The organism is Dyadobacter subterraneus, assembly GCF_015221875.1.
Taxonomy (GTDB): Bacteria; Bacteroidota; Bacteroidia; order Cytophagales; family Spirosomataceae; genus Dyadobacter; species Dyadobacter subterraneus.
The window spans coordinates 5,754,426-5,985,111 of sequence record NZ_JACYGY010000001.1 but is presented as its reverse complement, the minus strand read 5'-3'; the positions used below and the strand labels follow the sequence as shown (position 1 = coordinate 5,985,111).

At 38.7% G+C, this 230,686-nt stretch carries 167 protein-coding genes, 3 tRNA genes, 1 pseudogene and 1 riboswitch (1 of these 172 running past the window's edge); of the genes and pseudogenes, 74 read left to right on the top strand and 97 right to left on the bottom strand.

The features are described 5' to 3' along the window. Positions 1-35 precede the first annotated feature (35 nt). From IEE83_RS24885 to IEE83_RS24870, 4 genes are all read right to left on the bottom strand, one after another. Positions 36-1,052 carry a porin family protein gene (locus tag IEE83_RS24885; RefSeq protein WP_194123174.1) on the bottom strand — a complete coding sequence of 339 codons (1,017 nt, stop codon included), beginning with the start codon at positions 1,050-1,052 and terminating at the stop codon, positions 36-38. Between the two features lie 135 nt (positions 1,053-1,187). Then, positions 1,188-1,895: a peptidylprolyl isomerase gene (locus tag IEE83_RS24880; protein ID WP_194123548.1), complete on the bottom strand. Its 708-nt coding sequence runs from the start codon at positions 1,893-1,895 to the stop codon at positions 1,188-1,190. A gap of 6 nt (positions 1,896-1,901) precedes the next feature. Then, positions 1,902-2,495, bottom strand: a complete 594-nt coding sequence (locus tag IEE83_RS24875) for a hypothetical protein (protein WP_194123173.1) — start codon at positions 2,493-2,495, stop codon at positions 1,902-1,904. Positions 2,496-2,681: 186 nt separating this feature from the next. Next, complete coding sequence (locus IEE83_RS24870) at positions 2,682-4,106, bottom strand: POTRA domain-containing protein (protein WP_194123172.1); 1,425 nt, start codon at positions 4,104-4,106, stop codon at positions 2,682-2,684. 243 nt (positions 4,107-4,349) lie between these two features. Between IEE83_RS24870 and IEE83_RS24865 the strand changes: the two genes are divergently transcribed. From IEE83_RS24865 to IEE83_RS24825, 9 genes are all read left to right on the top strand, one after another. Beyond that, a complete protein-coding gene (locus IEE83_RS24865) occupies positions 4,350-4,556 on the top strand; it encodes a hypothetical protein (RefSeq protein ID WP_194123171.1) in 207 nt (68 codons plus the stop codon). A gap of 97 nt (positions 4,557-4,653) precedes the next feature. Next, positions 4,654-8,031 carry a SusC/RagA family TonB-linked outer membrane protein gene (locus IEE83_RS24860; RefSeq protein ID WP_194123170.1) on the top strand — a complete coding sequence of 1,126 codons (3,378 nt, stop codon included), beginning with the start codon at positions 4,654-4,656 and terminating at the stop codon, positions 8,029-8,031. Between the two features lie 24 nt (positions 8,032-8,055). Next, the gene (locus IEE83_RS24855; protein ID WP_194123169.1) at positions 8,056-9,714 is read left to right on the top strand and encodes a SusD/RagB family nutrient-binding outer membrane lipoprotein; all 1,659 of its coding nucleotides are present in this window, start codon (positions 8,056-8,058) and stop codon (positions 9,712-9,714) included. A 631-nt stretch (positions 9,715-10,345) separates the two neighbouring features. Further along, positions 10,346-13,720 carry a SusC/RagA family TonB-linked outer membrane protein gene (locus IEE83_RS24850; RefSeq protein WP_194123547.1) on the top strand — a complete coding sequence of 1,125 codons (3,375 nt, stop codon included), beginning with the start codon at positions 10,346-10,348 and terminating at the stop codon, positions 13,718-13,720. Positions 13,721-13,742: 22 nt separating this feature from the next. Further along, complete coding sequence (locus IEE83_RS24845; RefSeq protein WP_194123546.1) at positions 13,743-15,383, top strand: SusD/RagB family nutrient-binding outer membrane lipoprotein; 1,641 nt, start codon at positions 13,743-13,745, stop codon at positions 15,381-15,383. 107 nt (positions 15,384-15,490) lie between these two features. Beyond that, a complete protein-coding gene (locus IEE83_RS24840) occupies positions 15,491-16,795 on the top strand; it encodes a hypothetical protein (protein WP_194123545.1) in 1,305 nt (434 codons plus the stop codon). Positions 16,796-16,828: 33 nt separating this feature from the next. Next, the gene (locus IEE83_RS24835) at positions 16,829-18,190 is read left to right on the top strand and encodes a PhoPQ-activated pathogenicity-related family protein (RefSeq protein ID WP_194123168.1); all 1,362 of its coding nucleotides are present in this window, start codon (positions 16,829-16,831) and stop codon (positions 18,188-18,190) included. Positions 18,191-18,276: 86 nt separating this feature from the next. Continuing rightward, positions 18,277-20,064, top strand: a complete 1,788-nt coding sequence (locus tag IEE83_RS24830) for a purple acid phosphatase family protein (protein WP_194123167.1) — start codon at positions 18,277-18,279, stop codon at positions 20,062-20,064. Positions 20,065-20,124: 60 nt separating this feature from the next. Continuing rightward, positions 20,125-20,973: a glycerophosphodiester phosphodiesterase family protein gene (locus IEE83_RS24825; protein ID WP_194123166.1), complete on the top strand. Its 849-nt coding sequence runs from the start codon at positions 20,125-20,127 to the stop codon at positions 20,971-20,973. 376 nt (positions 20,974-21,349) lie between these two features. Here the strand turns inward: IEE83_RS24825 and IEE83_RS24820 are convergent, their stop codons facing one another. From IEE83_RS24820 to IEE83_RS24775, 10 genes are all read right to left on the bottom strand, one after another. Beyond that, positions 21,350-21,682, bottom strand: coding sequence for an SRPBCC family protein (locus tag IEE83_RS24820; protein ID WP_228101962.1), 333 nt, complete (start codon positions 21,680-21,682; stop codon positions 21,350-21,352). A gap of 156 nt (positions 21,683-21,838) precedes the next feature. After that, a complete protein-coding gene (locus IEE83_RS24815) occupies positions 21,839-22,399 on the bottom strand; it encodes a methyltransferase family protein (RefSeq protein WP_194123165.1) in 561 nt (186 codons plus the stop codon). A 112-nt stretch (positions 22,400-22,511) separates the two neighbouring features. Continuing rightward, positions 22,512-22,847 carry a HepT-like ribonuclease domain-containing protein gene (locus IEE83_RS24810; protein ID WP_194123164.1) on the bottom strand — a complete coding sequence of 112 codons (336 nt, stop codon included), beginning with the start codon at positions 22,845-22,847 and terminating at the stop codon, positions 22,512-22,514. Beyond that, positions 22,840-23,130, bottom strand: coding sequence for a nucleotidyltransferase family protein (locus IEE83_RS24805; RefSeq protein WP_194123163.1), 291 nt, complete (start codon positions 23,128-23,130; stop codon positions 22,840-22,842). Before IEE83_RS24805 ends, IEE83_RS24810 begins: the two co-directional genes overlap by 8 nt. A 50-nt stretch (positions 23,131-23,180) precedes the next feature. Then, positions 23,181-23,834, bottom strand: coding sequence for a hypothetical protein (locus IEE83_RS24800; protein ID WP_194123162.1), 654 nt, complete (start codon positions 23,832-23,834; stop codon positions 23,181-23,183). A gap of 10 nt (positions 23,835-23,844) precedes the next feature. Continuing rightward, the gene (locus IEE83_RS24795; protein WP_194123161.1) at positions 23,845-24,591 is read right to left on the bottom strand and encodes a hypothetical protein; all 747 of its coding nucleotides are present in this window, start codon (positions 24,589-24,591) and stop codon (positions 23,845-23,847) included. A 58-nt stretch (positions 24,592-24,649) separates the two neighbouring features. Next, positions 24,650-25,090, bottom strand: a complete 441-nt coding sequence (locus IEE83_RS24790; RefSeq protein ID WP_194123160.1) for a GNAT family N-acetyltransferase — start codon at positions 25,088-25,090, stop codon at positions 24,650-24,652. Positions 25,091-25,166: 76 nt separating this feature from the next. Continuing rightward, on the bottom strand, positions 25,167-25,613 hold the full coding sequence (locus tag IEE83_RS24785; protein ID WP_194123159.1) for a hypothetical protein: 447 nt from the start codon (positions 25,611-25,613) through the stop codon (positions 25,167-25,169). An 84-nt stretch (positions 25,614-25,697) separates the two neighbouring features. After that, the gene (locus IEE83_RS24780) at positions 25,698-26,228 is read right to left on the bottom strand and encodes a GNAT family N-acetyltransferase (protein ID WP_228101961.1); all 531 of its coding nucleotides are present in this window, start codon (positions 26,226-26,228) and stop codon (positions 25,698-25,700) included. Positions 26,229-26,314: 86 nt separating this feature from the next. After that, complete coding sequence (locus IEE83_RS24775) at positions 26,315-27,601, bottom strand: hypothetical protein (protein ID WP_194123158.1); 1,287 nt, start codon at positions 27,599-27,601, stop codon at positions 26,315-26,317. A 158-nt stretch (positions 27,602-27,759) separates the two neighbouring features. On the opposite strand from IEE83_RS24775, the gene IEE83_RS24770 reads away from it, so the two are divergent. After that, positions 27,760-28,977: a DegT/DnrJ/EryC1/StrS family aminotransferase gene (locus tag IEE83_RS24770; protein WP_194123157.1), complete on the top strand. Its 1,218-nt coding sequence runs from the start codon at positions 27,760-27,762 to the stop codon at positions 28,975-28,977. 2 nt (positions 28,978-28,979) lie between these two features. On the opposite strand, the gene IEE83_RS24765 is transcribed toward IEE83_RS24770, so the two are convergent. From IEE83_RS24765 to IEE83_RS24755, 3 genes are read right to left on the bottom strand one after another with little or no spacing between them, the layout of a single operon-like run. Beyond that, the gene (locus tag IEE83_RS24765) at positions 28,980-29,462 is read right to left on the bottom strand and encodes a PIN domain-containing protein (protein WP_228101960.1); all 483 of its coding nucleotides are present in this window, start codon (positions 29,460-29,462) and stop codon (positions 28,980-28,982) included. Next, positions 29,452-30,249, bottom strand: a complete 798-nt coding sequence (locus tag IEE83_RS24760; protein ID WP_228101959.1) for a hypothetical protein — start codon at positions 30,247-30,249, stop codon at positions 29,452-29,454. Before IEE83_RS24760 ends, IEE83_RS24765 begins: the two co-directional genes overlap by 11 nt. Positions 30,250-30,289: 40 nt before the next feature. Beyond that, on the bottom strand, positions 30,290-36,331 hold the full coding sequence (locus IEE83_RS24755; RefSeq protein WP_194123156.1) for an alpha-2-macroglobulin family protein: 6,042 nt from the start codon (positions 36,329-36,331) through the stop codon (positions 30,290-30,292). Between the two features lie 273 nt (positions 36,332-36,604). Between IEE83_RS24755 and IEE83_RS24750 the strand changes: the two genes are divergently transcribed. The 4 genes from IEE83_RS24750 to IEE83_RS24735 all read left to right on the top strand — a co-directional run bounded on the left by IEE83_RS24750 (position 36,605) and on the right by IEE83_RS24735 (position 41,573). After that, a complete protein-coding gene (locus tag IEE83_RS24750; RefSeq protein ID WP_194123155.1) occupies positions 36,605-37,675 on the top strand; it encodes an efflux RND transporter periplasmic adaptor subunit in 1,071 nt (356 codons plus the stop codon). A 55-nt stretch (positions 37,676-37,730) separates the two neighbouring features. Beyond that, complete coding sequence (locus IEE83_RS24745; protein WP_194123154.1) at positions 37,731-40,844, top strand: efflux RND transporter permease subunit; 3,114 nt, start codon at positions 37,731-37,733, stop codon at positions 40,842-40,844. A gap of 88 nt (positions 40,845-40,932) precedes the next feature. Then, positions 40,933-41,148 carry a DUF8507 family protein gene (locus IEE83_RS24740; RefSeq protein WP_194123153.1) on the top strand — a complete coding sequence of 72 codons (216 nt, stop codon included), beginning with the start codon at positions 40,933-40,935 and terminating at the stop codon, positions 41,146-41,148. A gap of 68 nt (positions 41,149-41,216) precedes the next feature. Continuing rightward, entirely contained in the window at positions 41,217-41,573 is a 357-nt protein-coding gene (locus IEE83_RS24735; protein WP_228101958.1) for a PIN domain-containing protein, read from the top strand. On the opposite strand, the gene IEE83_RS24730 is transcribed toward IEE83_RS24735, so the two are convergent. From IEE83_RS24730 to IEE83_RS24715, 4 genes are all read right to left on the bottom strand, one after another. Further along, on the bottom strand, positions 41,574-42,677 hold the full coding sequence (locus IEE83_RS24730; protein ID WP_194123152.1) for a fatty acid desaturase family protein: 1,104 nt from the start codon (positions 42,675-42,677) through the stop codon (positions 41,574-41,576). A 226-nt stretch (positions 42,678-42,903) separates the two neighbouring features. Continuing rightward, positions 42,904-44,184, bottom strand: coding sequence for a methionine adenosyltransferase (gene metK / locus IEE83_RS24725; RefSeq protein WP_194123151.1), 1,281 nt, complete (start codon positions 44,182-44,184; stop codon positions 42,904-42,906). Between the two features lie 235 nt (positions 44,185-44,419). After that, the gene (gene lipA, locus IEE83_RS24720; protein WP_194123150.1) at positions 44,420-45,298 is read right to left on the bottom strand and encodes a lipoyl synthase; all 879 of its coding nucleotides are present in this window, start codon (positions 45,296-45,298) and stop codon (positions 44,420-44,422) included. Between the two features lie 72 nt (positions 45,299-45,370). Beyond that, positions 45,371-46,135: a hypothetical protein gene (locus tag IEE83_RS24715; protein ID WP_194123149.1), complete on the bottom strand. Its 765-nt coding sequence runs from the start codon at positions 46,133-46,135 to the stop codon at positions 45,371-45,373. Positions 46,136-46,446: 311 nt separating this feature from the next. Between IEE83_RS24715 and IEE83_RS24710 the strand changes: the two genes are divergently transcribed. Then, positions 46,447-47,706, top strand: coding sequence for a 3-deoxy-D-manno-octulosonic acid transferase (locus IEE83_RS24710; protein WP_194123148.1), 1,260 nt, complete (start codon positions 46,447-46,449; stop codon positions 47,704-47,706). A 42-nt stretch (positions 47,707-47,748) separates the two neighbouring features. Here IEE83_RS24710 and IEE83_RS24705 read toward each other — a convergent pair whose 3' ends face one another. Beyond that, positions 47,749-48,972, bottom strand: coding sequence for an ROK family transcriptional regulator (locus IEE83_RS24705; RefSeq protein WP_194123147.1), 1,224 nt, complete (start codon positions 48,970-48,972; stop codon positions 47,749-47,751). Positions 48,973-49,262: 290 nt separating this feature from the next. Here IEE83_RS24705 and rsgA point away from each other — a divergent pair, with 290 nt between their 5' ends. Together rsgA and mce are read left to right on the top strand one after the other, a co-directional pair. Continuing rightward, positions 49,263-50,198: a ribosome small subunit-dependent GTPase A gene (gene rsgA, locus IEE83_RS24700; protein ID WP_194123146.1), complete on the top strand. Its 936-nt coding sequence runs from the start codon at positions 49,263-49,265 to the stop codon at positions 50,196-50,198. 21 nt (positions 50,199-50,219) lie between these two features. Next, a complete protein-coding gene (mce, locus tag IEE83_RS24695; RefSeq protein ID WP_194123145.1) occupies positions 50,220-50,633 on the top strand; it encodes a methylmalonyl-CoA epimerase in 414 nt (137 codons plus the stop codon). A gap of 39 nt (positions 50,634-50,672) precedes the next feature. On the opposite strand, the gene tamL is transcribed toward mce, so the two are convergent. The 4 genes from tamL to IEE83_RS24675 form a co-directional block, all read right to left on the bottom strand. After that, positions 50,673-53,120, bottom strand: a complete 2,448-nt coding sequence (tamL, locus tag IEE83_RS24690) for a translocation and assembly module lipoprotein TamL (RefSeq protein ID WP_194123144.1) — start codon at positions 53,118-53,120, stop codon at positions 50,673-50,675. Beyond that, positions 53,110-58,041, bottom strand: a complete 4,932-nt coding sequence (locus tag IEE83_RS24685) for a translocation/assembly module TamB domain-containing protein (RefSeq protein ID WP_194123143.1) — start codon at positions 58,039-58,041, stop codon at positions 53,110-53,112. Before IEE83_RS24685 ends, tamL begins: the two co-directional genes overlap by 11 nt. A 134-nt stretch (positions 58,042-58,175) precedes the next feature. Then, positions 58,176-58,892, bottom strand: a complete 717-nt coding sequence (locus tag IEE83_RS24680; protein WP_194123142.1) for a hypothetical protein — start codon at positions 58,890-58,892, stop codon at positions 58,176-58,178. A gap of 335 nt (positions 58,893-59,227) precedes the next feature. Beyond that, positions 59,228-61,657 carry a TonB-dependent receptor gene (locus tag IEE83_RS24675; RefSeq protein WP_194123141.1) on the bottom strand — a complete coding sequence of 810 codons (2,430 nt, stop codon included), beginning with the start codon at positions 61,655-61,657 and terminating at the stop codon, positions 59,228-59,230. A gap of 240 nt (positions 61,658-61,897) precedes the next feature. Here IEE83_RS24675 and IEE83_RS24670 point away from each other — a divergent pair, with 240 nt between their 5' ends. From IEE83_RS24670 to IEE83_RS24625, 10 genes are all read left to right on the top strand, one after another. After that, entirely contained in the window at positions 61,898-63,526 is a 1,629-nt protein-coding gene (locus tag IEE83_RS24670) for a beta-N-acetylhexosaminidase (RefSeq protein WP_194123140.1), read from the top strand. Between the two features lie 87 nt (positions 63,527-63,613). Continuing rightward, a complete protein-coding gene (locus IEE83_RS24665) occupies positions 63,614-63,817 on the top strand; it encodes a hypothetical protein (protein ID WP_194123139.1) in 204 nt (67 codons plus the stop codon). Next, entirely contained in the window at positions 63,808-64,275 is a 468-nt protein-coding gene (locus tag IEE83_RS24660; RefSeq protein WP_194123138.1) for a hypothetical protein, read from the top strand. Before IEE83_RS24665 ends, IEE83_RS24660 begins: the two co-directional genes overlap by 10 nt. 85 nt (positions 64,276-64,360) lie before the next feature. Continuing rightward, on the top strand, positions 64,361-65,392 hold the full coding sequence (locus IEE83_RS24655) for a quinone-dependent dihydroorotate dehydrogenase (RefSeq protein WP_194123137.1): 1,032 nt from the start codon (positions 64,361-64,363) through the stop codon (positions 65,390-65,392). Between the two features lie 65 nt (positions 65,393-65,457). After that, a complete protein-coding gene (locus tag IEE83_RS24650) occupies positions 65,458-68,028 on the top strand; it encodes an FtsK/SpoIIIE family DNA translocase (protein WP_194123136.1) in 2,571 nt (856 codons plus the stop codon). Positions 68,029-68,208: 180 nt separating this feature from the next. Beyond that, positions 68,209-69,453, top strand: coding sequence for a glucuronyl esterase domain-containing protein (locus IEE83_RS24645; protein ID WP_194123135.1), 1,245 nt, complete (start codon positions 68,209-68,211; stop codon positions 69,451-69,453). A gap of 36 nt (positions 69,454-69,489) precedes the next feature. Then, the gene (gene fucP, locus IEE83_RS24640; RefSeq protein WP_194123134.1) at positions 69,490-70,740 is read left to right on the top strand and encodes an L-fucose:H+ symporter permease; all 1,251 of its coding nucleotides are present in this window, start codon (positions 69,490-69,492) and stop codon (positions 70,738-70,740) included. A 6-nt stretch (positions 70,741-70,746) separates the two neighbouring features. Further along, positions 70,747-71,646, top strand: a complete 900-nt coding sequence (locus IEE83_RS24635) for an ROK family protein (RefSeq protein ID WP_194123133.1) — start codon at positions 70,747-70,749, stop codon at positions 71,644-71,646. A 177-nt stretch (positions 71,647-71,823) separates the two neighbouring features. After that, positions 71,824-72,474 carry an outer membrane lipoprotein periplasmic chaperone LolA1 gene (gene lolA1, locus IEE83_RS24630; protein ID WP_194123132.1) on the top strand — a complete coding sequence of 217 codons (651 nt, stop codon included), beginning with the start codon at positions 71,824-71,826 and terminating at the stop codon, positions 72,472-72,474. A gap of 211 nt (positions 72,475-72,685) precedes the next feature. Then, positions 72,686-73,546 carry a mechanosensitive ion channel family protein gene (locus IEE83_RS24625; protein ID WP_194123131.1) on the top strand — a complete coding sequence of 287 codons (861 nt, stop codon included), beginning with the start codon at positions 72,686-72,688 and terminating at the stop codon, positions 73,544-73,546. A 303-nt stretch (positions 73,547-73,849) separates the two neighbouring features. On the opposite strand, the gene ahcY is transcribed toward IEE83_RS24625, so the two are convergent. From ahcY to IEE83_RS24590, 6 genes and pseudogenes are all read right to left on the bottom strand, one after another. After that, positions 73,850-75,166, bottom strand: a complete 1,317-nt coding sequence (gene ahcY, locus IEE83_RS24620; RefSeq protein ID WP_194123130.1) for an adenosylhomocysteinase — start codon at positions 75,164-75,166, stop codon at positions 73,850-73,852. 372 nt (positions 75,167-75,538) lie between these two features. Next, entirely contained in the window at positions 75,539-76,129 is a 591-nt protein-coding gene (locus IEE83_RS24615; protein ID WP_137339133.1) for a carboxymuconolactone decarboxylase family protein, read from the bottom strand. Positions 76,130-76,249: 120 nt separating this feature from the next. Continuing rightward, the gene (locus IEE83_RS24610; protein WP_194123129.1) at positions 76,250-76,801 is read right to left on the bottom strand and encodes a peroxiredoxin; all 552 of its coding nucleotides are present in this window, start codon (positions 76,799-76,801) and stop codon (positions 76,250-76,252) included. Positions 76,802-77,065: 264 nt separating this feature from the next. Next, a pseudogene (locus IEE83_RS33670) lies at positions 77,066-77,478 on the bottom strand (PIN domain-containing protein). Then, on the bottom strand, positions 77,475-77,678 hold the full coding sequence (locus IEE83_RS24595; RefSeq protein WP_194123127.1) for a hypothetical protein: 204 nt from the start codon (positions 77,676-77,678) through the stop codon (positions 77,475-77,477). Before IEE83_RS24595 ends, IEE83_RS33670 begins: the two are co-directional and overlap by 4 nt. 76 nt (positions 77,679-77,754) lie before the next feature. Then, complete coding sequence (locus IEE83_RS24590; RefSeq protein ID WP_194123126.1) at positions 77,755-79,062, bottom strand: UDP-N-acetylmuramoyl-tripeptide--D-alanyl-D-alanine ligase; 1,308 nt, start codon at positions 79,060-79,062, stop codon at positions 77,755-77,757. A gap of 136 nt (positions 79,063-79,198) precedes the next feature. Between IEE83_RS24590 and IEE83_RS24585 the strand changes: the two genes are divergently transcribed. The 11 genes from IEE83_RS24585 (at position 79,199) to IEE83_RS24530 (ending at position 93,340) form a co-directional block, all read left to right on the top strand. Beyond that, positions 79,199-81,424, top strand: a complete 2,226-nt coding sequence (locus IEE83_RS24585) for a T9SS type A sorting domain-containing protein (protein ID WP_194123125.1) — start codon at positions 79,199-79,201, stop codon at positions 81,422-81,424. Between the two features lie 272 nt (positions 81,425-81,696). Then, positions 81,697-82,779 (top strand): L-rhamnose/proton symporter RhaT, encoded by a 1,083-nt coding sequence (gene rhaT, locus IEE83_RS24580; protein ID WP_194123124.1) that lies wholly within the window; start codon positions 81,697-81,699, stop codon positions 82,777-82,779. Between the two features lie 20 nt (positions 82,780-82,799). Further along, entirely contained in the window at positions 82,800-84,047 is a 1,248-nt protein-coding gene (locus IEE83_RS24575) for a DUF6786 family protein (RefSeq protein WP_194123123.1), read from the top strand. Between the two features lie 45 nt (positions 84,048-84,092). Then, positions 84,093-85,262 (top strand): FG-GAP repeat domain-containing protein, encoded by a 1,170-nt coding sequence (locus IEE83_RS24570; RefSeq protein ID WP_194123122.1) that lies wholly within the window; start codon positions 84,093-84,095, stop codon positions 85,260-85,262. Between the two features lie 40 nt (positions 85,263-85,302). Beyond that, entirely contained in the window at positions 85,303-86,148 is an 846-nt protein-coding gene (locus tag IEE83_RS24565) for a sugar phosphate isomerase/epimerase family protein (RefSeq protein ID WP_194123121.1), read from the top strand. Between the two features lie 90 nt (positions 86,149-86,238). Beyond that, positions 86,239-86,331: riboswitch (SAM riboswitch) on the top strand. 156 nt (positions 86,332-86,487) lie between these two features. Beyond that, on the top strand, positions 86,488-87,732 hold the full coding sequence (locus tag IEE83_RS24560) for a peroxiredoxin family protein (RefSeq protein WP_194123120.1): 1,245 nt from the start codon (positions 86,488-86,490) through the stop codon (positions 87,730-87,732). A 44-nt stretch (positions 87,733-87,776) separates the two neighbouring features. Beyond that, entirely contained in the window at positions 87,777-88,970 is a 1,194-nt protein-coding gene (locus IEE83_RS24555; RefSeq protein WP_194123119.1) for a cysteine desulfurase family protein, read from the top strand. Between the two features lie 203 nt (positions 88,971-89,173). Further along, positions 89,174-89,452 carry a hypothetical protein gene (locus tag IEE83_RS24550; RefSeq protein ID WP_194123118.1) on the top strand — a complete coding sequence of 93 codons (279 nt, stop codon included), beginning with the start codon at positions 89,174-89,176 and terminating at the stop codon, positions 89,450-89,452. Positions 89,453-89,620: 168 nt separating this feature from the next. Beyond that, positions 89,621-90,121 (top strand): GNAT family N-acetyltransferase, encoded by a 501-nt coding sequence (locus tag IEE83_RS24545; protein WP_194123117.1) that lies wholly within the window; start codon positions 89,621-89,623, stop codon positions 90,119-90,121. After that, positions 90,118-91,038 (top strand): GNAT family N-acetyltransferase, encoded by a 921-nt coding sequence (locus IEE83_RS33475; RefSeq protein WP_310588566.1) that lies wholly within the window; start codon positions 90,118-90,120, stop codon positions 91,036-91,038. Before IEE83_RS24545 ends, IEE83_RS33475 begins: the two co-directional genes overlap by 4 nt. A gap of 172 nt (positions 91,039-91,210) precedes the next feature. Beyond that, positions 91,211-93,340 carry an ATP-binding protein gene (locus IEE83_RS24530; RefSeq protein WP_194123116.1) on the top strand — a complete coding sequence of 710 codons (2,130 nt, stop codon included), beginning with the start codon at positions 91,211-91,213 and terminating at the stop codon, positions 93,338-93,340. 75 nt (positions 93,341-93,415) lie between these two features. On the opposite strand, the gene IEE83_RS24525 is transcribed toward IEE83_RS24530, so the two are convergent. The 4 genes from IEE83_RS24525 to IEE83_RS24515 form a co-directional block, all read right to left on the bottom strand. Then, positions 93,416-94,945 (bottom strand): malate:quinone oxidoreductase, encoded by a 1,530-nt coding sequence (locus IEE83_RS24525; RefSeq protein WP_194123115.1) that lies wholly within the window; start codon positions 94,943-94,945, stop codon positions 93,416-93,418. 303 nt (positions 94,946-95,248) lie between these two features. Then, entirely contained in the window at positions 95,249-97,747 is a 2,499-nt protein-coding gene (locus IEE83_RS24520) for a T9SS type A sorting domain-containing protein (protein WP_194123114.1), read from the bottom strand. Between the two features lie 162 nt (positions 97,748-97,909). Then, positions 97,910-98,068 carry a hypothetical protein gene (locus IEE83_RS33055; protein WP_228101957.1) on the bottom strand — a complete coding sequence of 53 codons (159 nt, stop codon included), beginning with the start codon at positions 98,066-98,068 and terminating at the stop codon, positions 97,910-97,912. Further along, positions 98,065-98,724 carry a hypothetical protein gene (locus IEE83_RS24515; protein ID WP_194123113.1) on the bottom strand — a complete coding sequence of 220 codons (660 nt, stop codon included), beginning with the start codon at positions 98,722-98,724 and terminating at the stop codon, positions 98,065-98,067. The genes IEE83_RS33055 and IEE83_RS24515 overlap by 4 nt, the downstream gene beginning before the upstream one ends. A gap of 692 nt (positions 98,725-99,416) precedes the next feature. Here IEE83_RS24515 and IEE83_RS24510 point away from each other — a divergent pair. Both IEE83_RS24510 and IEE83_RS24505 read left to right on the top strand, forming a co-directional pair. Beyond that, on the top strand, positions 99,417-100,649 hold the full coding sequence (locus tag IEE83_RS24510; RefSeq protein WP_194123112.1) for a sensor histidine kinase: 1,233 nt from the start codon (positions 99,417-99,419) through the stop codon (positions 100,647-100,649). A 17-nt stretch (positions 100,650-100,666) separates the two neighbouring features. Then, a complete protein-coding gene (locus tag IEE83_RS24505; RefSeq protein ID WP_194123111.1) occupies positions 100,667-101,302 on the top strand; it encodes a response regulator transcription factor in 636 nt (211 codons plus the stop codon). 53 nt (positions 101,303-101,355) lie between these two features. On the opposite strand, the gene acpP is transcribed toward IEE83_RS24505, so the two are convergent. Then, on the bottom strand, positions 101,356-101,589 hold the full coding sequence (gene acpP, locus IEE83_RS24500; protein ID WP_194123110.1) for an acyl carrier protein: 234 nt from the start codon (positions 101,587-101,589) through the stop codon (positions 101,356-101,358). A 551-nt stretch (positions 101,590-102,140) separates the two neighbouring features. Here acpP and porU2 (IEE83_RS24495) point away from each other — a divergent pair. The 3 genes from porU2 (IEE83_RS24495) to IEE83_RS24485 all read left to right on the top strand — a co-directional run bounded on the left by porU2 (IEE83_RS24495) (position 102,141) and on the right by IEE83_RS24485 (position 109,192). After that, positions 102,141-105,080, top strand: coding sequence for a putative type IX secretion system sortase PorU2 (gene porU2, locus IEE83_RS24495; protein WP_194123109.1), 2,940 nt, complete (start codon positions 102,141-102,143; stop codon positions 105,078-105,080). An 85-nt stretch (positions 105,081-105,165) separates the two neighbouring features. Beyond that, positions 105,166-108,552: a putative type IX secretion system sortase PorU2 gene (gene porU2 / locus IEE83_RS24490; protein ID WP_194123108.1), complete on the top strand. Its 3,387-nt coding sequence runs from the start codon at positions 105,166-105,168 to the stop codon at positions 108,550-108,552. A gap of 40 nt (positions 108,553-108,592) precedes the next feature. After that, a complete protein-coding gene (locus IEE83_RS24485) occupies positions 108,593-109,192 on the top strand; it encodes a 2OG-Fe(II) oxygenase (protein ID WP_194123107.1) in 600 nt (199 codons plus the stop codon). 35 nt (positions 109,193-109,227) lie between these two features. Here the strand turns inward: IEE83_RS24485 and IEE83_RS24480 are convergent, their stop codons facing one another. The 8 genes from IEE83_RS24480 to gcvT all read right to left on the bottom strand — a co-directional run bounded on the left by IEE83_RS24480 (position 109,228) and on the right by gcvT (position 118,639). Continuing rightward, the gene (locus tag IEE83_RS24480; protein WP_194123106.1) at positions 109,228-111,120 is read right to left on the bottom strand and encodes an asparagine synthase-related protein; all 1,893 of its coding nucleotides are present in this window, start codon (positions 111,118-111,120) and stop codon (positions 109,228-109,230) included. 17 nt (positions 111,121-111,137) lie between these two features. Then, complete coding sequence (locus IEE83_RS24475) at positions 111,138-111,272, bottom strand: lasso RiPP family leader peptide-containing protein (RefSeq protein ID WP_194123105.1); 135 nt, start codon at positions 111,270-111,272, stop codon at positions 111,138-111,140. Positions 111,273-111,406: 134 nt separating this feature from the next. Next, the gene (locus IEE83_RS24470) at positions 111,407-112,141 is read right to left on the bottom strand and encodes a hypothetical protein (protein ID WP_194123104.1); all 735 of its coding nucleotides are present in this window, start codon (positions 112,139-112,141) and stop codon (positions 111,407-111,409) included. 146 nt (positions 112,142-112,287) lie between these two features. Continuing rightward, positions 112,288-112,926 carry a uridine kinase family protein gene (locus IEE83_RS24465; RefSeq protein ID WP_194123103.1) on the bottom strand — a complete coding sequence of 213 codons (639 nt, stop codon included), beginning with the start codon at positions 112,924-112,926 and terminating at the stop codon, positions 112,288-112,290. A 75-nt stretch (positions 112,927-113,001) separates the two neighbouring features. Beyond that, positions 113,002-114,810, bottom strand: a complete 1,809-nt coding sequence (locus IEE83_RS24460; RefSeq protein ID WP_194123102.1) for a PorZ beta-propeller-like domain-containing protein — start codon at positions 114,808-114,810, stop codon at positions 113,002-113,004. A 27-nt stretch (positions 114,811-114,837) separates the two neighbouring features. Beyond that, positions 114,838-116,715 carry a hypothetical protein gene (locus tag IEE83_RS24455; RefSeq protein WP_194123101.1) on the bottom strand — a complete coding sequence of 626 codons (1,878 nt, stop codon included), beginning with the start codon at positions 116,713-116,715 and terminating at the stop codon, positions 114,838-114,840. A 42-nt stretch (positions 116,716-116,757) separates the two neighbouring features. Next, complete coding sequence (locus tag IEE83_RS24450; protein WP_194123100.1) at positions 116,758-117,468, bottom strand: 2-phosphosulfolactate phosphatase; 711 nt, start codon at positions 117,466-117,468, stop codon at positions 116,758-116,760. A gap of 88 nt (positions 117,469-117,556) precedes the next feature. Beyond that, positions 117,557-118,639 (bottom strand): glycine cleavage system aminomethyltransferase GcvT, encoded by a 1,083-nt coding sequence (gene gcvT / locus IEE83_RS24445; RefSeq protein ID WP_194123099.1) that lies wholly within the window; start codon positions 118,637-118,639, stop codon positions 117,557-117,559. A 162-nt stretch (positions 118,640-118,801) separates the two neighbouring features. Here gcvT and IEE83_RS24440 point away from each other — a divergent pair, with 162 nt between their 5' ends. Continuing rightward, a complete protein-coding gene (locus tag IEE83_RS24440) occupies positions 118,802-119,971 on the top strand; it encodes an FG-GAP repeat domain-containing protein (protein WP_194123098.1) in 1,170 nt (389 codons plus the stop codon). A gap of 20 nt (positions 119,972-119,991) precedes the next feature. Here IEE83_RS24440 and IEE83_RS24435 read toward each other — a convergent pair whose 3' ends face one another. The 5 genes from IEE83_RS24435 to panD all read right to left on the bottom strand — a co-directional run bounded on the left by IEE83_RS24435 (position 119,992) and on the right by panD (position 123,244). Then, complete coding sequence (locus tag IEE83_RS24435) at positions 119,992-120,378, bottom strand: DUF5618 family protein (protein ID WP_194123097.1); 387 nt, start codon at positions 120,376-120,378, stop codon at positions 119,992-119,994. A gap of 135 nt (positions 120,379-120,513) precedes the next feature. Next, entirely contained in the window at positions 120,514-121,194 is a 681-nt protein-coding gene (locus tag IEE83_RS24430) for a zinc metallopeptidase (protein ID WP_194123096.1), read from the bottom strand. Positions 121,195-121,289: 95 nt separating this feature from the next. Next, entirely contained in the window at positions 121,290-121,775 is a 486-nt protein-coding gene (gene rfaE2, locus IEE83_RS24425; RefSeq protein ID WP_194123095.1) for a D-glycero-beta-D-manno-heptose 1-phosphate adenylyltransferase, read from the bottom strand. A gap of 35 nt (positions 121,776-121,810) precedes the next feature. Next, positions 121,811-122,845: a lysylphosphatidylglycerol synthase transmembrane domain-containing protein gene (locus tag IEE83_RS24420; RefSeq protein WP_194123094.1), complete on the bottom strand. Its 1,035-nt coding sequence runs from the start codon at positions 122,843-122,845 to the stop codon at positions 121,811-121,813. A 48-nt stretch (positions 122,846-122,893) separates the two neighbouring features. Next, positions 122,894-123,244 carry an aspartate 1-decarboxylase gene (panD, locus tag IEE83_RS24415; protein ID WP_194123093.1) on the bottom strand — a complete coding sequence of 117 codons (351 nt, stop codon included), beginning with the start codon at positions 123,242-123,244 and terminating at the stop codon, positions 122,894-122,896. Between the two features lie 328 nt (positions 123,245-123,572). On the opposite strand from panD, the gene IEE83_RS24410 reads away from it, so the two are divergent. After that, positions 123,573-125,045: a Gfo/Idh/MocA family protein gene (locus IEE83_RS24410; RefSeq protein WP_194123092.1), complete on the top strand. Its 1,473-nt coding sequence runs from the start codon at positions 123,573-123,575 to the stop codon at positions 125,043-125,045. Positions 125,046-125,112: 67 nt separating this feature from the next. Here IEE83_RS24410 and panC read toward each other — a convergent pair whose 3' ends face one another. After that, entirely contained in the window at positions 125,113-125,955 is an 843-nt protein-coding gene (gene panC / locus IEE83_RS24405; protein WP_194123091.1) for a pantoate--beta-alanine ligase, read from the bottom strand. 228 nt (positions 125,956-126,183) lie between these two features. Here panC and IEE83_RS24400 point away from each other — a divergent pair, with 228 nt between their 5' ends. The 4 genes from IEE83_RS24400 (at position 126,184) to IEE83_RS24385 (ending at position 130,688) form a co-directional block, all read left to right on the top strand. After that, on the top strand, positions 126,184-126,990 hold the full coding sequence (locus tag IEE83_RS24400) for a glycogen/starch synthase (protein WP_194123090.1): 807 nt from the start codon (positions 126,184-126,186) through the stop codon (positions 126,988-126,990). A gap of 305 nt (positions 126,991-127,295) precedes the next feature. Continuing rightward, entirely contained in the window at positions 127,296-129,134 is a 1,839-nt protein-coding gene (gene glmS / locus IEE83_RS24395; protein ID WP_194123089.1) for a glutamine--fructose-6-phosphate transaminase (isomerizing), read from the top strand. 170 nt (positions 129,135-129,304) lie between these two features. Continuing rightward, the gene (gene gldD / locus IEE83_RS24390) at positions 129,305-129,898 is read left to right on the top strand and encodes a gliding motility lipoprotein GldD (RefSeq protein WP_194123088.1); all 594 of its coding nucleotides are present in this window, start codon (positions 129,305-129,307) and stop codon (positions 129,896-129,898) included. A 73-nt stretch (positions 129,899-129,971) separates the two neighbouring features. Next, a complete protein-coding gene (locus tag IEE83_RS24385; RefSeq protein WP_194123087.1) occupies positions 129,972-130,688 on the top strand; it encodes a hypothetical protein in 717 nt (238 codons plus the stop codon). A 6-nt stretch (positions 130,689-130,694) separates the two neighbouring features. Here the strand turns inward: IEE83_RS24385 and IEE83_RS24380 are convergent, their stop codons facing one another. The 3 genes from IEE83_RS24380 to IEE83_RS24370 all read right to left on the bottom strand — a co-directional run bounded on the left by IEE83_RS24380 (position 130,695) and on the right by IEE83_RS24370 (position 134,361). Continuing rightward, positions 130,695-131,483, bottom strand: coding sequence for an SDR family NAD(P)-dependent oxidoreductase (locus IEE83_RS24380; RefSeq protein ID WP_194123086.1), 789 nt, complete (start codon positions 131,481-131,483; stop codon positions 130,695-130,697). 352 nt (positions 131,484-131,835) lie between these two features. Next, entirely contained in the window at positions 131,836-132,402 is a 567-nt protein-coding gene (locus IEE83_RS24375) for a transposase (RefSeq protein WP_194123085.1), read from the bottom strand. A 240-nt stretch (positions 132,403-132,642) separates the two neighbouring features. Continuing rightward, positions 132,643-134,361 carry an IlvD/Edd family dehydratase gene (locus IEE83_RS24370; protein WP_194123084.1) on the bottom strand — a complete coding sequence of 573 codons (1,719 nt, stop codon included), beginning with the start codon at positions 134,359-134,361 and terminating at the stop codon, positions 132,643-132,645. Between the two features lie 180 nt (positions 134,362-134,541). Between IEE83_RS24370 and IEE83_RS24365 the strand changes: the two genes are divergently transcribed. Next, the gene (locus IEE83_RS24365) at positions 134,542-135,744 is read left to right on the top strand and encodes a serine hydrolase (RefSeq protein WP_228101956.1); all 1,203 of its coding nucleotides are present in this window, start codon (positions 134,542-134,544) and stop codon (positions 135,742-135,744) included. A gap of 2 nt (positions 135,745-135,746) precedes the next feature. On the opposite strand, the gene IEE83_RS24360 is transcribed toward IEE83_RS24365, so the two are convergent. Continuing rightward, a complete protein-coding gene (locus IEE83_RS24360; protein WP_194123082.1) occupies positions 135,747-136,136 on the bottom strand; it encodes a MerC domain-containing protein in 390 nt (129 codons plus the stop codon). Between the two features lie 204 nt (positions 136,137-136,340). On the opposite strand from IEE83_RS24360, the gene IEE83_RS24355 reads away from it, so the two are divergent. Continuing rightward, positions 136,341-136,757, top strand: coding sequence for a Fur family transcriptional regulator (locus IEE83_RS24355; protein WP_194123081.1), 417 nt, complete (start codon positions 136,341-136,343; stop codon positions 136,755-136,757). Between the two features lie 53 nt (positions 136,758-136,810). Here the strand turns inward: IEE83_RS24355 and IEE83_RS24350 are convergent, their stop codons facing one another. Continuing rightward, positions 136,811-137,359 (bottom strand): hypothetical protein, encoded by a 549-nt coding sequence (locus tag IEE83_RS24350; RefSeq protein WP_310588564.1) that lies wholly within the window; start codon positions 137,357-137,359, stop codon positions 136,811-136,813. A gap of 42 nt (positions 137,360-137,401) precedes the next feature. Next, positions 137,402-139,723, bottom strand: coding sequence for a TonB-dependent receptor (locus tag IEE83_RS24345; RefSeq protein WP_194123079.1), 2,322 nt, complete (start codon positions 139,721-139,723; stop codon positions 137,402-137,404). A 273-nt stretch (positions 139,724-139,996) separates the two neighbouring features. Here IEE83_RS24345 and IEE83_RS24340 point away from each other — a divergent pair, with 273 nt between their 5' ends. Then, positions 139,997-140,764: a hypothetical protein gene (locus IEE83_RS24340; RefSeq protein WP_310588563.1), complete on the top strand. Its 768-nt coding sequence runs from the start codon at positions 139,997-139,999 to the stop codon at positions 140,762-140,764. Between the two features lie 7 nt (positions 140,765-140,771). Here the strand turns inward: IEE83_RS24340 and IEE83_RS24335 are convergent, their stop codons facing one another. The 5 genes from IEE83_RS24335 to IEE83_RS24315 form a co-directional block, all read right to left on the bottom strand. Further along, positions 140,772-141,833: a 6-bladed beta-propeller gene (locus tag IEE83_RS24335; RefSeq protein WP_194123078.1), complete on the bottom strand. Its 1,062-nt coding sequence runs from the start codon at positions 141,831-141,833 to the stop codon at positions 140,772-140,774. A gap of 233 nt (positions 141,834-142,066) precedes the next feature. Next, the gene (locus tag IEE83_RS24330) at positions 142,067-143,029 is read right to left on the bottom strand and encodes a 1-phosphofructokinase family hexose kinase (protein ID WP_194123077.1); all 963 of its coding nucleotides are present in this window, start codon (positions 143,027-143,029) and stop codon (positions 142,067-142,069) included. A 145-nt stretch (positions 143,030-143,174) separates the two neighbouring features. Then, the gene (locus IEE83_RS24325) at positions 143,175-143,945 is read right to left on the bottom strand and encodes an SDR family NAD(P)-dependent oxidoreductase (protein WP_379992744.1); all 771 of its coding nucleotides are present in this window, start codon (positions 143,943-143,945) and stop codon (positions 143,175-143,177) included. Between the two features lie 117 nt (positions 143,946-144,062). After that, positions 144,063-145,307 carry an ATP-dependent Clp protease ATP-binding subunit ClpX gene (gene clpX / locus IEE83_RS24320; protein ID WP_194123075.1) on the bottom strand — a complete coding sequence of 415 codons (1,245 nt, stop codon included), beginning with the start codon at positions 145,305-145,307 and terminating at the stop codon, positions 144,063-144,065. A 362-nt stretch (positions 145,308-145,669) separates the two neighbouring features. Beyond that, the gene (locus tag IEE83_RS24315; protein WP_194123074.1) at positions 145,670-146,344 is read right to left on the bottom strand and encodes a ClpP family protease; all 675 of its coding nucleotides are present in this window, start codon (positions 146,342-146,344) and stop codon (positions 145,670-145,672) included. Between the two features lie 297 nt (positions 146,345-146,641). On the opposite strand from IEE83_RS24315, the gene IEE83_RS24310 reads away from it, so the two are divergent. After that, positions 146,642-147,019, top strand: coding sequence for a helix-turn-helix domain-containing protein (locus IEE83_RS24310; RefSeq protein ID WP_194123073.1), 378 nt, complete (start codon positions 146,642-146,644; stop codon positions 147,017-147,019). 957 nt (positions 147,020-147,976) lie between these two features. Here IEE83_RS24310 and tig read toward each other — a convergent pair. Continuing rightward, complete coding sequence (tig, locus tag IEE83_RS24305; protein ID WP_194123072.1) at positions 147,977-149,320, bottom strand: trigger factor; 1,344 nt, start codon at positions 149,318-149,320, stop codon at positions 147,977-147,979. A 156-nt stretch (positions 149,321-149,476) separates the two neighbouring features. Beyond that, positions 149,477-149,558: transfer RNA gene (locus IEE83_RS24300), tRNA-Leu, on the bottom strand. 173 nt (positions 149,559-149,731) lie between these two features. On the opposite strand from IEE83_RS24300, the gene IEE83_RS24295 reads away from it, so the two are divergent. The 3 genes from IEE83_RS24295 to IEE83_RS24285 all read left to right on the top strand — a co-directional run bounded on the left by IEE83_RS24295 (position 149,732) and on the right by IEE83_RS24285 (position 154,066). After that, positions 149,732-152,017: a RelA/SpoT family protein gene (locus tag IEE83_RS24295; protein WP_194123071.1), complete on the top strand. Its 2,286-nt coding sequence runs from the start codon at positions 149,732-149,734 to the stop codon at positions 152,015-152,017. A gap of 162 nt (positions 152,018-152,179) precedes the next feature. Continuing rightward, positions 152,180-152,686 (top strand): Fur family transcriptional regulator, encoded by a 507-nt coding sequence (locus tag IEE83_RS24290; protein WP_194123070.1) that lies wholly within the window; start codon positions 152,180-152,182, stop codon positions 152,684-152,686. Positions 152,687-152,770: 84 nt separating this feature from the next. After that, a complete protein-coding gene (locus tag IEE83_RS24285; RefSeq protein ID WP_194123069.1) occupies positions 152,771-154,066 on the top strand; it encodes an adenylosuccinate synthase in 1,296 nt (431 codons plus the stop codon). Between the two features lie 88 nt (positions 154,067-154,154). On the opposite strand, the gene IEE83_RS24280 is transcribed toward IEE83_RS24285, so the two are convergent. The 3 genes from IEE83_RS24280 to IEE83_RS24270 all read right to left on the bottom strand — a co-directional run bounded on the left by IEE83_RS24280 (position 154,155) and on the right by IEE83_RS24270 (position 159,767). After that, positions 154,155-157,106, bottom strand: coding sequence for a DEAD/DEAH box helicase (locus IEE83_RS24280; RefSeq protein WP_194123068.1), 2,952 nt, complete (start codon positions 157,104-157,106; stop codon positions 154,155-154,157). Between the two features lie 784 nt (positions 157,107-157,890). Next, positions 157,891-158,982 (bottom strand): hypothetical protein, encoded by a 1,092-nt coding sequence (locus IEE83_RS24275; RefSeq protein WP_194123067.1) that lies wholly within the window; start codon positions 158,980-158,982, stop codon positions 157,891-157,893. Positions 158,983-159,002: 20 nt separating this feature from the next. After that, entirely contained in the window at positions 159,003-159,767 is a 765-nt protein-coding gene (locus IEE83_RS24270; protein WP_228102067.1) for a sigma factor-like helix-turn-helix DNA-binding protein, read from the bottom strand. A gap of 222 nt (positions 159,768-159,989) precedes the next feature. On the opposite strand from IEE83_RS24270, the gene IEE83_RS24265 reads away from it, so the two are divergent. After that, a complete protein-coding gene (locus IEE83_RS24265) occupies positions 159,990-160,217 on the top strand; it encodes a helix-turn-helix domain-containing protein (RefSeq protein WP_194123065.1) in 228 nt (75 codons plus the stop codon). A gap of 97 nt (positions 160,218-160,314) precedes the next feature. Here IEE83_RS24265 and IEE83_RS33665 read toward each other — a convergent pair whose 3' ends face one another. From IEE83_RS33665 to IEE83_RS24250, 5 genes are all read right to left on the bottom strand, one after another. Further along, positions 160,315-160,623 carry a transposase gene (locus tag IEE83_RS33665; RefSeq protein ID WP_369009357.1) on the bottom strand — a complete coding sequence of 103 codons (309 nt, stop codon included), beginning with the start codon at positions 160,621-160,623 and terminating at the stop codon, positions 160,315-160,317. Between the two features lie 100 nt (positions 160,624-160,723). Then, positions 160,724-161,035: a transposase gene (locus IEE83_RS33660; RefSeq protein WP_369009351.1), complete on the bottom strand. Its 312-nt coding sequence runs from the start codon at positions 161,033-161,035 to the stop codon at positions 160,724-160,726. 252 nt (positions 161,036-161,287) lie between these two features. Beyond that, a complete protein-coding gene (locus IEE83_RS33760; protein ID WP_438821030.1) occupies positions 161,288-161,560 on the bottom strand; it encodes an ISAon1 family transposase N-terminal region protein in 273 nt (90 codons plus the stop codon). 218 nt (positions 161,561-161,778) lie between these two features. Further along, positions 161,779-161,864: transfer RNA gene (locus IEE83_RS24255), tRNA-Leu, on the bottom strand. 72 nt (positions 161,865-161,936) lie between these two features. Then, positions 161,937-162,009 (bottom strand) — tRNA-Gly (locus IEE83_RS24250). 443 nt (positions 162,010-162,452) lie between these two features. On the opposite strand from IEE83_RS24250, the gene IEE83_RS24245 reads away from it, so the two are divergent. Together IEE83_RS24245 and IEE83_RS24240 are read left to right on the top strand one after the other, a co-directional pair. Further along, complete coding sequence (locus IEE83_RS24245; protein WP_194123064.1) at positions 162,453-163,523, top strand: TerC/Alx family metal homeostasis membrane protein; 1,071 nt, start codon at positions 162,453-162,455, stop codon at positions 163,521-163,523. A gap of 23 nt (positions 163,524-163,546) precedes the next feature. Next, positions 163,547-167,539: an AAA domain-containing protein gene (locus IEE83_RS24240; RefSeq protein ID WP_194123063.1), complete on the top strand. Its 3,993-nt coding sequence runs from the start codon at positions 163,547-163,549 to the stop codon at positions 167,537-167,539. Here the strand turns inward: IEE83_RS24240 and IEE83_RS24235 are convergent. Beyond that, positions 167,536-168,243: a 3-keto-disaccharide hydrolase gene (locus IEE83_RS24235; RefSeq protein WP_194123062.1), complete on the bottom strand. Its 708-nt coding sequence runs from the start codon at positions 168,241-168,243 to the stop codon at positions 167,536-167,538. The genes IEE83_RS24240 and IEE83_RS24235 overlap by 4 nt on opposite strands. 128 nt (positions 168,244-168,371) lie before the next feature. On the opposite strand from IEE83_RS24235, the gene IEE83_RS24230 reads away from it, so the two are divergent. Beyond that, positions 168,372-168,761 (top strand): HIT family protein, encoded by a 390-nt coding sequence (locus IEE83_RS24230; RefSeq protein ID WP_194123061.1) that lies wholly within the window; start codon positions 168,372-168,374, stop codon positions 168,759-168,761. 59 nt (positions 168,762-168,820) lie between these two features. Here the strand turns inward: IEE83_RS24230 and IEE83_RS24225 are convergent, their stop codons facing one another. The 15 genes from IEE83_RS24225 to aspS all read right to left on the bottom strand — a co-directional run bounded on the left by IEE83_RS24225 (position 168,821) and on the right by aspS (position 189,744). Then, complete coding sequence (locus IEE83_RS24225; RefSeq protein WP_194123060.1) at positions 168,821-170,308, bottom strand: capsule assembly Wzi family protein; 1,488 nt, start codon at positions 170,306-170,308, stop codon at positions 168,821-168,823. A 101-nt stretch (positions 170,309-170,409) separates the two neighbouring features. After that, a complete protein-coding gene (locus tag IEE83_RS24220; RefSeq protein ID WP_194123059.1) occupies positions 170,410-171,849 on the bottom strand; it encodes a capsule assembly Wzi family protein in 1,440 nt (479 codons plus the stop codon). A 67-nt stretch (positions 171,850-171,916) separates the two neighbouring features. Beyond that, entirely contained in the window at positions 171,917-173,344 is a 1,428-nt protein-coding gene (locus IEE83_RS24215; protein WP_194123058.1) for a capsule assembly Wzi family protein, read from the bottom strand. 46 nt (positions 173,345-173,390) lie between these two features. Further along, entirely contained in the window at positions 173,391-174,392 is a 1,002-nt protein-coding gene (locus tag IEE83_RS24210) for a sugar transferase (protein WP_194123056.1), read from the bottom strand. A 487-nt stretch (positions 174,393-174,879) separates the two neighbouring features. Beyond that, a complete protein-coding gene (locus IEE83_RS24205; protein ID WP_194123055.1) occupies positions 174,880-176,352 on the bottom strand; it encodes a right-handed parallel beta-helix repeat-containing protein in 1,473 nt (490 codons plus the stop codon). Between the two features lie 230 nt (positions 176,353-176,582). Beyond that, entirely contained in the window at positions 176,583-177,281 is a 699-nt protein-coding gene (locus tag IEE83_RS24200) for a class I SAM-dependent methyltransferase (protein ID WP_194123053.1), read from the bottom strand. Positions 177,282-177,381: 100 nt separating this feature from the next. Further along, positions 177,382-178,455 carry a glycosyltransferase gene (locus IEE83_RS24195; protein ID WP_194123051.1) on the bottom strand — a complete coding sequence of 358 codons (1,074 nt, stop codon included), beginning with the start codon at positions 178,453-178,455 and terminating at the stop codon, positions 177,382-177,384. Beyond that, entirely contained in the window at positions 178,433-179,038 is a 606-nt protein-coding gene (locus IEE83_RS24190) for a hypothetical protein (protein WP_194123050.1), read from the bottom strand. Before IEE83_RS24190 ends, IEE83_RS24195 begins: the two co-directional genes overlap by 23 nt. Positions 179,039-179,735: 697 nt before the next feature. Beyond that, the gene (locus tag IEE83_RS24185; RefSeq protein WP_194123048.1) at positions 179,736-180,899 is read right to left on the bottom strand and encodes a glycosyltransferase; all 1,164 of its coding nucleotides are present in this window, start codon (positions 180,897-180,899) and stop codon (positions 179,736-179,738) included. Positions 180,900-180,992: 93 nt separating this feature from the next. Then, positions 180,993-181,649, bottom strand: coding sequence for a methyltransferase domain-containing protein (locus IEE83_RS24180; RefSeq protein WP_194123046.1), 657 nt, complete (start codon positions 181,647-181,649; stop codon positions 180,993-180,995). Positions 181,650-181,670: 21 nt separating this feature from the next. Next, positions 181,671-182,789 (bottom strand): glycosyltransferase, encoded by a 1,119-nt coding sequence (locus IEE83_RS24175; RefSeq protein ID WP_194123045.1) that lies wholly within the window; start codon positions 182,787-182,789, stop codon positions 181,671-181,673. Then, positions 182,786-184,279, bottom strand: a complete 1,494-nt coding sequence (locus tag IEE83_RS24170) for an oligosaccharide flippase family protein (protein WP_194123043.1) — start codon at positions 184,277-184,279, stop codon at positions 182,786-182,788. The genes IEE83_RS24175 and IEE83_RS24170 overlap by 4 nt, the downstream gene beginning before the upstream one ends. A gap of 158 nt (positions 184,280-184,437) precedes the next feature. Further along, on the bottom strand, positions 184,438-185,478 hold the full coding sequence (locus IEE83_RS24165; protein ID WP_194123042.1) for a GNVR domain-containing protein: 1,041 nt from the start codon (positions 185,476-185,478) through the stop codon (positions 184,438-184,440). A 14-nt stretch (positions 185,479-185,492) separates the two neighbouring features. Then, on the bottom strand, positions 185,493-187,835 hold the full coding sequence (locus tag IEE83_RS24160; RefSeq protein ID WP_194123040.1) for an SLBB domain-containing protein: 2,343 nt from the start codon (positions 187,833-187,835) through the stop codon (positions 185,493-185,495). Positions 187,836-187,977: 142 nt separating this feature from the next. Continuing rightward, the gene (gene aspS, locus IEE83_RS24155) at positions 187,978-189,744 is read right to left on the bottom strand and encodes an aspartate--tRNA ligase (RefSeq protein WP_194123039.1); all 1,767 of its coding nucleotides are present in this window, start codon (positions 189,742-189,744) and stop codon (positions 187,978-187,980) included. Between the two features lie 92 nt (positions 189,745-189,836). Here aspS and IEE83_RS24150 point away from each other — a divergent pair, with 92 nt between their 5' ends. Both IEE83_RS24150 and IEE83_RS24145 read left to right on the top strand, forming a co-directional pair. Then, positions 189,837-190,757, top strand: a complete 921-nt coding sequence (locus IEE83_RS24150) for a PE-PGRS family protein (RefSeq protein WP_194123037.1) — start codon at positions 189,837-189,839, stop codon at positions 190,755-190,757. Positions 190,758-190,770: 13 nt separating this feature from the next. After that, positions 190,771-192,660 carry a CocE/NonD family hydrolase gene (locus IEE83_RS24145; protein ID WP_194123035.1) on the top strand — a complete coding sequence of 630 codons (1,890 nt, stop codon included), beginning with the start codon at positions 190,771-190,773 and terminating at the stop codon, positions 192,658-192,660. A 4-nt stretch (positions 192,661-192,664) separates the two neighbouring features. Here the strand turns inward: IEE83_RS24145 and IEE83_RS24140 are convergent, their stop codons facing one another. Next, entirely contained in the window at positions 192,665-195,076 is a 2,412-nt protein-coding gene (locus tag IEE83_RS24140; protein ID WP_194123034.1) for a response regulator, read from the bottom strand. A gap of 238 nt (positions 195,077-195,314) precedes the next feature. On the opposite strand from IEE83_RS24140, the gene IEE83_RS24135 reads away from it, so the two are divergent. The 3 genes from IEE83_RS24135 (at position 195,315) to IEE83_RS24125 (ending at position 201,259) form a co-directional block, all read left to right on the top strand. After that, positions 195,315-197,426 carry a prolyl oligopeptidase family serine peptidase gene (locus IEE83_RS24135; RefSeq protein ID WP_228101955.1) on the top strand — a complete coding sequence of 704 codons (2,112 nt, stop codon included), beginning with the start codon at positions 195,315-195,317 and terminating at the stop codon, positions 197,424-197,426. 299 nt (positions 197,427-197,725) lie between these two features. Beyond that, positions 197,726-199,849 carry a bifunctional aldolase/short-chain dehydrogenase gene (locus IEE83_RS24130; RefSeq protein ID WP_194123032.1) on the top strand — a complete coding sequence of 708 codons (2,124 nt, stop codon included), beginning with the start codon at positions 197,726-197,728 and terminating at the stop codon, positions 199,847-199,849. A 126-nt stretch (positions 199,850-199,975) separates the two neighbouring features. Then, positions 199,976-201,259: a sugar isomerase gene (locus IEE83_RS24125; RefSeq protein ID WP_194123030.1), complete on the top strand. Its 1,284-nt coding sequence runs from the start codon at positions 199,976-199,978 to the stop codon at positions 201,257-201,259. A 58-nt stretch (positions 201,260-201,317) separates the two neighbouring features. Here the strand turns inward: IEE83_RS24125 and IEE83_RS24120 are convergent, their stop codons facing one another. Further along, positions 201,318-202,337, bottom strand: coding sequence for a GntR family transcriptional regulator (locus IEE83_RS24120; protein ID WP_194123028.1), 1,020 nt, complete (start codon positions 202,335-202,337; stop codon positions 201,318-201,320). 172 nt (positions 202,338-202,509) lie between these two features. After that, positions 202,510-203,832 carry a DUF6600 domain-containing protein gene (locus IEE83_RS24115; RefSeq protein WP_194123027.1) on the bottom strand — a complete coding sequence of 441 codons (1,323 nt, stop codon included), beginning with the start codon at positions 203,830-203,832 and terminating at the stop codon, positions 202,510-202,512. Positions 203,833-204,136: 304 nt separating this feature from the next. Between IEE83_RS24115 and arfB the strand changes: the two genes are divergently transcribed. Continuing rightward, positions 204,137-204,544: an alternative ribosome rescue aminoacyl-tRNA hydrolase ArfB gene (arfB, locus tag IEE83_RS24110; RefSeq protein ID WP_194123537.1), complete on the top strand. Its 408-nt coding sequence runs from the start codon at positions 204,137-204,139 to the stop codon at positions 204,542-204,544. Positions 204,545-204,607: 63 nt separating this feature from the next. Continuing rightward, complete coding sequence (locus IEE83_RS24105; protein WP_194123026.1) at positions 204,608-205,852, top strand: MFS transporter; 1,245 nt, start codon at positions 204,608-204,610, stop codon at positions 205,850-205,852. Positions 205,853-205,856: 4 nt separating this feature from the next. On the opposite strand, the gene IEE83_RS24100 is transcribed toward IEE83_RS24105, so the two are convergent. Together IEE83_RS24100 and IEE83_RS24095 are read right to left on the bottom strand one after the other, a co-directional pair. Beyond that, entirely contained in the window at positions 205,857-206,465 is a 609-nt protein-coding gene (locus IEE83_RS24100; protein ID WP_194123025.1) for a Uma2 family endonuclease, read from the bottom strand. Positions 206,466-206,559: 94 nt separating this feature from the next. Beyond that, complete coding sequence (locus IEE83_RS24095) at positions 206,560-209,544, bottom strand: FAD-binding and (Fe-S)-binding domain-containing protein (protein ID WP_194123024.1); 2,985 nt, start codon at positions 209,542-209,544, stop codon at positions 206,560-206,562. A gap of 509 nt (positions 209,545-210,053) precedes the next feature. On the opposite strand from IEE83_RS24095, the gene IEE83_RS24090 reads away from it, so the two are divergent. The 5 genes from IEE83_RS24090 (at position 210,054) to IEE83_RS24070 (ending at position 221,987) form a co-directional block, all read left to right on the top strand. Beyond that, positions 210,054-213,122 (top strand): SusC/RagA family TonB-linked outer membrane protein, encoded by a 3,069-nt coding sequence (locus IEE83_RS24090; RefSeq protein WP_228101954.1) that lies wholly within the window; start codon positions 210,054-210,056, stop codon positions 213,120-213,122. Between the two features lie 16 nt (positions 213,123-213,138). Further along, entirely contained in the window at positions 213,139-214,629 is a 1,491-nt protein-coding gene (locus IEE83_RS24085; protein ID WP_194123023.1) for a RagB/SusD family nutrient uptake outer membrane protein, read from the top strand. Between the two features lie 73 nt (positions 214,630-214,702). Continuing rightward, positions 214,703-215,287 carry a hypothetical protein gene (locus IEE83_RS24080; protein ID WP_194123022.1) on the top strand — a complete coding sequence of 195 codons (585 nt, stop codon included), beginning with the start codon at positions 214,703-214,705 and terminating at the stop codon, positions 215,285-215,287. After that, complete coding sequence (locus IEE83_RS24075) at positions 215,284-218,622, top strand: VCBS repeat-containing protein (RefSeq protein WP_194123021.1); 3,339 nt, start codon at positions 215,284-215,286, stop codon at positions 218,620-218,622. Before IEE83_RS24080 ends, IEE83_RS24075 begins: the two co-directional genes overlap by 4 nt. A gap of 11 nt (positions 218,623-218,633) precedes the next feature. Beyond that, positions 218,634-221,987, top strand: coding sequence for a VCBS repeat-containing protein (locus tag IEE83_RS24070; protein ID WP_194123020.1), 3,354 nt, complete (start codon positions 218,634-218,636; stop codon positions 221,985-221,987). Here IEE83_RS24070 and IEE83_RS24065 read toward each other — a convergent pair. The 3 genes from IEE83_RS24065 to IEE83_RS24055 are packed head-to-tail and all read right to left on the bottom strand — an operon-like array spanning position 221,969 to position 228,338. Further along, complete coding sequence (locus tag IEE83_RS24065; protein ID WP_194123019.1) at positions 221,969-224,359, bottom strand: TonB-dependent receptor; 2,391 nt, start codon at positions 224,357-224,359, stop codon at positions 221,969-221,971. The two genes, IEE83_RS24070 and IEE83_RS24065, sit on opposite strands and share 19 nt — an antisense overlap. 16 nt (positions 224,360-224,375) lie before the next feature. Continuing rightward, positions 224,376-225,587, bottom strand: coding sequence for a DUF4249 domain-containing protein (locus tag IEE83_RS24060; protein ID WP_194123018.1), 1,212 nt, complete (start codon positions 225,585-225,587; stop codon positions 224,376-224,378). A gap of 9 nt (positions 225,588-225,596) precedes the next feature. Then, complete coding sequence (locus IEE83_RS24055; protein WP_194123017.1) at positions 225,597-228,338, bottom strand: TIM-barrel domain-containing protein; 2,742 nt, start codon at positions 228,336-228,338, stop codon at positions 225,597-225,599. A gap of 267 nt (positions 228,339-228,605) precedes the next feature. Here IEE83_RS24055 and IEE83_RS24050 point away from each other — a divergent pair, with 267 nt between their 5' ends. Continuing rightward, complete coding sequence (locus tag IEE83_RS24050) at positions 228,606-229,070, top strand: hypothetical protein (RefSeq protein ID WP_194123016.1); 465 nt, start codon at positions 228,606-228,608, stop codon at positions 229,068-229,070. A gap of 58 nt (positions 229,071-229,128) precedes the next feature. Here the strand turns inward: IEE83_RS24050 and IEE83_RS24045 are convergent, their stop codons facing one another. After that, complete coding sequence (locus tag IEE83_RS24045; RefSeq protein WP_194123015.1) at positions 229,129-229,917, bottom strand: SDR family oxidoreductase; 789 nt, start codon at positions 229,915-229,917, stop codon at positions 229,129-229,131. Between the two features lie 224 nt (positions 229,918-230,141). Here IEE83_RS24045 and purH point away from each other — a divergent pair, with 224 nt between their 5' ends. After that, positions 230,142-230,686 carry the 5' end (the start) of a bifunctional phosphoribosylaminoimidazolecarboxamide formyltransferase/IMP cyclohydrolase gene (gene purH / locus IEE83_RS24040; protein ID WP_194123014.1) on the top strand. 991 nt of this gene lie beyond the right edge of the window, so the window shows 545 of its 1,536 coding nt (coding positions 1-545); its start codon is at positions 230,142-230,144; its stop codon lies off the right edge, out of view.

Sequence of the window (230,686 nt, the reverse complement as noted above, 5' to 3'; positions counted from 1 at the left end):
TGGCGAGCAGCTTTATTCCTAAAAATTGTTGAACCTTAAATTTTAATCCCCAGCGTAACCCGCAGGATGTTGTTTTTAACATTGCTGTCCTTGAAGTATTTAGTAATTCCTCCTTCATATGTTACATCCAGAGTGATCAGTCCAAATTCCATTCCGATTCCTCCATTCAAACCATACGCGTATTCATGAAGATTGTCTTTTGTGAATTTGGCTTGATTATTTTTATCCACTGCAAGAATATAATTTCCAACAGCTCCTGCTTTCACATTTAGCTTAAAAAAGCCGCTGTTTGCCTTGGTCAAATAAATGCCGATCATAACGGGTAATTTCAAAGAATGAATTCTTGGACCGGAGAAAAACTTCGTGTCGGTTAAACTGTCTTTTTTAGTAACCGCCATGGATGAATTCAAGTAATGAAGTCCTGGCTGCACAAAAAATCTTTTTGCTCTTAATCTCATATCTATACCCGCGTTCCAGCCTGTGCGGCCAGAGGTGTTATCCTTTTTTACGTCAGAATCGAAAGCAGAAGCATGTACGCCAACCACGGGAATCACCCATGCTCCGGAATTTCTCACCGGACGCTCAGCAAATCGTTGCTGAAAAGTTATGTTCTTCTTTTCTGATTTCGAATTTGTCAGATCTGAAACGTGGCTTGTTGTATTATCATCTGCAACAGGCGTTTCCTGTCTCGCTCTTTTTTCGCGGAGCCAGGTCTGATATTCCTCATTTTCTTTTGATTCCGAAAATGATGAAGAAGTTTTTTCATTAGGTGCCGGAATCTGCTGTTGTTTGTAATCTGGCGGGACGATGATATTATTGATTATAATAGTTGGCTGTCCTGCCTGCTGCGGATAATTTCTAAATGTTGATTCCACAACTTTTTCAGCAATATCCCTGACCGTTTGCTGGTTTTTGACAGAATCATTTGTGACTGTATTCTGCATCACTTTTGTTGAATTTGTCTTTTGCAGGGAATCTTTTTTTACCTGGGCTGATACGCCGTTTGCCATGAGTCCTGATAAGATTATGGCCAAAATAAGTCTGTTTTTCATGATGAAGTGATATTTGATGATACCAGCTTTGGACGCAGAAGCGAAGATTTGTCACAAAAAAAGTCGCCGAAGATCTTTGCAGAACTTCGGCGACTATATGATTTATATTTAATGATAAGTTTTCAAATCAGCATTTCAGCTTTCAAAAACATATCCATATTTTCTTGTGATCTTTTTCTTCTTCATTTTCTTAACAGAAACCTTCATTTTGATGTCCTTATCAGGTCGGTCACGCTCATCTTTTGGTTGAACGCTGATTTTATCAACGATATCAATACCATCAATTACTTGTCCAAAAACAGTATAAGCACCGTCAAGATGCGGCGTTCCGCCTTCTGTTTCGTAAACTTTTCTTTGTGAATCCGTCAATTTTCTTGCTGCACGTGCGGCTTGTTTGTCAAGATCCGATTTGCTCCATTTTTTACCTTCAACGATGTAAAACTGACATCCGCTTGATTCCTTTTTTGGATTATTATCTCTTGCAGCGGCCAGCGCGCCTTTGCGGTGAAAAAGCTTAGGACTTATTTCTGCCGGGATTTTGTATCCGTTATCACCTTTTCCCAAAACTTCATCCGGTTTCGCATTACGTGAATTCGGATCTCCGCCCTGAATCATGAAATCCTTAATAATGCGGTGAAACAGCAAATCGTTATAAAATTTGTCTTTCGAAAGTTTGATAAAATTTTCCTTGTGTTTCGGTGTTTCATCAAACAGAATAAGGCGCATTTTACCGAAATCAGTCGTAATGGTTACGAGGTAATCCTTTTTTGATTTTTTTTGAGCAAACGAATTTAATGCCAGCAGACAAAAAGCTGTCAGCAAAATCAGGCGGTTAATTTTCATCATAAATTATTTAGCAGCAAGTACATTTTTATCCGGCGTAAACTGGAATTTCAGTCCGTAATCTTTTCCTTCTGATACATCTTCCATACTTACATGAATGGAATTTTTGTTCCAGGTTACTGTTTTACCGTTTTCTTTCGGAGTCTGATAAGTTTCTGTGAAATAGTTTTTACCTGCATTCCACAATTGTTTCGTAGCATCCGGACTGTTCAAATAAACATCAACGGTAATTTTGTTAACCTTTTTGTCAGCAGTCAAAAAATACTGAACATCGATTGTTTCAAGTTTTTCCGTTTCAAAAGTATAACCGACATGATCGGCTACGTCTTCAAACATTTCAAAATTTTCAGTCGCTTTTACTTTTGATAAAGGATCTCCAAAAACAATGCCACGGAAGGTTCCGGCGGGAGAATCTCCAATCACTTTTTCCAGCAAGGCGGATTGGTCACTGTTCAGTTCTTCATGCGCAGGAGGAGCAACTGCGGATGAATCCGTTACCTCGGCATCTTTTTCCTGACTGGTTTTTGTTTTGCAATTTTGTAATGTAAGTGCAAGAAGCACAACTGCCAAAAGGGTTCTAAGTAGTGTAAAGTGTTTCATTTTTTGCTTAAAGAAATATATACCGCAAATCTAACTATTATCAGTTTCTTTTTTTTAACGTCATTTTAATTATCCGCTAAATATATTTCGGTAATATCTAAAAAAAACGGGATTCTTAATCGGAGAAGTAAAAAAGTATGCCCTTATTCAGAATTTCGGGAGTGGGGAATATTTTCCGGTTCTGTACTAAAATTCCCGGCCGATGCTGAAAAAGAAACGGCGGTCTCCTTTTGCATTAAAGGTTTGGTTGAAGCGCGCAACGATATTGTAAAAAGTAACCACATCCAGCCCAATGCCGCCTCCATAAATACCTTTATTTCCCAGCGATGTGTTGCTGAATTGCGGATAATAATTTTTGACATAACCCGCGTCTGCAAAAGAATTGATATAAACGGCCAGCGGAAGCGTATTAAACTGGCGGATCGGAACCCAGGAGAAATGTTTCTGAACCGAAAATAATTTATATTTCAACTCATTTTTTATCAGGGCATAATCCTGTCCGTCTACTACGTATAATTCATAACCTCTTACCAGATCATTTCGGTAACCCATTCCAACAGTTTGCAGATAAGGTTGTTTTTTAGGAATAGAAAAGCGTCCGCGCACTCCGGAATTTGCAAACCACCTACCACCCAAAGCAAAGTATTGTTTGAAGGAACCATAAACGTAAGCCTGGTTAATTTCATCAGATGGCAAAAGTCCGATTTTGGAAAACTGGATTCCTCCAACTCTTCCCCGCAAAGCATATTGGTAATTATCGCGCTTATCGTAACTGTACGAATAGGTTACCTGGAAATAAGTTTGCCGGGTTCTTCCTTTCAGAAAATAATTGGGATTAAGTGCCGCAATAGTATCTGTGATCGATGTGCCGCTCCAACGCAGATCCAGCGAGTGATAGGTGTAATATTTATTTCTGCGCGTAAGTGTTACGAAAGTATAAAACCGTTTTTTGTTAATGTCTTCACTGTTGAAATAATCCAATTTATCTCTCCAAGTACGAAAAGCCATTGTTTTATTAATTGAATAAGATGCTCCAACCGTGATTCCCGTTTTTTGGGCTTTATCCAGATAGGGTAGCGAATAGGAAACTTCAAATTTTGGAATAAAACCAAATTCTGCAACCAGCCGAAGTTTGTCAGCGCGACCTGTCACATTTCCGTAACTCATATAAATACCATAAATGGTCCTGCTGAAATCACGGTTACGGTCATACCACCATTCATTGAAATTCCGGTCGGCGAGTTGGAAAACAGGGGTTGCTATGAAGTACCAGCGTTCTTTTACCACAATCCGGATATCAGTCCGGACAGAATCTTCATTTGGTTTGAGCAGTAATTCTACTATTACAAAAAGATTGGTATTAATTACTTTTCGCCGGTCAATTTCCAGCGTTTCAGCAAGTTTATCCTGAGGAATTGTATCACCGGACTGAATCGCCATTTCCCTGAGAATAATGCGGTCCATGGTTCGGTGATTTCCTTCAACCGTGATATTTCCAATGATTACAGCCGGCGTTTGGCCTGCCGAAGGGATCTGGGCATAGACCGGTCCGGTGAGAAGAAGGATTAAAAATAAAAAGTAAAAATTTTGATAACGTACTGTTTCCTTCATTCTTCTCTGCCCGTGTTTCAGTTTGAAACGATATTTTGATTGTAACCGTATTGTTTGCTTTCTCAAAATTACGCTTAAATCGGTTGGGATGATGCTGTCCGGGTAAATAAACTGAATTGTAAAGAGAAAATATGAACTGTTTCCACTATTAACTAAAAGTTATCTTTCAAAAAAAACAGGATATAATAATAGTCTCTTCTTTCGGGCTTAGAGTATCATACAACAACTAACCAGCTAATAAAAATGACACATTCCCGGGCTGAAAATTTGATCAACAAACTGATCGCTAACAAGATTTCAGGGGAAGAACTGGGTGAACTGCTGGAAGGTGTGAAAAATGAAGACGAACAGCAAAAGTATTCCGATGCTCTTGAAATTTATTTCGACCGGCTCCTGAAAGAAAATGCAGGAAACCATGAAATCAAAGATCAGGAGAAAACTAACCCGTGAAAGTTGTAATGAAAAAACCTGTTTAAAAACGATGCTTATTAAAAAACTCTATTAACCCTTTTACGCTTGTCTTTGTCCAATTATTATTCTAAAAGTTATGAATTCAAACTCTATTGCTCAGCGTGTGCTCAGACGATTATTTCTCCTGGTCCTTGTGGCCGGAGTTGGTATTTCGGTGGCCAGCGCACAAAATGTAGTTACAGGTAAAGTGACATCCAAAGATGATGGCGCTGTAATGCCTGGTGTTAACATTATCCTGAAAGGCACACAGATAGGAACGACAACCAATGCAAACGGAACTTATTCGATTGAGGTAACTGGTACCAACCCGGTCCTTGTCTTTTCTTTTGTTGGATACAATCAGGAGGATGTCCCTGTGAACGGTCGCAGTATATTGGATTTTGTGATCACACCCAGTGCTGAAAACTTAAAGGAAGTGGTTGTAACTGCCCTTGGAATCAGCCGTGAGAAAAAATCCCTTGCTTATTCTGTCGCAGAGGTTAAAAGCGAAGATCTTGTGAAAGCGTCAAACCCAAGTTTAATGAAGTCGCTGGATGGTAAAGTAAGCGGTGTGAATTTTACCAATTTGAGTAGCGATCCTACTTCGTCGGTACTTGTCAATATTCGTGGAACAAGTACAATGCCTACAACAAGTCCTGGCGGAACAAATGTTTCCCTGAATTCACAGCCGTTATATGTAATTGATGGTATCCAGGTAGGTGCCCAATCAACTACCAATAAGGATGGTGTCGATTTTGGTAATATTCTTTCCCAGTTAAACCCGAATGACATCGCCTCTGTGACCATCCTGAAAGGAGGCAGCGCGGGTGCATTATATGGAGCTGAGGGTGGAAATGGTGTTGTAATGATCACTACAAAATCAGGTAGAGGCGGAAGAAGAGGGCTTGGAGTTTCTTACTCAACTTCTTTCTCACAGGAAAAAGCCTACCAGTTTATTCAGGAACAAACTGAGTTTGGCCAGGGTGAAAGAGCCAATGAATGGCAGTATGACAATACAGATACCTGGGGCCCGAAACTTGATGGATCGTTTTCATCGGATTACTGGGATGTGAAAAACAAAAAATGGGCCAATGGGCCAATGACTTCCTCAAAAGAGAACAGAGTTAAGGCTTATCTTCAAACCGGACACACCTGGAACAATAGCGTAGCCATTACTGGCAATTCTGACAGAGGTGCCTTCCGTTTGGGTATTTCAAATATGACCAACGTTGGTGTTATGCCAAATACAAAAACGGAGCAGAAATCTTTCACGCTGAATACTGACTATAACCTGACTAAAAAGATAAATGTATCGGTTAGTTCAAGTTACATCCATACCTATTCTCCGAACAAACAAAATACAACGGGTTCTAATAGTGTATTGAATAATTTGCTTTTCAACTTACCCACAAATTTACAGCCGCTATCCGATATGAAAGATTATTGGCTGACAGGTTTTGAAGGTGTGAAGCAAAACGGATCGATCATGAAAGACAATGGTGTAGATGTTGCCAACGATAACCCTTGGTTTACTACCTATGAAAAACTGCACCGATTTACCCGTGACAATTTCTTCGGAAAAATCCAGTTAAACTGGCAACTTTCGGACAATTTCTCTCTTTTGGCAAGAACAGGGATGGAAAATGTGAAAGAACTTTATGAAATGAGACAATCGTGGGGCGCCAAAGGGGATGCTTTTGGAGGTTATGTTACAGGAGATAACAGCAGTATTGAAGCTAACTCTGATGTGATTCTTTCTTATAACAAAAATTTTGGAAGACTTTCTGTGAGTGCATCTGCCGGTGGTAACTATCGTTTCAATAATACAACGAGTTCTGAAATTACCGGTGGTGACCTGAACTCTCCTGGATTATTCGCCGTATCGAATATAAAAGCCGGAACATTAACTACGGTTGCAGCCAACAACTGGCCTTTTAGAACGACAAAGTCTCAAAGCGTATATGCTTATGCAACGGTTGGTTGGGATGAGAAATTATTCCTGGATGTGACAGGGCGTAACGACTGGAAAGGAATTTTGCCGGAAGAAAAAATCCATTATTTCTATCCATCGGCATCTTTGAGCTGGGTAGCTTCTGAATCAATCCATTTCCCGGAAGTATTTACCTTGGTAAAGCCTCGTATTAACATTGCTGACGTGGGTAACGGTTTGGTAAAACAAAGATCAGTTGATACCTATACATATGACGCAAGCCCTTGGGGAGCGGCCAATACGGTAAGTCTTACGAGTTCGCTGGTTGACCCTAATATCAAAGCGCAGCATTCGATCACGAAAGAAGCAGGGCTTGATTTGTGGTTGTTTAAAGGTCGTGTTAAGTTTGACGGAACGTATTTCATCAAAACACAAAAAGATCAGATTGGCAGTATTTCACTGGTGCCTGGAACGGGTTATACAGGTTTGCTGACCAATATTGGTGATGTTACCAACAAAGGATTTGAATTCGGACTGAACCTGACTCCTATCAAAACAAAGGATTTCTCCTGGGACATTTCCACAAGTTTTACACATTACAAAGCGAAGATTACAAGGTTGTCTGATCAGTTTGCTCCAAACGGATATGTGTTTACTTCCTATGATGGAAAAACGATGGTGAAAATTGCAAAGGGAGAGGAAATCGGTAGTATTTACGAACAAAATCCGATTTTACGTGTAAAAGAAGGTCAGTATAAAGGTATGATGCTCCTTGACTCTGACCAGGGAAAGGTTCAGTTGTCATCTGATGAAAGAGATCGTGGAAGACTTGGTAATTTCAATCCTGATTTTATTCTTGGTATCAATACAACCTTGAAATACAAACAATTCAGTCTGGGTATCGTAGGAAGTTTGAGAAAAGGCGGAAAATATGTTTCTGTGAACCAGCAGTATCTTGAATCGAACGGAAGAGCGGAAAGTACTTTGAGCTCAGGTCCTAACAATCCTTACTGGATGGGTGGCCGTGATGCCGCACATGGAGGTCTTCCATGGCCTGCGGTTGGATCAAGTACTTACGCAGCGATTAACAGCAACAACGATTCGAAGCGTTCGACTGCTGTACAAGATGCTGTTTACGTAAAAGGTGTATTTGTAAACCCTAACCATACGGGAGCAGATGCAGTAACAGATGCTGATTATATCGTGAACGGTGCAGACAAAAACAATACTTTTTATGACTTCCCTTACAACGGTTACGGAGATATTATCTGGGATTTTGCATCAACAAGAACTTACAGCGCTACCAACTTCAAATTGAGAGAATTATCATTTGCATACACAGTACCTGGTACCGTGACCAAAAAATATTTCCTTAACAATCTGATGTTGTCAGTTTACGGAAGAAACCTTTTCCAGTGGAATAAGTCAGGTCGTCACGAAGATCCTGAATCTGCATTCTCAGGAGTTGGTACAAGTCAGGGGATTTTAAGAGCAACTTTGCCAAGTATCCGCTCATACGGATTCAAGGTTTCTGTTGATTTTTAATTAATAACGTTCATTCAGAGAATTATGAAATCTATATTTAAAGTATTTTTAGTTGCTACACTGGTAGGATTTTCTTCCTGCAGTGAAGACGAGTTACGAACAGCGGATACATTACAGCAAAAAGATGCCATCGAGTCGGTAAATGATCCATATCTGCTAGCTTCTGTTATCAAAAGAACATCGCTTTTTTATCAAAAGATGAGTTTTGATAACAGAAAACTTCCTGCTGCTGTTCAGCATATGGAAAGTAATTACCAGAGTGGTGATAACTTCTATGATGGTTTCAGATTGGCTACCACGGATATGTATGATGCCATGGATATTCTTAAACTCATTGATGGTTCTATCAATCTTGCACAAACCCGCGGTTCAAAAACACATCAAGGGATTTTCAAGGTTTTCCGGGTGATGCTTTTTTCTTTCATGACCGATTTTTATGGTGATGTGTATTATTCGGAGGCTTTGAAAGCGAGAGAAGGTATTTTGTATCCAAAATATGACAAAGAACAGGATATCTATAACGGATTACTTACTGAACTTGACGAAGCGTCCACATTAATTTCTGGTGGAACCGAAGAAATATCAACCTCGTATGATCTGATGTTTGCAGGTGACAAAGTTAAATGGCAAAAATTCGCCAACTCGGTAAAACTAAGATTATTAATGCGTGCATCAGGCAAAATCACTGATGTGGGAGCAAAAATTGCGGCTATTTCCGGAAATGTTTTATCCGAACCTACTGAAAATGCTTCGATTTCTTATATTGGAACGACAGGTGATAATGGAAGCATTCTGGGAAATTCCTGGACGGGTGGTACTGTTAACTGGGGTTCTGTTGATGAATTCAATAAAAGGAGACCATGTAAGACATTAGTTGACAAATTGGCGGATTTGAGCGATCCGCGCGCAGCAATCTGGTTTGCTCCTGTTGAAAGACCGTGGACAAGCGACAAAAGTCTTGACGGTGTTACTTTTGCAACCACAGATCCAAATGGTTATACTTATTCTTCAACCTGGGAATATATCGACAGGTCAAAACCTGAAATTGCTGAATACGCGACAAAAGATATATTGATTGATTCCAATAAAGTTTATGTTGGTTTCATTGCTGGTATGCAGGCTGACTGGAAAAATGGAAACGGGCATTATAATACAGCCGCCGGTGGTGTTGTAGGTAACTTTAAAGTTTCCAAATTCTCTACATTGTTCAGACAAAACACGCATCCGCTGCTTAAAGCGCAGATTATGAACAGTGATGAAGTTCAGTTTTTGTTGGCAGAAGCTGCTGCAAAAGGATTAATCACCGGAAGCGCTGATACTTATTACCGCAAAGGAATTACAAATTCACTGCTTCGCTGGGGAGTACCTCAGGCAACAGTTACAAAATATCTGGCTCAGTCAAATATTGCTTTACCAACAGATAAGGCAGGCCAACTTGCGAAAATCGCAGACCAAAAGTGGATCAGTTTGTTCCTGGTTTCTGCGGAAGCTTATCTTGACCTGCGTCGTACTAAATTACCAAATATATTCAACAATGGCAGATTAGGTACTTATACATTCCCGCTTCGCTACCGCTACCCGGGTAATGAACTTGGGCAAAACAGAGATGCTTATGATCTTGGTGTATCGTCTTTGTCGCCAGCAGTAGACGATCAATTCTCTAAAATCTGGTTGCTGCAATAAGTGGTTGGATTTGCCGGACAATTGTTGTCAGAATTTGTCAGGAAGTGGTCATTTGATTGTCAGGAATTGTTTGGCAAGGTGCTGATTATGAAAGTTTTGAAATAATAAAATAAGAGTCTAGTCCGGAAATGTGCTGAATTTTTTCAACCATTTCCGGATTTTTTTGTGCCCTTTTCAACCGTTTACTCAATTCATTATTTTTTAATTTCTGATAATAGTCTATTACCAACGTTTTAAAGTAATACAAATGTTTATGTACTGCTAATTTCTGACGGGCTGACAATTCGTAATCGGATAGGTATTTCCTTTAAATTAGTATGCATACATAACAAATTCTTAACATATAAAAATTGGATAATCCGGATAGCTCATTCCGGCAGTTTCAAAAATGCGCCGGCAGGTTTCGCTTCTATTGATCAGAATACAATTAGTTACCTAAACATTAGTCTATGGAGAAAGCCCTCTTACATTTTTATGAATTAACCCTATCAGGAATTTACAATCATTTACCCTTACGTCATGCTGTTCAAATAAATCATCGAAAATTATGAGATCAAATTTTATCAATTTTTATCTGCGGGTTTTCAAACGTCTGCTGATACTTGTAGCGCTGAGTCTCCCGTTTAGCCAAATGGCAAAAGCAGGAGTTTTTGCCGGGAATAAAAACGGAAAAGCAGAGAAAAAGGCTGACAGAACGATCACGGGAAAAGTTTCTGGTCAGGACGGCGCAAGTATGCCAGGTGTCAACGTCGTATTGAAAGGTACACAAAGAGGAACCAGTACAAACGCGGCCGGGGAATACTCAATCGAAATAACAGGAGATAGCCCTGTTCTGGTATTTTCTTTTGTAGGATATCTTTTACAAGAAGTTCCGGTAAATAATCGCAGCGTTGTTGATGTTTCGTTAGTAGCTAATACAGAGAATCTTAATGAAGTAACCGTGACTGCCCTGGGTATCAAACGTGAAGATAAATCGCTTGGATATTCAGTAGGAAAAGTGGACGGCAAGGAATTTAACCGTGTTTCGCAGGAAAACGTGTTGAACGCCATGGCCGGAAAAGTGGCGGGTGTTGCCATCAGTTCAACTGGTGCTACGGGTTCTTCTGTAAGCATGGTGATCCGTGGAGCAAAATCTTTAAGTAATGATAATCAGCCCTTATTTGTGGTAGATGGTGTACCAATTGCCAATACTTTAAATAATGTCACCGAAATAGGAACGGACAACAAAGTGGATTATGGTAATGCACTTTCCAGCCTTAACCCGGATGATATTGAAAACGTTTCCATCCTGAAAGGTCCAAGTGCAGCGGCACTTTACGGTTCAAGAGCAGGAAATGGTGTTGTTCTAATCACAACAAAAAGTGGTTCAAAAGTGAAGAAAATGACGGTTACCGTTTCTTCAAATACTGTTTTTGATAAGCCATATAAATATTTGAAATGGCAGACAGAATTTGGTTCAGGCCAGTATTCAGCTATTCCAACTTCTATCACGAACAATCCGTATAGTAATCCTTTCAAAAAGTTGGTAGATGAAAGTATCACTGCCACTTATGGTGCAGCATTAGATAAAGGTTATGAAGAGGTGCAATGGAACAGCCCGATTGGGGCAGATGGCAAACCGATTGCCATGCCCTTGGTTTCACACAAAAATAATGTCAGGAATTTTGTACAGACCGGTATTACAACAACTAATGGTGTGTCTATTTCCAATAGCACGGAAATGGTAACCTATCGCTTGTCTTATGCCAATATGACAAACCGAGGCATCGTTCCAAATTCAGATTTATTCAGAAATAGTTTAAACCTTAACACATCAGTTAAAGTTAGCCAGAAGGTAAGAGTAAGCAGCAATCTGGATTTTAGTCGTAACAATTCAAATAATCGTCCGGCTGGAAACCGGGGTACAAATCCCCTTCAATGGGCTTACGGAGTTTCACCGCATACGGATATCCGCGATTTGAAAGATTACTGGCTGCCGGGACAGGAAGGTTTGCAGCAGCGCTCTCAATATAAAGGCGTTTTCAACAATCCTTATTTCCTGGCAAACGAGGTAAATAATAGTTTTGTCAGAGACCGCGTTTTTGGAAACGTAAAAGCAGAATGGCAGATTACGCCGGAACTAAGCATTTTTGGACGTTACTCTCTTGATACCTATCAGGAAAAAAGACAAACTAAAATTGCCAACAGTTATACCGCTGAGCCGAATGGTGCATATGGTTTAACTAATATAGCAACTTTTGAAAGCAACACGGATTTTCTTGCCACTTACCATAAAACACTAAAAAGTTTCGCATTCTCAATATCTGCTGGTGCCAATGACAGAAATCAGAATGGTTCTACTGTTGCCAATTCTTCTACAAATGGTACAGGTTTGATCGTCCCGGGTGTTTTTACCATTCAGAATATTTTACCGGCAAACCTTACCTACAACAGCAGTTCCTACAAAAGATCGGTTTACAGTGCCTACGCGCTGGCGAATTTGAGCTTCAAGGAAATGATATATCTTGATGTTACAGCCAGAAACGACTGGACAAGTACATTACCAGCCGCAAACCGATCTTATTTTTACCCTTCGGCATCTTTGAGTCTGTTGATCAATGAAATGATTCCGATGACTGACAAGATCAATATGTTGAAAGTCAGAGGTGGTGTCGCACAGGTTGGTAATGATGCAAATCCTTATTCTTTATTAAGCACGTTGGGCAATGCCGGAACCTGGAATGGTGTTCCAAGACTTACGGTTTCGAATAATCTTTTCAACCTGAATCTGAAACCGGAAATTTCTACATCTTATGAAGTGGGAGCTGATTTGAATATGTTCCAAAACCGTTTACGTTTCGGTGCGACTTATTATATGGCGGAAAATAAAAACCAGATTTTGAGTACAAAACTGCCTCCATCGTCAGGTTACACAACCAAAAGTATTAATGCCGGCCTTTTGGAAAGTAAAGGTATTGAATTGACATTGGGCGGAACGCCACTTAATAAAAACGGATGGCGACTGGATGTCAACGCAAACCTTAGCAGAAACCGTACAACGATTAAAAGATTGTCTGATGACCTGCCATACTTTACACTTTGGACAGATGCAAAAGGTGGTGCCTGGACTTATGTAGGAGAACAGGTTGGCGATATTTATGATGCACAGGTTGTAACGGTAACAGACAAAGCTTCTCCGTATTATGGTTATCCGATTCTGGATAAAACCGGTAAATGGCAGTCGGTGGATGCAATTAACACAAAAAATAAAATTGGTAATTTCAATCCTAAATTTACGCTTGGCGGCCAGGTTTCACTTGCGTATAAGGGATTCAGTTTAAACATGACATTTGACTGGCGCAACGGAGGAAGTTTTGTTTCACAAACCTATCGTTATGGTGAAGAAGACGGTCATTCTCAACTTTTTTATGACAAACTGATCAATCCGAACGGACTTACGGGTGATGCTTTGAGAGATCATTTGGTAGCAAATCAGGAAAAACAGATCAAAATCAATGGAAATGTATTTCCTCTTGTAGGTGGTCCAACTCCTGATTATGGAAGTTTCCCGGTTAATTACAGCGGAATTCCTCTTCCTCACGGCGGCGTTTTCGTTCCGGGTGTAATTGCAACGGGTTATGATGCGGCTGGAAATCCAACAGGTTATACGGAAAACCTCGGCGGAACAGGAACACAATATTTGCCATTAGCAGGAGCTACAACCTGGTCATTCACTCGTCCTTTTACGTATGATGCGTCTTTTGTTAAGCTGAGAGAAATATCTTTCGGATATGACCTGCCCGTGAATTTTGCAAAAAAGATTGGTATGCAAAGTGCTAATTTCTCGGTTTATAGCAGAAATATTATTCTTTGGACAAAAGCCAAAATTAACATCGATCCTGAAACAGCTTTTCAGGTTGAATCTGGTACACAAGGCTCAGGAAGCCAGTTTAAACAGGGAATTGAAAGATACAACGTTACGCCCTGGGTTATTCCTGTTGGATTTAAGCTTGGTTTAACTTTTTAAAAACGGTTCAAATTGATTCATGATGAAGACTAAATATATAAAATCGCTTATACTGATGATGTCAGTATTTCTTGCCTCTTCCTGCAAAGATCTGACGGAAGTGAACAAGAACCCAAACGGCGTGGATCCGACAACAGCGAATCCGAATCTTGTACTTTCTACGGTACTTACTGAAACAGGAAAACAGTTTGTCAGTTTAAATTATGACCAGATTATTGGCGGTGTCATGCAGCATACGCAAAAAGACGGATGGAGTGGAGAACACAATGATTACGACTGGGGACAAACCAATTCATGGAGCGGCTGGTATGCAATTCTTACCAATAATCAGTATGTATATGACCGTTCGGTTGAACTGAATTACCCATTGCAGCAAGGTGTTGCGTTGGTCATGAAGTCAATGATTTTTGGTTTGATCACGGATCTTTGGGGAAATGCACCTTATTCTGCCGCCTTGAAAGCATCGGAAGGCGGTTCAGCGAATACATTCCCGGCGTTTGATAATCAGGAAGATATTTATACAGGAATATTGGCAGATCTTGACAAGGCGAATACTCTATTATCAAAAAACAAAGCGGAGTATAACAGCACGATCGTCATTCCTGATGTGTATTATGCGGGTGATCCGGCCAAATGGAGAAAACTGGCGAATTCTCTGGCATTGAGATATTACATGCGTATTTCTGATAAAAAACCAGATGTTGCCAAAGCCGGAATTGAGAAAATTGTAGGTAATGCAACACAATATCCAATCATGAACGTTGCAGCAGACGACGCGACGATGGGTTTTGCCGGAAATAGCAGTGCCGATTCATGGCCGGCTAACACAAGAGATGATGCAAGTGAAAGTAATTACAGAAGAATAAAAATGTGTAATACTTTGGTAAAAGCCATGCTTGCCGTTAACGATCCACGTCTGGGTGTCTGGGCAAATAAAGTGCAGATTCCTTTGGTAATTGATCCAACTCTTCCGGCAAAATCGGACGTGATTAAAAACGGGAAACGTTATTTATCACCTGATAAAGTTGCGGGAATTCCGATTGATACGAATCAGAATTATGTTGGTTTGCCGGTTTCGCTATTATCAGGCGCAAGTTATAATATGAGCCCGACGGCTGCACAAGGTGCCGACAATCCGCACGTTTCCTGGCTTAACACCATGTACAAAGCGCCAAAAGGTGATTTGTTGAAAGCAAGATTGATGTCAGCTGCGGAAGTTCATTTTATTTTGGCGGAGGCTGCACAAAAAGGTTGGGCGGCAGGAGATGCGGAAACGCATTACAAAGCTGCAATTCAGGCTTCTTTCACAGCCTGGGGACTGGCAAGTTCTTATGCCGCTTATGTGGCTCAGCCAAGTGTTGCTTATAACAAAACACAAAAACAGATCATCGAGCAAAAATGGATTGCAAGCTGGACAGCCGCAAGTGAAGCCTGGTTTGATTATAAAAGAACAGGTTATCCGGTACTTCAAACCGGTCCTCAGGGAAAAAGAACTGTTCTTCCGGTTAGATTTTATTATATGCTCGATGAAAGAAATCTTAACAAAGCAAACGCTGACGATGCAATCAATAAACTGGAATCAACCACTTATTCGGCCGCTGATGGCAAAAACAGTGCATGGTCTAAGCCGTGGATAATCCAGGGTGCAGGCAAACCTTGGTAGAAATAATAATAGAGGATAGTACGATAAGGTTTTAATCTAAGTATATCCTTTGGTGAATATCAATAGAGGGCAGTGCTGAACTGCCCTCATTATTATTAAAGTTGATGATGAGAAAAGCATTTTTGATTTATCTGAGCTTTGTCTTTCTAACAATTTCGAGCTGTTTTGCCCAAAGTTTTAAGGCGGCAGGTGCGGTCAGGATCATTACGCCAAATCCACTTTTACCGGTTTCTGGAGGTATTGGGACACCCAAAAAATCAACGGAAAAAAATGGAGATCTGTTTGCCAGGGTTTTGGTTTTGGAAAAAGGGAATACGAGGGTTGCCATAGTAAACGTTGATAATCTTGGCTGGCCGGCAGCTTTGGGAAACAAATCCAGAGCGTTGATTAAAGGCATAAATCCTGAAAATATTTTGATCGGTGCAACGCATACACACAGCGGGCCTGACGCGTATGCTTTTCCAAATGAAAAAGGTGAAACTTTTGCAGACCTGAATTATCTGGATTGGTGTACAAAACAGATTGCGGATGCTGTTAACGAAGCCGTGAAAAATCTTGAACCTGCTTCTTTAAAAATTGCCATGGGCGAAGCAAAAGGAAAAATTGCTTACAACTATTATGCTGATCGGCTTTATGATCCTCGTTGCGGTGTCATTCAGGCGATTTCAAATTCGGGAAAAAGTAAGGGAAACGTAATTGCGACTTTGGTCAATTATGCAATTCATCCTGAAATCATTGGGTCGGGAAGAGGTATTTTAAGCCCGGATCTTTGCGGACCGCTTTATGAAAAAATAGAATCCCAAACCGGTGGTATTGCTCTTTTCATGAACGGTGCCCAAGGTGGAATGGTCACAGCGGATAACCGGACGGAAGATAAAAAGGAAGCAAACGACTGGCAGGAATGCAAACGTATCGGGGAATTGCTGGCTGATGAAGCATTACGGATTGTCAATAAAGCAGAAATTCAGCAGAATCCCGCGCTTTATTGTACTTCAAGAAAAATCGAATTTCCGGTGGATTCGGAAATTATGCGATACATTCTCAAAAATTCTCCTATTAAAAATGAAATGTCCGGCCCGAATAAAGTTTCGACACAACTGAATCTTTTAAACATCGGAACCGCGCAGATTTTAACAATCCCCGGCGAAGCACTTCCCAATATTGGCTATTATATCAAACGGAAAATGAATACCAAATCTCCGTTTCTGTTCGGGCTGACAAACGATGCTTTTGGCTATATGCTGACCAAAGTTGATTTCAACAGTTTCAAACGTTACGATTATGTAAGCAGAACAAGTCTGGGAGAAATGACAGGCGAAATTTATATTGACCAGGCACTGAAACTGATTTCAGAAAGTCCCAGGCCGGATGGGTTTGAGATGAATATGGTACAAAGCAATACGAATAAATAATCCTTAAAATCGATAAACAAAACCTTCTGCACAATGAAAAAAAATAGATTTGAATTGGCCTTGAAAATACTTTTTATCCAATTAATTTTTACGATTACTGTACTGGCACAAAAGCCGATTACACCAGAAACGGCACTTCAAAGTTATCTTGACAATGGTGACAAATCTTTGAAATGGGAGTTGAAAGATTCCTATACACAAAGTGATGTTACGTTCTATAATCTTCTTGTAACTTCACAAAAGTGGCGTGAATTTACCTGGACGCATCAAATGACGATTATGGTGCCGAAGGATAATAAATTTGACGGAGCACTTTTATTCATAACCGGCGGATCCAATAAAGACGGACTTCCGAATTGGAGTAATAAAAAAGAGGATGATTTATTGGTGACATTGGGCGGTGTTGCAAAGGCGAATAAGGCAATTGTAACTTTATTAAAACAAACGCCAAATCAACCGTTTTTTGGAGATCTCACGGAAGATGCGTTGATTTCTTACACACTGCATAATTTCAAAAAAGATAAAGATTACAGCTGGCCTTTACTTTTCCCTATGGTGAAAAGTGCAGTGCGTGCGATGGATGTTGTCCAGGAATTTTCAAAACAAAAACTGAATCACCAGGTAAACCGGTTTGTAGTTTCCGGCGCATCAAAACGTGGCTGGACTACCTGGCTTACAGGCGCTAATGACAAACGCGTTGTAGCTATTGCACCGATGGTAATAGATATTTTGAATATGCCGGTGAGCCTTGAATATCAGATAAAATCCTGGGGTGATTACAGTATCCAGATCGAGGATTATGTGAAACTTGGTATTCCGCAAAATAGCAAAACACCGGATGGGGCGGCCATCACAACCATGATCGATCCGTATTCTTACCGTTCAAAACTGACGATGCCGAAATTGATCATCATGGGTACAAACGATGAATATTGGGTTGTTGATAATATCAAAAATTACCTGAAAGATATTCCTGGTAATAACATGCTGCACTACGTTCCAAACGCCGGCCATAACCTCGGCGGAGGAAAACAGGCCATGGAAGCTTTAAGTGCGTTTTTTGGAAATACAATAACAAAAAGCCCATATCCGGTTTGTGAATGGAAAGAAACTGCGGACAAAAAAGGTGTCAATATTGCTGTAAAAGCTTCGGCTGATCCGTTGGTGGATGTAATTCTTTGGTCGGCGGATTCGAAAGATCAGGATATCAGAGATGATAAATGGACAAGTAAAAGTCTGGGTATCAAAAATAAAGCAAAAATTAATGTGAATCAGTCATTCCCGGCAAGCGGCTTCCGTGCCTTTTATGTTGATCTGAAATACAAGGATGCAAATGGTGGTACCTACACGGAAAGTACCCGGGTTTTTCTTACGAATGATAAAGCAGTATTGTAATTTTTGTGAGTGATAATGAAGTAACAGCATCGTCGAAAACCGTTGCTGTTACTTTTTTGATTATTAAACTAAACTTAGCCTTCGTTATGAAATTTACTCCTATTCTTAAAAATCTATTGTTTTGCCTTTTTCTTTCTTTCATTTTTTGGTCATGTAAAAATGAAAAGGCAAACGAATCCGGTACTGTAAAAACGGTTATGGATGAGGCCGTTACCAGACTTTACAAAAATCTGAAACCTGAACAGCTGGATACGATTTCAGAAAAATACATCCTGACTTTTTTGACAAAAGATGAACTGCATACGCTGGCTACAAAATTCTGGACTTTTGAGGTAAATGTCCCGGTGACCGTTTCATTAATGAGAGATTCGGCACAAAAAGTAGTTCCGTTCTGGATTGAAGAAAGCGGATTTAAGAAAACCGGAATGTTCGTTAAAAATGAAGAATATACTTACGAAGTCTGGCAGAAAGATTTTGACGCCGGGAAAATCGAATTAGGTATCAATGGTTTTGATAAAAACCGGCCTGTCTATTTTATAAGTGTAGGTCCGCAGAAAAAGGGTGATGATTTAAAAATTACGAATGTGGAACCGTCTCAGTATCCGTTGATGACCATGAAAAAAGGTGCGTTTACTTACCATGATTGGGATGGATTAATTTTGACAGAAGTACCGGAATCTCTCGTTGGACAACAACTTTTTACAACCGTTCGGGGAAGAGCTCGGGAAGCGCATCTTGTAGGAGCGTTCAGGAAAACGCTGTTTCCGTCTTCCCGAAATCCCGACCAGATTATGCTGACGTGGAGTGGTGATCCTAAGACTTCGGTGAATGTTCAATGGAGAACGAATATGGAAGTGAAAGAGGGAATAGTAAAATATTGGCAGGACAAATCTGCTGACACGTTGGTTTCAAAAGCTTCCGTATATAAAATGGAGGACAGATTGCTCCAAAATGACCGCTATGTTAACCGCTTTACAGCGAAAATTGCGGGTTTGAAACCAGGAACGGAATATCAATATATCGTCGGTTCAAAATCCGGGAAATGGTCAACTCCGGTAAATTTCAAAACGGAATCTGCCACAAATGATGGTTTTTCATTTATCTGGTTTGGCGATACACACAAGTCGCCGATTTGGGGTGATATGGCACAGAAAGCGTTAAAAAGACATCCGGAAATTTCCTTTTTCGATATCGCAGGAGACCTAGTCAGCACAGGTTTGCATCGTAATGAATGGGATGAATTGTGGCAGTATTCAGGTGGTGTATTTCGTAGTAAACCACTGATGCCAGTTCCGGGGAATCACGACAGCCAGGATGGATTAGGAGCGGGCATGTATCAGGAAATGTTCAGTTTGCCCGAAAATGGTCCCAAAGGTCTGCCAAAAGAAATGACTTATGCTTTCAATTATCAGGACGCATTGTTTTTAATGATTGATGCGACACTTTCCGTACCTGCTCAAAGCGCCTGGATTGAAGAAAAACTTAAAACTTCAAAAGCTAAATGGAAGTTTGTTTTCTTCCATTTCCCGCCTTACAATTTTGTTGAGCCCTATGACGAAATCCGCAAAGAATGGGGAACGTTGTTCGACAAATATCATGTGGATATGGTCATGAACGGGCATATGCATTATTATTTGAGAACAAAACCGATGAACAACGGAAAGGAAATGAAAACGCCGGCAGAAGGGACAATTTATACGATGTCAATCAGTATTCCGGGTAAACAGGAGGAATGGCTTCAGGAAGAATATGCAGTTGTAAGATATAAGGACGGACCGCTTTACCAGCATATTTCAATGAAAGGAAATACGCTCCTGTATAAATGTTTTGATCCGGAAGGAAATGTAAAGGATGAGTTTAAAATTGTTAAATAGACTGGTTGTCTGTTTAATAATAATGTTTTTTATGGATTTAATAACCAATTTTTATTTGTAATGTCAAGATTATCAATCATTTCTGTTTTGTTTTTTATTGCTACTTGCACAACTTTTGCTCAAAAACAGGCTGCGGAAATTAGAAAGGAATTTTTAAATACAGCTTCAAAAAATATATTGGTAGCCTCTCACAGAGCAGTTCATCATGAACTTCCTGAAAATTCTATTCCTGCTATCAAAGAAGGAATTCGTTTAGGAATTGATCTTATAGAAACGGATGTGAAAGTAAGCAAAGACGGAATTCCGATGCTGATGCATGATGGGAAAGTTGACCGGACAACAAACGGAAAAGGAAACCTGGAAGACCAGACTTATGAAGAATTGCGGAAATTAAGACTTGTTGTAAAAGGAAAAATTACAGACGAAAAAATTCCTACACTGGAAGAAGCATTGACAGTTGCAAAAGGTAAAATCCTGGTTGATCTGGATTTGAAAACCAGTAATATCCAGCCTGTAATTGAAGTGATCAAAAAGACAGGAACAAAAGATATGGTTTTCTTTTTTGACAGTGATTACGAAATTTTGGCCAAAGTTGACGCCGCCGATAAACAATATATGCTGATGCCGCGCGCTTATTCTTACGCGATGGCAGATTCTGCACTCAAACTATTTCAGCCGGAAGTGGTTCATATTGATTCAAAATTTTACACTTCGGAAGTTACCAGTTTGATTAAGAACAAACATGCCAGAGTATGGATTAATGCTTTGGGAGAACCTGATGAGGAGATCCGGAAAGGAAATGCAAAAAATGCGATTTCAGAACTAATTAAAAATGGCGCAGATGTAATTCAAACAGATGAGCCGGAGAAAATGATAATGGTCTTGAAAGAGATGGGGAGGCATAAATAGTGTATAGATAATTAAGCCTTTCCGATGAACCTAGTTTGCAAGTAAATTTCGGAAAGTATTAATCCTATAAAAAACAAAAAAATCCAAAAGCTTCTTGTTAACCATTTTGTAGCCGAGTGAAGTAAAAAAGTCACCTGAAATAAAACAAGTAAAATTGCCGACAAAGCTATGAATGTTTCATATGCTGCAAATTGGAATTGAGTTAAATTATAATAAAGATATAAATCTCCATACAAACCGCTTCTAGTTGTTAAGGTTGCGAATGAGATCCAGCCATAGATTACACATATGAGTAGGCAAATTGAAATTGTTATTAAGGTGAATATTTTATGATGTAATTTTAAAAGGGTTTGTTTGAGTTTAAGCATTTCATTTTCTAATTTTTCAAAACCGATTTCCACTTATCCGTTTCGGCAAAATCCTTTATCATATTATTTCTTAAAATCAGGAATTTGGTTAGATAATTTGTAAGGATAATCTGATCAACCAATTTTCCGATCAATCCGAATGGAGATTGAAACTCAAAAATATCCTCCATGATCACTATGTCATTTTTTTGTTCAAAATAGTGGTCATGAATAAAATACTTGAAAGCACCCTTCATTTGCTCGTCTCTGAAATGAAATGGACGGTTAAATGCTGTGATTTTTGAAGTTAACCGTTGTCTGACAGCAAAATGAATAGCTTCCCAGGTTACTGATTCTCCCATATTTATCAGTCCGCTTGTTACGCCATCAATTGCTTTTTCGCTCGTTTGTGCAGTGGATAGTTTATGTAAGTCAATACTTCGGGATAGTCGAAGCAGGTATTTAGATCAGATTTTATCTTAGTCTCCAATTTAATAATAGCCATCAGAATCTACCTTTTAATAAACAAATGGAATAATTCCCTTTGTACTTTTCTTGTATTCCAGATATTCGGCACCAAACTGGCCGATTAAAATTTTCTCTTCAATTTTGATACGAAAAATAAATACCATCATGACTGCAACCACGATTAAAACCAATCCTGGCCAGCTGTTGATTGAAATCCCAAATCCTATAAAAGTTATCAACGAGGCGAAGTAGGAGGGATGACGCAAATATTTATACAATCCGTCCTTTTTAAGTTTATGATCTTCACGTATTGTGACATCGACAGTAAAAAATTTACCTAGTTGTAACACCGCAGCAATTCTCAAAACAATACCAAGTAAGATAATTCCTAACCCCACATATCGAATAATATTATCCGGATAAATGGGGAAATAGTATTTAACGGAAATGTAAACGGCTAAAATGATGGCAGCAACCACAGTCACCCAAATTATCAATAAGGAGTTTTTATCCGCATTTTGCTTGTCCGTACTTTTAGAACGTAGTAACCGGTTCAACAAGGTTTCGGACAAAAACCATATCAGGTAAATAATAGTAAAAATGAGGTTCATAGAAATCGGTCAACCTTGTAACTTTCTTTTGATTCCTAATTTATGGGAAAGAATTGATTAATTTGTTAGTAGGAAAGATTATGGAGAGATTTTTGCGAAAATTTCACAATTTTTAGATCGCTATTTGTTGTAACTGAAATATTAGATTCGGGAGAAAAAAACTCTTTACTTCCCAAACTATGGAGTAGTCAATTCCAAAGTAGTCATGTACAATTCTATTTCTAAAACCTCGTATTCTGTGCCAATCAATGGAGGCATGCTGATCTTTAAAATCTTCGGGTAACCTGTTCGCGGCTTCTCCTATTATTTCAAAATTTCTTATTACTGCATCAACAGTCTTACTATCATTGACAAAGTCTTCAAAGGATAATTCTTTTGTGTAATCAAGAATCTTGTTTCCACTTTCAATAATATCTTCAATGAGAAGAGCTGGCTGTCTTTTAGACATATATGATCTCAGATTCTATGGCATTGAAATATTTTGGCTTGATTCCCTTTTTGGAAACTAAATCAACTGGTTTGTTAAGTTCTTTTTCAATAAAATCAGCGAGATCGACGAATTCAATGCCAATTGGTTCACTAAAATCAACGATAATGTCAATGTCACTTGAAGAATTAAAATCATTTCTGACAATGGATCCAAAAAGGCCAATTGAACTTACATGAAATTTTCCAGCTAACTCAGGTTTGAGTTTGCTGAGGATTTGTTTTATGTGTGTAAGTTCCTTCATATTACAAATATAGCGATTCCAAAAGACTGATTACCTCATTGATATGAAATTCAATTCCCAATTCCCCGCCTCCCAAGTTCCATCTTAATAAACCGGGCTTTTTTCTTATTTTTTGATCCAAAAATAAGTAACGGAATTCCCATTGCAGCTACTAAGTTTCCAGCACCTATTAAGGCCCCGGCAGCATTTGAATTTTCGAAAATTTTCGCTATTCCGGCCACGCAAATAATAGGGCCACCAATAACACTCATAAAACCAAGTGTGAAATTTAAAGCTGTTTTATCACTCAAATGCCTTTGTTCAATAATCAACTTTTCCGTTGGCCATTGCGCAATGGATCTCTGAAAAGGAGTGGGTAAAACCATGTTATAATATTTGGAATCAACTCCCTGTATTACCGGAGAACCTTTGCCAAGCGTTATGCTGAACATCTCAATTTCTCCGTTTCCATAAATAATTTTGGAAATATCAAATTTTGACACAGCATAAATTCTATCAACCTCTCGGGTCTTTTGATACATTACAGAATCAATTCTTACTTCAATAATCTTTACAATCAAAGTGTCTTTTTTTACCGTGAAAATAGAATCTGCGTTTCTTTCCTGAGCAACAGATTTATGGTTGAAAAAACAAAACAAGAGCAAAAAGCTCGAAAAATATAGACTATAAGAAATAGAAAAACTTCGATTTAAATAAATCAGCATACCGGTATTATTAAAATTTCAGAATAAGAGACAGAGAACCGCTTTTGGTCAGTGGATTGAGGGTAGGACGTATTCCAAAACTGGTTAGAGACTCATTACGTTTTTTGAGTTCTTCTCCAACCAGAATTGCATTGCTATGATCTTTTTTAGATTTAATTCCGCCAATGAGACCTCCAAGAAGCCCGGTACTTAACCCGGCGACTATTAAAACGGTTGGTCCATCATCGGTTGAGCTATAATATCCGTATGGGTCATGTTTGTTTCTGTTAGTAGCCCAAATGATTCCTGCAATGGCAGCGGCACCACCAGCAGAACCCAATATGATGGCTGCTATTTTCCCGGTCTTTGATCTGTCATTATAATATTTGTAAGCATTTCTGAGATCCGTTGTCCGCCATATGCTGAGGTCGTTTATAAATTCTTTTTGCACCCAGGGACGTACTGGATAAAGAATTACCGAACCTTGCTTATTTGCTGATGGACTGTTGATTTGGTTGGAAAATGTTAGAATCTCTCCATTCCCAAAAATGATTTTTGCAATATCCGATTTAAGCAAATGAAATACCGGCCCATCCGGATCGCTCACTTTTTTGTATTGAATGATCTGGTCTTCTACAATCAGAATTTTGCTTTCAATCCGGGAGCTGTCTTTTTTGATGATTTGATCATTTTTTCTTGTCTGGCCAAAAACGGATTGGATGGCCGTTATAAAGAATAGCATGGACCATGCGCAGGTTTTTACAAATTGAGATTTCATTATCTGAGAGGTGAGCGGTAAAATTTATTATGAGTTTAAAACAGAAACGGTTTACTCATCACCGGGAATCTGACCATTTTTCAAAAGTCATTTCAAACCTGATCTGGCTTGTTCCATAGTTGCCAGTTTCTGTCCAGCCGCATCTTCTATAAAATTGATCAGCCTTGGTTCCGGGAGTAGTACTGAGCCAAACGGTTTCGGTTTTTTTCGAAAAATACCAGTTTAGCATCTGGTCATGAAGCTGTCTTCCGATTCCTCGTTTTTCAAATTCGGGTTTCAAAAAAAGGGCCCAGATGTTATTGTCTTTCAAATCAGCGATGGAAAATCCAATGATTTGATTGTCAATTTCACAAACCCATCCTTTCCCTCTTACCGTTAAATATTCTATGCAATCCTGGTCCGTGACAAGACTCGGATCGGACAAAATATTTTCTTTCACAGCATGTCTGACGACCTGGATTTGCGGAATGTCATCTATTCTGGCTTCTCTGAAAATCATGTTTTCTGGTCAATTTTAAATACAGCATTTGAAAACATAGAGGCATATATAGAGAACCGATCTCTCCATCATTCATCTATAAAAAATTGACCGACTTGCAGATACGCAGGACCTCATCTTCATTTTTGCTTACGCCGTATAAATTAAACCTATCCTCTCCTTCAAGTTTAATGTAAATTCCTATGAGTCCCTGGCCAGGTTGAATTGGTTTGACAATCAGTGCTTCTTTACCGTTTACTTTAACCTTAGTTTTTGTATATAAAGATGGTTGAAGATCGGAGAAATCGTAGGAGTACCAGCCAAAATCAAAATACAATGTGTCAACCGCATTCGTAACGCCTCCCACCTGTGAGTCGATTCCCTGGAGTTTGAATCCGTACCAATTTGAAGGTGCTTTTAAGGTGAAGCCGTTGAAACTAATCGTTTTGCCGTCAGTTTCAGTTTCGTCGGGCAGGTCTGTAATTGCTTCGTGCGTACAGCCTGATAGTAAAGCAAATAGAATAAAAAAGGATAAATTTTTCATAACGTTGGAGGATAATATTAGATAACATTGAGTAGACATTAAAATTATATAAATCGTTGGATTAGAAATATAATTTCAGTCAAATTATTTATTGAGAGGCAGTTTCATCATGACATCCGTTTGAATGTCGGTGCCGAGTACAAAGCTGTGTTTGTCAAATGGAATAAAACCGTTCTTTTCATAAAATTTTATAGCCTTCTCATTTTTCTCCCAAACGCCAAGCCATATGTATTTAAGATGGTGTTCATGGGCAATTTTCAATGCTTCGCTGAAAAGAAATTGTCCGGCTTTTTGACCATGAAATTCCTGTAAAACGTAAATTCTTTCTATTTCCATTGCATCGCTGTCCTGCAATTCGGTTTGTGCATTTCCGAAATTTAGTTTGAGATAACCGATTGATTTATCGTTCAGTTTGGCGAAGTAAAAATGCGAACCGGGATTTGTAATTTCTTTAAGAAGTTTCTCATCCGTGAAACCGGTTTGGAGATAATCCTGAATATTTTCTTCTGTGTTGACCGGTGCAAAAGTTTCAAGAAAAGTTTGTTTACCCAGTTTTTGTAATTCTTCAAGATCAGAAGAAGTGATCTTGACCAAAGTAATTTTTGTAATGTCCATTTTTGATCTGATATCTCATTATGCTTTCAGGAATATACATAATCAAAATATCAGATCAAATAACGAAATGTCTGGTTTGCAATCTTTCATTCAAACCGGTTATGGGCGCCGTTCAATTCTCCGTGAGAACTGATGGCAACGACTACAATCAACGCAATAAAAGCTAATGCAAAAATCAAATTAATGGCCCAGCGACTAAAATTCAACCCTCTGTTGGTGAAATCAGGCTGGAATTTTCCAATGAATAAACCGATAATCAGCACGTTGACGATGTAGAGATATTGCTCAATCCTGTACAGACTCATGAATGCACCGGTGATTAAAATGCTGTAAATGGTATACAATCCGAGATGTGCAAGAAAAAAGCGGTTGGCGTCGTGGTAGTTAATAGTAATTGTTTCTTCTTTGTTTTTGAAGTAAAAAATGTAAAACCAGTAGCCAGAAGTTAGCAATATCAAAAGCAAAGCTACCCATTGAACGGATTTAGTAATTCCAGCGGCATCTGCCAGAGGTTTAAAACTTTGAATGGTTTCAACAAGCCGTTTGGTTTCAAAAGATTGATCCCAAACGAAGAATGGAATTATTAATGTTAAAATGAGAAGCGGAGCTATAAGTTTATTCCGGTTGGTTTTGAATGCGGTAACGGGCCATTCTGACGTAAAAGTGCCATATGCTATACCTAAGCCACCGAAAAATCCGATTGAATATTCCATCACATTCCAAAAGTTGAATTTAATCTCTGAAACGTGACCCATAATTTGTAAAAAATTGCCAAAAGCAAAGCCAAAACCGCCTCCAAATCCTGCAAAAATCGCTACCCGAGTGGCGGCATATTGTTTTTGACGGATCATATACCAAAACATGGCTATCGTCATCCCCAGGCATGTTGCCCAGTATTCGCCGCGTGGAGGAGTCATAAGCCACTCAAATTCTTCTATCAGGAGATAGTAAAAAATGATTCCGCCAATAGTCATTTCAACGATCAGATTGTACCATTTTACAGGTTTTTCGTTACTGTCTCCAAGCGCGATTCCAAAGAGCCCGCCTCCCAGTAAACCAAATAATCCGCCGATAATAAAAAGCATAAGCAGACCGTAATAGGCATTGCCAAATTCTGTACTTCGCCCATAACCAACAACCAGCCCGTAGCTTGCTATTCCGGCAACGCCCCAGCCAGCGGCGGATGCGAGTGCCAGCTGGAATATTTTGGCATACCAATCTTGTCTTTTGGCCAGTAAAACGATGCTTATGGCGCCAAAACTTCCTGCCCATGCCGCTCCCTGCTCATGTCCAAACTGGCCACGTATGGCCCAGGCGGTGGCTAATGACATGGCAGCATTGAGGATAGCAGGGAAGAGCTTTTGATTTTTCATGGATGAAATGACAGGTTTAGGGTTATAGAAATATTACTGTATAATATCAAAAACAGGCTATATTTCTTTCATTGCGATTTTGGATTTAATAGTCTTAATTACATTTTCACAAGTATGTGATGGAGACATGATATTTTAGACATTATAACAAATCGGGAATGAGCCAATTATTAGCAATTGATGGGGGAGAGAAATCTGTAAAACGTAACTTTCCGTGGCCAATTTTTGATGAAAAAGAAGTACAGGCCGTATCAGAAGTTATAGCCAGCGGAAAGTGGGGAAATCCGGATTGTGGTGATGAAGTTGAAAAGTTTGAAAAAGAATTTGCGGCTTTCTGCGGAAGTAAATATGCGGTGAGTTGTGTGAATGGTTCTGTTTCGCTTCGGTTGGCTTTGATTGCCTGCGGTGTAAAACCGGGAGATGAAGTGATCGTATCACCCTATACGTTTATTGCCACCGCATCTACGGTTATTGAATGTAATTGTGTTCCGGTTTTTGTTGATATCCATCCTGACACTTACAATCTTGATCACACTAAAATTGAAGCTGCCATTACTGCACGTACCAAAGCAATAATTCCTGTTCATTTTGGTGGACTTTCCTGCGATATGGACGCTATTCTGGATATTGCTAAGCGACATAATTTACGAGTGATCGAAGACGCAGCCCATGGCCATGGTGCAGAATATAAAGGGAAAAAATTAGGTTCGATAGGTGATGTTGGCAGTTTCAGTTTTCAATCATCCAAAAATCTCACGGCCGGCGAAGGAGGAATTGTAGTTACTAATGATGATGAATTGTACGCGATGATGAATTCTCTGCGAAATGTCGGGCGTACTGAAGGCGGGCAATGGTATGATCATTATAATCCTGGCTGCAATTACCGGATTACCCAAATGCAGGCCGTTTTGCTTTCCCAGCAATTAAAAAGACTACAAAGCCAGACAGAAAAAAGGAATCAGAACGGGCTTTATCTTACTGAACTTTTTGAAAACATTGAGGGGATATTGCCCTTGGTGAGAAGTGAAGAAATCACGATGCATTGTTATCATATTTATATTTTCAAATATGATGCGTCTAAATTTGGCAACATACCGAAAGATAAATTTGTAGAAATACTGGCGGCGGAAGGCGTTCCGTGTTTCAAAGGATATCCACATCCGCTATACAAACAGCCGCTTTTTCAAAACAAAAATTTCATGTGTTATGCCATTCCTGGGACAGTGGATTACAGCAAGGTAATTTGTCCGGTTGCTGAGGCGGCCTGCAATACGGACGCTGTGTGGATTTTACAAAACGGAATGTTAGGTGAGCGAAAAGATATGGATAGGTTTGTGGATGCGGTTTTGAAGATTCAGAAGGCCTTCTCTATATGATTTTATAGATCAAGTATACCAAATTGTTGATGATAAGGCGTATTTAAATTAATGAATTCGAATTTGGGATCTGATTCTTTTCTAAGAAGATTATAGATTTTGGAGCTTTCGGTATCCGATGAAAGATAATGGAGTACACTTTTTTCTGTATCGGCTTGTGCGAAAAGCTTTGTATCATTTGGAATGATTTTCCGTTGTTTTAAATCCAGAGCACTTTTATTTTCGAAAATTACTCGTGCAAATTCACTTGTTCTTAGTGCGTGATCCAGATTGAAGGGTAAAATTTGCAAGTTTCTTAGCGGAAGATCAGTAATTTTTCCACGGACACAGTACTCAGCAATTGCAATTGTACTTATCATCAGCGGATATCCGTTTTCTGTGAAATACCTGAAGTAACCCCTGGCATTCGCATGCAACGGATCTGTTTTATCCAAAAGACGAATAAAAAAACTGGTATCACAAAATACGCTTTCTTTAATCTTCATAGCTACCTCTGATTTCTTTTAGCCAAGATTCCTTGTCTGAGATTTCTGACCAATTACCTGACGCTTTATCAATCAGGTTATTTAAATATTGCTCATCGTATTTTGGATGATAATCTACCATTTCAACAAATTTAAGACTGGATGTATCGATTTCTCCCGTTTCTGAATGCTGTTTTCCCGTTGCTCTTACGCCAAAACTTTTATAAAGCAGGTTGTCGTCATAATTCTCCAAAAAACTTATCGGAGTTTGTATTCTAATGACTCCCAGATCCTCTGTTGAAACATGGATATTTGCTTTCTCCTTTCCTCCCGCGTTAGTCACTTTTCCATAAAAGTAAAATTCCGCATCCGCCCAAACTGCCTCAGTTCTATAATATTTAGTAGTTCGGTCGATTTTAACAGAATTAGATTTATCGACAGATGTTTTTATTGTGAAAGAATAATCTCGTTTGGCAGCAATATTCTGTATGTTTTCAAAAGCCGTTGCAGTTGAAAGATCGAGAAAATCAATATTTTGAATTTGATTGATCTGACCTACAACAGCATTAAAACCAATAATATATTGGATAGATGTTTTGAAAATATGTCTTACGGAACCTTCTTCAATCCTATAACTGATTGTGGGTCTGTCCTTTTTTTCTCCGGGATATAACAAACTTTCGACATTTTCGAGGATTGAGATGATCTCCCGAATGTCGTAATTGTCAGGGGAAAGGTCAAGATTTCCCTTTGATCCTGTAATTCTTATTTCTATATATCCGATTTTGTCCACAAGTAAAGATAACAATTTGGTATCATGTTTTAACTATGGATTGATGCATTGCAAATTACCGTCCTACCTCAACCCTCACTCCATCACTATGCCCTGAAAATTCCGGTGCATACATACATTCAATATTCGTAATACCATTGGCAAAATTTCCGTCATGTGTCACAAATAATGGGTATTCAAAAACATAAGTGCCTTGTCTTAAATGGTCAAAAAAGAAATCTGTACTGGCGTCCCGTGTACTTTCATAATAGCCCAATCCTCCTTTCCACTTATAACCGCTCAGCACATTTACAGGTTCAAAAGCAGCAGCGCGGAGATCTTTCATATGCACATATTCCATGTCACGGTCGGCGCGAAGCTCAATGCGGACATTTATTTTATCGCCGACATGAAGTTTGTCACCTTCTTTAACAAGAGACAGCACCGGACCTTTATCGGAGTTTCTTTCTATGAAAAGCTGTTTAGCTAATTTCAGTGAAGTTTCTGCGGAAGTTACTTTATCTGCATTTTCAAAATACTGCCAGTAAACAGCGCCCCAGGCAGGGAGATTGGATGATGAATTTGTGTTCACCTCAATTTTCACATTTCCCATTTCAGGCTTGATTTTCGTCCCGTCAACAATTGTTTTGAAATATCCTGTTCCCGCTTCCTGTTTCTGATCGGTCGATTTTAAACTCAATTCTCCCAGGTTTAAAGTAATCACAGACTCCTGATTCAAAATATCAGTTCCCTGTAAAAGCAGGGCGTAGCAGGCTTCTGCGGTAGCTTTTGTACTTTCCCAGTTATTGGTTTGCTTGTTTTTTAGCAGCCAGGTTTTCAAATCATTTACCGTTTTTGAATCCTGATTTATTTCCTGAAATGCTTCAATCAATAACGCTTGTCTTTCAACGGGCGCTTCGTACCACCACCAGCCTTGCTGATTACTTTTCCAGTACATTCCCATTTCTTCATTAGTAATCGCCGTCTCTTTCAACGATTTTAAAATGGCTTTTGCAATTTCTTTTTCACCGGTTTTGAAAAGAGCCAGGGCTGTAAGTCCTTGTAAATATTTGGATTGTGAAAGCCAGTTGAGTTTTGCCCGGTCATGAAAATAATTCCAGGCTTTTTGGGATGTTTTTGGTATTTCAATTTCAGGGAAAAAGCTACGCATATACAAATATTGAATAGCATTTGGACCAGCCGAAAGTTTGTTTAAATCAGTTTTCTCTTTTACCAGAAAATCATAATCTTCTTTGATCTTTTGATCCAGAAACTGAATTCCTTTACGCATAAGCGTTTCCATTTTTACATCCATACTTTTGCCTTTCCCGCTTATTTTTCTCAAATGGCCTATTCCCGACAAAATATATTGTGTCATATAACGGTCATCCGGTCCGCCTTTGAACCAGCTAAAAGCACCGTTCGGATTTTGCATTTGTTCGAGCTTTGCAAAATTGGATTGTAAATCATTACTGATCTTGTTCAGATCGAATAACAAAGCAATATTTTTCTTTTGCTGATTTTCTGTTTTCGCAGCTAATACCCACGGCGTTTCTTCTAAAAATATGGATTTCAATTCCTGATTTTTTTGCAGATTGCCATGCAGCGCAGTTGTATCCAGAGTTCGCCAGGTCTCGAAAATTTTCGATATTCGTGGGGACATTTGGACAATATTTGCAGCCAAGGCATTGGCATAATATCTGTTCCAAATTTGCTCGGCACAATCAAAACGACTTTTTGCCAGATACGGTAAAGCCTGCACTGCGTACCAGGCCGGATTTGTTGTAAACTCAGCCGAAAGTGACAGGTTGGATAACGTTTTGGAATTTCCTGAGTTTATCAGTTTTTCAAATTTAAAATTCTTACTGCCATTTCCTTTGGTTGACAACGGAAGCGTTTCTGTTACCAGAATTCTGTTGCTAAGAACCGGCAAAAAGTTTTCTTCGCCATCTGAATAAGAACCGGATTTAGCGATGATCCGCCAGGTCAATGTTTTGGAGAAATTTTCAGGTACTTCAATCGGGAATTGTATTGTTTTACTTTCTTTACCTTTTAAAATAAATGACTGTGAAAATGAAGTATTCTTGAAAATTTCATCCACTGATTGATTCGTTTCCGTATCAAACAATTGAAAGGTAACCGTTCCGCTCAGTTCCTTATCAGCAAGATTTACAACTTTTGAACTGAACGAGATTTTATCACCTTCCCGCAAAAATCTTGGTGCATTTGGTTGAACCATCAGATCTTTCTGAGTAATAATTTCCTTCGAACTATATCCCAAAGCCAATTCTTTTGTATGCGCCAGCGCCTGAAATTTCCAGCGTGTTAACGCTTCCGGCATGGTAAATGAAAATTCAATTTCTCCCTTTTCATTTGTTAATAAATCCGGGAAGAAAAAAGCGGTTTCGCTGAAGTTTTTACGGATGTTATTAGTAATCTCTTTTTTAATAGCAGGTTTGTCTGGAATGACGGGACTTTCCATTTTAGCATGTTGTTCATCAGCTAATTGTACAACTGCTAAACTCGATTCCAGGTTTACACCAGGTACTTTTTCTGCCAGTGTATTTCGATTTATAGTCTTTCCTTTGTTTCCCTTAAAAACTATCCGCCCAAAGTTTTGCCAGAAAAACTCATCATATATTTTGTTCAAAGACATGCTTGGAATCAAATAATCGGATAAATTGGTAATTGCTGCTCCATCCGAAAAATTATCAAAAGAATTCCACGCGTCATTATCTAATATTTCCCGCCACAAGTCGGGTTTGATCCACTGATTTGGATGAAATTGATCCAATGAAGTGTCGTACATAGATGCGAGCATTTCTGCCGCTACTTTCTCTTTTTTATAACCAGTGATTTTTATCTTCCATTTCTCCTTACTTCCTGGTAGTGTTTTATCTCGAAATGTGAGATATTCAATTTGGAGATCTTTATTGAGCCAGGGAACCTTCACAACTTCGTCATGTGCGTAAATCCTGTTATGTTTGACAAATAAATAATCAACTGAATAACTTCTGCGATCAGCTTCTGTCACTGAAAATTCAAATATTCTTTTTTCATTATTTATTGAAAAAAATGAATATGGGTATGAGCCTTTTTCTTTCCAGGAGGAGCTCTTAATTACAAAAACCTGATTTGCTGAAGATCCGATTTCAAAGGTTGTTTTTTCACCAGGTTGGATAGGATTGCTCTCTTTGATAGTCAAGTATTCAGGTCGGTTCGTTTTACCACTTTTCGGATCAATAATTTCAACGAACTTTATGTCTTTAATTTCTTCCCCCAAATGAATTGCAGTAATTTCTAATTTGTAAAAACCAGCATCAAATTTTGTTTCGGAAACATTAAATCCTTTATCCGGGCTTAATCTTTTTGTTTTCTCAAAAACAACTTGCTGTTCGGGCCAATTTTCAAAATCTGATTCATTATCATATTCGTCATTAGGGAAAAGTGAAATGAATTCTGCTTTGGACATCACAAAAAGATCTGGTCTTTTCCATAACCGCTCTCTGATAAGTCTGTTTTCAGGCATAAGACGAATCATTTTTATTTTTACGTCAGACTCTGTAAATACACCATTCATATTTTCAGTCCGTATAGCGAAATTTTTAAGAGTGTCTGTCTGGATTTTATCGGAAATGTCAGTTTTTAGAATAATGGATTTGTAACCTACTGACACAGTAATTTCTTCACTTCTGGTTTCGCCATTACTATCGGTAACGTTCGCATGAATGGTAAAATGAAAAATGGGTTCAATATTTTTACTGATTTTCAAATCCGGAGTAGCCTGAAAGGCAATTGAGAATTTTCCTGATTGTGCTGTTGTGATCTCTCCATGTGTAATGTCAACAGGAAAACTTGGTAGAGTCATATGTTTATCATATGAATTATAAAGATGACTTGTATTCCTGACGACACGGTAAGAAACTTTTGCCGCATCAATAGTATTTCCGGCATAGGCAATTGCTGCTCCGTTAATCCTGATAGAATCGTTAAGTTTGTATGTAGTTTTTAGTGAATCGAAGGCTATTGCAAATTTGGGCCTTTTATAATCTTCCACGTAAATAGTAACACTGCTATTTTCGTCAACATAAAGACTGAATGCACCGTTCAGAGTATTTGTTGGTAACTGGAATTTGCCTGAAAAACCTCCAAAGTCATTGACACGAACAATGGTTTTTTCAACTTCCTCCCAATTGGTATTTTTCAATATAACCGGAATGTCAGTATCAATATCCGGTTGGGAAGTAGAAGCATTGCTATTGGTGACGATTCCCTTGTAATAAACCATCTGTCCGGGGCGGTAAATACTCCGGTCGGTGAAAAGATATGTTTTTCTTGTCATCGGAGTTTCCTCTTCTGAATACCTGTAGTAGGTATGCGCCTCCTTTTGCATGAAAAGTTTATCGTTTTCATGTGTAATCTCCAACAGCTCCGTAATGGGATTTTGAGTGTCGTTAAGCTTCTTTCTTTTTAAATATCCGTTGTAATCTGCTACAAATAAATCGCTTTTCAATTTCAGATAACCTAAACCATTGCGGTCGTTTCGCGTTTGCCAGATTCTGACCTTTGCCTGTGAAAGTGGTTGACCGGTATCCCGATTTAAAAGGAAAAGGTCGTCCCCGTTTTGAGCATAAGTAATGTTAGATATATATAGTTGGCGCAGCCCTATCAACGTTTTAGGGTTTTGGAATATGGGATTATCAGCTACGAGGATAAAATATTCTCCAACAGGCAGTGCATCTACTTTGATTTCAAGACTATGTTCCTGATAATCTTTCGTATCAGGAAGGTTTTGCTCCCAGCTACGGATGGAGGTAGCGGTTGTAAACAGATGAAGATTTTCCGGGCTAAGTCCAAAACTTATTTTAATCTTCATTTCCTCGGTAGATCTGATAATACGAAGATAAAGTCTGTTAATGTTTTGGTATTCAACTAGCATTCGGAAAGGTTTCTCTGGAATATTTACGTTTTCCGTGGTGTATTGAAGACTTTTACGCTGAATGGTTTGCATTAAATTAAGTGCATTAACGCCACCTTCTGTTTTTGAATTTTGTTTAATAATCTTATTACAAATTTCTATTGCTTTTACTTTCTCAAGACGATTGGTTGTATCCTGATTTGCTTGGTATCCAACTCCATTTTCATAGTGCCACAAAGCAGTCAAATACCAGGCCTGTGCAGCGGCAGGCGTATTTTGATATTGATCCGCCAAATGACGAACTGACATGAAATACAATTCATCACTATCCGGATGTACGGATTTTTGCTTCACATATTGCAAACGCTGCAAATCTATATCAATTAAAGCATCAGCAGTTTTATCATTAATATGGAAAGCAATTAATTTTTGATACAATTTTAGTGTGTAAAATTCCAGTGAGGTGGTATCCTTGGTTTCGAATTTCCGGTGAATAAAATCAGCTGCTGGATCATATGCCGAAGCGCTGTTTATCTCGAAGGAATAAGTGGGCTTTTTAATATTTCTTTCATCGGTTGAAAAATACGCCAGAGCCTCCTGCGCTAATAAATCATATAAAGTCGGGCGTAATTTACGTACGTTTCCTTTTGTGATAATGGCATTGTACCCTTCAAGCGCAGTTTGTTTTAATAATTTCTCCTGACTGATCGAACGCAGATATAACGATGAGATTTTTTGGTGAAAATCCTCGGTTGTCCAGGTAGCAATATCTTCTTTTTTGAATTCCTGTGTAGCCGTTCGGTTGTAAAGCTGCCAGCGGATTTGCTGATAGTATTGATAATATTTTTTTGCCAGTAAACTCGTTAGTATTGATTTTGCCGGTTCCTTATTTGAATTGATTTCTTTTTCAAGCTCCTGAATTGAAATAATCTCCGCATTCTCCCTGTTTTCACTTTGCAGATCAATCATGTAAACGACAGCCTTTATAATCTGTGCTTCCTGATTTTCCTTTTTAGCAAGTTGATATATCTTTTTCACTTCTGCCAAAGCAGATTGAGACAAACCTTTATCAGTGTAATTAGCCACATTTTTCCACTGAACTTCGTACGTTTTAACCAGATTTTGACTTCTGATAGTTTTGCTGAAAAAACATAAAATAACGATAAAACTGAATAGGACAGGAGAGGTTGATAATTTCATAATTTGTGTGATGAATTTGATAATTTCTTTTTCTACGATTTCCTTACAATTCGGGACACGCTATGAAATGTAAGGAAAACTAAAATCAGTTTGAACAGTATTTATTTAAACGAAATCATTTTTAATAAATGTCGGTCACATAAAATGACTGGGTCAAAAAGTAAAAAAGTAAGCCATTGTCCCTTTGTACAATATGAAGTATCTTTAAATGGCTATTTTATAGAAATATAATTTATATATATTCAAATTGCACAGAATTTAGTTTTATCCTCTATGCGTACAGTAATTTTAATTGGTGCTATTATTATCGTCCTTATTCTTGGGAAAATTTATGTTTTTCCAAAGTCCGAAAGTGAGAAATCCGGTGGTTCGGGTAGCGGAGGAAAAGGAGAGGGGAAATCAGCAGGAGCAGCGGCGATTCCAGTGAATGTCTACGTGGTAGGTATGGAAACAATTGACAATCAAATTTTCGCATCAGGAACTGTATTGCCCAATGAAGAAGTAAATCTGATGGCAGAAATTTCAGGCCGGCTTGTCAAGCTCAATATCAAAGAAGGTTCTTATGTTACAAAAGGGCAATTGATCGCTAAAATAAATGACCGCGAGCTTAAAGCGCAATTACAGAAAGTTGAGTTCAATCAGGATCTTGCCCGTAAAATAGAACTTCGCCAGCAAAAGCTCTTGAAAGTTGAAGCCATCAATCTTGAAGAATACGACGTTACTTCCAATAACATCAGAGTATTGGATGCCGATAAGGAAGTCATTGAATCACAGCTCGAAAAAACAGAAATCCGTGCGCCTTTCAATGGTAGAATTGGATTGAAAAACATTAGTGAAGGAGCATATATGGCTCCGGGTACGTCCATCGTTACCATTATACAAAGCAATCCGATCAAGATTGATTTTACGGTGCCTGAAAAATATACCTCCAATATTCACGTCGGCAGCGCAATTACTTTTAATCTGGATGGTGATGTTTTCAATTATTCAGCAAAAGTTGTTGCCCTGGAACCGAAAGTGGACGAAAGCCTTAGAACACTTCGTATCCGCGCAATTGCTGATAATCCGTCCGGGAAATTCGTGCCGGGTATGTTTGTAAAAGTAAAGGCAGCGCTGGCGGCTAATCATAAGGCGGTGATGATTCCTACGGAAGCGATTGTGCCGGTTTTGAAAGGGAAAAAGGTTTTTATCGTAAAAAACGGAAAGGCTACGGAAGCGATGGTAACGACGGGATTGCGTACGGAAAAGAAAATCCAGGTACTGGATGGATTGCAGCAGGGAGATTCTCTGATTACTTCGGGGATTATGGCTATCAAGCCAAATTCTGCTGTTAGGGTAAATTGATTTCAGCATTTGAAGACTTACTGCGGTGTAAGCTGCTCCTAATATTTTATTTTCTATGAGTATTTCAACGCTCTCCATCAAGCGGCCGGTTTTAGCCATTGTGATGAACCTTCTCATCATTTTATTCGGTTTTCTTGGGTATAAATTTCTGGGAATGAGGGAATTCCCTTCTATTGATCCACCGGTGGTTTCGATCCGGACAAGTTATACCGGGGCTAATGCGGATATCATAGAGTCCCAGATTACCGAACCGCTGGAAAAACAGCTGAACAGTATTGAAGGAATAAAGTCAATTAATTCAACAAGCAGCCAGGGAACAAGCCAGATCACCGTCGAGTTTGACATTGGTGTGGATATGGAACGTGCCGCGAATGACGTTCGGGATAAAGTAGGATCCGCATCAAGAACTTTGCCTCTGGATATTGATGGTCCGCCGGTTGTTGCCAAAGCAGATGCAAACTCTGAACCGATTATCGTACTAACTTTCAAAAGCAATACCCGCTCGCATCTGGAAGTAAGTGATTATGCTGAAAACGTAATTGCCCAAAGGCTGCAAACAATTGAAGGAGTTAGCGAAATCCGCATATTTGGTCAGAAAAAATATGCCATGCGCATCTGGATGGATCCTGTGAAAATGGCATCTTTAGGTGTTACAACGCAGGATGTGAAATCTGCTTTGGATAAAGAAAACATAGAATTGCCAAGTGGTAAACTGGCCGGTGATAATACGGAATTAACTGTAAAAACAGTTGGCCGTTTTAAAACGGAGGACGATTTTAACGAGATGATCGTTAAAAATACAACTACACAAACGATCCACCTGAAAGATATTGGTTATGCACAACTTGGTCCGGAAAATGAAGAAACCATTTTGCGACTTGATAATGTCCCAATGATCGGTCTGGCAATTTCTCCAATGCCGGGAGCTAACTATATCAACATTTCCGAAGAGGTAAATAAGCGCCTTAAAGAAATTAAAAAGGAACTGCCTAAGGATTACGAACTGGGCACACTGATTGATAATACCATATTTGTAGAAAGATCAATTGAAGAGGTTGGAGAAACTTTGCTGATCGCGATTGTACTTGTTGTAATCATTATATATCTGTTTTTCCGCGACTGGCTTATAGCATTCCGGCCGTTGATTGATATTCCTGTATCCCTGATCGGTACGTTTTTCGTAATGTATATTATGGGATTTTCGATCAATGTACTGACACTTCTGGCAATTGTTTTAGCAACAGGTTTGGTGGTGGATGACGGGATTGTCGTCACGGAGAATATTTTTAAGAAGATTGAAGAGGGGATGAGCCCTATTGAAGCGGCGATCAAAGGTTCTAACGAAATTATTTTTGCGGTTCTTTCTACATCGATTACGCTGGCTGCGGTATTCCTTCCGGTCATTTTCATGCAAGGATTTGTTGGAAAGCTTTTCCGGGAATTCGGGATTGTAATTTCTGCTGCGGTACTTATTTCAGCTTTTGTGTCGCTGACATTGACACCGATGCTTAATGCTTACCTAGTTCGCAAAACACATAAAAAGAGCTGGTTTTATGAGAAAACGGAGCCTTTCTTTGAGAGCCTGACCAATAATTATGGACAAGCCTTAAATTCATTTTTGAAAGTGAGATGGGTTGCCATTCCACTGATTGGCTTGACTTTGGGTATGATCTGGTTTTTTGGAAAAGACCTGAAATCGGAATTAGCACCATTGGACGACCGGAACTGGTTTCGTTTGCAGGTTACCGCCCCGGAAGGTTCTTCTTATGAATTTACCGATAATTACGTGCAAACAATTGGCCAGATGTTAATGGATTCAATGCCTGGCAGAAAAGGTTTGATGCTGATCACTTCACCAGGAAATTCGGGGCTGGGCGCTGCCAATACAGGTAGTGGAAGGATTGCACTTACAGACAGAATGGAACGTAAGGAAACGCAGCAGGAAATCGCCGATTATATAACCAAACAGTTGAAGCGCTTTCCCGATGCGAAATCCTTTGTGGTTCAGCAGCAAACCATTGCAGTGGATTCAAAAGGCGGACTCCCGGTTCAGTATGTGATTCAGGCACCGGATTTTGAGAAACTGCGTGAATATCTTCCAAAATTCATGGAGGAAGCTTCCAATGATCCGACTTTTGCCATTACGGACGTAAACCTCAAATTTAGTAAGCCGGAATTACAAATTGTTATCGATAGAGAAAAAGCGAAGTCTCTTGGAATATCTGTTCAGGATGTGGCGCAGACCATGCAATTCGCTTTTGCTGGCCAGCGTTTTGGTTATTTTACGATGAATGGTCGTCAATATCAGGTTATTGGTCAGTATGACAGAGCTAACCGTGACGAACCGCTGGATCTGAAAAGTATGTTTGTGAGAAGCAGTAACGGAAGTTTGATTCAGCTTGATAATATTGTTAAAACGGTTGAGGAAAGCAGCCCACCACAACTTTTTCACTTTAACCGTTATATGAGTGCAACTGTCCAGGCTTCTTTGGCTCCGGGTAAAACCATTGGAGATGGAATTGCTGCAATGGACAGAATTCGTGATAAACTAAAAGATGAAGCGATTCAGACTTCCCTGAGCGGTTCTTCGCGGGATTATGCGGAAAGCTCTTCGAACACGATGTTCTCGTTTTTTCTCGCTCTGGTGCTGATTTACTTTATTTTGGCAGCACAATTTGAAAGCTTTGTCGATCCGTTTATTATTATGATTACAGTACCGCTGGCGATCGGTGGGGCAGTATTTTCACTATGGTATTTCAATCAAACGCTTAACATTTTCAGCCAGATCGGTATGATTATGTTGATCGGTTTGGTGACAAAAAATGGTATTCTGATTGTGGAGTTTGCCAATCAATTACGAGAAACTGGTCTTGGTATCAAAGAAGCAGCTTTGGAAGCAGCCACACTTCGTTTCAGGCCCATTTTAATGACAAGTTTGGCAACTATTCTCGGTGCGTTACCCATTGCTATGGCGCTTGGTTCCGCAGGTCGTAGTCGTATGTCTATGGGAATTGTGATTATGGGTGGATTGCTTTTCTCGTTGGTTTTAACGCTTTACGTTATTCCGGCAATGTATACTTTCCTTTCAAGAGAAAAGAATTTTGATAAAATGAAGATGATCGAAAAGATTGCAAGGGAAAGTGAAATTGATGAGCAGGCGCATGTATAGGAGAATCCGACGTATTCAAATTTTGATTATGCTTGAATTCACTTCCGATATTTGTTAACTTTGGAATGAACATTTAAGGAAAGCAGATATGTCATCAGCTCTTAAAACTCCTTTAACTAACCTTCAACAAGAGCTATTGCAGCTTTACGCGAGGGAAATAAGCGACGAGGATTTAATTAATATTAAGGAATTAATCGGTAGGTATTTTGCGCAAAGGCTGACTAAACTAGCTGATGATGCATGGGATACCAATGGTTGGACTCAACAAGAAATGGAAGACATTCTTAATGATCCAAACCAATAAAATTTATGAATATAGTGTTAGATACTAACGTTCTGTTAGTGTAGATATCTAGTAGATCAAACTATCATTTGATTTACTCAGCCCTTCTTCAAAAGATTTACAATTTGTTTGTTACTAATGAAATTCTCTCTGAATATGAGGAACAGATTGGCTTAAGACTTGGTTTGAACCGGACGGATCTTCAACTTATAGAATTGCTTAATCTTTCAAATGTCCATAAAATTGAACCATATTATCATTGGCAACTCATTGAGGCAGACAAGGACGATAATAAGTTTGCCGACTGTGCAGTAAGCTGCAATGCGGATTTCCTGGTTACAAATGATCGCCATTATGATATTTTGTCTACAATCGAATTTCCTGAAATTAAAGTTTTAAAAGCAGCAGAATTTTTAGAAATTCTCAAAGGCTCAATGAATAAGTAACTAAACCAATTCCAATCCGGAAGTCCTGGTCCCCATATGCCTCAACATCCTGATGTGCGATCCAAGTGCGTTAAGAAAATCAGATTTGGCATTGTAATCCAAACCAAATTCTCGTGCAGTTTGTCTCACAATTGGAGAAAGCGCATGGTAATGAATGTGTGAAATGGAAGGGAATAAATGATGTTCAATCTGATAATCCAGCCCGCCGATGTACCAGGAAAGAAATCTGTTTTTGCCGGCAAAATTCGAAGTAGTCTGTAATTGATGAACCGCCCAGGCATTTTCAATACTTCCTGCATTATCAGGGATCGGCTGGTCAGTTCCTTCAACAACGTGAGCCATTTGGAATACGGTACTCAAAATAAGTCCTGCTGTACAATGCATGGCCATAAAACCAATTGCCCATTCGCCAAAAGTAATAGAAGTAAAAGCAAGCGGAAGCACACAAATGAAAAGCACATAAGCCAGTTTGCTTACAATCAAACGTATTAATTCTTTTCTTGGATACGGTTTTGTCATTCCGGATTTTGACATTTCATTAAAAAGAGAAATCTCTTTGAAATCTTTCCACAGAAACGAAATTGTCATTAAACTGTAAAGAAAAAAGGCATAGATATGCTGGAAGCGGTGTATGTATTTTTGTTTTTCTTGATAGGATAAACGTAATAAAAATTTACCGGTGATATCTTCGTCAACCTCGTGAATATTGGTATAGGTATGATGAAGCCTGTTATGCTGAACTTCCCAGTTGTATGCATTTCCACCCAGAAGGTAAATAGAGCCGCCAAAGATCTTATTTAATAAATTGGAATTTGCTAAAGACCCGTGAATCGCATCATGCATTACGGACATACCTACGCCAGCAATTCCCACGCCCATAATGATGGATAAACCCAACATCGTCAGATCGGTGAAAAAACCGGAAAGGATTAAAATATATGGGATAACATACAGGCTCAACATAAAAAGAGCCTTGTAAATAATTTTATTACCTCCTGTTTTTGACAGCTCGTTTTCAGAAAAATAAAGATCAACTCTTTGTCTTAATGTAGGGAAGAAAGTGGATTTTTCTTTGTTAACAAATTTGATTTTCTGATGCTGCATAAAGGATTTGTTGGTCAAGCCATAAAGAAGAATAATTTTTATCCGGCTCTACAACAACGAATGGAAGGTCTGATTATTAGTCAAAAATACGTAATTATTCTACATTCACGAGAATTGTTCTAAATAAATGCGTTAATTAATAGTAAATTAATACTGGGGCGAAGTTATAAAACCAAAAAAGGCCAGCAGAATTGCCGGCCTTTTTCTGTATAAAATGTTGTTTTGATTAAAGAGCAAAAGCTTCTTTAATTTTATCTACAAAGTCAAGTTTTTCCCATGTAAATAGTTCAACCTCAACCTCTTTTTCTTCTCCGCTAGCACTTCTGAAAGTCTTTGTAACGATTTCGTTTTTACGACCCATATGACCATACGCAGCAGTTTCTGAATAAATCGGGTTACGAAGTTTCAAACGTTGCTCGATTGCATAAGGACGCAAATCAAAGATCTTTTCAATTTTTGAAGCGATTTCACCGTCATGTCCTGCAACTTTCGAAGTTCCGTAAGTATTAATATACAACCCGCATGGCTGAGCTACACCAATTGCATAAGAAACCTGAACAAGTACTTCGTCACAAAGTCCGGCAGCTACCATGTTTTTTGCAATATGGCGTGTTGCGTACGCCGCAGAACGGTCAACTTTGGAAGGATCTTTTCCGGAAAAAGCACCACCACCGTGAGCACCTTTTCCACCGTAAGTATCCACAATAATTTTACGGCCAGTAAGACCAGTATCACCATGCGGACCACCAATTACAAATTTTCCGGTCGGGTTGATATGGAAAGTGATGTGATCAGTGAATAATTTTTGTAACGACTCAGTCAATTTTGCTTTAACACGAGGAATTACAATTTTGATGATATCTTCTTTGATTTTGGCAAGCATTGTCGCTTCTTCATCAAAATCATCGTGTTGTGTAGAAACAACAATAGTATCAATACGCAATGGAACGTTTTCGTCACTGTATTCAATCGTCACCTGAGATTTTGCATCAGGACGAAGATATGGAATCAATTCAGGTTCGTTATTGCGGATGTATGACATTTCCTGAAGGATCTTATGAGCAAGATCCAAAGCAAGCGGCATATAATTGTCAGTTTCACGTGTTGCGTAGCCGAACATCATTCCCTGATCACCTGCTCCTTGTGCATTTGCTTTTTCTTCAAAAGATTCTGTTGCAACGGCACGGTCAATTCCCTGGTTGATATCAGCACTCTGATCATGAATCGCTGATAAAATCCCGCATGAATTAGCTTCAAACATGTACTCACTTTTCGTATATCCGATTCTGCGGATTACTTCACGCGTGATTTTTTGTACATCAAGGTAAGTATTCGTTTTTACTTCTCCTGCCAACACTACTTGTCCTGTTGTAACCAAAGTTTCACAGGCAACTTTACTGTTCGTATCCCAGGCTAAAAAATTATCAATCAGGGCATCTGAAATCTGGTCAGCTACTTTATCGGGATGTCCTTCAGATACGGACTCCGAGGTAAATAGATATGGCATAGTATGTACTAGGTTTTATGTACTTCTTTAATTTATATTGATAATAACGTACTTCGATTGAGAAACAAAATTGAATTTTTTTAAGACATTAACCAAATATTAAGCATGGAAAAATCGATAAGTTGCCCAGATTCTACAAATATTAAGAATATAGTTTTGAATCGTTAATAAATAATGAAGCCTGATTTTGCTTTGGCGAAATCAGGCTTCATTATTTTATATGTCAAACTGGAAATCAAATCGGTACATTAACATGACGTTCAGCATGATAGCTTGAACGTACCAATGGCCCTGATTCAACATATTTCAATCCACGTTTTAATCCTTCTTCTCTATAATTGTCAAACATCGCAGGTGTAATCCATTCGATTACTTCATGATGCATTTTAGTAGGCTGTAAATATTGGCCCAAAGTCAGAATGTCAAGTCCGTGTTCAACAAGATCGTCCATCGCTTTGTAAACTTCATCCTGTGTTTCACCCAAACCAAGCATAATACCCGATTTTGTGCGCTGACCGAAATCCTTTGTTCTTTTAATTTGTTCAAGACTGCGTTGGTATTTCGCCTGTGGTCTTACCGAACGGTATAAACGCTCAACCGTTTCCATATTATGGGAAACAACTTCCTGGCCTGCTTCAATCATATGGATCAAAGCATCCCAGTTATTTTTAACATCAGGAATCAAAGTTTCAATAGTCGTTTCAGGCGTATTTTCTTTTACCTGACGTACAGTTTGATACCAAATTTCAGCACCACGATCTTTCAATTCGTCACGATTTACGGAAGTAATAACGGCGTGTTTAACGCCCATCAACTTAATTGCTTCTGCCACACGGCGTGGTTCATCTGCATCATATTCATTCGGACGGCCTGTCGCAACAGCGCAAAAACTGCAACTACGCGTACAAACATTTCCTAAAATCATAAAAGTAGCCGTACCCGCTCCCCAGCATTCACCCATATTCGGGCAGCTTCCACTCTCACAAATTGTATGTAATTTATAATTGTCAACCAACTGGCGAACCTTGCGAAATTCAGGTCCTGCCGGAAGTTTTACTCTTAGCCAATCCGGACGTTTTTTGCGTTCGGAAGGTATCACTGGTAGTTCAATCATGATTTCTAATCAAAGTCAACAATCATCAGCACGTGTCAATAGCTGATGTGAATATTATATAAATTTAACGACTTATTTCTTGCTGCCAAAATAGAGCGTAATGTAACCGGAGGTATAGATGCTTTTATTTTCAGCATAACCCATAATTTCAATTTTCCGGGTAAATCCTTCTGCTAAAAATCCAATTTCAACACCTGTTACATTTTCTCTGAATGCACTAAGTTCAAAACTTAACGCAGCTTTTACGTGCACACCGGGTACAACTTTACTTTGTCCAAAACCAGAAAAGAAACTGCCTACGCCAACAAAATTTTCATACGGATCTACCGTAGAATTTGGGTCAATCTTAACGGGTACAGTTTGTACCCTTCCTCCTGAAATTTGTTTCTGAATCATATATGGTTTCTCAAAACCAATAGAAGGCCCAAAAGCACCAATAGCGCTGATCGAAATTCCTTCATCGTCATGCCTGTTGAAAAGTGCAAGCTCACGGCCATATTCGGGACGTAATACAAACAGGTAATTTTCTTTCCCAAAAGTAAAACGGGCACCTGTATTGAAACTCTGCGCCTGCTCTTTCGGATGTTTCACATTCACAAGTTCCACAGCCAGATAACGGTACTGGTTTTTTCCAAACAGTGTTGAAGACATCAGGTTCGACTTCCGGAAAACGGCTCCTCCCAAAATTCCCGAATTAGTATTGGTTGTCAAACCAAAGGAAGTAAAGGATTTATAAACTTCCTCAGAATCTTCGGACTTGGTCTTGCGCTGGGCGTATATATCCGTGGATAAAATAACCAGAATACAGATCGAAAGTAAAATTTTTACACGAATCATATTTACGCGAATATATCTCTTGATGATAGTATTTTAATGTGCGAATAGGAAGTGAAATTACTAAATATAAGTATATCCACCTGTATCCGGATTTCACATTAACGGTTTTTTGTACATTTATGTTCTTTAAACGAAAAAAGAATAAAAATCGGCTGTTTAGGCAACGATTTATTTAAGGAATTTTCGTTTCAGAATTGTAGGTTAAGATAGTACATTTTTATGGTATATCGTGACTTTGATATCAAACAAAATACTAAATTTTCATTTCAGTTATCCCGATTATTTTGTCCGAATTTCTTTATCAACAGGCAATGAATGCCTTTTCCGGAGCTATGAAAGTAGCGGCTTTGTTTAGTCCTAAAATCAAACTTGGTATTGAAGGCCGTGAAAAATTAATTGAAAAGCTGGAAGCGGTTTTACCAGGATTAATTAACGGACGACCGGTTGCATGGTTTCATGCTGCCTCATTGGGAGAATTTGAACAGGGAAGACCGGTCATGGAAGAATTTCGAAAAGAATTTCCCGGTTATTTTATTCTTCTGACTTTCTTCTCCCCGTCAGGTTATGAAATCAGGAAAGGTTATGCAGGTGCTGACTATGTATGTTATATGCCAATTGATACAGCCGAAAATGCTGATCAATTTGTTAAATTAGTAAAGCCGGAAATCACGTTTTTTATTAAATACGAATTCTGGTTCAATCATCTTGCGGCGTTAAAACAGAGCAATTCCTATATACTTTCATTCTCCACCATATTTCGTCCCGATCAGATTTTTTTTAAATCATACGGAGGTTTTTACAGAAAAATGCTGGGTTATTTTGATCATTTGTTTGTTCAAAATCAGGAATCTATGAAGTTAATGCAGCAAATCGGGATTTCTGACAGTTCGCTTGCTGGCGATACCCGTTTTGATCGAGTGAAAAGTATTGCTTCGGGCGTTCGGCAATTGCCTGAAATAGAGGTATTTTTGCAGAATTCTCCTTGTCTGGTTGCAGGTTCAGTGTGGGAGGCGGATATGGTTGCATTAATTCCTGCTTTGAATCAGATTGAGGGAAAACTAAAAGCGATCATAGCGCCGCATGAAATTGAGAAAAATCAGATGGAGAGCTGGCGGAAATCTTTGAACGGAAAGTCTATGCTATATTCTGAGTATAAGAAATTATTCGACGATTCTGCTGAAATTCAACCGTTTGATTATCTGATTATTGACAATATCGGAATGCTTTCATCCTTATATCGATATAGTGACATTGCATACATCGGTGGTTCTTTTGGATCAGGATTACATAATATTCTGGAAGCGGCAACTTTTGGTGTCCCTGTTCTTTTTGGAAATAAAAAATACGGGAAATTTCAGGAAGCTCTGGATCTAATTGATGAAGGAAGTGCCAAAGCGGTGGCAGATACAAACGAAATTAAACTTTACCTTACCGAATGGCTAAACGAACCTTCAAAGCGTAAAGATCTTGGAAAAATCAGTAAACAATATGTTGAATCACGGACGGGAGCAACAGCACTCGTCATGCAAAAGGTAAGAGCGCTTTTAGATAAGAATATAAAAAAGAGTTAAGAATTGGTTTAATTCGTTTCTTAACTCCTTTCATTATCATGATCAGGAAAATTCTTTTACAATTAAATGCTCAAATAAGTGAGCTTGTGTACCAAGAAGTCTGGCTTTTGGGCCTAATTTGGAGATATGCAGCGATAGTGTATTTTTAAAGTCAGATAAACAATATTTATTAATAGCCTGCTCAATCGGATTGGATATAAAAGGACCAGCTTCTGCCAGCAATCCACCGACAATAATGACTTCCGGATTAAATAAATGAACGGCTGTGGCTAAACCTTTTCCTAATTCCGTTCCCACTGTACTTAACAGGTCAATTGAAAATTCATCTCCGGCATGGACAGCTTCGATAATATGACTCGTATCCAGAATATCCAGATTTCCATTTACAATTTGTGATAAAATCGTAGCCCGGCCATTCTTAATTCCATCTTTTGCCTGACGTATAAGAGCGAGCGCAGATGTGATGGTATCAAGACATCCAATCTTTCCGCAGTGACAAAGCAGTCCGTCAGGTTTAACCTGAATGTGACCCAGTTCTCCTGCAAAGCCGGAAGCACCATTAAAAACTTCACCATTCAACAAAATACCAAGACCAACACCCCAGTCAATGTTAATGGTTAAAACCTGTGATTTATTTACAGCATAACCAAAACGGTGCTCACCAATCGTCGTTGCTTTTGTATCGTTAAAAAGGCAAATTGGTAAGTTGAAATGCTTTTTTAAATAAGATACCAACGGAACACCAGGAGGAGTCAAATTTAAATAAGTAAGGTTCACACCTTGAGTGGAATTGATCAAACCAGGCATGGAAACGCCAATTCCCCATAATTTGGAATAAGGAATGTCGTGGAATTTTAAAAAAGTATCGGTTTCCTTAAAAAGTTCTTCCAGAAATGTGGACGAATCATCCAGTTTTATATCCACCTTGCGCTTCACTATGATCTGGTTATGAAGATCGAAAATAACAAGGTGCGTATCATGGCGGTTGATGTCCATGATAAGATTCAGGTATTTTTTGCTGTTTAAGCCATATAAAACAGGAGGTCTGCCTGCTCTTGCCGGACCCGTCCCGGTTTCTGTAATCCAGCCTTCACGTATCAGTTCATTAACGATACCGGTTGCGGATGGTATACTGGCGTGAAACAAACGGGCCATTTTATTAATGGAAGTGTCTCCGGATTGGTATAATTCCAGTAAAAGATTACTTCTGAGGCGGTTTTTTCTAATATCAATAACGGAGCTTGGCTCTTCAACAGCGGAATTCATAGCATAATTTGAATTGTGGTAGTAAGGTTCAAAGACGATTACCAGCCAATAATGGTAAGTCGCGGGACTAATATATAAAAAAATATATGAAAACACCGAATTTTATTAAAAAAACTTAATATATCATTCGGCATATATTTTAATACTATACCATTATTGTAGAGGAAAGGCAAAAGAAGGGAGAAAACTACTTGACTAAATGTAATGCTTTTACAATTATTTAATTTTTGCGTCAAACAAGCCTGAAAGTTCTGTTATATTCGTTATTGCATTCATATTAAATAGTTGGAATGGAGTTTGAAAAAGGATTGGTGATTCGCTCGACAGGGTCCTGGTATGAAGTCAGGGATGATCGGGATGGACACATTTGGCAGTGCCGGTTGAAAGGGAAATTTAAAACGATGGGATTGAAAGTGACAAATCCCATTGCAGTAGGTGATTTTGTGCGTTTTGAAATTGAAGATGAAAATGAGAACTCGGGTATTATATATGAAATTCTTCCCCGTGTTAATTATGTAGTGCGTGCATCGGTACATAAAACAGCACATGCACATTTGATTGCGGCAAATGTTGATCAGGCAATTCTGATTGCTACGCTGGTTTTTCCAAGAACTTCATTGGGATTTATAGATAGATTTTTGGTCGCGATTGAGTCTTTTCGTATTCCGGGTGTTATTATTTTTAATAAACAGGATTTATTGAATGACGAGATTAAGGAGTTTCAGACCCAGTTGATGGATTTATATACCAGTCTGGGTTACACTTGCATTGCCACGACCGCCGTTACGGGCGAAGGTTTGGAAGATTTCAGTCAATTGTTGAAAGGAAAAGTTTCGCTTTTGTCCGGGCATTCCGGGGTGGGAAAATCCACATTGGTTAATACGATCGCACCGACGCTGGATATAAAAACACAGGAAGTTTCAACCTTCGCCAACAAAGGAGTTCACACCACGACTTTCGCAGAAATGTTTGAACTGGCTCCCAAGACATTTATTATCGATTCACCCGGAATTAAGGAACTCGGACTGGCAGATATGAAGCCGGAGGAAATCAGCCATTATTTTCCTGAAATGCGGGAACGGTTAAATGAATGCCGCTTCAATAATTGTCAGCATATCAATGAGCCAGGTTGTGCAATTAAAGATGCGGTAAGTGCCGGTGAAATTGCTTTTAGCCGCTACGAAAGTTATTTGAGTATGGTTGGGGGAGGAGACAACCGCCGGTAAACTAATTATTTTCTGAATAGCATGAAGAACGTTGAACATATCGGAATTGCTGTGAGGGACATGGAAGCTGCTGAAAAGCTGTTTGGCTCTTTATTCAATACTCAGCCTTATAAAAGGGAAACGGTAGAATCTGAATCTGTTGAAACTTCCTTTTTTAAAATTAATCAGACAAAAATAGAATTGCTTGAAGCCACAAATCCGGATAGTGCGATTGCAAAATTCCTCGAAAAAAAAGGCGAGGGATTTCACCATATCGCTTTTGAAGTAGAAGATATTTTATCAGAAATGGAACGGCTGAAAAAAGAGGGTTTTGTTTTATTAAATGAAACACCAAAAAACGGAGCCGATAACAAGCTGGTTTGCTTTCTGCATCCAAAAGGAACAAACGGAGTTTTGATAGAGCTTTGTCAGGAAATCAAAAAGCCGGATCTTTAAGAATCCGGCTTTTTGATTTATATAATAATAGTATAGAATTTAGAACGGAAGCCCGACGGCTATATTCAGTACCAGATTCTCCTTCCGCCAGGCACGACTTCCAAAATTGATCTCGTTAAACACCCATGGATTTTTATATTTAACCGGCGCACTTGGATCCAAAGGCGCGTTTGGATCAGTATCAACTGGTGTAACTGTATACCATGGTTTTCTAAATGGCGTTGCCAGATCCAAGCGGAAAATAAGGAAAGAAAAATCAAGCCGTAAACCAATACCACCACCAACTGCCACCTGATTCAGGAAGTTCTTTTTAAATACAGATTCCGAACCATAACCTTCCGAAGCATCTCCCCGATAGGACCAGATATTACCCGCGTCAACAAAAACAGCTCCGCCAATGATATCTGTAAATTTCATTCTAACTTCTGAGTTAGCTTCTAATCTTATGTCTCCAAAAGATTGATACCCAAAAAGCCTGACTGAAGTTGTATCCTGATTGTAGGCTCCTGGCCCAAGTGCTCTTGCTCTGAATGCACGAAGACCTGTACTTCCACCTGCAAAATACTGCTTGAACTGAGGTAACTGCATAGTCCTGGAATTACCAAAAGGAATTCCTACGCCAGCGAGAAACCTGTTGGCCCATTTTATTTTTGAATTTATCGTCCGGTAATAGCGAATATCACCATCTAATTTGACAAATTGTAAAATTGGTATACCAAAAATTTCTTTTGGTATAATACTATCATTTGAGTTTTTCTTACCCAGCAAACTAAGTAAGTTTCCACCATAGTCTATACCACCAATCATTACAAACTGGTTTTTACTAAAAGGCTTTGGAGTAGGCCTGTAAGAAACAGAATAGTTCGAACCCATAATGAAGTACTTTGTTTCAAACAGGTCTACATACCGTTTCTTTTCTAATGGCGTGATCAACTGGCTAAAAAGGATATCAAGATATTTCTCTGTATTAATATTCCTTGGTTCAACAAAATTCAACGCAATGGGTGTTAGCGTGTGTTCCAGACGTGAGTTTTTACTCCATACAAAAGAGTAATCAAAGCGAATTGATCTTGTCGTATAAAAATCCCGCTGGATTCTGTTTTCATAAGTCAACGCCATAATCGTCTTTGGCAATACCTGACTTCTTTCAGGGCGTATTTTTACAAATGGAATCACAAATCTTGGGAAAGATAAACTAGCCACTGCTCCATAACGTATGTATTCATTTCCAACCCGTCCCGGATTTTCAACACGGTTCCCACCAAGCTGAACGTCAAAGCCGAAATATGGACTTAATGTGAAAATTTCCCCTCCGCGAAGGAAGTTCCTGTTTTTTAGATTGACGGTTAACTGAGAGCCTCCCAGGTTATTTGATTTTGTACTGGCACTTAATACTGTTTGGAGCGATTTTTTCTTCAAAGGTGCAAGATTATAGTACACATTCAGCATAGCTGAATCTGATCTTGGTACTAACTCAAAACTGTTTTTAACAAACTTGAAATTCTGAAAATTAACCAGTCTTTGTACGGAAAGATCCTGTTGCGTATTCGTATATAAATTCCCTTTACGAAAAGCAATGGCGTCGTAGAAAATCCGTCTTTTATAAAGTTTTCCAGGATCGGTAATATTAATTCCCCGTCTTAAAGGTCCTTTATTGGTAGCACTATCTGCACTTTTATCAACATTGGTACCTGTATTGACATAAATCTGATTGATGTAGTACTGTTTTAAAGCTGTCTGAGCAGTCTCCTTTTTTACTTCCAGATACAGATTTACCTGTTGTGGACCCATAGTCGAATCCTGCCGCCCAATGGTGGAATCTACCCGAACAATAAGATAATCCGGATTAAAATAATAATATCCTTTTCCTTTTAAGAGTTGTTCAATACGAGACCGTTCGGATGTTATAACATCCAGTCGTATCGGATCACCTTTTCTAAGATAAGAATCCTTTTTAGCTCTTACGAGATCTTTATTGAACTGAGCACTGTCAGAAACAACGAAGTTAACCTCATTTATAAAGTAACGAGGCATTACATAAGCTTCGTAATGTGCAGTGGCCGTCCTTTTTTTGACCTTATATTCAAGCTTACCAGCCGCAGAAGATTTGTAATATCCTTCATTGTCCATAAAACCAACCATATTTTTGGCATTGATATCGACAATTCTCTGATTGGCATACACAGGAGGCTGTCCGAGTTTTTTCCTAAACCAGCTTCTTAAACCTCCTTCATCCTTAGGCTCACCGATCCAGTAATAAAACCACACTTTCCATGGAAAACCGAAGATCGTTTTATTTGGTGGCGGCTTAACAATCGCTTCCAAACTTGTAGCCAGATCCGCCACTTTGGGCTTACTGAGCGTGTCTGGAGTTACGTGTACACTATTCCCGACATACAGGCTTTGGCCAGCCGGGACGTACTTTTTCACTGAACAGCTGCCCAGTAAAATACAAATCACAAAGATGGCTAAAGTACTAATTCTCATTTTTTTGCTTTTGAAAAATTTCACGGAACAAATCGTAGTCGGCCGTTACAATAAAACTCACACCTGTTTCAATAATAAATCCTTCCAGAATAGACTGATACTGGTTTTTTCTATAACCACGGAACAGATATCTTCCGTCCTTACTAAGCGAATAATCCAGTGCGATGTTATCAAATACTTCGGATGAACTCGGTGTCTGCGATTTACTTTCCAATTCAAAGTTTTTACCCACCGAAATTTTTAATCTGTTACCTAAAAAGGCTTTGCTAAGACCTACATTTAAATCGGTTCTTGCTCCCGCAACCTGATCAGTTGAAGAATTCAGATTCAAATCCAGATTTACTCCTTTTACCAAGTCGCCGGCCAGATTATTAAGCTGATCACTTAAAAGCTGACTTACACTCTGACGTGCAATTTGCTCGGCGCTGGATCCAATGTTAAAGCCAGATGAAGTCTGATCGGTAATAAATTTATTTGTGATCAAAAGAGCAAATGCTTGCTTGTTCATTTCTGAGGGATTATTCTGCATATCGGCCCAGAATGTTTGATTCGTGATATCTGTTTTCACATTCTCTGAAACCTCTGCTCCCGGTTCAACATTAAAAGTAATATTAGGGGAAGAGAGATTTCCGGTGATGATAATCTGAACCTCAATCGGAATTTTACGGTCACCTTTGTAATTGTTATCAATTGATCCCGGATCAACCATAACAGGGTAAACCGCCGTGATATTCAAATCCGCTTTCATTGGATCTCCCGTCCAGATCAGGCTGCTTCCTTTTCTGATTTCAAAATTTCTTTTCAGGATTTGAAGCGTTAAATCATAAGAGCCCTGGGTTAAATCATATGCTCCGATTAAATAAAGCTGGCCGTTCGGTGCTATACCTGTATTAAGTTTAGCATTCCCTTTCAACTTAATATTATCACCATTCAGCTCATCAATAACCACAGTAAACTGTGATTTGTCATCTACGTCAATATCCAGCGAAATTTGTGAAGCAAAATCAACAATAATCTGTTTGGCAGCTTCAATGGAATCTGTTTTTGACAATTGTGCCAGTTGACTCATGTCAACAAATTCAATTACACCTTTACTTGCATCGCCCGTCTCCGTAGCATTGTTTGACATAACAACGGTAACATTGCTTTCAGGATCCAGTTTTACATTTCCGTCTACAATAGAATTGCTTCCTTTTCCTTTTACAGTCAGGTTTGCATCAACCACCGCTTTTCCATAGAAAAGATCATTTTCTTTTTGTGTAGAGCTGAGAACTGTAAAGTTTTTTGTATCGATTTTAAGATCGTAAGCGACGTTAGGAAGGGTGGCGATATTGACGTTACCATTAACCTTTAACTCTTGTTTAAGAGAATCGGCAACAGTAAAATTGTTGAAATTAATGTTTTGACCTGCGAAATTGATTTTTTGATTGGTCAATGAATATCTCGCTCCAAGTTGGGTTACATTGAAAGCAACATCATCAAAATTGATAGCACCATTTATTTGCGGACTATCTGTTGAACCTGTAATTTTTGCGTTTCCGGAGAGATTACCCGTTGCTCGTTTTAACTGTCCAAAGCTGAAAGCTTCAACGGTTTCTGCACCGAATTTTTTTAAGTCCAAAGTGAAGTCCAAAGGTTTCTCTTCTTTCAAACGGTACGCACCATAAAGACGCATATCATTTTTATCGCTCGTCAATGACATACCAACGCGTATTCTGTCTTCCGTTTCATTGGTTGAACGGATGGCCAGATTACCTACTGGTATTTTCATCAATGCAAGGTTATTAATCGAAAGCTGGCCCGTATAAACAGGAGAAACCATGTAATTGCTCAATTTGATCTTCCCGCTTAAAGTACCGGAAGCCATTGTGGAATCCCGCGTTGCAAGTGCAACAAATTGTCCAATTGAAATACTGTCGGCTGTAATGTCTAACGGACTGTTAGGAGCATCGGTAGAAGAATTAATGGTTAGTGACTGGTAATCATTACGAATCACAAAGTTTTTTACCAAAACACTATCGGGCGCATACTGTACATATCCTTCGCTATCTGTCGCCCATTTCTTGTAATCAATCAATAAACCTTCGCGCAAACGAAGCTGATAGCGGTTGTCTACTAATGCAAGATCTCCATTAATTCCATGACGATCTGTGTTGACCGAATCTTTTACCATGAAATTAAATTTCACGTCGTTCTTTGCAATGTCAGTTTTAAGTGAAGCATTCTGCATTCTGAAACCACCTGTCTGAACACTGCCAACGTAGGCATTCATAACAGCTTTTTCATTCACACTGCTCATATTCACCAGCACTTTTTCTGTGTGAATACTGTCGTATTCCACAAGAGGAATGCTAAGATTAGCGATGATTGTCGAATCCTGCTGATTGTTTAGTTTAGCGTGAAAAACAACAGGTTTTAATTCTGTTAACTGCGGAGCAAATATTTTGAAAAGCGGATGATCCGTAACGGCAGCATCCAAAGTGAAATCCGTCGGTTTGGTTACTGGCTTATAAGTCAGGCCTGGAACTGCAAAATGCTTGCTGGTTTCAGTAAGAATTGCATCAGCAATTTCCGTATAAACAAATTTGCCTTCCAGTTTGGCATTTAAAAACGGCGATTTAATTGTTGCTCTTTTATTGCCAGCAGTATCCGCCAGCTGTACCGTCATATCAGAAATACTAACTGGTCTTCTGTGATGCGTTAACAGAAGATTATTAACAGCAATCGTTCCAAGCGGATTTTCCGGATTGGTAGATGGCATATCAATTTTGATATTTCCTTTAACCTGCAACGAATCATTGTAAAGATGTAAAGCAGTCAAATCCATATGATCAATTTGCGCTTCACCTTTAACACTTGGAAATTCTTTGGACAGATCCGCTTGTCCGGATAAGGCGATTCCAATATTCTGGTCTTTCATGTTAGCTGCCACGTTGGCTAAACCATGATCGACATCACCTTTAAGCGTCAGATTATTATAAACGTAACCTTGTATATCAGCACTTTGAATCGTTCCGTTCAAACGCGCTTTCATTCTTGAAGGCGTATAGCCAATTCCTGCCAGTTGCGTCGAAAGCGTTAATTTTCCTAATTGTTCAGGTGGTTGTTTCAGCATTTTACCCATATCGAAATCGGTAAAACTTAGCATTCCATCATATTTTGCTTTAATGCTGTCAGTAATATTTTGAAGATTTCCGGTAAATGTACCGTTGCCAAAAGAAGTATTGATATTGGTAGTAAGTGTAAGGTTCGCCATTGAACCGTTCACTTTTCCGGTAATTTTAATTGTTTCCGGAAGCTCGATACTTGAAGGAACTGCGCTGTCCGGAAGCATTTTCATTAAATCAGCTTTTGTGGATGACAATTCATTAATCGTCATATCTGCCGATAATTTATTGGCATCAGGCAAACCGCGAATTCGTCCATCCAGACTTAAAACGGTTCCGTCAAGCATACTGAAACGTGCTTTGGAAATCAGCATATCGTCTACCGATCCTGTAACAAGACCGCCACCTTTAACAACACCGTTTGGTTCTTTATCAAAAGGAGGAGTTTTCGCAAGGTCAGGTGCTAATAATAAAATGTCAGAAAATGCAAGATGCGTATCAATCAGATTCAGACGAATTTTGACGTTGTCTAAATTTTTTGTCAGGTCATCAATATTGTTATAACGTAAAGTCAGTTCATCCCGGAGAAGTGTTTTAGGTGTTTGGAAATAAAGTTTACGGAGGTAAGTTTGTTTGGCACCATAGCCAAAGTCCGTTCGCAGTGACAATACTTTAAAACCACTTTTATCTTCAAAAGAACTCTTCGTTAATTTCCCGGTAATGTTATCAGTTGAAAAAAGAAAATCCTTTAAATCAACATTCAGTTTTTTAACATCCAAATGTGCATAGTCCAGGCCTTTCACGATTGGTTTTGAATTGAAATCATCATATCGCAAATCTGTATTAACTACCTTAATATCTTTCACAACCGCAAACCAGCCTGGTGTGGTCGTGGTATCGGATTTGGTATCTGGCGGACTGGTTTTGGAAGTTGCTTTTTTGGCAAACTCCGCATAAGCCGTCATGTTTTCAATAAGTACACTTTCAACATTTACGCGCTGACTGCCCATGTAAATGCTGTTGATCTTTCCTTTTAAAGCGCCAACGGTAATACCATTGTTTAAGCCGGAAGTTTCATCAGTGAAAACCCAGTTAAATTTTGATATGTCAATATCCCCAAGTTTCAGATCAAGAGAATCCGCAGGATTTGAAGGCGTAACAAGTGTATCAATCACAAGCGCTTTATACATACGAAGCTTTGCCCCACTATTATAAAGTGCGATTTTAGTCGGATGATATTGAGAAAGTGTAGGGTTAAATTTGTCAAAAGAAACATAGGCTGAATCGATATTGGCATCAGCATCTGTCCCGATAACAGCATCTTTATAGGAAAGCCTTACTTTTTTGAGAAGTATTTTATCCAAACGCATTTCCATAGGTTTAGACGTTGTATCCACAGGAGCAGCAGGGTCTGAGCTTGCAAACGCATCAACGATAAACTGGAAATTGAAGACGGTATCTGGTAAAGTCCGGTGAATGTTGGCAACTGCACCGTCAAGCTCAATTTTGTTAATACCAACATTTCCTTTGATCAGCGAATACATGTCCATATCCACACGAAGCATTTTTCCGGAAACCAAAGTATCACCTTTTTGGTCAGCAAAATAAACGCCTTCCAGTACAATCCAGTCAGGAATATCGAATCGTATTTTTTCTACGTTAAGTTTGGTTTTTAGTTTTTTACGCAAATAATCATTTGCCTGAGTTGTCAGAAAGTTTTGACCAGCAGGAGTTTGAATACCCCATATCAGTACACCAATCAGAATTAAAACTGTCAGTATTATAATCGCCAATACTTTTAGTGCTTTCTTCATTCTGTAAAATTATTCCATCCGTTTCGCAAGTAAGGATGGGTGAAGTTTTTTGTGATTGGATTATAAACTGGTGAATAGAATGTTTCTGTTAATCCAGGCACATATACTATTCACCAGGTTAATTTTGACTATAACTAGCGCTTGAACAACTCAGGGCTAACCGCATCATTTATGGTAATAGAAGAAGTTATAGTCAATGGTTTTTTATCAATGCTATTTATCTCAACCAGTTTTGCCGGATACAGTAAACCTGATGCAGCTTTAGTATAGTTTGAAAAGTCAGTAACCGTTTCAACTCCTGCAAGGCTTTCTTTCTGACGAGTAAGTAAACCTGTCTTTGAATCAAAATACAGATTGTATTTTACGCCTTTTCCTTGCAATTCAACCTGATTGGTAGCAACTCCATTTATTGTCTCAGTACCAACAGTGGTAGCAATAAATCCACGATTTTGATAATCAATAAAGGGGACAAGATTTTCGTACATTTCGTACTTTAAAGCGTCTTTTTCAGCCTGACTCAAATCTTTTACATCCACTTTATTTCCAAGTGGAACCTTGACCCATGCGTCAGTACCTTTCATTGTATACACAAAGGCACGGTTCATGATGGTCTTGGATTTATATACTGAGTTGTCGGCAAGTGAAACGGCTACGCTAGAAGTATAAGGTGTTGAAGTCGCAGAAGTATAATTGCGCTTCAGGCTATATGTTTTTATGTTTTGCCAAAGAGATTTTCCGCCGGTTGCTTTATAATAATTATCAAAAATAGTGTCGGCTGGAATTCTGGTTTGGGCAAATACAGAGACAGAAGCTAAAAATATAGCAAGTGAAATTCCGATGGATTTTTTCATGTGAACGGGTTGTGTTAAGTTATAAATATGTTACGGCTCGTATCAGGATAAGTAACCGAAAATCCATAAAAATTGGTGACGGATTACCCTTGTTCTATCTGATAAAAGTAAAAATACCATATTTATTATACCGAGTGGCAAAAACTGTTCCAGTGCGCGCAAGGCTAAGAATTTTGAACGGGTCAGGAATATATGTTTTAATATAAATTCAATTTTAACATAAGAATTTATGCCCAAGCCGAACAGGGTATATTTAAATTTGGAATGACAAAAAAATAAGGGGAAAAGAGTTTGACCCTCTTTTCCCCTTAAATTGGTAACTTGCAGATTTACAGTTATGATTCGTCTCCGCTCATGGATATTTTTCCAAACCGGTATTGAAATGTCAGGTTAACCAGACGGTTTGTTTGTTGCCACAATGAATTTTGAAGATAAGTGTCCGTAGCCAGCTGACTTTTGTAAGCGCGTGAGAGAAAAATGTCCTGAATGTTAAAAGAAAGTGTTGCTTTTTTTTCCAACAGGTCTTTTCTAAGTCCCATGTTCGCCACAAAAACACCCTGACGTGTACCTTGTGCAATTGCTCTTGGACCTTCATAATTCACGTAGGCAGAAGCTTTGAAATCAAGTGGTAAAGTCACAAATGCATTCAGGTTTCCGGAGTAGCTCCATGTGCGATTATCAATATTGGCCAATGCTGAAACGACTTCACTTCTAAAAAATCTTCCGCTGCCATTAATTTTTAAAATGTCTCCGAATTTCTGTGAAAAGTCGGTTTCAAATCCGTAGTTAAGTTCTTTACCAATATTGTCGTATTGTGTAAGTGAAATTCCTTCGGCATTAATTGTTCTTAAACGCGTAATGGCATTATTGGAATAATCCATAAACAGAGAAGGTCCCCACCCACCATTTTCCTCATAATTTGAATAAGCCATTTCTGCTTTGTGCGTGAATTCCGGACGGAGATTTGGATTTCCTGTTTGAAGATTTTTCGGATCCGAAACGTCCGTGTAAGGATTCAGCCAGTCAGCTTCCGGGCGTTGAACACGGCGACTGTAATTTAGTTTGATAAGCGAATTGTCATCCAGTTTTCTGCTGATTGCCAATGAAGGAGACAAGGTTAAAAAGTTAACCGAAAAATCCCTGTTGGCGCTTATCTGATCAATTTCCTGTTCGGATTCAGTCAATCTCAAACCTGCGCGAAAGCCCCAGAGATCTGTTTTCTGAGAGAAATTCATGTAGCCGGTATAAATAGAATTTTTATAGCCAAACACATTACTGATCGTATTGTCAAATTCAAAATTACCCGACTCAGCATTCAGTAAATAAAATGCATTTGTATTATCATTTGTATTAAAACGGGTGCGGAAACCGATGTCAAATGTGGCTTTATCGGTCAAGGGCAAAGTGAAATCAGTATTCAGAAAAAGCGCTTTACTTTTTCCAGTCCGGAAATTCTGCTGGTGTTTGGACAAGCTATCTACATCGTCTTCCTGGTCATACATGGAGTTATTTGTAGATTTTCCTTCGGAATAATTAGCAGTAAAAGTCAGTAACTCATCTTTTCTGTTAAACTTTCTACGATAGTCGAAGCTTGTACTCACATTATTTCCATTGCCCTTACCTTGGTTAATTCTGTCAAAGTGATCCAACAACTGACCGGTTATAAGTGCCGAATTATTTACCAAATCACTTTTTGTGTTACTTTGATCACGGGAATAATTAACGCTTAGCTCAATACCATTTTTGTCATTAAAATCATAATTGGCACCGAAGCGGCCAAATAGATTTTTGTTCTTGTTGTTTCCGGTGCCTCGTTGTTCCAGCCTTGACGGATCGTCTCCAAGAAAGTTGTCCCGGTTCAATCTCCGTTTCCAAAACATATTGCGGGTCTGCCCGTTTAGGGATGCGTTCAGTCCTAATTTCCCGGCACGAAAGTTAACATTTCCGGATGCGTTATTATTGTTTTTTAATCCAAGACTTGTGCGTACACCACCATTAAGTCCGCGTATTTTATTCTTTTTGGTAATAATATCAATAACACCCGAAGCGCCATCGCCTTCATATTTTGCAGAAGGCGTGGTGGAAACATCGATACGTTCAATCAATTCAGCCGGAAAAGATTGTAAAACGGTTGGAAGATCACTGCCATAAAGCGTTGACGGTTTTCCATCAATCAAAACGATCACATTTCCTTTTCCACGAACCTGTGGATTGCCATTTTCATCCAGTGAAACGGAAGGAAGTTTTGTCAAAAGATCACTTGCATTATTACTGCTTGCAAGCATATCCTTTCCGATCGTGATCATTTTTTTATCAATATCCTCAACGATCATCGCTTTCTCACCTTTGATCACAACTTCATTCAGTTTTTGGGATGATACAATAATAGTGAGCGTCCCAATATCTGTGATATTTGATTCCGTAGCAACGCTGATGTTTGGAACAAAAAGCGTTTCGTAACCCATGTTTGTGATCCTGAGAATATATTTTCCGGGCTTGACGTCAGGTATTGTAAAAACACCTTTCTCGTCTGTGATGGCTCCGCTTGTAACGCTTGAATCTTTTGCCAGTAAAATAGCAACGGTTGCAAAACTGACTGCTTCGTTTTTGGGTGCTTCAACTACTTTTCCAATCAGCTTTCCACCATCAGGTCCTGCTTTGAAAAACCGTTTTGAAGCGAATGTCGGGGAAGAAATGTTTGTAATAACCAGCGTGATAACCAGAAAAGCCGGAAGCCGTTGAGTCAGGGATAGATTTTTAAACATTATTATTTTTTAAAGTTATTAGGGGTAGGAATTGTTTTACTATTAAATTTTTAAAAGACATTAACTGCCTGAAATATACTTGGTAAAGCTAATTCCAGACTAAAATTATCAACGGTAATATTTTGCTTTTAATTGCACAAAATTATAAAAAAAGTAAGATCACTAGTATTTTAATTGGTAGTTGAATTAACTTGCATAGTTTTTAAATTATTTTAATAAAGTATTCTTAAATCTGACAGAATGAAACGTTTTCTTTTTACAGTACTCTGTTCCCTATGGTTCTGTACTACCTGGGCGCAGCCCAACATCATTCCAAAGCCAACCCAGATGCTGGTTGCAAAAGGAGAATGGACGCTTGGAGCAAAGGCTACCATTGGTGCGCCGGCTGATGCAAAATGGACAAAAGTTGCCGAAATGCTTGCCGGTCAAATCAAGAGGGCCAGCGGTTATTCTTTGAAAACAGTAAAGGGAAAAGGCGATATTTCTTTGGTTCTTTCCACTGATGCAAGTTTGGGAGAAGAAGGCTATCGTTTGTTGTCTACATCAAAAGGTGTAACGATTCAGGCACAAACTGCAAAAGGCGCTTTTTACGGTATGCAGTCTTTGTTGCAGCTTTTGCCAGTTGAAGTATTTAGTCCAAAAGTGGTCAGCAATGTAAAATGGGTTGTTCCTTATGTTACAATAAAAGATGTCCCGCGTTTTTCTTACCGTGGATTAATGCTGGATGTGGGCCGTCATTTTATGCCTGCTGAATTTGTTAAAAAGTATATTGATTTGATTGCTTTACATAAACAAAATCAGTTTCACTGGCATTTGACGGACGATCAGGGATGGAGAATCGAGATAAAAAAATATCCTGAATTGACTACGATAGGTTCGAAACGTAAGGAAACGATGAAAGGTCATTATAGTGACCAGAAATATGACGGGACTCCTTATGGCGGTTTTTATACGCAGGCGGAAATCAAAGAAGTTTTGAAATATGCAGAGGATCGTTTTGTAAATGTAATTCCTGAAATTGAATTACCTGGCCACGCTTTAGCAGCTTTGTCAGCTTATCCGAAACTGGGTAACAATCCGGACAAAATCTACGAAGTTGGAACGAAATGGGGTGTTTATGATGACGTTTTCATGCCTCGTGAAGAAACTTTGAAGTTTTTGGAAGATGTTTTAACGGAAGTTATTGATCTTTTCCCAAGTAAATATATTCACATTGGTGGTGACGAATGTCCAAAAACACAGTGGAAAGAAAGTCGTTTTGCGCAGGATCTTATCAAAAAAGAAAACCTGAAAGATGAGCATGGTTTGCAAAGTTATGTAATCAAACGCATTGACAAATTTGTGACTTCAAAAGGCCGTCGTATCATCGGGTGGGATGAAATCCTGGAAGGTGGACTTTCGCCTAACGCTACGGTAATGAGCTGGAGAGGAACTGAGGGAGGAATTGCTGCTGCAAAAGAAGATCATGACGTAATCATGACACCAAATAATTTTGTTTATCTGGATCACTATCAGGCGGAAGCAAAAACGCAGCCGATCGCAATTGGTGGTTTTACGGATCTTGCAGAATCGTATTCTTACGATCCAACACCAAAAGAATTGACTGCTGAACAGGCGAAACATATCTTGGGCGTTCAGGGAAATGTGTGGACAGAATATATGACCACATCTGATTATGTAGAATATATGGTGTTCCCTCGCGGAATTGCCATCGCTGAAACAGGCTGGACTCCGGCTGACAAAAAAGATTTTGCAGATTTCAGCAAGCGTTTGGAAGTACATAAAAAACGTCTTGATTATTTAGGCGTTAACTACTTCGGTGCTCCAATCAACGATAAATTCAAATACAATTGGTCTGCTAAAAAGTAAGGTTTGTCGATTTTGTATACAGAAAGGTATCCTGCTTGTTGGGATGCCTTTTTTGTTATATTTACGTAATCAATTAGTTAGGTGATTATGGAAAAGAAGAAACGGATAATCTTTTATAAAGACAAAAATGATCCATATCTCGAATCATTGCGTGAAGGGAAAAAGGATACTCCCGAGGAACGTTATATTAAATTTTTCGAAAACAGGAGAAAGTTTAATGAATTCATGGGAATCAAGAAAGATCCGAATGCTAAAAAAACGATTGAGATAAAAAAGGTTACATGGATTTAGAAAATAATGAATTTCTTGATTTTACCAGATGTGCGCAGGAGCATAAGCTCGATTACATGATCATTGGTGGCTTTGCAATGTTTTTAAATGGTTTAAACAGAGCAACAGAGGATGTAGATATTTGGATAAAGCCAACAAAAAAAAACGGCGAAACACTAATTCAAGTTCTATTATGCATGGATTATGAAGAGGATGATTTAGAACAACTAAAATTGTTAGATTTTACGCAGGCGCAGGTTTTTGGTTTGAATCGGGAGTTAGATATTTTAACATATGTTCATAACAAATTTGATTTTGATATCCTTTTTGAGCGTTCCAGAATTACAACCAATGCGCAAGGAAGTGTTATTCATTTCTTACACTTGAATGATCTGAGAGAATTAAAAATACTAGCACGTAGACCTCAGGATTTGAGAGATGTTATTATGATTGATGATTTTTTAAATTCTGATAACTAATAAATATCAATTTAACTTTGCCAATCAAAAAATAAAAACCCCACACCTTTCCTCCCGTTCCCCCCAAACATTCTATTTTTGCAGAATGTATAAATATATCCTTTTACCGATCTTCTTCCGGTTCGATGCCGAGCGTATTCATTACTTCGTTTGTGAAATGCTGCAAATCGCTTTTAAAATCCCTGGTGTTCCGGCTTTGTTAAAAAGTTTGTACACATTTGAGCACCCTGATCTTGTACAGGAAGTAGCAGGTTTGCGCTTCCGTAACCCGATTGGACTGGCGGCAGGTTTTGATAAAAATGCAGAAATGGTCGATCAGCTGGAAGCTCTGGGTTTTGGATATATTGAAATTGGAACGGTAACACCGCGTCCTCAGCCGGGAAATGATAAACCGCGACTTTTCCGTGTGAAGGAAGATAAAGGACTTATCAACCGGATGGGTTTTAATAACAAAGGAGCAGCCGTCGCTGCTGCAAAACTGCGTTACCGTAAATCTAAAATCCTTGTCGGTGGAAATATTGGTAAAAATAAGGACACACCAAACGAGCAGGCGTTAAGCGATTACATCATTTGTTTCAACGAATTATTTGATGTTGTCGATTATTTTGTAGTAAATGTAAGTTCGCCAAATACGCCAGGATTACGTGATTTGCAGGAGAAAGGACCATTAACAGAAATCCTTCGTGAACTTCAAATCCGTAATAAACAGAGACCAACCCCAAAACCGATATTTTTGAAAATCGCTCCTGATTTGACTTTCAGTCAGTTGGATGATATTATTGACATTGTGAAAGAAACAGGTATTGTCGGTGTCATCGCTACAAATACAACCATAAGTCGTGCGGATTTAAAAACTTCAAAAGAAACGTTGGATAAGATTGGTGCCGGCGGGTTAAGCGGACAGCCATTGAAATACCGCGCTACTGAGGTAATTCGTTATCTTTGCGACAGGTCAGGAAATGCCTTTCCGGTTATTGGCGTTGGAGGAATTGCTTCTCCGGCTGATGCGCTGGAAAAGCAGAATGCCGGCGCAAGTCTTTTGCAAATTTATTCCAGCTTCATCTATGAAGGTCCGGGGTTGGTTAAGAAGATTTGCAAGGCAATGGTGGCAAAATAATAGCCCGCCAGATTGAAAAAACAGAAAGCACTTCATACATTCATAAAAAATAAGCACCGGGATAAATGTCTGTAAATAAGCTCAGAGGAAACACACAACGAACGAGGACAGAAGAAGAAAGCAGGGCGCCCGGATTCAGATTTTCTCTGGATTGGGACAGCATATTTTCCAGCCCGAAAAGTACATTGGCCTGGGGGATTTTTTTCCTTTTGTCCGGTGTCATTTTAGAAGTTTCGTTCATATCCTACATCGTTACCGGATTAGCCGACCAAAGTATTATTGACGCTTTGGGACAGGAATCTATCCGTGATGCCGGTCGGCAGACCCGTAATTTTTTGGGCGTACTTGGCGCCACATTTTCACATATTTTTGTTTACCGCTGGTTTGGTGTAGGTGCATTATTGCTGCCGTTTGTACCAATTCTGGCAGGATGGAAAATTGCTTTCGGAAAAGAATTGCTTCCACTGACACGTGCTACACAGGAGGTTATTTTTTATACACTTTGGGTAAGTGTACTGATGGGATACATCGTGCTCATGAGCAATACGGAAAATACAATGAGTTTTGCTTCGGGCGGTTTTGGTTATATGATCAACGTCTGGCTTTTTGACTGGCTCAAATGGGGAAGTATCATTCCAATTTTATTTGCGTTGTTTGTTTTTGCCGTTTATTTCTACGATGCCAAAACTTTGGTAGAAAACTGGCAGCGTAAACCTGAAAAGGAAGAAACGGTTGTTGAAGAGCAAGAAATTTTCGATAATCAGGTAAGTCCGGATGCTGAGGAGATTGAAACAGAAGTTCATAAAGAAACCGTGAAGGAGCCTGAATATGTTTCCGTGGTTAATGATACTTACGACGACGACGTAATCATTCCTCCATTGGTTGTGGAACCTGAAAAAGAGGAGAAACAGCAGAATGGAGTTCATGTGCTGGAAGTTTTGAATAAGGAAGAATTTGTAAAACCGGCTGTGATTATAAATCCGGTTATGGCGCCGGTTGTAGCTGCAACAGATCTTGAATTGGAGCTTGAAGTTTCAAATGAGACCATCATTCCGAAAGAAGTGCATGAAGTCATTGACGATGAGGATGTCAATGCATCCATTCTTCGTGAATTCGGTCAATATGATCCAATGCTGGATTTGCCTTCCTACCAATTTCCAACTTACAATTTGCTGAGTGATGTTATTGACAATCAGCATGAAAAGGTTACACAGGAAGAATTGGAAAGTAACAAAACCAAGATCGTGGAAACACTTGGAAGTTACGGTATCAATATTTCAAAAATAAAGGCGACGATCGGTCCAACCGTTACGCTTTATGAAATTATTCCCGAAGCTGGTGTAAGAATTTCCAAGATCAAGAATCTTGAAGGTGATATTGCACTGAGTTTGGCCGCACTCGGGATTCGTATTATTGCGCCGATGCCCGGGCGTGGAACAATTGGTATTGAGGTGCCGAATAAAAACCGGGAAACTGTTTTTATCCGTTCAGTTTTGATGAACGAAAAATTTCAGAAGTCGACGTATGACTTGCCGATTGTTTTAGGGAAAACCATTTCCAATGATATTCATATTGCGGATCTGGCTAAAATGCCTCACTTGCTTATGGCCGGAGCAACAGGACAAGGAAAGTCTGTTGGCTTGAATGTTATCCTGGCTTCTTTGATCTATAAAAAACATCCGGCAGAATTAAAGTTTGTACTGGTCGATCCAAAAAAAGTAGAATTAACGCTTTTCAATAAACTGGAAAGACACTTTTTGGCAAAATTGCCAAACGCGGACGAAGCCATTATTACCGATACCAAAAAGGTAATTTTTACCCTTAATTCATTATGTATTGAAATGGATTCGCGCTATGATCTTTTGAAAGAAGCGTCGGTAAGGAACCTGAAAGAATACAATACCAAGTTTGCACAGCGCCGTTTGAATCCTGAAAAAGGTCACAAATTTTTACCTTACATCGTTTTGGTCATTGATGAGCTAGCAGATTTAATGATGACGGCTGGTAAAGAAGTTGAAACGCCGATTGCCCGTCTTGCGCAGCTTGCCCGTGCGGTAGGAATTCACCTGGTTGTGGCCACGCAGCGACCATCTGTAAAGGTTATTACCGGTTTGATCAAAGCTAACTTCCCGGCACGTTTATCTTTCCGTGTAACGTCCAGTATCGATTCAAGAACGATTTTGGATATGGGCGGCGCCGAACAATTGGTTGGACAGGGAGATATGCTTCTGGCGATAAATTCGGAAGTCATCCGTTTGCAATGTCCGTTTATTGATACAAGAGAAATTGAAGATGTCTGCGAATTTATTGGCGGGCAACGCGGATATGATGAAGCTTACGCATTGCCAGAATATGAAGGCGATGAAAGCTCCGAATCCAGAAGTGAAGTAAATACAGATGATTTTGACCAGTTGCTTCCGGAAGCAGCGCGTTTGATTATTACGCATCAGCAAGGTAGTACTTCGCTCATTCAGCGCAAAATGAAACTGGGTTATAACCGCGCCGGCAGAATTATGGATCAGTTGGAATTAATCGGTGTCGTTGGACCATTCACGGGTAGCAAAGCAAGAGACGTAATGTTCCATGATTTGAGCCAGCTGGACGACCATTTAAGATCAATGGGTATCAGCGGATAATTTCAAACAAATTGATAATAAATGACTTTTGACTATGCGAAGCTGCATAAATCAAAAGTCATTTTTGTTTAGAATTGAGTCAATATTTAATTTCATCATGCTGAAAGAGTAATATCAGTAAACAAATACCATTGTATACTTTTGAACGGATAGCCTTTATTCCTAACCGATATATTTTTGATGAAAAATAAATTCTGGTTGCCGCTTTTTTTATTTTCAATAAGTATTTCGTCTTATGGTCAAAATAAAGAATCTAATCTTCCTGATGCTCTGACTTTTAATAGTGGTAAGAAAGTAACTTCCGCAAAACAATGGAATGCCAGAAGAGAAGAGCTGCTTCAAACTTTTCGAAAAGAAATGTATGGAACTTCTCCCGGTCGGCCCAAGGATATGCGTTTTGAGGTTTTTGATAACGACAAAAACGCATTAGGAGGAAAAGCTACCCGAAAACAAATTACGGTTCATATCAGGGAAAATGGCAGAGAAGCCAAGTTTGATATTCTTCTCTATATTCCAAATAAAGCCAAACATCCCGTTCCTGCGATTATTGGTATAAACTTTATCGGCAATCATGCAATTAATGCTGATCCTGGAATAAAACTTAGCAAAGCCTGGGTAGAAAGTAGTAAAAATTCGCCATGCGTAGTGGATGGAAAAGCTACGGATGCATGTCGCGGATTGAATGCAAGTCAATGGCCGGTTGACAGTATTCTGGATGCCGGTTTTGCGCTGGCTACGATTTACAGAGAAGAAATTGCCTCGGACAGAAATGAAGAATCTTTTAAAACGGGAGTCCACGTTTTGTACCCGGAACTTCAAAATCGGGAAGATAATTTTGGAACCGTAGCTGCCTGGGCCTGGGCTTTGAGCCGGGGAATGGATTATCTGGAAACCGATAAAGAAATTAATTCAAAAAAAGTTACTGTTTTTGGTTTTTCAAGACTAGGGAAAGCAGCACTTTGGGCAGGTGCCGATGATACTCGTTTTGCCGAGGTAATCAGCAACGAATCCGGTGCCGGCGGAGCGAAATTATTCTATCGAGGGAAAGGTGAAAATATCCGGAGATTAAATACTGTTTTTCCACATTGGTATGCTAAAAGTTTTAGGAAATATATAGATAAGGATACCTTACTTCCATTCGATCAGCATCTTATAATTGATTTGATTGCACCCCGACCGGTATACGTAGCGAGCGCGGAAGGAGATAAAAATTCTGACCCGGAAGGTGAATTTGCTTCTGTAAAAGAGGCTGATAAGGTCTATCGTTTTCTGAAAACTAATGGCTTACCTGTTAAGGAAATACCTGCATTAAATACGCCTGTTATGGGACAGGTGGGCTACCATATTCGCACGGGCGGGCATGATGTTACAAGTTTTGATTGGCATCAGTTTCTAATTTTCTCTAACTTACGCCTCCAAAAATAAAAACATCTAAACAACTAATCTTACAATAAATAAAAAATGAGCTCAATTTCTTCGTCTGGTAAGGAAATTACCAAGGCCAAATTTACAGAAAGCCGATTCCTTGTCACCATCACTTTCGTAACATCGCTCTTCATGTTATGGGGTATTGCGATCACGATGGGTGATGTTTTGAACAAACATTTTCAGCATACTTTAAGTCTTACCAAAACACAATCTGCTTTCGTTCAATTTGCCATTTTTGGAGCTTATTTTGTCATGGGAATTCCAGCGGGTTTGTTCATGAAACGTTTCGGATATAAAAACGGAGTGCTTCTTGGACTTTCTCTTTTTGCACTGGGTTCATTTTTATTCGTTCCGGCAGCTAACGTAGGTTCTTTTCTGCTTTTTGTATCTGCATTATTTATTCTGGGCTGTGGTTTATCCACACTTGAAACCGTTGCGCATCCATTTGTAGCATCTCTTGGCGACCAGCGTACAAGTGATCAGCGTATTAACTTTGCACAGGCTTTTAACGCGTTAGGCGCAATTCTCGGACCTGCTATCGGGTCTTATTTTTTGCTTCGTAATAATGTTGAAGGAAGTACGGATCTGACTTCGGTTAAGGTTCTTTACATGGTGATCGGTGGTGTAATTGCTACAATTGCCATTTGCTTTTCTTTTGTAAAAGTACCCCCATTAACTGATCCACATGTTGAAGCACTGGATCCGGACGCAGTAAATGTTGATGTAAAACCTGGTAAAAAATTAAGCGAACACAGACATTTCGTTTGGGCAGTTGCTGCACAGTTTTTTAACGTTGCGGCACAATCCGGTACCTGGGCATTTTTTATTAACTACGGCCATGAAAAAATGGGCTTCACGGACGAAGTTGCGGGTAACTACATGGTATTGTTCATGGCATTTATGCTTGCTGGTCGTTTTATCGGGACTTTGCTGATGCGTTTTATTGCCCCTCATTCACTTTTGGCAATTTTTGCTGTTGGAAATATTTTGATGGCAACAATCGTTGCGCAAAGCTTCGGATGGCCTTCATTTATCGCCTTGCTGATGATTAACTTCTTCATGAGTATCATGTTCCCGACTATTTTCAGTTTGGGTTTGAAAAATCTTGGTTCTCATACACAACAGGCTTCTTCATTCATTTCGATGGGTGTTGTAGGTGGTGCATTGTTCCCGTTTGTAATGGGCGCTGTGGCTGAACACGACGTAGCTTCCGCATATTACTTGCCGATCATCTGCTATTTTGTGATATTTTTGTTCGGTTATAAATTTTACAAAGTTCAATAGTATTTAATGAAACTCTGGGGAATAGATTTAGGAGGCACAAAAATAGAATGTGCCGTTTTGGATTCAGAAAACGATTTAGCAGTTGTCATCCGTAAAAGGCTTCCAACTGAGTCTGATAAGGGATATGAGCATATTTTATCCCAAATAAAAAAACTGATTGATTTAGTAGCAGAAGAAATAGGGGAGCGCCCGACCAAAATCGGTTTTGCAACGCCGGGAGTTTCTGAGCCGGATACCAATCTGATGAAAAACTCAAACACAACCTGTTTGAATGGCAAACCGATGCAGAAAGACCTGGAAGATATTCTGGGAATTCCTGTAAAACTGGCCAACGATGCAAATTCATTTGCGCTTGCAGAAGCCTTAATGGGAGCTGGAAGAGATTATCCGGATGCAGAAGTTGTTTTCGGAGTGATCATGGGAACAGGCGTAGGCGGAGGATTGGTTGTCAACAAAAAGATCATTGGAGGCCATCACGGCATCGGTGGTGAATGGGGACATAATATTCTTGAAGAAAATGGCCAGCCTTGTTACTGCGGTAAAAAAGGATGTGTTGAACAAGTTATTTCCGGACCGGCTCTTGAAAGATTTTATTTTCAGCAAAGCGGCGAGAAATTGTCTTTAAAAACAATTTTGGAAAAATACCAGGCAGGTACAGATGTTCACGCAGCTGCAACAATTGACCGTTTGCTTGAATATTACGGACGTGCGATTTCAACATTGATCAACGTGCTGGATCCGGGGCTGATCGTGATTGGGGGTGGGGTTGGAAATATTGATCTGCTTTACACGGAAGGTTACGAAAGAATCAAAAAGTATATTTTTAACAATGGTGTGATCACAACGCCAATCCTGAAACCAAATCTTGGTGACAGCGCAGGCGTTTTTGGCGCTGCATTGTTGTAAGATAATTGTCAAATAATAAGTCCTGATTGTATTGTCAAATGCCTCAAAGCACCGACAAAGCAGTCAGGACTTTGCTTGTTATTTTAAACCTTCATCTCACAACTTTGTCTAAATTTGCGTACTGAATAAACCTGGCATACTTTTTAGAGAAACTAGTTTAGAATTAAATTAATAATTATGAAAAGATTAAGAATAATCTCATTTGTGCTCTCTGCTATTGTATTTTCAACAATTTTGTTAACAACGGCACAAGCCCAGGGAGATAAAAAATCGACTGCTATTTTGGATGCGATGAGCAACAAGTATCAGAAAATAAAATCTTTTAAAGCAATTTTTACTTACACGCCAGATGGCGGAAAACCGTTGAAAGGTGATGCAACAGTAAAAGGAACCAAGTTTCGTTTGAAAATGGCCGGTCAGGAGATTTTTAATGATGGTAAGCTGATGGCTACATATATCAAAGAAACGAATGAGGTTAATCTCCAGGATTTCGACCCATCTGCCGGTGGTGATCTTGACCCGACAAGAATTTATTCAGCCTACAAAAAAGGATTTAAATACGCCTATTTGCAGGAGAAAAAAGAAGGTGCCAAAACTTTCGATGTTGTAGAATTAACGTCGACCGGTAAAAATAGTCAGGTTGATAAAGTTCAGATTGAGGTTAGTAAAGCGGATAATTCCATAAACAGCTGGAAAATATTCCAGAAAAATGGTCAAAAAGTGACTTACAAAGTGGAGCAATTTCAGCCGGATGTAACAGTTGCTGACAATTTTTTCACTTTCAATGCAAAACAATTTCCAGGTGTTGAAGTTGTAGATTTACGATAATAACCAGCAGCTTTTTATAAATAGGAAATATATTGGGAGAAGAAGGCATAACAGCTTTCTTCTCCTTTTTTGTTATTTGAATAAAGCCAGACGGTAATAATTTATCATAATTGGAAAGAATCATGCAACATTTGCAGCGTAACTTTGTTTTAAGTTAAAAGTACAGGAGTTGAAAAATTCCTTTTCAGCTTCTTCAATTTTAGTACAGTAAATGTTATTTCTTCAGATTTCAAAAATAGTGGACCCGATTTTCTCAAAATTGGACAAATGGTTTGACCTCGGTATAGGATTCGTACCGAACATCATCATTGCTATTTTATTGTTAGTCATTTTCCGTTACCTGGCCAGCTATTTAGGCGGATTAATGTCAAAAGGTTTGAGCCGGGCTTCACATAATGAAGCGTTGGTGAGCTTGGTTTCAGCCTTGACACGCATTATTATCTTTACAACGGGGCTATTCTTTGCTTTGGGAATATTGGGGTTGGATAAAACCGTCACGTCGCTAGTGGCTGGTGCAGGAGTACTTGCATTGGCAGTTGGTTTTGCGTTTCAGGATTTGACTACCAATTTTATTTCCGGAGCATTTATCGCGATTCAGCGGCCAATCAAAGTTGGTGATGTGATTGAAACAAATGGATTTACAGGAAAGGTAAAGTCTATTAACCTCCGTTCAGTAATTATTGACAATCTAGCAGGGCAACAGATTGAAATTCCGAGTAAAGATATTTTTCAAAAGCCAATTACGAATTTTACCTATTCCGGTGAACGCAGGGTTCAGGTCGAATGCGGGATTTCCTTTACAGAAGATCTTGCATTAATTGAAAAAATAAGTTTGCAGGCCATTCAATCGCTCGGGTTTTTGAGTGCGACAAGACAAGTTGATTTTAGCTATACCAAATTTGGCACAAGTACCATTGATTTTCAGGTTCAGTTCTGGATTGATCAGGTGAAAATTGGTCCGGGAGCGGCGAAAAGTGAAGCGATTAAAGCTTTGAAAACTGCTTTTGATATTCATGGAATTTCCATTCCGGTTCGTCCGACGGAAGTTGTTGGTGAAGTAAAAAAAGAATAGCCAAAGGATTTTTGATTGAAATTTGAGATAGCCAGTCAGAATTGTGTAACCCTGCGTAGGCAGCCCTTTCAGGGGTTTTGATGATAAAAAATGATTTCTGCTTAATTGCAACATAATAATCCCAAAGGGATGGCATTATTATAGAAGTGCCAGATACCAATTCGGGGAAAACCCTTAAAGGGCGGCCCGCGCAGGGTGACATAATAATCTCTAAAACTTTTACATATAAATCAAAAATCCCGGCCCGGAAAAAATTTCCGAGCCGGGATTTAAAGCTAAAAGCCAATCGCTAAAAGCTAAATATTAATATCTGTAAGTATCCGCTTTGTAAGGACCTTCGGTAGATACACCAATATAAGCAGCCTGCTCATCAGAAAGCGTTTCAAGTTTCGCACCAACGTGAGCAAGGTGGAAAGCAGCTACTTTTTCATCCAAAGCTTTCGGAAGAACGTAAACTTTTTTCTCGTAAGCAGACGTGTTAGTCCAAAGTTCGATCTGAGCAAGCGTCTGGTTAGAGAAGGAGCATGACATCACGAAAGATGGGTGACCCATTGCACAACCCAAGTTAACCAAACGACCTTCCGCAAGAATGATAATATCTTTTCCTTCAACAGAATAAATATCAACCTGTGGTTTGATCTGAGTTTTTGAAGTTCCGTAAGTTGAGTTTAACCAAGCCATATCGATTTCATTATCGAAGTGACCGATGTTACAAACAACTGCTTTGTCACGCATTTTAAGGAAATGACGATCTGTGATAATCTTGTAGTTTCCGGTTGCAGTAACAAAGATATTAGCACGTGTAGCAGCCTCGTCCATTGTTACAACTTCAAAACCGTCCATTGCAGCCTGAAGCGCACAGATTGGATCAATTTCAGTAACCAAAACACGGCATCCGGCTCCACGAAGAGATTCAGCAGAACCTTTTCCAACATCACCATAACCTGCTACAACGGCAACTTTACCAGCAAGCATCAAGTCAGTTGCACGACGGATTGAATCTACAAGAGATTCGCGGCAACCATATTTGTTATCAAATTTAGATTTAGTAACCGAGTCATTTACGTTGATTGCAGGCAAATGAAGCGTTCCGTTTTTAAGACGGTCGTACAGACGAAGAACACCTGTAGTAGTTTCTTCCGAAAGACCTTTGATACCATCGATCAATTCAGGGAAATCGTCGAATACCATGTTGGTAAGGTCACCACCGTCATCAAGAATCATGTTCAAAGGCTTACGATCTTCACCGAAGAAAAGAGTTTGCTCGATACACCAGTTGAATTCTTCCTCGTTCATACCTTTCCATGCATACACAGGAATACCCGCTGCTGCGATTGCTGCTGCTGCGTGATCTTGCGTAGAGAAAATGTTACATGAAGACCAGGTAACTTCTGCACCCAATGCTGTAAGTGTTTCGATCAAAACAGCAGTTTGGATTGTCATGTGAAGACAACCAGCAACACGTGCACCTTTCAAAGGCTGTGATGGTCCGTATTCAGCGCGGATTGACATAAGTCCAGGCATTTCTGCCTCTGCCAATGTAATTTCTTTGCGACCCCATTCGGCCAGCGTTATGTCTTTAACCTTGTAAGGAATGTACGTTTCTGTTGACGTTGCCATTTTCTATTTAGATTTTGTTGTCAATTTTAATAATACAAAATTAAGTAGAAAAACCATCAGGATTAATATTTGTAGATGTTTATTGGGGTTTTGATTTAAAAATCAGATATTTTATCTATAAAAGGTATAGATTGATAAATTTTGAAGCAATTGAAGGGGTTACAGCCGGTAAGTATAGATATTTTGTCTAGTGCGCTTTAATAAATGTCAAAATAAAACTTTTCCAGTTAAAACAATAGTAATGTTTGACTTGTCAATATTCTTGATAATCAGCTAAATAACCTGTTTTGAAAAAAAGTAAAGCGTCACCTTTCGAGCAACGCTTTCATCTATATAAACATCAACTGACTTGCGCCAAAATTGACGGGAAAATTAAATAAGAACAGTAAAGCTCTTGAAAATAGCTCCGATGCGAACCGCATCAAAAATACGCGCCTGCGTTCCACCGTGATTTAATACAGATTGTTCGTGAGAGGTTACACACATTTCACAACCATTAAGTGCTGAAACGACAAGACTCAACAATTCAAAAAACTCTTTACCAAGCACAGGATTTACCATGATGCTCATTTTAATTCCGGCAGGAGCATTGTTGTAAAATTCCTTGTCCATAAAGTGTCTGAAACGATAGAACACGTTATTGGCATTCATCAAAGACACGCAGGCAGTGACTTCTGCAAGTTCTTTTTCATCAGCACTTTCCGCAATAGCAAGTTCTTCAATGGCAGAAATAAGCGCGGTATTTTTCTCATTGATAGCAACAGAAAGAGCGATCAATAAAGCTTCTTTACGGTTGATATTTTGAGATTTCAAAACGTTACCAATATTGATTTTCAAATCTTTAAGGTATCGGTGATCTAGCGCTGCCAGCTTGTTGATTAGCACGCTTTCAAATTCGGCAGGCAAATTGATTTCTTTATACAGAGAATCTTTAGTATTCCCTGTGGCTGCAAATGGATACATTTTAGTAGGATTGGAAGTGGTAGTAAGAAGTGCTTGTTAGCAGATAGCTGTTAGCGTTTGGCTTTTAGCTTTTCAAATGAGCCAGATATTAAACCTGGCTCATTCTCTTCAATATTTTAATTAAGCTAGTGTAGCTTCTCCTTTAACCCAGTTGCAAGGGCAAAGTTCGTCAGTCTGCAAAGCGTCTAGTACACGAAGAACTTCGTCGACGTTACGTCCAACTGCAAGATCATTTACAGATACCCAACGGATAATTCCTTGTGGATCAACAATGTAAGTTGCGCGGTAAGCAATTTTCTCGTTAGCTTCAAGAATTCCTAATTCTTCTGCAAGAGATTTTGAAGTATCAGCAAGCATTGGGAATTGAAGATCACGAAGATCATCGTGGTTTTTTCTCCAGGCCAAGTGAACATTTTCGCTATCTGTTGATGCACCGATCAGGATTGCATCACGATCAGCAAAATCAGAAGTTTTTTTGTTAAATTCAGCAATTTCAGTAGGACAAACAAAAGTGAAATCTTTTGGCCACCAGAACATTACCATCCATTTCTCTGCATTGATATGATCCTCAGAAGTAATATCATAAAATTCGTTTCCTTTTTCAAGAGATACTACTGAGATTTTTTTGAATTCAGGGAATTTCGATCCAACTGATACAATTGTATTTTTCATTGTTGTTGCGGTTGCTTTGGTTTGTACTATTTATGGATACAAAACTAGTCACAACCACCACTCAAGGCAAGAATTGGCATAGTACAATTCGAAGCAATGCTTGAATTAAATAAATGAATTTATGTTTTCTATTGAAAAAGTAGTGTCTATAAATTTTGTCTATATATGTATCAATTTGTACTATATAATTATATTAATAAATTAGGTAATTATACTATATTGAGAAAGTTATTCAGGATTTGTAAGATCGAGCTTGTCATAAAGCTATTGTGTATTAATTATTTGATTAAAACCCAGACTTTTTAGATGAGTAGTTAATTGTCTATCCCCGGTCCAGAGCATTCCATTTTTTTGTAATGTGAGCGCTACAAATGCGATGTCGTTACTATCAACTCCGGAAGTCAACCGCTCTGCCTCAATCCAGAATTTTTCTTCTATGATTGATTCATTAACAAAATCAACCTGTTTGGTGATTTCATAAAAAAGTGTAGTTGTTTTTTCTTCTGTAAGCCTGGAAAGTTTTAAGATTTGGGCTGGTGTTTGAACATTTCAGCAATCGTATAGTAGCAGCTTATACGACTTATTTCAGGAAGAGGACTAAAAAGAATTTCTGCTATTTTGTTGTTGGGAGAAATACAGGCACTAAATAATATATTAGTATCAACGATAATGATCATTTTATAAAACGGCTGCGATTTTGATTCCACCAGTTTTTGTTGGCTTCCCGGGATAGTTCCAAAGCTTGTTCTTCGGTGCCTTTGTTTTCCGTAACGATTTCTAAAACGTTGATGTAATCAATCAGTTTTTGAACAGCGCTCATGTTGATTGCGCTGCTTGCCTTAATGATAATATTCTGATTTTGACGTTCAATGATCATAATTCTCTTTTTATCAAATATACTAAGAAAAACCAATCCTGTCAAAACCAGGTCAATTCGTTTATTTTGTCTAAAACTATTGCGCCATCACACTCAGCACCGACTCCAAAGCCATCCCTCTTGATCCTTTAATTAGTATCAATGTCTCATGCTGCGGATTATCCATCACCCAGTTGTGCAGTGAAAATTTGTCGGGGAAATAATAAGCTTTTGGTAATGCTGCCAACGCAGCCTGCATATGTTTTCCGGTAAGAATAACCAGGTCGAATTTTGCATCAGCCACCAGTTTTCCCAAAGCTAAATGTTCTTCTTCCGAAGCGTCTCCAAGCTCAAACATATCACCAAGGATAACCATTTTATGCTTGGCTTCCATATTGGCAAAGTTTGTAATCGCTGCGGCCATGGAAGACGGATTTGCATTGTAGGCATCCATGATCACCGTATTTGTTCCTCGTTTTACGATTTGGGAGCGGTTATTATCCGGCTGGTAATTGGCAACGGCTTCATAAGCATCGTCGTCGGTTACGCCAAAATGATTTCCAACAGCAATGGCGGCGCACATATTATCAAAATTGTATTGTCCGGGAATATGTGTGGTTACAATTTTTCCTTTATTTCCTTCAAAAGTAACCACAGGACTTTCCTGAATTAATTTGGGGTTTACCGGACTGCTTTCTGTACAGTAAAAAACAATTTCACCGAAAGCCCTGCGCTTGCTGACCATTTCCATGACTGCATCATTTTGCACATTCACAAAAACGGTCCCTTTCTTTTTGGACAGATAATCCAGAAGTTCGCCTTTGCCTTTCACAATTCCTTTAACACCACCAAAACCTTCAAGATGTGCTTTCCCGATATTGGTGATCAAACCATGCGTAGGTTGCGCGATGCTGCTCAGTAATGCAATTTCCTCCTGATGATTCGCACCCATTTCAACAACCGCCATTTCGTATTTTGCAGCGTCAATAGCAAGCAGCGTTAGCGGTACGCCAATGTGATTATTCAGGTTTCCCTTCGTTGCGTAAGTTTTATATTTCATGGACAAAACCTTTGCAATCAATTCTTTGGTGGTCGTTTTTCCGTTTGATCCGGTTAATGCGATTACAGGAAAAGTAAAAGTTTTTCTGTGATGCCTGGCCAAATCCTGAAGAGCTGTTAATACATCTTCAACCAATAAAAACCTGGCATTTGTTGCAACATCCGGATTATCTACAACGGCATAAGCAGCTCCTTTTTTCAGTGCTTCGGCTGCGTATGTGTTGCCATCGAAATTATCTCCTTTCAAAGCAAAAAAGATGCATCCATCTGTGATCTGGCGTGTATCTGTGCTAATTGTATGGCCTTTAAGGTAAATGTCGTAAAGCTGTTCAAGAGAGGTATGCATATAAATAGCTGACTTTGTAAATTCTGTAAATAAAGTTTGAAGGTTCCGCTCAATCAAATGCTTTGTAATTTCGTTAGGTTTACGAGCTTAATGTTGGCCGGATTGACTGACAAAATTAATAGATTATTATTCAACGATGTGTACGAAATTTACCTGCCTCTTATTCTTTATATTTTCTACATTCTTTCTTTCGGAAAGCCGTGCGCAACAATCATGGTTTAAACTGGATACGGTAACAGTACTTTCGTCTGGCGGAAAAGCTTTATTAAATCCATGGGCCGGCGGTTTGAACGCTTCCCAAATAAGCAAAATGGATCTGAATGGTGACGGAACTGAGGATCTGGTTGTATTTGACAGAACTAGTGGTGATTTATCAACTTTTTTAGCATCAACTGATCTAACAAATGCTCAGAAAAAAGTTTATCTTCACGCGCCTTCCTACGAATATCTTTTTCCTAAAATTGATAACTGGCTGATATTGAACGATTACAATCGCGACGGACTAAAAGATCTTTTCACATATACAGCGCTGGGAATTACCGTTTACAAGCAAGTGAAAAGCGGCACAGCCTGGCATTGGGAATTGGCAAAAGATGCTTTATACACGGATGGATTATCAGGAAATGTAAACCTTCAGGTTTCCAGTCCGGATATTCCGGGTATAACAGACATTGATGACGACGGCGACCTGGATGTGATCACTTTTGACTATTCAGGTGTATTTATTGAGCTGCATCAGAACATGAGCATGGAGCGGTATGGCGTGCCGGATAGTCTGGTTTATAAAAGAAACGGTATTTGTTGGGGAAATTTCCATAAGGGCGATGGTGAAGATTTTGTGCTGGGTGAAGATTGCAATGTGGTTAGCAATCCTGATGCAAACCGTATTTTACACCAGGGAAATTCTATTATGCTCCATGATCTGGATGGTGACGGAAAAAAAGATCTGTTGGTGGGGCATATCAGTAATGATCATATGTCTTTTTTGAAAAATACCGGCGAAAATCTGATTGCCAATTTTACAAGTTTTACTCATATTTACCCACCCGCTGATCCCACTGTTTTTTATATTTTTCCTTCGGCTTATTACGAAGACGTCGATTTTGATGGTGTAAAAGATTTGATTGCTGCACCAAATGTGGCTAATAACGATGGAAATCTGATGGATTTCAAATCTTCCAACTGGTATTATCACAACGCCGGTACGACCGATAATGCAAATTTTCAACTGGTACAAAAGAACTTCCTTCAGGATCAGATGCTGGATGTTGGAGAAAATGCGACGCCTTCTTTTTATGATATTGATGGCGACGGCGATCTTGACATGATTATTGGAACCGGCGGAACGCGTGATGGAAATAATTTTCGGGGGCGTTTGTGGCTTCTGACAAATACAGGAACAAAGCAAGCACCCGCTTTCGAAATTACTTCGGATAATTATTTGAATATTCCGGCAACGCTGGATATGTATAATCTGAAAACCCAGTGGGCAGATTTTAACGGCGACGGAATTCCGGATTTGGGATTTGCCGGAACAACGCTGAAAGGTTTGGAATACCGATACATTCCAAACAAAGGCGCAAAAGGTCAGGCTGCGCAATTAAATATTGCCGACATGGTCATGATCACAATGCCAGCAGAATCACAGATTACGGATTATCCGTTTTTCTATGATACCGATGCAGACGGTGATCTGGATTTAATTGTTGGAAAACCGCAGGGCAATGTCAGTTATTATCAAAATACAGGATCAAGCAAGCAGCCTGTTTTAACATTGATTACTGAGGCTTTTGCCGGAATAACTTTAAATTATGAAGGAAGAAATGTCCAGCCTTCGGTAGCCGATATTGATCTGGATGGAAAGCCGGATTTGGTGACCGTGGATTTTTCAGGCAAACTGAAAATTTTCCATTCTGCCGATTGGGGCAAATGGACACAGCGGGAAAGTCTTTTGATTGATCATAACGGTCTGGGAACAGATCCTTTATTTGGCGGATATTTATACGCTACCGTTGCAGATTTCAATGGAGACGGGAAGCCGGATGTTGCGATAGGAAACAGTACCGGCGGAATTCGTCTTCTTCAAAATATTTTACCAATCAGCATAACGCCGGTTGAACCACCAGTTGAACAAAGTGTAAAAGTGTATCCAAATCCGGCTGGTGAATATATTAAAGTACTTTCCACAGAAAATGCCTCGTTAACCGTTTTCAATGTTGCGGGCCAAGCTATTCAATCAAATATTATGGTCAGAGCGAATGTTGAAAAAGAAATTGTTACTACAAAATGGACGCCGGGATTATACGTTTTTGAACTTCAAACCAGCCGTTCACGGATTAGTAAAAAAATCGTGATCCGTTAATTCTTCGGACAGTTAAAAATTTCAATGTTAAATTATTAACAAAAAACGATCTAAAAATTATAAAATCGCTCTTGAAAGAGTAAATACTAGTACTCAATTACTTAGGAGGTAGTGTCCATAGAATTATTAAATTTATAATTCAAAAAGACGTATTTCAGGCAGTACGGTACAGGATGCGCTATTTCTGTTCGTATGTCAACTTACGGGTTAAATGCATAACTGGCTACTCGCCTTATATTTTTTAACCACTGAACATTAAACCCTAAAACCTCATGCAGGCACTTCTTGGTGTACTTTTTCATTTCATTGGCGGTTTTGCTTCCGGCAGTTTTTATATTCCTTACAAAAAAGTAAAAGGCTGGGCGTGGGAAACTTACTGGATTGTAGGTGGTTTGTTTTCCTGGTTAATCGTTCCACCGCTGGCTGCCTATCTGACCATTCCGGATTACATGGATATCATCGCCCATACAGATGGCGGCGTTTTATTTCTGACTTACTTTTTTGGTGTGCTCTGGGGGATCGGCGGTTTGACTTATGGTCTGGGTGTGAGGTATTTGGGCGTATCGCTCGGAAGTTCGATTATTCTTGGTTTATGTTCAGTTTTCGGTGCTTTAATTCCTTCGGTTTATTACGAATTTAATCCAAAAACGGGTAAAGATTCGATTTCGGATTTGATCCATAGCAATTGGGGACAACTGGTTTTACTAGGTTTACTGGTCTGCGTAATCGGTATTATCATTTGTGGAAAAGCCGGTGCGATGAAAGATAATGACCTGAAAAAAAGCGGTATTATTTCTGAAAGTAATACTGAATTTAAAATCGGACTGGGACTGACTGTTTCCATTATTTCAGGTATTCTGAGCGCCTGTTTTGCTTTTGGAATTGATGCCGGAAAAGTAATGGCGGAAGAGGCAAATGCTACCTGGCAGGCTGCAAATCCTGGACAGGGAAATTTCCTTTTCCAAAACAACGTAACCTATATCGTAATTTTACTAGGCGGCTTGACTACCAATTTTATCTGGTGTATGCTGCTTAACGCGCGGAACAAAACTTTTAATAATTATACAGACAAAAGCACACCGCTTCTCTCAAACTACATTTTTTCGGCACTTGCCGGTACAACCTGGTTCCTTCAATTTTTCTTTTACGGTATGGGAGAAAGTAAATTGGGCAATGGTGCAAGTTCCTGGATTTTGCATATGGCGTTCATTATTTTAATTGCCAATACGTGGGGATTGGTTTTGAATGAATGGAAAGGTGTTGCTAAAAAAACGCTGGCGACCATTGTCGCCGGGATTTTGGTTATTGTTCTTTCCGTTTTGATCGTAGGCTATGGTAATTATTTGCATGAATAATCTGATCGGGTGAAATGATCGTGAAAAATAAAATTTCAATTTATATCTTCATTATGCTGACGGCCATGGCTTGTCAGGAGAAAAAAAATAAGCAGGAAAATAGCGTGGAAGAAAATGCAACAGGCCAGGAAGGTACCTTTGGGTACGACCTGGCTTTTTTGAAAAAATACAAACAGGTTATCGTTTTGGAATCTCCTGATGATGAAAATTCTCAGGCTATCGTTGTAGCAGATTATCAAGGACGCGTGATGACCAGCACAGCTGCCGGGGATTCCGGAAATAGTTATGGCTGGCTGAATTATGAATTGATCAAAAGCGGCGAAAATAAACCTCATTTTAATGCCTTAGGCGGCGAAGACCGATTCTGGTTTTCGCCCGAAGGCGGCCAGTTTTCGGTTTATTTCAAAAAGGGAAAATCATTTGTTTACGAAAACTGGCAAACGCCGGCGGTAATTGATTCCGAGCCATATGATGTAGTTTCTTCGGATTCTTCTTCGGTCAGATTCAAGAAAAAAACTACACTTGAAAATAATATCGGCACAAAATTTGACCTGTTGATTGAGCGTGAGGTTACAATGATCAATAAATCTGAGATTAAAAATCTGCTTTCTGTTCAGGATTTTGACAATATAAAAACTACGGGTTATACTTCTGAAAACGCTGTAACAAATTTGGGTGAAGATTGGAAAAGGGAAACGGGTGCACTGGGAATCTGGATTTTGGGTATGTTTAAACCGTCGACAAAAACAACGATTGTAGCCCCATTTTCCAAAACCAATTCAGAGAAACCATTATTGACTTCAAATTATTTTGGAGATATTCCGGGCGATCGGTTGGTTGTAAAAGATTCTGCTGTGTTTCTAAAAGCCGATGGAAAATTCAGAAGTAAAATCGGTTTATCTCCAAAATCTGCCAGGAAAGTTGCCGGAAGTTATGATGCTGAAAAGGGTATTTTGACCATCATTTTATATGATTTAGAATCGAACGGAGAATATTTAAAGTCAACCTGGGAGCTCCATAAAGATCCATTTGGCGGGGATGCATTGAATGCCTATAATGATGGTCCATTGGAAGACGGCTCTCAAATGGGACCCTTTTACGAGCTCGAATCGAACTCAAATGTAATGTTATTAAAGAAAAATGAAAAGCTTATCCATCGCCACAGCACTCTTCACTTTGAAGGGGAAAAATCGGATTTGAACAAAATTGCAAAAACTGTTTTAGGCGTTGATCTTAAATCAATTGAAAATGCATTTTCGTTAAAGTAATTTAGTACCACCATAATATTCCTGACCACTTAATCACCTGAAAACATGAAATACATAAGATACGCTCAATTGTTTTGTTTCGCGCAGTTTATGCTGGCAGGAGGGTTTGTTGCCGAAGCCCAAAAGAAAGTTTCCAGCGGCGTTTTCAAAAAATATGAAGTCACACCTGATTTTATAGCCGAAGGCGCTGCCGTTGGTGATGTAAATAAGGATGGTAAAAAAGATATTCTGGCCGGCGCTTACTGGTTTGAGGCTCCGAACTGGACGAAACATGAGATCATGCCTGTAAAAGCTTTTTCGTGGAAAGATGGATACAGTGATTCGTTTCTGGATTTTAGCTCGGATGTAAATCAGGACGGCTGGGTTGATCTGATCCGGATCGATATTGCGGGAAATCCTGCCGTCTGGTATGAAAATCCTAAAAATAAAGCAGGGCATTGGGTTGCAAGAGAAATTCATCCGTCGATCGGTAACGAGTCGCCTGTTTTTGTAGATATTGATGGTGACGGACGGCTGGATTTACTGGCCAATGATCCTGAGAAAAAACAGGTGATCTGGCTTAGTCCACCAAGAAAAAAAGCAGATACACAATGGGAACTTAACATTATCAGCAGTGATGAAAAAATTGCTACCCATAAATATACCCACGGCTTAGGTTATGGAGATATTAATGGTGATGGTAAAAAAGATGTGCTGGTAAAAGATGGCTGGTGGGAAGGTACGGCAGATCCTAAAAAGCCAAACTGGAAATTTCACCCGGCTAATTTGAGCCAGGATTGTGCGCAAATGTATGTTTATGATGTGAATCAGGATGGATTAAATGATGTTATTAGTTCTTCGGCGCATAACTATGGAATCTGGTGGCATGAGCAGGGGAAAGACGGATCGTGGACAGAACATGAAATCGCAAAAGATTTTTCCCAATCGCACGGACTGGGTTTTAAAGATATAAACGGTGACGGATTTCCGGATCTGGTTACAGGAAAACGTTATTATGCGCATAATGGGGGAGATCCGGGCGCGGAAGATGCTGCCGTTACTTATTGGTATGAATTCAAACCCGGAAAGACACCAACCTTCATTACGCATAAAATTGATAATGAGGCAGGAGGCGGTCTGCATGTTGAAATTGAAGATATGAATAAGGACGGCTTGCCCGATTTTGTAATGGGGGATAAAAAGGGTGTTCATTATTTTGAACAGCAAAAGAGATAATTTCCTCCTACCTTTAATACACACTTTCAATCGCAGATTCATGAAATTCGGTATCAATACCTATTTGTTTTCCTCTCCTTTTACAAATGAGAGCATAAGCTTTTTTCCAAAGTTTAAAGAATGGGGTTTTGATTTTGTAGAAATTGCTGTGGAAGATCCTGCCAATATTGATCCTGTTTTGATACGAAAAGCTTTGGACGATAACGGTTTGGAATGCCGCTCTGTATGTGCTGCAACCGGTCCGGGCAGGGATTTGCGTGGCAATCGAAAGGAGCAGGTTGTATCCTTGGAATATATTAAAAAGCTGATCGATATAGCACCAATTTTAGGAAGTTCACTTGTCGCGGGGCCAATTTATTCTGCCGTTGGAAGAGCTGATCTTGTTCCGGAAGATGAAAAAACCAAGCAATGGATTACTGTCGTAAAAAATCTCCAGATACTTTGCGCTGATGCTGAGAAAGCAAATATTAAACTGGCTATTGAACCACTAAACCGCTACGAAACAGATTTGATCAATACCTGCGAACAGGCTCTAAATCTGATTAAGGATGTGGGAAGTGATGCACTTGGGATTCATCTGGATGCTTTTCATATGAATATTGAAGAAAAAGATCCTGCCCTGGCGATTCTAAAAGCCGGAAGCAAATTAGCACTTTTACATGCGTCCGGTAGTGACAGAGGAACGCCCGGAGGTGATCAGATCAATTGGGAAAGGATTTTTGTCGCACTGGATAAAATCGATTATGCAGGCGATATTGTTATCGAATCTTTCACACCCGATGTTAAAATTATAGCCAAAGCAGCCTCAATTTGGCGAAAAGTAGAACCTTCAAAGGAATCAATCGCGGTTGAAGGACTCAAATTTCTTCGGTCCTTAAACCTCTAAATCCTGCTTTAAATTAATCTTTTTGAAAAAATAAAAGATAATGCTTGCACAGGAAAAAAATATAACACAACTTTGTCTATCAAAATAGTAGATTTATAAAGAACGAAGGGAGAGGTTAGGCTCAATGATCTTCTGGCAACCTATGACTAATAAGGTGCCCCAACCTAATTCTAATGATAAATCTTTAGAATCCACTGAATACAATTGTTGCCGGAGATAAAATCGAAGGAATTTTTATTGTCATTACTCAAAAAAAGAGTGTTTTGACTGAATTTTTAACTTATCTATCTAGTTAACTGGTAGAGATTATATACTGTATATTATTACGTTCAAACTCCTATGAAAATCAATCGTTTATTATTTGCAATTTTTCTGGCGGCAACGGCTGTCATTTCTGCTTACGCACAGAACAAACAAATGAAAGAAGGTATCTGGCGCGGCGTTTTCAAAGTGGGAGAAACGGACGTTCCCTTTAATTTTGAAGTGAAAAAGAAGCCAGGAAATCAGCTGGTTCTGACTGCCATTAACGGTGATCGTCGTGATGATTTCAATGCTAAATATTTTTCATCAGATTCATTGCAGGTGACGATGAATACTTTTGAAGCAGCATTTTTTGCAAAAATAGAAAATGACGGAAGTTTGACCGGCGTGCATAAAAGTCTTGTGCCGGGCGTAAACAGAGCAATTCCTTTTACTGCTCAGCCTGATAAAAGTTACCGTTTTGTTGAACCTGGTAAGGAAATCAAGCCAGCTGCTGATATCACCGGAAAATGGCTCGTAAAAATACAGTCGGATAAACCTGTTGCTGACCGCGTTGCTGTTTTTGAGCAGAAGGGAAATAAACTGAATGGTATCATTTTGTCAATCACCGGCGATAGTCGTGAGTTGCAGGGAAATGTTCAGGGAAATGAATTTTTGCTTTCGGGTTTTACAGGATCTGGTCCTTCTTATGTTACAGGAAAAATTATTGACGGAAAATCCATCGAAGGTGCGATCGGTTTTGGTGTGAATGCTACAAAATTCACAGCTGTTAAGGATGATAATGCAGCTCTTGCAGATGCATACTCGCTTACATTCCTGAAACCGGGTTATGAAAAACTTGATTTTACTTTTCCTGATCTGAATGGAAAACAGGTTTCGCTAAGCGACGAGAAATATAAAGGAAAGGTTGTGGTAATTGAATTAATGGGAACCTGGTGCCCGAATTGTATCGATCAGGTTTCGTTCATGGCTCCATGGTATAAAGAAAACAGAAGCAAAGGGGTAGAGATAATCGGTTTGTCTTTTGAGGCAAAAGATGATTATGAATTTGCAAAGCGCACTTTGACAAAATTGAAAACCCGCTATGATGTACAGTATGATTTACTTTTTGCGGGTAAAAATGATAAAAACGAAGTAGCCCAAAAACTGGTTGCGCTCAAAGAATTCATCGCATTTCCGACAACGATTATCGTTGGCCGTGACGGAAAAGTGAAAGAGATTCATACCGGATTTTCAGGAAAGGGGACCGGTCAATTTTATGATGATTACGTCAAAAAATGGAATACCGATCTAGCAAAGCTGATCGCTGAGCCACTACCGTAACCTCGTTCTTCTATTAAAAACAGATACAAACTAAAAACCAAATTATGGAAATTTATTGTGATAGCGCTGCGACGACGGCCATTGATCCTGAGGTGATTGAAGCAATTTTGCCTTATTTGACAACTAATTTTGGAAATCCTTCATCCAGTCACTGGGCAGGACGGAAAGTTCGGGAAATGATTGACCATTCCCGGAATACCATTGCCAGATTACTGGGCGTAACTGCCGAAGAAATATTTTTTGTTTCGGGTGCGACGGAAGCCAACAATCTTGCTTTGTCAGAATCAATCAGGGAATATGAGTTGACGCACGCAATCACAAGTAAAATTGAGCATAAAGCAGTTTTGCAACCTTTATTGAAACGCGAAAGAGAAGGGGATATTGAAATCAGTTATGTGAAACTTGATAAAAATGGAAACGTAGATCTGGAACATCTCGAACATTTGCTAGATGCCAATCCGCAGTCGCTGATCAGTTTGATGCATGCCAATAATGAAATTGGAAATATTACCGATATTGAAGCGATCAGCAAACTTGCGGAAAAATATAATGCGGTTTTTCATACGGATACGACGCAGACAATTGGCAAAGTAAAGATTGATCTAAAAGAATTTCCGGTTGATTTTCTGGTAGGATCCGCACATAAATTTCACGGTCCGAAAGGGGTTGGATTTATTTATATCAACAAAAAACACAAGCTAAAACCGCAAATCTTAGGAGGTGCCCAGGAAAAGGGACAAAGAGGAGGGACGGAAAATGTAATTGGCATTGCAGGTCTGGCGAAAGCCCTTGAAATTTCTTACCGCGATTTTGACAATATTCATGAAAAAACGGCGGCATTGAAACAACGACTGATTACCCAGCTCGAAAACAGCGGAATCCCGGATCTTGGTTTTAATGGTGAAAGTAAATCTTCTACGAAAAGCCTTAGCTCGATCGTTAATATTTCTTTTCCATGTCTGCAATCTGGAAGTCTGGTTAATAATCTGGACACGTTCGGTATAGCGGTATCCGGTGGCAGTGCCTGTTCCAATTTAGGCAACGGAGGTTCGCACGTTATTTCGGCGATTCAGCATGACGACAATAAGGAAAATGTGCGTTTTTCTTTTAGTAAATTCAACACGACAGAAGAAATTGATCAGATTGTCAGCACCATAGCCAAAATCTATGAAGTTGATAACAGTAACATACCGGAAGAGTCAATTGCTGCGCAACAGTCATTTACCTGGGTTCCTTAATGGTTCCCGATTCTGATTATGAAGCCAAATTGTTCTGATATTCACTGTTTTAGTTAAACAATCTTAAAATTTAGAAAAAAACAGTGAATATCTATTTTTCGGATTTGATTGAAATAATAAATTTTATAAATTACGCTGAGGTATTTGTTTAAGTATGAGTGCAATAGTGTTTCCAATTACTATGACGATAAACATGATTCCAAATGAAAAACACATACCAGATTAAAATTTCATATCGCAAAAATCTTAGTCTTCATAAAATAACTTCGCTGATCGAATCGGTGAAGGGCGTTAGAATTAAACAGCTTAATCTTATAAGCAAAGGAAAAAGTTTTGTCGGTGTGCTGGCCCTGGAAGTTACCCAAATGATTGACCTTGATTCTGTTGTTGCACTGATCCGTTCAACGCGTGATGTATCAAATGTTGAAAAGGTAAATCCAAATAAGTTTTCTGTTTCGGGCGATTATTACTATTCGCTTTAATAACTGCTAAAAAGCATCAGGACGCTTTAACGTTCTGTGCCGTTATTCCTTCTATTAACCAATCTCTAAAATTCAAATTACATATTCGACAAGCCATTTTGAAGGTAGAAATATTTAGTTTTGTTATTATGTAGTTGACTACATATATTTGTATGTAAATTAACTATTATGACAAATCAACTTCAAATTTCCCTGATCGGTAATTCACATTCTGCACAGGTTATCGATTTAATTCTTCCGATTCAACAAATTGAATTTGGCGTTCCGATCACACTGAAAGACCAGCCGGATCTGCTGGATATTGAAAGCAATTATCACGCTACCGGTGGTAATTTCTGGGGAGCATTTCATGATGAAAAAGTGATTGGTACGATCGCTTTGATCGGCATTGGAAATGGACAGGGCGTGATCCGGAAAATGTTTGTAAATAAAGATTTTCGGGGGAAAGAATTTGGATTGGCGCAGCAATTGCTTGAAAATCTGATCGAATACTGCAAGTCAGAAAATATTACAGATCTTTATCTGGGAACGGTTGATATATTGAAGGCGGCAATTCGTTTTTATGAGAGAAATAATTTTGTGAAAATTGAAAAGAAGGACTTGCCTGCAACTTTTCCAATCATGTCTGCCGACAATGTTTTTTATCACTTGGAGATTTCAACATTATGATAAACATTATCGATCAATCCGGAATTCTGGCGATTTCTACCCGTTTGCAGCGAATTAGTGATCGTTTTAGAAAAGACGGATTACAGATCTATAAAGAAAACGGTATTGAATTTGAGCCAAAATGGTTTCCGGTTATATATACTTTACAACAAAAAAGCGCGCTTAGTATCGGTGAACTTGCTGCTGAAATCGGTTATGCGCATCCGTCTACGATCAGCTTATTGAAAGAACTGGAAAAGGAAAAATTGATTATTTCTACAAAAGACAAAACAGATGATCGCAGAAGACTGATTTCACTAACGCCAAAAGCAGAGGAATTGATTGGTAAAATGAAACCGGTTTGGGAAATTATGGTTGCCGCCATGACCGAATTGACAGATACTCAGAATAATATTATGCTGGCTATTAATGAGGTTGAAGCTGCGTTTAAAAAGAAAAGTTTTTTGGAAAGAGCACTTACTATTATGGAAAATAACAAAGACGGAAAAGCGGTAGAAAATAAAATTGAAGTTTCACAAATAATAAATCCGGAGGACCTGAAAATGGCATTTGCTATCCGTCGCCAGGTTTTTGTTATTGATCAAAATGTGGATGCAACAGCGGAAGAAGATGGAAATGATGCAGCCACGCATTATCTGGCAAAGGTAAATGACTTGCCCGCCGGAACTGCAAGATGGCGAAAAACGGAGAATGGATACAAACTTGAACGTTTTGCAGTGCTGAACGCTTATCGCGGAACAGGAGTTGGTGGAGCGTTGGTGCAGGCTTTGTTATCGGACTTGCCGGAAGGCGCGAGGGCCTATCTTCATGCGCAGGTAAGGGCGGCCAAATTTTATGAGAAGAATGGATTTTCGAAGTTTGGTGATTTGTTTGTTGAACAAAATATTGAACATGTGAAAATGGAATTGTATAAATGACACTGGCGGTCAGCCATTCATTTTAACGGACATAGTAGGTACCTAATGCAAATACCAGACTTGTTGCTTAAATTCCAGCCAGAACTTTTTAATATACCTTTTATAAAGTAATTTTAACGTTCCTGAATTAAAGCACATTTTTTTGCAAAGAGCTCACAGTCAACGTTACAAAATGATAAAATTTTACCTCTTCACATTTTTCCTGGCGATTAAAAGGAGAGGTATCAGTATTCCTTTTGCGGTACTATTATTTTGTTTTTTCTCATGTGAAAACTCAGATTTGCAAAAAGCAGATCATACCGCCTATGTAGATAATATTCGTGAGCAGGCAAAACGTATGATGGATAGGGTAGAAAAGGAAAAGGCGCTCGCATTTTTTGATTCTGCTTACAATGTTATTCGAGACCCGGGCATTGGCGACGAGATCCAAAAATTTAGCTTTAAAGGTCGGGAGTACTATCAGAAAACAGGTGAGAATTATAAAGGTATTGCCCAGTTTGACAGTATATTTCTTATACTTTCTACCGAGGATTTAAAAAAACGATATAAACGTGAGTATTCCACCGCGTTGTTTCAAAAAGGTGATTTGCTTTTTGATATTAAACATTATAATGACGCCTACCAGTTTTATTACCGTGGCAAAGCAATTGCCCAAACAATCATGGACCCGTGTGCGGTAAGCGAGTATAGTTATAGGCTCGGCATGGTAAGTTACAAGCAGGGGAAATTTTCAGAAGCTGTGAGCAACTTTAAACAGTGTTTTGAAGATGTGGGATATTGTACCGCAGATTTCAAGAATTTCGCTTCCCGCCAGGAATTACTTGCCAACATAGCATTAAGTTACAGCAAGTATAACATGACCGACAGCTCCCTTTTTTACAGTAATAAAGCACTGACTTTTTTGCGTGACGAGGGAAAAAAGTTTCCTGAGCGGAAGGATTATATTGATATGGCCCAGGCTGTGGTTTTTGGTAATCGGGCAGGGGAATATTACAAAAAAGGTGATACACTTGCCGCTGAAAGTTTATTAAAGAAAAGTATTGCTACAAACCGGAAGAGGGGATTTGATATTCAGGATGCTCAGCTTTCCATGACTAAGCTGGGCGAATTATATTTTGAAGGCAATCGCCTGGAAGAAACACGTAAAATTGCTGATCAGTTAAGAGCTTCGCTGGACTCAAATAGTAATTTGTACGCTGAAACTGAGCTTAATAAGCTGAATTGGAAATATTATGATAAAATCGGTAGACTGGAAGATGCTTATATTTCCTTGCAGCAATACAAGGTTTTGAAAGATTCTCTGGATCGCGAGAATATAAACCTTGTTAGCGCGGACGTAGACAGAGAATTTCAAAATCTTGAACAGCAGAATAATTATATCCTGTTGAGCAAGGAAAATGATCTGAAAAAGAATTACTTGTACGTCACGCTGCTCTTTTCACTGATGGCGATCTCGATCTTGCTGCTGCTTTTACAAAACTGGAAAAGCTCTAAATTGAACGTGGCTGCACTCACAAATCTGAATAAACAAATTACGTTTCAAAATAAACAACTGGAACAGACACTTGATGATCTGCGGCAAAGTAATAAAGATAAAGACAGGATTTTGAAAGTAGTTGCGCATGATCTAAGAAATCCGTTGGGAGCAATTTCTTCCATAGCTTCACTTTTACTTGAAGAGGTTAACTTTTCAGAAGAGCACATGGAGTTTGCCAAACTGATGAAAACATCAAGTCTGCAATCTATTGAAATGATTAATGATTTGCTGGCAGCCAATTTTAATTATCGTCCGGAGGAAATGAAAAAAGATGTTGTAGATATGCAAACTCTCCTTCGGGATTGCATCGAGCAATTGAAGTTTAAGGCAGATGAAAAAGATCAGAAGGTAAATCTGGAAATAGGAGCTGATATTGTAGTTTTGGCTGATAAGGAAAAAATATGGCGTGTTTTAAGTAATTTGATTGTTAATGCTATAAAATTTAGCCCGCCAGGATCTGTCATTAATGTAAAATTATCTGACAAGGATCAGAAAATGGAGTTGTCCGTTGAAGATCACGGAATAGGAATTCCTGATGAATTGAAAGGCAAGATTTTTGATGCCTTTACAGATGCTAAAAGAAAGGGAACTTCCGGAGAGCAGCCTTTCGGGCTTGGACTTTCTATATCAAAACAAATTGTAGAAGCCCACGGCGGTAAAATATGGTTTGAGAGTGATGTCAATAAAGGAACAACTTTCTATCTGGAACTGCCGGCGGCCAAAGAAAAATCGGCTTTCGCCTTGTCTCCGTCTCTTGCTATTTAAATCCTTTGACACTACAAAAAGAAAAAGCGGATTATTCACAATCCGCTTTTTCTTTTATATAAACATTGACCTTGGTTATGCCAGAATTTCCTGCGCTTTTTTCGAAGCACTAAGTTTCAAAACCTGCGTTGTCCGGTCGCGGGTTTTTGCTGCAAGTTTCGCATCCTTCGCTAATGAATTTCCAAAAGAAGGAATCAGTTTTTGAAGCTGTTCTTTCCATTCCGGAGTGGCAGCCTGATCTTTAAAGCAGCGCTGAATCAGTTCAAGCATTATAGAAACCGAAGTAGAAGCACCTGGAGAAGCACCAAGCAAAGCTGCCAATGATCCATCAGCTGCGGTCACCATTTCTGTTCCAAATTCAAGAACGCCACCTTCTTTTTTGTCTTTTTTGATTACCTGCACACGCTGACCGGCCTTTTCCAATTCCCAGTCTTCCATACGTGCCTGAGGCATATAATCTCTTAACGCCGCAAGTCTGTCCTCTGGTGACTGTCTTACCTGATCGATCAGATATTTTGTCAACGGAATATTATGTATACCAGCAGCCAGCATTGGCTTGATATTATTAAATTTGATTGAACGGGGAAGATCCAGATAAGATCCGTTTTTCAGGAATTTCGTTGAAAACCCAGCGTATGGACCAAACAACAAAGCTTTTTTTCCATCGATAACACGCGTATCCAAGTGTGGAACAGACATCGGCGGAGAACCAACCGCTGCTTTTCCGTAAACTTTTGCCTGATGACGTTCTATGATCTCAGGATTATTACAAACCAGCCATTGACCGCTTACCGGAAACCCACCAAATCCTTTTCCTTCCGGTATACCAGATTTTTCTAAAAGTGGCAACGAACCGCCACCTGCTCCGATAAATACGAAAGGCGTACGTAATTTCTGAGATTTACGAGTTGATAGATCTTTAACAGCAATTGTCCATGAACCGTCTGACTCATGTTTAAAATCTTCAACTTCATGATTCAGGTAAAGATTAACACCGTCCTGCGTTTCCAGATAATTGAATATTGTCCTGGTTAAAGCACCAAAATTTACGTCAGTACCAAGATCCATTCGTGTAGCTGCAACTGCCTCATTCGGATCTCTTCCGTCCATAATTAGCGGTACCCAGCTTTCTATTTCAGTGGAATTGTCAGAAAATTTCATTCCCTGAAACAAATGATGTTTTGTCAGTGCTTCATATCTTTTTTTAAGATAATCTACATTATCCTCGCCCCAAACAAAACTCATATGAGGAATGTGACGAATAAATTCTTCCGGTGCTTCGGCAATTTTATTTTCTACCAGATACGACCAGAATTCCTTTGACACTTCAAAAGACTCGGCAATTTTGATTGCCTTGTCGATAGCCACGGAGCCATCTTCTTTTTGCGGTGTATAATTCAATTCACAAAAAGCAGAATGTCCGGTTCCGGCATTGTTCCATGCATCAGAACTTTCAGCAGTTACCCTGTCCAGTCTCTCAAAAATAGAGATTGTAAAAGCTGGATTTAACTTTTTAAGCAAAATCCCAAGCGTTGCACTCATGATACCAGCTCCAATCAGAACGACATCGGGAGTAATTGATTTTATAGACTTTTTGGTACGCATTGTGTAAGAAAGAATTATAGTTCATTAGGCCCATCAGCCCGGAAAAATCCAAAATCTCTTTAATGAACAATAGTGCTTGTAATAATTGTTTCCAAAATAAGCCAATTGAAAAAATAAATTGATCTAAAATGTAAAAGTTCTTATTATCGATCAATAAAAACCTTGCTTCGTACTATTATTTGAGCTTAATGGGAGATGGTATATTTTATTCAATCAATAAATAAAAAATGTTGCCAGAACGAATTCGGCAACATTTTTTATTTTCCAATAATTTAAGTAACCAGATATGTACCAGATTGTTACTTACTTTTTGACAATTTTCAAACCTTCATTATTGACCCGGATTATATACAGTCCGGAAGGAAATTTACTCATATCCAGCTGTAAGGAATTCTTATTCACCATGTTGGATTGTAATTTTATCCCAAATGAATTTATAATTTCAACTGAGTTTATTTCAATTTCAGATTGAATACTAAGTTGATCGGAAACCGGATTTGGGAAAATTCTGACAGACGATTCGGTACTTATTTTTACACTGATAACACGACTGTAATGGTAAGAATCGTCCAGATCAACCTGTTTCAGGCGGTAATAATAGATGCCTGACGGCAATGAATTGTCCTGATGATTGTAATGTTCAGTTGTTGCTGAATTCCCGGCGGCAAATTGTTTTGCAATAGTCTGAAAATGAATTGCATCTGTGCTCCTTTCAACTTCAAAATACGCTGAATTAGTTTCAGCACTAGTTTCCCAGTCCAGGACCGCTGTTGAGCCGTTCGGATTTCCTTTAAAATATGTCAAAGTAACGGGTAAAGGGGTGCTGGTAGTGCCCAGGAAAAATCCTCCTGTACTTGTCATATCAAAACTGACTTCCCAACTATTTAGAGTCGAATTCCAGTTTACCGATGCCGGTGTTATCTGAGTACGGTTACCATTGTAGCTATTTTGAGCAGCCGTATTTCCGGAAGATGTTCCGCTGAACTGAATTACACGCAAATTGTTTTTTCCGCTTTGATCCGAGGGAGTGCTGGGAATATCGACACTGCTAACGGAGTTAAATGCGTCAAAGTCATTTTGGGTGAAAAATAATGTTATCCGGGCAAGAGGATTACTATTGGTAGTACTTAATTTGATATCAAAATGTCTTTGCACGTAAGGAGAATTTTGATAGGATTGAACGGAACCGTCTATATACGCTTTTGCTGTCAGGGTTTGATTAATAATAGAGGAATTTTCAGCAGGTGTGATTTTAGCTATAATCTTGCAATCGTTTACAAGAAGATTGTTGACAGAGTTCGTGATCATTTGTTGGCTAACATCCAGATTTCCTGCAATAGAAGCAGGTGTACTGCTAAGCGGGACCCTGATTTTTGCGGACAAAATAACATTGTTAAATGCATCTGTGGCTTTTAGCTGATAGTCACCATCGCCGATTGTCCACTGGCGGCTATTTGCAACACTGGTATTGCAATTATTACCCGAAATCCAGTCGTATGTTTTCAGACCATCTGGTGCCTGGAAAACAACGTTTGCAGTTTCTGTCCTTAAAACTGAAACATTTGGCGGTGGGGTAGCAGGATATGGTGTAGAGTTTTTGAAAAAATCATCATTCAATTTCTCCCTCCACCATCCGGCTAAATGTAAAAGTCCGTTACCGGTAAAATGAACCTGATCGCTATTTCTGTAATTAATATCATAGAAAGCATCCGTTTCGGGTCCGGGAAATACATTAGCCATTTTATAATTTAAATCATTACCATGGCTTCCCAAACCAATAACGTCATTTTGCGCGTCGATAACAGGCTGCCAGGTTCGGGTTGCGCCATCTACATTGAAGCGGGAGGCTCTTGATACCACCCAGGCCAGGTTGTCTTTTCCGGATAAATCCCGGGTAGCCTTAATCACCTCCCGGATATCGGATAAATAATCTTCCCGGGTACGGCTTACCATATTATCAGTTTCTCCCTGATGCCACAGAATTGCGCGTACACCCAGCTGTGCTATGTAGTTATTCAGTGTAATTCTTATATGTCCGAACGGTAGTCCCGCAGGAAATTGAAAACCAAAATCACTGGTTGTTGTACCGTTTACTGGAATGGATTCTTTCCAGTTTCTAACTCCCGTACTCGACCAGCCGGCATTAAAAATCATAACAGGAACCTGAAGTTTTTTTACCAGGCTATCTCCAAATGCACCCCAGCACCAGGCATAATTTCCAAATGGGGACGTTTTGGTGATATCATCAAGGTGGACAAATTCCGGGCAAGGCAAATGGATTGCGGAATACGGAGCAATGGATGGTGAATTTTGGGCATTGTAATTTTGAAAATTGACACTGTTCACACGGTCGTCGGTAGCGCCTGGACCATTTGCGTTATTATCTCCACCCGTGGCATTGGATTGGCCGGCTACTACAAAAACTTCACCTATACCAACACGTTCAACTGTTGTTGTGACTGTTACCGCATTATCCACGATAATCCTGACTTCCAATTTATACCATCCACCGGTGACGGACACGGAACCGTAAAAATTACCGCTTCGAGGATTTTCCTGAACCGTTGCCCAGCCGCCGCCAGCGGGAGCCGCTGTGCCTTGCCCTGTTTCTCTTGGAACAAAACGTGCTTCGATCCGATCCGCGCAGCCTGCAAAATAGCCTGCAATAACCACTGAAGCCTGGTTCGAATTATCACGTTGAAAAACAATCCGGTTGGCAGGATAAGTTACTGTGACTTGCGCAGTACAAATTGCGGGAAATAGGATTAAATAAATAAAAATTTGTAGAGGTAATTTTCCCATAGTGTGTATTTCTGAATTTAGATTATGGAGGAGGATAAAACTGAAATATTCTAAATAATAAATTTTAGGACAAAACTAAGAGGCTTTAATCCAATTAAAAAATATGGAAGCCTCAACTTATTTAACGGACAAATAGCCAGCGTAATCGTTGTCGCCAAAAGGCTACTTATATGAAGTCAAAATAGGGTTTGTCATGGAAGGAAAAGAAGTGCAGCCCTTTTCCATCACATTGGCATGACCATAACCGCCTGATGAGACTGCAACATTGAGAATATCCGAGTATGGTCCCGGACAAACAATCAGGTTCGGGCTGTCGGTCAAAGATTGTGACAGCTGGGCAAACCTGCCTGGCTCAGTTTGGCTATACCTTTAAGAATGTAAATCCTGTTTTGGTAATTGTTTATCAGATTTACGACGTTGGTAAGGGAATTTGCACCCAGAAATATTTTTCCGTTTTTTGAATCCAGTAATAAGGTTCCAATATCGGTCGTGCCATTATTTATAAATATGGATTTTTTGCCGCCAAAGTTAAACTGGGCGGAACCCCAGTTCATTCTTGAATCTGCCCCGTTATTGGCTATACAATTATTCGAATGCAGTAATGAAACATTTCCTGTAAATGTAACTGATCCATAATTTATCAGGGACGAGTTTCCATTGAATTCAAGGGGTGGGAGCGTGGCAGCTGCTTTTTTGGCTACAAGAATATTGCCTTTTAAAACAGTCAGCTTTTTAATTTTTACTTTTCCGGTAATCACTAATGTACCTCCGTCGATAACGAGATTTGTCAGAATTCCGTTACCCGAAAAACACCTGATCTGACCTTTGGTAAGTGTTGTATTATCAGAAACTGGCTCGATTTCTTTTTCAGATAAATTGACCGAGGGCAACTTCAAATGTTGGGAAATACTGGAAAAAGGGAGTAAAAAGCAGGAAATTAAGAGAAGTATTTTACTTCTGGTATACAGGAATTTCATAACCGATGTATTGGAGGGGTGATATAAAAAACAGTAAAGAGAACTTTATGAAATTTTATTGATCAACAGGTCTGACATCCGGTATTGATAAAAATGTTGTCTGGAAAATAGAGTTAGCCAGCAAGAAAGAAAATGGACTGAACTTGAAAAATTGTTTTATTTTTAAAGTGCTGCCGGATAAATAAAATCTTCCTGAAGATTTAGAAAGATTTACAAAAGTGAAGTTGTAAAATGGTTTCATTATTTTTTGAGTAAGGAGGGTATATAAATCTTCGTAAAAATACATTTTGATTTCATCATATGCAATGAAAATCAAAATGTTATAGTATGTGCATAGCTGGATATAGGCGGTAATAAATTGGTGTTCCCGTTTGTGTCAGGATTGGTTGGAGCTGGCAGCTTTTACACTGCCAGCGGTAATTATATGCCTTATTTTGCAAGGCTGATAGAGGAGGATTTCTCTGTTGAAAACAATACCCGGATGATACCAAAAATTTTGTTGATATATTAAGCAGGATTGTCATTTAGAATTTATGCCAAGCAGTTTATTTTTGCCTGCTTTGCGATACCAAAATTAGGCGCATAATTTACGCGAATCAATCACCCAGATTGGGGGATTTTGTAGTACTACTTATATAAAAACGATAAATTGAGATGAAGCTGTTTAATTTTACTGTGTCGATACTATTCGCATGATACATGAAAAGCTGATTAATTATTTTTTGACACCTGAGCTGCGAAACAAATTGCATCCGGAGTATGACGAAGTACGTACCATCGTAAGTGGAACTATTGTAGCCACGACTTTGCTGCTGATACTGCCGATTCCGCTGTTTTTTTTTCCGCCACCGCTTATTGGGTATTATGGATTGGCAGGTCTTGGCATTTGTATTCTGTTTTCTTTAAAATACTATGGGATCTACTGGCCTCCGTTAATTCTTTTAATGCTAAGCAGTTATTGGGTTATCGTAAATGATACGCTGGAAACAGGTGCCATTGATTCGCCGGCTGTCACGACACTCTATCTGCTCTTGCTCACCGGATTCTGGTTTAACAGGAGGCTCGGGCTTTTTATGATTTGTTTTAATATTCTGGCAATCATTTTTATTTTTTATTCCATTCAGGAACCTACCGAGCAAAACCTTTATGCGGTGGTTTCTCATATAGTCCTCACCATTTTTTTTGGTGTTTTTTTCTGGTTTGTACAGGAGCAGCACGACGCTGCACGTTTGCAGATCAGGGAGCAGCAGCACATCAGGATAGATCTGCTGGACAGAGCAGTAAAAGACCGGACACAGCAATTGTCAACAATGAGACAAAACCTGGCCAGTGATTTTCATGATGAAACCGGAAATATGTTGTCAGCAATTACCCGGCAGGCTGCTATTTTGAAATTGAAATTAAAGGATCAGCCGACAGTCCTTGCGGTCGTTGATAATATTATCATGAACAGTGATCAGCTTTATGCTTCCAGCCGTGATTTTCTTTGGAGTGTTAATAATAATAGTGATGATCCTCAGGAGCTTTTTGCTTACCTGACCTCGTTTGGACAAGTTTTTTATAACCAGTTTGATATTGCATTTTCCGCCAAGTCAGCCATATATACAGTAGTTGAGTCGGTTCAGTTACAGGCATTTGCGTCACGTCATATTATTTTTATTTTTAAGGAAGCGATGACAAATGTAGCTAAACATTCCGGAGCCAGAGAAGTGTTTTTAGAAATGGCTGTTTTTCAGGATCATGTTTCTATTTCCTTGCAGGATGATGGTTCTTGGAAAGAGCCCCAGGAAGGACAGCCGCATAACGGGCTCCATAATATGGAAAAGAGAAGCAGAGAAAATGATTTCAGATTTAAGGTGTACGGGAGCTCGCAGGGAACCAGGCTGCAAATTGAAGCTCCTGTGCATTTCACTATAGTAGAGTAAGGATAGAATAGGACGTTATGAAGAAAAGGATAATAATTGTTGAGGATAATATTTCTATCCGTGAAGGTTTCCGGGCGGTTTTGGATACGATTGAAAAGTACGAAGTAATGAATTTGTACAGCAATGCTGAGGACGCGCTAGAAAATCTGGATCAGGACCTTCCCGATATTGTTTTGATGGATATAGAACTTCCGGGATTGGATGGCATTGCTGGTACAACCAGGATTAAAAAGCAATATCCGGATTGTATTGTTTTGATTATCACAGTATTAGAAGATAGTGAAAAAGTTTTTCGTTCTCTTTGTGCAGGTGCCGGCGGCTATATAGTTAAGAATTCCAATATCTCGGAAATTGTCCAGAACATAGATGAGGCGCTTGCTGGCGGAGCACCAATGAGCTTGTCAATTGCAAGAATGGTTGTGCAGTCTTTCCAGCAACAACAGAATTCGCCGTTGACAGAACGTGAAACAGAAGTATTACAAAGTATTGCAGAAGGGAAAAGCTATTCAAAAATAGCGCTGGACTTATATGTAAGTAAGGAAACGATAAGAAGTCACATCAAAAATATTTACCGGAAACTTGAAGTATCCAGCAAGGCGGATGCCATAAAAGTAGCAAATTCTAACAAATGGGTAACCGGAAGAACGTTGTAAGCCGATATTGGGATCAAATATAATACCGGCTCACGAATGTAGAGTTTTGTTGATCAGGCCGGAATTGCCTGGCGCTCTTCTAGATATTCAACCAGACTTTTCACAGTCACAATCTTTGAATAATCTTCATCAGGAATAGCAATATTGAATTCCTGTTCAAGCTGCATCATCAGATCCACCGTATCAAGGCTGTCAAAACCAAGATCCTTCATGAAATTTGCATCGTCAGACACCGCACTTTTATCAACGCCGAAGTTGTTCAAAATTTTAATAATACGTTCTTTCATGCTTTGGCTAATATAAGATTTACAATTTTTTTAATTTTTCTATTTCGGGATAAACGAAAATTACGTAGAAATAGTACCATTAAATAATGCAAAACGTTCCGCTCTTAACATATATTTTCTATTTGTCTCATTATTAAATTGTTATATTATATTAAAATATTTTAATTTGGTTTTAATGTTGAGGGTAGAAATTGGATTAATACTGTTGTATCGATATTGCTTGTTGCTCTTGGTGCCAAGGTTAAAATGTAATTATTAGATGGTTAATCCCCTGAAAAGAATAACGTCCATACGGGTTACCTTATAATTAAAATTCGTCTTACTATAAATCGGCATTCATTTATGATATCATTACATCAAACGTATATACTGATTTGGCCGTATTGTTAATTTATAATTTGTAGAGATGTTGAAGTTGTCGTAATTTCGAATTTATTTTACTATGAATTGGGATAACACTTTATACAGTAGTATATTAGTAAGTTATAATTATTCATGATAATAATAAATTTAGTTAAATAAAATATCGTAACTATAATCTAATTTGCACTATGCACAAAAAATTTACTTTACACGTAAGCACCGTATTTCGAATAGCAGCAATTGCCTTTTTGGGTGTGATGCTGGGAATACTGGAGACTAAGGCTCAAACAAAATGGAGCGGGGTTTATGGAAATGAATGGTTGGCTGGAAAGTATGGACAAACTTGGCTTAAGATTGGGGTTATTCAAAATGGAATTCAAAAAGTATTGTTGCCAGCAGCTTTTCAAAATAAGTCGGGCCAGTTACATCTATATCATCGCGGAAAAGAGGTGGCATTGACAAGTGCAACTGCAACGGAAATCGAATTTTATGGAATTGTAAATGACGGTGCATCCGACGCTTTGTTGTATCGTCCATATACTGGTACAAAGGCTAATCCTTATTATAGCTGGTATTCAGATGAAAGTTCGTATTTTCTGACATTTTCAGATTCTCCTGCCAATATTGCAGTAACGCAAGGTAACATCGCTACATCCGGGACACCAGAACCTTATCATCTTCAAGAGGATTTAAAACTTTACACAAATTCTGATACGTATGATGGTTCGCAAAATATCGTACTTCATGCATTAGATCAGAGTTATTTAATTGAAGGAAAAGGTAGGTCTAGTCAGGCATTCTATCGTCGAAACAGCGCTACGCCTGGCGGAAATCCGATTTTCGGTTATGGATTTCAATTGAAAAATTTAGCCGTAGATCCTGCAAGATCTCCCGTTGTTGAACTTTTACTTAATGGAAGAACGTATAGTAATAATATTATTAAAGCATCAGTCGGAAAAACATCTGGTTCATTGAGTGCTTATCCGCAACTTATCCAGTTTTCAGATTTCATCCCTTTTAAAACACAATATTCTATTACTCCTGGTATTGATGTCGATGCGAATGGTAATGGATATTTGCAATTGGAATCTACACAGATTACGGATCAAAGTTCGTCAACCGGTGTTTTTTCAGTTACATATTTGAAATTAATTTATCCTCAATCTTTTGATATGTCTGGGGTCAATTCCATGACATTTAATTTGCTGCCCACAACAAATGAGTCCAGTAATGTTAGCATTACAAATGCACCTTCAAATGCTAAGGTGTATGATGTTTCTGACCCGGATTCACCGAGAATTATTTCTGGTAATTATGTTGGGACTACATTGAATTTAATGGTGCAAAGAGTTAGTAACACTGAATTAAATCTGTTAGTAACAAATGAGGCAATCGCAAATACTAGATTTACTAGCGGAGCCTTGACAACTTTCACCAATTATGATCCTGCCGGAAGTGACTACCTGGTTATAACAAATGAAACACTATTTAATGCTGCTTCAGATTATGTTTCTTATCGTGGAACAACTGCTGGTGGTAGTTACAAAACCGTGCTAGTCAAAATAAAAGACATTTACAACCAGTTTAATTATGGAGAACCTAGTCCAGTTGCGATAAGAAGATTTGTTGATTATATGGTTCGCCGCGCTCCACGTGCAAAGCATAATTTACTTCTGATTGGTCCTTCGACAACTTTATCTGGTAAACTAGTATTAAACCGTGAATTAAATGAGGACGTGCCAACAATCGGATTTCCCGGATCGGATGTCCTACTTGTTGAAGGCCTTGCGGATGGAACGGCAGAGGTGCCTGCAATTCCAGTTGGAAGAATCTCTGCGACTACTAGTGGTCAGGTAAACAATTATCTTGACAAGGTGAAAACATATGAGTCACAACTTCAACAGGCAACCAGGAAGAAAATTATGCATATTAACGGAGGCCTTTATGATGGCGAAACCTCCAAATTTGCAGGTTATCTTAATGATTACGTGCCCCTTGTTACCGGAACTGCGTTTAAAGGAACAGTAACTGCGAAAGTTAAAGGAGCTACGGACTTTGCCTATCCATCAAACGCTTTAAATATTGCGGATGATGTAAATGGAGGTTTTGGAATGATGACTTATTTTGGACATGGATCATCCCATTACACGGATTATGATATAGGATATGTTACCGATCCTGCAAGAGGTTATACCAACGAGGGGAAATATCCTATCATGTATTTCAACGGATGCGGTGTAGGAAATATTTTTAATGGAGGATTTTCCCCTTTTCCAACAGCGACATTGGCAGACCAGATACCACTTAGTTCAGATTGGTTGCTTGCCAGCAAAAAAGGGTCTGTGGCGATTATTGGAAATAGTTATTATGCCTTCGAAAGTTCTTCAGAGAATTATTTGGGTAAATTATATCAGGGAATATTTAAAAGTGATGCAGAAAGACAAACAATAGGTCTGATTCATAAAGCAACAGCGAAATTAGTAATAGATGGTGGTGCAAGTGACTATGACGTGGCGAATAACCATCAATCATTATTATTTGGAGATCCTGCTTTGAAAGTCCTTAGTTTATCTAGTCCATTACCTGTTGATCTTGTATTGTTCGAGGCGAAATTAATTGGAATTGAAAAAGTGCAATTAAACTGGAAAACTGCCTGGGAAAAAAACAATAGTCACTTCTTGGTCCAACGTAGTTATAATGCTAAGAATTTTGAGGTTATCGGTATGGTTGAAGGAAAAGGTGACACAAATTCTGAAAGTTCATACACTTTCATAGACAATAGCCCAAATGCAGGAGATAATTATTACAGGCTGGTACAAGTTGATATTTCAGGTAATACTGGTTCTGTAAGCGGGGATGATACATATTCAAGAATTGTATCAATCAAGATTCCTAACACAAGTCAAGTAGTTCTTCAACCTAATCCCACCCCCGATAAATTCGTTATTAAATTACAAACTAATGTTGAGATTAAATTTTGGAATTTAATCAACATTCAAGGACGTTCTCTAAAAGTTAATGGCTCTGGTAGTGAAGTTGACTTGGCCAATTATCCTGCAGGAGAATATATTATTGAATTGCATACTGAAAACGGGGATGTTTACAGAAAGAAGGTAGTGAAATTTTAGTGACGTTTTTGTAAATAATAAATACGCTCGGGTTATGTTTTAAGCGTAACCCGATTGTTTTCGTAAGGATTACTTTTATTCGACTATGTACAGCAGACAAACTCTTTTTTATGCCTTTCTCATGCTAATATCAATCTTCTCTTTTAGCGAAGAAGTATGTGCACAGACGCCCTGGAGTGGTAAATATGGAAATGAATGGCTATCTGATAAATACGGAAATGAATGGGTTAAAATAGGAGTAAATCAAAGTGGTATTCTTAACGTAAAATTACCTTCTTCATTTCAAAATAGAGTTGGACAGCTTCATCTATATCATCGAGGTGTTGAAGTAGCGTTAACAAATGTAAGCGCAACTGAAATTGAATTTTATGGAGTTCTGAATGATGGTGCAAGTGACGCTCTCTTATACAGGCCGTATACGGGTGTTCGATCTAATCCATATTATAGTTTGTATTCAGATGAAAGTTCTTACTTTTTAACCTACTCACCGGCAACAACAAAAATGGCGGTGAATCAGGAAAAGTTAGCTGTTTCAGGAACACCTGAATTATACCATCTCCAAAAGGAAGTTAAAGTTTATACAGAAAGTGACACCTATGACGGATCTCAGAACCTTGTGTTTCATGCATTAGATCAAAGCTACATGGTTGAAGGTAAATCCAGATCAAGCAAAGCATATTATAAAAGAACTGGCGATAATCCAAGTGGAAATCCCATTTATAACTTTCAGTTTCAGTTAAAAAATCTTGTGGCTGTTCAGGTCCAACAGCCAATGATTGAAATATTATTAAATGGTAGGACTTTCGCTACTAATAAAATTAAAGCATCAATTGGAAAGACATTAACTTCTTTAGCTAATTATTCAAGTCTAATAGAATTTGCGGATTTTATCCCTTTAAAAAAACAATTCTTTGTCAATTCGAAGTCAGATATTGATGAAAGCGGACAAGGTTTTTTTCAGTTAGAATCCGTACAAGTTACAGATCAAAGTGCTACAACCGGAATATATTCCGTTACCTATACGAAGCTGGAATATCCGCAAAGTTTTAATATGAGTGGGGTAAGCTCGGCTAAATTTAATCTTGTACCTACACCAAACTCCGTAAGTAATGTTAGTATTACAAATTCTCCGGTTGATGCTAAAATTTACGACATTACAGATCCTGATAATCCAAGAATTTTGTCAGGTTCGTACACGGGAACTACACTAAATGTAATGATTTCAAGAAAGGTTAATCAGGAATTAAATCTATTAGTGACAAGTAATGTGATTTCTATTGCTGTTGATAAAGTATCCTCAATTTCCTTTAAGAAATTTGATCCGGCAACAAATGATTACCTTATCGTTACGAATGAAGCATTATATAGTGCGGCAAATGAGTATTCGAACTATCGTAAATCTTCGATTGGTGGTGAATACAAAACTCTGCTTGTGAAGATTAAGGACATATACAATCAATTTAATTATGGAGAACCAAGTCCCGTTGCACTTCGCCGATTTACAGATTATATGATTCATAACGCTCCAAGGAGCAAACATAACCTACTTTTAATAGGTACATCAACGACAATTTCAACTAAGTTAACATTGAATAGAGAAATACCGGAAGATGTACCAACTATTGGATTTCCAGGTTCGGATATCTTATTGGTTGAAGGGCTAAATGGTAAAACCACTGCGGATATTCCTACAATTCCAATAGGGAGGATTAATGCAACGAATCCTGAACAAGTATTGAACTATCTTAGTAAAGTCATTTACTACGATCAAACAAAAACTTCGTACTCCTGGAAGAAAAAAATATTACATTTAAATGGTGGGAAATCTGCTACTGAAATTACTGAATTTAAAGATTTTCTTGCAGCACTTGCACCAATTGTGGAGACAGGCGAGGTTGGTGGTAAAGTTAAGGCAATTGTTAAACAAAGTACGATTGAAGTTGAAAAGGCAAATATCTCTTCTGATGTCAATGATGGTGTTGGAATGATCTCTTATATGGGGCATGGTGATCCAACCGTAACGGATTTTGATATGGGCTATATGTCTGATGCAGCTAATGCTTACCAAAATTTTGGAAAGTATCCACTTATGTACTTCAATGGCTGTGGAGTAGGCAATATTTTTAATGGTAGAAACAACCCAAGTCCAACAGCCTCAGATAGGCTTCCACAATCATCGGATTGGATTAATAGTAGTAATAAAGGTTCTATTGCCGTTATAGCTAATTCATATTATAGCTTTCAGGCATCCTCATCCAGATATTTAAAGGAATTGTATAATCTTATTTTTGGAAGTACCGGAGATACTAATCTTACAATTGGTCAGATACAAAGAGCAGTTGGAGCCTCAATTAAATCGCAAACTTATAGCGACTACGATATTGCTAATATTCATCAATCTCTTTTGCAAGGAGATCCGGCGTTAGTCTTAATAAAAGTAGATGAGCCAGATTATACCGTGAGTACTGAAAGTGCAATACGTCTTTATTCTGAATCCCCTGAGAAGACAATTGCCAAGTCGAAAACGTTACGAACAGAGGTGGTAGTTTCAAATGGAGGTAAGTATAGTAGCCATGAGATGATACCAGTGCGAATCAATTATTTTTTCGCAGACGGTACATCAAGTTTTGTAAATGTTTCAATTCCTGCAGTGGCTTTTGAAGACACGTTATTTTTTACGTTTGACAATAAGAAGGCATTAAATAAAATTACTTTTTCGATTGATCCTGAAAATAAAATAAAAGAGTTAAATGAAGATAATAATTATTCGGAATTATTAATAGAATGGGATAGAGCGGAGGATGTAAATCTGTACCCAAGTGAAAATCTAAAAGATATTGTGCCGCCTCAGATAAGTGTTACGATTAATAATGAACGAATCAAAAACGATGCTATTGTTTCTCCCAATCCTCAAATAGGTATTCAAATCCTGGATAACCGAGCATTATCGGCAGACACAACCTTAGTGGATGTGTACATGAAGGGTTGTAGCGATAACAGCTGTGATTTTGAACGACTATCTTATAAGTTAAACAATATAAAAGTTATTACTAGTGAGGACGGAAGTTTAAGTCTTACTTATTCATCAAAAGATCTGTTGGCTGGTTATTATGAGTTATTAGTTTCTGCAAAAGATCTTGCAGGGAATGTGACAGTTCAGTCATTAACATTGCGCTTCCAAGTTTCTGAATCAGTTTCAAATGATATGAATATTGTCGCTTCGCCAAATCCTGCTTCGGACTACTTACATTTCGAAATGTCTGGTGGTGATAAATCGTATAGCTCGCTTAGGACAGTAATATACGATATCAATGGAAATATACTAAGTACACAAGATGTTAAGCCTGAATTGAGAAATTGGTACTGGATTCCGACGAATCAAAATTCTGGTCTCTATATATATAAGATTTTTATGACTGATAGCACAGGACAGGAAAATACAATTTCCGGGAAAGTAGCTTTGTCGCGCTAAGGATATCTTATTAATCTTTGTACCTCTCTCCAATAACCTTATGGGTAAATTATTAAACTATCACCGTTTCGAAAATTTTCTTGAGCCTGTTCTGGCTCAGGGTTTACTTGAATATTCAACACGCAATTATAGTAATTTTAAAGAGGCTACTGTTCATAAAGGAGCTATGAACGTGATTAATAAAGAATATAGACGAAGTCTTGTTTACAGAGATCTCGGTGAATTTAAGGAACAAATCATATCCCAAATTACAGACTTATTACCTGAGATTTTCGATAAGCTGAAGATAAATCCATTTGTAATCAATGCGTTTGAAACAGAAATAGCAGCACATGGGGATGGTGCATTTTTTAGCGAGCATATTGACACATTCACTGGCAACGAAGATCGGCAAAAGGCGAGAGCAATCAGTGTAGTTTATTACTTTTTTACGGAGCCAAAACAATTTGAGGGAGGGGAATTAAAATTGATTCCGGTTGAATTCATACCCGGTGAGGATGAAGCAGTTTCTCTAACACCGTTACACAATTCATTATTAGTTTTTCCTTCGTTCGCACCTCATGAGGTTTTACCAATCAAATGTCCGAATGTGGAGTTTGCCGATTGGCGTTTTACGGTGAATTGCTGGATTTATAAATAAATTGTTAAAAAATACATTGAGGAAAATTGTTACAGTTAGTTTAAATTAATAAACGATTTGTTTTTAATCTTACTTAGCCAAATTGCGAGATAAATTGTTTTGGATACAAAGTACATTACTCTATTATAAACGTACAACGCTTCTTCATCATCTAACAACAAACTTACGGATTTGTTGAAGTTGTTTCTGTCAACATAGTTCCAAATGTCACTGTCACTATTTAGTAGGTGCAGGCTATCGAAGTACAGTTTCACAATAACACGCCTACCATAGTCACCAAAGTTTGCTTTGGAAGTTCGGTTACGAACTTCTTCCGGTAGAATACCCTTCATTGCTTCACGAAAATGGCCTCGTTGACGTCCATGATCATATTTCAATTCTGATGGAACAGACATGCACAATTCAAAAAGGTCTTTGTCATAGAATGGAAACTTATGCTGGATGCCATAATATTTATCCAGAATAAAGAATTGCTCATTAATTATAATTGATTGAGATGTAAAAACATCATCAACAGTTGAGATATCTTTGTAATTAGCCAAAGATGGCCTTCTAACTGAAGTTGAATCCTGAGGAATCAGGTCTGAATGCTGTAATAAATCCTTTTTTATTATCGAAGACGGAATCCTATATTTATCCTTAATTTTTCGCCATGCGTTTTTATAAAAATAGTGAATGGGTATTTCGAAAAACCGTGATACGTTCAAAACGAGCTTTATTAATTCAATAAAGTTTAGCTTTTTCTTCTTCCGGGCTAATAATGAATATAGTATTTTAAAGCTTGGATTTTCTTCTTGGGCATTTATATTAGACATTAATTGAGAAGGTATGGAAATAGTTTTTTTCAAAACATCCCATTTACCTTCATCAAATAGTTCAGCAATGTAATCCTGGCCATAACCTACGACAGCGTCGCCCGCGTGTCCGCTAAAAAGTACGGTACTTCCTTTGGAAACTGCATTTTGCATAATTTCTCTATTAAGCGCGGAGCCATTGTACATGTATTCTGGCTGTCCATAGAGTGAAACGTGTAAATTAGCAATTTCAAAGCTATTAGTTGCGGGCTTTAAGATGTCATGTGACGATTGAATCTGCTTTGCTACCAGATCGGAATATTGTTGTTCATTTGTTAAAACCGTTTCAGTATCTGCATAAATGGTATGAATTGGTATTTTAGGTTCTAAATGCCGAATCATAGCGCAAATTGATGAAGAATCTAGGCCCCCGCTAAGTTGAGCACTAATAATACAGTTGTCGTTAATATCTCTTTCGACAGATTTTTTAAACAGATTTCTAAATTCATCTCCGAATTCTTCCATCGTCTTGATATTACTCCATTTGTAAGGATCAATATCAATAAATGAACCGATTTCTTTCTTTTTATTTGTTATAATTAATCGTTGACCTGGAAGTACATTGAAGAAATTTTGGAAGAAAGTGGAAGGCGAATAGTTGTTTCCATCAGATAACCAAGTAAGATATTGTACTACCTTGGACTTATTAATTTCGAGATAATCTCTTAGTGAGGGTAAATTTAAAAGTGATGTTAAATTTGATGAAAAAGCAATTAATTTATTTGGGATATGAATGTAAAAAAGTGGACTGATACCAAAAAAATCTCTATGAAGATATATTTCCTGACCATCAACATCACAAATGATCAATGATATCTTGTTAAAGTAATCTTTATACTTCAAGTATGCTATTAAATCATCATAGCATAAAAAATCCAATTGAAAATCATTTTCAATTGGATTTTTTATGCTTATACGTTTGTCTTTATTTAAGACACATATAAGCTGAAAACTTTTTGTGCAACTAATACGGTCAAATTTTAAATATCCGTTAGGGAAGGAAATTAGCCCCAAACCACTTTGCCCATACTTTTCATTTGATATATTATCAACAGAAAAGTAGCCGTAGAACATATGCCCAAGAAAATTACTTATACCTGACCACCACTTTCTAAGTCGTTGCTGCCAGGCTTTACGCCTTTTGTCAATTTAGCAACATTACCTTTTTTTACCAAAACAGGTTTTTTGTACGATTTTTTCGTCTGTGTAGAGTGCAATCTAGTCATTTGAGTGTTGTTTTAATGTGTTTACGTTATATCCGATGTAAAATTAATAGGATTTTTTTAATTTGCAAATCTGAAAATGAAAAGAACACTTAATTAGATTCTGCTGATTTTAAATTTTATGTTAATTATGTCCTTCACATCGGTCCATATTCAATAATCTTCCTCGTCTTTTTAGAACCGGAATCAATGATTCCTTGGCCAATACAAGCCGCAGTCGCCTGGCAATATTCGTAAGAAGTTTGTTCATCATAAATCAGTCCAACGCCAATAGCAAAACGTTTCAGACCAAGATCATAGTCGATTACCGATGTAGTATCTCTTCTTTCTACCAAAGTCAAGGTTTTGTCAAATGATTGGGAATCAAGTTTGAAAGGCTGGTTAATATCTTCGTATTGATAATCTTCCTCGTCCAAAGTATTATACATATTTCCATTCCAGGTGATCTTGCTATCTATTGGAAATACTAAAGGAACCAGACTTTGGTTATCGATATTAAATATTAATTTATCGGGGAACTGGTTGATGCTATATTCTTTTGTTTTTACCCAGTAGTCAGCCGAGGTATTGCGGGATGAACGTGAAACTATATAAGTTGAGCTTCCATCACTGTTGACAGTTACACTGCTGATTTCGTCTTTTTCCTGATAAGCCTTAACAACAGGATTGGCTTGTCCGGAAGAATAAACAGTTTCGTTTACATCATAAATCATATAGTGCCCCACTGTCAAAGGGAAATAATCGTAACTATTTACCGGATCTGTATTGCTATCTTTACAAGACTGAAAGAAAAGTAAAGTAAGAAACAGAAATAAAACTCCGGGAAGTGAATTATAGAATTTTCCGGTTTGATAGTATGTGCTGATTTTCACTTAGATATAATTGTTTATTAGAGGAAATATTTAAAGTTACTTTTGAAATTTGAAAATTATAGTGATAATCACAAACTTACCCGATCTTCAAATAAAAAAATAATTTTGAGACAGAAAATCAATGTAAGTTTCGTACGAATGGAGAATTATTCTCTCTCTTCCAATTTCTTTTTTAAAAAGCCAACCAATACATCCAGTCCGGTATCAAATCTTGTATTGTTGTTGATTATCATATCAGCCTCCGACCTTAGCGGTAAAATATATTTATCATAAGTAGGAGCAACGTGATGTTCCCAGCGGTAAAGTACGTCATCCAGATCATAACCTCTTTCGTTATTATCACGAATAATCCGGCGCTTGATTTTCACATGTTCTTTGGCATCTACGAAAATTTTGAGATCGATAAGACGGGCGATATCCGGGAAATACAACACGAAGATCCCTTCAACAATGATAATTGGGCGAGGCTCAAAAACCAGAATTTCCGGTTTGATCAGCGGATTATTGAATGTATATTCCTTTTGATGAACTTCACGACCTGCACGTAAAACAGCGATATGTTCTGCGAAAAGGTGGTGATCAATTGTTTCCGGAAGGTCAAAATTTTCTACTCCATTTTCATCGCGTGGTATTTCATGAATCGGGCGGTAATAGTTATCCTGTGAAATGCGGCAAACGTCTTCCGGTTTGAAGGAATCAATGAGGCATTTCATAAAAAAAGTTTTGCCCGATGCGCTTCCGCCGGTTATACCAATAATGAAAGGTGGTTTTTCGTGGGGTATCATTTTTTTGTTTTTGATATCTTATCAGTTACAAAGGTAAATTTCTGATTTCGATATTTGTTTATGATCAGGTTGTTTCTAATTAATAACTGCCAGTTTCCCAGCTATTTTCTCACTTCTGTCTGACGACACAATGATAATCAAATAAATTCCTCCCCGGACTCTTTTGCCGGTATAATCATTCAAATTCCAGGATGCTGTGCCGCCTTGTGAACGGGTTTCATAAACAAGCCGGCCGGAAAGATCTGTAAATTTAACAGTTGAATTGTCCATAAGCCCTTTTACCCCAAGAATGCCATCAAAATTCGGTCTGACAGGATTTGGGAAAACGGTTATTGACGATAAATTTTCTTCGGGCGTGGTGGCATCACTTCTATACGAAACCATTCCATTTGGCGTATCAACAAACAGCAATCCGGTTGATCTTTCAAATTTCAAGGCTGATATTTTACTTGATGGTAATGGACTGTCAGCAGCTGTAAATTGTTTTACCAATTCAGTACCATCTGCTGTAAATTGAAATAATCCATTATCCGTTCCAATCCATTTCCGATTACCTGGTTCAACTGTAAGGGCGTTGGATCTTTCACTGGAAAAAAGCTTTCGCTGTCCGTAAATCGGTAATATCGCATCAATGGGTGATCCTGATAAAATATCATCCGGCAAGAAATATCCAACACCACGTTCGCTTGCGAACCAGACATAGCCATCAGTGTCTATTGCCAGACTGTGAATTAAAGAAGATGGCAATCCGCCGCTTCCAACGGACGTGGAAAGTATTCGTTGTTTATTTGTTTTAAGGTTTTTTACGGAAATTCCACCACCAAGATAAGCTGGCAGTCTTGTCCAGGTCAGTCCATTTAAGTCTACTACGGAAGAATCTGTTCTGGGGGCGATGGTTGTATCACCTTCGACAGGACTGTAAGATTTAAATGAGCCGTCTTTATTACTTAACAAACCTTGTTTCATATCTGCACTCCAGAAGTAGGAATTGATACGTAAAGATTCCTGGAGAGTGCTAAAAATCGGATTTTGGTAAACGTCCGTTTTGGTTTGATTTAAAACCAGAATTCGATCTGAAATGGTTACCAGATTATCTTTTTCCGAAAAAGAATAATTCTGACTGGCAGATTCGTAAACTGATTCCCAAATAGAATTTTTTCTTTTATAAATCCCGGCTCCTGCAAATCCTGCGTAAATATTTCCGTTTTGGTACGATACTGATACCGCTTTATACGGAGTTGGAATTGTTTTCCAATTGGCGAAATATTGTTTATTAATTGAAGATCTGAGCGATGTTGCCAGAAGTCCCTGCGATGTTGCTGCAAATAAAGAATCATTAGAAAAAGTGAGATCTGTTACTGAAACTTCCAGTCCGCCAGCTCCGATATAACGGTATGTTTCTTCGATCTCACGAAGTTTTGGATCAAGTTTAATAATGCCAAAATTGGTACTGAGGTATACCTTATTTTCTAGAAAGGATATTTTTGAAATTTGTTTGTTTGCGGGCAAGTCAGTAGCATCAGCCAGAAAAGGCCAGTTTATAATTTGATCTGGTTCAAGATCATCATTGAGGTATAAGAGATCAAGGTTGCCGCTCCGGTAAGCTAAAATAATAAGATTTTCAGTTGAATCATAAGCCATGCTCGATACACCAACTGCACTCAAACCGTTTGCCTTTGAATAATTTGTAATCTGGTTGTTAACCTGGTCAAAACTGAAAAGTCCGTTGTAGGAAGAGCAAAAAATTTTGTTGCGGACTTTAAGAATATGTTTTGCTGAACGATAGCTAAAATGCGATTCCCATGTTCCTAACGGGACATTTTGTGCATAAATAGCAGTTGGCAACAATCCCCAAAGTAAAAGCAGTATAAAGTTGCGCATCATTTCCGCCTTTACTTTGGGTTTAAGAAATTATTTATCAACAGTTACTAGCGCAGACCCCATACTTGTCCCGGTTCCGCAGCCACTTTTTAATGAACTGATGGTATATTCCGTAGTGGCTGCCGGTGTTACAGTGATTAAATACGGATTCAGGAATGTTCCATTAACCGCAGTTCCGTCTGATAAAGTGAATGACCATGGCGGTAATCCATTTTTAAATTTCAATTGAATTCTTGTCGATCTTCCGGCAGCGATAAAGGCTTTACCCGTTACTTCTCCAACAGCTTTGTTATTCGGAATAACTTTGATTTCCTCAACCTTACTGGATACTGCCGGAGAAGAAGAAATAATCCTGATTTTTTGCGTGCGAATCGTGTCTCCCTGAGAAACCGCCGGGGTTACTTTTGCGGTAAAAGTAGTTGCAGTTACTGTTGTTGGTAAATCAACAAATCTTCCGTTTTTATCAGTAATCTGCACAACAAACCGGTTGGTTGCAGAATATCTTCCAATTGTTTTATATGGAATTTCAATACTACTTCCTGCGCAAACAATCGACTGCGGAAGTTTTTCCATCGTAATACTTGCGGGTGGCGTTGTTACAGTAACTTTTGCACGGCCTGAGAATTTCCCAACACCACAAAGTCCTCCGGCAGAAGTGATTTGAAAATTAGTATCGTAATAAGGTTTCACCGTGATTTTATGCGGTGAATCCATAATGTTGTTTTCGTACGTTCCATCCGATAAAAGCACAAACCAGGGGCCTCCGCCGTCAAAACGGACTGACAAATCACCAGAACCATTTTCAGGCAAGTGTAATGAATCCCTTTGCAAAGTTGCAACCGTTGGAGCCACAATCGTAATATTGGCAGTTTGACTTATCATATAAGGCGCCGAAGAGGTAACGCGCAAACGGTAATCACCCGGCTTATAAGTTGAAGGAATCTGGGCTGCTATATAACCCGTGGTATCCGGCGACGATATAGTTTTAAATGTACCGGAATGATCTGCAATTTGAACTACAAATTTATTTCCTGCCTTGAATTTCCCTGTTGCGCTGAAAGGAACCTGAAATGGAATCCCTGTACAAACGCGAACCAATTTGTCAACTTCTTTCAGTTCAAGTTTTGGTTCAGGATTGTCATCAACATTAACAATCGGTTCCCCTGTACTCACACCGCTACCACAAGCGTTTGACACACCAATAATCCGGTATGCTTTAACATGCGCCGGTTTCACCGACATGTAATATGGATTGGACATCGTTTGAACCGTCGTGCTATCTGAAAGCCTGAAAGTCCATGGTGCACTTCCTTGTAAATTAATACGTAGCTGTGCTTCTTTTCCCGGCATGATTCGAATAGCCTGTGTACCATCAGCAACTTCAATTCTTGCTGTTGGAGTTTGTAATAAACGAATGGGAACTTCCTGACTTTTTACAACGGGAATGGTACTTAAAATCTGCAATTTATAAACCTCCCCACCAATTTTATAAGAAGGAATAACAGCTCTTATGGGGCTGGTCTTGGATGGCAAAGAGATTGGTATGGACTTTCCTGCCGGATCAATAATGTGTACAATAAAATTGTTGTCTGCGTCAAAAGGACCTTCGGTTACGAAAGGAAGCGTTATGGTTGTACCAGGACAAACTTGTATGTAAGACAAATCATCTGCAATAATTTTATACGCGTAAACGGTATCTCCGGCTGCTTTTGCCGCTTTTAAGACCTGTTCTTCTGCTTCTTTTTCTGACAGCGTATCAGCAGCTACCGGTTTTAGTTTTTTACCTTTTTCGTCAACAGGATTTGTCAGCGTAGTATCCGACTGCGGTTCGGAAGGAATTTCCTGAGCCTGAACCCACGTTATACTTAACAGCAATCCAAGAAAAGCAATGATGAAGAATTTTGACATGTATAATTGTTGAAACTTATTTTTACAAAATTATTGAACCGGTTAGTTCATTGCAACCAGCGTCGTTCCTCTCAAAACCGGAACTACATCATAAAGATCTGTCTGTAAGCAATAAGCGATATCCTTAGAAATGCCCAGTCGCTGTAATCTTCTTACGTGGGAAGAATTGGAAACAGCTGAAAGCAAGTTTTCACGGCTTTGATTATAAAGTCTTTGCGCCATCAGTGTGCCATCTTCTCTTAGCATAAACTGATCCTTCAATGCCTCTGCCAAAGCGCCTGCGAACAAAGTATCTTCAAGATTTGGTCTGCCTTTCCAGCCTGCGCAAAGTACGAGCACATCATATTGTTCAGATCTTAAATGATTCGCCAAAGCTCCCAGATTTAAGAAAGCGCCAACCATTACTTTTACCGCGGAGGCTCTCGCTTTTGCAATGGATAACGTTCCGTTGGTCGTTGTCATTGCAATTTCAGATCCAATTAATCGCTCGTTCATATAACTGAACGGGGAATTATCCAGGTCAAATCCTTCTACTTTATGAGCATCCCTTTCGGCTGCGGCAATAAATCCTCTGTCTTGTAAAAGTTTACATTCTTCTATTGTTGCTACGGGCGTTATACTTTTTACGCCATAAGCAAGTCCTGTTACCATGCAGGAAGTGGCGCGGAAAATATCGGCAACAACAACGATTGAATTATCAAGTTTATGTAAATGCAATAAATCGGGGGTAAGGCAAACATCAAGGTGCTTCATACAATCTACTAAACAGAAATATTGGTATTAAAATTGAGACAAAAATAGATTGCCGGATTGAATTTTCAATCCGGCAAGAAATAGTATATCAGCCTTTTACAAAAGGTAGTTTTACAACTTTTGCTTTCAAAAGGCGGTCTCTCACCTTAACGAAAATTTCTGTTTCCGGTTTGCTGTATGCAGTTGGAACATAACCTAAGCCAATTCCTTTTTGTAAAGTTGGAGATTGTGTTCCGGATGTTACATCGCCCAATTTATGTCCTTCGGCATCACAAAGCTCATAATGTCCACGAGGAATTCCTCTGTCGATCATTTCAAATCCTACCAGTTTATTTTTCAAACCAGCTTCTTTCTGACTTTTCAGATTATCAGAATTGATAAAATCTTTTGTGAATTTGGTAACCCAGCCAAGGCCAGCTTCCAGCGGAGAAGTTTTGTCGTCAATATCATTTCCATATAAACAAAAACCTTTTTCCAGCCGCAAAGTATCACGTGCACCAAGTCCGACAGGCTGAATAATAAATTCACTTCCAGCTTCAAAAATGGCATCCCACATTTTTTTTGCGTCTTCGTTTTTGATATAAATCTCAAATCCGCCCGCGCCGGTATAACCCGTCGCCGAAATAATGACATCTTCAATTCCTGCCATTGTGCCAACCTGAAATGTATAATAATCCATGGCCGACAAATCAACAGTCGTTAATTTTTGCAGCGTCGCAGTAGCATTTGGGCCCTGAACAGCCAAAAGACATAATTCGTCAGAAAGGTTTTTCATTTCAACACCTTCCGTATTATGGCTTTGAATCCAGTTCCAGTCTTTTTCTATGTTGGAAGCGTTTACAACCAAAAGATATTCTTCTGCATTGTAACGATAAACAAGCAAATCATCCACAACACCGCCATCAGCATTTGGCAAATAGCTGTATTGTACTTTTCCGTCAAATAGCGCCGAAGCGTCGTTGGACGTTACTTTTTGTATCAGATCAAGGGCGCCCGGACCTTTAACACTAAATTCCCCCATGTGTGACACATCGAAAACACCTACGTTATTGCGGACCGTGTGATGCTCTTCCATATCAGAAGAATAGCGCACTGGCATCTCAAAACCTGCAAAGGGTACTATTTTGGCACCTAACTCAACGTGGACCTGGTGTAGGGGAACGGTTTTCATAAAATGGTTTTTGGTTCTCTGTAAACTACAAAAGTATGAAAAGCAGACCAAAGCGAAGCAAAAATGTGTGTTTTGAAATGCAAGAGGTAATGTTTTTGAAGTATATTGTGAAAAAGTAGGCTTTATGAGCTCTTCCTGGCATTGAAATTGAAAAATTAATCTATGAAAAAACAAATATTATCCTTCGTTCTCATTTTACTTTTCCATTTTAAATCTAACAGTCAGACGGCTACATTTAAAGGAGAAGTGATTGATGGCGAAATCAGCATTGGTTATGGGGTGACGACAGGAGATGTGGACGGTGATGGAAAACCTGATATTTTGCTGGCGGATAAAAAAGAAATTGTTTGGTACAAAAATCCAGGTGAAAAAGCTGCAACGTGGATACGTTATGTCATTGCAAAAGATCTTACGGAACAGGATAATGTATGTATCGCCGCAAGGGATATTGATGGAGACGGAAAGGTGGAAATTGCGGTAGGTGCACAATGGAATCCTTCTGAAACAAAAAATAACAAATTATCGGGGGCTGTATTTTATTTGTCTCCAACGGAGGACAGAACAAAACTTTGGGAGCCTGTGCGTTTACATCATGAAGTGACTATTCACAGAATGCAATGGGTGAAACGGGAAGACAATACTTTTCAGTTAATCGTTTTGCCGCTGCATGGAGAAGGAAATGTGAATGGAGTGGGAGCGGGCGTAAATATGATCGCTTTCGATGTGCCCGAAAATCGAAAGGGATTGTGGGGTTATAATCTGATTGAAACAAATATGCACATGACGCATAATTTCCAACCAATGGAAGTTCCTGGCCGTTTTGTTGGATTAGCTGTTGCAAGTAAAGAAGGTGTTCAGGTATTTTTAAATGGCGTGGGTGGATGGGCGCCTTCGGGAAACTGGATGATTCCGGGACAAGGAGTAGGAGAGATCAGAATGGGCAGTTTGGGTAAAAATCAGCTTTTTTCGACATCGGTTGAGCCAATGCATGGAAATTCTCTGGTGGTTTATTCAAAAGATAACAGAACTGTTTTAACGGATAAAATGAAAGAAGGACACGCATTAGCCTGCGCAGATTTTTTCGGACAAGGCCGTGATCAGATTGTTGTGGGCTGGCGAAATCCAAATGTGGCGGATCAGATGGGCGTAAGAATGTTTGTTGGTATGGATGCGGAGGGGAAAAAATGGCAGGAATATTCACTGGATGATAAAATCAAAATCGCTTGTGAGGATTTAACGACAGCCGACCTGGATGGAGATGGAGATCTGGATGTTATAGCTTCCGGCCGCTCGACGCATAATGTTGTGATTTATTGGAATCAGCGGAAGTGAGTTGTGGATTAAATAAGAAGTTAATTTTTGAATTTCTGAATTCTGGTTTCTGTCCAGCTAATAATATTTTCAGCTTCTTTTAATCCAATTGCGGCAACTTTGGCATTTTGAGCTCCCTCATAACCCATAGACAAGTGAAGTATTTCATAAACATTTGCAAAAGCACCGGTCATTTTCTTATCAATTGTTGATAATTCGTACTGATACCATTCTACACTCTTTCTGGTTGACTTTTTCTTATTGCCCAATAAAATATCCAAAGCTAATAACACACCAGTGCAAGCTGTATGACCAGCCATTTTTACATATTTTTTATCCTGATAACGGCCATCTTCCTTTTTTGCCTTCTCACTTAATATTTCTTTGGCATTAGCAATATGTCGGCGGGCTTCTGATATTGAATCCATTAATTACTTTATTGTTTTACGGGATTTTAATTTTATAGTTGATGCAGTAAAACAAATATACCTAAACAAAAAAGAGAAGTCAACTTACAAAAAGCTGACTTCTCTCAATATTCAAACTTTGATTAAAAAATCAAATTAATCTCTTCTGCCCATTAGAATGGTTACGTAGTAAAGCAAAGTGGCTAAGGAACCGATTGCTGCTACAAGATATGTTCTTGCTGCCCATTTCAAGGCGTCAGCAGCCATGATATATTCTCTTTCGTTTACCACTCTGTTTTGCTGAATCCAGGCCAAAGCTCTGTTACTCGCGTCGTATTCAACAGGAAGTGTAATGAACGTGAAAAGCGTAGTAAGTGCAAATAATGCAACTCCGATTGTCAATGGAAGTGGTGTTGTGTTCAGTAACAAAATACCTCCCAAAATCACCCACTGCATATAACGGGATGAAATGCTTAGAAACGGAACCATCTTTGAACGGAATTGCAGCCATTTGTAAGCCGTTGCATGCTGAACAGCGTGCCCACATTCGTGAGAAGCTACCGCTGCTGCCGATACACTGCGTCCATGAAATACATCAGGACTCAGATTTACTGTTTTATCTTCCGGATTATAATGATCAGTAAGTTGTCCTTCAACGGAAACAACCCGAACATCATAAATTCCGCTATCTCTAAGCATTTTCTCAGCGATCTCGCGGCCGCTCATTCCGTTGCTTAGTCCAACTTGTGAATATTCTTCAAACTTACTTTTCAAACGCCATTGAACGTAAACGCTAATGAGCATGACAAGTATACCAATTACATATGCACCCATCATATCTTTTTCTCTTTTATAGTTGTTATGAAAAATTAAATTTCAATACTTAAACGGAGCGATCGATATTAGTCACTTATGTAAAAAATATTTTAATCTTAATATCCTTGTTTAATCTTCTCGATCACCGCGGAAGTTGAATATCCTTTGACAAGTGCTATCGTTTTTACCTCTCCTCCATTACTAAGAACAAAATCTGCGCCAGCGATATTTTCGACTGTATAATCGTCACCTTTTACCAAAATGTCAGGTTTTAGCGCCTCAATCAGCTCACTTGGCGTAGGTTCGTCGAACAAAATGACAGCATCTACAAATGACAAAGCTGCCATCAAACGTGCGCGGGCATACTCATTTACAACAGGGCGAAGCGGACCTTTTAAGCGGCTTACCGATGCATCTGTATTGAGTCCGAGTACCAGTCTTCCTCCCAAAGCATGCGCTTTTTCCAGGTAATCAATATGTCCTAAATGTACAATATCAAAACAGCCATTGGTGAAAACAACTTTCTGGCCTGCTCTTTGCCAATCTTCAATCAGCGTTTTTGCTTCTTCAATGCGTACGATCTTACTTTCTGTCGCGTTCATTCTCAAATAATATTTTTGGTTTTAGGAAAAATGGATTAATTATTTGTAACTGCTGCAACCGGTTCGTCGGTTGCTTTATTCTGAACTAGTACGAACAAGAATGCAAAAGCGCCTACTACCAGCATAAATAACATTTGCGTACCGTGAATAAAAGTTGCCAAAGTAATACCATCTTTTTGTGTCAAACCATACAGAACCATTACACTTCCAACCAGTAAATGATATGCTCCGATTCCTCCCTGTGTAGGTGCCGTCATACCGATTGACCCAACTACCAGCAAAGTAAGTCCGGCTAATAATCCCAGTTGAGAAGTCTCCGGAATGCAAAAGAAAAGAACATAAGAAACCAGATAATAGAAAATCCAGATCATAGCTGTGCTCAGAAAAAATAAGCCAGGATTTTTTAATTTTCTTACACTCAGCAAACCTTCCAGCATTCCTTGCAGAAAGCCTACAATCTTTTGAACAATCGCATTTTGCATCAATTTATCGCGAAGCGCACTGCTTCTTAAAATGACGATCAAAGCAATAATTCCTGCCAGAAAAAAAATACCTCCAATAATCAGAAAGACATTAGGGCCAGTTTGCGGCTGTCCGCTTCCCTGAATTTTACTTTGAAACATTTCTGTAAAAAAGCTGCTGAGGCGATCAAATTCCAGAATGAAATTTAAACCAATAAGACCTAAAAGAATGATCACGTCAAAAATCCTTTCTGCAACGACAGTACCAAAACTAAGATTTACAGGAATTTTTTCAAGTCTGTAAAGTGTACCGCAGCGGGTTACTTCACCCATTCTTGGAACGATATAGTTGGCAAAATAGCCAGTCAACACAGATACTGTACTGTTCAAAAGTTTTGGTTTATAACCCAAAGGCTCCATCAGCATTCCCCAACGCCAGGCGCGGGTAATGTGTGCAAATATTAGAAGTACACAGGAAAGCGCTATCCAACGCCAATCGGCCTGAGCGAATCTTTTAAGCATATCATCAAGATCGATATCCTTAAAAACGAACCAGATCAAACCACCCGCCAGTCCCAGCGAGATAATGTAGCGTAGTGCGCTTTTCATTTTAATAAATTTCGGTTTTGAATAATTTGACAGGCTGGCAGCTGATAACTAAGATACCAGCTGATTGTTATGGTCAGGAAAAACAACCAAAGGTTTGTAAGATTTTGCTTCCTCGGGAGTCATGCTGGCATACGATATAATGATAATGATATCACCAATCTGTACCCTGCGGGCTGCTGCGCCATTAAGGCAGATCATTCCGCTATTGCGTTCTCCTTTAATTACATACGTCACAAAACGTTCTCCATTATTATTATTAACAATGTGAACCTGTTCATTTTCAAGTAATCCGGCTGCATCCATCAGGTCTTCGTCGATGGTGATACTTCCTACGTAATTTAATTCTGCCTGAGTCACCTTAACACGGTGAATCTTGGACTTCATGATGGTTAGTTGCATTACTCAGTTCGATGAGTGAAATTTTATTGTGAATGCGTGGAAATTCCGCAAAGTTAAAGGAATTATACACACCCTTCAAAACATAACCGTTTTATGGGTAGTTCCAATTGTGAATAGTATTCCAATACGGCATACTGCCGGGCATTTTACCACAGGAATATTTTAGAACCGGATAAATTTATTTAAAATTGTAATGGTGAAATAATGAGAAAGAATAGTACTATATAGCCGAACGTTGGTATATTTAAGCGCTGATTGTTTCCATTCAGTAAGAATTAGTCCAACTACGCTTTTGACTATTATTAATCTTATTTAAGACCAAAACCCGATGAGTACAGAGAATAAACCAAGCGGTGTAACGCGCCGTGACTTTCTTCAGAAAACTACCGCGGCGGCAGTGGGAAGTTTTTTTATCGTTCCAAGGAACGTACTGGGTAAAGGATTTATCGCTCCTAGTGATAAATTGAATATTGCCGGTATTGGTGTTGGCGGTAAAGGATTTTCGGATACCAACAATGCATGGAATAAAGGTGCTGAAAATCTGGTAGCACTTTGTGATGTTGACTGGAACCAGGCAAAAAAGAATTTTGAACTTCATCCGGATGCCAAGAAATATAAAGATTTCAGACGCATGTTTGATGAAATGGGCAAGGATATAGATGCAGTAACAGTTTCTACAACGGATCATATGCACGCGATCATCGCAATGGCGGCGATGCAAAGAGGAAAACACGTATATGTGCAAAAGCCTTTGACACATGATATTTATGAAGCGCGTATGCTTACGGAGGCTGCGAGAAAATATAAAGTGGTGACCCAGATGGGAAACCAGGGTGCTTCCAATCCTGCACAAAACCAAATGAAGGAATGGTTTAACAAAGGTCTTATCGGTAATGTGCATGAAGCGCACGTTTGGACAAACCGTCCGGTGTGGCCGCAGGGAATTCCTGTTCCGACTGCAAAAATGCCAACGCCGGAAGGACTTGACTGGGATCTTTGGGTTGGTTCCGCTCCCTGGGTTGACTATAATCCGGCATGGCATCCATTCAAATGGCGTGGATGGTGGAATTTCGGAACGGGTGCTTTGGGAGATATGGGATGTCACCTAATTGACCCTGCTTTCAGAACATTAGGGCTTGGTTATCCAACTGAACTTGAATGTAGCGTAGGGCAAGTATTTATCAAAGATTGGGACGCTGAGTATATTCCTGAGGGCTGTCCGCCATCGGCGAGAGTTCAGTTGAAATTCCCAGCCAATAAGGTTAATAAATCAGCAGTTACACTAACATGGCATGACGGAGGCTTACGTCCGTTCCATCCCGATTTGATTCCTGCTGATGAACCACTTGGAGAACCAGACAGCAGCAATGGTGTTTTATTGATCGGCGAAAAAGGTGTGATGACTTGCGGAACGTATGGTAAAGCACCAAAAGTTTACTTGAAAAATGGTACAAAACTGGAATATAAGGAAGGTGATTTTGGTAACAAATACACACCGATGCCAGAATTCGGTCACCATGTTGCATGGTCTGATGCTTGTAAAGCTGGTTACCAAAGCAAAGAACACAAAGCGTTGACTTCTTCTTTTGATTATGCTGGTCCGCTTACTGAAACCGTAATTATGGGTAACCTTGGTATCCGCAGCTACAACCTTCGCCAGGCAAGAGCTGATGGAAAAGGTTTTGACTTCCCTGGACGCAAAAAATTGCTATGGGATGGTACCAATATGAAAATTACCAACTTTGACGAAGCGAATCAGTTTGTGAAACGCACATACCGCGGAGATTGGAAATTGGAATAGGATCAATTTTGCTATAAAACAGAAAAAGCCTCGGAAGAGGCTTTTTCTGTTTTATAGCAAACCGGAATTAAAAAACAATATTATCAATTAACCGGACCGGCCCTAAAAAGGTAGCGATACAAAGTGCCGTTGTATTGGCAACACCAATGGTATGAATGGGCTGTAAAGTTTTAATATTTACAACTTCAAAATAATCCAGTTCAAAACCGGCAAGTACCAGAAATTCGCGTTGTACGGATTCTTTTGTTTCTTCAATATCAATTCCTGCCAAAATCTTTTCTTTGGCATCCAGCAGTATTTTATAAATGATCGGCGCGTGGGCTCTTTCTGCTTCACTAAGTCTTCTGTTTCTTGACGACATAGCTAAACCATCATTTTCTCTTACGGTTGGACAAACAATCAATTCAAGATTGAAAGACAAATCTGCAACCAAACGTTTTACAACCGTTACCTGCTGCAAATCTTTCTGACCAAAATAAGCTCTGTTTGGCTGGACAATATTGAACAACTTGGAAACTACGATTCCTACGCCGTTAAAATGGCCAGGACGAGAAGCGCCTTCCATTACCGTTTCAAGCAATCCGAAATTCATGGTAAGCATTGTCTGCTCAGGATACATTTCATCGACTGTCGGTGCAAAAACGGCTGAACAGCCAGCATCTTCCAGCATTTTGCAATCCTCTTCCAAAGTCCTGGGATATTTGGCGAGATCTTCCGGATTGTTAAACTGTGTGGGATTTACGAAAATGCTGCAAACAGTAATGTCATTTTGTTTTGCGGCAGTTTCGATTAGGGATATATGTCCTTCATGCAGCGCACCCATGGTTGGGATCAGTCCAATACTTTTATTTTGGAGGCGTTGAACAGAAAGAAAATTTTTTAGGCTATGAATTGAAGTAAAAACTTCCATGAAAGGTATTTATAGATTAGAAGACGCCGGATTCGTTACAAACTGACTTTTTTCAGCTTTGTTGGTAAATATGTGAATTCCGGCCTTTTCGCGGGGGTTTCTAAAATATTTGGCATAAATACGGCCAAACTCTGCGCAATATTACAATTAGTTTTTAATTTCTATTGAAATCCCGGTTTTTTTTATGTAATTTTGCAAAACTTTTTTTCACAAACTGCTAAATATCTAATGGACAAACTACGAATTTTGTATGTAGCCAGTGAAATCAATCCTTTTCTCCAAACCACAGATGTTGCGGATTATGTTAGAAGATTACCGCAAGCAATGCAGGAACGTGGCGCAGAAATCAGGATTTTGGTACCTCGATTTGGTCTAATCAATGAGCGTAAAAACAGGCTTCACGAAGTAGTTCGATTGTCAGGAATTAATATTACGGTTGGCGATGAAGAAAAACCGCTGATCATCAAGGTAGCCTCCATTCCAAACGCCAAATTACAAGTTTATTTTATAGATAACGATGACTATTTTCACCGTAAATCTGTATTCTTCGATAAGGAGAATAATTTCTACGATGATAATGATGAGCGTGCGATTTTCTTTTGCAAAGGTGTTCTTGAAACTGTGAAAAAACTTGGATGGGCACCGGACGTTGTACATTGCAACGACTGGATGACTGCTTTAATCCCAATGTACCTTAAAACTACGTATCGTAATGATCCGATGTTTAAGGACACAAAAAGTGTATTTACAGTACACAACAATGCTTTTGATTATAAATTTGATGCTGATTTGATGAGCAAAGCAAAAGCAATCGATGTTAGTGACGAAGCACTTTCGCATCTTCACTCAGCGGATTTTGAAGGTTTTGTTAAAATCGGATGTGCGTATGCTGATGCGGTTGTTAAAGCCGAAGAGCATTGCAGCGACAGCCTTAACCAGATTTTTAACGAAGCTCCAAAGCGTGTTGAACTGGACGAGGAAGACGAAAAATTCTCTGAATCTTATTACAATCTGTACACAGATTTGATGAGCTAAAATAGACAAACGAATTTATAGATGGCGGCCAGAAACTGGTCGCCATTTTTTTTGTGCTTTACTTTTTTATTTCAATGGAAGAAAAATGAGTTGTAAGGGGAAATTTCCAGATCATCATGGAATGTTTATATATCGAATTTTTAATATTTTTTAAGATATAAATCCTTCATTATGAATATCATAGTGTGTGTTCGAACACTCTACCAAAATTGGATAATTTTTAGGATTTAGTTTGTTATCTAGTTTCTGTTGCTATTTATTTGCAGTCAATACTATACATACATCCCAATAAAAATTAAGAAAATATGTGCGGAATTGTTGCTTATGTAGGGAGCAGAGAGGCCTATCCATTAATTATCAAAGGCCTTAAACGTCTGGAATATCGCGGTTATGATAGCTCTGGCGTCGCCTTGATGGAAGACTCTGAATTGAATATTTATAAGAAAAAGGGGAAAGTTTCTGACTTGGAAACTCAACTGAATGGTAAACAATTAAAATCAACCATCGGGATAGGACACACGCGTTGGGCGACACATGGAGAGCCAAACGATGTAAATGCGCATCCGCATTTTTCTAATGATCACAAACTGGCCATTATTCATAATGGTATTATTGAAAACTACGCTTCGATCAAACAAAATCTGGTAACAAAAGGACACGTTTTCCATAGTGCAACGGATACAGAAGTGCTGATTCATTTTATTGAAGATATTCAGAAAGAAACTGGAAAATCTTTGGAAGAAGCGGTAAGACTTGCGCTTTTAGAAGTTGTTGGTGCCTATGCGATAGTCGTAATGTCCGTAAATTTTCCGGATCAGTTAATTGCTGCAAGAAAAGGAAGTCCTCTGGTAATTGGAATCGGTGAAGATGAATTTTTCTTTGCCTCTGACGCCACTCCGATTATTGAATATACAAAAGATGTGGTTTATCTGGATGATTATGAGGTCGCTGTGATTCGTGATGGCAAGCTGAGTATTCAAAATCTTGATAACACCCTAAAAGTACCGTACATCCAGAAACTGGAAATGGAACTGGAAACCATCGAAAAAGGTGGTTATGACCATTTCATGATCAAAGAAATTTTTGAACAGCCGCGTTCCATTGCGGATAGTATGCGGGGGAGATTGAGAGCTTCGGATGCACATTTGCAACTCGGCGGTCTGGCTGATTATATTGATGAACTTGCTGTCGCTGATAGAATTGTCGTAGTCGGCTGCGGAACTTCCTGGCATGCAGGATTGGTCGCTGAATATCTTTTTGAAGAACTGGCAAGGGTTAACGTCGAGGTGGAATATGCTTCAGAATTCCGTTACAGAAATCCGGTTATCAAGAAAAATGATATTGTTATAGCCATATCTCAATCCGGTGAAACGGCTGATACGCTGGCTGCTATCGAACTGGCGAAATCCAAAGGTGCCACAATTTTTGGCGTTTGTAATGTAGTAGGTTCCTCCATTGCACGCGCTTCACATGCAGGAGCTTACACACATGCGGGACCGGAAATTGGCGTGGCGAGTACAAAAGCATTTACTGCCCAGGTAACGGTTTTGACATTAATTGCCATCGCGACGGCAAAACGAAAAGGTACCATTTCGGAAGAAACTTATCAGCAGCTTTTGAATGAACTGGAAGGAATTCCGGCTAAGGTTGAAAAGGTTTTTGAAAATGCGGCGAAGATTAAAGAAATCGCTTTCATTTTCACATATGTTCGGAATTTCATTTATCTGGGACGCGGGTTGAATTTTCCTGTCGCTTTGGAAGGAGCGCTGAAATTAAAGGAAATCTCTTACATCCACGCAGAAGGATATCCGGCTGCGGAAATGAAACATGGTCCGATTGCCTTAATTGACGAAGATATGCCGGTTGTTTTCCTGGCTACAAAAGATGGGTCTTATGAAAAAATAGTTTCCAATATCCAGGAAGTAAAAGCGCGCAAAGGCCGTGTGATTGCGATTGTTACGGAAGGCGATACGCTAATTCCGGGTATGGTTGATTTTGTGATTGAAGTACCGGAAGTTCATGAAATTCTTACTCCCCTGGTTTCAGTTATTCCTTTGCAATTACTTTCTTACTATATCGCCGTAATGCGCGGAAGAAATGTTGATCAGCCAAGAAACCTTGCCAAATCGGTGACGGTTGAATAGTAAATTATTGATTTTTAGTATATTAATATAAAAAATAAGGAACTGTCGTGTTGAACGGTTCCTTATTTTTTGTTTTTGAATAACACCTTAAATCAATTATCCAAAATATTGTTTAGCTCTTTTCGTTAGCTTTGCGTGCTAAATTTCTCCCGGAAGAAATCAAAAAATCAATGCAAAACCGTTTCCCTCTTATTATACTTTTTGTTTTATTTTCATCATTTCTTTTTTCGTGTGGAAATGAGCAGCAGGCTTATGTTCCAAGGCCCAAGGGTTTTAATCGGATTGATTTGCCTGCCCAGACTTACCAAAAACTGACGGAAAAGCATCCTTATACTTTTGAATATTCCAAATCGGCAAGGGTTGTGCCTGATACTTTTGCTACGGCACAAAAGGATTGGATTTTCATTTATTATCCACAGTTTAAGGCTAATATCCAGCTGACTTATAAAGACATCAATAACGACCCGAAACGTTTGCAGGATTATATTAATGATTCTTTCAAGCTGACAGGAAAACATCAGGTTCGTGCTTCATCGATTCAGGCACAAAAACTGGTTACAACAAATGACCTCACGGCGATGATTTTTAAGATTGAAGGTGATGTTCCAAGTCCTTATCAATTCTACACGACGGATAGTACCAAGCACTTTTTACGTGGTGCGATTTACTTTTCAACGGCTACAAAAAACGATTCACTGGCGCCGGTTGTTAATTTTATTCAGAAAGATATGGTTCATCTGTTGAATACTTTGCAGTGGAGATAAAGTCAACTTTAATCTTGTAGCGAATACAGGAAGAATGTATCTTTGAAATAAATATTAACACTTCTTCATAAAAATGGCTAGAAAGCAAATCAAAAATCAGCTCCCGCTTGATTTCTCAGTTCGTGGAAATAGAATTATTCTACATTTAGGACAGGTGGAAAGCCAGAAATTTGCGAACCAGCTTTTTGACGGATTGGTTAACGGCGACTGGGTTATTGAACCAGCCGGTGAAGTTGCAGATGTATCTTATGCACAGGATATTGTACATCAGATTGGTCATAAATTACCGTATCCGGAAGGAATTAAAATAGCTCAGCTTCATAATATTGATACAACTTTCAAAGGTTTTGCCTGCATGTATCATCAAAAAGGTTGGGTGTTTGTAAATGCAGCTTCGGAAATTAACGAAAGGAATTATCATATTCATTTGCTAACAGTTTCGCTTGGTTTGCATAGCATGTATGCCAGTCCTGCTTCTTTGGCAAATCGTTCGGAGCAACTGATCTTTGATGCTTTGTTGCCATACAAAGACGTGGAAAGTTTTTTCCGTGAAGACATTCTAAAAATCCCGAGTTTCCTTGCGTCAGATATTGCAAACTTTTTCAAAGTGCCTTTTCCAATGGTTTTGAAAAGAGCGATGCAACTACGGATTATTACGGACGAACAATACCGCACTTTCATGACGGTGAAACCAGCCGCTTCTACCAAACCAAGAGAGCTTTTTATTTCCCAGGAAGGAAATATCGACGACCTGGAAGCTCAGTTATTTTCAGAAGGGTTGGAGGATTAATCCTCTTTATGTATCCAAGTTACTTAAATCAGGTAACGGACTAACAGAAGTCCAACCACCATCTACAATAAGACTTTGTCCTGTAATATGTCCTGATGAGGGAGAAAGCAGAAATAAAGCCGCATTAGCAATATCTTCACAAATCGCAGGCCGTCCCATAGGTGTGATTCCTGACCACATTTTTGGATAAGTCGGATCTGTTGTTAACGTTCTTTCCGTTAAAGTAGCGCCTGGAGCTACTGCATTTATGGTGATGCCATAAGGAGATAGTTCCAATACCAGATTTTTTGCCAGCATTTCCAGTCCGGCTTTTGTCATGGCATAAGCACCCAGAAATTTGTGTGATTGATGACCTACTACGGATGACATAAGTAAAACCCGTCCCCCTGATTTTTGCAATCTCATTTGTCTGGCCGCTGCCTGGGTTAACAAAAATGATCCCATCAAGTTGACTTCCAAAACCTTTTGAAGATTTTCTTTTGGATAATCAAAAAAGTCGCCGAAAAGCGTAATTCCCGCATTAGCCACGGCAATAGTTAATTTTCCGAAACAACTGACTGCTTCGGCAACCATGCCATCAATAATCTCGGATTGAGAAGCGTCGCCTGCAAAAGCGATACATTCTCCGCCAAGTCCACGGATTGTGTTGGCGGCCTGTGTAGCTAAATCTGCATCAAAGTCATTTAAAATTACCCCAGCTCCTTTTAATGCCAGTTGTTTCGCAATCTCAAATCCAATTCCTTGTCCCGCGCCAGTTACAATAGCGACCTGGTTATTAAATATCTCGGTACTCATAATTTTAGTGGGTTTGGTTTTATTATCACGTCTGGTGATTTGTTGATTAATCATTCAGACTTTTTATTACCCGTCGCTCATTCCGAAATCTGGCTATGGGCCACCGGTCCGACGGTTTTTTCTACCGTCGGACCGGTGGTAAAAACTATTTTATATTCGGATAGTAATTTTACTCTTTCACAGCGTGCACAATGTTAATTTCTCCAACTTTTTATTACCCGTCGGACGGCCGAAAAAAGCCGTCCGACGGGTCGCTCATTCCAAAATCTGACTAAGTGCCGCCCGTCCGACGGTTTTTTTTACCATCGTACGGGTATTAAAAACTATCTCACAGGAATAAAACATCAACTCATCAAAATATCCTCTCAACCATTTCCTCCGAAAGCACTTGCCTCGAAAGCTCCAAAAACTCATTACCATCCTCCGGAATATTCAATAACAAATGAGCCTTTTTCTGATTACATAATTGCTCCTTTCTCAACAGAGCATATTCTCGGGCTGAACTAAATTCCCACCTTTCAATTTCCTTCACCAAACCAGCCTTTACGGGATTTTGATGGATGTAATGAAAACATATTTCAGCATATACAGGATTTTCTGTTTCTAAGATCTTCGCTTTCGTATGCTGTTGAAATAACGAACCAGTTCTGTTTTCTTGTTTATTAATTGCTTGGGAATACGAGCTAAGCATGATTTGAAAGGCTTTATTAAGCTCTTTTTCTTCTGTCTTTTCTTTCGGCTCAATTAAAAAGTGAAAATGATTAGGCATGAGACAATAGGCTAATAAGTCGCAATGAGGCAAAAGATGTTTTTCTATTTTCTTGATGAAATAAAGATAGTTGCCATAGTTGAAAAATATTTTTTGCTTGTTATTCCCTCTATTGTACACATGGTAGAGTGTGTTTGGTTTGAATTCCATGAAGTGTTAGTGTGTGGTGAATTGTGAAATGCTTTTTACTTTATTATTTTTTTACTGGTTAATCATTCTGACTTTTATTACCCGTCGGACGGCCGAAAAAGCCGTCCGACGGGTTGCACCTTCCAAAATTTGGCTACGTGCCACCCGTCCGACGGTTTTTTCTACCGTCGGACGGGTATTGAAAATCTCAAAATGCTAATAAACTTATTCCTGGTCAAAGGTTTTAAGATCAACAAAAAATCAATGCGAATCCCTCGTAACCTTATCACCGGATCCACCTCTCAAAAAGTCCAGATCAGCACCAACGTGCGCTTGCATAACATGGTTGATATGAAGATTAACATAACCACGATTATAACCCATATTCAACGGTTTCCATAAAGCACGGCGCCTTTCCAGTTCTTCATCAGACACTTCCAGATTTAACCTTCTGTTCTCAACATCCAGTTCAATATAATCACCATCCTGAACCAATGCGAGCACACCGCCAACCGCCGCTTCCGGAGAAACGTGCAAAACCACAGTTCCAAAACCAGTACCGCTCATGCGTCCGTCGCTGATACGAACCATATCGATAACACCTTTTGCAAGCAATTTTTTTGGCAAAGACATATTTCCAACTTCCGGCATTCCAGGATAACCTTTCGGGCCTACATTTTTCAGCACAAGAACGCTGTTTTCATCTACATCCAGATTTGGATCATCCAATCTCGCTTTGTAATCGTCAATATCTTCGAAGACAATCGCTTTTCCACGGTGCTGCATCAGTTCAGGTTTCAATGAAGCTGACGGTTTTATAACGGCTCCGTTTACACTCAAATTTCCCCGAACAACTGCCAAACCGGTAAGATCTTTAACAGGCTCCTCCAAAGTTCCAATTACTTCATTATCAAAGCATTCTGCCGAAGCACAGTTTTCTGCTACCGTTTTACCATTGGCTGTAATCGCGTTTTGGTGCAAAAGAGAAAGCATTTCTTTTATGACAACAGGCAAACCGCCAGCATAATAGAAATCTTCCATAAAATAGCCGCCGGAAGGTTGGAGATTTAGCAGAAGAGGGATTTTCTCACAAAGCGCATTAAAGTCATCCAAAGAAAGATCCACACCAATACGACCTGCAATCGCCAATAAGTGGATAACGAAATTGGTAGAACCTCCAATCGCCGCATTCAGCATAATAGCGTTTTCGAAAGCTTCCTTGGTCAATATTTGAGAAAGACGAAGATCATCTTTCACCATTTGCACAATCCGGCGACCGGACAAATGCGCAATTACTTTTCTTCTTGAATCAGCCGCCGGGATTGCAGCATTTTCTGGTAAAGTCAAACCCAGTGACTCAACCATACAAGCCATGGTCGAAGCAGTTCCCATTACCGCGCAATGTCCCTGGCTGCGGCACATACAAGCTTCCGCTGTCGTAAGTTCTTCTTGTGAAATTTCCCCTTTGCGGTACATTTCACTAAAACGCCATACATCGCTGGTTCCAATAGTTTTTCCACGATAACGGCCCGTTAACATCGGCCCGCCGGAAACTACGATGGTTGGAATATCCACGCTGGCAGCGCCCATCACCAAGGATGGTGTCGTTTTGTCACAACCACAAAGCAATACCACACCATCAATCGGATTCGCACGGATTGATTCTTCAACATCCATACTGGCCAGATTCCGGTACAACATCGCGGTAGGTTTTATCAAAGTTTCACCCAATGACATCACCGGAAATTCAAGCGGAAATCCACCCGCTTCCCAAACACCTCTTTTCACAGATTCTGCCAGTTCACGGAAATGTCCGTTGCACGGCGTCAATTCGGAAAACGTATTACAGATACCAATTACAGGGCGTCCTTCAAATTCGTCAGCCGGATAACCCTGGTTTTTCATCCATGCTCTGTATATAAATCCGTCTTTTCCTTCTTTTCCAAACCAGCCGCGGCTGCGTAATTTATTTTCTTCCATTAGTCGCCATTGTTTATATTCGATTAGTAAAGGCAGGAAGTAGTTAAATATAATTCCATACGCCCTTTAAAAAGTAAAATATAGTATCTTCGTTAACCACGTGCCTGTTGTTACACTATGATTTGTTCAGATATTTTTCGGTTATCTTTTTCCAAAACATTAACCTGCTTTTTCATTAGCATGATCGCCCTGCCATCAATGGCGCAGATTCATAACGGACAGTTTTTAGAGAAGTTATTAAAAAAACATTCAGCCGGACTGGCTAATGTTTTGGACAATCCTGATAAATATGAAGTGCAGATTTTATACACTAAAATTGACCGGAATAATAAAAATGAGCCAAAATTTACAACCTATGGCTACCATGTTAATAAAGCCCAATATTTCTATCCCGCCAGTACTGTAAAACTTCCCGCAGTATTATTGGCTTTGGAAAAAGTAAATAAACTCGGAATTGATAAATATACACCGATGTTTACCGGCGCTGATCGTCCGGAAGAAACGGCTGTAAAAGCAGATACAACAGCTGAGGACAAATTGCCGTCAGTAGCGCATTATGCAAAAAAAATACTTCTCGCAAGCGATAATGATGCTTTCAACCGGTTATATGAATTTATCGGGCAAAAGGATTTCAATGATTCCATGCAGTCCAAAGGATATAAAGATGTAAGAATAGCGCACAGACTGGAATCTGCTATCGGTACTGAAAATAATCGTTATACTAATCCAACCCGTTTTGAAAAGGACGGAAAAGTGGTTTACGAGCAGCCGGGAAAATATTCTGATCAGAAATTTATTTCTCCTGAGCCAATTAAAAGAGGAAAGGGATATTTGAAAAACGGTGTATTGGTTAATGAACCATTTGACTTTACTGAAAAGAACTATTTCGCCCTTGAAGATCAGCACAAACTTTTAAAAGCACTTTTCTTTCCGGAAAGTGTGCCGGTCAAAGAACGTTTCAACCTGACAAAAGAAGATTACCGTTTTGTCTATCAGTATATGTCGCAATTTCCTGTGGAAACGGAATTTCCGGCAAATTACACGGACGACTATTACGATGGTTATGTCAAGTTTTTATTATTTGGAGGGACAAAAACCCGGCTTCCACGACATATCCGTTTGTTCAATAAATGCGGAGATGCTTATGGATATTTGCTGGATAATGCCTACATCGCAGATTTTGAAAAAGGAATTGAATTTATGCTGACAGCCGTAATTTATTGCAACGAAGATCAGATTTTCAATGATAATAAATACGACTATGATGAAATCGGCCTGCCTTTTATGCGCGATTTAGGAAAAGCGGTATTTGATTATGAATTGGAAAGACATCGTGCAAACCGTCCGGATCTTGGCCGTTTTGAAGTTCGGTACGACAAATAAATTCAGGAAACTTTCAGTTTGATTCTTGGTGCAATTTGGCAGATATACAGATTGATGAAATGCCCTGTGATCAATAATATCGACCCGATATACCCCAGCCAGTGAAGTATATAGTGGCGGTTTTCGAAAATCAGAGAGACTGCAAAGATCATTAATGCGCCCCAAAGTAATATTTTCAGCAAAATCGATTTGTGATCTTTTGTTGCAAAATAAACAGCAATTCCATTGATGATTATAAAAAGATAATCAAGCGAAATAAATCCAAAATGCATGTGATGGTTATGCGTAAATGCCGTTCCCATTGCGAGTGCAGGCATGGCTATGCAGTGTATAATACATAAAACGGAGCCAAGTATTCCTATATAATCTGCCTTGTTATGCGTGTGAGTCATTACTGATTTTGTACGGTAAGGATACAAAAGTAAAACTTCATGTATTTAAATGCAACATTGTTGCAAAATATTTTGTTTATATTTTAGGTTTGAAAAAGGAAAAGAATTTGTCTTTACACCGATTTTCGTGAACTTCGAACTTAACTTTGGCAGGAAAGGTTTTTAAGGTAGCCGATACCAGCAAAGAAATTAAATTGGTACATAATGGAGCAGTTAAGAGAAACACTAAAAGGTCATCATTTACGTACTACAACGTGTCGTGAAGATGTTCTTTCAGCTTTTATAAATAAAAAAAATGCGCTTTCACATGGTGATCTGGAAGGAGCGTTAGGGGAGAGCTACGACCGTGTAACGATCTATCGAACTTTGAAAACCTTTTTGGAAAAAGGGATTATCCACAAAGTTCTGGATGATGAAGGATTGCGTTATGCGCTTTGTTCGCATCAGTGTTCAGAAGAAAAACATCAGCACGACCACATCCATTTCAAATGCAGTTCTTGTGGTAAAACGAATTGTCTGGAAAATTTACATATCCCGAATGTTGCTTTGCCCCAGGGATATCACCCTGCAAGTTTTAATTTACTGATTCAGGGAACTTGTCCTGAATGTGTCGCTGAATAAATATAAAAAGGGAGACCGGTAAAACACCAGTCTCCCTTCTTTATTACTTCCACCTATTTAACTTTCAGATTAAAATCAAGGTTTACATCATCGCTGCCCGGCGTGATTGTGCCATTTTTGGCATTTGGCTGATGACGAAGCTGCACTTTTAAAGTTCCTGTACCTGCGGCACCTGCTTTCGCTGTTCCTGTTAAACCAATCGGATAACCGTTCGTATCTTTATCACCATAAGTATAAGTCAAAAGCGTTGTAGGATTTGGTGTGTAAACCAACAAATGCTCGTAAGCTTTTTCCTTGATTTCTGCTGTGATATCATCAATCGGCGTTTTACTTTCATCCAGGAATGCGGGTGTCAAAGTATAACTTGTGTTTGCTTTCAAAGAAATAGTATCAAATTTGGTTGGTGCATTTCCGCCATCTCCGTCCGGATCTTTGTAAGCAAAAGTGGTTACGGTACCGGTCCCAACTTCGGTAAAAGTCAGTGTAACAGAAGTGATTAATTCATTTTCATCATCAGCTTCAACTTCATCACCAGAATCTTTGCATTGAGTGAATAATGCGGCAATGCCAAAAAGTAGCATCCAGGTTAATTTACGGTTCATGTTCATCTATTGTTTTGTTAAATAAAAAAGAGTAATATTTTTTTACGCTCCGAATTTCCATTTGAGACGAAGCGAAGCATTACGGCCAATGTCATCAGCATAATACCGGAACCGGTTCATATAGTCCCGATACACCGTATTGAATAAGTTTTGAACAGAAAGTCCGATTTCCAGCTGTTGTTTATTGGATATGTGAATGGTGCCACCAGCCTGAATATTCCAAAGTGAATAAGCTGCTGGCGGAGGCATGAAATCACTGTTCGGCGGTACACGTTTTTGGCGCGCTACCCAAAGATTTCCAACAGAAAAAAAGACATTATGAAGATTTGCCAATGCGGGAATTTCATATTTTACCTGGTTATCCCACCTGTTTGCAGGAATCATCACCAGATAATTGTCATTGCGGGTATCGTAAGCTTTCAGGTAACTTAACTTGCTCGTTGCTGTAATATTTTTGACAAACTGCCAGGCAGCAGAAACATCAATCCCCTTAAAAGAAGCATCTGTTTGCGTGTATTTAAAATATGGAAATGCACCTCTGACTGTTAAAATCGGTTCAGGTTGAGGTTTTAGGTAAATAAAATCCTTGATATAATTGAAATAACCACCAATTTCTATCGTCAATTTTTCGCTTGCATATTTTATGCTGGCAATGGAATTAAAAGCTTTTTCAGGATGCAAAGTGGAATCACCTTTTTCGAAAGCCGCGGCTCCGTGATGCACGCCGTCGCTGAACAATTCACTGACATTAGGCGCGCGCCAGGTACTGCCGGCATTGATACGCGCGGACAAATGTTCTGTTAAATTCCGGGTTGCACCAACCGTTCCCGAACCATTATGAAAATCAAAATAATTCGAAATTTTCTGCCGGCTCACAATCCTGTGGGTGCTTAGTTTGCGGTAATCATAACGGACGCCTGCTTCAAATTCCCAGTCGTTTTTTACATATCTTTCAATCCAGAAAACACTGATATTAAATTGATTGAAATTTGGAATGAGCGGTCTTCCCGTCATCAGATTGTATTGGTATAATGTGCTTACACCAACTTGTCCGGCGATTTTTCCTGCAATCGGTTTGTGATCCCAGATCACATCATTTGTCAGCGTATTGAGTTTGAAAGTAAGCTCAGGATGATTCAAAGCTGCTATTGAATCATTTCTTGGAACATGTAAATCATACTCATTCCGGTTATTGACCTGTTGCGCGATTGTCCACTGCAAACGGTTACCATCCTGAAAATTATAATGCGTTTCTGCTTTAAGCAGATCATGCGTTACGTTTTGGTCAGGTCTTCCGATCTTATAGCTAAATCCTGATTTTACGAAAGGTTCGCCATTATTTATAACGTTGAGTAAATCGGTTACACTGCCAATATGCGAGCCTGAAAAGATTCCGATTTTGGTATCAAAACGGCTGTAAAAAAGATCAATTCCAAAACCTTTGTGACGATAGCCGGCGCCAAGCGAAAAATTCTTTTCACTGATTCCTGTGTTGTCAAGAAAGTAGTTTGGTGTGCGAAGATTACCTCCACGTTTGATGGTTCCCTGTGCGCGCCAGCCAAAACCGGACAATCCTTTTATTCCGCCTTGCACGGTTGAGGAAGCAACGCCTTGTCTGCCATTTGTAAAACCAACAAGATTTACTTCACCACTCAGCGGTTTGTTGAATGGTAATTCTTCGGGTTCAACCAAAATCACACCACCAATAGCATCAGAACCATACCGGACTCCAGCTGCACCTTTTATCACTGACAGGCGTGTTGCAACAAATGGGTCAATTTCCGGAGCATGTTCAGAACCCCATTGCTGACCTTCCTGCCGCACGCCACTATTCATAATTAATACCCGGTTGCTGTGCAAACCGTGGATAACGGGTTTCGAAATCGAAGAGCCGGTTTGCATGGAGGTAACACCGGTTATACCTTTCAAACTTTCACCCAATGTTTGTCCCCTGGTTTGTTCAAGATCATTTCCTGAAATCGTAGTCAGCGGCTGAGATGATGGAGCATCCGTTCTTTGGGCTGTAATTTCTACATCTTTTAAATGAACTTCCTGTTCAAGAAGTGTGAAATTTTGTTCATGTCCTGCGGTTAGATCAATTGTTTGTTTGTAAACACTGTACCCTACAATCCGGGCTTCAAGCTGATAGGAACCAGGACATAAATTCCTGATTTCATATCGTCCTTTATTATCCGTAAAAACTCCATTCGTTGTACCTGTCAATAAAACAGTTGCTCCTACAATTGGCTGGCTGCTATGTTGATCGAGAACAACTCCTTTGATAAAACAGGTACAAGAAGGATTTTGTCCATAGCTAATAGATGAAGTGATTATGATCAGGTGTAAGAAAAGGTATTTTTTCATCAGTTATCATAGGCGGAGATTTTTTGAGGAATAGCTGATTCTCAAGATGAAAATATTCTTAATCCTATATTCTCCGGGTTATATTCAAAATTTGGAGTGAAATGGCTATTGCGCAGAATTTCCTTTTTGCTACAACGTTGCAAAAGTATAATTTATGCAACTAGGTTGCAATATTATTTTGAATTTTCTTCTTAGCTTTTGTTTTAACCTTGTAAATTTGAAGACTGATTGTTTGGTGAAAAGCAGCGCAGACTACCGTAAATCCTGAAAAAAGTGCATAATCTTTTACTGATTAAAATACTCCTGATGCCGCCGCTGATCGCTGGCGTTACGCTTTCTGTTAGAAAATGGGGTGAAGGATTTGGTGGCTGGCTGGGAGGATTCCCCTGGATTGCAGGCCCGATTTCAATTTTTATAGCCATTGAAAACGGTGCAGATTTTGCAGCTTCAACGGTGCCATCCGCTTTGATGGGTTCAATCGGTACAACTTTTTTTGCTTTGATTTATTCAATAGCGGCACCAAGAATGCATTGGCTGCCGGCTTTGCTACTCAGTTATGTAGCTTTCTTTATTGTTGCGCTCGCTTCATTGGGACGCACGCCATCACTTCCTTTTGCCGTAGCTTTAAATTTGATTGTATTGACAGGCGTCTTGTATATTTTTCCAAAACCAAAAGACAAACCCGAATATAAAAAACATCCGGTTTATGACATTCCGTTAAGAATGTTTGTCGCGACTTTGTTTGTGGTTTTACTAACCCAGCTTGCAGAGAAGCTGGGTCCTACGTGGAGCGGGATTTTGACGCCATTTCCTATCATGACTTCTACCTTAGCCGTCTTTACGCATATACAACAGGGTTCGCAGGCAACGGCCAGAATTCTTTACGGACTTCTTTCGGCGAGTTATGGTTTTGTAATTTTCCTGATTGGCGTTTGGTGGCTGGTACCAATTATGCATGTTGGATTGGCATACGGAATCTTAGCCATTGTTACGATGTCTGTCAATGGGTTGGCGATTAGATTAATTAGACAACAGAGTTAGGGATTTTTTAAACCCGTTCCAGTTTCACCGGATATGTTTTCTTCGCATTCCACTGACAAACATAAATGTTTTTGTCCTGATCAATACAAACATCATGGCAGTGCATGAAAATCGGTTTGTCCTGCACCATGAGCTGCAATTTTCCATTCAAATATTCAGGTTTAGTACCGCCCGGATTGGAAATTACTTTATTGTTTTTATCCAGAATTGTTACAAAACCAGAATCTGGTGTTTGATTTAAATAGCGCAAACGTGACCAGCAAACTCCGGAATATAAAGTATCTCCATCAAAAACCGGCCGACAAACAAATGCACCCGGCAGGAAAATAGTCGACAGATATTTTCCATCCAATGTGAAACGTTTGAAAGCGTTATGTGCGCGTGAAGTAATCAGCAGGGTAGGATTTGCCTTGTCACGACTGTCAATTGCGATACCATGCGCAGTTGAAAATTGGCTGTCGCCATCACCCGGTCCACCGAATTTATCTATGAATTCACCTTTTGGGGTGTATCTTAAAATCCATTGTGAACCATATCCATCAGCGATATAAATCGTGCCGTCGGGACCAATTGCTGTTTCGGTTGGTTTAAAAGCATCTGCTTCTTTATATGCCCCAACTTTTGATGGATGTTCAATCGTCAAAAGAATTTTTCCTTTCAAATCTGTTTTGAAAACTTTTCCTATGTTCGGATCACACACGAAGAGGAATTCTTCTCCATTTGCATTCCAAAGCGTAAGTCCGTGCCCGCCGGGAAAATCGTGGCCCCAGCTATCCAATAATTTACCGGAACGATCGTAAATCAAAATATTATTTTTAACCTCATCACCCACCATGATTAAACGCCCCTTGCTATCCTCAACCATTTCATGACAGTTATTGATAGGAAATTTGGAAGCATCCAGATTTCCCCAGCCCTGATGAACCCGGTAACGGTGTGTTCCATGGCCTATTATTTCTCCATCCGCCTTTGGTTTGGCGTGAAGAATATAAAATGGTTTGAAAGTAAGTGCTGCTGCGGTAACAGCTGCAACTTTGGCGAATTGGCGGCGGGAATGGTTGTCGTTCATGAAAAGAGGTTTTTCAAGAAAAGACGGTGAGGTTAATTTTCTATCTATTTTATATAAAAAAGACCTTGCAAGTTTATGATTGCAAGGTCTTGGATTCCTTGTTAGGTATAATGAATTTGGGAGAATTGTTATGTCACCCTTTCAGGGTTTGGTTTATTGATAATTCAGCCACTTCTATAATAATGTCATCCTTTCAGGATTGGTGGATATTAGAAATCCCTGACAAAACTCGGTTATGAATTTCCGGAATAGCGTTTTCCGTAGCGGTTCAGCCAGTCCATTAATTTATTTACATCCTGCATTTTAAATAATTCACTACCCGCATTCATTGTAGCAGCTGATCCGCAGGCAACACCCATACGAACTGCTTCACGTAAAGATTTTCCCTGAGAAAGCGTCCATACAATTCCGGCTACCATACTATCTCCGGCACCAACTGCACTTTTTTTCTTAACCGGTGGCGCAGGAATATGTTCAACCTGATCTTCTGTAACAAGCATCGCACCCATCGCACCCATGGAAACAACTACAACTTCACATTGATTACGGATAATCAACGCACGGGCCGCATCATCCACATCATCCATTTCCAGTTTGTCAACACCAACAAGCTGACTTAGCTCGGTAATATTTGGTTTCAACAAATATACCCCTGCTTCTGTGGCAGATTTAAGCGCATCTCCCGAGGCATCTGCAATGAATCTTGCACCTTGCTGATGGGCAATTTTTGCAATTTGTCCGTAAAAATCGTCAGGAGCGCCAGGCGGCAAACTTCCGCTGGCTATGATATAGGAAGGTTTTGGATCAAATTCTTCAATAGTTTCCAGAATAGACCGGACTTCGGTTGGCATCAATTCTGAACCCGGAACACCAAAGCGATACTGAAAACCGGTACTGGTTTCCAGAACGTGGAAATTTTCACGAGTCCATTGTTTTGTTTCAATAACGAGCGTTTCTACGCCTTCACTTTTTACCAGTTTATGTAAACGTTGTCCGGTTGGACCGCCAATTGTGAAAATGGCGATAGGATTTCCGCCCAGCCGGTGAATGGCTTTTGCTACATTAATTCCACCTCCGCCAGCTTCAAAATTAGGCGTATCACAACGCAGCTTATTTTCCGGGACTATGCGATCCACGTTCGCACTTTTGTCCAGAGCCGGGTTAATGGTTAGTGTTACAATCGGTCCGGTAGCCATATTTTTGGTAGTAAATTTATATTAAATAGAAACCAGTTGTTAATAATGCATTTATATGAACCAAATTACGATAATATAAACAGAAAAGTAACCGTCGATTCCTCCATTTTCTTTTACAAAATTGTCATCAGCACAATTTCGGGTATTAGCCTTCCGTCAGATTCCAGCCGCCATCAACGGTCAGCGTCTGACCTGTTGTGAATTTTGAATATTCAGACATAAAGTAAACAGCCGCTCCATCAAGATCTGCCGGTAAACCAAAACGTCCTCCGTTCAATGTTTGTTTGGCACTGATAAACTCTTCAATTTGTAAGTCTTTGTTCTCCGGATTTTCAATAATAGAAGGGGCAATGACGTTGATCCGGATATTATTTGGCGCATAAGTCGCAGCGATCGATCGTGAAAATCCAATTACGGCAGATTTTGCTGTTGCATAAGCGTGCGCAGAAAAATGTCCGGGAAAAGGAGTGAAATCAAGTGCAGAACTCATATTTAAAATGGCACCGCTTTTTCCCATACCTAGAAATGTCTGAACGGCAGCCTGATTCGATAGCATAAGCGAAGTCAGATTTAAATCAAGCGTATTGTTCCAGGCACTTAATGTTAGTTGATGCAACGGACCGTCACCATATTTTTTTCCGCTGCCACCGGCAACGTGATAAAGTCCATCGAAACTTCCAAATTCACGAATACACAATTGTATTGCTTCCAAAGAAGTATTCGGCTGCGTGGCGTCACCTTGCTTGGCGCGGGCCTGACTTCCTAACTGTAATTCCGCTACCAGGCAATTTTCCGGATTCCTCCCTACCACTACCACATTTGCGCCATGCTTTACAAAAGCCTTGGCCGCAGAAAATCCCAAACCCGTTGTACCTCCGATAATTACGATTGCTTTATTTGTCAGCCAGTTTTCCATACGTTCCATTTTTTATGCAAAATAGAACTATTACCATAGAATTTAAAATAAAAAGCACCTTGTCGCTCTGAAAACAGAAACAACAAGGTGCTTTTATTTTAACTATAAATCGTAAGTCTATGCTACCGAACGAAGCAAAGACATCGATGATTTGCTGAATTTTTCCTGAGCATAATCCAGTGTCATGGTAAATTCCTTCACATCTTTTTGTGATGGTAGATCAAACATGGCATCGGTCATAATGGATTCACAAATGGCACGAAGTCCACGTGCACCCAGTTTACAAAGCATAGCCTGATCTACAATAAAATCAAGAACTTCTTCTGTAAAGTGAAGTGTAATACCTTCCATTGCGAAAAGTTTGCTGTATTGTTTTACCAAAGCATTTTTTGGTTCAGTCAAAATACGGCGCAAAGTTTCACGATCAAGCGGATCCAAATGCGTTAGCACCGGAAGACGACCGATCAATTCAGGAATTAAACCGAAAGATTTCAAATCCTGAGCTGTTACATAACGCATTAAATTACCTTTATCAAAAATTTCGATGATACGGTTATCACCCGAAAATCCGATTGGACGCGTATTGATACGTTTGGCAATATGGCGTTCAATACCATCAAATGCGCCTCCGCAAATAAAAAGAATATTTTCAGTATTGATCGTAATCATTTTCTGGTCCGGGTGTTTACGACCTCCTTGCGGCGGAACGTTAACCGAAGAACCTTCCAATAATTTCAGAAGCGCCTGCTGAACACCTTCACCGCTTACATCACGGGTAATAGATGGATTGTCCGATTTGCGGGCAATTTTATCCATTTCATCAATGTAAACAATTCCTCTTTCTGCTGCTTCAACATTGTAATCAGCTGCCTGCAAAAGACGTGTCAGAATCGTTTCAACATCTTCTCCAACATAACCTGCTTCCGTTACAACGGTTGCATCTGCAATACAAAAAGGTACCTGAAGAATTCTTGCAATGGATTTTGCAAGATAAGTTTTACCAGTTCCGGTTTCGCCAACCATGATAATGTTTGATTTTTCAATCACAACATCGTCGTCGGTAGCTACCTGGTTAAGACGTTTGTAATGGTTGTAAACTGCCACAGCAAGCGAACGCTTGGCATCATCCTGTCCTATCACATATTGTTCAAGAAAACGTTTGATCTCTGTTGGAGGAATCGATTTAAGTTTTGGCAACTTCGTTTTCTTATCTTTTTTATCGTCTTTGGAATTTAGCTCTTCGGTAATAACCTGATACCCCTGTGCAATACAATGATTGCAAATGTGGGCATCAATACCTGAGAGTAAAAGTTCTACTTCATTTTTTTTGCGTCCGCAAAACGAACAACTTACTTGTGCCATCGGTGAATGTATACAGTTATTGAATTACTTGGTTAAGCACATACCAGCATTTCGGTAATGTGAGAATCACTATGATAGAATATGGGTTTATAACAAAAGGATCAGACGCATTGTTCAAAAGACTGAATTGCTGTTAAATGCTTTCAACAATACGGGTTAATAATACTTGAAATAAATCGTGCCACAATAACAAAGCAGAAAAAATTCGCAGTGAATGACTTTACTTTAACGCATTGAAATATAATGATTCCGTAAAGTTCGGGCTTTTTAAACTTGTTACAAAATCCAGTTTGCACTAGAAAAGAAAAACCACCCGAAAATTACTTAACGGGTGGTTTTTCCTAGTAAGATATTTTGAAAACTTATTTATCGCGCGTCAAAACTTCGTCGATAAGTCCATATTCTTTTGCTTCATAAGCGCGTAACCATTTGTCACGATCCGAGTCAAGACCGATTTGCTCAGCAGTTTGTCCTGTATGGTTTGCAAGGATTTCGTAAAGTTCATGACGAAGTTTTACGATTTCACGGGTTGTAATTTCAATGTCAACCGATGTTCCCTGTGCTCCGCCGGATGGCTGGTGAATCATCACACGCGCATGAGGAAGTGCAGAACGTTTTCCTGCTGCTCCGCCTGCAAGCAATACTGCACCCATAGAAGCGGCAAGACTTGTACAAACCGTTGCAACGTCCGGACGAACATATTGCATGGTGTCATAAATACCCAGACCTGCATAAACAGATCCACCAGGACTGTTGATATACATAAGGATATCTTTTTTAGGATCAGCTGATTCCAAAAACAACAACTGAGCAACAATTATATTAGCAATATTATCATCAACACCAGTTCCCATAAAGATGATACGATCCGCCATTAATCTTGAAAATACATCCACTTCACGAAAGTTCATCGGACGCTCTTCAATTACCGAACGGGTCATGTTTTCAACAGTGTGGTTCATATAACCGTCAACTGTAAGGCCACTCATCCCAAGATGGTGAACGGCATATTTTCTAAATTCATTTCCGTGATTCATGAATAAACTTTAATTTAAAAATAATATGTAATGGATAGAGTACATCTTTTAAAGAACAAAAAGCCGCACTGCTTAGTTTCGAATATGAAAAAGCTGATTTCTTTCTTTGTCCTTCACAAAATTGATTATTTCCATGAATAATCCTTGTCTGTTTCGGTTATAATTTATCGAAAATTGCGAGAAGCGATTCATTGAATGCTTTTTAACTTGCAATTGTTATCTGTCAAAAGCCAATAATACGAGTAAAATTTAGTCTTTCAGAAAATCAGTATTAAAATTTATTCTGTCGATCAGACTATGAGCAATACGAACAACCCATCAGAAAAAATACGGCAGCTGCGTCTGCAAAAAGATTTGTCGCAGGAAAATATGGCTGACATGCTCGGACTTTCCACGACAGCCTATGGCGATATGGAAAGAGGAAGGACAGAACTTTCCTTTTCGCGCCTGGAAAATATTGCTAAACTATTGGATGTTTCTCTGCCTGAACTTTTGGGTTTTGAATCAAAAACGCTTTCAGAAACAGAATGGCTTCGTCAGGAAAATGAAAGGTTATTGTCTGCTAACGCCAAACTGCAAAACGAGCTGGATCTGTGGAAGAAAAGATTTGGGTCTTTGGTGACTTTGGAAATTGGGAGACAGGTACAGCAGCATCGGGAACCGATTGGGTTTTGATATATTTACTATATAATTGATTACAAGTCTATTATAAAGGCTAAATTTGTGTCTTTACAAACCTAACCACAATTTGATATGGAAAAGCATATAAAATTTGATAAGCCGATTCCGGAAACGATCAAGAAGGCATTAAAGGAAAAACGATAATGGCGAGAAAAAGTCCAGTCGGGAGAAATTAAATTGAGTCCATCTGAAAAAGTTTCATAATCGAGGCTATGTTAAGTGACGGAACATAGAACAAGAAGCCGGCAGCAGTTTTGAGAAAGTTCTTGGTTTTTTACAAGAGCGCGCACTTTTTCCACCTCGTTATCATTAAATTCACCAGTTTTTGATTGATCACTCGTTTGCTTTATCTTACGAATATATTTAAGACAGAAATCTATATATGTTCAAACTTTCAAAGCTCCTTACAAAGACCGGGATGATCGTTGCTTCGGGCATTTTAGTGATTGTGTTTATAATTTTTTTATGGGGTTTCCTGTCAGCAGAGTCATTCAATTGGAATGATTTCGGAATGTTTATGCTCATATTCACAGGTGTCTCGTTAATTTTTTGGGCAGTTTTTAAAATCTTCCGGATGATTAACAGTCTTGGGGATGAGCAGTGATTGGCGAGCTAGTATGCTTTTTCCATCAACAATCTCGATTCTTAAATAACGTCCGTTTCCTAAGACCGGAGCCGGCCGTGATTTGACTGCCTAAAATGATTCAAAAACTGTATCATTTTGTCATTTCACAAATCAAAATATCGTTTTAATAATTGCCCTAAATTAGTGAGACTAAATTACCTTTCACATTTATTCCGGATCTTCTGGAGCCGGAAGTAGCGATTGTTCTTTTAAGCTAGAACCTTCCACGGCAGCTTTACCAACGCGAATTATAGCCACAAAATAAACGAGGTCAACTTTCGAAAAAGTTGACCTCGTTTATTTTATCAAAATGAATTACTTAAAAACTAAGCAACCTCACCTTTTGCAAGTTTTTCGAATTCAGCAACATCGATTGTCTGCTCATCCGTAGCAACCTGGCTGCGAACGATATCGATGATTTTGTTATCAAAAACCTGATTGAAAATCTGAGAATAGTTGTCACGTTCTTTGTCTGCAAGGTAACCTTGTGCAACGCGGTCGATCGTATCGCCCATGCTGTCGTCGTCACCGTACATGCCAAACTGTCCGCGAACCATTTGTTTTGTGAATTCAAGGATTTCAGGATATTCCACCTTCACGCCCTGAGCATCAGCAATTTTATTTTTAATCAGGCTCAATTTCAATGATTTCTGGAAATCTTCGAATTGTTCCTCGATTTGCTCACGTGTGAATTTGCCTTCGTTGGTGCGTTCCAGCCAATCTTTAAGGAAATCTCCAGGAAGATCGATTTGGATAGAATCAATTAAAGCAGTTTCAAGATCACGACGAAGCAATGCTTCTGTTTCGCGCTCGTAGTTTCCTTTAATTACTTCCGTAACTTTCTCATTGAAAACTTCTTCGCTGTCAGCTACGCCTGGTCCAAGTACTTTATCAAAAAATTCCTGGTTAACCTCTGCTGGTGCAGAACGTGTGATGTCTTCAACGATCAAAGTATAGTCACCCGAAAGTTCACCGATATCTTCTTTTTTCTTGCCAGTAACGTGCGCAATCGCAGACTGGTCAGCAAAAGTATTCTGAATATCAAAAGTTACTACGTCGTCTTTTTTCAAGCCAATGAATTTAGCCTGATTTTCTTCCGCAACCTGTTTTGTAGGGATAGCAGTACGTGTTGTAAATTCAGTAGATTCCTGTTTCAATTCACCAAAAACCATATCACCCAATTCACTTACTTCCGGGTGGATGCTATCAGCAAATCTTTCACGAAGACTGTCAACAGTTTTTGTCAATTCGTTTTCGTCAGTTTGGATCGTATAACGTTTTACAGCCGGAATTTCAGAAAGATTAACTTCGAAATCAGTTGCAACACCAAGGTCATAGCTAAATTCGAAATCGCCTGGTTTGTCCCAGTTTGCTTCTTCTGCTTTTTCGCGATTAGGGATTGGATCCCCAACAACCTGTAATTTATTTTCGCGGATATAAGTGCTTACTGCATTGCTCAAAAGACTGTTCACTTCGTCAACCAATATGCTTTTTCCATACATGCGCTGGATTACATGGCATGGTACTTTGCCAGGACGAAAGCCTTTTAAATTCACACGTTTGGAATAATCCTTGATAGATTTATCAACTTTTGGCTGATAATCATCTTTGGTTAGCGTAACTTTAAGAGAGGCCAGTGTTGGCGAATTCTTCTCTAATAAAACTTCCATGCTTATTGCTATTAGTAAATGTGCTTTTTTAGGTAAAACGCAAAACAAAAATGCCCTCAAAACAGTGTCCTGAGGGCATTTGACGGGTTAATTCGGAGCAATTCATCTTCTTATTCAGATAGGAAATATGACGCCCCGTCAATCCCTTGTTAGTTGTACGGGCGGAGGGAATCGAACCCCCACGCCTTGCGGCACTAGATCCTAAGTCTAGCACGTCTACCAGTTCCGCCACGCCCGCTCTTATTTCTTCGTCCCAATCTTCAACCCTTGTCGTTGGTTGGGAGTGCAAAGGTAGCAAAGTTTGTTTTAGATATGCAAACTTTTGGAAAAATATTTTTGAAAAATTTATTTTGTTGAATAATGTCGCTAAAATTTGTTATTTTGGTGAAGCGTACTAATTACTATTAAGCATTGGAGCAACTCGTTGAAACCCTGAGCATAGATCTGGAGCAGGAGCGTAAGGATATCCTTAAAAAATATCGCAGGTTGTTACGAACAGCCAAGCCGTTTTTGAAGGACAATGATGCAAAATTAATCAAGAAAGCCTTTTATACATCTGTCGAAGCGCATAAGGACATGCGCCGCCGGTCAGGTGAACCGTACATTTATCATCCGCTTGCAGTAGCACAAATTGTTGTAGAGGAGATTGGATTGGGTACGACCGGCATCGTTTCCGCATTATTACATGATGTGGTTGAGGATACGGATATGCGTATTGAGGATATCGACCGGTTATTTGGAAAGAAAGTCGCCAAGATTATTGACGGACTCACCAAAATCTCGGGAAGGTTTGAATACGGAACTTCACAGCAAGCTGAGAATTTCCGTAAAATGCTGCTTACACTTTCCGATGACGTTCGTGTAATTCTGGTAAAACTGGCAGATCGTTTGCATAACATGCGGACGCTGGACAGTATGCCGCGTGACAAACAGTTGAAAATCGCTTCGGAAACTATTTTTATATATGCTCCGCTTGCACACAGACTTGGACTTTACAGTATCAAATCTGAGCTGGAAGAATTGTATCTGAAATATACCGAGCCACAGGAATACCGCGCGATTTCCAGAAAACTTAGAGAGACGAAAAGTTCTCGTGATCGTTTTATTTCTAAATTCACAGAGCCGATTGCAGAAGATCTTGAAAAAGCAGGTTTAAATTATATCATCAAAGGAAGGCCAAAATCGATTTACTCGATCTGGAATAAAATGCGCAAGCAGAATAAACCTTTTGAAGAGATTTATGATTTATTCGCAATCCGTATCGTTTTGGAATCCCCACAGGAAGGTGATCGTGAAAAAGCACTTTGCTGGCAGGCATATTCTATCGTTACGGATCACTACAAACCCAACCCGGACCGACTGAAAGATTTCCTGAGCACGCCTCGTGCAAATGGTTATCAATCGCTACACTCCACAGTTATGAGTAAAAGCGGTCAGTGGGTGGAAGTGCAGATCCGGACTTCACGCATGGATGAAATCGCTGAAAAGGGATATGCTGCGCACTGGAAATATAAAGGAAATGATACCAAGGTTCGTGGAAATATTGAACAATGGATCAGTCAGGTAAGGGAAACTTTGGAAACTGGTTCAGGAGATAAAACCGCTGCGATTGAGTTTCTGGATGAATTCAGAACCAATCTTTTCAATGAGGAAGTTTTTGTTTTTACTCCAAAAGGAGAATTGAAAGTATTGCAAAGCGGTGCTACGGCGCTGGATTTTGCTTTTGATATACACTCGGAAGTGGGCGTGCATTGCATGGCCGCCAAAGTAGGAGGGATTCTGGTTCCGATCAGTTATGTGCTGAGCAATGGTGACCAGATTGAAATCATTACTTCAAACAAACAAAAACCGACAGAAGACTGGCTGCGGATTGTAAGAACTTCAAAAGCGCGTGCCAGAATAAAAGATTTCTTAAAAGAGGATAACAAACGTTATGAAACGGATGGACGTCAGCTGGTTGAGAAAAAATTAAAAGTGCTTGGTATTGAGCTGACAGCAGAAGTTGTTAATCAGTTACGTGCATTTTTCGAAAGTAAAACAGCTGCTGATTTCTTTTATAAAATCGGAAAAGGATATATTCAGCTTGATGAATTAAAAAGATTTAAGCGGGATAAAGAGGCAAAAGAACGGAAAGCAGTGACAACGGCGGTAATTCCTCCTGTTGAAGGTGCGGACGGAAAAGCGTATACCAAGCTTCTGAAAAATCTTCATGGCGACCGGGTTGACAGTGATACATTGTTGATCGGGGATGACATGGATAAAATTGATTACAAACTCGCTCCCTGTTGCAATCCGATTGCAGGCGACGACGTTTTTGGTTTTGTGACGATCAATGAAGGCATAAAAATTCATAGAACGACCTGTCCAAATGCGGCCGAACTGATGTCCAAACATGGAAACAGGATTATCAAAGCGAAATGGGAATCAAATAAAGACGAAGCTTTTCTGGCCGGACTTTACATTTCCGGAACGGACCGTGTTGGATTGATAAATGATGTGACCAGAATAATTTCCAACGAGCTGCACATCAACATGCGTGGGTTAACAATTGATACAAAAGATGGGGTTTTCAATGGAGATATCAGGCTTTATGTGCAGGATACCCGCCATTTGGATATTTTGATCAGTAAACTGGAACAGGTTGAAGGTGTTTATAATGTGCAAAGATTTGATACCAACCTGACAGGAAGCGTTTAAATATTGAACCATTATTCGTATGACTTGTTAATCAATTGGTTTATATAGTAAGATTGCCAGAGTAGCAGGCAATACCTGAAAGCTTCAAATGACAACCGCAGCATAATTACTACTGTGATTTAAGAAAAAAAGCACGTAATTTGCGCAAGATTTTCAAAAGATATGCCACAAGCCAGCAAACCAAATTTTGAAGCCGCCAAGAAAATTCTTACGGCTTACCTTGAAAATAAAGGACTTCGCAAGACCCCTGAAAGGTTTGCGATATTGGAAGAAATCTATACCCGTGAAGATCACTTTGATGTGGATGAGCTTTACATCAGCATGAAAAACAAACGTTATCGTGTGAGTAGGGCAACGGTGTATAACACATTAGACGTACTTGTAGATTGTGATTTGGTAACCAAACACCAGTTTGGAAAAAACCTGGCACAATTCGAAAAATCGTACGGAAACAAGCAGCATGATCATTTGATTTGTACGGACTGTCACAAAGTAATGGAGTTTTGTGATCCGAGAATTCAGTCCATCCAGAATATGGTGGGTGAAATGCTAAATTTCAGTGTACTTCATCATTCGCTTATTTTTTACGGCAACTGTACGAAAGAAAATTGCCAGAACAGAAAAGAGCATACGGAGGAAGTCGCAGTCGGACACGAAATAAGAGAATAGTATCGATGAGGCGTAACAGACATTTTATGGTTTGTTACGCCTTGTCATTTTAGCAAATAATAGTTTTTAATAACCATTTATTGGATGAAAGTTGACGTATTGCTTGGTCTCCAGTGGGGAGATGAAGGTAAGGGTAAAATCGTGGATGTACTTGCACCACGTTATCAGGTAGTAGCAAGATTCCAGGGCGGTCCTAACGCAGGACACACTTTGGAATTTGATGGTATTAAGCATGTTTTGCACCAGATTCCATCCGGTATTTTCCGTAGCGATATCCAGAATATAATCGGTAACGGTGTAGTTTTGGATGCTATTGTTTTTAAAAGAGAAGTTGAAAACCTGGCAAAATACAATTTGGATTTGGCCGGTAATTTGTTCGTTTCAAAAAAAGCGTCACTTATTTTGCCAACGCATGCGTTGCTTGATGCTGCTTATGAACGTTCAAAAGGCGATTCAAAAATCGGTTCAACACTTCGTGGAATCGGACCGACTTATCAGGATAAAATTGCACGTTTAGGACTTCGTGTTGGTGATGTTTTGTCTCCTAATTTTGCTGATAAATACAAAAAACTTGTTGATGCTCACAAAGTTATTCTTGACTTTTACTCTTTCGATTACGCATCGGTTCTTCCTCAGGCAGAGGAAAATTTCTTTGCTGCGATTGAATTCATGAAGCAGTTCACAATGGTTGATAGTGAGTACGTTATCAACGAGGCGATTGCAGAAGGAAAAACAGTTTTGGCAGAAGGAGCACAAGGTTCTTTGCTTGATATTGATTTTGGATCATATCCTTTTGTTACAAGTTCTACAACAATGGCTGCTGGTGCTTGTACTGGTCTTGGTATTGCGCCAAGTGCTGTTGGTGAAGTTTTTGGTATTTTCAAAGCTTATTGCACACGTGTAGGAAGCGGTCCTTTTCCAACTGAATTGCTCGAGGAAACGGGTGAGAAAATGAGACAGGAAGGCCGTGAATTTGGAGCTACTACTGGTCGTCCGCGTCGTTGTGGATGGTTGGATCTGCCAGCTTTGAAATATGCAATTATGATCAACGGCGTTACACAGCTGATCATGATGAAAGTTGACGTTCTTACAATTTTTGATACAATCCGTATTTGTACACAATATCGTTTGGCAGACGGAACTTTGACCGATCAGCTTCCATACGATTTGTGTGATGATACGGTTGAACCGGTTTACAAAGATTTTGCAGGATGGCAGCAGTCGCTTGACGGAATTCGTGATTTCGATGCGATTCCTGAGCAATTACTGACTTATGTGAAATTCCTTGAAGCTGAACTGGGATTGCCAATCACATTTATTTCAACAGGTCCTGATCGCGAGGCCTTGATTACTCGTGAGACTTCGGCTCTTTTGAATTAAGATAAAAATATAGAAAATAAAAAACCGCTTGAAACATATGTTTCAAGCGGTTTTTTATCTGTCAGGTATCGTAAATATTTTTGTCACTTTATTCTAAAAGTGACAAAACATCTTCCCGTGAAAGGGATTTGATAAAACCATCCTCATTTGAAATCAAATCATCAGCCAGCTGTTTTTTCGTTTTCTGTAAGGCCAGAATCTTTTCTTCAACCGAATTTTTAGTAATAAATTTATAAGTGAAAACAGTTCTGTCCTGACCAATTCTGTGTGCTCTGTCAACAGCCTGTGCTTCAATAGCCGGATTCCACCAGGGATCCAGAATAAATACATAATCCGCTGCCGTAAGATTCAGTCCTAATCCACCAGCCTTTAAAGAAATAAGGAATATTTTAACGCTTTCGTTATTCTGAAAGTTTTCAACTTCTGCCTGGCGATCTCTGGTGGAGCCATCGAGATATGCGTAAGTCGTATTTTCTTTATCCAGATAAGCACGGAATAAATCAAGATGTTTGATGTATTGACTGAATATCAATATTTTATGATTTTCACTGATAGCAGTTTCCATTTTATGAAGCACATCTTCAAACTTGCCTGAACCGTCGGTATATTCCGGATCAACCATTTTTGGATGATTGGCCAATTGTCTCAGTTTGGTAAGGCCTTGCAAAACAACAAGCTGTGATTTATTTATTCCGTCCGAATCTATACTTTGTAAAATCAGATTTCTGTAATAAGCTTTGGCTTCTTCATAAGCTTTTTCCTGCTCTTCCGACATTTCGCAATACTGGATACTTTCCACTTTCGCCGGAAGGTCCGTTGCAACCTGTGATTTGTGCCGACGAAGGATAAAGGGTTTTATCAGATTATAAAGCCGTTTGGATTTATCTTCATCGTTTTTCTTTTCAATGGGAATTTGAAATTCATCCCGGAAAAAAGTCTGGCTTCCTAAAAGTCCCGGATTAACAAACGACATTTGAGACCAAAGATCCATCGTGCTATTTTCAATTGGAGTACCGGTCAGTATAAGCCGATTTGCCGAATTAAGTTTTCGAACTGCTTTTGTGATGATGGAACCAGGATTTTTGATCGCCTGAGATTCGTCAAGGATTACATAGTTAAAACGGAATGACTGGATAAAATCAATATCCAGCCTGACAATGCCATAAGAAGTTAGGATCAAATCAAAACCTTCAAATTGTTTGGTATCTTTTTCACGGTAAGTACCCGTGTAAAACATCACTTTTAGTTTTGGCGTAAATCTTTTCGCTTCAAGCGCCCAGTTGTACAAAAGCGAAGTTGGCATAATTAAAAGAGAAGGCTCTTTAATTCCAGCTTCTTTTTGCGATTGTAGGAAAGCAAGTGTTTGTACGGTTTTCCCCAAACCCATATCATCTGCAAGACAGCCTCCAAACCGATATTGATTTAAAAATTGCAGCCAGTCGTAACCTGCTTTTTGATATGGACGAAGCGTGCCTTTGAAATGTTTCGGAGCTTCACTCGGATCAATCTGATTAAAATCACGAAGTCTTTCAAGCTTATGACTAATGATAGCCGTAGCCAGACTTTCTTCTTTCAATTCCTGCACAAGCGCCAGATGATGCATGCGCAAACGGATTCCGTCGGTATCATGGTCATGTTCAGAAAACGCAAAAAGCTCTGAATATTTTGTAAACCACCATTCCGGAATTACAGCAATTTCGCCGTTAGGCAGTGTAAATTCCTTTTTTTGATGCAGAATATAATTCCTTAACTGAATAAATGAGATCTCAAATTCGCCAAACTGAACTTTGGCATTAATATCAAACCAATCGCGGCCTTCCTCAATTGAAACATCCAAAGATGAATATCCCAGAAAATATCTTTTCGCATCGGCATTGTTCTGACGAAGAATAAAACCATGTTCAGATAATGTTTTGGCCTTACTTTGGAGCCAGCCAAAGGCTTCTGATTTTTGTAATAATATATGACCGTCTTTTATAGCCAGCCCCCATTCTTTTAGTTGATTAAGGTTATGCCGTTCAACAGGAATATCTCGTTTTACTTTGTAAAAAATATAATCTTCATCCTTTTTGTCAAGAAAAACACTGGATGGATAGGCAAAGCTGTCAAACGGAAAAGTATAATGACCGTACTGAAAAGCAATGCCAAAAGAAACTTCACCGTCCTCAGTATCCGCTGCAATAGAATCATCCATTCCGGCTTCTGAAAGAAGAAGGGCAGGGGCGATTTTACTTTTTACACTAACATCAGCAATAGTAAGAATTGGTTTTGGTGCTGTTGATATATTTCTGATGTCAAAACCTTTGGAAATTACATCGTAGGAAGCGATCAACGGTGCAACAAAACGCTCGTAATACTGCTCTTCCATTTTTCTTGGAATAGCAATGAATTTCTTGGCCAGAAAAGGTCTAATCTTTTTGCCGTCAACATTTCCCTCAAAATGATATAAATGACCATCTACAACCAGCCAGGCCGGTTCTTCACAAAGTATGATGGCATTTTTATATTGAAAATCAAGCTTTTGCTGTTTGTGTCTGATTGTCGGAAAATAATGCGTATTGTCTTCGTTCCGCATAAAATAAAAACGGATCGTTGCTTTCTCTTTTTCCCATTCTACACGCTTCCAAAGGGGATTTCCATCACTTCCCATAATAAAGATTTCCTTACCGGAAAGCTTTTCCAGAATATGTGCCTTGCTGTTTTCCAGATAAGCGGTGATAGCATCCTGAACTACCTTATCTCCTTTTTGAGGATCATAAATTTTCAGGAAAAAATCAACCGGGGAAAGTTTTTTTGTATTGAATTTCTTTAAAATGGTATCCTGCTGAATATCATCAACCAGACTTACAAGCTCGAAATCTGTCGCATCAAGTCCTGATCTAAATTCCTCAATGTTTTTGGAAGAAATGTTTTGTATTTGAAAAGAAAACTCGCCCTGGCTGTTCAGCTGGACTACAAAAGACTCGAAGATATAGCCAAGATATTCGTGATCCAGAATGGAATATATAATCTTAAAGGGTTCATTTGGAGATACTTTCATGGCATTCAGTTCACAAAACGATGATGCAGCGTTCAAAAGCTATCCATTTACCAGATAGTTCGCTCCGTTGGAATTTGAAAAATATCAAATATAGGATAAAGAGGAGCAAAAAAAAAGACTTCCTTTTGGGAAGTTCTTCAATATAGTAATATAACACCGGTGACGCCTTATGATAAAAAATTTAAGAACCAAAAAGAATAATAGCGATCTTTTGTAAAAAATGGAAGTTGTACCGTGCTGAAATCGTTAGACTCCACAAATTCCGTAGAATAGGGATGACAACTGGGAAACTAATTCGATATTTCATTATCGTGTACTGTCTTCATAAATAGGCTCTTAGATTTAATAATACCTTAAAGTCCTTCCTGGAATCTGGGCTGGAATGCTGGCAATCTGGAAAAGCGGCTCGGCGAAGTTCAGAGCCTGGAAAAAAGCAAGTCGGCAGAACTAAGTTTGGCAAGGCAGCGGAAGAGAGGATTGAGTATTTGATGCCATAGTTGAAATTTTAGTAACAAACAATTTTTCACTGCCATACAAATTAGTTGGTAAGGCAGTGAAATAAATAACGCGTAGGTGTCGGTAGCAAAGCTGATCTCAGTTGTATATGCCACACTCTGGCATTTGATTAAGGCCAGCACGGCTTTAATCCTGCGGCTGTAAAGCGGCCACAAAGTCTCTTTTTGCTAAAAAAATAAGCCGAACCCAGTTGTATATGCCCTAAGGGACATTTGATGAAACTATCTGAGTTTCATCCTTCGGCTTTACAAGCAGCCTCTAAATTTTACTATTCCACGATCACCGTAATACCCGCGCCGGCGGCTTTACGCTCAATCTTTTGTTTTAACCCTCCGTAACCCCAGTTACGAAAAAGAAAGGAGTCCTGTGAGGCCTGCGCTTCTTTTTCCTGTTGATCCACCAGAAGCAGTGTCGCTGCTTGGTTTTTCACACAAAGGTCAATTAAGCGCTTGCTATATACGTGCTGCTTTTGGTTTACGTACCGTTTCTCTGCATTTTGCAGATTTTCGATCGTGTTTTCTTTAAGTCTCTTTTTGGTTTGGCTATTCATAAAGGACATGGCATTTTGCTTCCTTTGAATGGCTGCCTGAATGGAAAGTCTTTTGTAAAGGAATTCGTCTTTGTTCCCAATAGTGTACCGGGCTTTGCCAATGGTCAGCGTAATTGGGTAATCCAATGAAAGTGAAGCTTCCGCGACGATATTTTCATTAAGCAGGTGGACCGGATTTTCTGACTCGAAAACAGCTAACATAAAGATCTTACCTTTTTCAAGTACGAGTGAGCTGGTGCAAAGCTTGATTTCCTTTTTTACAAGGCGATGCAGTAAGTTCTTCTTATCGGAGAAATCCTTTCCCAGGTATGTTTTAAACTGGATATCAAAGAGTTTGAAATGAAAGATATGACCACCTTCAGCAGCTATCAGCAATTTTAGATCAGTTCCTTTAAATGGTATTGGTAAATCTTTTTTAAAATTAGGTAGTGTTTTTTCTCCTGTTATATAAGAAACCAAATTTGTATTGAAGGTGCTTACCAAGGTGCTGTTCAGCGAGCTCATAATATGCATAGGGATGCTGCCCTTGAAGTTTCTGGCTAGTATTTGATAAGTGGTGTTCATTCGGGAAGTTGCAAGAATACCATTCTCATCTAATTTAACATTGACAAGTTTGACTTTTGCTTCATCCGTTAGGTAAATAATTTCCTTGATTTGGTGCTGCACAAAGTGATGGGTGAAAATCAGGTTCGATGCTTTAAAACAGATGTAGCGCCAGTCGTACAAAGTTTTAAAAACATGTGACTTATAATCTGGATCCTCGCTGTCGATTTTCAGCTGGATTTTCCGGGTGAAAAATAGCTTTTCCATATCTATAAGTGGTTATCATGCTAAAACCGGTTATTTGACTTTTGAACGGATTGACTTTGCAGTAATTGATGCGCCTTAATATAATGCTGTTGGACCTGGGTCTGGGGAAGTCCTAATTTATTTGCAATTTCCCTGAAGGACAACTTATGGTTTTTTCTAAGGTCGTAGATCTTTGACTGTTGAGGATCTAAAATTCCTGTTTGGAGGTTGATGCCTTTTACTGAATTATTTTTGATCTCCTTTTTTGATACATGGACTATGCTTTTAATCTGTTTGACACTTTTGCTAAGTTGTTCTGAAACATGGAAAATGCTTTTTCCTAACCGGTCTGCAATCTGTTTGTGCGTAAAGCCCTTTAGAAAATAGAGTGAAACGATTTGCCGTGACTCAGCAGAAAGATACTGCATACTTTCCGTGGTCATGTCTAGCTTCTTAATTTCTTCCTCCCAAGTTTCTTTATCATCTATCAGGTCTTCGAAATCACCAATTCTTTTATCAAGGTGGTCTACAAACAGCGTTTGTCCGTATATGGTATGACGAGACTTTTCAATATTCCGTAGAATCTGCCAGCGGAGATTCATACGAATGAATCTATAAATGTGGGGCAGGCTTTCCATTCTATGGCGGTTTGACCATGCTTTAAGATAGCATTCGTGAAGCAGACACGTTACTAGGAATTCGTCTCTAATCAGGTTTATACCAAAATGCTTTAGACTGTGAAAAGAATTTTGATAAACAAAGTTCATTGCACTTTCGTCGCCTCTTTTAAAAAGAGATAAGTACATAGAGCCTTTTTCAGTGTCAATTGATAGGTCCCTTAATCTCATAGCAGTTTCCGAATTAAAGTAGCGGTATTGCATCTTTTTGAAAGTGCGATGCCGGAACGGAGAATACAAATTAATACGATGCATTAGCAAAGCATTTTTCAATTTAATAATTGTTTAAAAAATTTGCTTAGTAATGACTAAGCACAAAACTAATGATCTTTTTTGTTCTTGCAAAGGATCATGGCAGAAAAAACCGATTTTGAAATTGCGGTAATTAACGAGGTTAGAAAAGTTCGGAAATCGAAGGGCTTTTCGCAGGACGATCTTGCCATGTTTCTAAATCTTAGCAGAGGTTTTATCGGTCAAATAGAAAGCCCAAAGTTTGCTAGTAAATACAATGTAAATCACTTGGGTATATTAGCGAAAGAGATGAATTGTTCTCCGAAGGATTTTATGCCAGATCTGTAGATTTTAATCTTCTAGAACAATTTATTTTGTCATGATTAATCTACCACTTTCATAATAAGGCTATATTCAGGATCAAGCTGAAACCTTTGGGGGGAATTTACGCATAAAGTTTAGTCAGCCTGAATAAGAAAAACGGAATATCTCTCACACCTCTTGAAGATGCCCTAAATGCCTTGATCTTTGCATTGAAGGATTCGGCAAATGCGTTTGTACTTTTGTTATTAAAGAAGTTTAAAATATTTAGATAATGCGTTTGAATAGACCTGGCAATAGTTTTAAATGAATCAAGACCGCAATCCTTAACAGTATTGTACCAAAGTGCGAGCCTTTTGAAAGCTTGCTCCTTTGATTTACAATTCCTGAAAATAGTCCCTAATCCTGTTGCCAGCTGGTAGGCCTGTTCAATTAACAGAATTCGAAAAGCAGTTTAGAACGCTGGACATGAGAAGCCGTCCACTTATCAGAACTCTTAAATAATAAATATCGACTTCAAACCAGCAACTGTTTCAATGTAGCGCCGTTGACAAGCGTTTCTTGTTTATATGGCAAACCGCTTGTTTAGCAGCTTCAATGCCCTGATTCTCCTGATCCAGGGCTTTCCAGCGGTGTTTTATTCTAATCTCCTGAACAGCATCAAACGCTAGTTTCTGAACATGGAAGCGATCAATTACCTTAGACTCTTTGGGAAAACACTGGCTCACGATCAATCCTATGTTGGCGGCCATGTCCAAAGTCACTTCGTGTACTTTGCAACGAACACGCCTAGGTATTTTTTGCAAAATTTCAATGACTGATGCGGCTTCTGTACCTTTCACCATGGCTAATAATGAGCCTTTTCGACCTCTTGCGGCCTTGTTAGTAACAATGGTATAAACTCTCCATTAGAAAGAGAGGTCTCATCGATACTTACATATGGACCTATGTTTTCTGGGTACAAAAGCCACTCAGCAGCATGCTCACGCTGGTTCCAATCTTTGTAATCGCTGATATGATTTTTGTACTGCTCTTGAAATTGCTTACCATCCACATGGAAATATTTACCTAGTTGTGAACAGCTTACAGGATAATTATCAATTCAGATCTTTTAAAAAATCCGCGAATTCCTTTGTCATTCGCGTTCCTTGCTGTACCACATTCCAATCTCTTCTTATAATCTCGCCAGTATCTTTGACTTCCCAGCGCCTACGCTTAATACAAAGTGTAACACGCTGATTACGAATTGGAAAATCTTGAATGTATATCTCTGGGAGAAAGCCCTTGGATTCTATTTTTTGATCTTGATACTGGGAAGGAGGAAGATTCTTTTCTTCCAAATAAATGTTCAGACCTGTAAGGCCCCTCAATTATTTTAGAAAGTTCGAAATAATCAAGAATTCCCTCGGGTAAAGGAAGCGGACTAAGGCTAAATAAGACTCTTGCAATCCTATTCAAATTGATTTATCGCAAAACAAACAATTTTTTACATTCCCCCCAAATTTTTGGACTGATCCAATGTATGGCATGAAATTCTTCAGCAAGAAAAAAGGAGTTACGAAAAGATCGTAACTCCTTGACAGTGATGTACCGGGGACGGGAATCGAACCCGTACGAGCCTTACAGCTCACAGGATTTTAAGTCCTGCGTGTCTACCAGTTCCACCACCCTGGCATTAACCCACCTTCAAGCTAGCTTGTCGGTTTTTATGAGAAAAAGCACCGTTTCCGGTGCTCTATATCTCTGAGCAGAAGACGAGGTTCGAACTCGCGACCTCAACCTTGGCAAGGTTGCGCTCTACCAGCTGAGCTACTTCTGCGTGTTTTCTGGTGCGTTATTTGATTAACGTGGTGCAAAGGTATTCATATGACCTATGCGGCGCAAGTGTTTGATGAAAATATTTTTGAAAAAAAATTGAAGAAATTATTAACAAATTGTAAATCATAATAGTTAGCAAAAATAAAAATTTCACTTTTTTTCGGGATGAGTTAATATTGTCAGGACTATAATCCTAAAATCAAGATGAAATGGTCATTTTTTAGAATTACGATTGAGAAATAATTTTAAGAGTATGATTTTACAGAGCGGCAAACCATACTTCATCGATTTTGGAGACGAAATATTATACTTATAACCGTTTGTCCAAATAGCCTCGGGCACTTTAATTTTTGATTACCTTTGTGTAGTATTGACAATGGAGGTAATTCTCTCTGATTTTATAACTCATCTCTGTCGTTGTCCAGGTTTAAAAAATAAATTTTCATGTTTTCGAGCGAAGTACTGTTTTTTGGAGGTTTCCTTTTAGTGATTGGCATCATGCTCCTTTTGGATCTGGGAGTTTTTAATAAAAAAGATCATGTTGTAAAATTTAAAGAAGCTGCCGCCTGGACCGTCGCCTGGATCGTACTGGCGCTTGTATTTTACATGGTCATTAAAACGCATGGCGATTTGGTTCATGGTGTCGATAATTATGCCGATCTGGCCACAATTCAGGCTAAATATGCACCTCACTTAAAACTTATCCCTGATAATTTTGAAGCCAGTCTGGAAATATACCGGAAGAATATGTCTCTGGAATTTATTACCGGCTATCTGCTTGAATATGCACTTTCGGTTGATAATATATTTGTTATTATACTAATATTTGCCTCATTTGGAGTACGACCAAAATATTACAAAAAAGTATTATTCTGGGGTGTTTTAGGTGCAATTTTGATGCGATTCGTTTTCATTTTTGTAGGTTCTGCATTAATCCAGCGTTTCGAGTGGATCATTTATCTTTTCGGTGTACTACTTGTATATCAGGGTGGTAAAATTTTCTTCCAGGGTGATGAGGATGAAACAATTGATCCAGCCAAACATCCTGTTGTTAAATTCGCTTCAAAATATTTCTCAGTATTTCCACGCTATGTCTACGAGCATTTCTTCGTAAAGAAAAAAGGTAAATGGCTGGTGACTCCACTTTTCGTCGTGGTTCTGATTGTTGAATTCACAGATTTGATCTTCGCAGTCGATTCGGTTCCGGCCGTTTTCTCTGTAACAAAAGATCCTTATGTGGTTTTCTTTTCCAACATTTTTGCGATCATGGGCCTTCGTTCTATGTTCTTCTTTTTGAGTAATATCATGGGACTATTCCGTTTCCTTAAATATGGTCTGGGCGTTCTCCTGGTATTTATCGGTGGAAAAATGCTGGCACATGTTCCGCTTGAAGAAATGGGTTTCAAGACCGTTTATTCCCTTTATGTAATCCTTGGAATTTTGGCGGTGAGTATCCTTGCCTCCGTTATTTTACCCGAAAAAGAAGAAGTAAAAGAAATCGCATCCAATAGTTAATTCGTAAGGATCGTTTTAAATCTATGAACCGTGTCCTTAAAGCTTATTTAAAACGACTGACGAATCTCAGCACGCGCAACAAGTCACTTTTATTAACAAGTCTTCCGGCTGAGCAATTTCTTGATTTAAACGAAACGGATTTCCTTCTTGGGAAATCTTCGTTTGAATTTATTCAAAATCTGATTCAACGTAAAAACAGGATTCCTGTTTGTGATATTCAGGATCCCCGTTTTGAAAAAGTTAATGAAGTCAGCAAGCGTTTACGTAAAATAGCGCGGACGGAGCATTTCATAGAAGAGGAGCGGGGTTCACGCGATCTTTATGTTGGCTATCCTTTTGTTCGTGGAAAACTTTCCGACGGTACGCCTATTCATGCTCCATTATTATTTTTCCCGGTCACGCTTCGGATAGATCGTGAACAGTGGTGTTTGTTCGAACGTGATGATATAGGCATTACGCTTAATCGCAGCTTCGCCCTTGCCTATGCACATTTCAATGAGGCTGTTGTGTCTGACGAAATTCTTGAAAAATCTTTTGAAGATTTTTCGAAGGATATACTTGAATTCAGAACCCAACTGTACGAATGGCTGAAAGAAACGCCTCTTAGAATTAACTTTAATCAACAGCTTTTTGAAGATAAATTAAGTCCGTTTTCCGCGACCAAAAGTGCAGACTTGCAGCTTTTGGAAAAAAATGGAGAGCTTAAACTTTATCCTGAAGCTGTTTTAGGAATATTTCCACAGGCTGGATCTTATTTGGTTCCTGACTACAATACTTTATTGGAATTATCTGAGCAGGAAACATTTAAAATGCTTCTGCTGAATGAGGAAATTGATGAAGATTTTCAACTTAGTGAAATTCCTGAAAATATTACAGTGGAAAATTCGCCGGCATTACGAGAGGAGCAAATACTAACACCTTTTGCTGTTGATGAATCTCAGGAGGGGATTATTCGTGCGGTAAAATCCGGTAAATCTGTTGTGGTTCAAGGACCTCCCGGAAGTGGAAAATCCCAGTTAATCTGCAATTTAATGGCAGATTTTGCGGCTCAGGGAAAACGTGTTTTATTGGTATGTCAGAAACGGGCGGCACTGGATGTTGTTCATCAAAGGTTAAAATCCGTTGGTATGGATCCATTTGTGGCACTTATCCATGATTTTAAAAATGACAGAGGGGATTTGTATCGTCAGTTCGCAACGCAAATTGAGCAGGTAGAATCTTACCGGCAACAAAATTATAGTCTGGATGCTGTTTTTTTAGAAAGACAATTCGGACAGGAAAGTCGTCAAATAGACCGTACGGTAGCGGATCTTGATGTTTTTCGAAGCGCATTATTTGACGAAAAAGAAAGTGGCGTTTCGGTCAAGGAATTATATCTAACCAGTAATAGTAAGGCGGAAATAATTGATGCAAAAGACGTTTTCAAATCTTTCCGGTTGGATCAATGGGATGATTATAAGAGAAGACTGAAAATATTTTCCGGTTATTATCTCAGATTTGACAAACAGCATGCCTGGTTCAACCGGAAAAGTTTTGCCAAATATGGTATCGGCGATCTGCGGAATATGGAAAAAATGCTTTCTGATTGGCCGGAAGCATATATTCTTCAAAGCAGTAAATTTGAGAAAATCACTGGCAGACCATTTTCAATAGATTATATTCAAAACAAAAATGAAATCCTTGAAAGGTTGACTGATATTTCTGAACTGGTTGAAAAGGAAGTCGTTTATAATCTCTTCAAAAAATATATCAATTCAGACAAAAGCATTTCAGAGCGACTGGCATTTATCCGACAGACGACGGATGCGTTGGAAGGATTTGCCGAAGATGGAATTGAATCAAATTTAGGGAGAGAGGAGCTTACCAGCTTTCGTGCACAGCTAAAAAAAGCAATTGATGCAAAACAATCTTCTGTGTCAGGTATATGGTGGAATTTATTTGGAAATGAAAAAGCTTCTGTCACTGATATTGCCAATAAAAATGGACTGACAACATCTGCGGAAGACCTGGAAAAGCTGGAACTCAGACTTCGTAACAGAATTGAACTCGAAAATTGGCTGCAAAGTCCGTTACTTAATTTCGACGAAAAGTATCTTGAATTTAATGCATCATTTGAACAGCAGTATATTCACTTCTTTCAAGATGCTGAAAAGGCGGCGGATGCAGTATCGCGTTCGGTATTAAAACCCTGGCAGGAAATAATTATTCATTTGGCTGCGGAATCTGAAAATGTAAATGACTTTCAGATCAAGGTTGAAAAATTGTCAGGATGGATTAAAGCCTGGGCACGTCTTGAAGAAATTATGAATCCTTTTCTTTTGCGGCAGCAAATTGAAAAGCTGGTTTTACAACCTGAAAATTACAGTAAGGAATTACTTTCTTCATTAAGCAGCGATTTTGATTCAATCGTGGAGATGGACAAGATTCTGTTTGAAATGAATGTCACGGAACAAACCATCACGAAACGTGTCATTTCAAAGGGACAAAAATCTCAATACGATACTTCTGATCAATTTGTAACATTGTTTGAAAACAGTGTCTCGCTTGAATGGATTGAACATATTGAAAATAAATTCCCTGAGTTACGCGCTGTTACTTCACTGAAAATGCAGCAGTGGGAAGAACAGTTGCAAGGCAGTATTGAACAAAAACAGAATTTAAGCCGGGAAATAACTGGCATAAAACTTCGTGAAGCTACTTATCAGGATATTGAAAAAAACAGACTTGGAAACCGGGTCACTTACCGCGAATTAAGTCATCAGGTCACTAAAAAAAGAAAAATCTGGCCGATTAGGAAACTTCTGGAAAATTACGCAGAAGATGTTTTTTCTTTGATTCCATGCTGGATGGCATCACCGGAAGCTGTTTCAGCTATATTTCCAATGCAGGCTGATTTATTTGATCTGGTTATTTTTGACGAAGCTTCACAGTGTTATGCAGAATATGGATTGCCGGCTGCTTTCCGGGGGAAACAGGTTGTTGTAACAGGTGATGCCAAACAACTTTCACCAAGCGATTTGTATAAGGTTCGGTATGAAGAAAAGCCTGATGATGAAGAGGAAATTTCTGTTGCTCTGGAAGTTGTTTCTTTGCTGGATCTGGCCGCGCAAAGTCTGGATCAGTATCAGCTTTCCGGACACTATCGCAGCCTTTCACTGGATTTGATCGGTTTTTCAAATCAGCATTTTTATAAAAATTCTTTACGGTTACTGCCCGATTTCAATCTGATCAATACCCAGGATCCGGGTATTACCTATGTCAAAACAGAAGGTATCTGGAAGAATAATACGAATTTGATAGAAGCAGAAAAAGTGGTAGAATTGGTAAGGGAGCTCGGGCTGACAGAAAAAACGGTCGGCGTAGTGACATTTAACTTTTACCAGCAGCAGCTTATTCAGGAAACTTTGGAAAAAGAGAAGGTTTCAGCAAATGATTTGTTTGTCAAAAATATTGAAAACGTTCAGGGAGACGAAAGGGATATTATTATTTTCTCTATGGGATATGCGCCGGACGAAAAGGGGAGAATAACCATGAATTTCGGAAGTCTGAATATGCAGGGAGGTGAAAACAGGCTTAATGTGGCTGTTACCCGTGCTCGTGAAAAGATTTATTTTGTAACAAGTGTCTGGCCGGAACAATTACAAACGGAACAGACTGCAAATGAAGGTCCTAGGTTATTAAAATCATATCTTCAATATGCCCAACAGGTTTCGGATGGAAATTATCAGCCAAAACCGTTAGCGACAGATCGTTTCCGGTCTAATTGGCTTTTGAAGGACAGGCTGGCAAAACTCCGTCCTGATCTTCATAAAGAATTGCCGTTTTCTGATCTTACGATAAAAGAAGAAGGGGTATACAAAGGTTTGATCCTGACGGACGATGATTTGTATCACCGAAGTAAATCGTCAAAAGAACCACACGCTTATTTACCCCTTCTGTTGCGACTGAAAAATTGGCCGGTGAGGCGAATTTACAGTCGCGAATATTGGACCGGATCTATGAACTTAACCGATTAAAGCTCTTTGATACGGATATTTTTAAAGGAAACTTTATTTCCATGATCCTGCAAGGCAATTTTGCCTTTTTGTGATACACCGAAACCATCCCATGTTTTGAATTTACTGTTAGCAACCAATTTTTCCCATTCAGGACCCATTGTTGAGAATTCAACAAGTTTCTTGCCGTTCAACCAGCTTTCACCATGACCGTTTTTGATAATGATTTTAGCTTTGTTCCATTCACCGGCAGGTTTTGTTGCAGTGAAATCGCTCGGAGGAAGCATATCATATAGAGATGCAGATTTGTGGTTTCCATCTTTTCCAGCTTTCGCGTCAGGATGTTTCACGTCATCAAGAATCTGAATTTCCGGGCCAGTTGAATAAGGACAGCAGTATTTTTTATCTTCAATCACGTGATAGATAATTCCGCTGTTACCGCCTTCACTGATTTTCCAGTCAAGTTCCAGTTCAAAATCAGCATATTCTTTATCTGTAACCAGGTCTTTTCCGCCTTTTTCAGCAAGAACGATCGCACCATCTTCAACTTTCCATTGAGGCAAAACCGAAGATTCCTGCCAGCTATGCCATCCGGTTGTTGTTTTACCATCAAACAATTTTACCCATTTTCCTTTTTGCGCCTGTGCTTCGTTTCCAAGAAGAGCCAGTGAAAATAAGGCGATTACGGCTGTTTTGCCAAATCCTTGCCATTTTGTCAAATTCATGTGCTATTATTTTAAATGTTTTGGATCACAATATTAAGTACTTTTAAGAATGGAATTACTTAAAATCGTATTAAAGTTTAAGTAAGTCTAGTTTATATTTTTGTCAGATCCACAAAATAAAATAATTAATGGCTTCCATATTTTCAAGAATTGTCAGCGGAGAAATCCCTTCCCATAAAATTGCTGAAAATGATGAATTTTTAGCTTTTCTTGATGCGTTCCCTATCGCCAAAGGACATACGTTAGTAATTCCAAAGAAAGAAGTTGACTATATTTTTAATCTGGACGATGATACTTACAGCAGACTTTTCCTTTTTGCCAAGACTATTGTACCTGCCCTGGAAAAAACAATACCATGTTTACGGATAGGAGTGAGCGTGATCGGGCTCGAAGTTCCACATGCACACGTTCATTTACTTCCTTTAAACAGTATGTCAGATGCTGATTTTAGCAAAAAAATAAAGATATCACAAGAGGAGCTGGCAGAATTGGCGGCTTCGATTCGTGGCAATTTGTAAAAAATTAAAAGGCCATCAAATGTTATATTTGATGGCCTTTTCTAGTATTAAAAAACGTTTTATTTACTTAAAAGCCCTTCTTTTCTTAATCCCAAGGTAAATCCGTAAGTATCAGCATATAACTTTCCCAAATCCGCGGCAACTGAACCTTTCAGGATCGTTCCTCCAAAAATATTGATTTTGCCTTGCATGGTTAATAAGCCGGAAAATTGAGTAGGGGAGCCCAGGAAAGGTTCATCATAAGTTCCTGAATTACTTGAATAAGATAATTTTGTAGTCCAGATGATCTTCTGCAATAAAGTTCCTTTTAGTCCCAGATGTATTACGCTTACGCGGTTATTACTAGTGAAACTATCGGCATAGCTGGGCCATCTATTTTTTGTATCAGATGTGGGTGTTATAAAGGGTGTGCCGATAGTACGATCATAGTAAGACCAGCCATCTCTAACCTGAGCGTGATTGAAGTAATTATCATGCCCTCTTTTTTTTCCATCAGTAATCACAAAATTATTTCCTCCCTGATCTTTTGTGTAAAGAAATTCCAGTACACCTTCAGTAATCTGAAAGTTGGAACCATACATATTCTTTCTGCGAATTCGAAGTCCATTAAGCCCATCCTTAAGACCAGTCAAATAAAAGATTGAGCCGTCCTCGTATGGTGTTTGTCTGTAGATGAGAATACTTGATGAGTATGTCTCTATTTCGATCGCTAAATCAATACTTCCTAACTGATTTCCTATTCTGTTAGTACTATCGAAATAGGTGGCATTTGTGCCTTTGACTCCCAATCTTCCAGTAACCATATTAATGTAGTTACCAAAACCACTTGGCATTTTGCCATCAACTGTTAAGTAAGGTGATTTCCCTCCCCACTGTACTTCGTGATTTGCACCTGCGTATAATTTTAATCTAGAGGTAGATTTCCCCAATCTTACGTAAATAGCTTTTTGATGAAGTTTCAAGTCGCTTGTTATAGGTCGATTGTTTTCAAAGAATCCGTCGGAGTAAAATCCGTTAAAAGAAACCCATCCTTTGGTAAATGGAACAGCAACAAATCCCAAAGTTCCAAATTGAATTTTAGGAATCGGCATAGCATTTCCCGACCATGCATAAGATCCGGTTCCAAGAGTTGAGTCTGCTAATCCTACCCATTGTTTTTTCCTTCCAATAGAAAACTCCCAATTCTTAAACCGGATTGAGCCATATGCCTGTGGTAAAAGAAACTTATTTTCTTGTTTAGTAACATTACCTACCGCTTCGACACCAAATCCGATTCTCCATTTATTACTTCCGTCATTTGAAAGGCTATGGAAATAATCAACGCCAGCATGCAAACTTCCAGCAGGGCTTGCACGAGGAACAATACCAAACTGGTTGGCCTGAGTCCAAAAAGGTGTGCGTGAGGTAGAACTACCAAATCCGGTAAGTTCTACAAAAGAAGAAGTGGAATCTGAGTATTTACTTATATCAGTAGTAGGCTGTGAATAGCTTCTTGAAAAACTGATTAGAATACAGGATAAGAGGGCAAGGATACAAATTGATTTCATAAGCTAACTTCAAAGGTTTTTATAGAGTGTGTCATAATTAAAATTATCAAGAGGAATAATAAAAACTTTTGTTTTCTAACATGAACCCTAAATTTTATCTGCTACAAAAACATACCGCTTTTGCGATAGCCAAGTAATAAGCTTGCTGAATTAGGATAAAGTTTGCCAATATCGGAATAAAAACTGGCAAAGAAGGTTCCGTTGATTAGAAATTTCATTTTTTTCTCAGCACTTAATTGAATTGAAACCTGCTGTTTTACAGCGTCGAATGGATTGATGTATGTCCCGAAATTTCTTGAATAAGTGCCCTTAAAAAGAAAGTTAGTATTTAACCAGCTTGCTGTGATTCCAGAATGGAAAACCCAGCTTCTGTTGTTATTTGTAAATTTTGTTTTATTACGTGGGAGATCACTATCGGTTAAATTTTGCGACGTAATTAATGCCGTTCCTATCGAGGCATCGTTGTACGACCAACCTCTGCTATAAATATAAGAATTGAAGTAATCGCCCTTCTCAAAAATTGCCAAATTCGATAGCGGAGAATTGTTGGTTTGATTTTGTGTTCCTATTACTTCTAACAAAAAAGAATTCACGGCAAAGTAAGTTTCTTTTCTACTAAGTGGCTTGATGCGTTTTACTCTAAATCCATTTAATCCGTCAACAAAATTGTTTGCTTTAAATAATGAACCTGTGTCGTATATATTTTGTCGGTAAAAAAAATAATTCCAGTTGCTGCCTTTCCATTCCCCGGCAAGATCTATGGTCCCAAAATGGGTACCAACTTTTCTATAATCCAGTGTTTTTCCAGATATCACATACCAGTAGGCATTAAGAGTGCTAAGATGATTAACGGGGGCAAGTTCATTTTCCCCTCCCCAAATAGCCTGGTGGTTGATGCCAGTATAAATTTTGAGTCTATTATCGGTACTTCCAATCCGAAAATAAAGTGATTTTTGATGGAAGTAGGTGTTGGGCACATAACTGGTACTTCCATAAGCAATTTTACTGCCTCCCAATCTACCATCAGCATACGAAGCTTTAACTGAAACCAAATCGTTTGTAAAACCCAAAGGCAGAAAATTCGCAATCGAAATATTAAAACCAGGTATTGGTCTGGCATTACCTGATACGGCTAGTGATCCGGAAGTGAGAAGTGTATCAACCAAACCTGTCATCGATTTTTTCTGACCAGCAAGAAACTCTATTGGTCCGATTTTGCCAACGACATACAGATCTGTAAAAAAATAGTCTCCAGTTTTTCCTAATCCTGACTTTCCATAGTTTGTAATTAATTCTGCTCCGGCAGACCACTGGAAAATTCTTGGATTGTTTGGGTTGTAAATTTTATATGCAGCAAACTGACCGCTAATAAAACTCCCGTTTAAAGGAACGACTCCATTCTGATTAGCATGCATCCAGAATGACGATTGGCCAGTAGAGCCAGCCAGAGCAAGAGAAGCCTTATATTGAAAAGTAGAATCCTGAGCGTATGATACTAACGCAGTTAAAAATAGAAAACTGATAAAAAGGCAGTTACGCATTGAATTAGGATACAGGTATTTAATGACCTAAAATATCTTTTAATTTATTTTGAAGGAAGGTTATAAGTTAACGGAGAAAGCCTACTTTTCTCCACCCCACAGTAAGAGCAAAATTATTTGTATATAATTTACCCGCATCGGTTGCTAAACTTATACTTAAAAGACTTTTATTCCAAATAGAGATTGGTCTTTCGGCGCGAATTAATAATGACGTTTGAGTAAGGGCGGATGGGAATGGGAAATCATATGTTCCAAAGTTTTGAGAAAAAGTGCCTTTAAATAATAAGTCAACCTTATTCCAGGATGCTTTTAGGCCAAGATGAAATGCGATTATTCTATTATTTGCAGTAAAGTTTGAGCTGTCACGAGTAATATTATCCCGATACATATTTTGAGGACCTATCAGCGGTGTGCCAAGAGCCCTGGCTTTGTATGACCAGCCTTGTGCATAGACGTAATGATTAAAGTAGTTATCTCTTCCAAAAATGCCTTGGTTAAAGTCGAAGGTGCTACCACCTTGCTCTTTTGTATAAATGAACTCTACTAAAATCGTATTAAGTTTAAATGAAAGATCTTTTTGATTAATATGTTTTCTATTAAATCTTAAACCCGTTAGGCCGTCAGCTACATTTGTAAGTTTTGCCAGCGAACCGTCCTCGTAGATATTTTGACGATAAAAGAAAAGATTCCAAGCTTTACCTCTCCATTCAGCAGCTACGTCTATGGTACCAAAATGATTTCCCACTCTGCTGCCTGCCCAAGATTTTCCTATAACTACATATTTATAAGCCTCCAAGGTTTTTAAGCCACCGGTAAATATTTTCTCTTCCCCACCCCACACAGCCTGATGATTGAAGCCGGCATACAGGCTTAGTTTATGTCGTAAGCCTCCTAATCTCAAATAAAGAGATTTTTGATGCATATAAGTATTAGGAATCTGGCTGACGTTACCATAATTAATGGCGGCAGAACCAAATAAGCCATCAGAGTAAGAAAATTTGAACGAGAGAATATCATTTAATGGAATAATATTTACAAAATTCGGTGTGGCTATTTGTATTTTGGGATAGGGACGAGCATTTTCGGACATCGCCAAAGAACCCGATGTTAAGGTAGTATCAGTTATACCCATGGATCCTTTACGCTGCCCAACACTTATTTCGACTGGACCTGCTTTCCCCGCCAAATACAAATCTGTAAAAAATATTGAGCTGGATTTACTCACGTTAGTAATAAGCTGAGCTCCGGCTGACCATTGGAACAGACGAGGATTACCAGGGTTATAAATTCTATAAATCCCGTACTGCCCTGATAGAAAGGACCCAGATTGAGGAATAGCTCCATCTTGGTTTGATTGTAACCAAAATGGAGTTTTGTGATTAGCCCCGGAAGCAAGAATACTAATGGAATATATTAACGTTGAATCTTGTGCGTAGTTTATACCAATACCTAAAACAAAACATAAAAGAAAGTTAAGTACTGATATTTTCCTCATTGGAAAAGACTGGCAAGATTTATAGTTAGGTGAGTCAAAATAAATATCAAAGCCCTTTCCTGCCTAATATTACCCAAATCGTTAACATTATTATTTTAAGTTCAAGTTGTATACTCCAGTTCTTAATGTAATAAAGATCATACATCAACTTGTGACGGGCATCACGAACACCAGCACCGTATGGATACATCACCTGTGCATATCCTGTAATACCGGGTTTTACGTTATGTCTTATGTTATAATAAGGGATTGTTTCATCGAAAGTTTCAGTGAATACAGGCCTTTCCGGTCTTGGTCCTATCAATGAAATGTCTCTACGGAAAATATTGATGATTTGAGGGAGCTCGTCAATTCTGCTCATTCGCATAAACGAGCCGTAGGAGAAGATACGTGAATCTTTTTTCTTAGAAAAGCTTGCTCCGTTTATTTCAGCATCCAAACGCATAGACCTGAATTTAATACAGTCAAAATTTTTATTGCTCATACCCACTCTTTCTTGAAAATAAAAAACGGGTCCAGGAGATTCCATTTTTATTCTAAGATAGCTAAGTATCCATAAAGGAAGGCTCAGAAAAAATAACGTAGCAGAAATTGAGACATCAATTATTTTTTTTGGATAACGAACTCTTCTTCCAAAGGTTAATAGTGCACTAATGTTGGGATTTGTTTCAGTGATATTATTTGGAATATAAACTTTTTTAAGCGAGTTTTCACAGAAATCATAAACCGTATTGATTCGAATGGATTTATTTTTTCTTACAACTAACTCATAAATCACATGATAACGGCTATCATATTGAGGATTGGTTACTAAATGTATCTTCTCAAATTTGTCGAGAAGAGGACTTACTTCATGATTAAGTAAAAAGTCATCATCGGTTGACTGTGGAATCAATATTATTTCCTGGTAATTTTTAAGAAGAAGAGCCAGATCAAATTTTTGAAGGAAGTAATCATAACTTGTAATGATAAGTACCTCATTTGTGGTAGCTGTTTTACTGCGTAAACGATGAATACAAGTGTGATAGATTGTAGTTGTTTTCCCCATAATTCTGAAGATAAATGTGTGTGTTGAAGATATATAAGTGTGTTTTTATTACAAGTTTATACAATTAAATTTAAAAAAGAAAATTTTATTATGTGACCTAGAAATAATGTTTTAATACATGCTTTAAGAAGGGATTATTGTTGTGTGAAAACAAAATTTTTACAAAATAGAGTTTGGGAGCAGTTTTATGGTTAATAAGTTTTTCATCTGCTCACTTATAAATTTAATGAAATAAATGCTATGTCCAGACTTTTTATTGGAATATCCCTTTTTGAATTCGATATAAGATCCGTCATAATATTTAATCGATTGTTTGCCGGAGTGAGGTTATATGTATAAATTATCGGAATTATCAATGGCAATAATTCCATAGAAACTATCTTCACATCAAAATTAACCTGTTTTAAATCGTAATAATTTAATGAAATATTAAATTCAGATATAAAATTAAAATTAGTTTATTAATCCATTTTATATCAGTGCAATTTTAAATTTCGATTTTTTTTCCACTTTCAATATCATCTAATAAATTGTACTTTTTTTTGTTTAAGTCGGAATTTGGAATTTTTAGAATCCTCGAGCCATCTGGCTTTTTTCTTTTATATAGAATATTTCCGATAATGGAGAAGGAATGTGAATTAAAGTTATCAATAAAAAAGTCATTCGCTGAATATATTTTATTGTTGGAAAAAGATACGTTTTTGCTGGAGTAAACTTGAATTTTCTCTGAGAAAAGGGAATCTAATACTGGCGAAAAGCTGTTTGAAATGACTTGGCAGTTTTCAGTAGAATTGAGTAATAATGGTGAAGAAAAAAATTTGTTTTCAATGATAAAAATTCTTTTATTCAGTGAGAAATCGATAGTACTGTTATAGAATTTATTGTTGCTTATAAATAATCCTGATTGTGCTCTATATGCATATACAGGACCTCCCCAATTTATGTTTTCCTTAAAAATTATGTCGTCTCCCCAAAGCTTTATGGAATAGGTGGGGAATTTTTGTTTCGTCCATCCTTTAATTACATTTTTCGAGAAATTACATTGATTTGAATTATAAGAAAATAACAAACCTGGATGGGATATGTATGACGGATTTAATGGATTTTGTCCGTTAATAATGTTATAATTAATATTTATATTAGTACTGGAAGAAACAAGAATGCCGCAAAAACTTGCTATTGCTTTATTGTTGGAAATATTTATATGATTGCTGGATTCAATATGAATACACCTATCATACCCTGTAATAACATTATTCGTTATTGTAATATTGGCTGAGTAATAATCAACTGCAATGCCGCATCTTCCTTTTTGTCCTTTCAATAGTCTAATGTTATTCTTTGTAATTTTTAAATTTTCACAGTGGTCTTGAATTAATATTCCGTCACCATAACAATCATATAAGTTATTGATTTTAACTTCGAGAAAACCATGGACGCCCTGAAACGTGTTATCGTTAATAACGCCTTCCTTGCAGTAACCCATCAAAGCAATTCCATTACCATATATATTGACAAATTTGCAATTTGCAATTATGATTTTATCTATTCTATTAATCAAAATGGCATTTATAAAGTGTAAAGTATTGTAGTGGTCTCCAAATCGTGGTGCCTGGAATGTTACTCCAGATATATTTAATGTTCCTCCATTGTTATCAAGTTTATCTAGTGAATTGACAACTAATCCGTTTGTAACTAAATCAACGATAGCACCTTTTCCTGTTATAATTAAGCTTTCGTTGGACGATAAGGTAGTAACCAAGGGTTGAGATGTTCTATATCTATAATTTTGGAGATTGAGATTTTTGTTTTCAAGCTTTGCCGCGTCAATTGCTGATTGAAGTGCTTTTGTATCATCAGTTAATCCATCGCCTTTGGCTCCAAATTGTATCGGATTAATCTCTTTTAGCAGAGATTGTACGGGCCTGGATGGAATGCCAAGGCACTCTATCTGTATCAAAAACAGAATTTTTAGTATGATATTTAATTGCAGTACAAGCATGTAAATTTCCTAAACACTAAATCATTTATTAATGACTACTAACAACAGACGAAGATTTAAGAAATAGTCACTTCCGGATCGGATTTTCACCGATCAATCATAGTGTTGGAGTTATTTCTTTATGACAAACCAATGGAAACAATTATATCTAATTACCTATGTGCATGTAAGTGATGATCCTAAATGTATTATCTCGCCAAAACCATAAGTGAACTACCGCCCATTACCCTTACAGCCAAATCTGCATTTAAGCTATAGAATAACCTAAAAGGAAGTTGAAAAATTTTTTTGAGCAATGTTTTTTGTTCCATTTCAAATCCCCATGGGGTGTAAAACTCATCAAGGATTTCATATCCTGCATCCACCAAAGTATCCAAAGCTGTTTCTCTGGTAAAATAATGAAGATGTCCTACTTTTTGACGAGCATACATTAGCACTTCCTTTCTTAATACTTTTTGGACAGTCATATCCAAGGGAATATGAAATACTTTATACTCAGCTTTTTGACGACATTTTCTAAGAAAGCCTATGTAGTCTTCAATATGTTCGAATACATCAATTACTAAAAGTAAATCAAATTGAGCTGAATTGTCCAGCAGTAAATCTTGCTTTTTAAAGGTTAACCTCTCCTTTGTTCTGCATTTTGCCAGATCAATTGCATTTTCAGAAATATCATATCCAATAAAACTTGAAGTGTTGGAAAGAGTACTGTACAATTGATTAAGGATTTCTCCTGCTCCGCAACCGATTTCACAAATTGTTGATGGAGATATCTTATTTTTTATCAGAATCTGTTTAATTTTTTCAGCTTTCCAATGGGAATCTTCAACATGCCAATTTGGATTATTTTTTAAATAATCGCCATCCAGATAAAGTGATTCGGTCATATTAATAATTAATTAAGATATATAAATTTATGCTGTCAGGTTTTCACTTTTTAAAGTGACCTAATATGGAAGCTCCTGATTTGAATATCATATTAAGTCTTTACTTGGATAATACACTGTGGTAATAATTTATATACTCTTGTTTATTTACTTCTAAGTTAAATTTTTCATTAAACAAAGAAATTGACTCCGCTCTAAATTTTTCTACATTTCTGATACACTCATCAAATCCCTCTCGTATTGAGGAAATATCATTTTTAACCAAGATTCCGTTATTTCTAATTAATTCCTTGCATCCCCCAACGTCACTGAGTATCAATGGCAATTCACACGACATAGCTTCGATAGCTGACATAGGGAGCCCCTCGCTATTTGAAAGTAAAACAAAGAGGTCATAGCTACCAAAGTCACTAAAACTTGAAACTGTGCCGAGTAGAAAAATATTATTAAATAAATTTTTTTCCACTAATTCTCTTAATACACCTTCTTGTGGTCCGCCGCCAACAATATAAACTTCAACATTATTTAAATTCCCAAAAGCTTCTATTAAAAGGTCAAGTCTTTTAGGATAATCCAGCCTTGCCACAGTTAGAATTCGAATTATTTTATTTGTTGCATCCTTAGCAGATAAAGTTTTATTTGATATAACGGGGAAGATCTTATTTGGAATAGTTTTTACCGTTGATAAATTTATGCGAATTTTTGTTCTTGCAATGATGAAATCATTTTCCGATATGCATAAAATTGAGGAAGAGATGGAGCTCAATAATTTTTCGATATTATTAAAAACAAACGCAATTTTTTTCCCTCGGTAGATTGACGACCAGCCATGAGAAACATAAATTGATTTTCTTTTTAGAATGTAAGCAGCAATACGACCATAAAGCCCTCCATTTGCTGAGTTGCATACAACAAGATTTATATCATTTTTCCTTATAAATTTTATCAATTCAATCAGGTATGTAAATGATATTCCTTTGATACGATTATCTAAAAACCAATTGATCAGCCTTGAATTGGATTGTTCAAATAGCCATCCCTGCGTATCAGTGGCTAAAAATAGATTGAATTCATCCTCCAATATAAGTATTTGCTCGTACACAAATTTTTGAGCACCTCCAGGTTCGGATTTGGTTACAATAAAGAGTACATTACTTTTCTTTCGATTCATCATATAATACTAATAGTGCTGCGATGTAAAATAATAAGTATGGAATTTTATATCTCATTAAGGCTCCAAAGTTGGAGGAGGTAAATCCCACTGTAGTTCCAAATATGATTGAAAATAACAAAGAGGATATCACTACGGGGTGAAGGGGTGATCGTTTTAATTTAATAGTCGTTCTTTTATAAAAAGTATAAAATAATGTAGAGCCCATTGCTAGGCTTTCTAAAGAAAATAGGATAAGGAGTGGATTTGATGATTCCCATAAAAATGGGCGGAAAAATGCAACAACGAAGGATTGTAAAAGGGCTGATGCAATTCCCATTGGGGTTAAGTCATACACGATTTCGTAAGTAGAGCCACCCTGCAGGTCTAAAATTGCCTGTTGAGTAAATACACTGAGTTCTAGTAGATTTTCAAAAACAAATTTGTCACTTACAGATGAAATACCAATTACAACTATTACTAGTATGGCTCCAATCAAAAATCCAGCTATTGAGGATAATACTTTATTGTCGAATTGATTTTTAAACAAAAGATATACCCTTACTGTATAACAGATTAGAAAGCTTATGAGAATATATCCTTTCAAGATTAGAAGCATATAGCACAGAATTAGTAGTCCCGATATTGATAATAGATTGATTCGCTTTAGCCTGAAAGATTTTTCGAGTATGTTAAATAAATAGCCCAAAGCAAAAATGCATAATCCGTCTTTCATAATTCCAGAGCTCCAAAAAAGTACGCTGGGAATAAAAAACAGAACTCTAAAATTAGTTTTAGGGAATAATAGTGTAAAGGTTTGTATGATTTTATAAGTACCGAGATGTGATAATAAGCCCAAGATTAGCGCCGCCGATGTGTAAGATCCAAACGTAGGAATCAACAGGACACTTGAAATTTTGATTATAAAAAAACTCGATTCTGAAAAGGAAATCACGCATTTTTCGCAAATCTTCCAAAAGTTAAGTACTGGTTTCCAATACAGATCAATATTTTGTATGTCTTGTAAAACAAAATTCTTTAACTCAATAGCATCATTGTAAAAATTGATGGTATCGCCACTTTGATAATAGTTATTAAATAAAAATGCATAAGCAAGTGTACAAAGTACTTTTATGAAGTAACTGAGAATAAATGATGGCTTGTATTGAGATTCTACGAAATAGTAATTATAAAATAGGACGCAAAGAGTGATTAATAAGAAATAAATTGGAAATATTACCAGGTCAATTTCGGATAGTATAGTCATAAAGACAAATTATAATGATCACAGATTACAATAGAAATTATAATAAATCCTGAAATTCTTTGTCAAATACAGATATGTCAAAGTCCAATGCCCGGAGTTTTGATTTACTTTTATAGTTGTTCCTCAGTTTGGTATTATTATAAATGTTAAGCATTGCCACGCTTAATAATTTAACATTATTTGTTGGAACTAAAATGCCGAATTCTGCCTCTTCAATCGTATTGGTTAACATTTTGGTGAAGTCTGTTGATGGAGCTAGCATTTCACGGGGGCCACTAGGACAGTCGGTAGATACAGAGGGGAGACCACATGCAAGCGCCTCCAAAAGAGAATTAGGAAAACCCTCATAATTCGAAGACAGTACAAATGAATCGCACCTTTCCAAGAACGCAAATGGATTATTTATGAAGCCCAATAAGTAAACACGAGTTTCCAAGCCAAGATTTTTAATAAGCGTAAGTATCTCTTCTTTTAATGGGCCTTCTCCTAAAATTAGTAGATTGACATTATTTATATCCTTAAATGCAATATGGAAAGCTTTAATTAATAATTCCGGATTTTTTTGATGATGTAAGCGAGCAACGGTTATGAAATTAAATCCGTAATATGAAAACGAGATATCTTTTTTTAACTGAGAATTTATAAAGTCGACTGCCAGTGGATTGTATATTGGTGTAATTAATTGCTCAGGGATATCAAAATATTTAATAAGATCGTTTGCTATCAATTTTGAATTAGGTCGAATAACGTCTGCGTACTTGTAAAGAATCTTAATTAGAAATCTATTTATACTGCTATTTAGAGAAGTATCGGGGTATTGCGTAAGTGTATGATTTTGTTCATTAACAATTATTTTGGCACGGTTACCAAATAAGATTTTTGATAATAAATTAACATAATTTGCCCTGTATACATATGATATGGAAACGTCTATATTTTCAGATTTACAATGTTTGGCATATTTGTATGCAAGGATCGGAATTTGTAATAATTTTATAAAATCACTATCTCTCCTTCCTTTATCTAAAAATTTAAATTTTGTCTCCGATGGTAATTTGTAAGAGATTTCGTTGTAAAAGAGCACCACAAGAATGTGGAATTTTTCTTTAAAGTGATGCGCTAAATTTGAAATTTCTCTTTCGCACCCGCCACTTGTTAAATCAACATTGAGGAATGAAATTCTCTTTTTTAATATATCCATTAATTTGTCAATAATGTGTGCGGATAATTTTTTATGGTTTATAGTATTAAACGGATTTTTAACGACTAAATGCTAGACATTGTCTTGTTAAGTTTAATCCTCAACCCTTTGTAAAAGAATACAGGAGGCTTGATAAACACTTAAGACGATTTTCGCATCTTTAATATGCTTTGTCCATCTTTTGGGTTTAAGGAAGAATAGGATCGACTTCAGAACATTTTTAAACAGCCGTTCAGGCTCGTTTAATAAACCGAAATTTTCTTTAACAATACCCTCAGCAATAATCTTCATTGAATCAGGGAATAGCTCTTTTATTTCAGAAGGCTTTGGACGAAATAGAGTATCCAACGGATCTTCGTGGTAAGGGTAAATGTATGGAACCGTGATTAGAATATATCCATTGGTATCAACCAATTCATAAAGTAAATTGCAGAGGTTTTTAGGATTTTCTAAATGCTCCAACAGGTTAGCACAAAGAATGATGTCATATTTTTTAGATCTTAGCGAATCTCTAAATTCAGTATTAGTCAAGTCTCCTACAATGTCTACGCCCTCATCTTGCTTCATATCCAAGTGAGTAACTGAAAAGCCGCTGCTTGTGAGGGGCTTAAAAATAACATCATTTACATATGGCTGTAATACTGTTCTAAATTCTAAGGTTGAGCTTCCAACATTTAAAATAGACATCTTTTTATCAGGAAAACAGCCTTTAATTGTAGAGCTAATCCATTGTGATTCGTTAGGCAGCATGTGTATAATTAATTATTTAGATCAGTAAGATTGTTGTGCTTTGGAATTTAGAATTAGGCGATCAATATTTTTGAACAGCGATATATGTGAATATTCTGTTTTGGCCTTGTGAAGTGCATTGTTCCCCAAAAAATCTCTTTTTGAAGGATTATCAATTAACATTTTTATTTTTTCAAAACAGCTTTGCTCATCACCAAGGGCAAATAATAGTCCATCCACACCATCTTCTACATTGTTATTTATTCCTTCCACATTAGTAGCTACAATTGGCAATCCAGTTGCCATAGCCTGCATGATAGAAAGTGACATAGTTTCACCTTTCGAAGAATGAACATAAATGTCTAATTCCTGTAATTGTTTTGCCACTTCGCTCAAACCAACACTTCCTAATAATTTTACTTCCTTTGTCAGATCAAGCGAATCTATCATATCTTCTATATATTTCTTATCAGGGCCATCACCAATGATGACGTATTGCAAATGATTATAACCATTTTCCTTTAAAATGCATAATGCACGTAAAATTGTAATATGATCTTTTTCGTGATCCAATCGACTAGCCATACCAAGAATTATTGTCTCTGAATCATGGCATTTATTCATAGATGGTTTAAACTGGAAAATGTTAATACCATTATGAATAAGCGAAATTTTTTTCTGTTTAAAGAATAATATATTCTTCTGATATTGAGATTGATATACCTTGTTGGCAAGACATACTTGGTCAGATAATAATAATGATAAATTAGAAAAAAACCATTCGGCTTTGGTTTTAAGTTTGGTCGGTGTATGTTCGATTATAAAGATTGATCCATGATTTATTTGTTTCAAGAAAAAAAGTGGAATTATTAGTTCACTCGTTCCATGTATAATAATCGCACTAGGTCTTATTTTAAAGTAAATTTTGATAGCAGTCCACCATGCTTTAAGATCTAGCCCCTTAGATTTGTGTATAAAGCTATATGGTATGTTAAGTTCATTACATTTATCTTTATTAGCAATTGCAATCTCCTCAATTCCTATAAAAAGAAAGTGATGATCCCATTTTCTATTAATATCACCTTCAACAGTGCATAAACCTACATAGGTTGCGCCACTAAGGCCGCTATATCCAATTTGTAAGAGTTTTTTTTTATTCATGACAAGATAGTTTCAATCTTCTTGCCAAACGGGACTTTATCCAAGAGTGGCTTATACATTGCCAAAGATATGAATTTAGATTTTACAAGGCTCATATAGATTATTAGAAGCACGAAGGGAATCATAGTCAATTTGCTCCATATTTTCAGTGCAAAAAAATGCCCAATTAGTGTGCAGGGGATTATTACGATCAAAGAAATCAGTATTGTGAAAAGAAGTGACCTCCAATTAATTATTTCAGATAATGAAGCGTTTAGCATCGCCGCCATAGATCGGAGTAAGAAAAAATAGATAAGGTAGCAAGAAGCTGTTACAGCAAATGCGCTACCTATAATCCCAAAATACTTGGTTAAAAGCCAACTGTTGAAAAATATAGTCAGGAAGAAAAAGGTATAATATTTGACTAAAAGAGATTGTTTGCCCATGGTGATAAGGACGTCATTATAGTCTGTAACTCTAAGAAATAATATTAAAGTGTATACCATAAACACGGGTACACTGGCAATATACTTGTTCGACAAATATGTCGTAATGAGCTCCTCGGAAAAGAATAACAATATCAGGGCAATGGGATATACCAATGATGCTGTTTGAGCAATTGTATATCTTTTCAGCTTTATCACCTCTAAAAAGTTTTTGTCCTTGATTAATGTTGTATAGTTTGTTAGTGTAATCGTAGCTATTGTTGTGTATAGAGTAGATATAAATGGAATGTCAATTATTCCATTTATGAAAATAGCATATTTTTCAATTCCTAAGACGGCATTCACAACAAAACCGTTGGCGTAGAAGTATGCTCCTCCCATAATGATTGTCAATCCAACAGGCAATGTATCCTTTAAGATTTTTTTAATCAGTGAAAAGGATGTTTTTATCTTAAAAACACTATAGGACAGTTGATGTCCATAAAGTAACATTGTAAACAATGGAGCCGCAAAGCCAACAATAAAGATAATTTTAGGTAAGGTATTTTGACTAAGCTGTGTTACGATAACTACACAAATAACCTTAAATAAATTAACAAAGACGTTGATCGTAACAAGTCTTCTGGATTTATTATCGAATAAAAGTAAGAGTTGTAAGATTAAATTTAGGATCGTAAACAAAGGGTAGCAACAATAAATCCATAAAATATTTTTCAACTCTGGATTTTTAAAAATATCTGATAAGGTGAAAGTTAGAATTAGGTTGCATGCAACGCTCAATAGACCGCTCATTAAACCAATAAGTAAAAATGCAGAAACAATTTCTTTCCTTGAAGTATTATCTTTAGCCAAAAAGACGTAAAAGGTCTGTGTAATACCTAATGTGAAAAATATTAATAAAAAATCCCCAATAAACAATACTTGCGAATAACTGCCGAAATCTTGTATGTTTAAAGTTCTAGATAAATAAGGCTTAAAAAAAAATACGATTGCCTTTTCAAGAATTTGACCAATAGATAGAATTAAAACCTTTTGGAAGTTATTATTATTTGATATTCCAGCCATATCCTTGCTAAAAGCTCACCTATTCAATTAGTTAATTTATTAAAATTGCTTGTGAAGACTGTTAGGTATTATTAGGGAAAAAATAATGAGTTTTCATTTATCTGCTGTAAAATACTCTTCACTTAAGGCAAAACTTGTTGTGGCATTTGCTAGTTAACTTATTTTCTATTGATAAAGAAAATAAATACTATGCCTATAACGCCACCCAAAATTGTAAAGATACCAGCTATAATAAGTCTTCTTGGTTTGCTTGTTTTTGACGATATTGTTGTGGGTTCGAGGACCTTAAATATGGGTTGCTCTTCCTTAACTTTAATTTTTGACTGTTCTAATTTTCTTACCAGATCCATGTATAGAGATTGAGCAAGAGTATAATCCGATTGAAGTCGTTGTTCTTCAATTCGAGCAACATTCAGAAATGGGTTTCTGTTTCTATCCCTATATTGTTGCAAGAGAAGTTCTGCAGATTGCTCTCGTCTTTTGGCTTCCAATACTCGTTCCTCAAGAAAGGCAACTTCTCGAACCGTCTTTCCCGTTCTATAATCCTCCACATATTTGAGTAAATATGTACTAGCTGCCTGCGTTACTTGTGCAGCAACAATTGGATCAGCCATCTCACATTGAATCGTTATGATACCACTTTTTATATCAATTGTAGTATTAACCAATGACATTACTCTTTGAACACTTGATTCCTCATCATTCGAAAGTGAAAGAATCTCTTTCTCTGGAACAATGTGTTTATCGTTATTGGTAATTTTTTTCTTGCCGAGCAGTTTCTCGAATAAGGAAGTACCTTCGGAGCTTCTTTTGATAAAATCATTAAGAGAAGGATAATTTTTGTTATCAATATCTTGTACAGGTTGCTTAAGAAGCGCTAGGGCAAAGGGTACACTTCTTAGAATATTAGGATAAATATCTGTTCGTAAAGCACCTATCCTCTCCGCATTATTTATACCCGATAAACCTCCAACCAGAGAACTAAGAGCTCCATTATTACTTATGGGCTGCTCAGGTAAAAGCAGTGTTTTTGATAAATACATTTTTGTAAGGAGGAAACTCAATGCATACCCTACGCATCCAAAGGTTATGGCAAAAATTGCGAGTTTGAAAAAGTTTCTTTTGAGAAACACTAAAATGATCCAAGGGTTTATACTTGTAATATCAATATTGTTTCCTTCTCTTAATGGTTCAGACATAGCCTGCATTATAACTAATTTCTAAGAATACTGAAAAGTGAGATAGCAACTGTTGTGATCATTGAAATAATCGCGATTCGTTCTCCTGGAGAGATTTGTCTATCTTCTTTCGTGGCTTTTAACGGGACACTTATAGTTGATCCTGCTTCTACTTTTGGTCTTGAATTAAACCATAAAAACTTCTTTGTTCTGAAAGTACGTCCATTTGGATACGAAATATAAACGCGGCTTTTCCAGGCGTTTTCCGCATATCCACCTGCCTGGGAGATATAATCCTTGAAAGAAAAATTAGGATCGAAATTAACAACAGATGGATTTTGCACCCCTCCAAGAATCCGCACAGTCTCTGACTTAGTAGGGATTCGTAAGGAGTCACCGTTTTGAAGCAAAAGATTAGAAGGAAGCGAAGGCTTTTCCAGAATTGCATTTAAATCAACGGCAACGAGTTCTCTATTTCTGTAAAAACGTGCCCCACGGATATACGCTTCTGCTTTCATTCCACCTGCTTTTGGAATCAGATCTGTAATTCTCTCAAAGTTGGTAAGAATCGTATAAGTACCCGGATACATAATTTCCCCTGCAATTGTAACCGCTTTTTGCTGTTCATATCTTGGAGATTTACGTATATAAACGACATCAAACGGAGCCAGTTTAAATTTTTCGTCCTCTGGATTTAATTTCAGGTTTTCATCAACATCAAGTGAATAAATACGTACATTTTGTGAACTTGGTATTGAGGCTGTATCTTTTTGTATTCTTCGTGATACTTCAATTCTATATGGTATACCTCCCTCCACATAACCTCCGGACTTAAAAATTGCGTCTGCAACTGTAATACCTTCATGGAAATCTATTGTTCCAGGATTGATTACTGCGCCAGAAACAGTTATTAAATATGCCTCTTTAAGTTCATCAATCGTTTTGATAAAGATATGATCTTCTCTTTTTAGAGCGATATCTTCAATTTCTCCACTCATTAATTTACCTAAATCAAAAGCAATGATTTCAGGTCGTAGTGTTTTGCTTTTTCTTTCAATAATGGCGCGGTTTAAAAAGACATCCTCACGCAAACCATCTGCCTTTTTAATAAGTTTTTTAACTGTGTTGGTTTGCTCATCAACTGGATATTCTCCGTCGCGGTATACGCCGCCGTCGATGACCACGCGGTTTTCAATACGGTTCAGGATTTTTCCTACTCTGTAATTATCTCCGTTTTCAGGAATCAGTGTATTGATCTCTTCCGCCTGAACGGATCCAACTTTTAATTCTTTACCCGTATTTCTACGGAATTGAATGGATGCTGCATACGCGTTCGGTGTGAATCCACCAGCGTAGCGTATAACATCTTTGAAAGTTTCTCCTTGTTTTACTTCGAATAATGCCGGATGTTTTACTTCTCCTGATAATTCAACTCTTTTTTCATATGGCCGAATCAAAATGATATCCTGATCCTGCATAGCGATATTGTCTTTTAAGTTAGCATCAACCAAAAAGCCGTAAAGGTCAACTGTGCGAATGACTTTGCCATTTCTGATAATTTCAATATTACGGTATGAACCATTACTGTTTGGCCCTCCCGATTGATAAAGTGCATTAAAAGCAGTTGCCAGAGAAGGTAAGGTATATGATCCCGGACGGGTTACTTCTCCGGTGATCATTACCTGAATACTTCTTACATTACCCAATGTAATGGTTGAATAAGTTCCTCCGCCCGGACGGTTAAGCGTTGAGTAAGCGGTGCGAAGTCTGTTTATAATTCTTTCTGATGCCTGCTCAATCGTAAGTCCGCTAACTTGGACTGGTGCTAGGTTAAGCATTTTAACAGTTCCTTCCGGACTAACTTTAAGTCTGAAATTATCCACGGAATTGCCGTAAATGTCTACGACAAGCTCATCGTCAGGGCCTAGTATATAATTTCTAGGTGTGGCAATTCTAAGATTTGGCTCAAAACTCATCGCTGAATTTTCGAAAAATGAAGCTCCGAAAATTTGTCTTACTGAGTCTTCTTTTGGAAGTTTAGATATGGGCTTAACTTTTACCAAAGTAGAATCAGCAATTTTTCTTCTGCTCTCATCTGTTGCACTTCTGTTTGCCTGAGTAGGGGCCGAAGTTTGTGCCTGCTGCAAACGGTTACGCATCGCACTAATCTGATCAAGTGTGTAACCTTTTTGTAAAGCAGCCTGCTCAATATCCATATCGGATAAGCCACTTGCTTTGGCTTTTTTATAAAATTCTACGGCTTGTTCGTTGGAAATCGAATTGGGATCAACAGTTTGGGCAAAGAGGTTAGTCTTTGTAAGTAAAATGAGAAGAAGAATTCCTGAAAAGACTAATTTTCGAAGTATTGAGCAATGCATGTAATGTGCGTAAATGGTTTGTTTAAACTCAAAAAAACATCTTTATGTACTTTTGAAGGGATCATTGAATCCTTTCAAAAGTACATAAAGATATTATAATTGAAGGCTGTTTATCTGAATTTTATATTTCACTATCAGGATTTTATTGAATGGTACTAATAGCAATTGACAATTCCTTTAATTGCTTGTCTTCAATAGTAGACGGCGAATCAATCATTACGTCACGTCCTGAATTATTTTTTGGGAAAGCAATAAAATCCCTGATCGAATCAACGCCTCCAAAAAGAGAACATAAACGGTCGAAACCAAAGGCAATCCCTGCATGAGGCGGTGCACCAAATTCAAAGGCGTTCATAAGGAAGCCAAATTGATTCTGAGCTTCTTCCGGGGTGAAACCCAATACTTCAAACATTTGCTGCTGCAAATCACGTTCAAAAATACGGACAGAACCTCCACCAACTTCAACACCATTGATAACCATATCATAAGCATTGGCACGAACAGCACCAAGATCTGTTGCAAGGAAAGGAATATCTTCAGGCTTAGGACTTGTAAATGGATGGTGCATCGCAAACCAGCGGTTTTCTGCTTCTCCATATTCCAGAAGAGGAAAATCAAGAACCCAAAGTACGCGGTAATCATCCGGGTTGCGGAACCCAAGACGTGATCCCATTTCCAGTCTTACTTCGTTAAGTTGCTTGCGCGCTTTGTCACCTTGTCCGGATAACAATAAAATTAGATCACCAGGTTTGGCATCAAATGTAGTAACCCATTTTCTAAGATCTTCTTCTGAATAAAATTTATCAACAGAAGATTTAACTGTTCCGTCTTCGTTGTAACGAACATAAATTAATCCTTTTGCACCTATCTGTGGACGTTTTACCCAATCGGTAAGTTCATCCATTTGTTTACGTGTGTAAACTGCACAACCGGGAGCACAAATGCCTACAACCAGTTCTGCGTCATCAAATACACCAAAACCTTTTCCGGAAGTAAGATCCTGATCTGCGCCTTTCAGTTCCACAAACTTCATATCAAATCGGATATCAGGCTTGTCCGATCCGTATAAACGCATGGCATCGGCGTAAGTCATACGCGGAACTTCAGGAAGTTCAATTCCTTTAACCTTACTGAAAAGATTACGGATCAATCCTTCAAAAGTATTCAGGATATCTTCCTGAGTTACAAATGACATTTCACAGTCGATTTGTGTAAATTCCGGCTGACGATCTGCACGTAAATCTTCGTCGCGGAAACATTTTACGATTTGATAATAACGGTCAAAACCGGCAACCATCAAAAGTTGTTTAAATGTTTGCGGAGATTGTGGCAATGCATAGAATTCACCTGGATTCATACGGCTTGGCACCACAAAATCACGTGCACCTTCCGGTGTAGATTTAATCAGAACCGGGGTTTCAACTTCAATAAAATTAAGATTGTCAAGATATGAACGGGTATGACGTGCAACCTGATGGCGCAATTCAAGATTTTTACGAACTGCATTACGACGCAAATCCAGGTAACGATATTTCATACGGATATCATCACCACCATCTGTTTCATCTTCAATTAAAAACGGTGGCAATTTCGCAGGATTCAGAATTGTAAGTTCCGAAACACGGATTTCTATAGAACCCGTTGCGATTTTATCATTTTTGGAAAGACGTTCGATCACTTCGCCTTTGGTAGAGATCACAAATTCACGACCCAGCGAGCGAGCGGTTTCCAATACCTCAGGTGGCGTTTTGCCTTCTTCAAAAAGAAGTTGTGTAAGCCCATAACGGTCACGTAAATCCAGCCATACCATTCCTCCCTTATCACGGATTCTCTGAACCCATCCACACAATATAACATCTTGATTTACATGCTCTAAGCTTAACTCACCACAGGTATGTGTACGTAACATATAATTATTTTAATACTGATATAAAGAAACTGCCTGATAATAAATGGCGCAAAAGTACGTATTTTTAGCAAATCTAACATGAAGTGTTTTTTATGAAATTATATAAAGTCAGATTTAAACGCGCAAATTTTTTATTTTTTATCACAATTGCCGCTCTTTCGACGAGTTGTGGTGATTCTGAGGTTGATCCGGTAACGGGTCGTTCTTCTGAATTTGAATCCGTTCCACAAAAGTTTCCAATTACGCCGGGTGTAATTAACGAAGCATCCGGATTGGCAGGCAGTTTCACAATGAACGGCTACATTTGGACATTGCTTGACTCCGGAAATCCTAATGCGTTGTATCTTTTAAGTACCGATGGAAAGACGGTAAAAGAATTTAATGTGCCTGGTTCCACAAACCATGACTGGGAAGCAATCGCAAGCGGTCCGGGGCCGGTTGACGGCACAAATTATCTTTATATAGGTGAGATCGGAAATAATAATCCGCCGATGACTACAACCAATATCATTTATCGTATTCCGGAAATCGGTGATATTTCCGGCTCATTCGGTCAGGATAAACTTGAAAAAATAACGTTTAGCTATCCGGATGGGCCGAGAGACGCTGAAACATTGTTACTTGATCCGGTTACAAAAGATCTTTTTGTTATTTCGAAAGAACTGGATAAAGCAAATATTTATCGTCTCGCTTATCCTCAATCTACTTCTGCAACAATTACGGCAGAAAAAATTGGGACTATTCCCTCGGTTGTATTTACCACGGACGGAAGTATTTCTTATGACGGAAATGAAATTCTGATCAGAAATTATACTTCGGTTTTTTACTGGCAAAGAAAATCCGGTGAAACTATTGGTCAGACTCTCTTGCAGGCGCCGAAAAAGACTTTGATCACCGCTCCGGAACCTCAGGCAGAAGGGATAACATTTGATCGCGAAGGAAAAGGTTTTTACACGCTGGGTGAAATTGGCCAGGCTAAAAGCGTTTCCCTTAGTTATTATCTCAGAAAATAAATATCACTCCTTTATGTTCAAAAACCTTTTAATCGTTGCTTTTGTATGGATCGGTTTTTCGGTCCAGGCGCAAACTCAGGTCGCACCCGACAATTTTGTCAAGGAAAATTATTCCAAAAAGGAATACGATATTCCGATGCGGGATGGGATCAAATTGCATACGATCGTTTATTCACCAAAAGATGCGGCGACAGAAAAAAAATATCCGTTTTTGATGCAGCGGACTTGTTACAGCGTGGCGCCTTACGGTGAAGATGTTTATCCTGCGCGGTTGGGTCCAAGTACTTTATTGATGCGCGAGAAATATATTTTTGTTTATCAGGATGTGCGCGGCCGTTACAAAAGTGAAGGTGTTTGGACCAACATGACACCTCATATTGATGCGAAGAAAAATAAAACAGATGTCGATGAAGCGTCAGATACTTATGATACCATTGACTGGCTTTTGAAAAACGTTGCCAATAATAATGGCAGAGTAGGGCAGTGGGGGATTTCTTATCCAGGTTTTTATACAGCGGCCAGCGCTTTATGCGATCATCCGGCCCTAAAAGCATCTTCTCCGCAAGCGCCGATCTCTGATTTCTTTTATGACGATTTTCACCACAATGGCGTTTTTACCCAAGGTTACTATCTGACTTATCCTGTTTTCGGGATTAAGCCTACCGAACCTACAACGGCTTCCTGGTTTGAAAATGATTTTATCAAACCAACACCCGATGGCTATACTTTCAACCTGAATATGGGTCCGCTGAAAAATTTTGATAAGTATTATTCCAAAAACTTTTTCTGGCAGGAGACCGTCGATCATCCGAATAAAGATGATTTCTGGCAAAAAAGAGATATTCTTCCGCATTTAAAAGGGTTGAAACATGCGTTTATGACCGTCGGTGGCTGGTTTGATGCTGAGGATTTGTATGGGCCGCTGAATACTTATAAAACCATAGAAAAAAACAATCCGGGAATTTACAATACGTTGGTAGTAGGGCCATTCGGACATGGAAGATGGAGCCGGCAAACTGGTCATACTTTTCATAACGATATTTATTTTGGTGACAGCATCGCTACTTTTTATCAAAATACAGTTGAAGGAAAATTCTTCAATCACTTTTTGAAAGGCGCGGGTGATGGAAAAACAGGATTGCCGGAAGCTTATCTTTTTGATACAGGAAAAAAGAAATGGGAAACGTATGACAAATGGCCGGTGGCTAATGTTCAGAAAAAGAAATTGTTTTTCCAGGCAGATGGAAAACTGAGTTTTAACAAACCTGCAGCTGCAAAATCTTTCAGTGAGTATGTAAGTGATCCGATGAAACCGGTTCCTTATACTGAAAATTACAAGCAAATGTCTGGCTTCACGCCTTTTGAATATATGTCGGAAGATCAGCGTTTTGCTTCGACAAGACCGGATGTACTAGTTTTTAAAACCGAAATATTAACGGAAGATTTGACTTTGGGAGGTGAAATCCTTGCCCAGCTTAAAATAAGTACAACGGGAACGGACGCTGACTTTTTTGTGAAACTGATTGATGTTTATCCGGATGATGAAAAAAATAACGAATTTCAGCCTGATCCGAAAGTTGTAATGGCAGGTTATCAGCAAATGGTAAGAAGCGAAATTGTAAGAGCACGATTCCGCAACAGCGTTGAAAAACCAGAACCGCTTATTGCAGGTAAGTTGACAGATATCAATTTTCGTTTACAAGATGTATTGCATACTTTCAAAAAGGGACATCGTGTAATGGTTCAGGTACAAAGCACAGTTTTTCCGTTATTCGACCGAAATCCTCAAAAGTATGTTGCCAATATTTACAAGGCAGAGGCTACCGATTTTATCAAGGCAACCCAAAGAATTTATCATCAGACAGGTGCAGAAAGTGGTCTGACGGTCGATGTGATAAAATAAGAATTTAATAACTACCAGACGGATGGGAATCTTTTCCATCCGTTTTTTTTATTTTAGTCTGTTGAATAATTACCCCGAGCAATTTTTCAGGATCAATCGGTTTGGAAATAATATCACTCATGCCGATATCAAACATTTTCTCCTTTGCATCCAATGCGAGACTGGCAGTTACTGCCACAATCGGAAGTGTTTCACCTCGTTCTCTAAGTTGTTTTGTTGCCTCGTAACCATCCATAACCGGCATATGAAGGTCCATTAATACGATTTGATGGCGAGTTGCATCCAGTTTCTCCAATGCCTCCTGGCCATTTACTGCAACATCGGATACAGCGCCCCAGCGTTTCAGGAAACTTTTAATCACCAGCACATTCATTCGATTATCTTCAACAATCAGTACGCACAAATCTTGCAACGGTTTTTCTTCCGCCTTGTTCACGAGCACCGGTTGGGTTATTTCCGGCTCTTCCGGAATCGGGAAAGTCTGGATAAAATAAAAAGTGGAACCTTTACCTTCCTCACTTTCCAGCATAAGTTCCGATCCCTGCAAGGCAAGCATACGCTTGCTTACGGAAAGTCCAAGTCCCGTGCCTCCAAAAACCCGGGAAGTTGAAGAATCAATTTGGGTAAAGCGTTCAAAAATAATCTTTTGCTTTTCAAGAGGAATTCCAATGCCGGTATCTTCAACAGCTATTTTAAGTGTGACTTCTTTTTCTGTTTTATCTACAACATCAATTTTTAGTTTTACCCAACCAGATTTTGTGAATTTAATTGCATTTTGAACAAGATTTCCCACAATCTGAGCAATTCTTGTGGTATCACCCAGAATCACTTTTGGCATAGGTCCGTTTAATTCGGCAACAAGATCAATATTCAATTCCTTTGCAGATGTTTTGTGCACAGCGATAATTTTCTGTGCCAGATCAGAAATATCAATGGGGACACTCAGAAACTGCATTTTCCCTTCTTCAATCGTACTGAAATCCAGAATATCGTTGACGATATTAAGCAGGTTTTTTGCTGAAAAAAGTAGGATATCCAGATTAGATTTTTGATCAGGCCGTGGATCTTCTTTCATCATAAGATGCGTCATACCAATCACAGCATTCAAGGGGGTGCGGATTTCATGGCTCATCGTGCTTAAAAACTCGCTTTTTACCTTTAACCCCACTTCTGCATCTTCTTTTGCTTTTTTGAGCGTAAATGCGAACCGAAATGATAAGATCAAAGACTGGCAGAAGAAAAATCCAAGATAACCGGCAAATAACAGGAGTTCCTGAGGATAAGCGATATCGTAATAAGCCAGTATCAGGGTGATGAAAATAATAAAGATAGCGATCGTACTAAGCAGTGCGTATTTGGCTCCGATTCTTTTATTTCGGTATGCAACCCAATAAATGTAGATGGCAAAAAAGATGTAAGGAATGAGCAGGCCAACAAACGGATTCATGAGTTGGCTGAATAATATCGGTGGTGAAAGGATCGTAATCAATGCAAAAGAAAAGCATACGCCGATCATACAAAAAATGATTTTGGCAGGCGTATCCTTTGGGTATAGATAAAGCGTATACAATGCAAACATGGCAACAGCCATAAATAAGGCGATATACTCCAGGTGAATGGCCAACTGCCAGCCTACATATGGAAATATGGTGTGAAGCGAATAATCACCTGAACCAACAATTCTATAACTATAAAAGAAACAGAAAAGTGAAAAATACAGCGTTGATTTATCATGACGGCCAAGCAAATATAACCCCAGGAAATAAAGCCCGCCCATGAGCATACAGCCGGTCAGCAAAAAATCAAATGCGTGGTCCAGATTACTACTATCCTGTAATTCATTGAACAAACCAATTTGAATAGGTTTGCTGATTCCGCCTTTGGAATGATGAAAATTTGAGATAAAAAGTTTTAAATTAAGTGTATCAGTAGCTAAAAAAGGTTTAACCTGGGTAGACCAGTATGGTGTTGTTGTTTCCTTGGCTGTACCGGGAATTCCATTTCTTGCAATTAATTTTCCGTTGACATATAAGGCGTAGGCACTATACATATCGGGAATTTTGAAAGCCAGCTGGTCTCTGTTTTTTGGTAAAAGGATTTTTACTTCATAGGTCGCAAATCCCTGTGAGGATATGGATTTGCCCTTCCAGAGGATGTTACTCCATAAATCCGGAAAATTCTCATATTCATGATATATGTCAGACCGGGAAGTTTTTTTTAATGTTTTCCAGTAAAATGTCCACTCGCCATTGATATTAATCGGAGCCTCATTGAACTTTGCAGACCTCAGATCCAGCACTCCTTTCACTGCTTTTGGAGCATAAAGTGGCTGTGACGCAAAGGATGGAAATGCTGACATAACCAAACTTGCGACAAAAAGCATTAAACCCAAACCAGATACACAATTCCGTGTCATTTTCCTTTAATAATATGTGACATGCAGAATTTTTGTAATCGATGTCTAATATCTGATTAAAATTCTTGTTGTAATGCTTAATATTAATCTGAAAACTAGAAGTTACTTGATTTACAAAATACTAAAAATGAGGTTTTTTACTGAACAAAAAAACAAATCGTTACGAAAAATTAAATAAATTTATCCAGTGGCAAATGCAGAGACAGCACTTTTTGTTGAATATTAACATTGTAACTTTATGACAATTAAATTTTTTGGAATGACTGTAATTACCGCCACTTTAATAGCTGCAAATGGCTCGGCTCAGAAAATAAATTATCCAAAAACAAATCAGATAGATCATGTTGAGGATTACCACGGTACAAAAGTTTCGGATCCTTATCACTGGCTTGAAGATGATCGCTCACTGGAAACTGCGGCTTGGGTAAAAGCTGAAAACGCTGTCACTTTTGAATATCTTGATAAAATACCTTTCAAAGGGAAGATATTTACGGATTTGGAAAAAGCTTACAACTATCCAAAATATTCGGCTCCGACCAAGAAAGGCGACTTTTTTTATTTTTATAAAAATGATGGTTTGCAAAACCAGTCCGTACTTTACAGACAAAATGGTTTAAACGGAACACCGGAAGTTGTCCTTGATCCAAACAAACTTTCAACAGACGGAACTACAAGGTTGACCGTTTTTAGTTTATCAAAAAATGGAAATCACGCCGTTCTTGGTTTTTCCAAAGGTGGCTCTGACTGGCAGGAATATCAGGTGATGGATATGAAAACCCTGAAAATACTTTCGGATAAAGTTGAATGGGTGAAAATTTCCGGCGCTGCCTGGCAGGGTGATGGTTTTTATTACAGCCGTTATCCAAAACCGGAAGGAAGTGCACTGGCTGCCAAAAATGAAAATCATCAGGTTTTCTATCATCAGGTTGGGACAGAACAATCTTCTGATAAACTGATTTATGAAGATGCAGCCAACGGACAGCGTTTTCACACCGTAGGCACAACAGAGGATGAACAATATGCCATTTTATCTGTAAGTGATCGTGGAAAAGGCAAAGACGGGAATGGATTGTGGGTTATGGGAAAAGGAGAAAACAAATTCACCGCTATAAAGGAAGAAATTACTGATTTCAGTTTTGGTGTGGTTGAAAATGTGGATGGCGGATTTTTGGTTGAAACAAATGAAAATGCGCCTAACAGCAAAATTTTGTTTTTTGAATCGAAAACAAAAAGCTGGAAGCCATTCTTACCTGAAAAACCGGAACCATTACAGGGTGCAGGTACAGCTGGTGGGAAATTATTTGTGTCCTATTCCAAAGATGTGACCTCCAGAGTTTATGTTTATGATATGAAGGGAAAACTTGAAAATGAAGTACAGTTGCCTGGTCTTGGTACTGTCGGCGGTTTTGGAGGAGAAAGGGGAGATACCTTTGTTTTTTATACTTACACATCTTTCAATTATACGCCTACAATATTCAGGTATGAGATAGCCTCGAAAAAAAGCGCTGTTTTCCGTGAGCCGGAAGTTTCATTCAAGCCACAGGATTATGAAACCAAGCAAGTATTTTATCCAAGCAAAGACGGAACAAAAATCCCGGCTTTTATCACTTACAAAAAAGGTTTGAAACTCGACGGATCAAATCCGACGATTCTGTATGGTTATGGTGGATTTAACATTAGCCTGACACCTGCGTTTAGTCCCACACGTATACCATTTTTAGATCAGGGCGGTGTGTTTGTTCAGGCTAATTTGCGCGGAGGAAGTGAGTATGGCGAAAAATGGCATGAGCAGGGAATGAAGTTGAAAAAGCAGAATGTTTTCGACGATTTTATAGCTGCTGCTGAGTTTTTAATTAAAGAGAAATATACTTCTCCGGCACGTCTGGCGATTCAGGGTGGATCAAACGGCGGTTTGCTGGTTGGTGCGGTTATGAACCAGCGTCCGGAATTATTCAAAGTAGCTTTTCCGGCCGTTGGGGTAATGGATATGCTTCGTTTTCACAAATTTACAATCGGCTGGAACTGGATTGCAGACTATGGAAGCAGCGATAATGCAGATGAATTTAAAGCGATTTATGCTTATTCTCCATTACACAATATCAAAACGGGCGTGAATTATCCGGCAACTATGATCACAACCGCCGATCACGACGACCGTGTAGTTCCTGCACATTCATTTAAGTATGCAGCGGAATTACAGGAAAAAGCGGGAGCATCTTCAACCAATCCGCTTTTAATTAGGATTGACACCAATTCCGGACATGGAGCCAGTAACACCAAGAAAGCTCTGGAAACACAGGCGGATATTTATGCGTTTTTGTTTTATAATATGGGGTTGAGCTGGAAGTAAATTTTATTTGTTTTTTTATCTTAAAAGTCGGCGAAGAGACCAGAAAAGTGGTAATTCAAAACTAATTTTTAATAAAACAGAATTTTAATTGAGCCGCTACAAATATTTGTTGCGGCTCTTCTAATTAGAATTGTTACCAGAAAGACTTATATAATTCCTGTGTGCAGGATACCACAGGACGGTACGCAAACCTAAGTTTTCTAATCTTGTATTGTAAATTAGAAGTGAAATGGCTGACATAGAAAAACCTTACTCATTCTGAAATTCTAACTTAAAAGCGATCTTAAAAACAAAATAATATGAGCAGTTCAACAGCAGAGCAGTACAAGTATGTGAGCTATTTATGGGATGATGCGAAAGCAGCTTCCCTTGGTGATGACCAGGTGGAATTACTTTTATATCGTTCCAATTTATTAGGAGCGGATCTTCGTCTTACTAACTATGCAGGTGGAAATACCAGCTGCAAAACCATAGAAAAAGATCCGTTGACGGGAAATCCTGTTGAAGTGATGTGGATCAAAGGCTCTGGCGGTGATATTGGTACTTTGAAAAGAAGCGGTCTTGCCGGTCTTTATCAAAACCGTCTGCATGCATTGAAAAATATATATCGTGGCCTTGAATTTGAAGATGAAATGGTTGAGCTTTTCAATCATTGTATTTATGATCTTAAATCCAAAGCACCGTCTATCGATACGCCGTTACACGGACTGCTCCCTTTCAAACATATCGATCACTTACACCCTGATGCGTTAATTGCAATCGCAGCTTCGAAAGAAGGTGAAGCCATTACAAAAGAATTATTTAAAGGTGAACTGGCGTGGGTGCCTTGGCAACGTCCTGGTTTTGACCTTGGGTTGAAACTGGAAAAGACGCTTGCTGACAATCCGGGAATTCGTGGAATCGTTTTGGGTGGCCACGGATTATTTACCTGGGGTGATACAGCCTACGAATCATATATCAATACCCTGAATACAATTGAACAGGCATCTGCTTATCTTGAAGAAAACTACGGTATAAAACGTCCTGTTTTTGGAGGTGCCAAACAAGAAAGTCTTGCAGCGGATCGTCGTCTGGAAGTAGCTGGTCAGCTGAATCCTTACCTGAGAGGTCTTGCTTCTGACCGTCAGACGATGGTGGGACATTTTACTGATGATTCACGCGTTTTGGAATTTATCAATAGCAATGATCTGGATAAACTGGCTCCGCTTGGAACAAGTTGCCCGGATCACTTTCTTCGTACGAAAATCCGTCCGTTGGTTCTTGACCTTCCTGCGGAAGTTCTGGCATCAGATGCAACAGCTATTTTAGATCATATCCGTCCGCAGTTCGAAGCGTATCGTGCCAATTATCAGGCTTATTACGATCGTTGTAAACATGACAACAGTCCGGCCGTTCGTGACCCGAATCCGGTTATTATTTTGTACCCTGGCGTTGGTATGTTCTCTTTTGCAAAAGACAAACAAACTGCTCGTGTTGCGGCTGAATTTTATACCAATGCAATCAATGTAATGAAAGGCGCGGAAGCGGTTTCATCTTACGTTTCTCTACCGGAACAGGAAGCTTTCGATATTGAATACTGGTTGCTTGAAGAAGCGAAATTGCAGCGTATGCCGAAAGAAAAATCACTTTCTCGCAAAGTAGCTATCGTTACGGGTGGATCTGGTGGCATTGGAAAAGCAATTGCTCAGAAATTCCTGGAAGAAGGTGCTTGCGTAGTGATTTCTGATATTGATGACAAAGCACTTGCCGAAACTAAAAGTGAATTTGATAGTAAATTCGGAAAAGATTTCTCAGCTACTGCCAATGCAAACGTTCTGGAAGTAGATCAGATTAATGCAGCTTTTCACGTTACAAAACTGAAATTCGGTGGTGTTGATATCGTTGTAAACTGCGCCGGGCTTTCTATTTCAAAGCCGCTTGCTGAAACAACCATTAAGGACTGGGATATTTTGCAGGATGTTTTGGTAAAAGGTCAGTTCCTTGTTTCTCAGGAAGCTGTGGCTATTATGCGTCAGCAAGGGCTGGGCGGTGATATCATCAATATTGCAAGTAAAAACGGACTGGTTTCCGGACCAAATAACGTGGCTTACGGAACTGCAAAAGCGGCGCAGCAGCACATGTCCCGACTTTTGGCAGCAGAATTGGGCGGTGACAAAATCCGTGTCAATATTGTCAACCCTGATGCCGTGATTTCCGGAAGTAAAATCTGGGAAAGTGGCTGGGCAGCCGGACGCGCAAAAGCTTACGGTATCAAAATCGAAGAATTGCCGGCTTACTATGCAAAACGGACGGTTCTGAATGCTGAAATTCATACAGAAGATATAGCAAACGGAGTTTTCGTATTCGTTGGCGGATTGCTGGGAAAAAGTACCGGAAATGTTCTGAATATTGACGGTGGTGTTCCTGCCGCATTTGTTCGCTAGTATTTGAAATTAAAAGCTGTGTTAAAAGTAGATTCTGCTTTTGACACAGCTTTCTTTTTATAGTGATATTCCAATTTCCGAAGCCGTTTTTATCCGGCTTATTTCAAAATCTTTAATGCTAAAAAGATGAAAATAGAACAATATCGGATTGATCAGCATAACGAAGGTTTGTTGGGCAAACATAACAATCAGTTCATTTTTCTTAAAGAACAACTGGGAGAACAGGGTATTGATGCCAATGCGATTGTAAAAACTTTGCAGGCATTTCAAGTAGCAATTCCAAGCTGGGCTTTGGGAACCGGCGGAACCCGTTTTGGTCGTTTTTCAGGTGCTGGTGAACCTGGTTCGTTGGAAGAAAAAATTGAAGATGTTGGAATTTTGCACGCGTTGAACCGTTCAAGCGGATCAATTTCTTTACACATTCCATGGGATATCCCAACCGATGCAAATGCGATGATTCAACTAGCCTCCTCGCTTGATCTGAAATTTGATGCCGTAAATTCCAATACATTCCAGGATCAGAAAAATCAGGAGTTGTCGTATAAATATGGTTCACTTTCACATGTGGATCCAAAAGTGCGTAAGCAGGCTGTTGATCATAATATTGAAGTAATTAAATACGGAAAAGATTTAGGGTCGAAAGCTTTGTCGATCTGGCTTTCTGACGGGTCATGTTTTCCAGGACAATCCAATTTTGTAAAGGCGTTTCAAAATACGCTGGAATCGTTGCAGGAAATTTATGCGGCGCTACCGGACGATTGGAAAGTTTTTGTGGAATACAAAGCATATGAACCGAATTTCTATTCAACCGTAATTCAGGATTGGGGAAGCTCATTATTGTTTTGCCAAAAACTAGGCCCCAAAGCGGATGTTCTGGTTGATCTGGGTCATCATTTGCCAAACGCGAATATTGAGCAAATTGTAGCAACGTTGATGATGGAAGGCCGTCTGGCTGGTTTCCATTTTAACGATTCCAAATACGGAGATGATGACTTAACCGTTGGCAGTATCAGACCGTATATGCTTTTCCTGATTTTTGTGGAATTGGTTGAAGGAATGAAACGTGCCGGAAAAGGCAGCGACGGTTTCGCCTGGATGATCGATGCAAGTCATAATGTAAAAGATCCTTTGGAAGATTTACTTCAATCGGTTGAAGCAATTCTTTTGTCATATGCCCAGGCGTTGATTTTGGACAGCAAAAAACTGGAAATCGCAAGAGGAGAAAATGATGTTGTTTTGGCTCAGCAATTATTACAAAATGCATTCAGAACAGATGTTCGTCCGTTAGTTCGCGAAGCGATGCTGCATAGCGGAGGTTCGCTTGACCCAATCGGACTTTTCAGAGATTTGAAAGTAAGAAACGGATTGATTTCAGAACGCGGTTTGGTAACCGTAGCGACTGGTCTTTAATAATACAAAATACATTTGTCATTCTAAGGTGTCCACTGATACCTTGGAATGACATTTTTTATAACGATTTTCTTCTGATCAGTGTAAAGGGATTTTTGATAATCTCCGTTTTGTTTTCCATCACCAATCTCGCCGCCGTTTTTCCCATTTGCTCATGATCGGTTGAGATTGTGGTAATTCCGTCCAAAAGAATTTCTTTTAGCGGCGTTTCATTATAAGATATTATCCCAACATCCTTTCCGACAACCAGATGCTGTTCACGGCATTTTTTGATGAGGTTAACCAGATCAGTTTCTTCGATTACAACATAAGCTGCGTCTTTGATAACTTTGGTATTTTCCTCGGTTTCAAACATAATATCAAATTCAAATTGCTGCTGAATGCAAAACAGACGGAAGCCTTTGATGATTTCCTTTGGATAAGGAATCAGGGTTGGAAAAATAAGGATCAGCTTTTTGTAAACTTTCAGCAGGTCATTTGCTTCGTTAAGCGCACAAAGAATATCTTTTTCGAAATTCTGGTGAACGGCCGAATGTTTCCGGTTATCAATGTCTACGTCCTTATCCAGCAAAATCAGTTTCTCTGCCGGGATCAATTTTAATATTTTCGCAGCCTCATCTTCATTGTCGTAAAAATGGGGCATGATCACATAGTAATCATATTCTCCCAAACTGTTTTTTATCAGATTGGAAAAAATATTGATATTGGAGTGATGAATGTGCAGATCAACGATCATGTTTCGACCAACATTTTCAACAAAAGCATTATAAATCTGTTTTTTATAATTGCTTATTTTGTTGAAAACCAGTAATATTCTTGAAGTTGTTTCAATATCAACGCGGTTGATAAAATATCCTTTTCCCCGAACCGACACCAAAACCCCATCTTTTATTAAATGACGGTAAGCCTTCTCAACAGTATCTCTCGAAAGTAAGTATTCCTCACTCAACTGATTGATAGACGGTATTTTATCTCCTCTTTTCAGTTTTCCCTTGCCAATAGCTAACAGCAGCGATTTGATAATCTGCATATACTTTGGCGCACTTTCCTTAAACTCAATATCAAACTGGATTTCCATTAAAAACGAGATGCTTAGGTTTGGAACTATGTTAAAATTAATACAATTCCTTTAAATTTGAATATTAAATAAAAGTTAAAATGGTACATCGATATACTTATTAATTACTAAAAATGCTCTTCAGAAGACTATAAAATCTTCCGAAGAGCATTTTTATACTACAAATTTAAAATTATCTTGGAGAACGGCTACCTCTTTCTGATCCGCCACCGCCATGACTTTCATTAGATCTTCCACCGCCTCTTGATTCACCGCCACCACTTCTTTCAGAAGAATTAGATCTCATTGACGCTCCATTATCAAAGGATCTTTGCTGACCTTGATTTTGTCCGCCATAATTATCTGAGCGTCCTGAATTGGATGGCTGATCGTAAGAACGGGAACGATTTTGGTCTGGTGCGGGCGATTGACGTTGCGCTTCACCACCACGGTTTCCATAAGCAACTGACGGATCTTGCGGTCTTTGACTTCCATAATCCTGTGCGCTTCTTTGCGGCGCAGAATAACCGCGGTCTGGTGTTGAACGTTCGTTGGAACGGTTTGGCTGACTTTGATTGTAAGGATTATTTCCGTTGTTGCTTCTATTGTCCGGCATATTTCTGTTGTCGGGAACACGGTTGTCATTTCCTGAATAAGATCTGTTACCAAATTGGCCATTGTTACCGTTTCTGTTTCCGGAATTATAATCGCTCGCTCCTCTACCGTTATTATTATAGCCATTATTTCCTCTGTTATCAGAACCATAAGAACGCGATCTGTCATAGCTGCCAGCGTTGCCACCATAACCTCTGCTGTTCGCGCGGTCGCCACCCATCACAATTCCTCTGCGGTCACGATCGATCTGACGGATTTCTACCGGACGTCTTGTTACACGTTCAATTTCATCACGTCTTGGACCGTATACATAAGAACGGTTGTTGCTGCGATAATAGTTATTGATGATCGTTGTGCGTCCATAGATATTATTATATCCGCCACGGGGAACCCAGTAATTGTGCCAGCTACGGCTAGAAATATATTGCTGCGGAACAAAAACCCACCAGAAAGAAGGAATATTAATCGATACGTTGATATTTACCCCAGGTCCCATCGGTGCCCAGCCATAGTAACCACCACCTGATCGCCAGCTCACCCACGCAGGTCCCCATTCATATCCAGGGATCCAGAACCAGCCGTTATAATCATCATATGACCAGCGGCCGTAATGAAAGGGAGCCCAGCCCCAGTCATAGTCGGAAACCCAGGTATTTCCATACTCTGTAACCTGCCAATATCCGTTTGTTGCATAAGGTTGAAATCCTGCATCGACATAAGGTGTCCATACCGAACCATATTGTGGTGTATTGATCCAGCGTCCGTAAGGTGCCAGTTCATTGTAAAAAGTTTGATATGAAATAGAAACCCCGGGCTGGGCTTGTAACTTTTCCCCGGTTGAAATACCTGCGATAAGTAAAAGCGACAAGCCCAGTATCCGAAATTTATGCATGGTGTTCATGGCCGTATGGATTAATAGTTTTCGTGTTTAAAATCAATTGTTTGACATGAAAATTTGAAACAGGTTTAATCAGGTTTAAAGTAGGGAAATCTTATAAAACTGTTCCTTTATGCTGATTGAAAAATAAATTTGATTAATAAATTCAGACAAAATTAAATTTAAATATTTGATTTGCAGATATTTATGATTTATTAGCTGCTTGAATCCCGAAAATCAACCAGAACTATAATCGTTTTGAAAGCGTAAAAACTGGTAATATTGGTATACACATTAACACGTGTTAACACATTTTTATAATTGAATGATGATAAACCCTGAAAAACTACATACTGAGCTCGTTTTTCAAACCGCCAGAAGCGGTGGGAGCGGTGGGCAAAATGTAAATAAAGTAGAAACAAAAGTGGAGCTTAGGTTTGATATTCCAAATTCTGCATTGCTGACAGATGAGGAAAAACAGATACTTATTGAAAAGCTGAGTACCAAACTGACGAATGACAATGTATTGGTAATTTATCACCAAACGGAACGTTCCCAATTGGCAAATAAGGATAAGGTTGTTGAGAAATTCAATAAACTTATCCAGCAGGCATTTTTTGTTCAGAAGAAAAGAAAAGCAACCCGCCCGACACTGGCTTCAAAACTTGAACGACTGGCCGGAAAACAAAGAAAGTCAAATGTAAAATCCATGCGAAGAAAACCGGTAGATGATTAGTTGAATTTGTTTTACTATTATGAAAACCCCTTTTACTTACGATAAGATTTTTGATCAATAAATATGGCTTTACTTTCTGCTTCAAATAATACTTCTGCACTTCGTACTGTACTTTCATTACCTGTAATCGTGGCTTCACTGGGTTACTTTGTTGATGTTTATGATTTGCTTTTGTTCAACATTGTGAGAGTACCAAGTTTGCGGGAACTGGGTTTGTCGGAAGCAGATATTTCTGCTATCGGAGCGAAAATTTATAACTGGCAGCAGGCTGGTTTGTTGATCGGCGGTTTTTTCTGGGGAATATGGGGAGATAAAATGGGTCGTCGTTCTGTACTTTTCGGCTCGATTCTGATGTATTCTCTGGCGAATATTGTCTGCGGTTTTACCAATAATGTTGAAGTTTATTCAATACTTCGTTTCATTGCCGGTCTCGGACTTGCGGGTGAACTTGGTGCAGGAATTACTTTAATCGCTGAAATTCTTCCCAAACATTTACGTGGTTATGGAGCTTCTGTTGTTGCCAGTGTTGGTCTTGCCGGAGCAATTGCCGCATTTTTTGCAGTAAAACTTACGGATTGGCGAACTGCTTATTTCATCGGTGGCGGAATGGGACTTATCCTTTTGGTGCTCCGTTTCAATGTTCTTGAATCTTTTCTTTTTGAAAAAGCAATTGAAAGTAAAGCAAAAGCAGTGCAATGGTGGACGATTTTTACAAAAAGAGAAAAATTAATTCGTTACCTGCGATGCATGGGCATTGCGTTGCCAACATATCTTGTCATTGGAATTTATGCAACTTTTGGAAATGAATTTGCAAAAGCTTTGGGCATTCCGGGAGATGTTCAGGCGGGAACTTGCGTACTTTATGCTTACATAGGAATTGTGACCGGCGATTTTTTTAGTGGTTTTTTAAGTCAGTGGCTACAATCCAGACGAAAAGCAATATTGATCATGTTGTTCATGACGTTTGCAGGAATGGTCGCGTTGTTATATGGTGGAATCAATTCTGCCACAACCTTATATATATGTTATGGCTGGCTAGGTTTTTCTATAGGTTACATCGCCATGTTTCTTACAACCACCGCAGAACAATTTGGTACTAATCTTCGGGCAACAGTAACGACTTCCGTAGCAAATAATGTCCGCGCAACTACACTTTTAACATTACCTGTTTTTCAATACCTGAAACCTGACTGGGGTGTTCTCCAGGCAGGTGCAAGTGTAGGGATCGTGTGTTTTGTACTTGCTTTACTTTCGCTTTGGAAAATGGAAGAAACGTATGGTAAGGATCTGGATTACGTAGAACAGTAATTTTTTAGAGTAGCAGCGTAAGGTCGAATTCGAAATGGGGAAGAATATTTTCTCCGGACAATAAGTTGTTAAAATTGTGAATACGATCTACCGTTCCGTCTTCACGATAAATGAATACCTCTTGGGTTTTCGGATTTATGAGCCACCCAAGTAATACACCATTATTTATATACTCATGCATCTTGTCCTGAACAGTTTTCAATTTATCTGTGGCAGACATTAACGCCACCACGAAGTCTGGTGAAATAGGTGGAAATTTATCTTGTTCCTGCGGACTTAGTGTATTCCATCGATTGTTGCTAATCCAAGCCATGTCTGGCGATCGCGTAGCTCCGTTTTGAAATTTAAATCCAGTTGAAGAATCGAAAACCTGTCCCAGCTTATGTTTTCTGTTCCACAAAACCAGTTCAAATGATAATTCTGAATTTCGAATTCCTGTCTTTCCTCCTGTAAGTGGCATAATGATAATTGTACCGTCGGGATTTCGTTCAAATCGAAGTTCAGGATTCCGTTGACAAAAATCATAAAATGAGTCATCATCCAAATCTATGGCTAAATCCAGACGCAGTTCGTCCTGAAAATCGGCGAGTTTACTGCTAACTGTTAATGTCATGATTTTTAGTTTATGATTTAACTCTAAGGTAATTAAATCAGTTTGAAAATAAATATAGATTAATCAAATGTTTTTTGACTTAATCTATATTTATCTAAACCAAAGCTTCAAATAATATTTCTGCCGGATGCATCGCTTTGCGTCCAGTACCATCATGAATCTGGTGACGGCAGCTTGTTCCGGGAGCAGCAATAATTACATCATCAGCCTGTTTCCTAACCGTTGGGAAAAGTACAAGCTCTCCAATTTGCATGGAAATATCATAATGCTCCTTTTCATATCCGAAAGATCCCGCCATTCCGCAGCATCCCGAAGGAATTAGCTGAACGGTGTAATTTTCCGGTAATGAAAGCATTCTTTTCGTTGGTATCATACTGGAAATCGCCTTTTGCTGACAATGACCGTGTAACTTGATCACTCGTTTTTCCTTACTGAACGAATCTTTCGAAATGCGTTTCAGCTCAATTTCCCTTGAAACAAACTCATCAAACTGCAAAGCATTAAGCGCAAGTTTTTTGGCATCTTCCACCATATCTTCCCGAACAAGATCAGGATATTCGTCGCGGAAAGTTAAAATTGCAGACGGCTCAATACCGATTAATGGCGCGTCGTGAGAAATGATATCTTTTAACAAACGGATATTTTCTTCTGCGATTTTCTTTGCGTCTTTTAATAATCCCTTCGAAAGTTGAGGTCTTCCGGATGTTCCGTGGTTAGGAATGATTACTTCATAACCCAGTTTTTCCAAAACCATGATTGCTTTTATTCCAATTTCAACGTCATTAAAATTGGTAAACTCGTCACAGAAAAGATAAACCTGACGGGCGGATGAACTTGCCGGTTTCTTACTCTTTGCTCTTTTATCATACCAGGCACGAAGTGTTGTGTTTTTTAACAACGGCATGGTACGCTCCGGGTGAAAACCGACGATGCTATTGGCAATTTTCCGAAGCGGCGCATTTTTATATATCAAATTATAAGCCCACGGAACATAACTGGCCAAACCGTTAAGTTTTGAAAAATTCCCAACCAGCCACGAGCGCATTGGAACGCCATGCTCGTCATGATAATGCTGAAGAAATTCCATTTTCAATTTCGCGACATCCACATTGGAAGGACATTCGCCTTTGCAACCTTTGCAGGCCAGGCAGAGATCATATACTTCCTTGATTTCTTTATTGTCAAACCGGTTTTCTTTGGGAGAATTTGTCAGCATTTCCCGCAGAATATTGGCTCTTGCACGCGTTGTATCTTTTTCATTTCGTGTCGCCATGAAACTTGGACACATCGTTCCACCGCTCATCTCCGTTTTCCGGCAATCGCCTGATCCGTTGCATTGTTCTGCGTGCTGCAAAACAGTCTGATCTTTAAAACGGAAATAAGTTTTGAACTCCGGTACAAAGTGATCCGCCTCGTAACGTAAAAAGCTGTCCATTGGCGGCGTATCAACGATTTTTCCCGGATTCAGAATATTATGAGGATCCCAGGTCCGTTTTATTTCCTTAAACAATTCATAATTATGCTGTCCAACCATTTGCGGAATAAATTCGCCGCGCAAACGTCCGTCTCCATGTTCACCGGAAAGTGAACCCTGGAATTTTTTAACCAGCGTCGCAATTTCTTCTGCGATGGTTCTGAATTGCTGGTGACCTTCTTTTGTCTTTAAATTGATAATCGGACGAAGATGTAATTCTCCCGATCCGGCATGCGCATAATGCACTGCTGACATACCATGTTTTTTGAGAATGTCATTGAATTCAATAATGTACTGAGGCTGATCATAAACATCCACTGCGGTATCTTCAATCACGGCCACAGCTTTTTCGTCACCCGGAAGATTACTCAGCAAACCTAATCCTGCTTTTCTAAGTGTCCAGATTTTTTTGGTATCATCCCCAAATAAAAGCGGATAGTGATAACCCATGCCGGCTTCAATAAAATCGGCTCTCAAAGCTTCGGCCAGTGCTTCTACTTCTTCTTTTGTTTCTCTGGAAAGATCCACAACCAGAATTGCAGGATATTCTCCCGCCTCAGTATTCTGGACAAAAAATGCGTTTGCCTTTTGTTCTTTATTTGTGGCGGCACATTCAAGAACATAGTTATCAATCAGCTCAACAGCCTGCGGTTTATATTTTAAAGCCAGAATGGTAGCTCTTAAAGCTTCGTCAATCGTCTTAAAATGAGCGCACAATAATCCTTGTGTCGTCGGAGGAAGCGGGATAATGTTTAATTTGATTTCAGTCAGAAAACAAAGTGTACCTTCTGATCCGGCAATAAGTTTACACATATTAAAAGGAACCGCATTTTCCCCATTTTCAGGAAAATGCGTAAAAGGTTCCGTTTCCAAAAGCATATCCAGCGCATAACCGGTATTCCTTCTTTCTACGCTGCGTTTTGGAAATTCTTTTCTGATCTCGACCTGATTGGCTGGATTCGATAAAATTTCAAAAGTTTTGGAATAAATTTTATCGGCAAGAGAAAGCTGCCCGTTTGTAATTGAAAGTTTATTTTTAAAATCGACAGTGCTTTCTGTACCAAAAGTTACCTCACTTCCGTCCGCCAGAATTGCTTTTACTTCCAGCAAATGTTCGCGCGTACTTCCATATACTACGGAATTGGATCCACAGGAATTATTTCCAACCATTCCCCCGATCATAGCGCGGTTTGCCGTAGACGTCTCCGGACCGAAATAAAGCCCATATGGTTTTAAAGCCATATTCAGTTCATCGCGCACAACGCCCGGCTCAACCCTGACATAACGTTCCTCAGCATTAATTTCCAGAATTTTGGTGAAATGCTTCGAAGTATCGACAATAATTCCGCTTCCCACAACCTGTCCGGCGAGTGAAGTGCCTGCAGTTCTGGGTACCAATGAAATTTTATTACTGGTTGCATAAGCAATCAGTTTTTTAATATCATCCAGTGTTTTTGGAATGGCCACAGCCAAAGGCATTTCCCGGTAGGCCGATGCATCCGTTGCATACAAAGTACGCATTGTATTGTCATCATATAAATCACCTGTAAGCTGGGAGGCTAATAATTGTAGATCTGAATTTTCAACTGAGGACTGCGGTGCCATAAACTAAAAAGGTACTGAAAATATACTGCTCCAAAGTTACGAACAACCACCGATGTAATCATGAAATTTTTATAGAAAGGTTAGTTGGAATTTCATTTAGTTAAAATCTCAAATGGCAAGTATGTTGTTTATAACGTTTACTGGTGTCGTTTATAGGAGTATGTTGAAATCCTAAAGGAAATTCAGGAGGTTATTAATTTTTGAAGAGTTAAGTCGCTGCTTTAAAATGTATAAAGTCAACTTATTAAAATTATAAAAAAATGTAACCAAAAGTTTATTTAATCTTTTATCAATAAATATTTGTAATAATTAAATAAATCTATGTCACCATAATTTGTAATATCTCAACTAATTATATTAATTTGCTTAACTATTAAGCAAAAATTTCAATTTAATCTGATTATTGTTCATAATGTGCCTTTTCGACCTCGGAAACACAGTTTTTAGAAGATTTTGAATGACTTTGATTAATAGGATTGAAGAACTAACAAAATTAATTAACCTAATGTATGATGAAACTTTCCTGTTTACTGCACAAAATCTCCAAAGGATTGGGTGCAATTGAAGATGTTAAAAATCGAGATGATGTTAGTAAACGTCACTTCACTTATTACAATTTCTTGTTTTTATTACTTTTTTCTACGGCTGCTGCTTTTGGACAGGATGTTGCCGTTAGTGGAAAAGTAACAGATTCAAAAGGGTCTGGTTTGCCGGGGGTTGCCATTACAATTAAAGGGACTACAAGAGGGACAAATACTGACGTTGATGGTAACTACCAGTTCGCGGTGCCTGCTAATTCAACTTTATCTTTTAGCTCAATTGGTTTTGAACCGAAAGATGTGGCTATTGGAAATAAATCAGTAGTGAATGTATCGTTATCCGAAGATGTAAAAGCACTGGAAGAGGTTGTTGTTGTAGGTTATGGTACTGTAAGAAAAAAGGATGCAACAGGTGCAGTATCCGCTTTGGGTTCCAAAGACTTTCAAAAAGGTATTGTAACTTCTCCTGAGCAATTGATGCAGGGACGTGTTGCGGGCGTGCAAATCACCCAGTCCAGCGGTGAGCCAGGTGGTGGTATTAACGTACGTATCCGTGGTACATCTTCTGTATTGGGAGGTAACAACCCGCTTTTTGTAATTGACGGTGTCCCTCTGAGCGGTGATAACACTTCCAGTGGTGGAGATAATCAGGGTGTTGGTCGTCAGCCTGCAAAAAACCCTTTAAACTTCCTTAATCCTGATGATATCGCCAGTATTGATATCTTGAAAGATGCCTCTGCTACCGCAATTTATGGTTCGCGTGGTGCTAATGGTGTTGTCTTAATTACAACGAAAAAAGGTAAAGGAAAAGGTTCTCTGGATTACGGATATTCCTTTGGTATCAGTAACATTACTAAAAAGTATGATTTATTAAATGCCAAAGAATACGTTGCGGCAGGGGGACAAGATCAGGGATCAAGCACAGATTGGCAAAAAGAACTTTTCAGAACTGCGCTTACACATCAGCATAACCTTTCTTATGGCGGAGGAGATAATGCTGGTAACTATCGTTTTTCTTTGGGTTATCTTAACCAGGATGGTATCGTTCAGACTTCCAATGTAAAACGTTATAGTGTGGGATTCAGTGGAGCAAAGAAATTTATCAATAATAAACTCTCAATTGGTAGCAACCTGAACTTTGCAAATACGCAGGATACAGGTGTTCCGATCTCGGAAAACATCGGTTTCGAGGGTGATCTTATGGGTAGTATTTTAAAAGCAAACCCAACCCGTGCCGTTTACAATGCGGATGGTGGATTTAATCAGGTTACTACTACTGAACCTAACCCTATGGCATTTGTTAAATTGTCGAAGGATAAAGCCAATACTTTACGCGCACTAGGAAACATCAACGCAGAACTTGAAATTCTTAAAGGTTTGAAATTCAAAACAGTATTAGGTTTTGATAAATCAATGTCAACAAGAAAACAAGCTTATTCAAGAGACCTGCTTGTAACAGGGATAACTAATATCGGACGTGTTTATATCAGAGATGTTGAAGCAAACAATCAGCTTTGGGAAAACTATTTTACATACGATAAAGAATTTGGTAAGGTAACACTGAATGCACTTTTGGGTTATTCATATCAAAGTTTTGAAAACAGTAGTAAAAACGTTTCTGCTGCAAATTTCAGAACAAGTGATTTGGATTTGATGGTTAATAACCTGGGTATTGCCGGAACAGTGGCAATTAAGGATGCCACTGCTTTACAAAGTGTTGGTTCAGTAGTTCAGAATTCAAATTATACCAAAGATGAGCTGCAATCTTATTTTGGTCGTGTTAACCTTGGATTTGCCAATAAATACCTGTTTACCGGTACGTTACGTATAGATGGTTCATCTAAATTTGGTGGTAACAATAAATATGGATATTTCCCATCAGGTGCATTTAAATGGAAAATTGTTGAGGAAGAATTCGTCCCTAAGGAAGTATTTACAGATCTTGCTCTTAGAGTTGGGTATGGGGTTACGGGTAACCAAAACATTCCTCACAACGTATATGACAGAAGAGACAGATACAGTGATTACGTAATTAACCAAAACGGTGACGGTATCACAGGTGGTGGTTTGAACGCCGTTGCCTTTAACAATCCAAACTTGAAATGGGAATCTACTGCTGCATTAAACCTTGGTATCGACTTCTCTATTTTGAAAGGAAGACTTTCCGGTAGCATTGACGCTTACAACAAAAGTACCAAAGATTTGCTTTTCAAGGTGGTTGCTGCCCAGCCTGCTCCGAACCCCTTTGTTTATAAAAATCTTGATACTGATATTCAAAACCGAGGTATCGAATTGGCTTTAAATGCAGTAGTGATTGACGGGAAAAAATTCTCTTGGGAAGTTTTGTTCAATGCTTCTTACAACAAAAACCTTGTTAAAAACCTGATAGGTACTTATGATACAGGTGAAATTAACGGACAAGGTTTGTCGGGTGCGTTTGCACAACGTCTGGCAGAAGGTCAGCCATTGTTCGCTTATTTCCTTCGCGAGTTTGGTGGATTTGATGATAATGGTAATTCAATTTATCCAAATGGTGACTTCCAACAATTCCTTGGAGGAAAAAGTCCGCTTCCAAAAGTTAACGCGGGTTTAACAAATAACTTTAAATATGGTAATTTTGATTTGAGCATCTTTTTCAATGGTGTATTTGGAAATTACTTGTACTCAAACACTGCAAATGCTTTCTTTACACAAGGATCATTTGCTAACGGACGTAATGTAACGAAAAATGTAATCGGTAATGGAGAAGGTGCATTAAACGCGCCGGATGTATCCACACGCTTTTTGGAAAAAGGTAATTTCATAAGAATGCAGAACTTTTCATTGGGGTACCGTATTCCTTTGAAAAGCAGCAAAATCTTGTCAAATGCCAGAGTATTTGTTTCAGGACAGAATTTGTTTACAATAACAAAATACAGCGGACAGGATCCGGAAGTAAGCACAAACAAATCATTGAATGACATTCCATCATTCGGAATTGATTACACCGCTTATCCAAGATCAAGAACCTACACGATTGGTGCAAGTTTCTCATTCTAATTAATTTTGATCAACAATGAAAACGAATAACATATATAAACTTTTGGTGTTCAGCGTAAGTTTGGCTGGATTATCATCATGTACCGATCTGATTCCTGACGAAAAGGATTCGGTAGTTAACAAGGTTGAAGAGGGAGGATTTGCTCCCGTAAACGTGCCGGAAGCGTTAGCATCTGCATACAAAGATCTGTCTACTTATTCGGATCAGGCGGGTATTTATGCGCTTGGGGAGCATGTTACTGCGGAAATGATCCCTCCTACACGCGGTGTTGACTGGGGAGATAACGGTGTATGGCGCACATTGGATCAGCATACCTGGGATGCTTCGCACTCTTATATTCTTAGTGCATGGAATGCTTTGAACCAGCGTGCATATAAAGCCACCGAAATCATTGCTTCAAATCCGTCTGCCGCGCAAAAAGCAGAAGCGCAATTTTTACGTGCTTACAATATGTACTGGGTTATGGATTACTGGGGAGTGGTACCAGTAAGAGAAGTGACGCAGGGTGTTGATGATTTACCAAAAGTTTTGTCACGTTCTGAGGCATTTGATTATATCGTTAAAGATTTGACTGAAGCGTTGCCTAATTTATCAAAAGTAGGGCCTTCGGTTACAAATGGTACGGCTTCAAAAGCAGCAGCTAACTTTTTGCTTGCGAAATTGTATCTTAATAAAGCTGTGTACAAAAGTACTGCTCCGGAAGGACCATATACTTTTGACAAAGCGGATATGGATAAAGTTGTGACTTACGTTGATGCAATCACTGCTGATGGATATTCATTGGAAAAAGATTACTTTTCAACATTCTCATCCAGTGCTAAAACTGAACCTATCCTTTTAGTTTTGGAGGGTACTGCTCAAAATCGCTGGTTCATGACATTGCACTATGGTCAGAATCCTTCGGGATGGAACGGCTTTGCAACGCTGGCAGATTTCTATGATACTTTTGAATCAAAGGATTCCAGAATTGGTTCGCCGGCTAAGAAAGATGGAACGCAATATTCTGGTATTGGTCTTGGATTTCTTATTGGGCCTCAGTATGATGATAAAGGTGCTGCTGTAATTGACACACGTACCCAAAAGCCGTTGGCGTTCACAAGAGATGTACCTTTGGCTGGTGCAGCTACGGATAAAGGAATTCGTGTCATTAAATATCACCCTGCAAATGCTGGTAAATATATCCTTATGCGCTACGCAGAAGCTTATTTAATGAAAGCGGAAGCACAACTTAGAGGTGGAAATGCAGCAGGTGCTCTTGCTCAGATCAATACTTTGAGAACTACTCGCGGCGCTACTACTCTGGCATCACTTACCGAACAAAATCTTTTCGATGAAATCGGTAGAGAGTTATATTGGGAAGGTGGTAAAAGAACAACTGAGGTTCGTTTCAGTAAATTTACATCAGGGGAAGGTACTTCTGTGAAAGAAGCCTATACGGTTCTTTATCCGATACCATCTGCGGCACTTGTTTCGAATGCAAATCTTACTCAAAATAAAGGGTACTAGAAATATTATTTTTTCTTTTACAAAAATGCTCGATGTATTCGAGCATTTTTGTTTTTATTGATTTTAAAAATTTATGAATCATTTAAAAATTGCCGCCAGCTTAATCCTTTCTTTATTATTTTCATCGTGCAGTCCTGATACAAGTGAAGATAGCATATACAATCAATTAGCTGACAAACAGGCAAAAGCTATTTATAAAGTTAATAACAAAGAATTTTATCCATCCGAAGGAGTTTTTTCAGCAGAGATAAATGCATCCGACAAACTCTTGAGTATGACCTTGGTTGACCAGTTTGATGACAGAACAATTATTAGTTTTGGGGGAGAAAACTGGTATGTAGCCGTGCCTGTCAAAAAAGAAGTTTTTGCTGATAATCAGGTGAATGCAGGAGTGAAAATGGGAAAACTTCTGGATAGAAAAAAAATGATCGGTGTAGGATATGTGATGTCTGAGGGAATTGTAACTCTTCAGGAATTTTCAAAAGACAAAGTCGTTATTAAAGTAAAAGGAAAAGTAGGTAAATACAGTGATTTTCAGGAAGCCACAGAATTCTTTCCCATGGAAGGTACAGTAGTTTGTAAAAAACCTACTTTTCAACTGATGAATATTACAGAAGAAGAATTATTTAATGCCCAAAAGACATCAGCGAAGTTATGAGTAACCAGTTTAGACCGTCAAATTTATGCACTGTAATTTTAGCATTTTTTATCTTTTGTTCTTGTCAAAAAAGTAAAAATGATAGTACCTTATTTGAGCTTGTAGATGCCTCTGATTCTGGTATTAATTTTGAAAATAAAGTAGTCAACCGGGAGGACTTTAACATTTTTACATACCGTAATTTTTACAATGGCGGTGGTGTTTCTGTTGGAGATATCAACAATGATGGCTTACCTGATATTTATTTCACCGCCAATATGGGCGACAATAAATTGTATCTGAACAAAGGGAATTTCAAATTTGAAGATATAACAGCAAAAGCGGGTGTTGCTGAATCCATGAAGTGGAGTACCGGAACTGTGATGGTGGATATAAACAATGACGGTCTGCTGGATATTTATGTTTGTAATGCTGGCTATCAAAAAGGAGTGAGCCAGGAAAATGCACTTTACATCAATAATGGAAACCTTACTTTCACAGAATCTGCGGCAAAATATAATTTGAATGAAGACGGTTATACCACACATACAGCATTCTTTGATTATGACCTCGACGGGGACCTTGATGCGTTTATTTTGAACAACAGTTTTATACCTGTCAATACATTAAACTACTCAAACAACCGGGACGTAAGAGCAAAAGACTGGCCGGTAAAAGACTTTTTGAAGAAAGGTGGCGGAGATAAATTGCTTAGAAATGATAACGGAAAATTTGTCGATGTAAGTGAAGAAGCAGGTATATATGGAAGTCTGATCGGTTTTGGGCTGGGCGTAACAGTAGGAGATATCAACGGCGACCAATATCCGGATCTTTACATTTGTAATGATTTTTATGAAAAAGATTATTTATACATCAATAACAAAAACGGTACCTTTTCCGAAGAACTGGAAAAACGCGTAAAACATACCAGTCTGGCTTCTATGGGTGCGGATATGGCCGATATTAATAATGACGGCTATCCTGAATTATTTGTCACAGATATGCTTCCCCGGGATGAATATAGATTAAAAACCACTACTTCTTTTGAAAATCATTACCTTTTTAATCTAAAAAAGGACAAGGGATTTTACAATCAATACATGCAAAACAGCCTCCAGTTCAATAATCAGGACGGCACTTTTAGTGAAATTTCGAATTACTCAGGCGTAGCATCGAGTGACTGGAGTTGGGGAGCTTTGATGTTTGACGCGGATAACGATTCAAAAACAGATATTTTCGTATGTAACGGTATTTTTCATGATATTCTTGACCAGGATTTTATAGATTTTTTTGCCAATGAACTTGTGCAGAAAATGATCATGTCAGGTGAAAAGGAGAGTATGAATAACATTATCGACAAAATGCCTTCAACACCTGTCGCTAATAATTTTTTTCACAACGAAGGATCTTTAAAATTTCCGGAAAAGGGAACTGAATTTGGTTTGGATCAAAAATCCTTTTCAAACGGAGCCGCATATGCTGATCTTGATAATGACGGAGATTTGGATTTGGTGGTCAATAATGTGAATCAACCTTGTTTCATTTATAAAAATAAATCAGAAGCAAAAAAAGACCGTAACCATTTTGTCAAAATAAACTTAATGGGTGACGGTTCTAACACTTTTGCCATAGGAGCAAAGGCGGAAGTATTTGCCGGAAATGAGATTTTTGACAGACAAATAAATCCGGTAAGAGGATTTCAGTCCAGCACGGAATATCCTGTGACGATTGGTCTGGGACGAATCACAAAAATCGATTCTGTCCGAATCATTTGGCCTAACCGGAAATTTACTGTTAAGTTAAATCCTGCCATTGATACTATGCTCTATTTTTCAGTTAAAGATGCCGGACAAAAAATATTTACACCATTACCGGTTGTTGTTAATCATCTGGTTTCCGAAGTTCCGGCAGCTTTTGATCCGCACAAAGAAGATAAATATGACGATTTTTTCAATGAGAGAAACATTCCAATGCTCCTTTCACAGGAAGGTCCGAAAGCTGCTATTGGAGATGTAAATAAAGATGGAAAGGACGACATTTATATTTGCGGAGCAAAAGGACAAGGCGGGCAGTTATATATTCAGAATGGGAGTGCATTCATAAAATCGACACAAAAAACCTTTCAGGATTTATCAGGTTTTGAGGACACCGCCGCTGCTTTTTTTGATTGTGATGGTGATGGTGATCTGGACCTTGTTGTCGGAAGTGGAGGAAATGAGTCTGTTCCGCGTACGCAGGAATTGCCGACCCGGCTATATTTAAATGACGGGAAGGGTAATTTTGCAATAAATACAAAAGCATTGCCGCCCAATGGAATGAACACGGCCGTAATTGTGGCAAATGATTATGACAAGGATGGGGATATAGATCTTTTTGTTGGGAGTAGAAGTGTGCCAAGAGAATATGGAATCTCTCCGACAAGTTATATTTACCAAAATGACGGACACGGAATATTCAAAGAAGTGGGTAAAACCATTGCACCTGAGCTTACAAAAACCGGTATGATTCGGGATGCTTTTTGGGCTGATGTTAATGGTGATAAAAAAGAAGAACTGATCGTAGTGGGAGACTGGATGGCTCCTGCCGTATTTGAATTTACTAGTGGCAAGTTCAAAAAACTTAATTCAGGACTGGAACAATACAATGGTTTTTGGGGAAGTCTGAAAGTTTTGGATATTGACAGCGACGGTGATATGGATTTTATTATGGGAAATATCGGAGAGAATTTTTCTCTGACTGCAACCGATAAATCGCCCGTTAAAATCTGGATTAATGACTTTAATAAAAATGGAAATATTGATAAAGTCATGACCAAAACGGTAGATTCCAGGGATATGCCGGTGTTACTGAAACGGGATCTGACTACGCAATTTCCATTCCTGAAAAAGAAAAACATCAAGCATTCCGAGTACGCCAATAATTCGATTCAGGATCTTTTTCCGGCGGACATTATGAGCTCAACCTATGAACGATCTGTGAATTATCTTAAATCAGCCATTGCCGTCAATGACGGAAAGGGTCATTTTTTACTTTCTCCTTTGCCTGATATGGTGCAGCTCTCATGCCTGAATGCAATCGAAAGTTCTGATATTAATAGGGACGGGAAACCGGATCTGATTGTGGGTGGCAATTTCTCACATTTTATTCCACAGCTGGGAGCGCTGGATGCTTGTCGCGGTAATGTGTTAATTAACAAAGGAAATAATAAGTTTGATGTGCTTTTGAGCACGCAAAGCGGTTATTCCATTGATGGAGAATTGAAACAAATAAGTTCGATAATGATCGGTGGAAAACCCTATCTTATTAATCTTGTCAATAATTCAAAGCCTGTTTTATTCCGAATCAACAAAGGATAGTTTTTGAATTTATGAAAAAAGTAGTTCTTGTATTAAGTGTTTTCAGTTTACTGCTGAGCCTGGTTTCCTGTTCTAACAAGGAAGAAAAACGGGATTATGCTTTCACATTGCTGACGTCTGAAAAAACCGGGTTAGATTTCTCAAATACTTTAAAGCCGACCAAAGATTTTAATATTTTTAACTACATGTACTTCTATAATGGAGGTGGTGTAGGTGCGGGCGATTTGAATAATGATGGTTTGGTTGATCTGTGTTTTATGGCCAATCAGGAATCCAACCGTATTTATTTGAACCGTTCGGGGATGAAATTTGAGGACATTACCGAAAAGGCTAACTTCAAAACCGGAAAAGGCTGGTCAAATGGCGTATCTATCGTGGACATCAACCAGGATGGAATGCTTGATATTTACATCAGTCAGGTTGGTGATTTTGAAGGTGTTAAAGGTCATAATCTTTTATTTGTCTGCAAGGAAATAACGAAAGATGGCATTCCTGTTTATGAAGAAAAATCAAAGGAATATGGATTGGATTTAGTAGTTTTTGGAACTCAGGCCGCATTTTTTGATTATGATCTGGACGGTGATCTTGATATGTTTCAATTGAATCATTCAGTTCATCAAAACGGAACCTTTGGAAGACGCGCGCTTTTCGAAGGAACCTATCATCCCCTTGCCGGCGATAAACTTTTCAAAAATGAAAACGGCAAGTTTGTAGAAGTTTCAAAGACGACAGGTATTAATAGTTCTGTACTTGGTTATGGGCTTGGCCTGGGAATTGGTGATATCAATTTTGACGGATATCCGGATATGTACGTTGGTAATGATTTCCATGAAAATGATTATCTCTATATCAACCAGAAAAACGGAAGTTTCAAAGATGAAATTGAAACTTCGATCATGCACACGAGCCAGTTTTCAATGGGTATTGATATTGGTGATTTAAATAATGATGCTTTTCCGGAAATCGTTTCGCTGGATATGCTTCCTTCAAGTTATGAGATTTTGAAGAAGTCAGAAGGGGAGGATATGTACAGTATTTTCAAGTACAAGATTCGCCAGGGATATAATTACCAGTTTGCGAGAAATAATTTGCAGTTCAATAATGGAAACGGGACGTTTAGTGAAATTGGCATGTATTCCGGTATCCACGCAACGGACTGGTCCTGGTCGCCACTTTTTACAGATTTTGATAATGACGGACTGAAAGATCTTTTCATTTCCAACGGAATTCCAAAGCGGATGAACGATACGGATTACATCAAATTTATATCAGATGATGTGGTTCAGGAAAGATTAAAGAAGAAAAATATTGATGAAAATGATCCGAGACTGGCTGATAAGTTGCCAGAAATAAAGCTTCTTAACAAGTTTTTCTCAAATCAAAAAGATCTCAATTTCAAAGATTTGGAAGGATCTATCGAAAATGATAAGGTATCGTATTCCAATGGCTCCGTTTATGCAGATCTTGACAATGACGGAGATCTGGACATTATCACCAACAATATCAATGAAAAGGTGTTTGTCTATGAAAATCTTGCAGATAAGAAACATGCCAAAAATAATTTTGTCCGGTTGTATTTGAAAGGCGCACAGGGAAATCTGAACGCAATCGGATCAAAATGTCTGGTATTCAAAAAAGATAAGGTTGAAAGTTATGAAAAATTCCCTGTTCGCGGATTTCAATCCAGCATGGAAATTCCGCTTAATATTGGATTAGGAAAAAAGGAAGATGTTGATTCAATGATTGTGATTTGGCCGGATAATAGATTTCAAGTCATCAAAAAAGCAGGTTTGAAAGATTCCTTAAACCTGACTTACTCGAAAACATTATCTGTTTTTAATTACCAGGAATTTAAAAATAACCGTAGTTCGATGGATTACAGTTACGAAGATATTGCCGCAAAATTAGGTTTGGATATACGTCATGAGGAGAATAATTTTATAGAATTTGATCGCAATTCTTTAATACCGTTTGAAGTTTCTGCGGATGGTCCGGCGCTTGCCATTGCTGATATAAATCATGATGGACTAGACGATATTTTTGTAGGCGCTTCAAAAAGATTTAAGAGCCATCTTTTTATTCAGTCAGCAAACGGATTGTTTAAAGAATCTGCCCAACCGGCACTGACAAGGGATAGTACCTATGAGGGAGTTGACGCTCAATGGATTGATGTGAATCGTGATAATCACCCGGATTTGGTGTTGGCCACCGGAGGAAATGAATATTCCAACAACTCGGAATATCAGATGCCAAGGGTTTATTTAAATGACGGAAAGGGCAATCTGAGCGGCAAGGCGGATGCGTTTTCAAATATTTTTGTCACAGCATCCTGCGTTGTTCCATTTGATTTTACGGGTGATGGAATTGTGGATTTATTTATTGGCGGAAGGGCGGTACCAATTAATTATGGAGAGATTCCTAAATCCTATCTGCTGAAAAATGATGGAACTGGAAAGTTTACGGATGTGACCAGTCAATATGGAAAAGAATTGTCTTCAATCGGTTATGTGAAAAATGCAAAACTGGCGGATATGGATAAAGACGGTGACCAGGATTTGTTGCTTGCTCTGGAATGGGACGGGATTTGCATGATGGAAAATAATGGCAAAACCTTCACGAAAAAATTACTAACGGAGGGCAAAGGTTGGTGGAATTTTGTAATGCCATATGATTTTGATGGCGACGGTGATCTTGATATTCTGGCTGGAAATTTAGGTTTAAACAGTAGGATGAAAGCCAGCAAAGAGCAACCCGTTAGGATGTATATCAACGATTACGATAACAACGGAAGAAGAGAACCTATTCTGACTTATTATCTCAACGGGACTGAATCTTTGTTTCCAACAAAACTGGAAATTGAAAAGCAAATGCCGTTTATCAAGAAGAAATATATTTATGCAACTGAGTTTGCAAAGGCCAGCATTGGTGATATTGTTGGAAAAGAAAAATTAAAAGAAGCTGCCGTTTTGGAAGCGGATTATTTTGAAAATACGATTCTGGTCAATGACGGGAAAGGTAATTTCAGCTTAAAGCCACTTGAATTCCGGGGGCAATGGTCGCCTTATTATGATGCCCAAATTATTGATGCAAACGGCGATAAACTTCCGGATGTTTTGATCATGGGTAACTTTTATAATGTCAATATTCAAATGGGTAGGTATGATGCAGATTATGGGACGGTACTGATCAATAAAGGAAACTGTAATTTTACACCAAAACCGCTTAACGGTTTACAAATAAAAGGGCAGGTTAGAAAATTGAAAGAGCTAAAATTGAAAGATGGAAGTGCAATCGTTGCTGCGAGAAACGACGATAAACTTGTCGTTATCAGAAGAAAAACTGCAACTCAGAAAACGAAATTATAAGCGATTGTGACAATTGGTGTAGCGAAAATATTAAGCTGATAACTCGTTGTAACTTTATTTTCAGTTTTGAAGAAAACGGAATAAGCATTTTTCCTCGCATAAACATTGTAGACCGAAAAAGTCCAGTGTCCTTGCCATCTGCGGTTTTTCATGCTTGGATTGTAGATATTCCAGGCAAAATCAAGCCGATGATAATCGGGAATGCGTTTATTATTTCGCTTATCATAAAACGGATAAACGTTATTCTGATAATTAATGAAACCAATGGGCTCACTATAAGGCCTTCCCGTGCTGTAAGCGAATATAAGACCAAAAGAATTGTGACTGTCGACTGTGATATCCAGTGATGCGTTGAAGGTGTGTGGCTTGTCATAATTGGCGGCATACCAGTCGCCCCGGTTCACGAGCTCGATCAAAGGAGCACCTTTGTCAATTCTGTTTAAAGATCTGGCATAAGTATAATTAGCCCAGCCTTTCATATTTCCTTTCTTTTTGGATAACATCACCTCAAGGCCATAGGATTTGTTAATTCCCTGAACAAGCTGTGTTTCCGGATATTTTTGTAGCAGAAAATCTGCACCGGGTTTGTAATCGATAATATTGTTGGCTTGACGATAATATCCTTCCATTGTTATTTCAAAAATATTGTCGTCAAAAGTTCGGTAAACGCCAGCCGTGAATAAATTACTGATTTGGGGTTTGATATGTGTATCACTGGTTTTCCAGCGGGAAGTTGGAATTGGAGTCGCCGTATTGGAAACAACCTGAATGTACTGGCGCATCAGATTATAGCCGAATTTCAAAGAAGTTCTATCGTTTAAAGCATAACTGATCCCGACGCGCGGTTCAAATCCACCGTAACCTTTGGATATTTGTCCGTTTCTATATATCGTAGAATCTTGGACAGAAAAATCATCTCTTGGCTGTCCGGGAATATAATTTCTGACAACGGATTTTCCAATCGACATAAAGTAAGAGTAACGTAATCCAAAGGAAACGGCCAGTTTTGGCGAAACCTTTATTTCATCATCAAGATACCAGGCCAGTTCATTGGCTCTTTCTGTCGGTGTGGTGATATAATTGACACTTTTGCTAAGTCCGGGTTCCAGCGTTCCCGGCATGATTGTATACCGCGTGGCTACCAAACCGGTTTCTATTTTATGATTTTCAAGCTGATAATTTAGGTTTGATTTAATTTGTTTTTGAGCTACTGATGATGGAAGTTTTACAATATTTCCGGTAGCTTTTTCTTTTGTTCCAATTTCGGGGGCATAACGGGCATAGATGACGGATGACTGCAAATTAAGTTTTGGAGAAATAACATGAAGCCAGCGAAGCATTCCATTGGTGGTAATATGTTTATAATAAGTATCAGTCCCTACAACGTTTGGCAAATTTGTGAGAAGATCAGTTTTGAAATAATCGTTGCTATAATAACCCATCAACGTTAGCGTATTTTTATCATTGATCCGGTAAAAAGATTTGGTTGAAAGTTCTCCGAATTTTGCCCGGATATTGTTCAAACGTTTATCCAGTTTTGGTAAAATAAAATCATTAAAAGCACCTCTTCCTGCAACATAAATCCCAAGTTTCCCTTTGATAATCGGGACGTCAGCCATAAGCCGGTTTGATACCAGACTTATTCCTCCCGACATTTTAAACTTTTCCAGATTTGGGTTTTTGGTTGAAATATCAAGAACAGAAGCCACACGGCCACCAAAACGTGCAGGTACATTTCCTTTGTACAAATCAAGACTATTAACTGTGTTGGGAGGAATCACAGAAAATAATCCAAACATATGCGTCGGATTGAAAATCGGAGTATCGTCCAGTAATATCAAAGTCTGATCCGTTGTTCCCCCGCGAATATTTACGCCGTTGGAAGCTTCACCAACACTGGAAACACCTGGCAACATTTGCAGGCTTCTTAAAATATCAAGTTCACCAAAAGCGGAAGGCAGTTTTTCAAGCGTTTTTATATTGATTTGAAGTGATCCTAAAATAGGTTGCCGAATGGTTTGATCGTAACCTTTACTTGTCACGATTACTTCTTCCAATTGACTGGAAGTTGTAACCATTAAAACATTAAAATTGGCTTTCTGGACACCATCTTTGATGTAGGTCCGGAACGTTTCATAACCGACGTGGCGGATGGTAATAACGTGATCACCGGTTGGCAGTTCCAGTAGAAAATTTCCTTTTTCATCCACTTTTTCGGTAGTCAGATTTTTGCGGTAATCGACAATAATCGTAGCACCCGGCAGCGGTGCACGCGTAGCCGAGTCCCTGACAGTTCCTGTAATTTTAAGGCCCTGCGCACGAACACAAAATCCGGAAATCAGAAAAGTACAGATCAGATAAAATGCCTTCATAAATTCAGATTATAGCTTACTGCGTCCATTTCCAGTCTTTTGGCAAAAATGGTGTTCTTGACCTGCTGTTTTTACAAATTGCCAAAGGGATATAAGGTCGCTCGGGAGATCTTTCTTCCAGAATCTGATCACGGTTGTGAATTGTTTTGAAAAGTTGGTTCAGAACCGCCTGGTTTTTAACGTTTTTCCTCCAAAGCATCGTCTTATACTCAGCAACTGAGGAGGCTGTGAAGAAACCAATAATTAGCTCATTTTTGTCCGAAGTATTTAAAATGTTACCCTGGATTGGTGCAGGAGGTGTATCGGCAAGCGTCCCGGAATTAACAGCCTGGTCCTGTATTAATTTCAAAAACCGGTAGGCATTTGGCGTAAGCGAATTCTGTTGTAAACTGACTAAACACGGATTGGATTGAAGTAAAGGAATCTGGGCAACCAGTTTATCCTTCTGACTTTGTCCGTTGGTATAGATGTCAGAAAAGATCGTTATATCCGAGCTATAAAAAATATCCCAGCACAGATCTTCGCAGGTGTAATCGTAAATGTTGTTGTATTTTAAAGTCAGGTCTTTGAAACAATCTCCGTCGATGCCATTTTCAGCCTGGAATAAATAATATTTTCCCTGGTTACAGGTAGCGCAGCTTTTTTGAACTTCCCATAAAGTCCATTGCCAACGATAAAAATTTTGCTCGCCGGCCGGATCGTCAAAGTTGATATAAATGTCATTGCTTGGCGTGAAATCTCCATAGTATGCCGAATATTTTGGTAAGCCTTTTGGATTAAAAACATCATAAGCTGACGTAACGGCAGTAACCGGAAGCATTTTCTCAGAAGAAGATTCATAATTCGTACCAGTTTCGGTCACAAATTGCAATTTGTAAGAATCGCCGACTTTCCCCTTGAATAATGCGGGCAAAGCATAAACACCCGGGTCCGTTTCTGTCAATTCAAAAACCTGCGAATCGTTAACAATAACCTTGGCTCTGGCTTTTGTTAGAGGTAATGTAGATTGTCCTGTTGTCCAGATAGTTTGCGAAAATTCGGAACTTTCGTTTTTGGATTCCGGATTGGTCTTGGAAAGTTTGATATACTGAGGACCGTCCATATCCGTGACGACCCCGTCAACAACAATATACTCCTTCGCGCTTCCAAATTTGACACTATAAGGTTCCACACAGGCAGCCATTCCCGTAAGAAGCAGTATCAGAAAAAGTGAATATTTATAGTACATATCAGAAACTCATTCAATGATTATCGTTTTGGTTTCGATGTTATTTTTGTCATTTTTTAGCTTGACAATATAGGCCCCTTTCAATTTTTGCACGTTTAAACGGAGGTCCATTGTTTTTCCTTTTGGTTGTTTTCCAAGTTTTTGTGAGATGACAACCGTTCCCAGATTATTATAGATTTTAAAATCATAATTGCCTGAATCCGGGAATTTGATTTTTACCGATAAAGGATCGCCGGACAAAGTTGGATTCGGGAAAACTGTTAAGATATTCTCTTCGGAAACCGGCTCGGTTGCTGTGATGACCGAAAGTCCGTCTCGAATAATTGAAATTGTTAAAGGTATTTTGCAATCCCATTCGTATCCGATTTTGAGTTGTTTTGATGTAATGTCATAGTAAGCTGCGGTACTGCTGAATTCATTTGCATGTTGAACAACAGTAAAATTTTCGCCATTGATTTTTAATGAAAGCGGCGGAGAAGTGAGGTTTTTAATTTCATAAACCATGCTTCTTTTTGACAAAGTTTTATCGTAATCCTTCGTTCTTTTTGTCACAATTTGGATACTGTCAGTCCAGACATGACCGTAAAAATCAACCAGCTCATATTTTCCGTTTGTCAAAGAATTTGGATCAGCACCATCATCATGGAACATTGTGAAACTGGAAGTGGGAACTGTAATGTCCTGGAAAAATTTCACCGTCAGACTATCAGAAGTATAGTAATCCGTCGATTTTTTTGAAGAGGTTGAAAGTGGAATAAAACTTCCGGCTTTTGCATAAACCGGAATATCATCCACAGTAAGTTTTGGGAAAATATTCTGACTTCCTGCAAATAATTCATTTGTCCAGAAATTAAACCATTTTCCTTCTGGCAGAACTACTTCTCGTGAAGGCATACCATGTAAAAGCACAGGCGCTACCAATAGATTTTCACCCAAAAAGTACTGGTTATTAATACTTCCAAGTGCTGTTTTATTTTCAAAATAATCCATTGGTAAACATATAGGCCGACCAGAAATACTGTTTTTCCAGGAAAGAGAATACAGATATGGAAGCATCTGATAACGTATGTTCAGATATTTTTTGACGACGCTGTAAAATGGCTCACTTAAATTAAATGGCTCCGGATCCGGCCTTTGTCCGTGATTTCTTAAAACTGGCGTAAAAGTCCCGAACTGAAACCACCGCATATCCAATTCTTCATCCTTATCAACTTTATCTGACATCGTTACAAAACCTCCAATATCCGAGTGCATATAAGCAATTCCGGACATTCCGGCCTGAACAATTATTGGAATCTGCAACCTCAATCCTGCCCAATAACGGGCAACATCACCACTCCATGGAAGTACGCCATATCGTTGGGAACCCGCCCATCCGGAGCGTGTAAGATTGAATAATCGTTTTTCGGGGAAGTCATTTTTGAAACTATCATATAGATTTCGAGCCCAAAAAAGTGAATATAAATTGTGTATCTGGCGGGAGTTGCCAATGACATGAGAAGCATCATTAGGATGATAGTCCGGTTCTATTTTATCTGTCCACCAGCCACCAACACCCTGAGAGCTCAGAATTTTATATTTCTCCCAAAGCCATTTTTGGGTCGAGGGATTGAAAATGTCCAGCAGTCCGACTGTGCCATTCCAGATATTCTGTATGTAAGTTTGGCCAGAATCGTATCTTTTGGCAAAAAGTGACAGAGATTCAGCCACATTATAATTGTTGGATTTGGTAGTGATATAAGGATCCGAAATCAAAATGGTTTTGACACCTTTCGCGCTCCATTTTTTCATCATATCTTCCGGATTTGGCCAATTGGGTTTATACCAATCCAGATTTCCCATCTTTGTTTCATCACCATACCAGTATAAATCCAGCGCAATAGCGTCAATCGGGAATCCCTGATTTTGAAGTTTTGTTACAACGTTTGTCGCTTCGCTCTGGTTTTTATATCCGAATTTTGACTGAATATAACCTAGTGCCCATCGCGGAGGAAGTGGTTGTTTTCCGGTGAGTAAGGTATAGTTTTCAAGAATTTCATCATTGTTATCGCCATTGATCAGATAGTAAGCCCACTTTCCGGAACTTACGATTTCTACATTTATTTTAGTTGAGTCGAGCGCGCCAATGTACATTCTCATAAAACCCGGCTGATCACTGTCTAATAGCAAACCATACTTGTGAGAGGAAATAACAAAGGGAACATTAAAACTTTGTGACAACCCGGTCGCCTGATCATAATAGGCAAACTCCCAGGTATTGTAAAATTCAAATGCCTTTTTGTTCAGGTCCGGACCAAATGGCCGTGCGCCGGCACCATGAAATACGTCGGAAGGATTTATAACAAACGATAGAAAAACAGAATCTTTGAGATACCTGATGCCTTGATCTTCCTTTATTTTTATTTCATCACCAGATTTTAAAGCAACAGAAAGCGGCTTTTTATTAATGACCAACGCACATTTTTCAAATAATAGCTGAACAGAAGTTCCTGATTCAGTAATCAGATTGATCGGGCTACTTGATTTTAAGCTTACCGTGTAAGAACTATCGTAAGCAACGCTGGTTTTAGAATCCAGAAGTTGAACCTTGAAGATTTCCGGCGTAATAGCCTGAATTTTTAAAACCCCTTTTGTCCCCTGAATGATAAGGCTTTCCCCTGACTTCTCATAATTGACAAAGTCGCCCGCACTTTGCCCGTGTAAGGAAATTTGAAAAACCAGGAAAATAAATAACAGGAAAAGTTTATTCATGCAAGCTTACCAAGGTGACAGAGTTTGAATAAAGCTGGATTTAAATAAAACAAAATAAAATGTTTATTATCCAAATTTAATAAAAACTGTTGGTATTTCTTGCATTAATATTGGTCGTTTTCAGGGGTTTAAATATTTGATTTTAATTGTTACAAATGTTAGTTTATGTAACCGATATTTAATAATTCAATTTTGTTTGTCAGGTATATTACTATTTGTACTTTTAAAGTTACAAATAGTAATTATTTATTAGCCAATAATAGTAACATGAAAAATTTCAAATACTTATTCCTTCTTCTTGCCTTTATAATTTTTCAATCCTGCAAACAAGAAGACCCGCCAGTTGATTTTACCACCAACCTCGTCGGTGAATACGAAATAAAATATATAATTCAAGATGCAAAGACCCAAAAAATAATAGGATCTGATTCTCTGATATCAGCAGTTGCCACGGTGACTTTTGTCAAAAAAGATAATAACGCATTAATTGGTGAGGTTTACATTGACGATCCGCGTATAAAAATCAATGAAACTTTTGAAGCTTTGGTTGGAAAAGATTCTGATCCCGTGGACTATATGAACTTGCCGGTTTCGGAAGGAGAACTGGATGTGAAATATTTAGTTAGAATCGGGTCACTAACGACTACGTTGTACTTATATAAAAATAAAAAGATAGTTGCGCAACTGGGATATTCCAATTCAATGGGAAATCGCTGGTTTAGTTTTAAGTAATTAACTTCCGGTCGTTAAAGTCTGAAATAGTTTAACGACCGGAAATTCAACCAATATTTTACATACTTTCCGTCTTCCCTCCATCCACAGGCAAATTAACGCCACTAATACTTCCTGCCGCCGGACTGCATAAAAATGCGACGGCCGCGCCAACTTCCGAAGCTTCGCTAAATCTTCTGATCGGAATTTGTGATTCCATCTGATCGGAAATTTCCTGAACCGATTTCCCCTGCGTTTCACTTCGCATGCCTACAACAGCATTCAAACGAGCCGTTTTTGTAAAACCTGGTAACACATTATTTGAAGTAATTCCAAAGGGTCCAAGTTCAAGCGACATTGTTTTCGACCAGCTCGACACCGCTCCGCGAATTGTATTGGAAACGCCAAGTCCAACAATCGGCTGTTTAACAGAAGTACTGATAATATTCACAATTCTTCCAAAACCCGCTTTTTTCATACTCGGAACAGTAGCCTGCGCAAGGATCTGATAGTTCACAACATGCATCTGGAAAGTTTTGATAAACTGATCCGTTTCTGCATCGATAATCGGTCCACCAGATGGTCCGCCGGTATTATTGATCAGAATATGAACGTCCGGACATAGTCTTAAATATTCCTGAATCGCATATTTTACATTTTCATTATCGGAAAAATCAGCTACTATATAGCGGTGCAGCTGATTTAACGAAGTGTCCAAAGTTTCAACAGCCTCTCTCAGCGCTTCTTCATTTCTCGCCATAAGCGTAACATTAGCGCCCATAAGTGCCAATTCAACCGCTGATGCATATCCAATTCCCTGCGTGCTGCCACAAACTACGGCCGTTTTTCCTGTTAAGTCAAGATTCATATTTTTAATGGTTAATTGTCAATGGTAAATTGTTAATGTAAAAGGAGTGTGAGAGATGGTTAATTTAATTAAAATATCATTTTTTTATGCATAATTATATTTCTTGGGATTATTATGCTCACACATTAACAATTAACCCTTAACAATTAACAATTAAAAATTACCTTTGCGTTTTGTTTTTTGATTGCCCAAGTCTTGTAATGTTTACCGTCAAATATTGACCAATGTCTAAAAAAATCCAATCCGCTATTATCTCTGTATACTATAAGGACGGTCTTGAACCGCTTGTTCGTGTTTTGCATGAAAATGGTGTAAAACTTTATTCCACAGGTGGCACCCAGACTTTTATTGAAAATCTGAATATTCCGGTTACCGCAGCCGAAGAACTTACAGGTTATCCATCCATTTTTGGTGGAAGAGTAAAAACTTTGCACCCTGCTATTATGGGTGGAATTTTGTATCGTCGTGATGATGAGGGAGATGTAGCGCAGGCGGCTCAATATAATATTCCTGCAATCGACATGGTTGTTGTGGATTTATATCCTTTTGAAGAAACCGTTGCTTCGGGTGCCGGAGAGGAAGATATTATTGAAAAAATAGACATTGGAGGTATTTCTCTGATTCGTGCTACTGCGAAAAATTACAAGGATACGCTGATCGTTTCTTCGCGCAAGCAATATGAAAGTGTTGTTACACTGTTGACGGAGAAATCTGCAAGTACGGATCTTGAAGATCGTCGCTGGTATGCGGGAGAGGCTTTTGGCGTTTC

Excerpts from the sequence above, each read along its gene's own strand:
- IEE83_RS24715 (WP_194123149.1), bottom strand. The coding sequence starts at position 46,135 with ATGATTCGTGTAAAAATTTTACTTTCGATCTGTATTCTGGTTATTTTA.
- rsgA (WP_194123146.1), top strand. The coding sequence starts at position 49,263 with ATGGAGTTTGAAAAAGGATTGGTGATTCGCTCGACAGGGTCCTGGTAT.
- IEE83_RS24830 (WP_194123167.1), top strand. The coding sequence starts at position 18,277 with ATGAAATTTACTCCTATTCTTAAAAATCTATTGTTTTGCCTTTTTCTT.
- IEE83_RS24550 (WP_194123118.1), top strand. The coding sequence starts at position 89,174 with ATGAAAAACACATACCAGATTAAAATTTCATATCGCAAAAATCTTAGT.
- IEE83_RS24710 (WP_194123148.1), top strand. The coding sequence starts at position 46,447 with ATGAATGCCTTTTCCGGAGCTATGAAAGTAGCGGCTTTGTTTAGTCCT.
- panD (WP_194123093.1), bottom strand. The coding sequence starts at position 123,244 with ATGCAACTAACCATCATGAAGTCCAAGATTCACCGTGTTAAGGTGACT.
- IEE83_RS24105 (WP_194123026.1), top strand. The coding sequence starts at position 204,608 with ATGGCTTTACTTTCTGCTTCAAATAATACTTCTGCACTTCGTACTGTA.
- IEE83_RS24095 (WP_194123024.1), bottom strand. The coding sequence starts at position 209,544 with ATGGCACCGCAGTCCTCAGTTGAAAATTCAGATCTACAATTATTAGCC.
- acpP (WP_194123110.1), bottom strand. The coding sequence starts at position 101,589 with ATGAAAGAACGTATTATTAAAATTTTGAACAACTTCGGCGTTGATAAA.
- IEE83_RS24525 (WP_194123115.1), bottom strand. The coding sequence starts at position 94,945 with ATGCGTACCAAAAAGTCTATAAAATCAATTACTCCCGATGTCGTTCTG.
- IEE83_RS24865 (WP_194123171.1), top strand. The coding sequence starts at position 4,350 with ATGACACATTCCCGGGCTGAAAATTTGATCAACAAACTGATCGCTAAC.
- IEE83_RS24565 (WP_194123121.1), top strand. The coding sequence starts at position 85,303 with ATGAAATTCGGTATCAATACCTATTTGTTTTCCTCTCCTTTTACAAAT.
- IEE83_RS24115 (WP_194123027.1), bottom strand. The coding sequence starts at position 203,832 with ATGAACACCATGCATAAATTTCGGATACTGGGCTTGTCGCTTTTACTT.
- IEE83_RS24215 (WP_194123058.1), bottom strand. The coding sequence starts at position 173,344 with ATGAGGAAAATATCAGTACTTAACTTTCTTTTATGTTTTGTTTTAGGT.
- IEE83_RS24880 (WP_194123548.1), bottom strand. The coding sequence starts at position 1,895 with ATGAAAATTAACCGCCTGATTTTGCTGACAGCTTTTTGTCTGCTGGCA.
- IEE83_RS24375 (WP_194123085.1), bottom strand. The coding sequence starts at position 132,402 with ATGGAATTCAAACCAAACACACTCTACCATGTGTACAATAGAGGGAAT.
- rhaT (WP_194123124.1), top strand. The coding sequence starts at position 81,697 with ATGCAGGCACTTCTTGGTGTACTTTTTCATTTCATTGGCGGTTTTGCT.
- IEE83_RS24815 (WP_194123165.1), bottom strand. The coding sequence starts at position 22,399 with ATGAACCTCATTTTTACTATTATTTACCTGATATGGTTTTTGTCCGAA.
- IEE83_RS24790 (WP_194123160.1), bottom strand. The coding sequence starts at position 25,090 with ATGATTTTCAGAGAAGCCAGAATAGATGACATTCCGCAAATCCAGGTC.
- gldD (WP_194123088.1), top strand. The coding sequence starts at position 129,305 with ATGCAAAACCGTTTCCCTCTTATTATACTTTTTGTTTTATTTTCATCA.
- IEE83_RS24885 (WP_194123174.1), bottom strand. The coding sequence starts at position 1,052 with ATGAAAAACAGACTTATTTTGGCCATAATCTTATCAGGACTCATGGCA.
- IEE83_RS24420 (WP_194123094.1), bottom strand. The coding sequence starts at position 122,845 with ATGAAAAGCGCACTACGCTACATTATCTCGCTGGGACTGGCGGGTGGT.
- IEE83_RS24450 (WP_194123100.1), bottom strand. The coding sequence starts at position 117,468 with ATGAAGCACCTTGATGTTTGCCTTACCCCCGATTTATTGCATTTACAT.
- IEE83_RS24755 (WP_194123156.1), bottom strand. The coding sequence starts at position 36,331 with ATGAAATTATCAACCTCTCCTGTCCTATTCAGTTTTATCGTTATTTTA.
- IEE83_RS24270 (WP_228102067.1), bottom strand. The coding sequence starts at position 159,767 with ATGTACTTATCTCTTTTTAAAAGAGGCGACGAAAGTGCAATGAACTTT.
- IEE83_RS24180 (WP_194123046.1), bottom strand. The coding sequence starts at position 181,649 with ATGCTGCCTAACGAATCACAATGGATTAGCTCTACAATTAAAGGCTGT.
- IEE83_RS24455 (WP_194123101.1), bottom strand. The coding sequence starts at position 116,715 with ATGTCAAAATTCTTCATCATTGCTTTTCTTGGATTGCTGTTAAGTATA.
- IEE83_RS24800 (WP_194123162.1), bottom strand. The coding sequence starts at position 23,834 with ATGCTGATTTATTTAAATCGAAGTTTTTCTATTTCTTATAGTCTATAT.
- IEE83_RS24060 (WP_194123018.1), bottom strand. The coding sequence starts at position 225,587 with ATGTACTATAAATATTCACTTTTTCTGATACTGCTTCTTACGGGAATG.
- IEE83_RS24430 (WP_194123096.1), bottom strand. The coding sequence starts at position 121,194 with ATGATGGGTGCATATGTAATTGGTATACTTGTCATGCTCATTAGCGTT.
- metK (WP_194123151.1), bottom strand. The coding sequence starts at position 44,184 with ATGCCATATCTATTTACCTCGGAGTCCGTATCTGAAGGACATCCCGAT.
- IEE83_RS24845 (WP_194123546.1), top strand. The coding sequence starts at position 13,743 with ATGAAGACTAAATATATAAAATCGCTTATACTGATGATGTCAGTATTT.
- IEE83_RS24655 (WP_194123137.1), top strand. The coding sequence starts at position 64,361 with ATGTATAAATATATCCTTTTACCGATCTTCTTCCGGTTCGATGCCGAG.
- IEE83_RS24670 (WP_194123140.1), top strand. The coding sequence starts at position 61,898 with ATGAAACGTTTTCTTTTTACAGTACTCTGTTCCCTATGGTTCTGTACT.
- IEE83_RS24075 (WP_194123021.1), top strand. The coding sequence starts at position 215,284 with ATGAGTAACCAGTTTAGACCGTCAAATTTATGCACTGTAATTTTAGCA.
- IEE83_RS24310 (WP_194123073.1), top strand. The coding sequence starts at position 146,642 with ATGAGCAATACGAACAACCCATCAGAAAAAATACGGCAGCTGCGTCTG.
- IEE83_RS24145 (WP_194123035.1), top strand. The coding sequence starts at position 190,771 with ATGTTCAAAAACCTTTTAATCGTTGCTTTTGTATGGATCGGTTTTTCG.
- IEE83_RS24795 (WP_194123161.1), bottom strand. The coding sequence starts at position 24,591 with ATGAAATCTCAATTTGTAAAAACCTGCGCATGGTCCATGCTATTCTTT.
- IEE83_RS24870 (WP_194123172.1), bottom strand. The coding sequence starts at position 4,106 with ATGAAGGAAACAGTACGTTATCAAAATTTTTACTTTTTATTTTTAATC.
- IEE83_RS24530 (WP_194123116.1), top strand. The coding sequence starts at position 91,211 with ATGATAAAATTTTACCTCTTCACATTTTTCCTGGCGATTAAAAGGAGA.
- IEE83_RS24200 (WP_194123053.1), bottom strand. The coding sequence starts at position 177,281 with ATGACCGAATCACTTTATCTGGATGGCGATTATTTAAAAAATAATCCA.
- IEE83_RS24665 (WP_194123139.1), top strand. The coding sequence starts at position 63,614 with ATGGAAAAGAAGAAACGGATAATCTTTTATAAAGACAAAAATGATCCA.
- IEE83_RS24485 (WP_194123107.1), top strand. The coding sequence starts at position 108,593 with ATGGGTAAATTATTAAACTATCACCGTTTCGAAAATTTTCTTGAGCCT.
- IEE83_RS24785 (WP_194123159.1), bottom strand. The coding sequence starts at position 25,613 with ATGAAAAATTTATCCTTTTTTATTCTATTTGCTTTACTATCAGGCTGT.
- IEE83_RS24480 (WP_194123106.1), bottom strand. The coding sequence starts at position 111,120 with ATGTTCTACGGCTACTTTTCTGTTGATAATATATCAAATGAAAAGTAT.
- IEE83_RS24585 (WP_194123125.1), top strand. The coding sequence starts at position 79,199 with ATGTGTACGAAATTTACCTGCCTCTTATTCTTTATATTTTCTACATTC.
- IEE83_RS24065 (WP_194123019.1), bottom strand. The coding sequence starts at position 224,359 with ATGAAGGCATTTTATCTGATCTGTACTTTTCTGATTTCCGGATTTTGT.
- IEE83_RS24810 (WP_194123164.1), bottom strand. The coding sequence starts at position 22,847 with ATGTCTAAAAGACAGCCAGCTCTTCTCATTGAAGATATTATTGAAAGT.
- IEE83_RS24070 (WP_194123020.1), top strand. The coding sequence starts at position 218,634 with ATGAAAAAAGTAGTTCTTGTATTAAGTGTTTTCAGTTTACTGCTGAGC.
- IEE83_RS24370 (WP_194123084.1), bottom strand. The coding sequence starts at position 134,361 with ATGGAAGAAAATAAATTACGCAGCCGCGGCTGGTTTGGAAAAGAAGGA.
- IEE83_RS24265 (WP_194123065.1), top strand. The coding sequence starts at position 159,990 with ATGGCAGAAAAAACCGATTTTGAAATTGCGGTAATTAACGAGGTTAGA.
- IEE83_RS24520 (WP_194123114.1), bottom strand. The coding sequence starts at position 97,747 with ATGGGAAAATTACCTCTACAAATTTTTATTTATTTAATCCTATTTCCC.
- IEE83_RS24545 (WP_194123117.1), top strand. The coding sequence starts at position 89,621 with ATGACAAATCAACTTCAAATTTCCCTGATCGGTAATTCACATTCTGCA.
- IEE83_RS24400 (WP_194123090.1), top strand. The coding sequence starts at position 126,184 with ATGGACAAACTACGAATTTTGTATGTAGCCAGTGAAATCAATCCTTTT.
- IEE83_RS24705 (WP_194123147.1), bottom strand. The coding sequence starts at position 48,972 with ATGAATTCCGCTGTTGAAGAGCCAAGCTCCGTTATTGATATTAGAAAA.
- IEE83_RS24515 (WP_194123113.1), bottom strand. The coding sequence starts at position 98,724 with ATGAAATTCCTGTATACCAGAAGTAAAATACTTCTCTTAATTTCCTGC.
- IEE83_RS24560 (WP_194123120.1), top strand. The coding sequence starts at position 86,488 with ATGAAAATCAATCGTTTATTATTTGCAATTTTTCTGGCGGCAACGGCT.
- IEE83_RS24635 (WP_194123133.1), top strand. The coding sequence starts at position 70,747 with ATGAAACTCTGGGGAATAGATTTAGGAGGCACAAAAATAGAATGTGCC.
- IEE83_RS24315 (WP_194123074.1), bottom strand. The coding sequence starts at position 146,344 with ATGAATCACGGAAATGAATTTAGAAAATATGCCGTTCACCATCTTGGG.
- IEE83_RS24135 (WP_228101955.1), top strand. The coding sequence starts at position 195,315 with ATGACAATTAAATTTTTTGGAATGACTGTAATTACCGCCACTTTAATA.
- IEE83_RS24780 (WP_228101961.1), bottom strand. The coding sequence starts at position 26,228 with ATGGACATTACAAAAATTACTTTGGTCAAGATCACTTCTTCTGATCTT.
- glmS (WP_194123089.1), top strand. The coding sequence starts at position 127,296 with ATGTGCGGAATTGTTGCTTATGTAGGGAGCAGAGAGGCCTATCCATTA.
- IEE83_RS24770 (WP_194123157.1), top strand. The coding sequence starts at position 27,760 with ATGAGCCAATTATTAGCAATTGATGGGGGAGAGAAATCTGTAAAACGT.
- IEE83_RS24850 (WP_194123547.1), top strand. The coding sequence starts at position 10,346 with ATGGCAAAAGCAGGAGTTTTTGCCGGGAATAAAAACGGAAAAGCAGAG.
- fucP (WP_194123134.1), top strand. The coding sequence starts at position 69,490 with ATGAGCTCAATTTCTTCGTCTGGTAAGGAAATTACCAAGGCCAAATTT.
- IEE83_RS24435 (WP_194123097.1), bottom strand. The coding sequence starts at position 120,378 with ATGGATTCAATATCAGAAGCCCGCCGACATATTGCTAATGCCAAAGAA.
- IEE83_RS24465 (WP_194123103.1), bottom strand. The coding sequence starts at position 112,926 with ATGATACCCCACGAAAAACCACCTTTCATTATTGGTATAACCGGCGGA.
- IEE83_RS24350 (WP_310588564.1), bottom strand. The coding sequence starts at position 137,359 with ATGAACCGTAAATTAACCTGGATGCTACTTTTTGGCATTGCCGCATTA.
- IEE83_RS24410 (WP_194123092.1), top strand. The coding sequence starts at position 123,573 with ATGAGTACAGAGAATAAACCAAGCGGTGTAACGCGCCGTGACTTTCTT.
- IEE83_RS24835 (WP_194123168.1), top strand. The coding sequence starts at position 16,829 with ATGAAAAAAAATAGATTTGAATTGGCCTTGAAAATACTTTTTATCCAA.
- IEE83_RS24775 (WP_194123158.1), bottom strand. The coding sequence starts at position 27,601 with ATGAAAAATCAAAAGCTCTTCCCTGCTATCCTCAATGCTGCCATGTCA.
- porU2 (WP_194123108.1), top strand. The coding sequence starts at position 105,166 with ATGTACAGCAGACAAACTCTTTTTTATGCCTTTCTCATGCTAATATCA.
- IEE83_RS24860 (WP_194123170.1), top strand. The coding sequence starts at position 4,654 with ATGAATTCAAACTCTATTGCTCAGCGTGTGCTCAGACGATTATTTCTC.
- IEE83_RS24170 (WP_194123043.1), bottom strand. The coding sequence starts at position 184,279 with ATGGCTGGAATATCAAATAATAATAACTTCCAAAAGGTTTTAATTCTA.
- IEE83_RS24100 (WP_194123025.1), bottom strand. The coding sequence starts at position 206,465 with ATGACATTAACAGTTAGCAGTAAACTCGCCGATTTTCAGGACGAACTG.
- IEE83_RS24055 (WP_194123017.1), bottom strand. The coding sequence starts at position 228,338 with ATGAATAAACTTTTCCTGTTATTTATTTTCCTGGTTTTTCAAATTTCC.
- IEE83_RS24510 (WP_194123112.1), top strand. The coding sequence starts at position 99,417 with ATGATACATGAAAAGCTGATTAATTATTTTTTGACACCTGAGCTGCGA.
- IEE83_RS24840 (WP_194123545.1), top strand. The coding sequence starts at position 15,491 with ATGAGAAAAGCATTTTTGATTTATCTGAGCTTTGTCTTTCTAACAATT.
- IEE83_RS24615 (WP_137339133.1), bottom strand. The coding sequence starts at position 76,129 with ATGTATCCATTTGCAGCCACAGGGAATACTAAAGATTCTCTGTATAAA.
- IEE83_RS24820 (WP_228101962.1), bottom strand. The coding sequence starts at position 21,682 with ATGGGAGAATCAGTAACCTGGGAAGCTATTCATTTTGCTGTCAGACAA.
- IEE83_RS24160 (WP_194123040.1), bottom strand. The coding sequence starts at position 187,835 with ATGCATTGCTCAATACTTCGAAAATTAGTCTTTTCAGGAATTCTTCTT.
- IEE83_RS24175 (WP_194123045.1), bottom strand. The coding sequence starts at position 182,789 with ATGAATAAAAAAAAACTCTTACAAATTGGATATAGCGGCCTTAGTGGC.
- IEE83_RS24140 (WP_194123034.1), bottom strand. The coding sequence starts at position 195,076 with ATGACACGGAATTGTGTATCTGGTTTGGGTTTAATGCTTTTTGTCGCA.
- IEE83_RS24085 (WP_194123023.1), top strand. The coding sequence starts at position 213,139 with ATGAAAACGAATAACATATATAAACTTTTGGTGTTCAGCGTAAGTTTG.
- IEE83_RS24330 (WP_194123077.1), bottom strand. The coding sequence starts at position 143,029 with ATGGCTACCGGACCGATTGTAACACTAACCATTAACCCGGCTCTGGAC.
- IEE83_RS24165 (WP_194123042.1), bottom strand. The coding sequence starts at position 185,478 with ATGTCTGAACCATTAAGAGAAGGAAACAATATTGATATTACAAGTATA.
- IEE83_RS24045 (WP_194123015.1), bottom strand. The coding sequence starts at position 229,917 with ATGAATCTTGACTTAACAGGAAAAACGGCCGTAGTTTGTGGCAGCACG.
- IEE83_RS24610 (WP_194123129.1), bottom strand. The coding sequence starts at position 76,801 with ATGAAAAATACAATTGTATCAGTTGGATCGAAATTCCCTGAATTCAAA.
- IEE83_RS24660 (WP_194123138.1), top strand. The coding sequence starts at position 63,808 with ATGGATTTAGAAAATAATGAATTTCTTGATTTTACCAGATGTGCGCAG.
- IEE83_RS24505 (WP_194123111.1), top strand. The coding sequence starts at position 100,667 with ATGAAGAAAAGGATAATAATTGTTGAGGATAATATTTCTATCCGTGAA.
- IEE83_RS24440 (WP_194123098.1), top strand. The coding sequence starts at position 118,802 with ATGAAAAAACAAATATTATCCTTCGTTCTCATTTTACTTTTCCATTTT.
- ahcY (WP_194123130.1), bottom strand. The coding sequence starts at position 75,166 with ATGGCAACGTCAACAGAAACGTACATTCCTTACAAGGTTAAAGACATA.
- rfaE2 (WP_194123095.1), bottom strand. The coding sequence starts at position 121,775 with ATGAACGCGACAGAAAGTAAGATCGTACGCATTGAAGAAGCAAAAACG.
- mce (WP_194123145.1), top strand. The coding sequence starts at position 50,220 with ATGAAGAACGTTGAACATATCGGAATTGCTGTGAGGGACATGGAAGCT.
- IEE83_RS24335 (WP_194123078.1), bottom strand. The coding sequence starts at position 141,833 with ATGAACGACAACCATTCCCGCCGCCAATTCGCCAAAGTTGCAGCTGTT.
- IEE83_RS24150 (WP_194123037.1), top strand. The coding sequence starts at position 189,837 with ATGAAATTATATAAAGTCAGATTTAAACGCGCAAATTTTTTATTTTTT.
- IEE83_RS24680 (WP_194123142.1), bottom strand. The coding sequence starts at position 58,892 with ATGAAAAAATCCATCGGAATTTCACTTGCTATATTTTTAGCTTCTGTC.
- IEE83_RS24345 (WP_194123079.1), bottom strand. The coding sequence starts at position 139,723 with ATGAAAAAATACCTTTTCTTACACCTGATCATAATCACTTCATCTATT.
- IEE83_RS24355 (WP_194123081.1), top strand. The coding sequence starts at position 136,341 with ATGGAGCAGTTAAGAGAAACACTAAAAGGTCATCATTTACGTACTACA.
- IEE83_RS24235 (WP_194123062.1), bottom strand. The coding sequence starts at position 168,243 with ATGAATTTGACAAAATGGCAAGGATTTGGCAAAACAGCCGTAATCGCC.
- IEE83_RS24825 (WP_194123166.1), top strand. The coding sequence starts at position 20,125 with ATGTCAAGATTATCAATCATTTCTGTTTTGTTTTTTATTGCTACTTGC.
- lolA1 (WP_194123132.1), top strand. The coding sequence starts at position 71,824 with ATGAAAAGATTAAGAATAATCTCATTTGTGCTCTCTGCTATTGTATTT.
- IEE83_RS24805 (WP_194123163.1), bottom strand. The coding sequence starts at position 23,130 with ATGAAGGAACTTACACACATAAAACAAATCCTCAGCAAACTCAAACCT.
- porU2 (WP_194123109.1), top strand. The coding sequence starts at position 102,141 with ATGCACAAAAAATTTACTTTACACGTAAGCACCGTATTTCGAATAGCA.
- IEE83_RS24595 (WP_194123127.1), bottom strand. The coding sequence starts at position 77,678 with ATGATCATTGAACGTCAAAATCAGAATATTATCATTAAGGCAAGCAGC.
- IEE83_RS24325 (WP_379992744.1), bottom strand. The coding sequence starts at position 143,945 with ATGGAAAACTGGCTGACAAATAAAGCAATCGTAATTATCGGAGGTACA.
- IEE83_RS24855 (WP_194123169.1), top strand. The coding sequence starts at position 8,056 with ATGAAATCTATATTTAAAGTATTTTTAGTTGCTACACTGGTAGGATTT.
- IEE83_RS24380 (WP_194123086.1), bottom strand. The coding sequence starts at position 131,483 with ATGAGTACCGAGATATTTAATAACCAGGTCGCTATTGTAACTGGCGCG.
- IEE83_RS33475 (WP_310588566.1), top strand. The coding sequence starts at position 90,118 with ATGATAAACATTATCGATCAATCCGGAATTCTGGCGATTTCTACCCGT.
- IEE83_RS24875 (WP_194123173.1), bottom strand. The coding sequence starts at position 2,495 with ATGAAACACTTTACACTACTTAGAACCCTTTTGGCAGTTGTGCTTCTT.
- IEE83_RS24570 (WP_194123122.1), top strand. The coding sequence starts at position 84,093 with ATGAAATACATAAGATACGCTCAATTGTTTTGTTTCGCGCAGTTTATG.
- IEE83_RS24675 (WP_194123141.1), bottom strand. The coding sequence starts at position 61,657 with ATGTTTAAAAATCTATCCCTGACTCAACGGCTTCCGGCTTTTCTGGTT.
- IEE83_RS24765 (WP_228101960.1), bottom strand. The coding sequence starts at position 29,462 with ATGAAGATTAAAGAAAGCGTATTTTGTGATACCAGTTTTTTTATTCGT.
- IEE83_RS24360 (WP_194123082.1), bottom strand. The coding sequence starts at position 136,136 with ATGACTCACACGCATAACAAGGCAGATTATATAGGAATACTTGGCTCC.
- IEE83_RS24050 (WP_194123016.1), top strand. The coding sequence starts at position 228,606 with ATGAAAAATTTCAAATACTTATTCCTTCTTCTTGCCTTTATAATTTTT.
- IEE83_RS24475 (WP_194123105.1), bottom strand. The coding sequence starts at position 111,272 with ATGACTAGATTGCACTCTACACAGACGAAAAAATCGTACAAAAAACCT.
- IEE83_RS24210 (WP_194123056.1), bottom strand. The coding sequence starts at position 174,392 with ATGGGGAAAACAACTACAATCTATCACACTTGTATTCATCGTTTACGC.
- IEE83_RS24220 (WP_194123059.1), bottom strand. The coding sequence starts at position 171,849 with ATGCGTAACTGCCTTTTTATCAGTTTTCTATTTTTAACTGCGTTAGTA.
- IEE83_RS24590 (WP_194123126.1), bottom strand. The coding sequence starts at position 79,062 with ATGCATACCTCTCTTGAACAGCTTTACGACATTTACCTTAAAGGCCAT.
- IEE83_RS24275 (WP_194123067.1), bottom strand. The coding sequence starts at position 158,982 with ATGGAAAAGCTATTTTTCACCCGGAAAATCCAGCTGAAAATCGACAGC.
- IEE83_RS24290 (WP_194123070.1), top strand. The coding sequence starts at position 152,180 with ATGCCACAAGCCAGCAAACCAAATTTTGAAGCCGCCAAGAAAATTCTT.
- IEE83_RS24240 (WP_194123063.1), top strand. The coding sequence starts at position 163,547 with ATGAACCGTGTCCTTAAAGCTTATTTAAAACGACTGACGAATCTCAGC.
- IEE83_RS24230 (WP_194123061.1), top strand. The coding sequence starts at position 168,372 with ATGGCTTCCATATTTTCAAGAATTGTCAGCGGAGAAATCCCTTCCCAT.
- IEE83_RS24645 (WP_194123135.1), top strand. The coding sequence starts at position 68,209 with ATGAAAAATAAATTCTGGTTGCCGCTTTTTTTATTTTCAATAAGTATT.
- IEE83_RS24460 (WP_194123102.1), bottom strand. The coding sequence starts at position 114,810 with ATGATGCGCAACTTTATACTGCTTTTACTTTGGGGATTGTTGCCAACT.
- aspS (WP_194123039.1), bottom strand. The coding sequence starts at position 189,744 with ATGTTACGTACACATACCTGTGGTGAGTTAAGCTTAGAGCATGTAAAT.
- IEE83_RS24285 (WP_194123069.1), top strand. The coding sequence starts at position 152,771 with ATGAAAGTTGACGTATTGCTTGGTCTCCAGTGGGGAGATGAAGGTAAG.
- IEE83_RS24745 (WP_194123154.1), top strand. The coding sequence starts at position 37,731 with ATGAGTATTTCAACGCTCTCCATCAAGCGGCCGGTTTTAGCCATTGTG.
- gcvT (WP_194123099.1), bottom strand. The coding sequence starts at position 118,639 with ATGAAAACCGTTCCCCTACACCAGGTCCACGTTGAGTTAGGTGCCAAA.
- IEE83_RS24130 (WP_194123032.1), top strand. The coding sequence starts at position 197,726 with ATGAGCAGTTCAACAGCAGAGCAGTACAAGTATGTGAGCTATTTATGG.
- IEE83_RS24625 (WP_194123131.1), top strand. The coding sequence starts at position 72,686 with ATGTTATTTCTTCAGATTTCAAAAATAGTGGACCCGATTTTCTCAAAA.
- IEE83_RS24120 (WP_194123028.1), bottom strand. The coding sequence starts at position 202,337 with ATGGAAATCCAGTTTGATATTGAGTTTAAGGAAAGTGCGCCAAAGTAT.
- IEE83_RS24280 (WP_194123068.1), bottom strand. The coding sequence starts at position 157,106 with ATGAAAGTATCTCCAAATGAACCCTTTAAGATTATATATTCCATTCTG.
- IEE83_RS24385 (WP_194123087.1), top strand. The coding sequence starts at position 129,972 with ATGGCTAGAAAGCAAATCAAAAATCAGCTCCCGCTTGATTTCTCAGTT.
- IEE83_RS24080 (WP_194123022.1), top strand. The coding sequence starts at position 214,703 with ATGAATCATTTAAAAATTGCCGCCAGCTTAATCCTTTCTTTATTATTT.
- IEE83_RS24730 (WP_194123152.1), bottom strand. The coding sequence starts at position 42,677 with ATGCAGCATCAGAAAATCAAATTTGTTAACAAAGAAAAATCCACTTTC.
- IEE83_RS24245 (WP_194123064.1), top strand. The coding sequence starts at position 162,453 with ATGTTTTCGAGCGAAGTACTGTTTTTTGGAGGTTTCCTTTTAGTGATT.
- IEE83_RS33660 (WP_369009351.1), bottom strand. The coding sequence starts at position 161,035 with ATGGTGAAAGGTACAGAAGCCGCATCAGTCATTGAAATTTTGCAAAAA.
- tamL (WP_194123144.1), bottom strand. The coding sequence starts at position 53,120 with ATGAGAATTAGTACTTTAGCCATCTTTGTGATTTGTATTTTACTGGGC.
- IEE83_RS24090 (WP_228101954.1), top strand. The coding sequence starts at position 210,054 with ATGATGAAACTTTCCTGTTTACTGCACAAAATCTCCAAAGGATTGGGT.
- IEE83_RS24685 (WP_194123143.1), bottom strand. The coding sequence starts at position 58,041 with ATGAAGAAAGCACTAAAAGTATTGGCGATTATAATACTGACAGTTTTA.
- arfB (WP_194123537.1), top strand. The coding sequence starts at position 204,137 with ATGATAAACCCTGAAAAACTACATACTGAGCTCGTTTTTCAAACCGCC.
- IEE83_RS24185 (WP_194123048.1), bottom strand. The coding sequence starts at position 180,899 with ATGGATATATTAAAAAAGAGAATTTCATTCCTCAATGTTGATTTAACA.
- IEE83_RS24740 (WP_194123153.1), top strand. The coding sequence starts at position 40,933 with ATGTCATCAGCTCTTAAAACTCCTTTAACTAACCTTCAACAAGAGCTA.
- IEE83_RS24750 (WP_194123155.1), top strand. The coding sequence starts at position 36,605 with ATGCGTACAGTAATTTTAATTGGTGCTATTATTATCGTCCTTATTCTT.
- IEE83_RS24125 (WP_194123030.1), top strand. The coding sequence starts at position 199,976 with ATGAAAATAGAACAATATCGGATTGATCAGCATAACGAAGGTTTGTTG.
- IEE83_RS24225 (WP_194123060.1), bottom strand. The coding sequence starts at position 170,308 with ATGAAATCAATTTGTATCCTTGCCCTCTTATCCTGTATTCTAATCAGT.
- clpX (WP_194123075.1), bottom strand. The coding sequence starts at position 145,307 with ATGGCACAAGTAAGTTGTTCGTTTTGCGGACGCAAAAAAAATGAAGTA.
- IEE83_RS24650 (WP_194123136.1), top strand. The coding sequence starts at position 65,458 with ATGTCTGTAAATAAGCTCAGAGGAAACACACAACGAACGAGGACAGAA.
- lipA (WP_194123150.1), bottom strand. The coding sequence starts at position 45,298 with ATGATTGAACTACCAGTGATACCTTCCGAACGCAAAAAACGTCCGGAT.
- tig (WP_194123072.1), bottom strand. The coding sequence starts at position 149,320 with ATGGAAGTTTTATTAGAGAAGAATTCGCCAACACTGGCCTCTCTTAAA.
- IEE83_RS24365 (WP_228101956.1), top strand. The coding sequence starts at position 134,542 with ATGATCGCCCTGCCATCAATGGCGCAGATTCATAACGGACAGTTTTTA.
- panC (WP_194123091.1), bottom strand. The coding sequence starts at position 125,955 with ATGGAAGTTTTTACTTCAATTCATAGCCTAAAAAATTTTCTTTCTGTT.
- IEE83_RS24555 (WP_194123119.1), top strand. The coding sequence starts at position 87,777 with ATGGAAATTTATTGTGATAGCGCTGCGACGACGGCCATTGATCCTGAG.
- IEE83_RS24195 (WP_194123051.1), bottom strand. The coding sequence starts at position 178,455 with ATGATGAATCGAAAGAAAAGTAATGTACTCTTTATTGTAACCAAATCC.